The following is a 230,686-nucleotide window of genomic DNA, read 5'->3' as shown; positions in this document are numbered from 1 at the left end:
CTGGGTTGGTTGCGCCAGCAAGGGTAATTACAGCATCAGCCGTTGTGTTTTTACCAGCAACATTGGCAGGGCGGCCTTCGTGTACGAGTAAGAACAGCACCTTCTTTTGCTCAGATTTCAGGGGAATATTGCTGTTTAGTTGTTCTACCTGTTGCTCTACGTTTGTTTTAATTTTTGATGCTTTGTCTGTTGTGTTGGTTAAACGGGCAATATCATCAATGCGTTCTAGTAAGCCAGTTACGGTTGGTTTCGTATTAATGATATCAACGTTAATACCGCTTTGTTTTAGCTGGGTTAATGTGGTTTCTGGCCCCATTTCATCGGAACCAATAACGCGGTTAGGGGCTAATGCCATCAGGCCTTCCGCTGACAGTTGGCGGTGGTAGCCAATTTTTGGCAGTTGTGCTTCAGCAGGTACTCGGCTGGTAACATCGACGGCAACCAGCTGTTGTTCTGCGCCCAGAGCGTAAATTAGCTCGGTAACAGCACCTCCAGCACTAATGATCCGCTCTTGTGCTGTGGCGTATTGGCTTACCATCATTAATACGCAGGCAGCAATGCCTTTTTTCATTGTTGATGAGCGTGTCATTTCTTTTCCTCTTTCATTAATACTTGTGTCGCTTTGATATCGTTATCTTGTAGAAAAGCGAACAGTTTGATCATGTATTGAACTTCGACTGCCTTATCTGAGCCGATCACAACAGGTAATTTAGGGTTCTCAGCGACTTGTTTTAAAAGCTCGGCAGTAAAAGCTTCCCAACTTTCATATTCTTTGCCTTGTAATGCCCAGTGTGGTTCTTCGGCCAATAGGTTAATGCTAAGGGAGTCTTTATCGACTTCAGCCGACGAACTGGTATCTGCTGTAGGCAAGTCAACTTCCAGTGATTGCAACTTTACCGACGCGGTGAGTAGCAAAAACACCATGACGATGAAAATAATGTCGAGCAGCGGGGTGAGATCGGGTTTTAAATCATCGTTGTTTTGTGCTGGGTTTGCTCGGATCATACTGTTGAGCCTTGCAGTTGTTGCTGATCAGCGGATGGTGTCGGCGCTAAGCTGTCTGTGCCACTCGTCATTGAAATGCCTTCTAACCACAAATTGCATTGGTTAAGTGAGTGTTCTAATTTATTGGTGATTTTATCGGCCCATAAGCCCAGCAACTGTGCGCCAGAAATGGCAGGCAGGGCAATAATGAGACCTGCGGCAGTGGTTTTCATGGCAAGACCAAGTCCGTCGGCTAAGTCATTGGGGGTAATCGCGCCTGTTGTGGCTGCGACACCTTTAAACATATCAATTAAGCCTAATACCGTACCTAATAGACCCAATAGTGGGCTAATTACACCAATCAGAGTAAGTAGCTTTAAGCCTGCATGCAGCTGGTGGCGTTTTTCTTGAAGCCAAATACTGGCGGCATCTTCTCGCAGAGCCTTATCAAATTTGCGGTGAGAAATCAGCATGGCTGCCCCTTTAAAAAGCAGCGGGCGTTTGGATGAAAACTCTTGAACTAGCTGATCTAGTTGAGGCTGGTTGTTAGGATCTTGAGAAGAGAGGATCTTTCTTAACTTTCTATGTCCGACACCAGTGCATAAGGCAACTTGTAATAAACGTTCACAAATGATGGTGATGGTGATGGCTGAACACAATAGTAAGGGCCATGCCATTAAACCAAGTTGATCATTAATGTTGGTGAGCTGTTCCATTATCTAATCCAGTTATTAATTTAGGGTAAAGCGAACGGGAATATGAACGCGATGAGCAATGGCTTGGCCATCAACAATATGAGGTGAAAATTCCCATTTTTTAATGGCATCTAAAGCGGCTTTATCAAGCATTTTTGTGCCAGAAGAATCGATGAGTGTTTGTTTTATTTGTTCTCCATTGGCATCCAGCCAAATTTCATACATGGCCACGCCTTCAATGCCACGACGTTTGGCCAAACGCGGGTACTTAGGGCTAACCGTGGAGAGTACACTGGCTTTTTCTACAAGAGTGGGAGCGTTACTTATGCCTTTTTGAGCCATTTGTGGTGCCGCGGTGTTGTCTGCTATCTCTTTTTTCGGCTCTTTTTTTTCTGTAGGTTGCTCAGAGACTACTTTTTCGATCTTTTTAGGCTCTGGCTTTACTTCTGCTTGCTTAGGTGGTGTTTTAACTGGTTTGGGTTCGACTTTTTTAACTACTTTTTGAGTTACTTTCTTAACAGGTTTTGGAGTGGGTTCCACTTTTTTTACAGGCTTTGGCTCTGGCTTTTTTACCACCTGTTTTGCTTTTGGTATTCGAGCAATATTGTCTTGCATTTTTGTTTCTTGAACGACTGCTTTCTCGACTGGAGCTTGTTCTGTTGGCGTTTCAACCACTGTTTTTTCAGGAGTAGGTTCGACAGGCTTTGGTGCTGCAACCAAATTAATGGCAACGGAAGAAGAGTAGCTTCCTGTTGGCATGGCAATGGCCTGCTTTTCTGGTACGGCCCATAAAAAAGCAGCGTGAATTGTAAGTGATACCGCGCCAGCGACAACGTAACGTTGAACATTCACAGCCTTCCCTCCCGATTTATAAAGTGTATATAGTCAGTATTCTGTTCTGACGGGGATTATTGCTCACAACGAAAATAAGATCAATTATCAATTGCATTATCATTTGTTGCTGATTATCATTTCCACACTTTACAGTATTATTGATTGATTACTCCAATAAGAGGCTCTTCTTTTATAGTGGTAACTCAATCGAGGCGTGATGAATTTTATGAAAACAATTCTGAACATGAATGATTTTGGCTCTGAAGTGACTGGCCAAAATACTCCAGATCCCCTGCGATTTGCCTTTAGCCGCAAAAAGTCGGCACATGCAGGGGGAATGGCGAATATGATTCCAGAATCTGATCGGGAAACTCAGGTTTTATCTGCATTACAAAATACTCAACCTACAACGGCTAAACGCTGCTTGTATGTGCATATTCCTTTTTGTCGAGTGCGCTGTACGTATTGTAATTTCTTTCAGTACGCGTCGAGTAAATCACTCATTGAAGACTATTTCTCTGCGTTACTGGTTGAGTTGAAATTTAAAGCCAGCCAACCTTGGACTCAGGCTGCGCCTTTCCAAGCGGTTTACATTGGTGGGGGGACGCCAACGGATTTATCGCCAGAGCAAGTGCGCCGCTTAGGTCAAGCGATTCGCAATCACTTTCCGTTAACCACCGATTGTGAAATTACATTAGAGGGACGCATTAATCGTTTTTCTGATGAAATGTTTGAAAACGCATTGGAAGGGGGCTTTAACCGTTTCTCTTTTGGTGTGCAAAGTTTTGATACTCATGTAAGGCGCTCAGCAAAACGTTTAGATGACAGAGAGCCAGTACTCAAACGTATTCAGCAGTTGAGCCAAGTTGATGCTGCTCCCATTGTTGTGGATTTACTGTTTGGTTTGCCTTATCAAACCTTGGATGTATGGCAGCAAGACCTCGCCGATTTCATTGAATCAGATGCGCATGGTGTGGACTTATATCAGCTCATAGAAATGGGCGGTACACCAATGAAAGGCTTGGTCGAAAAGGGCCGATTACCAGAGCCAGCCAATACATCTGAAAAAGCGTCTATGTTCGAATATGGCGTGGACTTTATGGCGAAGCACCATTTAAGACGCCTGAGCGTTAATCACTGGGCGCGAGACAACAGAGAACGAAGCATTTACAACAGTTTAGCGAAAACATCAGCCGAAGTTCTGCCGCTGGGGTGTGGGGCTGGTGGCAATGTTGGTGGGCTTGGAATAATGCAGCATCGTACATTAAGTGCTTATATTGAATCTATCAAACAAGAACAAATGCCGCTGGCTATGGTGACTCAACAAGCGCCAAAAACTGCGTTGTTCGCTTTTATTAAAGCCAGCTTTGATAAAGGGGTGCTAGCAAAACGCGCCTTACAAAAAGAGTCTCAGTTAGATCTGTTTAGTTACTGTCGTCCTTTATTTGAAGCATGGCAGAAAAATGGCTTGGTGCATTGTGATGACAACTACGTAAGTTTGACTCTCGCAGGGCAGTTTTGGTCGGTCGCCTTAGCACAAGCAATGATTGAAGTTTTACAACAAAGTCCGGCTTACAAAGCGGCTGCGTAATGCATTGGAGAAAGAATGCTTTTTGAACAATTACAAACAAAAGTAGCAGAAATATTAGAGCAAGACCCATCCTTACTGCCTGCGGCAATTGCAGAGCAGTTAGAGGTTTCTGAAGGGCAGGTGGTTCTGGCGTTTCCTAGCAATATCATGACACCGATTGAAGGTGACAAAGCGCAAGAAATTTTAGAAGAGTTGGTTGGCTGGGGACCAGTGACCACCATCGTGCATTCAATGGGTTCTATTTTTGAAGTGAAAGCACCATTCCCAAAAGGTAAAGTTGCTCATGGCTATTACAATCTAATGGGTAAGGAAGGCGAACTTCATGGCCACCTTCGTTTGGATCTTGTTACTCATGTCGCGTTAGTGAGTAAGCCTTTCCGTGGCCAAGAGAGCCACTACTTTGGCTTCTTTACAGAGTCGGGTGATTCAGTTTTCAAAATTTATTTAGGACGTGATAAAAAACGTCAACTTTTCCCTGAACAAGTGGAAAAATTCAATCAGTTAAAGCAAAAGTACGCAGGAGTTGCAGCATGAACCAAGAAGTAAAACAAGAACGCCTACAAAACCGCCTAGCTCCTGAAATTCAAGAGTTTCGTGATTCTCGTAAAACATTGCAACTGGCGACTGTCGACAAAGAAGGTAAGCCAAACGTAAGTTACGCGCCTTTCGTATTACAGGAAGACGGCTACTACGTATTAATTTCTGAAATTGCGCGCCACGCACGTAACTTAGCGGAAAACCCAGTTGTGTCGTTAATGATGGTGGAAGACGAAGACACGGCGAAGCAGCTGTACGCACGTAAGCGCCTAACGTTTGATGCCAATGTAGAAGTGGTTGAACGTGACACAGAACAATGGAACGCGGCGATTGCTGGTCTAAAAGATCGTTTTGGCGAAATTATTGATGGTTTAAGCACACTGCAAGATTTTAAACTGTTCCGCTTTATTCCGCAGCAAGGCTTATTTGTAAAAGGTTTTGGTCAAGCATTCCAAGTGAGTGGCGACGATCTAATTGATTTTGTTCACCTAGAACAAGGTCATAAAAAAATTGAAGAAGAAACAGCATAAGTTCAATCTTCATAAGTACAACTTAGGTAAGTGGAAATAGTCCCATTTATCTTTACTCTGCTTATAATGGCTTTTTTATTAAAACAGGTTGTTTTAGTGAAAAAGCCTTTTTTATGCCTGTATGACTTTATCTTTTAGGTCGTAGAAAAATCGCCAGTTATTAATAATTGCATTGATAACAAAGATCTTAATAATCTGGAAAGAATAAATCTAGCATCCATACTTCATACTAGTTATCTCTAATCTGAGGTTGGTTAGTAATGAATTTCAAACTGTCACATACTTTATATTTCGCTTTTTCTTTGATTTTAGCAACAACACTTATATTAGCTTATATTGTGTGGTCGGTAGTCAGTGACTCTGCCTCTTCTGCTGCTGAAGTTGAATCTGATGATGTTCCCGGTGTTTTAGCCTATTTGAATGTGTTAGATGAAGTGAGTGATCTTCAAACCAGCGCCCTTGAGTATTTAAATGGGGAAGAAGATGAGTCTCAAAGCTTTAATAAAAATATAGAAGAGTTTCGTTACCATTTTTCAGCTCTGGTTGCACTAGAGTCATCAAAAGTGCAAGACATTGAAAAAATGAAGAAAGTCGAGAGTTTGGCTAATCGATATATAAATACAGTGTCCGTTGAGGTATTTCAAAAGTATTCCCCAGCCAGAGAGCATAAAGCCATTGAACGCGTTCATGAGTTGACGAAAAAGGCCGGAAATCCACTTGAAGATTTACTCGATGAATTAAAAGAAGATGAATTTGCAGACGCCTATAACACAACAGATTTGCAAGAATCCCTTTATGATGATTTACCAGGGGTTCGTTATTACCTTGAAATGGTCGATGAAGCAGGGGATATGATCGCTTCTTTGCATTTATATATTTCTGGAAACGTGGCAGCAAAAGAAGCGTTTGAGAACGATGCAGCTTCTTTTAAAACTTATTTAGAGAAAATTAAACCATTAGAACAAAAACCAAATGAAGTTAGAGACATTAAAAAAATAGAAGAGTATTACAATCAAATACAGCAGGTTGCTCGGCAAGTCTTTGAAGGCTACAACCCTACTAATAAGGCAAATGCCATAAAAGTGGTGGATGATTTGGAACATGAAGTCATTAGCCCACTTGAAGATATTTTAGATACCTCATCCCAAGAAGAAAAAGATGACGCGACAGCTGCACTAAAACATTTGAATGAGAACATGTCGAACATTAACTTTTGGTTGTTCATTAATGTGGTTGTAGTGTTAGTGGCGGGTATGCTGATCGCGTGGCGACTGTCAGAGTCGATCACAAGTCGTTTGGATAAAATCAACATCAAAGCAAAATCCATTGCCGATGGCGATTTAACCTCTGAGCCCATCGGTGAAACCAATGAAGATGAGTTGGGGTCGTTATCGCGCTCTATTGATGCGATGCAAAATTCACTGAGAACGTTACTGCAAGGTATTTCAGTGGTGGCCAGTGAAGTCGCCACCAACACACAGCAAGTGGATAACGTGAGTAAGCAAGTTGCCAACGACATTCAAGATCAAGCGGATAAAGCAGGCTTGGTAGCCACCGCTGTACAACAGATGAGTGGCACGGTATTAGAAGTCGCAAATCAAAGTACGGAAGCGGCCAACAGCTCTCAATTGGCGGGTCAAGAGGCGGAAGAAGGCGGTAAACTCATGCAAGAAACTGTGAACGGCATGAATCGCATTTCTGAAGTGGTGAACGAAACGGCAAATACCGTAGACAGTTTAGGTAAACGAGGGGAAGAAATTGGCAATGTGATCCAAGTGATTAATGACATTGCCGAGCAAACAAACTTATTAGCCTTGAATGCAGCCATAGAGGCGGCTCGTGCCGGGGAGTTAGGGCGAGGCTTTGCTGTGGTTGCCGATGAAGTGCGTGGGCTGGCAGAGCGAACTTCGAAGGCCACGCAAGAGGTGGGTGGGCTTATCACCTCGATTCAACAAGAAACTCGCCAAGCGGTAGAGCGCATGGGAGAGGGCACACAATTAGTTTCCGAAGGGGTGGTTCTGTCTAACTCGGCGGGTGAAGCCTTAAGCCAAATAGTACAAAGAGCTAACGACGTGAATACCATGATTCATGCCATTGCAACGGCCGGAAGCGAACAAACTACCGCTACCCAAGAAATGTCCAAAGATATTGCTTCAATCAGTGAAATTGCGTACTCGTCGGTGGAGCAGACCAAAATTGGCTCTCAATCTGCGCGTCAGCTTTATGAAAAAGTGAATGAGCTAGAAGAGTTAGTGTCACGCTTTAAATTGTAAACAAGTAGAAGAGAATAAAAGGCCCTGTATTGAACAAAGTAGTTCGCAAATACAGAGCCTTTTTAAGCGTTAACGACGAGGACGTCGGCCACGGCTTTGGTTTTTACTTACGCGAGATTTGGCACGGCGTTTTTGGCCGTTTCGACCACCGCCTCGGTTGTGCTCACTTGGGCGAATGGTTGGATCTGGTTCGAAGCCCGCTAGCCACTCTTGCGGTAAGCGATAATCTAAAATGGCTTCGATTTCTTCTAGTAGCCATTCTTCATCCACACAAACCAGAGAAACGGCACGACCTGAAGAGCCAGCGCGGCCAGTACGACCAATACGGTGAATGTAGTCTTCTGCGTTATATGGCAGCTCAAAGTTAATTACGTACTCTAGGCTGTCGATATCAATACCGCGTGCTGCGACATCGGTTGCCACAAGTGCGCGTACTTTGCCTTCTTTGAACTCTTCTAATGCGCGAGTACGGGCACCTTGGCTTTTGTCGCCATGAATCGCGGTTGATTTAATGCCATCTAGGCACATTTCTTTGGCCAGTTGATCCGCCATTTGTTTGGTACGAGTGAATACCAATACTTGCTGCCAATTACGAGAACCGATCAAGTAAGAAATTAACTCACGTTTGCGGTGCTTATCGACAGGGTGAACCATTTGGGTCACGGTTTCTGCTGCTGAGTTGCTGCTTGATACTTCGATCAGCTTAGGCTCATTTAAAATGCCATAGGCAAGCTTTTTCACTTCATCAGCAAAAGTGGCGGAGAAAAACAGAGTTTGGCGTTTAGCGGGTACTTTTTTAAGTACTCGCTGGATTTCGGTAATAAAGCCCATGTCTAGCATGCGATCGGCTTCATCAAGCACCAAAATTTCGAGCTGAGAGAGATCCACTGCACCTGTGTGTTCGTGATCAAGCAAACGACCCGGAGTGGCGACTAAAATATCCACCCCTTCATCTAATTCCTTTAGCTGGGTATTCATGCTCATACCACCACATACCATGACCATGCGCTGGTTTGAATGTTGTCCGTATTGAGTAAAGCTTTTATGAACTTGAACGGCAAGCTCACGGGTCGGAGTCAGAATTAACGCACGTACCGCAGAAGGTTTTTTGTTCTCGATTGGCTTTTGCGACAACAGATCCAAAATAGGTAAAGCAAATCCGGCGGTTTTACCCGTTCCCGTTTGGGCACCTGCCATGATGTCTTGTCCGCCCAGAATCTCTGGAATGGCTTGTTGTTGAATAGGAGTTGGGCTTTGGTAACCTTGTTCAGCGACAGCTTGAAGGAGGTGATCCTGTAAGCCAAGATTCTTGAATGTCATGACGAGTTCCTGACAGTTTAATGAGTGAAGACATGGCCTGTGCCAATAGAGAGCGGAGTCTAGCAGAATACGAAGGTGCTGAGAATGGGGTTGTTTGTTGATTTATTGACTTGGCGGATAGACTGACTTTTAGTGACAATGTAATAGAACAGCGAGCATACTGGCTAGAAATATGCTCGCTGGATCATAGAGTGTATTAGAAGGTTAACTTCGGCGGTGAAATGGAACGCTGAGGGTTAAGTTCAACGTATTCAATCGCTTTATTGTTCTCAGCTTGGCTTACTTGTTCTGAGCTGAGCTTAACCACAAATACATGGCGTTCTTTCATCACTTGCTCTATATCAATACGGTTGTTATCTAACCATTGCTGAACTTGGTTCATTTGCTCTGGTTGCGCTTTAATATAGTAACTTTTACTTTCTTCAGTGCTTGCCATGCTAATCGTCACAAAGCATAACGTGCACATGAAAAGAACCAGTTTTTTTAGCATGATGATCTCCTGCCATTATTATGGGAATGTGATTGACCACGTGTTGAGTGTACCTACATCTAAGCGGCCGCTGTCAACAACGCTCAGGGTCCAGTTACCTTGTGCTGGAACACCTGTGAAGTTGGCAGTGTAGCTTTGTACTAGGTTACGTTGGCTACCACCCGTATTGCCGTGAAGCTCAGCTTGTACACCTGTTGGTGATTCTAATACAACGCGTAGATCCCCAATGTAGCTGTGGCTGATATCGATAGATACGGTGATTTCACCCGCATCACGGCTTTGGCTCATGTTAATCGTGCTGTTGATGCCCGCAGCGTTGTTATCAGGAATCGCAACGGCTTGAGTGCTTTCTAGCGTCAGTGGCCCTGTTGGGTTTGTCCCCGCAGTGTCAAAGCTTGCTGTTAGCGCAGCACCAGAGTAGCTACCGTAGCCGTACACAAGCACAGAGTATGTGCCAGCGTTTGGCGCGGCAACCGTACAGGTTTCGTTATTGCTGCTTTGCTCAGACTTACAATCAAAGCTGCTGGTGGATGCTTGTCCATTAGCCTTAATGTAAAGATCGGCATCACCTGATCCGCCTTGCAGTTTCACGTTTAAGTTGGTGGCTCCGGCTGGTACTTCAATGGTGTATAGCGTTTCACTGCCACGGTTACCAGAAAGATCAGAGACCGTTTTTCCATTGCTCAGCTCGTTGGTTGCTGGGCCAGTGTCTGGACCATCACAAGAGATTTCCAACCACGCTTTGGCCGCTTCTGTGTTCACTAAGCCATAACCTGTTTGGTTATCACGACCTTGCGCTTCCAGATCTTCCGCTGTTGACGTTAGTGCTTTACGAACTTGTGCTGCGCTACATTGTGGTGCGTAACTCCACACTAGAGCAGCAACACCAGCAACGTGTGGGGTCGCCATGGATGTACCATTGTAGTACTCGTAATCTTCATCGCCTGTAATAGACAGTACCGTTTGTGAACCCACTTGAGTCAGCAGAGTTTGACCTAATGCACGATCCACCGACACAGAAGGAATACGAGTTGTGTCGTTTCTGTCTACTAAGAATGGGTTTTGTAGCCCTGGTTTCTGAGCGTTACTGTAAACAATGCTCGCTTTAGCGCCTGCTTGGTAACACGCATCCACAGCGCCGATTTCATCACCTAAACGCTCAACCAGACAGATTTTCTCTGCCATGTTGCCACAGTTATAAGCGCCAGTGCTGGTATCACACTCGGCCATCTCACCAGTAAAGCCACTGTTGATTGGCGAAGCTAGAGGATCGCCGTTTTGGAAAATATAACGGTTATGTGGCACAACGCCTTGATCAAAGTAATTCACTCCACCAATGGTGATGTCTGCCAAGCGGCCATCACCAACAACCACAGTCGACAGAATCGATTCACCTGGGCCAGACAGCTCTACTTGATTGGTGGTTTGCGAGAAACCTGCGTGTTGCTTATTGCTGTCAACCGCCGCCACAGAAATGGTGGAATCGTAGGATGCTGGGTAGCTGTGTTGGCTGTTGCCATCGTTACCCGCTGCGGCCACTAATAGCACGCCATTTTGGTAATGAGTCGCTAGAGCGTCACGCTCTGTTCGAGAATAAACTGGGCCACCTAAACTCATGTTAATCACATCAGCGCCGTTAGCCACACAGGTATCAATAGCCCCAACTAAACCTGAAGAGTATAAAAACTTACCATCTTGGAATACCTTAGCAATATGTAGGTTCACAATTTGGTTTGGCATTACACCCACAACACCGCTGTTATTCGCAATGGCAGCGATAGTACCCGCAACATGAGTGCCGTGTGAGTTGCCTAAGCCTGGATTAAACCAATCTCCTGTGCCTTTATTATTAACACCCGTTACTTGGTTACCGCTGAGATCGTTATGCGCTCGATCGTAGCCCGAGTCAATAATACACACGGTTCTATTACCCGCTTGGCTATCGGATATTAACGTCGCTTTTACCGAACCTTGACCCCAAGGCGTGTGTTCACTCAATAAATAACGAGGCGGATCCACTTCAATATATTCAACGTCATGGTTGTTACTTAATTCCTGACGATCTTTTTCCGAAAGTTCAACCGCATAAGCAGACTGATAACCTATTTGCGCAATATTCTTGGCATTGAATCGATCTAAGGTTGAACGCTGAGCAATACCTTCGCCCCAGAATGGACTCATGCCAAAACTAGATATAGCGGAGCTAGGACTGTTCTCTTTAAATTTTACGATGAACCTTTCAGGTGCTGCTTCTTTTTGAACTAAAGAAAGGTTAGCCACTGCATAAGTAGGCATAAGCGCAGCGAGTACGCTTAAGGTAAATATTTTTTTTATATTGTGTTTTTTCATTTGTGTTTCTTCCTTGTTATTTTTTGCTCGACTTAATTTATAAAATCGAGTGGGAATATTTATATGGAAGAAGTTGATGATATGCAATGAGGGTATGTGATTGATTTATAAGTAGTTGGCTTAAGATCATAAAAATGGAAAATAATTCGTTATCAAAAAATTGGCCTTCTGTTTGGAATTAATTCTCAAGTGTATGAATTTTAATAAAATAAATTCATACATCATGTTTTAAAAATAAAATCATGTTTTTGATTTTTTACGAATATACAAAAGATCTACATTTTGAATCCATTAGTTTCATATCTTGATACTTCATATGATTATTGCTTTTTTGAAAAGAGAAATTTCACCTTATTTTTATGAATATCTTCCCTTGAATAAAGAATATTTATTCTATTTGGTCTGAAGTGTAAAAATAATAAAACTAATGGCTAGCCTAAATAATAATAATGGGAAGGCGGGCTTCAGAGCGATGATCTTTTAAAAATTTAGTTTTGCATAATAACTTCTGTGTATAAAAAGCCATTCTTGGTGAGATAATATGCAAATAACGAAATGAGCGACGGGCAATTGATGAGGATTTTACTAAGTCATTAAGGGCTTGCGTAAAACGAAGATCTTCAATAAGGAGGATAAGTTCTTTTTTTCTGGCGGCTAAAGCATATTCAGAAGTGCGTATTTGATTGCGTAAAAAGTCTGTTTTATTAGACGTAATAAAGTTTAATTGAGTATTATTATCGCTGTCTTCAATGAACTCATTAATGTCTTGTTCATGCATTTTATGGCAAAAAGAAATACGAGCTTTTAGTTCTACAATCTTATTCATGGTCGAACTCCTAAGACAACAACAACATTGCTCTTTCCATGAGCTGGTCTTAATTTAGCTCTTAGAATTTTAGCATAAGCTTGTGGTTATTTCTTAATCACTCATTAAACGGGGTTTTATTCTGTATTTTTCCAAGGTGGAACTCAGATCACAGCAATTAAGCGCTTGGTGTCATATGTTTGGTGCGATTGAATCGTGATATTACTGGTATGTATGGATGAGAATTTCAAAAAGCAGCGTGTTCGTGTCGGTTTTTTTTCTTGCGCTGGTGGTTTTATGCTGCCTGACCTTCTTAAATCTAGACAGCATTAAAACATTTAAGCGCTGCAAAATGGTGTCTGAAAACCTAGAAGTCTGCTTTCAAGAATCCTACCAGTACCCTAGCAAATGAGTAAAGGAATAAGCAGCACCTTAGCTTGCTTGTTTATAGGTGGGCATGCTCACTAAGCGGGGGAGTGGTCGATTTGTGCGCTTGGTGGCCGCTTCCATATGATCCGTTAACCATGAATGCAGGTTGTGCACATTCATGGCTCTTGCGTATAGCCAGCCCTGATGCACCGTAACGTTCAGTGCCTCCAAGTGCGCTTGTTGGCGCTGGGTTTCTACTCCTTCTGCCACCACATTCACTTGCACGCTATTTGCCAGCTCGATAATTGAGTTGAGTAAAGACAGGTTCAGTGCTTTCTCTTCAATCCCCGCCACAAAGCAGCGATCCACCTTAATCACATCAATGGGTAAGGTTTGCAAATGGTGCAGCCCAGAATAACCTGTACCAAAATCATCAATCGCAATTACCGCGCCCTGTGCTTTCAACTCCGTTAATAGCGGTTTCACCGATTCAATATCAATCACGTCTCTTTCGGTGAGCTCTAAAATCGTTCTATCTAAATAGTGAGCGTATTTTTTAATGTCTTTAATGAAATTCACAGACGTTAAATGCTGGTTGCACAAATTGAAGCTCACTTTCATTTGCGGAAAACGCTCTAAAATGTCATCTAACTCGTGAAAGGCTCTGTCAATCTGCTGCAACGTCATGGGAATAATAAGATCGCTGCGTTCTGCTTCTGCAATAAAGGAATTGGGGTAAATAGTGCCTTCGGTGGGGTGCGCCCAGCGGATCAGCGCCTCTACCGCGTAAATTTCGCCAGTTGTAGAGTTTACAATCGGCTGATAATGGTTAATAAACTGCTGCTTTTCTAAAGCGATTTCTAATTGCCGTTCCGGCTTTTTCTGCAACAGGTTCATACGAATTAATAAACTCCAGCACGCCAGTATCAGGATCAGTGAGAGAACCCCAATCCCCGGGTGGATAGGGCGAATCCCCGCATAAAGCTCCGTAGTGTTAATGCTGCTGACAATAGAAAGGGAAGGCAGATCAGCGACAGGAGTAACAGAAATAAATTTATCTTGGCCATCATCAAACAAACCACGGTAAGTCATCGGCTTTGTAAATGGGTACAAGCGCTGCTGTAGTGGGAGCGTATATTTACCGGAAATAAAAACTGGCACGGCCGACGTGCTATCGACAATGGCCACAAACCCAGTATCAAACGTGTGAGCACTGCGCACCAGATCGCGGAACCAATTGGTCGGGATCAGCGTATTGATTTCTGAATAATCGGGGCGTGTTTTGGCAATCACCATCGAAGAGGCCTGATTGTATTCCACCAAAATCGGGCCGAAGTAGCGCAAATTATTGTGGTGTGGCGGCACTTCACTCTGTTTTGGCGCAACAATGTTTCCCCACGAGTTGCACACCATGTCACCTTTGTTCGATACCAAGCCAATTTCCACAGCAGGGGAGAGCGAAAATAAAGACTGCCTTAGCATGCCCAATTCGTCAGCGCTGCAACTAAATTGTGTGTGCTCGTGTTTAGAAAAAAATGCATCCAACCTAGAAAACACTTGCGACAGAGAAAGGCTAATACTGTCGGTTTTATGGGTAAACATTTGCTGCCTATTCTCATGAGAATGGTGAATAAGCAACATATTGACAATAAAAATAGGGGGAATAATCAGTAGTACAGAAAGAAAAAACAGTTTTACCAACGAGCTTTTAGAAATAGGAAGCTCTCGAAGTTTATACATTACTTGTAACCATGGTTCAAAAATAAAGAGTACGATGAATAACAGCCCGTGATTTTTATTAACCGATGAGCTCTGAGCTGGATGGCGCTTTGCCAACGTACTGCAAAAGGAGGTAGATGCTTTCTTGATCTAAAGCGACACGACGAAACAGATCGGCAAACACCGTATCGCCGCCAAAACATTGGTGAATGTAGCCATTAATTTCATCAGAGGTGTAGCCTTCAACGTATAAGGTGCGAACCCATTGGTACTCAACGGAACGTAAATTTTTAAGGGTGTCTTCCCCGAGTTTTACCGTTTGATTCATCTTCCACCTGACTAGCCATCGTGCCTTGATTTATGAGTGCTACGAGCGAGCAACCGAATTAGAACATCGCCTTGTTAAGAAAATATGACAGTGAAAACTGGTCTGCGCATTTTGGAAGCAACTCTAAATTTTTAGTTAGGCAGGCGTAAAACTGTGTAAGCCCTAATCAATTCATAAAATAAATATTGCAATACAGAATGATGTTTGGTTAATATTAAAACGGTGTCCAGTAACCGTTTTATGAGAAGAATAACCATGAAATTAAAAACAATTGTCATCTCTACTTTCGTTTTATCGTTAACCGCAGCCAGCGCCCAAGCTTCCGTAGTAAAACGTTTCACTGATCGCGAAATCTGTAAAGCGGGTTTGGCGATGGCGTTAAATAAATCGCCTCAGCTTATTAATGCCGTGGGCGTAACTGGCGCAAACATCTTCTTGGCAGAAAAAAGCCGTAACCGTGATGACTGGGAATACCGCTGCGAAGTAAACAAAGAAACCATTCAGTTAGATGCCCGCAATAATAAACGTAAAGATGTATTGGTAGATGGCATCATCACGTACAACATCAATAAAAGTAAAAAAGTGATTGAAGTGAAGAAAAAGCGCAAAGGCACAGGCATCAACCGCAAAATCTACCGCCTAAACGAGCTGAATTAATTAGGCTGAGCGAGCTACCGTATTTAAGTGGAATAGTTTGGGAAGGCTGGGTTATTTCACATTATGGGGTGATTGGATCTGATAGATTGGTTTAACTCGGTTTTATTGCATTTGATTATACTCTATCTAAAACAATGATTTAAGCTGGAAGCTATTGTCCGGCAGATGTGCAAAAAGTCCAAAAGTGGGTGTTTAATTACCTCACTTTGGGATCTAATAAATTGTTACACGCCACCTGCGTAGATTAGCATTTTGATCAACACGAATAATTAAACATAAAAGGGCGCGGTAAACTGCAAATGCCTTGGACTAAAGAACATATTCAGTGGCTTCACGATACTGGTGAAGTAATCTCTATTTCAACAGGTAATGAAGTCCCTGTATTTGAGTTCGCTTACGATTTGACCAATAAAGAGGCAATGTCAGATTGGGCAAGACATTTTAGGAATCACTATTGTGCTGATGATGCAATAGAAATACTCAAGCCTCAAGGGATGACAAATAGAGATTATTTGTTAAATCTAAAGTTTCCGCATCAAACTAACAGCCCTGGGCCAAGTATCCGTGCAGGGGATTTTGCTGAAATCTTGGTTGCTGACTATTTGGTGTTTCTCCATGATTACTATGTTCCAAGAACTCGCTACGATCGGAAGATAATTGGTAATGAGTCATCCAAGGGTTCAGATGTTTTGGGGTTTAAGCAAACGAATCACGCCCCCTCCAGCAAAGACGAATTATTAATATACGAGGTCAAGGCTCGCCTTTCTGAGAACAATGCCAAAAATACTTTGCAAACCGCAATTGACGACAGTTCAAAAGATGAGGCTAGACTTGCGGAGTCATTAAACGGTGCAAAGCAAAGGCTATATGATCAGAGAGATTTTGCTGGAATGGGCATCATCTCAAGATTCCAACAAAATGTTGACCACCCATATAAAACAAAATTTGGTGCAGCAGCTGTTCTGACTGATAGTTCATGTTGCGTCGAAACCTTAGCTGAAGCTTCAACTAAGGAGCATTCATCCCCAACGCACTTGGAGATGATAGTGATTAGAGGCCCTTTATTGATGTCTTTGGTTCATGATCTATACGAGAGGGCAGCAAATGAAGCTTGAACAGTCCTCAAAGAAAATGCTGGCAATTACAAAGTCGAAAGCAAAGATGTATGAATTTGCTATTGATGAAGCATCTCATATAGAGCTACCTGTCGATCCGCGTAAATTATTGATTACGACTATTGGGATATTGGGCGACCTATCCGCTATCGAAGCTCGTGGAGAACTACAGGTTGGAGAAACTGATGAGCATGAAGAGTTAAAGTCTGAGCTAATATCCGTTGGGCAATATTTTGATGCTTTGATTCAATCTCATCTGGCTGATGAGATGATTATCTATCTAAAGATTATAGGTTCGGCAGCCTACTACTTAGCGAACATGCCAGGCAGCTCCTTCGTTCTGGCCAAAAGTTTGGTCTATAAAACAGAACTGCTCACTGACACTAATCTTGAGGGAATTTTGATATGGATATTAAAGTCCAACTTTGAAGAAGATTGGTATCGCGTCGAAAGAACTTATTTAACGCAAGCAATAGATAGTGTCGGCTACGCCACTCGAAGCTTCTTTGGTTTAAATCTTGATGCCCAGAGCTTTAAACAGGCAATACAGTGCTTAAGGAATGAAGTTTATGAAAAAGGTTCTGATAGAGAGCTTTTTTTTGCCGACATTATTTCTTCTATCCTGCTAAGAAAGCTCGAAAACTCTTCAATAATCTGTTTGCCGAAATATACACAAATCCCCTTAGAACAATGGGTAAATGTAATTACTAAGCCGACATTTGTTCAAGAATTTTGGCCTGCTCAGAGGTTGCTGGGCGAGCAAGGAGTTTTGTCTGGTGCATCTGCTGTTGTGCAAATGCCCACTAGTGCGGGAAAGACAAAATCTACAGAATTAATAATTAGAAGCTCGTTTTTGTCTGGGCGCTCTGACGTTGCTGTAATCGTCGCGCCATTCAGAGCCTTATGTAGGGAGATTACCGCTACATTTGAACACGCATTTGAAGGTGAAGATCTAAATATCAATGAATTGCAGGATGTTCTGGATATTTCCGATAGTGATGACGTTCTTATAAGACTTTTAACCGGAGAAACTGATCAGGAAGGAATAGCTACCAAGTCTATAGTTGTTACCACACCGGAGAAACTTGTTTATCTTCTTAGACATGAACCCGCTTTAGCTGACTCAATCGGCTTGCTTATTTTTGACGAAGGGCATCAATTTGACACTGGAAAGAGAGGTGTTACCTACGAGCTATTGATGGCCTACCTCAAATCTCGCGTAGGTGATGATGTTCAGAAGGTATTGATATCCGCAGTAATGGCTAACGCAAACTCAATTGGTGAATGGCTGAATGGAGACGCCGGCATTGAGATTCAAGGAGCTGGATGTTTACCAACAGTACGAAGTACAGCCTTTGCAAGCTGGCAAACAGCAATGGGTCAACTTCAATATATCGATCAAGATCGTGAGGCTGATAGAGATTTCTTCGTTCCTAGAGTGATTGAGCAAATAAACCTCGGAACGAGAGGCCGAGAGAGGAACGCTCGGCTTTTTCCCGCCAAAAACGATAACCCCAGCGTCGCAGCTTATTTAGGGGTTAAATTATGCCATCAAGGACCTGTTGCTATCTTCTGCGGTGTAAAGAGTACTGTTACGTCAATATGCGATCTTTTAGTTGATTACTACGAAAGAGGTCTTGCTTTACCACCACCTAGCATTTCTAGCGATCAAAGCGAATTAGACAAAATTGCTTACCTTTCCAGTTTGCATTTTGGAGATGAGTTTATATTTACTCGTTCGATTTCTCTTGGAATATTGCCGCATAGCTCAAACATTCCTAATGGTATCCGTGTTTCTGTAGAGTGGGCCATGGAATCCAATAAGTCAGTGTTGGTAGTGTGTACCTCAACTCTTGCCCAGGGGGTGAATCTTCCAATCAGATACTTAGTTGTTTCAAGTACATTTCAAGCAGGACAAGAGATCAGCACACGAGACTTCCATAATCTCATCGGGCGGGCAGGTAGAGCTGGATACCATACCGAAGGGAGTGTTATTTTTGCTGATACACACGTTTTTGATAAGCGCAATAATTTTCGTGAAAGGTGGCGATGGCAAAGAGCAATGCATTTGCTCGATTTTACTAATGCGGAGGACTGCGCCAGTAGCCTACTTGACTTGACCTCGCCATTTGATTTTGTAGAACTTAATGTTGATGTTATCCAGTTCATCGCAAACCCAGGCGGCTATAGACAAAGCTGTATAGACGCAGGAAATCAAAACGCTATTGATATCAGTTCGCTACTGGATCAGATGGATTATAAAGAAGCTTTAATCGAAGCAATAGAAAGCTATTTTTTATCCTATTTGAAAGATAATCCAAATGCGCCTCAAACATTCTTTGATGAGTTGGCTCAAGGAACATTAGCTTACTTTTTGTCAGACGACGATCAGAAACAAAAGCTACGGGCGGCATTTTCTCTTATCGCGAGTAGAGTTCTTTCTGTGCCTGAAGAGAAAAGGCAATTCTTCGGAAAATCGTTGCTGGGGTTGAAAAATCTATTCTTAATCGAAAATTGGCTTGATGAAAATTGGGGCGAAGTAGCACAAGCTCAAAGTTCCGATGAACTTCTTGTGATTTGCTGGCCATTGCTATCTCAGCTCAATAACAACAAGATGTTTCTTAAAATAAAGCCTGAAAACGTTATATTAGATTTTACAAAATTATGGATTTCAGGAAGTAGTTACACTGATCTGCATGGTCATTTGGAGCAATCAGGTGCTTATTATCAAGCTGGGTCGCAGCGCAGAAATATTAAAATGGACCATGTAGTAGACTTGGCTGACGGTGCGCTTTCTTTTGATTCCATGTTATATGTCGGAGCAATTGCTGATGTGGCTGAGGGTAAAGGATTAAGCGATGATGTATTGGAGCTTCTTAGGAGGTTGCAAACACGTCTAAAGCTTGGGCTGTCAAATAGCCTTGAAATGTGGCTCTATTCTCAGGGTTATGTTGATAGAGAGGTTTGTAAGACCCTTGGTTCTGTTCTTAATGGTCAAGGAGTAGATTCTGATGTGTTCGATTCCGATATTTTGAAGACATACCATCAAGTTGTAAGTGAGTGTATTAGTAAGCTTCCATCGTACTTTAGTGGTTAAGCTGCCGTGTAACAAAGCGCCGCTGTCGTACAAATTTTCCGCTGCGCTCTATATTTGCCGCTGAGCGCGGTGCTAAATAGCAAAAAATGAATAGCCATCGACTCATAAGTCACATGTGAGCTTTTATTTTCCGAAACTAAACTTGTCTGACCTGTATGGGTTTGGGCATCAACACCAACTCACTTCTGTCCAATTTTGAGTCAACTTCGTTTCTACTGATTTGTGATCACCAAGCGATTCTGTCGTATTCATTATATTAAATCTACGTATTAGCAAAGTGGTTAATCTGTTCAAGTTAAGGGCGTTTGTAGACTCGGCTTCTTTTAAAGGTACTAACCTTTAGCCTTTGAGTTGCGTACGCTACTTTCAACGAGTTAGCATAACGTAGTATATATTCAATGGTTTCAGCTTTGGTTCGAGTTTCTAGGGGGATAAATGTTAGAGATAAAACCACTGATAGGGCTACTGTTTTTCTCGTGGAGTCTAGTCTATTTTTATCATCTTGTTGTTTATTCTTTGGGCGATAAGAAACACATTCATCAGTTAGTCGATAATTTAGCCAAAGAGCCAGAGATCTTTAAGCGTAAAAATTACATTGCTATGAATAGTATGGGGGCAGGTGGTTTATTCTCATACTTTTGCTTAGTTTATCCCTTTGTAAGGCATCGAAGAAGAGAGCGTAAGTGTTCTTTTGATGTTTTTATGTTTTTGAATTGGCTATTTTTTATGACTGTCCTCTACCTCTTCTTTTTCGTATAAAAGAGGAATGCAATGGTCGTTTTAGCTGGGACTAAGCGCCTTTTATTCACATCACTTAATACCAATGTGGGCAGCAAGCTGGCGATGGTGAGCGTCGTTCTTGTCGGTAGTATTGATTTACAAAAGATAAGTAAAATAGCTTAAAGAAACGCACCGAGACGCTATACAATACCCGCGTTGCGAGATCGCAGCATGAAATACTCATTCACTGAAAACCGTAAAGTAGCCACCTATGTCTAAAGAGTTCGATTTCACTACAGAATACACCCTCGATAAAACCTTTCTTGCAGAGTGTTATGATCAAACTAGCCAGCCTGTTGAATTTCCAAAAGCCTATTTAAAAGGCGTACTGTTTCTTATTTTTGGTGTGGTTTTATTAGAATTTGAGCTATTACCTAACGGTTATGTTGGTTGGTTCTTCATTGTTTTGAGTGTTGTTGAGGCGTGCAGTGTCTATTTTAAGAGAACGTGGTGGCTATGGCGACAAACCTTCGGCACGAAATCCAGCAGCAAGGTGGTACTTCAAGTTGGCTCTAACGGCATGAGCTATAAAAGCGGTAAAAACACCCGTAGCATCGCTTGGAGTGAAATCGACCAACTGCAACAAACTGATTTAGGCTTTATCCTTCATATGGGTAAACAGCGCCAATATGTCAGTAAATCTTGCTTAAATGATGAGGTGATCGCGTTCATTGTTGAGCAGCACGCCGCATCAAAATCGAACTAACGCCAATGTGCGCATCATGCAGGTAACAAAACCAACTGTTGTCTGCTTCTGAAAAGAACCAAAAGTAAACAGCTTTTGAGTTTAAAAAGTATAAGAGTAAGAAAAGCCAGATGTTTTTGGCATCTGGCTGAATCAAAATCAATAGATAACGCGGGCAGAGCAATACCAGTTAAGCTGGGTGTTCGCAGGTGTGCGTCATCACAAAGCCCGAGTGTGAAATCTAGTTAAGGCATGTAAACCAATTCTTTTGATACTAGAATTGTTGAGCGAGTCCAGTCTACGAAGTTCAGTTCATCGGCATAAAACTTTTTAATGAAATCCTGCACCTTCTTCGTCGGCCATTCTTTTTCAAGATACTCTTGCTCGATCCAAATTTCTGCTACACCATCAAACTCTGGAAGTAGACCAGTACGCACGCTCACTACGGCTTCACGCTCTGGAATGTCTAAGGTGTGAGTTTGAATGTATCGTTTTACGCCCAATGCTTCAAAAGAACCTTCCCCTCCCGCTGCCGGATGTTGATTTGACCAATAATCCAGAAATTGATCGCGAGTCATACCCGACTTGCGGCTCATGAGGTAGCTGATTTTAACCATTGGTTTTGCATCACTCGCTTCAGCCGTTGGCTTTTGAGGTGTCCCAGCTGCGGATCCATTGCCAGCCATACTGAGTGAAGGTATTAGCAAAGCCAGTGACAATAAGCCGGATAGGATTAAGCTTTTGTTGAAGTTAGGTAGTGTTTTAATCATTGCTAGTGTTCTCCAGTTTCCATGAAAACGGCTTTATACCGTTTAAAAAATTATTTGCTGAGCACTCTACAAAGGCAGTGCTTAGCGTTCTGTTACCAGTAGACGTTTCTTTGTCTGATTTATGGTATAAAATATCCATAAGGATCTTTATCACCGTTGGTATCTTTTATATACCATAAGACTTTTAGTGTATTAAGATCAAGTACGCACTGTTTATAAACTAGATATATAAAAGGTAACTAATGAACAAAAACAATGAGTTACACTCTGAAAAAGGTTGTTCTGAAAATCAGGAATGTCCGGTGACTAACGCAATGGACGTTATCGGCGGGAAATGGAAGGTGATCATTTTGTATCATCTGAGGGATAATACGTTGCGGTTTGGCGAGCTTAGAAAGCGTATTCCTAAGATCACTCAGAAGATGCTGACACAACAGTTACGTGAGTTGGAGTCGAATCATTTGGTTGAGCGCAAAGTCTATGCGGAAGTGCCGCCTAGGGTTGAATATACGAGTACGTACATCGCTGATGAGCTGAGACCAATAATGGACATGCTGTGTGATTGGAGCCAACGCCATCAGGAACAATTAAACCCTGATGTAGAGCAAGTGTCTTGATTGAAGAATTGGTAATTAGGGTTATGCAGAAAAAGGCTTTGCCCGACGGGTTATGACTAAAATGCGTATTCACCACACAACATTTTTGAAAAGCGAGCTTATGTAGCTCGCTTTTTTGTTTTGTATTGTAGTAGGGGCTTGAATGCTTCAGGGCTGTTAGAATTCACCAAAGCATTCTTTGTAAGGCTGCCAGCCTGGGCTTGTAATCTTTAAGTTTTTCCGATCAGATACGAATAAGCTAAAGATGTCACTAAAAAGTACCCTTTTTAATGATTCTATTTCACAAAAATCTTCTACATCTATAGCATCCCAACTGGAGCCGGAAAAATTGAGAATTTTTAAGTTTTTTGAGCCTTTGAATGGCCATGAATGAAGAAAACCAATGTGCTCGCAGCTCATAATATATAGGCCTTCTAAATTCTGAGCCATTTCTACTGAGAAATTGAGTTCACACGTTGGTAAATTCTCTAAAGTCAGGTGTTTTAGCTTTAAATGTTCCAACCTTGATAAGTTGAAATCAGAAACTGGTCCATTAATACAAAGTTCTTCAACACTGGTGGGGATCAGCTCTAAAGATTGATGAATAGGGTTGGTAAACTCTAGCCCTGGTGTTTTAAATTTTACCCGTAATTTCTTCAGTGTTTTTAATTCTGCTATCGATTGACACGGGTCTGCCTCACAGTCGAATGTGATTATCAGTTCCTCGATGTTTGTTTGATTTAACACGGAGAAATCTAAGTCAGAAGATGTATGTAACGTCAGCTCTTTTAGTTTCGTGCATTTTGCAATTTCATTTAAATGCTCTTGAGTTAAATGAGGAGATTCGCCAAATAGGATGGCTTCAATATTTTCGGAAGACGATAAATTGGACAAATTAAGAGTGAGGAAATGTTTCCTAGCCATGTTTTCTTCTCTGAACATTCTTAGAATGCGAGTTTTTTTTGTAATCAGCTTTTTATAGTCACTTCCGTCAAGAAAAGTTCCTGTAATGTATGGCATTTAGATATTTCCTTCATATACCGCTTAAGGTGAAATTAGAACGTTGTAAATATATAGTCCTTGTCGTTAAATTCCATAAAAATATTCAATTTATCAATAAAATAAATAAAACTTACTTTAGAAATTCCATTTGGCTTTACCAATCATCCTTTAGATTGCGATTTAATTTTTTGGCTGATCTCTCCCGGTGTGGCCAGAACAAAGGTATTAAATTCTCGGGTCATGTGGGCTTGGTCTGAAAAGCCTTGATGGAAGGCGAGATCACTGAGGGAAATATCGGGGTTTTCTCTTAAGGCCAGCACACTAGCATGCACTCGGCGCAGGCGTTGAAAATACTTTGGACTCATGCCTATCCATTTACGAAAGTTTCGCTCGATTTGCCTTTGGTGTTGTTGGAATTGCTCGCCAATTTTCCCTTGCTTGGTTTGGTTAAGCAGCAGTGCCCTGTTGGTTAAAATAGGGCTATTTAGCTCTGCATGCTGCACACACCACCGGTAGAGGGCAGTGAGGTGAGCGCCATGGCTGCTTTGGCTTCTGAGCTGAGTGTATAAATCGGTAATAGGGGAGGAATGGGGGCGACTTTCTTCATTAGAAAAAGCCGGATCAGAAAGGCCAGCATGCAGCGATAAAGGCATCATGCCCGGGTGAAAACGTATGCCACAAAGCCATGTATTGTCCGTCAACTCAATGGTTTGCGTTTTCTTACTGTATGGCTGAACAACAAAAGGCGCTTTGATGGTAGCGCCATCTAACTTAGCTTCTCCTTGCAGTAAAAAGGTGACACCTGAACCACCGTCACAATACAAAGGTTTTGTGACGGCGTTGTGTTCCCCTTTAGCCACTTTAACTGACCATATTGCTTGAATATGATCAGCCAGTTTGTGCTTAGGTTTTACAATTCTAAAGTCCATTCTAGCTCTTTATCGACTAACTGGATAAGCTGCCAATCTCAGGTTTGAATATTTTCGCGACTCGATTCCAACTATTAATGGCGTTCACGGCGAGTGTTAACGCTACCACACCTTGTTCACCAAAAGCAGTAAGTGTGGATTGGTAATCTTGCTCTGTGGCGTTGCTATCGCGGGTGATTGTTTCTGCCCAGTGTAGCGCTACTTTTTCATCTTCGCTGTATATTGGTGTGTCTCGCCATGCGCTTAGGCCGATCAGCCTGTGTTCAGATTCGCCATTATTTAGCGCTTCTTTGCTGTGCATATCAATGCAAAAAGCGCATTGGTTGATTTGTGAAATGCGTAATTTTATTAGTTCCCATAGGGGCAGTGAAAGAAACGGCTGCTGTTCAAATTGGTTACGAAGGTATTTTTCTTGCTCTAATAGAATGTGAAAGCCTTCTGGTGCGGCGTTGAAATAATCGAGTCTTGTTGTCATCACGTTTTCTCCTTTTGCTGATGTGGTTAAGTTAAAACAGCGACGAAAGTAATGATTGAAGATTTTCGACATCTGCGTATTTGCTTTACCGATTTTTTAAAATAGGTGTTTGGGTCTGTTAAGCAATGCTTGATTTAACCTTACGCCTGTAAGTATGAAAGAGTGACTTCTGCACTGGATTTATGCTTTTAAAACAGTAAGCTGTACACAAATTAGCAAAGGCGTTCAAAATTGGTAAACCAAGGAAAAAGCATGCGTTACTACACTGAAATGGTCACTGAAGATCCAAGTCCGGGCTTAAACATTGTTGAACGACAAACGGATGGTTCGGAAGCCGTTGTCTGGTATTTACAAACTCAACACAGCCGTTTGATCCTCTGTGAAGTGCAAGGGGAGCACCTGTTACTGGGTGACTGGGATGGACATTTCAGCCGTTTTCATATTCCCACTCAAACTTTAACCCATACTCAAACTTTGCCAGCTAGGATCAGCACAGGGGCGGTATTGTCCCAAAGTGGGCTCTTTATTCTGGTCACTTTCACTAATGACAACGATTATAACTTACCTACTTTGGTGCGTTTGGACGCTCAAAACTTATCTGTGCTGCGCGATCACAGGCTGCCTTTGCAAAAAGACGATGAAGATGATGAGGTTGATTGTTATAGGCTGGATGTGTTCCGCCCATTAGAGCTAATGCCAGGTGAGCTTTGGATGTATTGCTGTAATGCGAGTAGTGGCAGAAGTAAGCCAAAAGAGCATGAATTTTATCGCCTTGAAATGCTGACGGGAAAAGAGTCTCTTATTTCGTTGCCGGATGTGGGGAATGCAAACGATGAAGTCTGCATGCCTGCTCTGAATTTGGCGCTGAATCTTGGGGTAATGCTGAGCTGGGATGCGGTGAAGTTGATTGAAAATAGTGGAGAGCATCATGGTGAGAAGGCCATCGAGCTGGCTCTGAAGCTGTTTGATATTAACAAATGTGAAGTGCTCAGAACCCTGCCACTGCGTACTTACCGTTTTTCTGAATTGGATCAATTGTGCATCGATTTGGATGTTCTGCTGGCTGGGCCGGAAGAAGATCTGCGTGATTATTGCTCTGAGTTGTCTGATCTGTATGAAGAGCTTGAATCAATGTGCTGGCAGGAGGACAAACTGCGATTGACGTTCCGAGATCAGACTGTGCTGATGGATATTGAGGGAAATCGCGAGGTTATTCCACCAAAAGAGGACGTTCAGCGCAATTGGCTACCCGATGTTAAACTTGCACAAAAGCTGGGACCATGCCATTTGATTCGAATTGCAGAGCCGGAGCAAGCGCTACAGAAAATGGTGTCTATGTGCCAAAACGTCGAGGCTTTCCGTCGTGGTAACATGCTGACTTTTGCGTTTTTCGATGGCCAAGAAAACAGAGTGGAGCCCCAAGAGTTTTTTGAACAGCATGTTCAGCAGCATGGGGAGTTGATGAAGCAAATGGTTACCGCTTATTGTGATTATTTGGATACTACTCTTCTTAAAACTAATTTGTGGGAATGGTGTGGCTCGGAAGGGGCGCTTTGTTATGTGGTGCAGGCGTTGGCTTCTACTGGAGATGTTGAATTGCTGCCTCTGATTGATCGTTATGTTTCTTTTATCGATTCTGATCATGAATCTTTCGTGAGGGAGGAATTGGTTCCTTATATTCAGACTAAGTTCAGTGAAGATCTGCCGATTGTTCAGGAAATCATCCGTTCAGCGGAGTACGACGACGGAGAGTGGTACGAAGAAGATTGATTTTTTATTCGGCAGATTTATTTTGTTTAAGCAGAGCTGCTCTGCTTAAACGATCAGCTTAAATTTTGCGTGTAGCTCTTCAAGCGCAAGCTCGACATTAGGCTCCGGGCGGTTCAAATGTGTAATCAACGTCATGAAGTAACAGTCTAAGATAAGTGGCATTTTTTCGGCAGCGATGGTTTGTTCACTCGCAGATTGAAATAAGGCCTGATTGAACGACTGGTAATAGTCTAAATCCCAAATTACTTCTTTTAGCAGCGCTCGACTGAGTTCTACGTTCGTAAAATAGTAACGATAGTATTGCTCTGTGAGCGCTAGCCCAATCTCAACATCTGTTTTTCCCTCTGCATTTTCTAACGTATCTTGGCTGATGGCGGTGAGTTGTTCCAACATTCCTTCACGAAGGATCGACAGTTTTGTGGGGAAATGGCTGAACACCGTGCCATCTGCCACGCCTGCTTGCTTCGCGATTTGTCTGGTTGTTGTCGCTTCGTAGCCATTTTGCGCAAAAGATCCCCATGCAGCTTGTAAGATCTTTTCTCTGGTTTGTTGTCGCTTTGTCATGAATACATCCACTTTAAGAGTCTGAAAAGATAATACCTTTAACCACTTTTATTGACAAACTGAGCGCGCTCAATTATAAAAAGTGAGCGTGCTCATTTATAGTCGGTGACAGGTGAAGTAGTCGCTATTCACTGGCTGATCAGTAGCTAATAAATTGGTTAATAAAAGGAATCGACAATGTATGCATTAAATAAGCTAGGCCAAGGGCTGATCTTTTTACCGACGATATTTTTATTCTCGTATGTTTTGAGGCCCATTATGATGTTGATACTCATTCCAGCTTGTCTGGTTTTCTTTACCTTAATTGGCGGTAAAGAGATGAGAAGGGAGATAAAAGCACTGGTGCTTTCGGATTTATTGCCAGACTTGTTTGCTGACTTATTTTCTGAATGGACAAGCGATAAGCGATCACACACCAAACTTCAAAAAAGCGAGTATGCAAAAAGGTAGGGCGGAAAGAAGCATGCGCCGCTGCCGAACATTAAGGTTTGCTCTGAATCATTCAGTAAACAAAGGGTGGTGTGATTCCACCCTTTGTTTTGGTTATTAACATCCTGAGAGCAAGGATAGGGCGTTATAACAACGGGTTTATTTTAGATCAAATCGATCCGCATTCATGACTTTGACCCAAGCTGCGATAAAGTCGGCCACAAACTTTTCTTTAGCATCATCACAGGCGTACACTTCTGCGATGGCACGAAGCTGGGAGTTAGAGCCAAAGACGAGATCAACACGAGTGGCCGACCATTTTTTCTTTCCTGTGGTTCGATCAGTTCCTAAATAAGCGCTGTTGTAAGGACAAACTGGTTTCCATTCTGTTGCCATGTCTACCAGGTTGATGAAGAAGTCGTTGCTCAACACGCCTACTTTATCGGTAAATACGCCGTGTGGGGTGTTGTTGTGGTTAGCGCCTAATACACGAAGCCCACCGATTAATACGGTCATTTCAGGTGCGGTTAAGCCAAGTAATTGTGCTTTATCCAGCAGCATTTTTTCTGCGGTGACCGAGAGCAGTTTGTTGGCAAAGTTACGGAAACCATCGGCTTCTGGTTCGAGTACCGCAAATGACGCTTCATCGGTTTGTTCTGTTACGGCGTCTACACGACCTAGGCTGAAGGGAACCTTGACGTTAAAACCACCGTCTTTGGCTGCTTTTTCGATAGCAAGGTTACCAGCCAGTACAATCAGATCGGCAAAAGAGATACCGCGTTCACGGGTATTAAAATCAGTTTGAATGGCTTCTAGAGTCGCTAGTACTTTATCGAGTTGCTCTGGTTGGTTCGCTTCCCAATATCGTTGCGGGGCTAAACGAATCCGCGCGCCGTTTGCCCCGCCTCGGTAGTCGGAACCACGGAAGGTGGAAGCGCTAGACCACGCCGTGTAAACCAGCTCTGAAACACTGAGCCCTGAATTTAAAATTTTATGTTTTAGCTCAGTGATCTCGATATCAGAAAGTGGAGAAAAGCGAGCTTGTGGTAGTGGGTCTTGCCAAATCAGATCTTCTGATGGTACTTCTTCACCAAGATAGCGGCTTTTGGGCCCCATATCGCGGTGAGTCAACTTAAACCAAGCACGAGCAAACGCATCGGCAAATTGATCGGGGTTGTCATGAAAGCGTTTTGAAATTGGGCCGTAAATAGGGTCCATGAGCATTGCCATGTCTGCGGTTGTCATGATGGTTTTCGCTTTTTGGGAGGCATCATGGGCTTTGGGTGCCATGTGCTGTTCATTCACGCCGATCGCTTCCCATTGCCAAGCTCCTGCCGGACTTTTTACGAGCTCCCAATCATAGCCAAACAGCATATCAAAATAACCGTTATCCCAAGCTATTGGGTTTGGTGTCCATGCGCCTTCAATGCCGCTGGTGGTGGTGTCATCCCCTTTACCCGTGCCAAAGCTATTTTTCCAACCAAAGCCCATTTCTTCTAGTGGTGCTGCTTCGGGTTCTGGCCCCATGTTGGCTTCAGGGCCTGCGCCATGGGCTTTACCAAAGGTATGGCCGCCAGCCACCAGTGCCACGGTTTCTTCATCGTTCATGCCCATGCGAGCGAAGGTGTCGCGAATATCACGACCTGATGCCAGCACGTTAGGATCGCCATTAGGGCCTTCAGGGTTCACGTAAATAAGGCCCATTTGTACAGCGGCTAATGGCTTTTCTAGTGCTCGTTCGCCCAGTTCTTTTTCGCCAGAGTAGCGTTCATCGCCGAGCCATTCGTTTTCCGATCCCCAGTAGATGTCTTCTTCGGGCTCCCAAATATCAGCACGACCGCCTGCAAAGCCATAGGTGGGTAGGCCCATGGATTCAATAGCAACGTTACCAGCAAGAATGAATAAGTCGGCCCAAGACAAGCTCTTGCCATATTTTTGTTTTACAGGCCAAAGCAGACGACGAGCTTTATCTAAGTTGCCATTATCTGGCCAACTGTTTAGAGGCGCAAAGCGTTGATTACCTGTATTTGCGCCCCCACGGCCATCTGAAGTGCGGTATGTGCCTGCGGTGTGCCATGCCATGCGGATCATGAAAGGGCCATAATGACCATAGTCGGCAGGCCACCAATCTTGGGAGTCGGTCATGAGGGTTTCAAGATCGGCTTTTACGGCTTTTAAGTCTAATGCTTTAAAGGCTTCGGCGTAGTTAAAGTCTTCATCTAGCGGGTTCGATTTTTTGTCGTTCTGGTGCAGTATTTTTAGGTTTAATTGGTTCGGCCACCAATCAGCATTTTTTGTCGCTTTTCCACCTAGAGTTGCATTTCTACTGTGCATTATTGGGCACATGCCAGAGTTACTTGTGTGTTCACTGTTCATATCTATCTCCTTACTGCAAATTAAAATAAATATTTTCAAAAGTAACCCACCACGGACAAGGTGTCGGTTAGGGAAGTAAGCCTTACTGTTAAAGTGGTCACTTTGTTTAAGAATGACAGTAAGTCGTTATAATTTCAGATACTTTTTCCCTATACTTCTGATAGGAGAAATCGATGAATATCATACTGGCAGTGGAGGGTGGGATAGATGAGTGGATAAGGCTGAGAGCGGGTTTTCCATACCACGAAGATGACAGTAATGGACTCTGGCTGGTGTGCTCATAAATAGGCTAATGCGAAAAGGTGTGATTGTCAGGGCGAAAAAATCAGGAGCCAAGTTGCCCCTGATTTTAGTTGGATTACGTGACGTGGTAACGAGTAGGGGAGCTACAGTTTGAAGAAAGCCAATTGTTCTTTTTGACCTTCAGACAGTTCTGATAGGTGGTTACTGGCTTGCGCACTTTCTTTGATCCCTTCCACATTTTGATTAATGCTTTCGGTAATGATGTTCACGTTTTCACTGATGGAAGAAATGGCTCGGCTTTGTTCATTGGCTGCTTCTGCCATTTCGGCATTGGTTTCTGAAATGTTCTCAATGGATCGTGAGATCAGTTTAAGCTGCTCGCTTGTGCCTTCACTCATTTCCGTTGTTTCTTTTATGGTAGAGATAGATTGCTCTACAGAGCGTACAACCAGTTGTGATTTTACTTGTAGCTCTTCAATGATTTGCTGAATGTCTTGGGTGGAGTTTTGGGTTTTACCTGCCAATACTCTGACTTCATCGGCAACCACGGCAAAGCCACGGCCAAGTTCGCCTGCACGTGCGGCTTCAATGGCAGCGTTAAGGGCTAACAAATTGGTCTGCTCTGAGATGGTATTAATGACCGTAATCACTTCATTAATTTTTTCTGTTTGCTCATTCAGTACCATGACTTCATTAGAGGTCTCGTTCATTTGATTTGATAAACGAGAGCTTAGTCTTGCGGCATCATCGGCTTTTTGGCTACCTGAAATACTCAGTTCCAGTACGTCTTTTGCCATGTTATCGGCTTGCGTTGCTGAAGCATCGACTTGCACCGCAGAAGAAGAGAGCTCGGTAATGGCTGCCGCCATCAAATCAACCTGAGCTTTTTGTTCAATAGCGTTAGCGTCACTTTGGGTCATGACGGCAGCAAGCTCTGTAGAGGCAGAAGAAACTTCGTCGCCCACATTGCGTAAGCTGGTCATCATGTTTTGAAGCTGAGTGACAAACTTATTGATGTCGCTTGAAATATCGGCAAGTTCATCATTGCCTTTTACGTCGAGTCGTTTTGTTAAATCGCCATTACCGCTCGCAAGTTCATGAATGGTTTGACGCAAGGCTAAAATTGGCTGATATAAGTGGTTTAAAACAAAATAAATTAATGCGCCACTGATGGCGATTAATATTATTGAACTTAATAGTTGTTGCTTGATTGATTCATTGGCTTGAGCGAAAATAGTTTCTTCATCGACGCTGATTAATAATGTCCATGTCTGTCCCTCTGTTAAAGATACTTTATTGTGGTAGGAAAGAATACCTGAATTATTAACCTCTGAACGAGTGAACCCTTGTTTTGATTGAGCAACATTAGACTCTAATTTAGGGTTATTAATAATATCCCGTAAAGAATCACCATAATTAATATTGTTACGAGAAGATAATATTGTATTTAAGTCGTTATCTAATAAGGTGATTGTTGCATTTTTAATAGGAAGGTAAGAGATAAAATCTGTTAAAGCGGTATTGGTGAAGTCCCCCATGATAACACCCGCGAACTTATTATTGATTGTCAGCGGTACAGCAACACCTAACCAAACTCGCTCATCATCTTGTGAGCCGTAAGGTGGGATCACCACGGTTCTGTCTTTTTCTTTTGCTAATTTATACCAAGGGCGGACACGTGGATCGTAGTTGTCTTTGGCTACGGTACGCATAGAAGTCTGGCCATTTTTCTGAATATTGAAGGAGTTACCTGTGTCTTCAAACCCGATAAATGAGGTGTCAAAATTACCGGAAGAGTGAATACTTTTCAAAATATCAAAGAGTTGAGCTTCGCTGAGGTCTTCATGGTTGAATTCTCTGCCATCTTCATGTTCAAAAAAGGCCGTTTTGCTTGCTACGATTCTTTTCAAGTTATCAAATAGCGCATCAATTTCTGCGGCTTTGACATTACTGATTGATTCAAGTTCATTAGATATTTGCTGTTCACTATAGTTTTTAAAATTACTATAAGAGAAAAACATAGTTAAGGTTAATGCGATTGATATTAACAATAAGGTAGAGGCTATAATTTTGCCTTTCAATCCTAAATTCATTGTCTTTATGCCCTTATAAAATACACACTGCTTTTAATTGAAATAAAATCGTAGAAGTATTTATCTTATATATTAATTATGTTTTGTTCTATTATTTATTTAAGTGTAATTAAGTTGGCTATTATTTGTATTTTATATTTGTTCATAAAATAAATAGATCACCTAGATTAATTGGAATAAATATCAAACAAATGAGGGTTTATTATTTATGGGTTCAATGATTACTTATTAAATTCTTTAATTGGTTTTCTGAATTTTCTTTTTAAGCTTGTCAGTAAACGGTATCTATTCATTAAAAGTACGTTGTTTTTGGGCTGATAAATTTTATGCGAGTGGTTATTCTACCTTATTATGAATAAATACACTTGTTAGCTTTGGTGCATATTGATAGGAGTTGTTGTTTTTATTACGAATTGGATGTTTGGGCTTTGGCTGCTTAGAAGAAACTTGCTTAATGGTTGAACATTTAGGCGGAAAAGTACTCGAACTTTTTAGAATTGGGGCGTTTTCCGTTAAATAATGACGAAATGAGTAAAATTAGTCCCCATTCGGTGCATTATTACTCTATAATCTGCCACCGTATTTTTGGTTAGGCTTTTGTTCGTTATTAGCCGTTAGTTTTAGGAACATCATAATGTCATTTTCATCACAACATTTTTCTCCGGAAATTGTGCAGGCTCTTACCGAATGCGGTTACGAAAAGCTAACGCCAATACAACAGCAAGCCATTCCACATGCTCGTCGTGGTCTTGATATTTTGGCTAATGCGCAAACGGGTACGGGAAAGACCGCCGCTTTTTCTCTGCCAATTATTCAAAAAATACTGGATAAGCCAAAGTCTAATAACCGTTGTCAAACTCGTGCATTGATTCTTGCGCCAACGCGTGAGCTAGTGGCTCAAATTGCAAAGAACATTGAAGATTACACTAAGTACACCTCAATGAGCGTGGCTGCGGTTTACGGTGGTGTGAAAATGTCTTCGCAAGTGAAGAAGCTTGAGCAGGGCGTGGATATTTTGGTTGCGACTCCAGGTCGTTTAATTGAGCACTTAGAGCTTAATAACGTCTCTTTAGTGAATTTAGAGTTCCTTGTGTTTGATGAAGCGGACCGTATGTTAGATATGGGCTTCATTTCTGCGATTCAAACCATCATGAGCGGTATTTCTACCAAACCACAAACCATGTTGTTCTCAGCCACTTTCTCGGCTCAAATGAATAAATTGGCGAATGAAATTTTACGTAAACCACAACGTATTTCTGTAGCGCGTGAAAACATTACTGCTGAAACCATTGCGCATGTGGTGTACCCAGTTGATGAAGATCGCAAGCGTGAGATGCTATCTGAGCTGATTGGTAAGAAAAACTGGCAACAAGTGTTGGTGTTTGTGAATTACAAAGAAACCGCAAACATGTTGCTGAAAGAGTTAAAGCTGGATGGTATTAAAGCCGTATTGTGCCACGGTGACAAAGCGCAAAGTGCACGTCGCCGTGCGTTAGATGAGTTTAAAGAAGGTAAAGCGCGTGTCATGATTGCAACAGACGTTGCTGCACGTGGGTTAGATATTCAAAACTTGCCTCATGTTGTGAATTTTGACATGCCATTCTTGGCGGAAGATTATGTTCACCGTATTGGCCGTACAGGACGTGCGGGGCAAAAAGGCCATGCAGTTTCTTTTGTAAGCCGTGAAGAAGAGCTGTCGTTACTGCAAGTAGAAGCGTTGATTGGCCACCGTATTTACCGTGTTGAATTACCAGGCTATGAGCCAGCAAACCGTGATGCGTTACTGCATAAAATGCACACTAAGTCTGCTTTTAGAGATCGTAAGAGTCGTACTAATAACCCAACGGATCAAGATCAGGGCTCTGCGGAGCGCCGCGCACGTCTACGTAATGTTATTCGTAATAAAAGCAAAATTACGTCGTTGAAAAAATAACACGACCTTAAAACATTCAACGCCAATAAGCGGTTTCGTTTATTGGCGTTTTTTGTATGTGTTAATCGTATTTGGTGAGTGGTAAATCTGCTTTTATATAGCCTCGAATACCTTCTTCCATAAAGTAATAATCCTCTAGCCCTTCACTTTCTAGAAGGTATTGTAACCATTGTATTTGTTTTCCTACTGCGTCATAAATCAGCAGGGTTTTTTGCTCTTCTTTTGCTCTTAATATTAGCCTGAGTATCCGATCGGAAGGGGCTAAGCGTGTGACTTTTCTAAGAATAACAATGTCTCTTTGGAGTGGTTCCCGAATGTCTACCACAATGGTGTTACGGTTGATTTTTTGTATGAACTCGGCAGGGGAGAGGGTGTGTTGAGATAATTTTTCTTGTGTGAGGAGTTTTTCGAGGGGGACGGGGCTTTCTCCAAGCAATGTGGCCTCATGCGGGTATGTTTTTGCCCAAGCAAATATGCCTAAATCAAATACGCTAATGTTACTGATGTTATTGCGAATGGCTTTTTCACCCGCTTGATAGGATTTTTTGCATGTGATGCCATTACAGTAAAAAACCATTAAGCGTTGATCTGTTTTTCTGATTCTTTTTAGTTCACTGATAAAACCAACGCCAGCAATACTGAGATGGACAGCTCCTCTTATACGTAGGGTGTCGTACTCATATTTAGAACGCACATCAATCACTATTACGTCGTTTAATTTTTCATACAGTTCATCATGAGAGATCACTGGCGTCATTTTGTAGATGTTGCGTAGCGGAAAGGCGGCTGACTCTTCAAAGGTAGAAGCGTGTAGAGAAGGGGAAAATAAGATAAATATGAGTATGACTATTTTTCCTATCACCTTATTACTCCAGTGATTTTCATGACTAAAAGAATTGTTTACTTAGCAATGAGTATAGCCTCTTGAGTATTCAGTGAGCTGCTCATTCGTAATTCAGGTTTAAACGTTCTTTTAAATAATTGATGAACAGCTGTGTACGGGTATGTTCATAGTCTAGTTTGGGATAGTAGGCATACACTGTGGTTTGTTCTACAGCGATGGAAGGCAGAACTTGCACTAAGCCGCCGCGTTCAATTTCTTCTCTGATCATTTCTCTACCAGCTTGCAAAATACCCATTCCGTATTTTGCACTATGGAAAAGGGCTTCTGGGTTGGTGGTGGCGAAGTTGCCTGAAATGGTAATGCGTTGCCCATTGGTTAAGATGATGTCTCGGCTGGTTTGTTCACCCCAGATCAACATATTGTGTTGGCTTAATTCTTCAACGGTCTTTGGCTCGCCATATTTTTTTAAGTAGCAGGGTGAGGCAAAAAATTCAGAGCGATGCTGAAAAAGAGGCGTGGCTTTAAAGCTAAGGGAGTTGAGTTGCTCTAACTCTCGGCTGATGAACACATCAAGGCTAAGTTCTGGGAGCTGCCCTGGAATGGTGGTTAAGAGTTGGACTTTGATTTGTGGGTAGCGGCGTAAAAATTCATCCAAATATTGGGCTAAAAATTTGGATCCAACAGCTAGAGTTGCGCCTATTTTTAACAGCCCTGCTGGGGTTTGATCAACCGATCGCGTTTCATCCACCAAAGACTGCCATTCATCCAATTGAATTTTTGACCGCTGATAAAACAATGCTCCAGCTTCAGTTTGGGTAAGGGTTCGTGTGGTTCGTTTTAGCAGCTGCACACCCACACGCTCTTCTAACCAATGAATGCGTTTACTCAGTGCCGAGCTAGTGGTGTTCATTTTTCTTGCTGCGGCGGTAAAGCTGCCTTCTTCCACTACTCGAATGTAACTTCGTACATTAACCAGCCAATCCATCATCGTTTCCTATTTTATTATTTCCCAATAGGATGCAATTCTTTTCCTGTATGGGTGATTATCATTTATTGTTCTTGAATATACACTATTCAGTATGAAAGAAGATAAAGAAAACTCATTTAATAAAATCCCTTTGTTTCTTGCGATGATGATCATTGCGACCGGACAAGTGGGTGTCAGCATTTATTTACCAGCATTACCTATGATCAGCCAAGACTTAGTGGTGGGGCAGGATCAGGTACAAGGGCTTGTTACTCTATTTTTAGTGGGCTTTGGAGCCTCACAACTTTTTTACGGCCCATTATCTGATGCTATTGGTCGGCGTCCTGTGTTCATTTTTGGTCAAGGCTTATATTTATTTGGCTCCTTGTTGTGTGTATTGCTGGCGGATAATTTTCATGCCTTATTGGTTGGTCGTTTATTGCAAGGTCTAGGAGCGGGCAGTGCTTCGGTATTGGGTCGAAGTGTATTAAGAGACAGTTACAGTGGTGCTGCGTTAACCAAAGCGCTGTCTTATATTTCGGTGACGGCTTCTGTATTGCCAATTGTAGCGCCAGTGGTGGGCGGTTGGATCACTTGGCACTTTGGCTGGCAGGCCGTGTTTGGCTTTGTGTTGATGTATTTACTGGCTATCTTAACCTTAGGTTGGTTTGTTTTACCGGAAACTCTGCCTTACGCGGTACGTAAATTTAATACAAGGCAGGTACTGGTGGATTACGGGAAGTTGATGCGTCAGCCACAGTTATTATGTAACGCTAGTTATAATTGGATCAGTTATTTAGCGGCGGTGGTTTCTGTCTCTTTGTTCCCTTTTATTCTACAAGGTGAACTGGGTTTAACGGCGGCAGAGTACGGCGAGGTGATGATCATTCCATCGGCTGGGCTAATGATCGGCAGCTTATTATTAAACAACTTAAATAAACGTTTTCAGACTAAGCAGCTAATGAGCGGTGCGTTTGTGCTGTCTGCCCTTGCGGGTATTTGGTTATTGGTTTTACCGATGTCTTTGTTTAATCTCATTGGGGCATTTACGCTATTGACTATTGCGCAAGGGATTACGTTTCCATTGGCATTAAGTTTGTTATTAGCGCCTTATTCTAAACAAGTCGGTGCGGTATCGGCACTTTCTGGTTCGGTTCAAATGGGCGTTTCGGGAATTTTGGGGGGCTTTTTAGTTCAGCATTGGGTGACCGATCAGGAAAGTTTGGGTGTGTTTTATTTGGTCGTATCAATATCGTTAATGTTGATATTAAAGCTGAGTTCTGTGCTGAAAAAGAAAGAAAAGCGAGCGGAGCGCCAAGTTTTTAATTAAGCCACTTTTACTTATTATAAAAGTGGCTGGTTATGACCTAATAAACGCAGATACTGCCTTAAGATATGGCGTGCTCCCTTTGCTCTCTTTGATCACTGGTTTTGGCTTGTTCCGTTAATTTAAGCGACGTTAGCTTTGCTTTGTAGCTGGTATAAAAAAACACAATCACAAAGGTGACGGTCATGAGCATCACAATAGTTGGAGCTGGGGCGCTGTCGATGAAAAAGCTCAGGTAAACACCTAAAAATGAGCTTAACACTGAAATAGCCAGTGATAAGAGCGCCATCGATTGGAACTTATTGGTCAGTAAAAAGGCAATGGCTCCTGGAGCGATAAGTAGCGCGATAACCAAAATCATACCGACTGCTTTCAGTGCGCCAACAATCGTAAGCGATAAAACGGCAAGTAGCCCATAGTGCAGAAAGTTAACAGGTAACCCGATTGCTTTGGCGTGTTGGTGATCAAATACGAACACCAATAAGTCTTTGCCTTTTAGTAAAATAAAGCTGGTTGCTACTAGTGCTATTGCGCCAGTTTCGAGTACGTCTTGCCATCCAATTCCTAGTACATCACCAAAGAGAATATGATCTAGGTGCACGCCAGATTCTATTTTGGTCATTAAGACAAGACCAAGCCCAAACATACCGGAAAAGACGACACCCATTACGGTATCTTCTTTAATACGGCTGTTTTCTTTTAAGTACCCGGTAGCGAGTGCACAGAACATGCCCGCAACAAAAGCGCCTACCGCATAGGGAATGGCTAACACATAAGCCAAGACAACTCCGGGCAAAACAGAGTGAGAGATGGCATCTCCCATTAAAGACCAACCTTTGAGCACTAAAAAGCAAGAAAGTAGGGCGGTTGGAATCGCAACGAGTAAAACAATAATAAATGCTTGTTGCATAAAAGGAAAAGCGAAAGGCAGAAGCATAGTATTAAGTAAATTTTCCATGATGCTTCCTTAATCTGAAGCCAAAGAGAGGGCTTGTTTTGCTTTGCGTTTTGCGGTTAACAAGCCGTGTTTTGGAGCGAAAACAAAAGCGGTAATGAAGGTGAGTGTTTGTAACACAACAATGATTCCACCTGTTGCGCCATCAACAAAATAACTTAGGTAGGCTCCTAAGAAAGATGTACCTGCGCCTATGAATACGCTGAGCATGATAACTCTAGGAAAACGATCACTCAGTAAATAGGCTGTTGCACCAGGTGTGACGACCATGGCAATCACCAAAAAAGCGCCAACGGTTTGAAGTGCAGCCACGGTGGAAGCACTTAATAACGTAAAAAAGAGAATTTTTAAATGGTTTGGGTTTAGCCCTATGCTTCTGGCGTGGTTTTCATCAAAAAAGACCACCATTAGGTCTTTCCATTTCAGTAGCAAGATAGCTAATGAGATCCCCCCAATGAGAACCAATTGAAGTGTGTCGGTTGGTGTAATGGCTAACACATTACCAAGCACAATGGTTTGGATGTTTACTGAGGTGGGAGACAGTGACACCATGAACAGACCAAGGCCAAAAAATGAAGTGAAGATCAGGCCGATGATGGCATCTTCTTTTAATTTGGTTCTTTGGCTTAAAAAAAGCATCGTAGTAGCCGCGAGACCACCTGATAGAAATGCACCAAAAGCAAAAGGTAAACCTAACATATACGCGCCAGCAACACCGGGCACAATAGAGTGTGATAGGGCATCACCAATCAGCGACCACCCTTTCAGCATTAAATACGCGGATAAAAAAGCGCAGACACCACCTACCAACGCGCTTACCCAAATGGCATTAACCATGTAGCTGTATTCAAAGGGCATTAAAAGGCTGTCTATCATGATTCAGCCCTCGACACAGGTCTGGCGTTATCTTCACCATACAGTACCACTGGACGTTCATGATCAGAAAGTACGGTGACTTGCCTTTCATCATCATCTTCATGCAGATCTTTTCCTGCTAAGATGAAGTGACGTAGAACACCACCAAATGCCTGTTGCAGGTTTTCTTGTGTGAAGACCTCGTCTGTGGTGCCTGAGGCTAAGATAGTCCGATTGATTAAGACCGTTCTATCACAAAACTCCGGAACACTACCAAGGTTGTGAGTCGAAACGAGTACCACTTTACCTTCGTCTCTTAACTCTTTGAGTAGGTCCATGATTTGATCTTCTGTTTGGACGTCTACTCCTGTAAAGGGCTCATCTAATAAAATGACTTGCCCTTTTTGTGCGAGTGCTCTAGCCAAAAACACTCGCTTTTTTTGCCCTCCTGATAACTCACCAATCTGACGTTGTCGAAATTCGCCCATATTGACTCTATCGAGTGCTGCTGTTACTTCGTCATGGTCAATTTTTTTGGGGATCCTAAGCATGTTCATGTGGCCATATCGTCCCATCATGACCACATCTTCAACTAATACTGGGAAGTTCCAATCAATCTCTTCACTTTGTGGTACATAAGCAACAAGGTTTTTTTTAAGCGCTTGTTTTACGGGCATCCCTAAAATTTCTACGCTGCCTTTCGCTAAAGAAACAAAGCCCATAATGGATTTAAATAACGTGGATTTACCACTGCCATTGATGCCAACCAAAGCAGTGATGGATCCTTTAGGCAGAGTAAAGCTGGCATCTTTTAGGGCAGTGTGACCGTTTTTATAGGTCACACTGATGTTATTTACTTCTAATCCACTCATTGGTTCGAAAGTCCTACCGCTACTGTTTTCATTGTGACTTTTAAAAGATCTAGGTATGTCGGAACTGGGCCATTTTCAGCACTGAGGGAGTCAACATAAAGTACGCCGGCGTAGTTTGCGCCTGTTTCACGCGCCACTTGTTTGGCAGGAGAGGCTGAAATGGTACTTTCACTGAATACGGCTTCAATCTTGTGTGCTCTTACTTTATCGATAACGTTACGAACTTGTTGAGGAGTGCCTTGTGCATCGGCATTGATAGGCCATAGGTAGAGCTCTTGTAAGCCAAGATCGCGCGCCATGTAGCTAAATGCGCCCTCGCTGGTGACTAACCATCGTTTTTCTTGTGGAACGCTCGCTAGCATGTCACGGAATGGTTTGACCGTTGCAACGATTTCTTCGCTATATTGTTTCGCATTTTGGTTATACACATCGGTATTTTTAGGGTCGTATTTGACCAGTGCTTTACGGATATTCTCTACATAAATCAGGGCATCTTGTGCCGACATCCAAGCATGTGGGTTGGGTTTACCAGAATATGGCCCTTGTGTGATGCCCATAGGCTCAATGCCTTCGGTAACAATAACGCTTGGTACATTTTGTAGGTTTTTAAAAAACTTATTAAACCACAGTTCAAGGTTAAGCCCGTTATAGACGATTAAGTCTGCATCTTGAGCTCGTAAAATATCGCCAGGGGTTGGTTGGTAGTTGTGAATTTCTGCATTCGGTTTAGTGATTGACTCGACAATGGCTGCATCACCAGCGACATTTTGGGCCATATCAGCAATCACAGTAAAAGTAGTGATCAGTTTAAATTTGCCATCTTGAGCTGCAAAAGCCTGAAATGAGAACAGTGATAATGCTAGAAATGCGCTTGAAATTCGCAACAAACGAGACATGAATATTTCCCTATATGGTTAAGATGGAAAAGATACTATCAAGGAAATAATGCCACTTCAATACAAATGAGAATTATTTTCGTTTGCGTTTGTATTTTCAAATCTGTGAAGTGAAATGTGTGAGCCAATTAAGTCTGATAACCTCATTTTTATTTTTTATAGTGTTTTCAACTACTTTAATTGTATTTAGTTACCACTTTAGTGTTATGTTATAATGTAACGCTTTGAATTTTATGGTGATTTTATGATCTTGCGCACAGCGGTGAGGTCAAATAAAGGAAATGATAATTACTATCATTAATGAAAGGAGTGTCACCATGAAAGCCGCTGTTGTCAGTCAATTTAAAGGAAAGCTTGATATTAAAGATATCCCAGTGCCAGAGGTGGGAGCGCGTGATGTACTAGTGAAAATACATGCTTGTGGTGTTTGCCATACTGATTTGCATGCGTGCCATGGTGACTGGCCCGTTAAGCCTAAACTGCCTCTTGTCCCCGGGCATGAAGGGGTTGGGGAAATCGTATCTGTGGGCTCGGAAATTCACCACTTAAAACAAGGCGACAGAGTCGGGGTTCCGTGGCTGTATTCTGCATGCGGTCATTGTGACTATTGTCTTGAAGGGCAAGAGACCTTATGCCTTGATCAACACAATGCGGGTTATTCTGTTGATGGTGGTTATGCTGAGTACTGTTTGGCCCATGGTGAGTACGTAGTAAAAGTGCCAGAAGGGTTAAGTTATGTAGATGCAGCGCCGTTATTCTGTGCTGGTGTTACCACCTATAAAGCCCTAAAAGTGACTTCGGTTAAGCCTGGCCAATGGGTCGCGATTGTTGGTGTTGGTGGGCTTGGGCACTTGGCCATCCAATATGCGGTCGCGATGGGCATGAATGTAGTCGCGGTGGATACGGGTGAAGATAAAATGGCTTTAGCGAAAGAGCTTGGGGCTGTTCACTGTATTGATTTTATGAAAGACAAACCGTCGGAAAAAATTCAGGAGCTTGTTGGCGGAGTTCATGGTGTGGTGTGTACTGCTGTTTCTAAAGCAGCATTTGAAGAGTCGTACCGAGCAGTAAGGCGCGGTGGTTCATTCGTATTAGTAGGACTGCCGCCAGAAGAGATGCCGATTCCTATTTTCGATACGGTGCTTAATGGTGTGAAAATCATTGGATCGATTGTTGGTACACGTAAAGATTTGCAAGAATGTTTGCAGTTTGCCGCTGAAGGAAAAGTGAAAGCGATCATTGATGTGAAGTCTATGAATGATATTAATGAGATTTTTGCTGACATGGAAAAAGGCGAAATTACGGGCCGTGTGGTCATGAGCATGGAATAAGCGTATTAGTACTGATTAACACTACGTTCTTATAAGTGAGCGCCTGATTATGGCGCTCTTTTTCTTCTTTTTTATATTCTATTTATCAATTGGTTATCGGCATTGTTGAGGGATCCAACTTTGCCAAAGTGACTTATTTTGTTCTAACCATTTTCGTGCCGCATTCTCGTAGCTAAGTAGATCGATGTCTGCCCATAGAGTCAATTCACTTAACATGGCGTTGGAAAAATTGATGTTTTTTAAAGTCCGATAGGCACATGGCCATTTTTTAGGAAATTTAGCCCATACTGCTTTTTTTAGCCAACCATCTTTGGGGTTACCACAGTCGTAGTTAAATTGTGGGTTGACCCCCCAGCTTGCGTTGGTTTCACATTCTGGTGAGTAGGTAGGAAACTCAACAAAGCTGCCTTGGTACTGAGCTTCTACCCAATTGGGGGTCCAATTAAACAGAACAATCGGAGTTTGTGTTTCAATAGCTTCTGTTAATGCCATTCTCAACTCGTCGGAATGAGTCACGCGCACTACATGAAATTGCATGCCTAAGGCTCGAATACGTGCTTTATCTGGTTTCTCCCATGGGCCTCCTAAATAGCGGCCATATGGAGCCGTTTCAGGATGTAAGAATAACTCGTAGCATTGATTTAATGCTTTCCAGTCTGGTAAGCCGGGACAGACTTTTTCAACATGTTTTGGGTACCACCACTCTTCGCGTGTTTTGGCATCATGATTTCCTGCATCAATAAGGCTGCCTGAATCTATCATTCGGTTAAACATTTTCCCCATCGTCCCTTCCCAGACTTCAACTTGAATATGCGAAATGCCCCGAGACAAGCTTCCCCATTGAAGGTTAGTGGTGGTGCTAAAAAATTCCGTTTTATACCCCATTGATTGAAAAATGCCCGCAGTAATATGGGAAAGAACCAATTGACTAGACCAGTCATTCGTTGTGATTTTTATGGGATCTAAGGTCTCTGGGGGGCTTGCTGAATTAGTAGAAGAAAAAAGTAACGAAAAGGCGAGAACCAGATACGCGTAACCTGAGGCTAGATGTGAGTGTGTAAGGGAGAAAAATCGATGGGGAGTTGTAGGCGTTTCCATTTTCGTTAACTTATTGTGCATAGCATGCTCTTATAGTTGAACATATCAGGGAAATTAATTAAGTGTATCCATAATAATAGGAGAAGTTTGGTGGCTTATCTTTATGACATTGTCTAATTAATAATTATTCTCTTTTAATTGTGGGTTTTATTGAGAACATTCGTTTCTATACCCAGTAGTAGGTAGTATCTAAATCTGGTTAGACCTCTGGACAGGTCTTTTTTTGAATATATATTTATGTTCTCCAGTGTATATTTGAGATGTTTTTCTCAATTCAGTGTTATGATTGGATTAAATATTGTGATGTTCATCCACTTATACAGTGTTCTTTTGTGAAATTGTCTTATTTTGGATATAGCATTGCCATAGGTTTAATATAAGTTTAAACGGGTGTTAATTTTGATGCTCAATCAATTTCCCTTTGTTATCTATTGAGTTTTAACTCTATTTAAAGGGAATGAAATAGCAAGTAAGTTAATGCTTTCCATATTGTTAACTGTATTGATACCTTGAGGGAACTGAGAATAACTAAAAATGTCAACACTCAGTTTTTGCTAGTAACCTTTTTAATTTATTCAATAAGATATGTAGGGTTCCTGTATTGAATAAATGGGCTATTAGCAGTAGATAATTTTAATTATAAATGTTTTGGTAAATTAGAGATGAAGGGAAATGAAATGTACACATGGTCAGAAATCGTTAAGTTTCTTTCGTACTATGAAATATCTTATAACAATGATCATATCGTACTAAGTGATAAAAATAACTATATTTTGTTACCTGTCGAATTGCTACCAATAATTGCATGCCTGGATAACTGTATGAATGTTGAGCAAGCGGTGAGTCACCTTAATAGTAATGACTCAAATATCAACAAGGAAGATTTAATTCAAATTGTAAATCATATTTACTCTTATATTGATGGTGAAATAAGAAAAAAAGAAAATGATTCTGAAAAAGAATTAGTTACTACTTATTTCCCTTTGTAGAAAATCCTTTTTCCCCCTTTCTAGTTAGCCATAACATGAAAGGGGACCTACCTGAAAACTTTTCTAATTTTCTTAAATAAAATCTTATTCTATTTATTAATAATATTAGTCTTTATACTTAATTGATTTTTTATTATCTGAATTTTTTCAATAAAATTATGTTCTTTTTTTATTTATATAAATTGCACTAATCACCCTGATTATGATTTAAATAAATAATGTGATTTTCATTCATTAATAAAACCAAATTTAAAATTGTTTGATTGTTTTGATAATAGCATTGTATTGAATAATTAATTCTTCGTAATAAGTTATTTTTCTTTCTATTAATTTAAAAATAAAGGTTAGGATATGGTTTCATTTAAGAAGAGCATCATACGAAGCGCAATTGCATTATCTATTTCGGCTTTTTCTTATTCAGCATTGGCTAACGACATTGTAAACCCTGAAGGGGGTGTTGTGGTGGGCTACTGGCATAACTGGTGTGGTGGAGCGGGCTATCAAGGGGGCACTGCGCCGTGTATTAAGCTAGATCAAGTTAACCCAATGTATAATGTAGTTGATGTGTCCTTCATGAAAGTATACGACACGGCAGAAGGGCGTATTCCTACATTTAAATTGGATTTGAGTATTCATTCTGAGCAAGAATTTATTGATTCTATTAAAGAAATGAATAATCAGGGGCGCTCTGTATTACTTGCCCTTGGTGGTGCTGATGCTCATATTGAATTGCAAAAAGGGGATGAGGCAGCCTTTGCACAAGAGATTATTCGCCTCACCGATTTGTATGGCTTTGACGGTTTAGATATTGACTTAGAGCAAGCGGCTATTACAGCGGCGGATAACCAAACGGTTATTCCTGAAGCGTTGAAAATCGTAAAAGATCATTATCGAGATCAAAATAAAAACTTCTTGATTACCATGGCTCCTGAATTTCCATACTTGGTAACTAATGGTAAGTACACTCCATATATAACGGCTTTAGAAGGTTATTACGATTGGATTAATCCTCAGTTTTATAATCAAGGCGGTGATGGAATATGGGTAGAAGAAGAGAACGCTTGGATCGCACAAAATAATGATGACTTAAAGAAAGAGTTTATCTATTACATGTCGGATTCATTAATTAATGGCACACGTGGTTATCATAAAATTCCTCATGATAAATTAGTGTTTGGTATTCCGACAAATAATGATGCAGCCGCAACTGGTTTTGTAAAAGATCCCCAAGATTTATACAGCGCTTTTGAAATGCTACAAAATCAAGATCAAATGCTACGCGGTGTAATGACATGGTCAATTAACTGGGATATGGGACAAGATGCTTCGGGTAACTCTTACAACTCACAGTTTATTAAAGATTATGGCCCGTTTATTCATGGTCAAGAGATCCCTACACCTGAAGGGAAGCCTGTTATTTCAGGTATTGAAGACACACGTATTAAAGCAAACAGTACTTTTGATCCATTAGCTGGTGTAACTGCCAGTGATGATGAAGATGGCGACATCACTAGTTCCATTATTGTAGAAGGTCATGTAGATACAACCACAGTGGGTGTTTATGTGCTGACTTATCGAGTTATGGATAGTGATGACAATGAAACAGTTGAAGTTCGTAAAGTAGAAGTATACGACGCTAAGCCAACATTCACCGGTATTTCAGATACGAATGTAGAGCAAGGTTCTGCATTTGATCCTATGGCTGGTGTGACGGCACAAGACTCAGATAATGTGGATATCACAGACCAGATCACAGTAGAAGGCAGTGTGAACACCGAGGAACTTGGAACATATACTTTAGTTTATCGCGTCACAGATGATTCGGGTTTAGAAGCGACTGAGTCACGAAATGTTGAAGTTGTGGCTGCCGGAGCCTGTGCCCCTGCGTGGGATCCTGCCGCGACTTATGTCGAAGGAGATTTGGTTAGTCATAATGGCAGCACATGGCGAGCTGGTTGGTGGACTGAAAATGAAGAACCTGGAACCACGGGAGAGTGGGGCGTATGGCAAAAAGTGGACGACAACGGTTGCAGTGGCGACGGTGATGGTAATGGTGGTGATAAAGTTGCTGAAATTTTGAATCTTAAATCAGAGTATATGATTGACGCATCGGGCAATGGAACCATTACGTTAGAAGTTGAAACATCGGAAGAAGCGGTGGTTAATCTGCAACTTTCTCAAAATGGCTCTCCTAGAGGAGCGGTTGCTGAAGTAGTGAATGGTAAAGCAACATTAACATTGGATGTCTTTGCAGCAACAGCAGGTACGCATGATCTAAGATTCACGGGAAGTACAAAAGAAACAGGCGAGCGTTTTGAAGAGTTTTACACTGTGGACTTAGTGCAAGAATCAACGGGCGATTACCCTCAGTATGTTGCAGGTAACAGTTATGCAGCTGGTGATATTGTGTCAAATGCGGGTGGAAACTATCAATGTACTGTAGCGGGTTGGTGTAGCCAAGGGCATGAGTTCTATGAGCCTGGCGTAGGGTTGTATTGGACTGACGCGTGGAATCAATACTAGTAAGTTAATAGCCTGTAAAGGATAAAGAAGTAAAGCCGGGCATGACGCTCGGCTTTTTATCTGTGGGGTTACAGTAAAATAGAAAACGACTCATAAGGCGCTAAGATGAGCGAATGGCTGATCTCTGAACGCTTAGGGTAGTTGGATATGAGGCATTGTTGGTTAACCCCTTGAAGCCAATCAGGGACATCAATGGTGACTGGCTCTCCCACAAAGTTACTCACTACCCATAGTTTTTGTTCATTAAACGTTCTGATGTAACTAAATACATTTTCATCTTCTTCATAAAGCGCTTCAAAGCCACCTTGAACGATAATGGGCAGATCTTTACGGAGTTGAATCAATTTTTGGTAATGATAAAAGATAGAATCAGAGTCATTCAATGCTTGTTCGACGTTTATGTATTCACTGTTTGGGTTAGATGACAGCCAAGGTGTTGCTTGGGAGAACCCACCATGCTCTTGGTTATTCCATTGCATTGGGGTTCGTGCATTATCACGGCTGTTTTCGTGAATGGCGGCCATCATGGTTTCTGGCGATATACCACTTTCTGTTCTTACCTGATAGAAATTGCGAGTTTCAATATCTTGATAGTCTTCAATATGATCAAATTTCACGTTTGTCATACCAATTTCTTCCCCTTGATAAATGTAAGGGGTGCCTTTCATGAAATGCAGGGTAGTGGCTAACATTTTGGCGGATTCAATCCGGTACTGACCGTCGTTACCGTATTTTGAAACCACGCGCGGTAAATCATGGTTATTCCAAAACAGGGAGTTCCAGCCCTCATCCGCCAGTTCCACCTGCCACTTAGTGAGCACTTTTTTAAATTCAGGTAAATCAAGTTCGATAGGCGTCCATTTGTCACCGTCTTTCCAAGTTAGGGTGATGTGCTCAAACTGAAACACCATTGAAAGCTCTTCACGTGCAGGGTTACTGTACATTTTGGCAATTTCAGGGGTGGCTCCCCATGTTTCACCAACGGTCAGTAAATCATGCTGGCCAAAGGTCGCTTGGTTCATTTCTTTGAGCAAAGGGTGAAGGCGAGGGCCATTGCCTGTGATTTCCTTATCTATCTCTTTGCCTATGAGATCGATAACATCGAGCCTGAAACCGCTAATGCCTTGTTCTATCCACCAATTCATCATGTTATGAACTTCTTGGTGGACTTTAGGGTTTTGCCAATTGAGATCAGGTTGGCGTTTAGAAAACAGGTGGAAATAGTATTGTTCACTATTTGTATCGTATTGCCATGCCGAACCACCAAAAATAGATCCTAACTCATTGGGCGTGGAACCATCTTCTTTTGCATCTCGCCAAATATAGTAGTCTCGGTAAGGGCTATCTTTGGATTTTTGTGCCTCAATAAACCAAGGGTGTTCATCTGAAGTGTGGTTGACCACTAGATCCATAATAATGCGGATATCACGCTGCTTAGCTTCAGAAAGTAGCTGCTTCATGTCAGCCATGGTGCCAAATTCAGCGGCAATGTCTTGATAGTTTGAAATATCATAGCCATTATCGTCCATCGGAGATTGGTAGACGGGGGATAGCCACAGAACATTGATCCCTAGTTTTTGTAGGTAGTCCAACTTACTGATGATGCCTTGTAAATCGCCAATACCATCATTGTTCGAGTCATAGAAACTGCGTGGGTAAATTTGGTATACCACGGCATCATGCCACCATTTAGGGGTATTATTCATTGTTTTATCTCATTATGATATTCGTCTTTTTAATACCTTAAGTGAATTTTTGTCGCACAAGAAATAGGTTTGTCTTCTTTTGATATAAATTATATTTATACCATTTGGCTTTGGTGTGAATCGGATCACGATTATGTTTACTCTTTGGCAATTACGAAATTTTAAAATTGTGAATTGAATAATAAATACGTAAAAAGAGAGGGTAAATCATCAGTAGTATAAAGAGGTTAGGTGATGAATGGATAAGAGCTATAAGCAATTTTTAATGGTGGCTGAGCTAGGAAATATCAGTTTAGCGGCTAGTGCTCTTGGTGTAAGCCAACCAACGCTAACCAGTGCGATGAAAAAGTTAGAGGCCAGTTTTGATGCCCCCTTGTTTGTACGAAAATCTAAAGGGGTAGAGTTAACGGAATATGGTCGTTTATTGCAGCAAAAAGCCAAAGAAATGGAACGTCAGCACGACACCTTAATTCACCAAATGGCGGATTTAAAAGCGCGTAAAACCCAAAAAATAAAAATGGGCACAGGGGATGCTTGGTGGGAAATATTTGTGAAGCAGACTTTGCAGCAATACAGCCTTCAGTACCCTTCTATTTCATTGCATTTAGAGTTTGGTAATCACCTGACATTAATGAACTCTTTATTGCATGGTCATATTGATTTATTCATAGGTCATGAAATTGAGGGGCTCTCAGATAAGTGCAACGTGAGTTTTATTCCACTATTGCAAGATACAGAAGCGGTGTATGTCCGTTCTGATCATCCTTTGTTGTTAAATCATGAAAGGCAATCCGATTTGCATTTATACCCTTTATTAAGAGTTACCCCCGATAATGAGCTTGATCAGCATTTGCTGGCGGATATGACTTCTAAGCATCAAGAGCGTGAACGTAAACAGGTGACAGAGCGAATTGTTTATGATGTCAGTTCGCTACTCGCCAGCATGGACTTATTGCAAACCACCCAAGCGGTAATGCCTTACCCGAGCTTAATGGCTGATTATTTTTCTCAATACGGTATTAAGCCTTTGCCTCCATTAGGGCCAACTCAGCAAGGGACTGTTGGTTTATATCACATGAACGGTATCATGGCGGAGCATGTCGATGAGCTTATTAATCAAATAAAAGCGTTTAGGCTGTGACCTTAGTTGTTTGACGCAAGAAACACTTTTGTTTCTGGGTAGAAAGTGTACCAAGCAAACCAGTACATTAACGTTGTTGGTATTTCCGCCCCTTGTAAGTCGGTTATCCATGCCGCTTGGTCTTTTTTATTCCAATGAACCATGTAGGTATGATTTGCAATCTGATACGTGAACGATATTTGGTTATGGCGTTGTAGTTCAGAAAGAGAAAATGCGACAGGACCCGCATCGCTTTTGAAGCCTAGCACTAATTGTTTTGGAAAGTACTGTTTTGGTGCTGTTTCAGACACTGGGAAAAACAAGGAAGGTGAACGCTTATAGCCTTGGTATGGGTCGATGTTATAGTTGCGTTTAAACCCTGTTTTGGTTGAGAGCACCAAGGTATCTGGGTTAGCTTTGAGCCATTTTTTCCAACGCATTAATTGGAGAGGAATTTGATGTAAGGACTTACCACGCATGGATCCACTGACGGCTTCACCACGAATTTGTGACCATAATGAGTTGGATTGGTGATCGTACATTAAGACGTCTGAATTATAGACTAACCCCGACACGCCAAAAGTAAGCATGTCATAGCCGACATCGGATGAAAATGCCATGCCGCTGCCACACAATGGGCAATAACTAACAATGACAGCAGACTCATTAAATTTGTCGTTAACCACTTCATGCCAGTTGAGGATTTTAATTGGGTAAGCTTTGGCAATGCCATCAATCACCAGACCAAACACTTTATCATTAGGGTGAATGTCTAATGCTCGTAACCCTTTTTGAAATACAGGGGTGAGAAGAGCTGGTATCCCATCTTTTGCCGGGCCGCCATGCAAAATTTCCTCGGCAGGAATGGTTGTTCTGCTAAGGTCAAAGCCATTTAAGTTTTTTGCATGGCTAATTGGGTGAAAGAGCATGATCACAAAGGCAATAAAAAGGGGGCTTAATACTTTCATCAGTGGCGTCCTTTTGATTCCATCCTTTCTGTAGCCTAGTTGCTGATCCTCTATTTTGGCAACATAATTTCACAATGTACGTGGATGTATTATCAGTATATATTCAAAGAGATGTCTTAATTTGGTGTGAACGGAACGAAAATGCATAAAAATTGGAAATGGGCGATTGTCCCTTTACTTGTCACATCTGCTTTTGCTAAAGCTGATATCGGCAGTACCCCTGTTATTGGTGGTGTGGTTAACTCAACGGAAATTATTAAAAACCAGATAGTGTCGACGTTATCTTTCAGTACTAAAACCACCCGAGATGTTGCCTTATTTACTATCGCGGGGGTGAGCTTAGATGTTTATATTCTTACTTTACCTTTAGATAAAGACGTGAAAGCACGTGTTATTGCTCAGCTATCGAACCCTGCTTATGCTATCCCGCTCGGTTACTTTTTATATATGTTTTACGATCGCTACACAGGGTTTGAAAATAAAGACATATTTAAAGAGTATTTGACGACAATTTACGATGAAGCCACCTTAAAAAAATATCAACATTCACTGTATCAATTTGGCGAGCAGGTGACACCGAAAAAAGAAGAGCCAGCAGTTGATAAACATCATCATCAAGGTATTGAAGTTAACCGTGAGCTCATTGCTTCTATGGTGGTCATGTACGACGCTTTGGTCGACATTGATGATTGGCGACAGCAAGACACGCTACCAGAACAATACCGCTATTTAACGAATAGCCCAGAAGATTTAGCCATTGTAAATACAGTGCAGCCTATTGTTATGGGTGTCTTGAAAAGTTACGTCGGCTCTTTGGAAGATGGGGACATAAAATGGGCCATTGAGCGTATTCTTGAAGATGCAAAGCCAGAGAATGCGGATAAGGTGAATAATAAGGCGCAAGCTCTCACGGTAACTCTTATTGATTTTGTACGTTTGAATGTACTGAAAGGGTACCGTCAATACGTTTATCGTGAAGAGTACAGCGATGCATTAGCAAATTGGATGACAGACACACTGAGTGATGATCCTGAGCAGTTGATTGGCTTTTTAGAGTCGCAACAAAAGAAACGATATGCGGTGCAAGTGACGGTAGATGGCTTGCAGCAGGGGCTTTTGGAAGGGTTGGTTAATAAACAGCCAAATGCATTCCTTAAAACAGCTTACCAAACACATCAAAATAGGCAGCAGTTTAAACCCAGTAAAGAGCCGAGTGTTTCCCCTGAGCATGTACAGCAGGTGGATTTTTTAGCCCAAATAGCAGATAGCCCTATATCTGATCCTCATTATTTGCCTTTTTTTAAAAAACTATACCAACAACACAGAAACAGCATTACTCAGGTTGGTATTTCATCGACACCGACCATTAGCGTTCGTAACTTACCCATAATAAAAACAGGTGCCAAAGTAGGGGGGAAAGACGGAACGGGCATTCCTAATTTCCATTTTGTGGATAGAAATGAAGATCGGGCTTATTACTTCTTTGGGAATGATGCCTTGCAACTGGATCGCTTGATGAGTGCTCATCATGTGCAAACCATGTTTGATCGGTTAAGTTACCTGAAAACCCTGAACTGCAACGCGCAATATGACTGGAATGCTCACGTGACTTATGATGGGCTGATTAATCTTGGCCTTGGTGAAGCATTGCGTGACTATGGTGAGCAGCGATGTTTGCGTGAATTACAGCAAAGGGCTGAGGTAGAAGTGCAATTACACCAAGATCGTGCGGATCTGATTGATGATATACGTAATTTTCAGGATATCAGTTATGTCACGTTTGTCACCAAACTCACCAGAAAATGGGCAATTCAAGATAAGTTGCACCAGTTAGCAAAGCTGGATTTGAAAGGTATGCCAGAGTACACCTTAGTGTATAATCCTTGGGCGGATCACTTTGCACACTTTACAGGCCCGTTCAGCGATGAAATTTTAGCGCCAACGGGGGAGCTAAACCGACTCGATTACTGGCTTAGCGAGTTAGAAAAAACGTATCAAAAAGCGGGAGTGTATGAACAGACCTTGTGGGGTATGGCTGGAGATCACGGTTTAACGCCGGTGTTTTACGCGCTTAACCCAGAAAAGCAAGTACTTGAATCACTTCAAAAAGAGTTAGGTTATTCGCTTATCATCAAAAAAATCTCTTCTGATGAAGGGGAAGGGCCAAAAATTACGAATGCGCTGAATTATCCGAGTTATCGGAATGTTGATGTTGTCGTGGCGTCAACAGCGGGTGGTAATTTTATGATGGACTTTTTTAATTCTGACAAAGGTTGGAAAGTTCAGCCCGTGTATAGTGAACTTGTGAATTGGCAGCCTATTAATAAGCCTAATGGTGCACCACCAGTGGATGTGATTTATGAAACCACTCAGCGACTATCCCAAACGTTGGATTATTTAGTGGTTCGAGAGTCTGATTGTTCAAATCAAACCTGCACTGTGCGTGTGGTTGGCACCCGAGAGGGTCAACGAAAAGATGAGCTTATTCATCGTCAAGGGAACAAATTGTTCTATGCGTCCGTGTCAGGTTCAGATCCTGTTCTGCTGGAGGTAAAAAAATCGAATCCTTATTTGGGTAAATTGTCTGACAGGGAGCACGAAGAACACGCTAATTTGGTTGAACAGTGTTTGATGCGAGCCAAATTCGAAGAGGTGGCGACGTGGTGTGATGAGCAGCAATGGCGTTCGTTAACTCGTTTTACACCAAAGCCAGATTCCGTTTATCAGCTGGCTCATCTGTATGATGAAGATCGGGCGGGCACAGTGAATCTGTTTCCAAAAGAGGGCATTGGTTACAACACAAAAGTACCGGGCCGTCATGCAGGGGAGCATTATCTTGAAAAAGATGCGTTTATTGGATTCTGGGGTGCGCCTATTGGTAAGCAGGCGATACCGTTAACGTCAGAAGCGAATGGTTCATTAGCACCTACATTATATGAATACTTAACAGAACAACCAGTGGTGAAAAACGAAAATGGCTGGGGTTTTCCTTCATTACTGAATAAGTTAGACATACAAACAATTAATTAAAATAAATAGGACAAATGAGTGAAAAAAGAATATTCAGGAGCCACCAGTTTTATTATTACTGTGGTATTGATTTGTGTTGGTGTTTACCTTTTAGATTTTATGACTCCAGGATCCCTGCGTCATTATGGTCTTCTCCCTCGTAATACGAATTACATGTTTGGTATTTTTACCTATCCATTTTTGCATGGCTCATCGTCACATTTAATCGGGAATATGGTGTCGTTTTCGGTGTTGGCGTATTTAGTATCACGCCTACGGCATCAGCGTTTGATCACTGTATTTGTGATTAGTTGGTTACTCAGTGGCGCTGCGGTGTGGGTATTTGGTCGCTCAAGCATGCACATTGGTTTAAGTGGTGTTATTTATGGTTTGTGGGCCTACCTTATTGTTTATGGTTTGATGTATCGTAGCCTGAAATCCATTTTTATCTCCGTTGTAGTTATGATCTTCTATGGCTCAATGGTTTGGGGCGTTTTCCCAATTAATCGCTGGGTGAGTTTTGAAAGCCATTTATTTGGGGCATTGGCTGGTGCTCTATCGGGGTACTTGTTTGCCAAGCAAGATGACCGACGAGATTTGAAACAACAGCGTCGATAATTGCAGAAACTGTAAGCTGTTAGCCCTTTGCTCTGTGGCTAACAGCATTTAAGCAGGTATAATCCCTAACTTGCTGATCTCACTTCAACACAGAGCACATAATGCGAATATTGCACACCTCCGACTGGCATTTAGGCCAACACTTCATTACCAAAAGCCGCGCCTCTGAACATAAGGCACTTATTGATTGGTTATTGATCCAAATTCATCAACATCAAATTGATGCAGTGATCATTGCTGGCGATGTGTTTGATACGGGGGCTCCACCAAGTTATGCCCGTGAGATTTATAACCGCTTTGTGGTTGAAATGAATAAGCTCGGCTGTCAGCTAGTGGTGTTAGGAGGAAATCATGATTCGGTTTCAACCTTAAATGAATCGAAAGGGCTATTGTCGTACTTGAATACGCAAGTGATTGCGAACGCACAAAGTGAGCTTGAATCGCAAATTGTGGTGCTGAAGAATCACCAAGGGGAAGGGGGGGCGATTTTGTGTGCAATTCCATACCTTCGCCCTAAAGATGTGATGATCAGCAAAGCGGGTGAATCAGGTGCAGAAAAGCAACAAGCTCTCGGACAAGCCATCGCCGAACATTATCAAGCGTTGTACCAATTGGCGGAGAAAAAACGCGATGAATTGGGTGTTGAACTGCCAATTGTGGCGACAGGGCATCTGACGGCTATGGGAGTGAAAAGCTCCGATTCTGTGCGTGATATTTATATTGGCACTCTCGAAGCTTTCCCTGCCAATGCCTTTCCTCCTGCTGACTATATTGCGCTTGGTCACATCCATCGTCCTCAAATTGTTGCCAAATCAGAGCACATACGTTATTGCGGCTCGCCGATCCCGTTGAGTTTTGATGAGTTAGGCAGTAAGAAACAGGTGCTGGTGGCCGAATTTAAAAATGGCAAGTTAGCTCAAGTTGAACCCATTGAGATCCCACAATTTCAGCCAATGCAAGTGATTAAAGGAGACTTAGAAAGCATTGAATCTCAGTTAAATACATTGGCTGGGTATGATGGGGAGCTACCGATTTGGCTATGTGTCGAAGTAGAAACACAAGACTACCTTAATGATTTGCAACAGCGAGTACAGGCACTAACTCGTGATCTCAATGTGGAAGTGTTGCAATTGCGCCGTTCTCGATCAAACCGACAAGCTCAGATTGAACGTCAAGAAAAAGAAACGTTATCTGAACTGACGCCACAAGATGTGTTTGAAAGACGGCTGGCGCAAGAAGTATTTGATGGTGAAGTAGAGCAGCAACGTGTTGAGCGTATTCGTAAAACGTTTGGACAAATTGTCGAGCAAGTAACAAGCGTGGATCGTGAAGAGGGTACGGCATGAAAATTTTGAGTTTGCGTTTTAAAAATATCAATTCATTAAAAGGTGAATGGAAAATCGATTTCACGCAACCGCCATTTGCTGATAATGGTCTGTTTGCGATCACTGGCCCAACAGGGGCTGGTAAAACCACCATTTTAGATGCGATTTGCCTTGCTTTATACCATCGTACACCTCGTTTAAATAATATCTCTAAAAGTACCAATGAACTCATGACTCGCGGTACTGCGGTGTGTGAATCTGAAGTTGAATTTGAAGTAAAAGGGCAAGGCTATCGCGCTTTTTGGAGCCAGCGTCGATCGCGAGATAAAGTGGATGGAAACTTACAGGAAGCAAAAGTAGAGCTTGCCAATATTGATGATGGGGTGATCATCGCTTCTCAGGTAAAAAAGAAGAACCAAAAAGTGGAAGCGATCACTGGTTTGGACTTTGCTCGTTTTACTAAATCCATGATGCTGTCTCAAGGTCAATTTGCGGCCTTTTTAAATGCGGATGCCAATGACAGAGCAGAACTTTTGGAAGAGCTAACGGGCACTGAAGTGTATGGTTTGATCTCCGAAAAAGTACATGAGCACTTTACGTTAACCAAAAATGAATTGGCGCAACTTAAAGCAAAGGCAGATGGAGTTGAACTGTTAACCACAGAGCAGCTTAATGAACTGACGACTTTGCAAGAACAATTGGGTGAGCAAGAGCTAGCCAGTGAAAGCCAGCATAAAGAGCTGCAACAGCATAAGTTATGGTGGGAACAGCTTAATGCTGCCAAACAATCGTTAGAGCTGGCGGTACAGAATTACAATCAGGCGCAGCAAGCACTTCAACAAGAAGATGAATCGCTAGATAAGTTGGCAAAGAGTGAGCCTGCCGAGAAATTACGTACCTGCTCTACGTTAAAGAAATCGGCGGTAGAGAACGTAAGTGCTGCTAAGAATGAGCGAGATCGACTATTTGCGCTTCAGCAGCAAGAAAATGAAAAGTCTCAGTTAGCCACAGAAAAAACCAATCAAGCTCAGCAAGCATTACTCAGTGCCAAACAAGTCCAGCAAGATCTGGAAATGCTTCTCAATGAGAAGGTGGTTCCCCTTGATGCTCAATGCACTCAAGCTGTGGATGAGCTAGCGAAGATTGATGCTCAAATACAAGAGCTGGATGAAGTGATTGCTCAAAGTCACGCTCAGTTACAGCATCACAAAGATGAGCAGGATCAGGTTCAAAAACAACTTGAACAGTGGAGTCAGTATTTAGCTGAACACGCACATGATGAAGAGTTAGTGAAGCAATTGCCTGTGTGGCAAGTGAGCTTTTCACGTTTAGCCCAATTAACTTCTCGCAAAGATGAGCAGCTAAAGGCAGTGACTCAGCAAAAACAGGAATTAGAAGCTTTAAGCCAGGCGGGATTACAAGCTGACGCTTTGTTAACAGAACAATCAAAGCAAGTTGAGCTGGCGAAAGCTGAGTTATTGTCAGTGGAACAAAGCATTTCAAATGTACTTAATGGCAGTGATGAAACTGAGCTGACGGATCAATATACACAATTAACAGAACAGCAAGGCGTGCGTCATGATTTGCAATCTATTGCCAAGCAGTCACAGCTCCTTACTGATGAGAAAGCGCAGTTATTAGTACAAGAAGCACAATTGAATAAGTCGGCTGGTGCAGTAGAGACGCAAGTTCAAGGGCTGAGAGAGCAATACAAGCAAAAGCGTGTTCATTTAAAAGATTTGGATACCTTGATCCTGCAAGAAAAGCGCATTGCAGATTTAAGTGTAGAACGTGCCAAGTTGCAGCCGGAAGAGTCTTGTCCACTGTGTGGTTCTAAAGATCATCCTCTTATAGAAAGCTATCAGGCACTAGATGTGTCCGAAACTGAGCAGCGTTTCCAGCACTTAAAGGCAGAGCTGGAACAGATTGAGCAGCAGGCGAGCCAATTAAAAGATACCTTGAATAGAGAGCAGGCTCAGCTAGCGGCTTGTCATCAGCAGTTAGATAAAATTCAGCGACAGAAAGAAGAATTCATTCAACAATGGCGTAAGAGCACACACTTATTAGGAGTGGACTTTGAGATTAACGATCAAGCTCGTTTGGCAGAATACCTTGAAAAAGTGACTCAGCAACAGGTGCGGTTGACGGCTCAGTTTGAACAGTTGAAGCAATTAAACGCAGATAAACAAACCGCAGTGAAGCGCGTAATGACGTCAGAACAGCAATTGAGTGAGTGCCGCCATCAGATCACGTTAAATGTTCAGCAGATTGAGAGTACAACTAAATCTCTTGATGCATTAAATACGGAGGTGAAAAGCCTCACCGATGAATGGCAAGCACTCAATAGCGAGCTAACGGCGCAGTTGAATGCACTTAGTTTATCGATGCCAAATTTAGGGCAACTCAATGATTGGTTACAGCTCCAACAGCAAAAAGCTGAGCAGTGGCAGCAGGCAAGTAAGCAAAGTGTGATAAGCCAAGAACATGTGCAGCGTGCGACTGTTGAAGTGAAAAGTCTTACTCAGAAAGTACAAGAGCTAATGCAAGCGAAGCAAAAGCACACTGATCAGCACATGAAAGTAGAGGCGGAGCTTAAGGCACTGCAAGCGCAGAGATTTGAATTATTTGCTAATAAACAGGTGACACAGGAGCGAGACAAGGCTGGGAAAGCGCGCGAAGGTGCAGAGCAAGCTTTTGCAAAAGCACAAACTGCTGAGCAAGCTTTGGTGCAAGCATTACAAAAGACGGTTGGTCAGTACAGTGCAGCAGAGCAAGCGGTAACAAAGTGGGAGAAAGAAGCCCATGATTTACAGCTAAATTGGGACGAACAGTTAGCGTTAAGCCCATTTGCAACAGAACTTGAGTTCGAAGCGGCACTATTGACTGAAATTGAGCGAGAGCACTTATTGGCGCTGAAACAAAAACTGAACACTCAGTTAGAACGGACTCTAGCGTTAAAAGAACAGTCTGAAATAACATTCAATGAGTTTACCAAGCATAAAGATCACGCTCGATATATTCAAGTACCGTTAGAGCAAGTAACGGCAGAGTTAGACGCTTTAGCTCAGAGTTTAAAATCCATTGCCCATCAGTTAGGGGAAACAAAACGCAGTTTAGATGACGATAAGCTTCGTCGCAGCAATCAAAATGAACTGTTTACGCAAATTGAGCAATTCCAACAAAATTACGATGATATTGCGTATTTACATTCGTTAGTTGGCTCTCAGAAAGGGGATAAGTTCCGCCGATTTGCACAAGGGTTAACTTTAGATCACTTAGTGTACTTAGCAAATCGTCAGTTGGATCATTTACATGGTCGTTATTTATTGCAACGAAAACAAAGTGAAGCGTTAGAGTTGCAAGTGTTAGATACTTGGCAGGGCGATACGGTTCGTGACACAAAAACGCTGTCTGGCGGTGAAAGTTTCTTAGTCAGTCTTGCTTTGGCTCTGGCATTGTCTGATTTGGTCAGCCATAAAACCAGTATTGATTCGTTATTCTTAGATGAAGGTTTTGGTACGCTCGACAGCGAAACCCTTGATACGGCGTTAAATGCGTTAGACAGCTTAAATGCCTCGGGGAAAACTATTGGTGTGATCAGCCATGTTGAAGCCATGAAAGAACGTATTCCTGTGCAAGTTCGAGTGAAAAAAATCAACGGGCTCGGAGTAAGTCAATTAGCAAAAGAATATGCCGTTTTATAAGTTACAGTTCTGAGTGAGATTGTAAAAAATAAAAAAGGAGCAATGCCGATAATGGGTGTTGCTCCTTTTTTATCTTGGTATCCCAGTAATACAACCTGCATTCGGGACAAATAATGCGGCAGTATAGAGTGAAAGCTCAAAACTGTGTTTGGGATAACATCTTATAAAGTAATAACTCAATATGGTGCAAAGTATTTGCAATATCAATCTCATATTATTCTATTCCCATTACAATGTATGGATAAAAATAATGAGAAAAACAGCCCTAACTTTAGCGATGATGTCCCTACCACTTCACGCTAATGTTTTACTTACAGAAGTCTTATATGACTCGCCTGCTGATGATCAACGTAGTGAGTGGATTGAACTATCGAACACGGGGTGTGAAGCCGTGTCTCTTGATGGTTGGTCTATTCGAGATAATGCCGACACTTTTGCGCTTAATGGCGAAATCGGTGCGAATCAAACATTGGTGTTAGCACGAAACTCTTACGGTTTTGAAGAGTTACATGGTTTTCGCCCTGATGTAAGTAATTTGTCGTTGGCACTTGGAAACAGTGGTGATTTCCTTGAACTGAGAAATCGTACTCAAACGGTGGATTTAGTTGCTTGGGAAAATAAGCTGTCAGGGTGGTCTATTAACGCTCGTAATCGCTCTATTTATCGTACTTCTGCGCAAGATACTGATTCAGTGAATGACTGGAAGGTGAGCAACGATGTTGGGAGCCCTGGGCAGTTTGCTTTTGCAGGTTGTGATGATACAGGGAATGGTGACCATTCTGGGAGTGGCGGTAATGGCGACAATGGAGGTAATAGTGGAGGTGGTCAGCTACCGACGGATATTGGTGAGTATTATAAAGAAGCGACGGGAAAGACGGGTGCGGAACTAAAAGCGGCGTTAGCTACTATTAGTGCTAAAGGTCATAAGCGTTTGTCGTACTCACAAGTGTGGGATGCCTTGGAATATACGGATCAAGATCCAAATAACAGCAATAATGTTATTTTGCTCTACACTGGCAGAAGCCAAGTGAAAACGTTACGTGCAGGGCTATCTAATAGTCAAGACGCTTGGAACCGCGAACATGTATGGGCTAAATCGTTAGGATTCCCAAGTTCAGGTCAATGGGCCTATACCGACATTCACCACCTCCGTCCTACCGATGTATCTGTAAACTCGGCTCGCAGCAATAAAAATTTTGCGAATGGAGGCAGCCAAATTGGTGAAGCACCGGGAAACTATACCGACTATGATTCATTCGAACCAAGAGATGAAGTGAAAGGGGATGTGGCGCGCTCGTTGTTTTATATGGCGACGCGTTATCAAGGTATGGACGGGAATACGCCGGATTTAGAGTTGGTACGTGGTGTTTCTAGCTCGAAAGGGAATCCAACCATTGGTGATGTATGTACCTTACTTAATTGGTCAGTTCAAGATCCAGTAGATGAGTGGGAGCGCAGCCGACACGATCGCGCTGTAGAGCGTCAAGGAAATCGAAATCCATATATAGATCACCCTGATTGGGCAGAAGAGGTCTATCGAACAGACTGTAACTAAGCATTTTTAAGGCAGCTAAATAGGCTGCCTTATTCTTTTTATGTCTATGTACATTACTTCCTAGTGTCAGCTTTTTATACAGCGAGTAACATATTAAATCAGTAATTTGGTTAAATATCAGATGCTTACATTTTGGTACGCATAATGCAGAGATAAGTCTGTTGTGCTAAAGAGGACATGGATATGAATAGTAGCTTATCGAGACGGAAGCTCATTGCCAAGTGGTTATCGGCATTGGCTCTGAGTGTTACGTCAAGTGTCGCCATTGCCGATACTGTGTTGGTATTTGATGATACGGCATTAGGTTTGAATGATGAAGGGCATCTAAATACCTTTTTACCCGGGCCAGATGGAAATGAAACATACGGTTTATGGCGAATTGGTTTAGGGGATGCCACCAGCCCAGGCTGTCTGTGTGAAGGGTGGGGTGTTTCAGTAAATGGAACAACTTCTGGCTTTGTTAATGAATCTGCTGGTAGTGGTGGGTTAGCCCCTGGGACATTCACTATTGGACCTGTAAACCCGATTACAGGTTTTCCCTCTGCTGCAACGTCTAATACTGGGCTATTAGGTATTGATGTTGGTATTCAACATGCTTATGGACCATCTCTATATAGCGGTGTGTTTCAAGCGGTAGTAACCATTGAAAATAGAACGGGTGGAATGGTAAATGACGTTCGATATCGCCGAGTCATGGACTGGGATGTACCACCTACCGAATTTGATGAATATGTAACCCATGGTGGGGTGGTTGATAATTTAGTTGGTAATGGTGGTAACGTTCTTTTTGCCAGTGATGATGGCTTTTTGAGTTCAGATCCATTGTCCGGAACAGGTTCTATTAATCCTGAAACGGAAAACACCGATTTTATTGATAATGGCCCAGATGATCATGGTTCAATCTTTGATTTTGCATTTGGTAGTTTAGATGCGGGTGAAAGGCGTCAGTTTAATATTTTCTACGGTTCAACCGCGAATGAAGAAGATGCTTTAGAAGCCATTGATGTATTGGGTATCGATGTTTATTCGCTAGGTCAATCTAACCCAGATCCAGGAGGGTTTGATCCTGGTGATGATCCGATTGATCCTGGTGATTGTGACGGCGACCCGTTCTGCTTATGTGATTTCTTTGACGAATGTGACGGCTTGCCTTTCGATCCTGAGGAGTGTGACGGAGATCTTGAGTGTCTATGTGAACTCTTTGGTGAGTGTGATGGTTTACCATTGGTAGCAGCCGCTAGTGGGCCGGGTAACCCAGATGGTACTCCTGCAACTTTCCTATTTGGTTTTAGTGGTGTAGGTGGTGTAGATACGGGTACAACAGAAGACGATCCTGTTACGCCTTTAGTAGAAGAAGGGGATGATGGCACCATTACCTTTGGTTTCCCATCGCCGACACCACGTCGTTGGTTCGATCCACCGTTTACCGATACTTTCGTGTATGAAGCTATTGGTGGTGAGTTCTTAGAAGTGGGTGTGCCAAGTGGCTTCGGTACGATTGATGTGGTTGTGGGTGGCGTTGTTGTAGATTCGCTATCGACCGGGGAAACTTATCTATTTGGGCCTGGTGTAAGTACCTTTAGCTTAACGGGTATTGATCCATTACTTGATATGGCTGACCCTGGTTTTGCAACAGCGTTTGCTACCTTCTTAGACTTTACTGGTAGTACAACAGACGTAACCATGACTGCGATTCCACTACCAGCGGTTGCGGTTCCTGAACCAGCGGGATGGAGCATTTTCTTAATCACCGGATTGGGGATGATGTTACTAAGAATAAGACGTAAAAGTAAAAAGTAGAGTAATTTAGTGGGGCTTTAATGCCCCACTGCTTTTTACTCGTCTATATTGGTATAAAGAGGATAAAACAAGGAGCGTTTCATGAAAGCGTTAACGTTATGGATAGCCTTTAGTATTTCATTGTTTAGCTCGCTCTCTGTGATGGCAGAAGATGCAGAAGGGAAATTTGCCATCAAAGGAGTGGGTAATCAAAGCTGCCCTGTCTTTGTGCGGGAACTAGAAGAAGGAACGCATAACCGATATTTGTTTGCTGGTTGGCTTAATGGTTATATCACAGCTAGTAATCAGCACCTTGAACAAACGTTTGATTTAAGCTCATGGGAAAACATTAATACGTTATCGAATTACATTGTTCAGTATTGTAAGAATAACCCTAAGCACAGTTTTTATGTGGCATCTGCTCAGGTTTTAGGTGCCTTGTATGAATATCGAATGCAAGGTTTCAGCCGTTTGCTGACATTGCAAAACGAAACTGAACGATCTTTTGTGTATGAAACGGTGTTGGTTGATGTACAAAAAGAGCTGAAAAAAACAGGAATTTATACTGGTGAAGTCAGTGGAAAGTTTGATAAACCCACTGTTCAAGCCATTAAAAAATTTCAGGAAGACAATAAGTTAAATGTAAATGGTATGCCAGATCAATACACTCTACATGCGCTATTGAGGCAGTAAAGTTATTATTGAATTCGGTATAGATGACCGAACACCACCAGATATGGTTTTGTCTGGTGGTGTTTTTTATTGAAACGCTATTTTTTGAACGCTTTACTTTGCCAAGTTATCTCTTTGTTTGCTAATTGGGCACGAATGGCCATTGCTGGAAGAGTTTGTGATGCTACTTTTCTTGGCTTGGAATCAAAATTAGCGGTGATGGTGCTGCCATCGCTGTAGGTGGTTCGTTGCAAAAGCTTATCTTCAGATAAATATTCAAACTGATTGAGTTTCTTGTTCCATAATACTTGGTGAATAGGTAAAAAACCTGTTTGATAGTGAAGTAATGTTTTAACTCGTGATGATGTTGTGCTGGTTACATCATCTTGGCTTAAATGCACCATTGGAGGCGTGTTGTAGAGCATACTTGCAATATCGCGAATACCTTGTACTTCTGGAAACTTCAAGCTGTCGCTGTGCCAGTGGTGGCTAGTAATTATCTCATCATGAAAAACGGCTTGATATAAAGGCACTTTAAATTCAGGAGAGAACAATAACGTTTTATAGGGCTGTTTTAGCTTGGCGGTTTTAAAAAAGTACTCAGGCTTATGATCAGGATACCAGCGTCCTAAATAATAAGGCGAGGTGCGGTTTTTAGTCATGTCTTTGTCTGTCCAGCCAAACCCTACCGTTTCCATCCCGTGAGCAAAAGTAACCCCTTTTGTGGTAATCGCATTACCATCTTCCGTACCAAGAATGACATTTTGCTTTTGGCTTACCCAGTTCATTCGATCGTTAAAGCCACTGGCCATCTCTTTTTGTTTCATCATACGGCGTGGCGAGTAATCGTCCCTTACCATGCCCGTGCCATCCACATCGAGAAACAAACTATTAAATCCACCATATTGAATGATCTGGCTGATTCTATTTTCAACGATATTGCGGCCACAGGCAGGGTTTAAATAAGCACCGTTTCCTCTAAATCCTGATTTTATGGTTCCGTCTTTTAATACAATGGCGCACGCTTTTCTCATGCGCGCTGGCAACTGGGCCGAGAGCCACGTGTCATTAAGGGCTTTGGGAATGGCAGTATTGTAAGAGTCGTAGCTGCCAATTAAGTAACCAGACTGCTTAGCTAGTTTGATAGCCTGGGGTTGATAGAAAGCTGGTGTCCATTTATCTAGCCCTAGCCATAATTTTTTTAAACCCGCTTTGGTGAGTGTTTTTATCCCTTTTTCTGATAAGCCTTGTCCCCACAGTTCGGAATTTATTAAGTATGCAGAAGCTGAGTCTGCTAGGTATTTTTTGCGTTTTTGGGCTGCGTTATATTGATTTCTTATATGATCATTATCTTCTACATTTCCTTTTACGGGGATATAACGGTTCAACGCTGTGTTAATGCTATTGACTAGGAGTTGCTTCTGATATTTATTGATCCAGTCTCGGCCTTTCTTTAAATGTGTGAGTGTTTTAGTTTCTGAGTCAACATAAGGAAGCAATGGGTTTTGCGGTTTTTTGAATAACCAATCGAGCAGTCCCCACCAATCAGAAACGTCGTTAGTAGAAAGTAGATCATTGCCAAATAAGTAAACGTGGCTGGCTCCGATGATTTTTTCTGCGTCGCTGTTGCTTGCCACTTTTTGGGTTAGTGGTTCGTATAAACCTTGTTGTGCTCGATACCGGCGATAGCGGTGAGCACCTGACAAGATATGGTTACCTAGTGTGATAGAAACAGAGAATACATCGTTTACATTAAGGGAATTAAACGTATGGTTTGCCGTCATCTTGAGCTTGTTTTTGGTGCTTGATGAAAACTGAAGTTCATTATTGTACGGATTAAGAAGTAGCCAGTTGACATAGGTAGAAGGTGCTTTGTTTGCGCGGTCACCGAATGTCACGGGGCGTGCTTTTTGGCTCCAAAATGGCATCTTAAGATCAATGGTGGTGTTTGAGCCAGAGTATTGTTCAACGAGGTAATCCACCCAAAGCGTTGAATCCGTTGGAATCCGCATGCCTTCATTAAATGGCATTAGAAGTTCACTGGTTTGTTGTACGGGCAATGAGAACCAATTCAAATGCGTTTCTTTTTCAGCGTTAAAGGTGAGTGTGAGTTCACCGTTCTCAATAGTAGCTTGTGCCGTTATTTTTTCTTCAGGCCACTTCCAACTCAGGCTGGTATCTTGCTTTGAAAGCAGTTCAACTGAGTGTGCCGGAAGTGCTTCATTTACAGGGTAAGTTAAGCTGTTTTTTTGCCAACTGATCGCTAATGTTTGTGGATCGATCGTAACCTTGTTTGTGCCATCGCTGAGTGTGGCCGCGTAGCTGTTTATGGATAGAACAAGCCCTGTGAGTGGAACTAAAAATAATGCTTTCATTGTATTTAAGGTAAAAGAAAAGTCGTGTTGTTATTACAGCGTTTTTCTAAAATGAATTGTCACCACGATGTCTTCTTTTACCTTAAACTCATTTTGTCATTTCTCTGGTTAGAAAAAATCGGCAGGTAACGTTAGCCTTTGTTGCTGAGCGACTTGGACTTTAGGCTGAAAGTGGCTTTGGGTTACCACAATACTTAAATGACGAGCGTCTGCTGGTGCTTGGAACTGAGTAATCTGAGTGTTAAAAGGAGTAAACAGACTCGGTTCTAGAAGTTGGTACTGTGCATCAAACCACTGCTGTTGAGCGGTGGGCGGTGGGCAGTAGCGATTTGAGTTTGGTGTTGTTAAGTTAATACTTTGTTCGGTTGATTCATTTTTAAAAGTAATCCAATTTGTGTGTGTGAATGGTGTTATGACAACCGGAATAGGTTGCGAACCATTCAAGGTCAGCTGATATAAGCCAGCAGGAATAGGTTTAAAGTATTCGGTACTTTCAATTTCTACATAACCATCTTGTGGTTTCAACGACTGCCCTTCCAGCCATGTTTTCCCGTTTGAGTCGGAAAGGATAACACTGACTTTCTTAGATTGATCATTAAGCACCACTTTTAACTGATACAAAGATTGGCGTAAATTGCTTTTGCGAAGCACAATGAGCCTGATTCTGTCTTCGTGTTGCTGATCGTAAGTCGAATCTTGGTATGGTAATGAAGACAATTGTTGGCCACAGTGGCTCTGTTTGATGATTTCATTAAAAAGAGGAAGCCAGTAAGGAGTTAGTTCTGTACGTACTGGTTGCTGTAAAACTTGTGTGAGTTTTTGCCATGCAATGTGTGGAGTGTTATCCATCAGTGCTTGATAGCTTAGCTGTAAGTCCGTTTTGGCAAACCAAGCACTGTTATTTCCACTCGGTGAATTTGAAGCTTGTACATGAAGGCTCATAAAGAGCGCTACGATGAAGAAAGAACGATAAGAATAGTTCATGAGCTATACCTTAGATTTCAAGCGATAGCCAATGCCGCGTAATGTTTCTATATGCAGATTCGGTAACTTTTGGCGTAAATGTAAAATGTGGTTATCAACCGTTCGGGTAGAAGGAAAGGCTTGGTGTCCCCATACTTTATTGAGTAACTCATCACGGTGATAAACGCGGTTTGGGTTTTTAACCAGTAGTGCGAGTAACTGAAATTCTTTCGGTTTTAATGAAACCTCTACTCCTTGATGGAAAGTTGTTCTGGTCGATAGGTTTATTTTTAAATCATGGAATGAAATTTCAGCATCACCTAAAGGGCGCAGTTGCACTTGAATGCGTGCCAGCAGCTCTTCATTCGCAAAAGGTTTTAGCATGTAATCGCGCGCGCCCGCATTTAATCCGTCAATACGATCATCAAGTTCTGTTCTAGCCGTGAGGATGATGACAGGGATGGCTTTTTTAGCTAACCAGTTTGGCAAATGAGTCAAGCTATCGCCATCCGGCAACTGCCTATCAAGGATCACTAAATCGGCTTGGAACCAATATTGTTCAGCGTGTTTTGCCTGTGTGATCCAGCGACAAGAAAAACCATGAGAGTGTAAGTATTGCTGCAATCCTTCGCCGAGCAGAGGATCATCTTCAATAAGCAGTAATTGGTTCATAAAGGAAGTTCCAAAGTGTAACGAGTGGGTTGTTTCTGGTGAGTAAGTCTTCCACCTAATTTCGTCATAATACGTTTGATCAGGGTTAACCCAATCCCCATGCCTGAGGAGTTTGATGGTGTACGTTGAGCCAATGCTGACCATATTGTTTTTGCTTTGCCACTGTCTTTTACTTCAATGTATAGGCTGCGGGTAATTGTGACGTTAATCGAAATAGGCTCTGCACCATGAGACAAGGCATTTCGGATCAAATTATCTAGGCATAAACCCAGCCAATAATAGGGGAGGGTCAGTTCTTGATCTTTATCGAGGGTATAATCTAAATCATATTGCTCTACGCAACTGTCTAGCCAATCTGATACATACGCTGTTTGGTTATATAAAAAGTTATGTTTATTTTTACTCAGGTAACTTTTACTGGTTTCCGTGAGTTTTTTTAATCGAGAGTGATCCGCTAATAAGCGCCCAAAAGCGGCTTGAGTTGGCTCATTAAAGCTATCGAATTGCTCACGAAGTTGTTCCACCGTTAGTCCTAAGCTAGCGATGGGAGTTCTTAATTCGTGGGTTAAGAGTTGTAAAATAAATCGCTTCTCTTGACTTGCTCTGCGTCGCTCAATGATCAAACGAACCAAGCTGATTAAAGAGATGACAGAAAGCGTGATGAAAAGTACCCATAGCCCTACTTGGCTCTTTGCTTTGTTTTGAACACATAAATTTCCATCTGTTACTGGGCAAAATTGATCGGACGTTATAGGTGTAATCGTCAGTTTATGTTTGTTTGCAATAGGAAGCCAAACGTTGGGTTTTAAGTGGTAGATCCCCGTTGGAAAATGCACCCAGAGTTGGTTATCAGCCGTAATATAGGTTATGTACGTGCTTAAAATGGTTTCTTTACTTTCGTCGGGCAATAATGCGAGAGACTGAAATAAAGGGTGATAAGCGTTATTAAGGGTGAGCAATCTTTGATGTTTATTAAGAAATACAGAGACTTCATCACTTTGTTGTCCATGTTTTTTAGTTAGGTAAGCAAGGTAGCGATCGGCATAACTGCCACCAGCTGGGTGTTGCGATTGTTCTATTTGAAACCAAGCGTCTGAGAGTGCGGAGCCTGAGCATAAAGCCAATTCAAATTCAGTACTGAGTTTCATCATGGGGGATTGGAATTGCTCTAGATTGGCTGGTAAATGGCACTGCTCTTTAATACGGTACAGAGACATTAACTGTGACCAAGAAACTTGGTTTAAAGCAGGAAACTGGCTATCGGGTAACAATAATAGTGTTGGGTATTGATTCAATTCCTCTTGAGTTACGACAGGGGCAATATTGAGCGATTGCAGTTGTTGATGAAATGACTGCCAGCGCTGAGCGGTAGTATTACTTTCTGGAGTTTCACCGTAGCTAGTAGCAGAGAACAGAGCCATGAAGAGAAGAATAATATTTTTTGTCATGCTCTACACCAAATACAGAAAGGGTGGAAAAGTATAGGTAAATTATGGCTGGTTTTGTCTTCTGAGTGTAAATATTGCTATTGCTTGGATATAAGCTCAAATGCGTTCGCTCAGAGGAGTTAATCTGGAATATGAACTGACGTCTCGTATTTTACTCTGTTCATTGAAATGAGTGTACGAAAGTTTTTCATGTTTGGTTCGCTGTAAAGCAGTCGGTCGCAAAAGGCTTGGTAGGTGGGCATATCAGGCACAACTACCAATAATACGAAATCTACTTCGCCCGTGACTTGGTAGCACTCTTTGACTTCTTGGGCTTTCTTTACTCGTTGGATAAAGGCTTTGTAAAGATCTTGCCGATCTCGCTCCATTTCAACTTCCACCACCATATGTAAGCATGGGCCAAGCTTGCTTTGATCTAATAAAGCGACTTTGCGGCTGATCACTTCTTCTTTTTGTAGTCTTTTCACTCGCTTTAAACAGGCTGGTGGAGAGAGCCCTACGCGATCGGCAAGCTCCACGTTTGTCATTGAGGCGTCATCTTGCAATTGGCGCAAAATGGCTTTATCTGTACGATCAAGAAACATAATTAACTTTTTCCTTTAAATAAGAAATTTATATTAACCTCAAGGTGTAACTAATAGAAATATTTCTAACCTCTCTTTTTATAATTTTGTTTATAGTTTGATAAGAATAAGGAAAGAAAATGACCATTACCTTCAAAGGAGTAGGAGAGGCAGGCTTAGCTTTACTACAAGATGCATGGAAGGTGTACATTACTTTACTCAAAGTCATGGTGCCGGCTCTTATTGTGGTAAAAGCACTCGATATGGTCGGGGGAACTGAGTGGTTAGCTCAAATGTTGTCGCCTTTAATGCAGTTAGTGGGTTTGCCAGAGCAAATGGGGCTTGTGTGGGCTACAGCGATTTTAACGAATATTTACACGGCACTAGTAGTCTTTTTTGATGTTGCTGCGGGGCAAGATCTGAGTGTCGCTGACGTGTCTGTTTTAGGTATTTTATTATTGGTGGCCCATTCACTGCCTATTGAAGGCGCTGTTGCAAAAATGACAGGCGTAAGCTGGCGAATCACGGTTCCGTTAAGGTTGGTGGGTGGTTTTGTGCTTGCTGCTATTGTGAATCAAGTGTATCAGGCTGGTGATTGGCAGCAGCAACCTGCGGTGATTTTGTGGCAGCCAGAACAGCAATCTGCGGCGTTGTCAGACTGGGTATTAAATCAAGCTTCTATATTGGCGACCATCTTTTTTATTATTGCAGGTTTAATGTTGCTATTACGCGTTCTGAGGTTGATCGGTATTGAAGCCTTAATGCAAAAAATGCTGTCGCCATTATTGCGTTCGTTAACCATTGGTAAAGAAGCCACTAATGTTACGATTATTGGCTTGACGCTGGGGTTGAGTTTTGGGGCTGGGCTACTGATTGATGAAGCAAAGTCGGGCAATATTGGTAAGCGGGATATTTTACTGTCGGTGTGCTTCTTGGGTTTAGCGCATAGCTTAATTGAAGATACTTTGTTGATTTTACTGATTGGAGCGGATATTACGTCCATTTTATGGGGTAGGTTGTTATTTGCCATTGTGGTGATTGCTGCCATGGCGAGGTTAGTTCCAAGGGATACCTTACCAGTGTCTAAAGTGTCACTAAGTTAAACAAGATAATAATTTAGTTAAACTTGAATTTAGATAATAAGAGAAAAATGGCGATGACGTTTAATCATCGCCATTTTTTAGACCCCTGATATATGGAGTGGCCTTTATATTACGATTAAGAAAATCGCTAAGGAAAAGAGCAGCTCAGAGCTTAGTAAGTAGTGATGGAAATCAAGGTTGTACAGCAACACTATTGATGAAAAGAACTTTATTGATAGAATTAATATTCTGTACCTTAGGTTTAATCTTTATTTTGGGTGTATTAGCCTCGTAAAAGTATTCCTTTTTCTATGTTTTATATTTTTTATCAATGGAAAATTTCTTCATTCGAAACTTCTTAATATTAACATTAGAGTTTTAGGTAAAGTATGAAGCAAGAATTGGACTTGTGATCAAGATTTAAATAGAAAAGTAAGGCTGGTTAATGTGTTTTTTATATATAATTAGAGCAGTTTCAATAGTGTATTAATGTTTAATGATGTGTTTCATATTATTTTTGTGAGTTCTACCCAGTAATAAGACGCCATACCAATATACAAATTAAAATGCGATACATATCTCCTTTATTCTCTGGGAGGGGGGCTTAATTTCTTGTAACATATGCACACTTTAAAATAAGTATTAAATGTGAGCATAGATAAAAATTATAATTATATAATTAAGGTTGAGCCTGGTTTTATATTTCTTCGAAAATATAAAATAAGTGGTTAAATAGTCAGAGCCTAGTTAGGAAATAAATCTAAAAATCATGAAACTTTACCAGTGAATTTAATTCAGTGGGAATGTTTCATGCGTATAATTCCTTAAAGAGCTATTTGTAATCAAGCTATTTATAGTTTTAATTATTTAAAGTTGCCGCATTGAAAAACGTAAATGTTTCTTTGTATGGTCATTCCGATTGAAATTGGAAGACCAGGTTATTTTTATGTATTAAGTGGAGTTGCCCTTGAAAAATTTACCTAAGTATAAAGTTGGGGGATTTGAGATTGTACGTGATCTCTTATCACTGTCGGAACTGAAAAACCTTGTAGAGTTTTATGATGAGGTGTTTTCGTCTCAGGAAGCTTATGACAACGGTGACCTGTATGATATGGCGGGAAAAGAACACGGTAATAACATGAGGCGTTGGAAAGTGCCGCAACTTATGCACCCTGATCGTTATTGTCCTAGTTTAAAAGAGACAGATCTGTTTAAGGATGCTTCTGAGTTTGCGTCAGACTACTTTGGCGAAAAGGCAACAGTTACCTTCGCTCATGCGATCAACAAGAACCCTCATTGCACCGCTGAAACCCCTTGGCATCAGGATGCGGCATTTTGGCGTCCAGAGTTGAAATACAACAGTGTCAGTATTTGGGTTCCACTTCAAGATGTAGATACCCACAATGGCTGCATGAGGTACATTGAAGGGAGTCATGAATATGATGTTCTTCCTCATCAGTCGGTTAATAACAATATCAACGCACAAGGTTTTGAATTGGCCAGTGAGCTACAGCCAAAATTTTTGCAAAATGTCACGCCAGTACCGTTGAAGGTTGGTGAAGCGGTTGCACATTGTCCTTACGTATTACATTCAGCTGGTGCAAACCAATCTAGTGATTTCCGACGTGCACTTATTATTGATGCATCCATTGCTCATGAAGATAGACAACGGAAATGTCACTTTGAGTGGGTTGAAAAACGCCGTACAAGAAGAAGTGAAATCCTCGAATCTATGAATGTGCATTGGACCGGTGAACCTGCGTAATAACTGGTGAGTAAATAAGTAGTTAAGGAAATAGTTAAAATGGAAACTAAAGTAACACCAATCTTTTCAATTGTTCTTGCAACGCACAATAGGCCTGATTTTTTGAAACGAGCGCTAGACAGTGCTTTATCTCAAAGTTTTACGGACTTTGAAATTATTGTGGTTGATGACGGCTCAACTTTAGACAACAGCATCGTAATGGCTGAGTTTGAAGCTGATAACATAAGATATATTAAAAACGAAAAGTCCCTTGGTGTATCTGGCGCAAGAAATGTGGGTATTGATAACGCGAAAGGTAACTATATCTGCTTTTTAGATGATGATGATGCTCTTCATCCCGCGTTTTTAGAAAGAACGAAGGAAGTAATGGAAAAAACAGACGATAGTATAGGCTTTACATTTTCGGGGGTCATGAAGATGTTTTCTGATGAAAATGGAAAACTGATTCGCTCGGAAAAAAGTGATCACCACACTCCGTACTCCCAAGAAGAGCTGGTCAATGTGGCATCTCGAATTGGTGCTTCTCATGGTTACTGTGTAAAACGTAAATGCGTAGAAAAAGTCGGCGGTTTTGATATTAACTTGCGAAAAGGTGAAGATACCGATTTTACTTTGAAGCTCATGGATAACGGCTTCATGCCGACAGTTGTTCCTGATCCATTGATGTTTTTGCACAAACATCATCTTCCCCACTTAGCCGTAAACGATAGTCAACGTCTTGAGATATGTGAACTATTACTTGCGCGATATGAATCATTTTTCCAGCGCCATTCAATGGCTTGGGTTGAGTTGGCTAGCTTTACGCAGTCTCTCCATCTGGAGCAGGGAAATGAAGAGCGTGCGGATTATTATGGGAAGTTGATCAGTGAGAGGGGCGTAACAAGAGATATGGCGTTAGCCAATGTTGGCTGCTCTTAAAGTTAGATACAAACTAGGAAATTAACTTATCCCGATAACAGTGACATTGTTATCGGGATATTCAAATTTATAAGGAACATTATGAAACCTTACAAGGATATCTTATTCCTTGCTGTCCCTATCGCATTACATAGTGTGTTATTTGCAAGTCTTGGCTTTATCGATACGTTTATGCTTTCCGCTCTCGGTGGCGATACGGTTGCGGCTGCGGGGATAGGATCTAGAGTATTGTGGTTTATTTCTAACGTCATTGTTGGAATTAGTGGTGCGACAACCATCTTTTGTGCTCAGTATTGGGGAGCGAAAGATAAAAAGAACCTTAATGTATCGATTCATATAGGAATGATACATGCCGTTATTGCCTCTAGTGTACTTGTCACCTGTGTTCTGTTATTCCGTGATCAGATTGCATCCATCATGACGAATGATGAGACTATTGCAGTAATGGCTACTGATTACATTCAAATATCTATTCTGTGTGTGCTGGTTACGAGCTTCTCCGTGATTTGGGGAGCTGGTCTAAGAGCGATACAAAAGCCGAAATTGGTGCTTTATCTTTTTGTTTTTGAATTGGTTATGAATGTTTCTTTGAACTACCTGCTGATTTTTGGCCATTTCGGCTTTCCAGCTCTTGGTCTCGAAGGAGCCGCATGGGGTACTCTGATCGCGAGATCAACATCAACCCTTGTACTTTTCTTTTATGTTAATGCTCGTGAAAAAATACTGTGTTTCTCGAAAGCTTCCTTTGCGGTGGCGCGAGACAAGGCCAGAAACATTACTTTTGCCAAAATTGCTTTGCCGATTATTGGCGGAGAAATTATTTGGAGCGGTGGGATTACTGCCTATCATACGATTTATGGCAACATTGATGGAACGGCGCTTGCCGCGATGTCAATTTTGGCTCCGCTGGAAATATTGTTAGGCTCCTTTAGTTGGGGTTGTGCGGCAGCAGTTGGCGTTCTTGTTGGTGAAAAAATTGGTGCTAACAAGCAAGAAGAGTTGAGTGTGTATATTCGTGCAGGGTTAATTTCTTCTATCACAGTTGGTGGAACGATTGTTGGGATCTTATGGGTCGCGCAAAAACCTCTTATTGGTTTGTTTGACGGCGTTGAACCTGAAGTACTGAATGCCGTGCATCTCTTGTTCCCATTCATATTGGCTTCCATTTTCCTGCGCTCCGTTACGATGACGTCGATGTCAGGTATCTTAAAAAGTGGTGGCGACACGAAGTTTGCGATGAACCTCGATTTGGTTGCTCAGTGGTTTGGTGCTATTCCAATTATGCTTGTTCTCGCGTTCTGGTTCGAATTACCTGTTCAATACGTGTATACAGCAGTCTTGTTGGAAGAAGCGTTGAAGATGATTCCGGTTATCCTGCGTATTAGAAGCGGCAAGTGGATCAAAAACTTATCGCAAGATATGCCTTCAGCAGAACCGACGCCAGCATAAAGACCTGATAGAAAACATTGCATTAGTCACTTATCAGAGTTGAAAATTTAATAAAAAACACCCCAGAGCAGGGGTGTTTTTTTATATGCCGTGTTTGTCGTTGCGATTGTGTTGGAGTGGTATACAGAGTGCTTTTTATTGTGTGGTTCACGTGACGTTCTGTAGTAAATAATCACGCTGTAAAATATACATACGTTTAACGTCTTTATATTGACCATTAATGAAAAATTGCTGTACTAAATGTCCTTCTTCAATAAAGCCGGCTTTGTTGTACAAATGAAGGGCTTTTACATTTTCAGTTGCGACATGAAGGTAGATTTTGTTGAGATTTAAAATCGTAAAAGCGTAGTCAAGAGCGAGTTTTATTAAAGATATCGCGTACCCGTGCCCTTGATAATCTGGGGTAATGATGATTTGAAATTCAGCACTGCGGTGAATGTAATCAATTTCTACTAATTCGACCAAACCAATGGCATCGCTGTTTTTGTTTTCGGCAATAAAGCGTCGCTCGGCGTTGTCATGAATGTGTTTATTATACAGCTCTTCCAGTTCATCAAATGATTCATAAGGCTCTTCAAACCAGTAAGACATAATGCTTCGATTGTTATTCAGTTGGTGGATAAACCTTAAATCACTTCTTTCTAGTGCTCTTAATTTGATGCTGTTACTCATGTGATTAAATCCTTTTAAGTTATTGCGTACAGTAAGTATACCTCGAACAGAGCTTTTCAATTAAGGTCATTGATTTGTATATGAAAGTGAACTTTAATCAATCAGGCAAATGAAATGGGTGCATGTAATGGTGTAGGAAAATTTTACATATTCAGTTTAATAGCAATTATGTGCTTACTCTCTTTTCTCTTTGATTTTTTAGATGCTTTCCTTACTGAATCGAATTTAATTATTTTCATACTCGTTACCTCGTCAATATTTTTTACAGTTGATATAAAAGTCATTATCACCGTGAAGAAGAAACCTTATTAAAATTAGGGTATTGATGAATAAGTTACTAAATGGTGCGATTTATGCAGTTATTTTATGGGGTTTATGTGAGCCAATACTGTTGTAGTTAGTTACGTATATTTGTCAGTCGCTTTCTATAATGACTAAATGCTCAGTAATGATAGTGTGATATAGGAGCGTAGAATGAAGGTTAGATCTGTCCTCATTGGTGTAGTGTTGTTGCTGTTTTCTCATTTTTCAGCAGCTACTGTCATTGTGCTAGATCCTCTTGCAACCAGCGTTGGTGTAGGAGATTCTGTCACAGTCCATCTCGATATCACAGGGCTTGCCCCTCCTGGTGTTTCTGTTATTCATGCCGATATCTATTTTGACCCAACAGTGATTGCTTTTATGGATGCAGTTGCAGGTGATTTTTTTGCTTTGAATCCTGCGAGTATGTGGGGAGATCCGGTGACTTTCCCGCTATTCCCAGGTGCTCCGGTTGATCCAACGGCTGTTTCTCCGGTGACTCTACCTGATGAGATTGGCTTTGACTTTGTGGAGCTCTTCTTCATGCCATCTATGGTCGATGGAACCTTGGTCGAACTGACGTTTAAGGCGGTTGGGGCAGGCGTTGCAAGTTTAGCCTTTAATGATGTGGTTGTGCTTGACGCAGCAGGGGCACCTTCTTTTGCGAGTGATGTGCTAGATGATATTACCGTGAGTGCAGTCTCTGTTTCAGAACCTAATATGTTGTCATTACTGGGTGTTGTAGCTTTTGGAGTAGTTTGGCTACGGCGACGTTGTAGTCAAACTTAGTTACTGATATGCAGCAATAACTAAGAGGAGGAAGGTATCATGCGCTCATATACTATACCCAGTACAGCGCTGTTACTCACAACAACCCTTTGTTTACCGATAGGAGGAGCACAAGCAGCAGCCGGGGTTAGCCTGACTGCTTTAGATCTAAATGGTGATTTGGTGATTAACAGTTTGGATATTTTTGAAATGATCCAATGTTTTAATCAACCAGCCAGTAACCCTGAGTGTACGCAGGCTGATTTTAATGGTGATGGTACGGTTGGTTATTCTGACTACCAACTTCTTTTTCAACATTATGGGCAGCCAGTGCCCTCCGCAGATGTCGCTATTTCTGGTGACAACTCACTTCTTATCCCTGTTGGTGAGATCTTAAACGTGGTTTATAGCGTTGAATTTACCACCAGCACGCCGGGTAGTTTTAATCTAGATTACAGTGAATCCGAAAATCCACTGGGCGGTTTACTGATCAGTAATGATGCTTTTGGTTCAATAGGAGTTACAGACACAGAAACGGTCCTTATTAATGAGACTATTCAAGGCCTAGCACCGGGAGAATACACATTAACGAAAACAGTGATGATTGACGATCCCCCTGTTACAACGAATTTTGATGTCACTGTTACTGTTGTTGATCCCGCAGTCGATAATCCTATGCTGAGTTTGCCTGGGGCATTCCCTTCAGGTATTGAGCCTGATGTGCCAACTGCGGTGACATTCAGCTCTTTACTTAGTGGCACAAGCCGAACACCAGATAGTGTTGAGATCAGAAAGGTCGGGGAAAGTGGTGAAGATCTCGGCCTGATTGTTACTTTAAATGATAATGGCGTTGCCCCTGATGGTGCAGCCAGTGACTTTGCATTTACGGGTGCCGACTTAGTAACGGGTAGCACTGAAGCCACTATTAACTTTAAAGCATTTGCACACTTCCCAGAAGGCGATACGGCAGAATCACCAGTAGGAATGTTAGTGATAACCGATTTGCCTATCGGGTTAGGTACTCCTTTATCTGAAGATGATATTTTTACTGATCCTGATTTAAATACTGAGGTGGTTAAAGGACAGGTATTGGTGGAGTTATCTGGCGACTGTAGTGATACTGCTGCTGCGGAAGCGGCTATTGAAGCACTTGGTTACGAGGTATTGGGCTATGAGCCTGCGTTATGTTTGATGACGGTAGGTGTCCCGACTACGGTGGCATTGGTTGATGCAATTGCGATATTAGAGTCTGAGCTCGCTTTTTTGAGTGCTGAAGCAAATGGCGTGGATGTGCTATCGGAATGGGTTCCGAATGATCCTAATTATGCCACTCAGTGGGGGTTTCCTAAATCAAGGGCCGATGAAGCTTGGGTGATTTCTCGCGGAGCCGGGATTTTAGTGGGGGTTGTGGATACTGGCGCTGATTTGGATCACCCTGATTTAGCGGCTAATTTATGGAAGGTTGTGATCCCTGCGTTAGGTATTAATTGGTTAGGCTATGATGCCGTTGATGGAGATTCTATTCCTGAAGATGCTAATAGCCACGGGACTCATGTCGCGGGAACCATTGCTGCCGTGACGAATAATGCGACTCAAGTATCAGGAATGGCTCCTAATGCAACGCTCTTTATTGTGCGTACATTAGGTCCTGGCGGCGGTTCACATGCTCAATTTGCGGATGGAGTGAAAAGAGCCGCAGACATGGGCGTGAAAATTATTAACTATAGTGGAGGAGGAAGCCATTCGGCCACTAAACAAAATGGTGTGAATTATGCGGTAGGTAAAGGCGTGCTCTTTATTGCAGCAGCAGGTAATGATAATACCTCATCAACGACGAGTGCTTTCCCTGCGGCTTATGCAAACGTTATGGCGATTGGGTCAACCACCACAACGGATGGCCGCTCTGGTTTCTCCAACTTTGGTGCTTGGGTATCTATGGCTGCACCAGGGTCTGGTATTCTGTCACTTGGGCTAGCGGGTACTACGTCAACCAAAAATGGTACCTCAATGGCGACACCACATGTAGCCGGCGCTGCAGCCTTAGTGTGGGCGACAAACCCAGGATTAACTGCAGCTCAGGTTCAATCCCGATTAGAGAAAACGGCGAAGCCATTACCAGGGCTACAGTTGGGTAAAGGCCGACTTGATGCTTTCAATGCTATTTTTAACGGTAGCTTTGAAAATAACCTTGTTGGTTGGACGCCATCAGGGACTGCGGCTTCGACAACTCTTCTAGGGCCTCTAAGTCCCCCAGATGGAGCAAGAATGGGCTATATCAGCTCTGGTCCAGCAGAAAGTAACCTCTCAACCACAATTACTCAAGACTTTGTTGTGCAGCCTGGAGTGACAAGTATTCCTGTTCAAGTTACTTACAATATGGTGACAGAAGAATACCCTGAATGGGTAGGAACAGAGTTTAATGATTGTACTCAGATCACCATTGTTGCCCCAGATGGCAGTAATAATGTTGTTGCGTTTGAATCGGTGAACAGTTCCGTATTTTCTCCTATCGGAGGGATTAATTTACCGGGCGGAGATGACACTGTTGGTCAAACTGGCTGGAAAACAAGGGCTGTTTCTGTACCTGTAACTGGCGGGCCGGGTATGTATCGAACCTTCATTACTGATGCTGGCGATGACATTTTCGATTCAGTTGTTTTGATAGACAATATCAGCTTTAAGGCGAGTATGCCTCTTTCTCCATTATTACCAGGAGGATGTGGCGGTTGAGGAATGCAGTTAGCCTAGCCATGGCGAGTAGTATTCTTTTTCTAGGTTGTGGCTACATTGAATCTGAATCTCAGGACGATGTAGCCACAAGTAAGCAGGAGGAAAGGCCAGAGATGGTGGATCAGTCTTCTGAAAATCACGCTGAGGAAGCGCCTGATTCACCATCTTACCCTTTTCTAGGTCAGCCTGTGTCTTATGAAACTCTGCCGCTGAATGATGTAAAATTGGATGAAATAGAGACAAAGCATCTAGTGTGGGATATGGAGGAAAGCTTTACCGCTTTTTGGTCGATTTATGCTACCTCGCAGCCACCTGATATTAATTTTGAACAAGAGATGGTGATTGGCATTTTCTGGGGAGCGAAAGCCAGTGGGGGCTACGATTTGGTGGTAGAGCATGTTGGGCTTGAGCAGGAAGAAGTGTATATCTATTACCAAAAGCGCCACCCTAACCCTGAGCGTGATTACATCTCAATGATTGTTTACCCCGCTGCTTTATTTGTTATTCCTGTGGAGCAATCGAAAGTTAACTTTTTTGATCGCAATGTGATCAGAAGAGATTAACTCCTGCTAATTTTTCTGTTTAACAGGAGCCTTATTTTGTTGATAAATCTTTAATTCGTTATGATTACATTAACCACTTCCACCAAATAAACACGGCTAAGAAACCAAATAAGTAGGTTAGGCCCGCCCATGAAAGCCATTTCATTGTACGGTTGAAAGCCAGTTCTTGCGGTAAGTTCGCTTTTACTACTAATAGGTAGTTGATTAGAGCAAAGATAGGTGTTGTCATGAAGGCCAGAACCATCGCAAAATCAAGCATTGCCATCAGAGAAGAAGTAAAGAAAACTAAAATTCCCATTGCTGTCGACCCTATCAGAATCATCCAGCCATAGTGATAACGACGGTTTCCTAGTTCTTTATTTTGAATTAATAAGTTGGATTCGGCTAACGCACGGGCATAGCCATCAATGACAGTGATAGTACTACCAAAAATACAGAAAAAGGCGATAACGGCGATTAAGTAGCGTGACCATTCCCCAATGCTTGTGGCGTACATACCGACAAGTTGATGTGAGAAGCCAATCCCAGAGCTTTTCAGTTCTTCGCCATTTCCATGCAGTACTAATGCCCCTAAAGAGAGAAAAACAATAGCCAAAACCGCAGTGCCAATGTAACCCACATTAAAGTCAAATAAGGCCGACTTTGCCGTTACTTTTTGTTCTTTTCTCTGACTTTTTAGCCATAAAGAAGTTAAACATGATATCTCAATTGGTGCTGGCATCCATCCCATCATAACAACAATGAAACCAATAGAAGCGATGGTCCAAGGAGAAGGGGATTCAAACTCTACAGGAGCGACACTGCCTTGGCCTGCTGCCACTATGACGGCACTGACGGTAGCAATCACAAGTACAGACATAATTACTTTGGAAAGAGTATCGAGTGCTTTGTAGTGCCCAGCGAATAAAATGATAAGGCAGGCAACCAGTACAACGCCAGCAAGGGTAGTTAGAGGCAGCTCAAAAGGCAGAAAATAGCCAAGTAGACTCGCACTAAAAAGTAATAGTGCTGCGGTATTAACGATGCTAGAAACGACATTTAATCCGGTGAAGAGCCATAAGTAGCCACGCCCTAGTTCATTATATCCTTGGATCAGGCTATTTCCTGTGCCCATGGTGTATTGCACGCCAGCTCTGAAAAATGGGTATTTAAAAAGGTTTACGAGCAAAATTAATCCAACCAGCTGCCAGCCATAAATAGCACCAGACTTGGTAGAGGCAACAAGGTGAGAGCCACCAACGGCGGCAGTGGCCATCATGATACCTGGGCCGAGAGAATGAATGAGCTGCTTGAATTTATTATTGGAAGTGGGGTCACTGGAGGCTGACACTGAAGTTTGCATGATTAGAACCTGCTTAATTATTGTTCATTACTTTAGTTTGCGTAACACTATTGATAGGTAAGCTTTTTATTATCTTTAGCGATAGGCTTTATATTTTAAATTAATGCTTTTAATTGTTTTGGAGTATTTATCGAACATAATGACTATTTTTCTATGTTTTTAATACATTATGCAACCAGTGTCTAATTAGCATTTAGAGTAAAAAGTCAACTTGGTGTTGTTTTTTGGTTAATTATTGTTATTGGTGATGCTTGGTTGGTCTTATATGCCGAATTACCAATTTAAAAAACAATAAAATTTTAAAAGTGTATAGAGTGTTAGTAAATTATATGAGTATGATTATTAATCATCATAGAGTGAGTAGGGAGAGTAGATATACATACCTATTGGCATAGAGAATGAAGTTTGTTAGATTGAGTACGTTTTTAACCACTGATGGAGATTGTATTGATGATTGTATTAAAAGCTAACTGGGCACGCCGAGAGCTGTCTCTTTAAACGTAATTTGCTCTCCTGCCCGGTATTCAAGCCGGGGTCTGGATCTTAAAAACAGAGTCTTTGCGCTTTGTGACAGATCGCTATACCCCTGATTAAATTATTTTATTCAGGCGCACTCGTATAGATGCGCTAGGGGTTTCAATGTCAAATTCAATTACTTTGCCACAACTAGGTTGGCAGCCATTTTTCCAACAACAACTTTCCCTCGAAGAGTGGGGACAAGTACGGATCGCTCGTGTTATGGCACATCACCGTAATGGTTTTTTGCTTAGTATGGCTCAAGAGGAAAACTCGAAAGAAACGAGCTTTACTTTACCCATTAATTCAAAAATGAGTGATGTCACCGTTGGTGATTGGCTTTTGTTAGATGACGATAATCGATTCATTCGAGTATTGGATAGATTATCTGAATTCAGCCGTAAAGCTGCTGGCAGTAAAGTTCAGGCACAAATGATCGCTGCGAATGTGGATACAGTATTCATTGTTTGCTCACTTAATGATGACTTTAATTTAAGTCGAATAGAGCGCTATTTAGCGCTAACTCATGACGCAGGTGCTGAGCCTGTGGTGGTTCTCACTAAAGCAGATTGTTGTGACGATCCGTATCAATACGTACAGCAAGTTCAGCAGTTAGAGCCAATGCTAATGGTGGAAGCCGTTAATGGGTTGGATCCTGATAGCGTTACTCCATTGCTTCATTGGTGTGGTGTTGGAAAAACCGTCGCGTTTCTTGGTTCATCTGGTGTTGGTAAATCAACACTGGTAAATACCTTGCTGGGTTCAGAAGCGCAGCAAACGGGCGGTATTCGTGAAGATGACAGCAAAGGCCGGCATACCACAACAGGTCGTGCTATGCATGTGATGCCATCGGGCGGTTTATTGCTTGATACACCAGGAATGCGAGAGTTACAGCTCGCTTCTTGTGAGCAAGGAATTGCCGACGCTTTTTCGGAAATTACTGAATTAGCGGAGCAGTGTCGCTTTTCAGATTGTCAGCATCAAACAGAGCCAGGTTGTACTGTACAAGCTGCGTTAGAGTCAGGAGAACTTGATCCTAGGCGCTTTAAAAATTACGAAAAGCTCAAAAGAGAACAGGCCAGAAATGGGGCTTCTTTGGCAGAGATTCGTGAACAAAACCGCAGCTTAACTAAGATGTATCGCACGACTCAAAGTGCTTCTCGTAAGCGAAAACAAGGTTAATTGATTAGCATAACATCTAACTATGGCCCTACTCAGTGAGTGGGGCTTTTTTGTTTGCTTTCATTCTATCTGCGGGGTGATTTACTCCATCCATCACCGGAATGTCTTTCAATTCAAATGGGTTGACGCCTTCTAAACAGGCAACGTTGAAGCCATATTGATGTGGGTTAGATCGCCGTTGGTGATGCGTGTAAATACCGCATTTTGAGCAAAAATAGTGCCTCGCCGTATGAGTGTTAAATTGGTATAAGCTTAGGACATCTTGCCCTTTAATGATTCTAATACCATCTAAAGAGATAGAAGCGACAATAGCACCACGTCGGCGGCACATAGAGCAGTCACACCGACGTACATCAACCAGTCCGTTAGGTAAATGTACTTCGAACTCTACAGAGCCACAATGACACGATCCTTTATGCAATTGTTTGATATCCATATCTATCTCCATAATGAATGACGCAATAGTTTTATGTGTTATTTATGTAATTCAGATAACGAATGAATAATGGTGAGCTTTTCTTCTGTTAGTGAAGGTTTTTTGTTTTCACGATAAAGCCAGACGGCATTTATACCTGCATCTAAAGCGGGTTGAATGTCTTTTTGCCAAGTATCACCAACCATGGTGACATTTTCTGGTAGTACGCCAAGCTTGTTTAAAATTTCGGGTAAAAAGCGTGGATCGCCTTTTTTAATTTTAAGGTTAGAGAAGCAAAAATAGCCAGAAATAAAAGCATCTAAATCGACACGTTTAAATGCCGCTTTAATTTCATCTTCATTAGACTCAGCAGCACTGGTTGCAATATAAATGTCATTTTCTTGAGACAAAGCACTAAGAGCTTCGTGAGCCCCTTCAACCGATTCAACATGGTGCCAGTCGCACATTTTTCCTTCTAATGCAGGGTAATCGACCATGAGAGTGTCACCCCAATCAAATAAAAATACTTTTTTCATAAGAGATCTTTTTATTGTTGAGTGGAATTTAAACAATATCAAAAGAGTAACACAATTTCATAGGGCTACAATTATCGATATCTCAATAGATACGGTTTAGAATAGTCTCTTGAGTTTTTTCAAAGTAAATAAAGGTTAACTAAGATGATCGAACGTCTAGAAACTGGCCAGCGCATGAGCCGTATTGTAAAGCACAACGGCACTATCTACTTATGTGGTCAAGTATGTGCAGACGCGACGCAAGGCATTAAAGAGCAAACACAAACCATGCTAGACAAAGTAGAAGCACTGCTTGAGCAAGCGGGGAGTGACAAAGAACACATGCTTTCTGCAACCATTTACATCAAAGACATGAAAGATTTCGTGGAAATGAATGAAGTATGGGATAACTGGGTTCCACAAGGGCACGCACCTGCCCGTGCTTGTGTTGAAGCAAGTATGGCTCGGGATGCACTTCTTGTTGAAATCTCAGTGGTTGCTGCCGAAAAAGCGTAAATACCTATTATCGTTAGCTGATTGTTATGATCAGCAGTATTCATAAAAAGAGGATCTGGTGATCCTCTTTTTTCGTTTTTGCATACAGTAGTTAAGTTAGAACAGTATTTGAATCAGAAATAAGGCACGGCATGTTCACTCAATGGCTTGGGAGCATACCAATGTGTGAATGCACATGTTATTTTTACGTTAATGACTTTACATATGGATAAAAAGGGCTGCACTACTTCCCCTTTTTCTTATTAAGGATAACTATGCTGGAAAACAAGAAAGTACTCGTGCTATTTGCCCATCCTTCCCCTGAGCGATCTGAAATAAACCTTCCTTTGTTTAAAGCAGCCCAACATATTGACGGTGTTACCGCGGTTGATCTATATGCTGAATATCCCACTTTTCGAATTGATATTGATAAAGAGCAGCAGCGTTTACGTGAACATGATGTGATTATTTTTTTGTTTCCTATGTATTGGTATTCAACCCCCTCACTGCTTAAAGAGTGGCAAGACTTGGTGCTTGAATATGGGTTTGCTTATGGCCCTGAAGGTGATGAGTTATATGAGAAAAAATTTATGTGCGCGTTGACCGCTGGTGGATCTGAAAAGGCGTACCGAGCAGAAGGTTATAACCATTTTACGATTCGTGAACTTTTGCAGCCATTAGAACAAACGGCAGCGCTTACAGGGATGACTTACTTGGCACCATTTGCTTTGTTTGGTTCTCGCACCGCAGTGGAAGAAGACCGGGTAGAAGAACACATAGATCAATGGCAGCGATTACTGGTTGCTTTTCATTATGATCAGATTGATCTACAAATGGCGACTTCCTTAAATAAAATTAATGATGATCTAGAGTCTGTGATCAACGGAAGGTAATAATGACTAGTTATTTTTTATCTGCATTCATCTACTTAGCGGCTGCTGTTATTGCTGTTCCTATTGCAAAAAAACTCGGTTTAGGCTCGGTGTTAGGTTATCTAATCGCAGGGGTTGTGATTGGGCCCTTGATTGGTCTAGTTGGGGAAGAGACCACATCTATTCAACATTTTGCTGAATTTGGCGTTGTCATGATGCTGTTTTTGGTCGGGTTAGAGTTAGAGCCTAAGATGCTGTGGGAAATGCGTAACCGCTTGATTGGACTTGGAGGATTACAAGTTGGTCTCACGGTGAGTGCCGTAACAGGAATCGCTTTATGGTTTGTTGAGCAATGGACCGTTGCACTTGCTATTGGCTTGATCTTTTCACTTTCCTCGACGGCCATAGTTTTACAAACGTTTAATGAAAAAGGGTTAGCAAAAACAGAAGGTGGGAAAAACGCGTTTTCAGTGCTGCTATTCCAAGACATAGCCGTGATCCCAATGTTGGCGTTAATCCCTTTATTGGCGCTGCCAGATCTGGTCGAAAAAGCGAAAAGTGTGGCAAGTAGTGCTGCTGAACATCATGAAGAGCTTAGTCTAGTTGTAGGGTTGCCGGGGTGGGCCTATGCCATGGTGGTGATTGCGGCTATTGCTGGCGTTGTGATTGGTGGGCACTATTTAAGTCGTCCGTTGTTTCGATTTGTAGCAAGCTCTGGTTTACGTGAAATATTTACGGCCACCGCGTTGATGCTAGTGATTGGTATCGCAGCTTTAATGAGTTTAGTGGGATTATCACCAGCCCTAGGCACGTTTTTGGCCGGTGTAGTTTTGGCTAACTCCGAGTTTCGTCATGAATTAGAATCGAATATTGAGCCGTTTAAAGGTTTGTTGTTAGGGCTTTTCTTTATCACCGTCGGGGCGGGTATCGACTTTGGTGTTTTGTTCAATGACCTTGGTGGCATTGTTGCCATGACATTGGGCCTAATGGCACTAAAAGCCTTCGTATTGCTGATCTTGACTGTGATTTTTAAGATCCGGTGCAGTGATCGCTGGTTATTTTCTCTTAGTTTGGCACAAGCGGGTGAGTTTGGTTTCGTTCTATTAAGTTTTACGGTTCAGCAACACGTTTTACCTGTTGATATTGCTCAGCCGTTATCGTTGGTTGTTGCGTTGTCCATGTTTTTAACACCAGGGTTATTCATTTTCTTTGATAAGATGATCGTGCCTCGTTATGAAAAGACCTTAAACTCAAGGGAAGCCGATGAGATTGAAGAAACGGGCACTGTTATTATCGCTGGAGTCGGACGATTTGGTCAGATCATTAACCGCTTATTAGTGGCTAATAATGTGAAAACCATCGCATTGGATCATGGTACAAGGCAAGTAGATGTACTGCGTAAGATCGGAACTAAGAGCTACTACGGGGATGCAACTCGTCCTGATCTACTTCATACGGCAGGAATTGAACACGCCCAACTTTTTGTGATTGCGATTGATGATACTGAGCGTGCTGTAGAGCTAGCAAAATACATTAAACATACTTACCCACATGTGAAAATTTTAGCGAGAGCTTACGATAGAGGCCATCACTATGCGCTTAAATCGGTAGGGGCGGACATCATCATTAGCGAAACGTACCATTCTGCGTTAAAGCTGGGCACTGAAGCGTTAAAAGAAGTGGGCTTTCATCCATTTAAGGTTGAGCAACTCAAAGCTGCCTTTTTAGATGTTGAAGCGAAAAGTAAAGAAGGGCTGTACCAAGCATGGAAAAATAGCACTGAAGATAATAAATACTCTTCAGACTACGTTAACTTATTCATGCAGTTAGAAGATGAGATTGAAAAAGCCATGTCGGGAGACAGAGAAGATGGCCATACTCGCACTGAGCGTGGTTGGACACCACCCCCACGTGATTATACGAAGTCGTTAGGATCATCGCCTGATTAGGTGGTGCTTATTTATTATTTTTAGGGTTATCGTAGCGGCGTGTTGATGAAACAGCCGCTACTTTGAATAGAAGGATGAGTGAAGTACGAGGAGTGTTGTCTATGGTCTTACCGCAAGCATAAGAGCACCATCATTAACACCACCACCGGCATGAATATAAACGATATAGTCGCGGTCTTGATAGCGGAATGGATACGGGCTAATAGCGGTATGTTCTGGTACTATTTTCTGGACGATATCGGCATTGTTTGTATATTCCCAGATACAAGCAAGTCTTTCTCCTTCATTATCAAAATAGAGTGATTTATCATCTGGGCTCCAAGTAAGATCATAAATAGACCACCATTTACGGGATTCAGTATTTGTCATTACGTCAGGCATGATATTAATGGAGTCTGTTATGCTGTCATAAATGGCAATGGTTTGTGATTCAGCAAGGGATTTATCTGTTATTAGCTCTGTCATTCTTCGTAAATACTCGCCCTCTTTCCCAGTAACATTAGCCCCAAGTTTTTTATAGGCAAGCTGTGAAGTGACTAAAGCTAATTTTGTTCCATCATTTGATAAAGCCCAACGACTGTATTCACGACTGCTTTGATTTATAAAAGGGATATTATAGTCTTCCTTTGCCAAGGTACGAGCAGGAGCAGAAGCCGATTGTGAGCCAATATCGTAAGCCATTTCTTGTAATTTCGTTTTGTGTCTATCTACCCATTTATAGTAAAAAAGCTCGTTTCCTTTGATATACATCTCATAGGTGACCCCAGAATCAACAACATGGCTTTGTTTAGTTAATGGGTTATATTCATGAATGACAGTCTTTTCATTGTTTTTTGGGGAGTTTTTATAATAAATGAAAACTTGTTCATTAACGACGGCAGCGATAGGCTCAAATGCATCGGTATCCGAGCTCAGCAGTTCTTTACGTAACCAGGGCTTATAAACTTCATCATCGATTTTTTCCAGTGCTTTGGCAGAATATTCGTCGAGTGCACTTTTATCAGGAAGAGTCATTCCTTGCGTGAGATCGGTAGGATCTTTCTTGATCATTTTGTCTAAGAGAACATTGATTCTATCAATAAAGAACTGTTCACAGTCAGCTAACTGGCTACAAGATTGGTTTCTTTGTTTTAACCAAGCTCGTTGCTCTGATCTAAGGGTAGTATTCTGTGGCTCTTTGAGGGCATTCACATATAGAGTATGGATAACTTCATCCATGGTGCTTAACGAATTATTAGCACAGATCATCTTCTCTGTTTGAGTGCTAGCAAGCTCACAGTTGAAGCTAGCCGCATGAGAAGAAGCGCTAAAAAGTGAAAATAACAAAACGAGTCTTTTCATGAGCATAGGCTTTTTATCAAGGGAAAGTGAGCGCAACAATACTCAAATAGACTACTGAGTTCAATGCAATATAGAGAGTATTAAAGCGTTTGTTATCTACATCACATTGATTTCAGTTATAAGCGTTTTTCATGTGTAAAAAGCTTAAGTGAAGAATAGGCTATTTAAATGCTTAAAAAACACCTAAATAGCGGCTAAGGGCAAACCAAAGAGGTAAAAAAATCAAATAAATAATAATTGCTTTTTTTAGCATAATTTATCCATTGTACGTTCATGAGGTCTGATTTTTTAATCAAACCCTTATAGCAAGCTCTCAATTGAGTAATTGTTTGTGATTTATTGGTATTGAAACATTGTTTATTTATAAAACTGATTCTACCTCACTAAAAAACAATGTTCAATTTTGATAATATTATCGTCATATAGAAAATAATATGGTTATTTATAATAAAATGAGTGGCTTGTGCACCAAGCTGGTTTTTTAAGTGTGGTGTTTGTATGACTTGGAGTGCACAATGGTTCCGAACTTTACAGTGTAAATTGATCTTGAATCAAGGAATATATATGCCAATGACTGTTTTTAAACTTAGCTCTCTACCTGCTATTTTTGGGGCATTGACTTTACTACCCATGGTCTCATTTGCTTCTGTTACGGCGGTAACAGCTGAGGAATGTGAAGTGATGCGCCAGCAAGGAGTAATGGGAGAAGGTTCTCCCGTGCAGTGTGAGCGATTAAAAAACGTCACTTTCAGTTATGTTGATTTTGATGGCAAAACTCACAAAGACGGTAAAATTGTTGTTTTAGATGCGGTTGCTCCGCATGTATCAAAAATTTTTAATGAACTTTATACTCTTAATTTTCCAATAAAAAAAGCACAGCCAATTGAAAAGTACCAAGGAAGTGATGATAAATCCATGGCAGACAATAATACGTCGGCTTTTAACTATCGCGCGATTGCAGGGCAAAAGAGTTTATCCATTCATGCTTATGGTTTAGCCATTGACTTAAATCCGGTACAAAATCCGTTTATAGAATTTAAAGAGAATGGCGCGGCTAAATTTAAGCCCGCTCAAGGGGCCGATCATACAAACCGGATGAAATACCGTTTTGGTAAATCTGATCGTCAGGGTATGGCCGAAGAGGTGATCAGTACGTTTGCTAGTAATGGGTTTCAGTACTGGGGCGGATTTTGGAATACCCCAATTGATTATCAGCACTTTCAAGTGAGCCGTGATATGGCAAAGCTAATGACGACGATGGACAGCCAAGCTGCAAGCGATTTTTTTGAGCGTTACGTTGAATGGTATGGTGCATGTGAACAGAAGTTTCAGGTTGAGTATCAAAAACATCAGTTTAGGGATTACACGAATTATTTAAAAGATACCCTGCAAGTGACTTCGTTAAGCGCTGAGTATGAAAGTAATGCGCAAGCGGTGTTATCGGCGATCAGTAAAGAGCCAGCATCTTATACTAAGCAAGCTTGTGTGCGTTCTTAGGCTTATATTACAACTGTAAAAATAAATCGCTATAGCTAATCTTACCATCGTCAGTGATTTTATATTGTTCTTTCATGTTGTGTTGCAGTGCGGCGTTTTTCTTTTAGATCACCAAAGTCTGTTTCGCAACATGACGTACCATTTTTCACTCTGAAGCATCGGTTCTAATATTAATAAAATTTTATCGATGGAGAGTGAATAACTATGATTCAAAATTCATCACCCTGTCACACATCAAACCGCTCTACCGACTTTTGTAAATCTTTAGCCATGCCTTGAAGTTCATCAGCACCTTGGGTGTTTTGGCTAGACACATCGAACGTGGTTTTCGCCATGTCATTTATATCCATAATACTCTGGTTGATTTCATTGGCTACATGGCTTTGTTCTTGCGCTGATGTCGCAATGTGATCGTTCATATCGCTAATCATGGACACCGCGTTTAAAATTGCATCTAGGGCGGCATTGGCTTCATCAGATTTTGAGGCGGTTAATTGAGCTTCTGACATATTATTACGCATTAAGTTAGTGGAGTTGCTGGCTTTCGCTTGCAAACCGCCGATCATGTCTTGAATTTCTTGTGTACTTTGTTTTGTGCGATTGGCTAAGTTACGTACCTCATCTGCCACAACGGAAAAGCCTCGCCCTTGGTCGCCAGCACGGGCTGCTTCAATCGCCGCGTTTAAAGCCAATAAGTTGGTTTGTTCTGAAATATCATCGATGACTTTTAAAATGCCTCGAATGTTGTGGGATTCTTGTTCTAGTTCTATGGTGACTTCAACCACTTTTTCAACACCAACCACAAGCTGAGAAAGCTCTGAATTCATTTCTTTGACGATTTTTATGCCGTCTTGAGAGCGCTCTGTGGCGTCTTTGGCTGAGTTAGATGCTTTTGAAGCACTTTGGGCGACTTCTTCTACGGTTAACGTCATTTCGTGCATGGCGGTGGAGGTTTGTTCTAGTTGGCGCAGCTGGTTTTCTGAAGAGCTTCGAACGGTTCCCGCAGAGCTGGAAATGTCACTGGAGAAGGCGTTTAAAGTGCCAGAAGCATTACGGATATCAATGATAATGGTTTTAAGGTTTTTGACCATGGAGATAACAGCACCTTGAACCCCACGTTGTTTTTCATTATTGCTTACTTCTAAGCGCAGATCACCATCGGCTGCTTTTTGTACCATAGATTCAATGTGACTTGGCTCGCCACCTAATGGAACGTACATGATTTGATGGATGATAAAGTAGCTACAAACAAGAGAGATAGCGATTAAAAATAAGGCGATAAAAAGGGTAGAAACTAGGTTATCAGTAGAAGCTTTAAAAATATGATCGGAGGCTTCAAATGCCCATATACTCCAACCTAAGTTGGGGGAAATACCATTCACAACAAACGTTTCTATGCCATCGAATTCGTAATAATGGCTGGAACCGTTTTCGTAACGATGCTTTTCATAACTGGGGCGAATTTCAAAAATATTTTTACCAATGTCTTGGGAATTTTGAGATGACATAATAAAGCCATCTTGTCTTACGGCGAATAGGTTGTTTTCTTCTGACAGTGTGCCGACAAACTTGGTAATACCATCAATGCCTATATTAACACCTAAAATGCCCTTTACTTGCCCACTGCTTTTTATAGGGATGACTAGTGACATCACAATATCACCAGACTTAGAAGCGTAGGGGGTGGTAATTATGTACTCTTCAGCCGCCATGCCACGGGTGTACCATTCACGATTTTGAGTTTTGGCATTAAAATTTGGAACAGCCCCAGAAGAAAAGTAAGCGATACCATCGGGACGGCCATAGAAAGCATTCACAATATCAAAGTCTTGTTCTAGCTTTGCTAATGTTGCGAGAAGGGAGGTTTCATCAACAACATTTTGAGAGTCAAATTTGATGGCATAGGATGCTGATTGTAGAGCATCAAACCGACGCAATACGCGTTGCTCAACACTAGATGCAATGAGATAAGCCTGATTAGTTAGCGACTCTTGATAATTTCCCACGGAGGAAGTTTGGAAAGAGCGATAGCTGAAAGTAGCAATGATGGCGATGATGATGACTGATAGGCAGCCATAAGAAGCAAGTAGTTTGTATTTAGCACTCATGTATTTCCTCGCACTGCTGATGTTAAATCGAGTTACTACATAAAAATAATCGCCTTATTTAAGCTTCTGCTTAGACGACCAGCTAAAGTATAGTCAATATTATTAATAGGGATTATTGCATTATGGTTTAGAACATTAAATAATCAATTTAATCCATCATCAGGCCGTTCCAATCAAATTTAAGTCATAATCTCAATTTAAATCTATAATAATGAGATATTGCTTCCATTAAATCTGCTATTTTTACTTATGGTTGTACCTCTAAAACCCTAATTATTTTATATACTTGATGGCGAAACATAAATTCAATTTCTAGATCTATGAGCGAATATCGTTGAAATAGGGCGTTACGTTATAAAATAGACAGATGGAGCTAGGTATGCCGATCACGCAAGAGATACAAATAACATCAGAGCAAGTGAGCAAAAATAAAGCTAAGGTTCTCGCTAAGATCAATCAACAAGGCATTATGTCTCAAGGCTTTCGTTTAGTTAACGTTGAAGATTACAACCAAAAACTACAGGCACTTAAGCATAAGGTAGAGAATTTTGAGTACCTTAATGAAGCCAATAGAACCCAAGATCAAACCATTCTAGATATTATGACTCAAAAAGAGAAAATTCATAATTATCTGGATGATGTGTCGAGTGCTAAGCTGGAAAGTGGCAATCTCGACTTTGGTGCAAGAAATCAGGTAGCGAACGCAAACTTGAAAAAGAAGCAGCTGTTTTTAATGTTTATGGAAACGGTAGAAGCTCAAGAAGCATTAAAAGAATATGCTGTACGTGTGGCTTCTGTGTGTAATGGCACAGTGAAACAGCCACCGGGTGCTTATTTAGGCGTGAAAGATTTCCATGGTGCGCTAGATAAAATCACGAATAGGAAGCGTCATTACGATATTGGTGATCTTAAAGACGCAGCACGAATGACCATTGTGTTTGAATCAATGGAAGATATGATCGCCGCAAAATCTATGATTGCTCTTACGGAAGAGTTTATACAGTTACAGCATCATCAAAGTGCGATGAAAGATCGTTATGGAACCAGTAAAGGTGACAATGCGAAATTTAACTGTGGTGCGACAGAAGCAGGTTATAAAGACATTAAGTTCTTTTTGAAAATGGCTAATGGACACATTGGTGAGTTACAGCTTAATACCAAAAATATGATGGTGGCGAAGAAAAATGGTCACATTATTTATGATATTTTACGTGATGGTGGTGCGTTAGATAAGCCATTTACCATTACTAATCACGAAGTTTTGGCTAAAGTAAGCCGTAACATGAGTGAGAAGTGGTTTAGTTTTATTAAGGCTAGGGTGCCTAAAGCTAAAGCTGACATTGCAGAAGTATCAGAGCTTGTTGATCGTCTGAAAACCAATATGGCAAGTGGTAATAATAGCTTGATTGTGAGTTTGAAAGAGATTAAAGCTCTGTCTAGAGTCAGCTTATGTATTTATGAACAAGGTGATAATGGTCGAGCGTTATTAGACTAGCTTCTTGCTTAGTTAATAAGTACTGTAAATGAAATACAATAAATAAGGCAGAATTCGTTCTGCCTTATTTTTTAATTAAAAAACTGCTTCCGGTAGTTGAATAGAACTTGCTCTTGGTATGCTGCCCATTCGCCGTCGGTTAAATTTGCTTTATCACCGCTCCTCGCTTCTGCTAGCTGCTGGTGTAGTTGTGCTAATCCCTGTTGGTAGTTTTTCACCTGTTGCTTTTGTTGAGATATTTGCTCTGCTCGTTGAGAAACACTTACGACTTTTTCTGGGCTTAAATAAACGTGAGCAAGTTCAGTTACCAATTGGTTGTATTCATCATCTGTAAGATCGTTACCAAGTAGTTCAAGTGCTTGTTCATACTGCGCTTCCTTGGAAGTGAGCTGTTCAGATAAGCTGGCTTCTTGATAGTAATTATCGATAGCTTGAAGCTGTTCTTTGCGGGTAAGTGCAGGCAGTGTGTCTTGAAGTTGCACTATTTCCAGCTTGTGTTGATACAACGCCAGTTCTGGTGCAAATAGCACGTTTGCCATTTCTCCCCATACTTGCTCATATTGGCTCTGAATAGTCGCCATTTTTTCCGCTAAAGAGAGATTATGCGATAGGAGCTCTGAGCCCATTATCTGTTCTAACTCTTGTTTTTTCTCTGGGTACTTTGCCAACAGCTGGTGGCGTTGGGGGGAAAGAACGTCTGCCAATTCTTGTAGCCATTGTTCGCAGTGTCCCTTTATTTTACATTGCTGCCAGAAGCGTTCGATGGCGACTTTTACGTTATGGCCTTGTAATTCTTGCCAGTTATTAAAGTTAATTTCACCTTCATAAGGTGAATGGTTATGGGAGGGATGTACTTCGTTGCTCGAAATGTTATTCTTTTTTATGGTAGTTGCTTGGTTATTATTTGAATTAGGCTCTAATGAAGTTGTTAAAAGGGAACTTGTATCTGCGGTTTTATTTTGCGTTACAGTCCAGTAAAGGCTGCCCAATAGGACAGCCGAAATGAAAAAAGGCAGCTTCTTCATTTATTGGATCTCAGCTTTTACTGGGAAGTGATCAGAGAGATCCCAGTGTTTCCATAACGCTTCTGATGATGTACGAGGTACTTTCACCGTATTAATATTAGTATTAACGGTTTTATATTCGTCACTGATCACTATGTAATCAAGGTACTCAACGTTTTCGCCACCTGAACCAGGTTCTCCTGCAAATTTGTTGATACGTGGATCAAAAGTAGAGGCAGTATAACCAGCATAAGTCGGTTCAGTGGCACTTAAATTGCTGAACATATCTTGGTAATCAGTAGGGAATTTCAATTTATTAACATTGAAATCACCACCATAAACAACGGTTTCGTTTTTTGGAATATTCAAGGAATGCGCAAGCTGCCGCATTTGTTTAAATTGACGTTGGCGGTAGTCCCGAGCGGTATCTGTATCAAAAGAAGCGGTATGAGTCGCAAACAGATGATAAGCACGACCATTTTTAATGATTTCAGCGTAGTTCACCCCTTTATCAGCGAAACAGTCAGTGCCTGAACAGTCAGGGTAAACATATTGGGCTTCATTTACGATAGGGTAGCGACTGACAATGGTAACTCCACCATCATAGATGTTAATGCCACTCTTATTCAGCATCTTTGTTTGGTAAGGGTATTCTTTGGCTAACTCACGCAAAAAATCATTTCGTCCACTGGCAAAAACTTCTTGTAACATAATGGCGTCATAGCCTTTTACGTACTCTGGTATCGCTTTAAATCGATCACCAATGTGAGAAGCAATAACCGGTAAAGCCCAAATATTGTAAGTCACGATTTTAAGTTGATCAGGGTTGCTGCTTGCTTGTTCAGGAATATTTTTTGGCGTGAGCGTGTAGTAGAAATCGTCGTAACGTTTGGTGGCGCTGGCTTTAAAAGCCACTTCTGTTGGCTCTGAGCTTTGGCTATTGTAATTGGAATAGCCACGATGGATGTTTCTGTCATCGTAGTAAGTGAGTGCAATATCTGATGCACTGACACCATGTTTGATATCAGAGCCAGACCATGTACCTACCATTGTTTGATGTAACGCGACACTGTCACCAAACTCGTTAGTAAGCGTTGTAGTGAAATTATACGTTTTACCTGATTTTATGCCTGTCCAGCGGTTTACGCTTAATAGCATTTTTGTTTCATAAGGGCCAACGTGTTCTGAGTGCTGTAGCCATTCCGAGCCTTTTTCTAATAGATCAGTACCAGAATGCTGAATGGATACTGAGAGAGCTTGATCTGTATTATTGGTGAAATATAAATCACTATCTGCAATGGCTGAGTTAGATAAAAGAACTGATAATCCGACAGTGGCAGTTAGCGCGGTTAATGTTTTCATTTTGTATTCCTGATGTTAATTTTTAGTGTTGTTTTTATCGGAAAAATGAAATTATGCTAATTTATTCATATTATCAAGTATTTTTCATGTGAATTTATAAATACAGATTTATGACAGGATTTAAAATAAGTTACTGTAATAAAAGAATTAAATAATTTTATTTTGATTGTCATAAACTTTAGTTAAGCTAAAAGGCTATGATTTTTTATTGCAAAGTTGTGACAAAGAGACGGGAATAAATAACGTTGTAACGAAGGATAAAACTGAAAATTATTGTAGTGCGTTCTACGTATATTTTGCCTTCATATTAGTGATAAATTCTTCTTGAACAGTTCTTTTAGTGTGCTTTTCGGTTGTTGATTTTGGGCATACAATAAAATTAAGCCTATTAATAAATATATATAAAACAGTATCTTATTGAGTAAATAGTATTTTTGCTCTAAATTTTATTTTTGTGACAACATTCCCAGATACGACACAGTAGTCACGACACTTTATAAAAACTGTTTATTCTTCGCCAGATATGCATTTTGTTTAATAATGGTTTGTCATCATGGAGCGACGTACATTTCTCAAAGGGCTTACGGGTCTAGCAATAATGCCACGGGATATATTGGCGACAGAAGTTACAGCAACACATTCTCTTTTTCCGGAAACCATCATGGATGCCAGTATGACCTCCGCTTCGGGGGAAATGCACTTATTGTATGGTCAGTTACCGAGCAATATTTCAGGGCATGTTTTTTTCGCGGAAGGAATCTCATTAGAAAAAGACCATCTTAGCCCGGGAGGGAGAGGAGCCTTAACTCGATTGGATTTCAGCCAAGATACCGTGTTATTCATGAGGAAAATGATCGATACACCATCAGCATTGATGCAAAAACACATTCATTACTGGCCAGATCGCTTTCGTTTAATGGGAGGAATGGCTTACTACAGTCCTTCAATGGGGTTTGTGAATTATTGTAATACGGCACCCAATTATTTGGGGGATAACCGCTTTGCCTTGAGTTATGAAGGGGGAGTTCCATACGAGTTTGATGCAACAACATTAGACTTAGTTACGCCAATTGGTCATTACGATGAGTGGCGTAGCAGCTTACCACCATTTATGGATGCACTGACACCAGACAAGTGGCTGTTTCCACAAGTTCGTACTACAGGTCATCCGTATTTTGATTTGGGATCTGAAGAGTGTTTTACCATTAACTATGGCGGTAATGTTTCAAATACAGGGACACGGCATGGTTTTATTCGGCTAATTCGGTGGGATAAGTCACACAAACTAAAAGGTTGGGAGGTCATTGGCCGAGATGGCAAACCAGCTTATATTTCCGCCACTGCGCATTCATTAGGCGTTACGCGTAATCATGTACTGATCTTTGAAACTGCCGCGCAAGTTGAACCATTGCGTATGATTGGAATTCGATCTGTGTATGCTCAGCAGCACCGAACTCCTGTTTGGGTTATCCGTAAAAAGGATTTACACGACAATCACGGTATTGTTATCGCGGATTATATTGAGCTTAACTTTGATACATCGGATGTGATGTGTAATTACGATGACTATGACAATGAGATCACGCTTTATGGTCAGTATTTAGGGGCTATGGATAAATCGGAAGCTCAGTATGCCAGAGACAAATTGTTATTTGGTGGCCGAGTGAGCGATCGCCTTGCGGGTTATCCTGCGGCACCAGTTGATGTAGGCGGATTAGTTCGTGCCCGTATACAAGTTTTGCCTGATTCAGCCCGAGAAATTAGTGGGGATTTTCAGTTGATCAGGGACGATCAGCTCTTTTGGGACATGAATGACCCCGCTTACCGAGGCCATTTTCAATTTCCCGAGACCTTTGACCACATATATTGGGCTGCGGTCGGGTATCGAAAAGATCATGTAGTGGAGCGAGTTGCTCATGCGTATCGAGATTACCCTAATCGTTATTTTACTAATGACTCATTGCCTGAAGTTGATCAGCCTTCGGCGCTTGTGCATATGGATTGTCGACAAATGAGGGTGACGGATGCGTATCAGTTTCCGGCAGATTGTGTGATGCGTACGCCTCAGTTTATGTCTCGGCCGGACAGCACAGAACAAGATGACGGCTACCTATTTACGGCTGTTGTGAGAAAGCATGCAACCAATAATAGTGGCAATGGTAAAGAAGTATGGATATTTGATGCCAAAAATTTGGCTCAAGGGCCTTTGGCAATATTGGGTCATCCCGATCTTAACTTTGCCACCACCAATCACGCACTTTGGGTACCGGAAATAGGTCCGAGACCACTGGATGCTTATCGGGCAAACATCGGTGATTTTTTCCGTTCACGCATGCCAGATCATCGTCGCGCTGTGCGTAATGTGATTGAGCAACAAATCTTACCTCGATTCGGCTAATAGCCACGACATTCTTAATAAAACTTTTACTTACTCTCTAGGCTTGCTTTGTGAGCCTAGGGCTGTTTTTGCTCAACAAAAGGAAACTGTAATGAGAAAAAAGAAGTTAGTTTTACCTGCGCTTATGCTCTCTGCGGCGCTGGGAACCGCGTTTGCCTTGCACTCGACTGAACCTGAGCGAGAAATATCAAACTATCAGGGAACGTATACATGCCAGCCGGAAGGCATTTACGATCCCGCATCGATTGAAGAAGTACAAGCGATTGTGGAAGACGCCATTGCACGAGGAAAAACCATTATGACTGGCAATCGTAAGTTTGCTAGCCAGATTGATGCCGCTTGTGCAGGGGATGATCAGATTCAGGTTACGCTGAAAAAGATGAATAAAATTGTTCATTTTGATGCAGATAACAAGTTGGTTACGGTTGAAGCTGGCATGCGTTTCAATGACTTAAATGATTTCCTACGTGAGCAAGGCTATGGCATTAACATGGTGACTGAGCTGGCTATTTTCACCATTGGTGGAATGCTAGGCAGTGGCACGCATGGTTCAACATTGGATAAACCAAGTAATATGTTGGCCGACTACGTCACCGAGATGAAAGTGGTTGATGGTAACGGTGATGTTCGTGTTTTAACTGGAGAGTTACTCAATGCCGCCCGAGTTAATCTAGGAGTATTGGGTGTTGTAGTTGAAGTTACGTTAAAAATTGAAGATGCCTTTAAAGTAAAAGCCGATGTGACTGGTTATATGAGTGACAAAGGATTAGAAGAGGCCGTGCTTGATATTGCGCGTAATAATTACTCGGCAAATATTGCTTGGTTTCCTGGCCTTGGGCGTTATACCACCACACTTTACAACCCAGTTCCTTTAGAAACTCCTGGATTGGCTTATAACGCTCAGGCAGACGTATCAGATGCTCAAGAGTTCTTTTTTGGTTTGTTATTTAACGCAGCCCATGAATTTCCGGGGACAGGACTTCAATGTTTAGCAGCAAAAGCTCGTTATCAGGCTAGGGCAAAATCTTATTTCCGTGACAGTGTGACAGGTAAGAAAGTGAGTGACCCAATAGGGCATTCTGATCAAATGCAGTACTTTAAATGTAAAGATCCAAATAAGTGTATTTGGGATCGTTTACCTATTGCACTCCAAGAGGTGGCTATCGAGATTGAACGTCTTCCAGATTGGATTCGTGATGTTCGAAAAATTGTCGCGGCACACCCGAAAACTTGTTTCCCTCTGAATGGTATTTACTTTCGCTTTGGTAAAGCCTCAGACAGCTACCTTGGCATGAGTGCAGGTCGTGAAACGGCATTTGTGGGTATTGAATACACGTTGCGTCAAGAAGGCAAAAAAGAGCCGAAGAATTATTATGTAAACCTAGAAATTGAGCAAATGTCGTTACGCAAATACGAAGCACGCCCACATTGGGGGAAAAATTCGGTTGCGATTTTTGAAGATATGCCATCACGTTTCCCAATGTGGCCTGAGTTTTTGCAAGCAAAAGCTGAGTTAGACCCATATAACGTATTCACAAATCCATTCTGGGATCGTGTTAGTGGCAACGTTTCATTAGATGACTATTTAACGCCGGAATGTAATGTTCGTGGGGAATGCTACTGTCAAATAGATGATCATTGTCAGGCTGGTACGAGCTGTCAGTCTGGGTTGCATTTTACTGATGCGAAGATTTGTCGTTAATAGATTGTGAGGGAGACACTTCTCCCTCATTTTATTCCAAGGATGAATAATGAGAATTACAGGATACTTTTGCCTTTTTTGGCTCTCTATTTCTGCTTGTTTTGCTACTACATTAGAGGATATTCGCCCACACACACCAAATAGCCAAAGCTGGAGTGAGCAGTGGTTTTATTATCTGAATGATCCCAATGTTGGCTATTTTAAAATCAGTGTGCAGACTTATCTTACTCCGGAGATCACAGATCAAAAAGAGCGAGCTTATGTACACTTTGTTTATGCGCCCATTGGAGGAACAAAAACAACGGTAGATAAATACTTTGATGATGTGCAGCTGGAAGGTGACCCTACTACAGGGAAATTTCGTTTTTTTGTACCCGGCAAAGTGAATGTGAATAACCAGTCTATTTCACTGGCATTAGACGACTTGAATTTTAAACTCGATTTTATTGGTGAACATAAGCGTTATTGGCAAGGAAAGAACCCAGGTAAAAACCCATATGGCTGGATAGGAGATTTACCAAGCGTAAATACAAAATATTTCATTTATACCATGGGAACAGAAAGCAGCTATGAGTTTTCAATGGGAGGGTTAAATCACAAAGGCGAAGGCATTACTTACCTAGACAAAGGGTGGTTTGACAGTAATAAGAGCCAAGGCTTCGTCTTCATTGGGGCTTTTACACCTGAACAGCAGTTAATGATGACAGGGGGATATTCCAAGGATTTTCCTTTTGAGTTATGGGTAGGGCGTTATTTCTCTGAAGATCAGGATGTGCTACTTAAGCCATCGATGGTTGGGTTTAGTGTGAAGAAGGAGTCCGATGCTTGCCAAGGGTATTTCCGAATAGAAATAAAGAAACTTGGGAAAAAAGTGATTGCAGAAGCGCAATCCAATCTGTCTGATTTTTATATTACTGATATGCCTTCCATGAAAGTCTTTGGGGCTGAAAAACCGATTATGAAGTCCATGTATGCCACTATTAAGTTGAAAGTATATAAATGGGGAAAATTAGTTGAAGAAGCAGATTTCCCTCAGGGGCTTTTGGAGTTTAGTGGTGATGAAATGTGCAGCGCTTTGGAATACTAAATCAGATAACAGATAAGCCCTTTAAAAAGTATGGTTTAATGACTGTGGTTAATAGCATACGGATATTATGGTGCTGATTTAATTAAGTATAAACTCATAATAAAACATCGTTGTTTATTTTGAGTTTATACTTTTTATTTATGATTGAATTGAACTCATAGTGAACAATTAATCTTGGTAGTTAAATGAACAAGCTATTATCTAAGCTGGAAAAATATCAAGCAATAACGGGGCAAGAAGGTGAAAACATCGACTTATTACGCTTGAGCCTTAACTGCTATTTTACACAAAATAAATTGCTCGACTTTCAAGATAAAAACTTGATAACAAGAATTAATTTAGACCTTTTAAATACTGAAAAAGACTTTTGTAAACAGGCATCAAAATTGAGGGCACAAAGGATAATAGAAGAACTTATTGGAGAAATAATAAAAACAGATTAATGCTCACTTCCTCAAAATTTAGGTGAAGCTATCAACTGCTTCACATCATAGTTATTCAATAAATGTAGTAAATATTGGTTGTAATATGCTCAATAAATTCACGCTGTGTGTACTTCTCTCTACAGCTTTAATCGGCTGCGGCAGTGATGATGGAAATTCTTCAAATTCAACAAAACCGAAACAAGAACCTGTCGCTTCTAACGTCAATATTGAGGGCAGTGTCAAAGTAGGTGAAAGCATCAGTGGCTCTTATGATTTTATCGCGAGTCAACGTAATGAAAGCGATGCTTCAGAGTTGTTTTGGCAAAAAACAGACGGTACGCAAATAGGCAAAGGTCGAGTCCTGCATTTAGATGATGACAAACTGCAAGGTCATGAAATCCAGTTTTGTGTACGACCAGTGAACTCTGGAAATCGTGTTAAAGGTCATATTGTGTGCAGCTCTTCTATGTATGTGGAAGGCAGAGAGCCAGTATACACCTATAACATCACACTAACGGATTTAGGTTATGGTTACCGTGTTGGTCATAAACTACATGCTTTGTCTGATGGTGGTCATGATGAGAACATTCCATATCAGTGGTATGTGAATGACATACTTATTCAAGGGCAGATGAAGTGGCAATTTCGTTTAACAAATGAACACGAAGGCTCTCGCATTCATGCTTGTACGACTTATCGAACAAAAAATAAAACGCCTTTTTGTTCTAAGAAAACCAGCCCCATTCTTGGTGCTTTAGGCTCTGCGCCAGTTGCAGATATTAAGGTAACTGGGTATCAACAAGGAAAAATAAAGGTGGGTGATCGCTTAACCAGTGAGACTACTTATTATGATCGGGATAGTGATAAAGAAGATGTGAGTAAGCGTCAATACCGTTGGTATATCACTAAAGGTGAGGTGGCGGGATCCATCTCACCTTCACTGATTATTTCGCCAGAGATGTTGAATCAGTAACACCACAAGACATTAATGGCGACGAACAAGAGATCTGTACGGAAGTGATGGTGGCCAATGGCAAAGTAAGCGGGGCACGTCTTACTGAAAGTGGGATTTGAACAAGCTTTTTGAAGGCTGTAGAGCCGGAAAAGTTGTTAGATTACGCCAGTCTGTTAACGGCGATTACAAAATATTAAATTAATTTCAGATGCTTATTAACATGTAAATAAAATGCATCTTTATATTGATTAGTGAACACTGTTCACTTAACATAGCGCCCGTTGAGAAAATATTTTGTTCTCTAAATATAAGTAAAGAGTAGTAGTTATGAAAAAAGTAGTATTGGCAACCGTCTTATCATCCCTAATTTCTGTTAATGCTTTTGCTGTAGATACGTTCGTTGGCGTTTCATTTGGTCAAACTGATATGAGCAACGAATGGGTTGATGCGGCGCTTGATGAACTTGGAAAGGCAAATATTGCAGTTTCAACAGAAGATGATTCAGCTTTTGCTATTCAAGCTGGCGTTAATAGTTATATAAATAACTTTTTAGAAATCCAATCATATATTGAATATAAAGATTTCGGAACTTCAAAAGTTACACCTATTGGCCACGGTACTATTTCACTAGATCATTCTGGCGTTCAGGCTATTGTAATGCCAAAGATTGTTTTTAATGGTTTCTATGCCGGGGCTAAAGTTGGCGGTGGTTATTTAATGCAAGAAATGACAGCTTTAGATGAAAGCAAATCTGATTCAGGAATGGCTATAACTACAGGCTTAGAGTTTGGTTATAAATTCAAAAAAGTAATTTTTAAAGCTGGCTACGACAAAACATCATACGTTCAAGAAACAACGGGTAAAGATTACGATGTTGATCTAGGCGTTACTTACGCTGGTATTAACTACAATTTTTAATTCTATTTGCCAGCGTTAACGCGCTGGCTATTTTAATTTTAAGGCTTAAACAATGAAACAGATTATTGCAACATTAATTATTTCTGTTCTTCTTACGGCTTGCGGCGGCGATGAAGAGACAAAAACAACAACTAAACCTGACTCCGGGAACGGTGGAACAAAAAAAACCGTTACAAAAAAGAATTCAGAATTTAAAGTTAACAAGGATAATGTTTCTTTGTCTGAGTTTGAAAGGTTTACTAATATTGAAACCGCTGATACTGATAACGATAAAACAACGGATGTATTAGAACAACAGGCTAGAGAGTCATATAAGGCACTAGATGAAGCCACTAAATATTATTTAGCTGCTGCGACAAAGCAATTTAATTACCCTATGGAAAGTCTTGATCAGCTTATGGCTACGGTAAGAGCCGCGCAAGTTGATCCAACTGTTGATTATGTTGTTACGAACTTTAACGGCGAAATCATCACCTTTACTTATTCATGCTCCGTTGGCGGTGTTAACTGGTGCGGAGAGGGAAAACTAAGAATCGATTCAAACAATTATTTTGAGTTTAATTATAATTGGGATAATTGGTCTAAAGGAAAGCATTTTGCAATCTATGAAGAAATTTCAAAAGGTGGATATTCAAACTTTAAAGCAATTTTTGAATACAATAGCAACGGCTCAGAGCATAGAAAAATTATCCTTTCAAACTCAAAATATGATCATTCCACAAATGAAAGAAACATTTACTCATTTTGGAAAGCTGGCGATCTAATTTCATTTAGTAACTACAAAGAAACTAATAGCGTCGGTTTCGGTAATGAATACAATTATGACCTACATTCAAATGAAGGTGAAAAGAAAAATGTTTTTAGTTCTTCGGTTAGTAATGCAGTGTCAAAATTCTTTTTTAATAGTGACGGCGGCATAACTTGGAATTAATGAAAAATCCTGGTCGAGGCCGGGCAATTAAGATGGCTTGTGAGAAAATCTGAAATTTCTGTTTACGTCATTATAGAAGAAAAAATAAAACGGCGTGTAAACACTGCAGTATTACACATTGGGTTTAATACGGTATTGAGGATATCCTGAATTCGCGCATTAAAAAGCGGCAACCAAACTGAGTAACTACACTTCTTTTTGACGATGCTGAAATCGAACTTATCTTTGAAGTGGACGAGTAATGGTCATTTGTTCAGAACAAGAAGAATCAACGTTGGCTTTGGTATGTATGGTAACCCAGATTTAAAAGGATCATTGTGCATGCCTTTGGTCGCCGAAATGCAGAAGCATTTTGTTCTTTGCTGTGTATTCATCACTCCTTACAGCAGAGAAGCACATTGTGGGAAAGCTATTCACTTAACGTATTGAACGACAAAACCTTACATGAAGAACACGATTAAAACGCTTCAATCGTAAAACGATAAGTTTCTCAAAATCAGAAGAAATGCATGGCAAAGTGATAGGCACATCTATTAAACGGAAGTTCTATAGCTGATTTTCAACAAGTTGGAATTACGACCCGAAGATCGAACCAAGAAAGGCAATACCCACAAAGAAATACCGTTTTATATGCTCTCATGACTTATCATAGGCAATAGTCTTTCATACTTTCCGGTTAATAAAGATAAAGTAGGTGTATCTGAATACATATAAACTCCAATTTTTTAACAATAAATGAACATTGTATAAAATGGTGGGGTGTTTATGGAATATATCACTATTCCTGTTTTTAACATGGACACGAATAAATTGGTTTATATTGAGTTTATTTTGTTTAGATATGATTACTAAATAGCTTTTATGTGCTTCAATTACATAGATTATGTTATGTATAAGAGTGCAATAGCTTTAATGAATGTGTTACTGATTGAAGATAATTTATCTGTATTGAATGAGCTTTCTAATCAACTGAATTTTCAAGGTATTAATACCCATGCTGCTGAATCGGGGCAAGAAGGGCATTATTTCTTAACTAACTATGAAATTGATTTAGTGATTTTGGATCTTGGTTTACCCGACGAAGATGGCTTAGTTTGGTTAAAACGATGGCGCAAGCAAGAAAAAAATTTGCCTATTTTAGTTTTAACAGCCAGAGATAATTGGGCTGATAAGGTGGATGGGTTAAATGCAGGTGCTGATGACTATCTAACAAAACCATTCATATTTGATGAGTTATTAGCTCGTATCAATGCTTTGTATCGTCGCTCCTATGGGTTTTCAAGCTCAGTGTGTGAGGTAGGAGAGCTAACATTAGATATGGAAGCAAAATCAATCACTATTAAAGGGGATGGACTCGAGCTTAGTGCGTATGAATATAAGTTACTGAAATGCTTATTGCTAAATGCAGATAAGACCGTCAGTAAAGAAAAGCTACGCTCTGAAGTTTACGGTGATGAATACGCTGATGATGGAAATGTAATTACCGTATTACTAGGGCGAATTAGAAAGAAGATTAAAGTGCATTTAGGGCGTGATCCTATTGTTACCATTAGAAACCAAGGGTACAAATTGTGTTCTTAATGGCAAAGCGATTCTTTCGTACGCTGAAGTTTCGTTATCTTATCGCTACCAGTTGGGCCTTGGTTTTCTTAGCAGTGAGTTATGGTTTTGTGAACATGCTACTGTTTTATGTCACAACCGATAAAGTAGTGAACTGGTGGTTAAGTGCTGAATCGAACTTTTTATTAGAAGACTTTCGTTGGGAAGAGGGGAAGTTATCTTTGCAAAGAGAGCTACCTCAAAAGTTTAAAGAGCCAGGAACTCAGTTGATGGTTTTTTCTAAAAAAGGCGCATTGCTTTACCAAACGCATGGTGAAGACAGTATTGTCGACGAGCTAGAGAAAGATTGGCTGCGCTATGACAGGTTCGAAGAGTTAGAGTTAGAGAATACATCGGAATATGTTAATTACCTAGTCGGGGTTAGGCATTATCCTGCTAGTGCGGGATTACCGTATTTAATTTTTGTCACAGCAAAGGAAGATCGAACCATAGATCCGATTGTTTTCGCGGAAGTAGAAGAGGAGTTTGCTTTGGTTGAATACGCATTTTTAATCCATGTCTTCTTCATTTTTCCTTTGATATGGTTTTTTTCTAATTGGAGCCTAAAACCCATAAAGAAAATGAACGAGCAATTAAAAGCAGTAAAAAAAGGTGATATTACAGAGTTAGATAATAATGTGGCACCTGAACTGATTCCGATCGTTGAAAGCTTAAATGACTTAATTAATCATGAAAGGCAGCAAAAAGAGCAGCAAAGGCAACTATTATCGGATCTTTCTCATGGTTTAAAAACACCTTTATCTGTTTTACAGGGAGCGGCAAGAAGCTATTCATTAGGGTTAAGTCTTCATGGTGATCACACGATTGATAAAGTGATTAACCAGGAGGTTAAAAACATGGTGACTCAATTAGATCATCGCTTAAAAAGTGCGGCGGGTGATGTGGGTTCAGTTCTTACTAAAGAAAGCCATCAAGTAGCAACTTTAATAGATCAATTAGCATTTGGCATGAAAAAAATACATGCAACGAAAAATTTAATGATTAAAGTTTCCATTCCTGCTGATGTTTTATTTTGGGGGCATAGAAACGATTTATTAGAAGTGGCTGGTAATTTGTTGGATAACGCCTGTAAATATGGTGATGGGAATATTCACATTTCTGCTTTTACGGTTGATGGAAAAAAGCTAAATCTAATAGTAGAAGACAACGGACATGGCATATCAAATGACATGCGCTCTAAGATCGGTCAAAGAGGAGTGAGATTCGATAGTCAAGCACAAGGTTATGGTTTAGGGCTAAATATAACAAATGAAATTCTTGCAAACTATCAAGGAAGCTTACTTATTGAAAATTCAAATTTGGGAGGGGCAAAATTCATTGCTATTTTCTCTCATCAGGAAGATTTACTTTTAAAATAATTTTATGTTTGAATTTGTTGAGGCATTAAGGTCTCTATTTTTTAAATTTATATTGTACGGTGTTTTTAATTGAGTCTGGAATAAATTGATTATGAAAATGAAATACTTAACACTTGCTGTCGCTTCTTCTATCTTAATGCTATCCGGGTGTAATGAGGTTGATTCGTCGACGAAACCAAAAGAAGCAGAGTTGAAAGCAGACTTTAACTTTTCTGCGCAAGATAAAGATAAGCTCTTAAAGGAAAGAGAAAACGTTTTTGGCTCTATAAATTTGACCATAGATTCAGTATCTTATGAAGTTCTTGAATATGGTGATGACTACCATAGCGATCTCTCTTTGTTTCGATTATCGAGTAAATCAGGTAAGAAGATCTTTTTAGTTGCACCTAACGGTGAAGGCAATGACAGCCAGTGTATTGCAGTTTATCCAGATGGTAATGACTATACATTTGACTGCTCAAAAATAAATGAACATGGTGACAGTGATGCTAATCTCCTTATTCAAGGAAGCTTTATCAATGCACCGAGTAAGTCTGTTACTCTTGAGTTATCGAAAGAGTTTGAAATGGCACCATATATTGGTTCTACTATTTTAAATAAGCAAGAAAGATCTGATGGAAAAGTGGATATTACTTCTTCATTTGCTTTTAATGATTTTTATAAGAACTATTTTTGTAAGAGATACAATATTGTTTTTGAACGTGCCAATTATCCCTCTTCACTGGGTCTGACTACTTACAATCAGTTAGAAAATATTGTACTAACAACATCCGATGCCAATGCGACAATCGTTTTCGATAACTTTATCGGCGGTTCATCAGATGATGACATTAATATGTACACCGGGTTAATGATCAATGAACATCAATATAGTACTAAAGTGACCAAGAATGGACGTGTTTTCTCTGGTGGAACTGATTTATTCAGTGCGGGAGTTCACCGTATTCTAGAGATTAAAAATAGCGCAGTTAGCCTTGAAGAAAATAAGCAAATTGGTGTTCATAGTTGGGCTGAAGATGATAAAACTGCGAAAGAGTTTCCATTTGATCATGAGAGCCATCGCAGACAGGCAACATATTTCATGAAAATGCTAGGTGATAAAGGAATTGATTTTTACAAGTTTACGTTAGATTCAGCACCCGCAGAAGGTGAGCATTGGATGACCCGTAAAGAATTTAATAAATATAACTTAGTGAATGAATATAACTCGCAATAAAGGCAATCTTTATTTCTTCACAACTTTTTAGGTTTTTAAGAAAGCGATACAGTGTTTTGAAGAATCAACCCACTATTTCAGTGGGTTGATTTATTTTATGTGATGTATTTTGGTGAGTCGGGTGTTTACTGTTTAAAAAGGAGGAATGCCGTCTTCCGGTGGGGGTACATCGAATGAAAACACAACACTGGAAATCATTCGGTACATGCCACAAGCGACGACTAAATCAAGCAGGCCTTTTACACCAATCTCTTCTATTAATGCATCTTGAGTTTTTTGGGCAATACTACGCTGGTACACAACATCTTGTGCGACTTGCCATGTGTATAAATAGACCTTTTTCATATCGGCGGTAGCTAGATCGCCAGAAAGAACTTGCTCGATAATGTGGTTGGGTAGCCCTGCTCGTTCTGCTGGGGCAATGTGTTTCTCCCACACAAAAGGGGCTCCTAGGCAACGGGCCGTCGCTAAAATGCCTAGCTCTCGAATATCACCATCTAGCTCACTTTCATAACGAACATAGGTGCCTAATCCTGCGACATGATCAGCTAAAACAGGGTGATTCATTAGGGTTCGGTACATGCCAGATAAGCCATCTCTTGGTCCAATTAACTTATCGAAGATGGCTTTTCCTTCGTCATCGAGATCACTTCTTTCAATTAATGGTAGTTTTGCCATGTTTCAATCCTTGTTAGTCGGTTTAAGATTGATCTTCTGCCCAGCTTGGGTGGGCGATGGCATTACGCCATGGGTTGATTGGGGTTTTAAAATGTGGGTCGCATCGTGCGTCGATAACAAACGGTCCTTTTGCGGCAAAAGCTTGATCAAAGGCTTTTGGTAAATCGGCAGGATCTTCAACAACAATCCCGTCTCCTCCGAGTGAGCGTGAAAAGGCCGCCCAATCGTGAGTATTTAGGGAGGTGAGCTCTTTGGCGATTGGCGTTTGTGCTCGTAGGTACACATTGCCCAATGCACTGTTATTAACCACCAGAACAATCAGAGGTAATTGATTGCGAGCGGCGGTTTGGATCTCGATACCGTTCATCAGCATGCAGCCGTCCCCTGTGACCACTACGCATGGGTTGTTTGGATTGGCCACTTTGGCTCCAACCCCCGCAGGAATTGCCCATCCCATTGGCGCTAATGCAGTTGCGGTGAGGTATTTACGAGGTCCAGAGCTTTGCCAGTAGTGGCCAGCAAACGCTCGGTGCGCACCAGAGTCGCCAATAATGACGGTATTATCCGGAGCAAGTTTTTGTAGCTCGGCAATGACTCTGGCCGGATGCATCGGTATTGCATCGCTCTGACAATCTTCTTTATTGTAGAAGCGTGGCTTGTCTTGAATAGCATCTAGCCAGTTTTTACGAGCAGGCTTATTGTCGGCGAGAGGTGTTAGTTGTGATTCTTGCTCTGCATCAAGTAACCATTCCAGAACTGTTTTTACATCGCCATTAATAGCGACATCCACTGGGAAATTTTTAGAGAAGGTAGAGATGTTGACATCGACTTGATAAATGCCTTGTTCAGGCTGTAAATGCTCATCCCAACGCATGGTGTCGCGTTGGTTTAAGCTGGAACCCAATACTAAAAGAAGTTGGTTATCAGCAATTCCCTGATTAGGGCAATCTGGGTTGTCTTGATCGCCATTTAATAACGCTAAGGTTGAGTGATTAGTGCCTGCATAACCAAATACCCCTAAAGAAAGCGGGTGAGTTTCAGGGAATACCCCTTTGGCTTTGAGAGTTGTGGCAACAGGAATGTGGTATTTCTTTGCGAATGCGACTAATGCCTCACTGGCTTCAGATCGTACAGTGCCGCTGCCGGCTAAAATAGCAATGTTGGCTTTTCCTGCTTTACTGGCCTGTATTAAACCTGTTAGTAAATGCTTACAGGCAGCAATATCAATGGCCCGTGGGCTGATGTTTTCACATTGAATGCATTTGTGACTTTCTGGGTTAACTTCAATCTGCTCAGTTTGGATTTGTTTAGGAAAGCTTAAACTCACGGGGCGTTGATCTCTCCCGAGCATTTTTCTGAGCGCAGTATCAAGCATATGAGGCACCATATGAGAGCTTGGCACTTCAAGAGAAAGGGCGGTGACAGCATTTAAAAAACCAATGTCATTTAAGCCTGCGGCGCTGGCATCTTGAAAGCCACCACGTCCGCTCCACTCTGTCGGCACTTCACCAGCAAGAGTCAATACGGGAGATCCATCGGTGTAGGCTGCGGCTAATGGGCCTACCATGTTGGCAATGCCCGGGCCTCCGATCCCCATGCAGACCCCAAATTTTCCACTGGCTCTGGCATAGCCGTCTGCCATGTACGCCGCTCCTGCTTCGTTTGCGGCAACAATAGCTTTAACTTGGTCTTCCCCTTCACCAAATTGATCCAAAAATGGATCCACAACGCCACCCGGAACCATAAAAACATGCTTCACTCCTTGCTTAGCAATGGTATCCAGCACATATTCGGCCGTGGTCGGCTGTTGGTTGATTTCTTTGTTCTGATCGGTCATAGGTGTTGTCCATTTCACTTAATTTGAAAGAGTGTTGAGGAAATCTAGGCTTGGCATGAAGAAGTATTCGCCCCCTAGATTTCGAATGAACCCAGAAAACTCAAAACTCACTTGTTCTGCATTTGGGCTGCCCCAGCTGGTGGGCCATTGTTGAGCTTGTGGAGTAGTCCCTAATTTAGGCTGCCCGACGAGTGGGTCTAATCCTGTTTTTTGTTTAATAAAGCCTTCGTTGTTGCACCAGGTGTGTTGCATGAAAATAAACTGATCAACGATGTCGGCTTGCATGCTTAAAAATAGTAGCCCCGCATCTGTCCACTCTTTATTAGGAGAAAGATCCGTAGAGCCAAAACTGATCCCACGACGAACAATTCGGCGGCTGCGTTCAATGGTTGGTGGCGAGTTAAATTGCCTTACGGTATCGCCGCGCGGGTTGGTTTTACGTGCGTGAGAGTGGAAAGGGCAGCGAAGGCCATCGGCATCATTGTCGTAGTTAAAGTTATTGAATAGATTTGTCCAGCCATCTTTCCCTTGTTCTGATATTGGTGTGCCATCTTTAAAGCGCCCAACGCACAACGCACCCGCGTATTCAGCGGTCACTTTGTTGGATGTATTTTCAGAGAGAGTATTAGCCAGTACTTCTAGCTTGTCCCAGAAGCCTTTGATGTTCTGTTGTAACTTACGGTAGACCACATAAGTGCCATAGCTGCTTTGGTCTCCACCGGGATCTTTTACCATTACTGTGTTGAGTGGGGCACTTGGATCGTTCTGGCTATACCCGCCATTTTTGAATTCTTCATTAAGCTCTGAGAAAAGAAACTTAGGGTTACTGACACCATCAACAAAACCAAAATGTTCAATGACTTGGTTTTTGTCATTACGCATTACATGGCCTTGTTGAACAAAAATGATATCGGCGACACCAGACAGGCTTTGCTCAAGTTGCTTTACTTCTTTATCTAGCATTTGTTCAGCTTGCTTGGCTTCCACTCCACCAAGAGCCAGTATGATCACGCCATCGATGGTGCCTTGAAACCCAGCTTCCCATTGACTCACATCATCGTTCAGCGGGTTGGCCGTTGGATTGTGATCGCCACGGGGGGTGGTGTCGTACTTAGTCGTAAGATCTTTCATGCCCGCTTGGAAAGCTTTGTCTGTTGGCCATTTGTCTTTTTCTATATCGAGCTGTTGGTAGCCAGAGCAACTGAGCATAAAGTTAACAAATAAGTGGCATTGGCCTGTTTCTTTGAACGATTTTTGCTGCGCATCTTGTTCTAGAGTGGAAGTGACATTAGATGAGAATTTCTGAACCCAGTGGCGATTACTTTTGGGGTCGCTTTTGAATCGAAAAAATACATGGCGGGAGTGGTCTCGGCCGTGGCCTTTTACTATGTTGCCTTGTAGGTTTTTAAAGACCTCTTGGAAATTTGGATCATCAATATCGATATTGGTTTGGTTTAAGTTCGCTGACATTGCTGTTCTCTCTAATTTTATCGTAGTGAGGAGTGTTAACCTTTATTAACGCCTTAATAAACCGCTTAATTTAATGATTATATTTCAGTGAGATACTCAGCCGATGTGTGGTACATCGGCTGAGCATCTACGGTTTATATTGAACGTTTTAGGTCACTTTGGGTTCTGGCAGGCTAGGTTTACCCGGTGGGGCATCAAGCTGGTATGCGTTGAGCTGGCAAGCAACCATGCAGTAATACCCAATCAGTGCGGTAATTTCCGTGATTTCTTGCGTGTTAAATCGCTTCTGGATTGGCGCAAACACATCATCACTCACACGTTTCTTGATGATGAGATCTCGAACATAGGTAATGATCTCAGCATCTTCTGGCTTTATTTCAGGGTTACCATGCACATCGTTTTTGTATTTGATGGCTTCAACGGTTTGCGGTGAAATTCCAGCTTGTAATGCAAAACTTTCGTGGAACGACCACTCGAACTGACAGGAGTTTTCACTAAGCGTAGTGGTAATGATCAGTTCTTTGAGTTGCGCAGGTAGGATGGAATCAAACCTTAAGTAACCACCAAGATCGGCAACTTGGCGGGCAACATCAGGGCTGTTGAGCAGCAGAGCAAAAACGCCAATCACATTGCCACGGCTTTGCTCAATGTGATCGAACGCGTCAGCGGCCTCAGGAGTTAGCCCCTCTTTGCTGTCGAGGTAAGGAATTCGTGTCATCGTCTGCTCCTAATTATGCTTTAGGGTTGGAAGTGCATTTTCATTGACGAGCAGTGCCGCGTTTACGGCGGACTCAATGGCGCCTTCAATCCAAGCGTGTTTAAGCGACGCATGTTCACCAGCAAAGTGTAAGATCTGATTGCCTGACTGCTTGTCTTCCCATTCAGAGCTGACAATGGATTTATGGAGCAGATCCAATTGCCCAGGGTAGAAAATAGCGGCTTCACCGAACGCATAGGGGTTATTCATCCAGCTAACCGTGGCAGCACCAACAATGTGTTCTTGATTGTCTTTGTATTTTTCAGGGCTAAACACGCAAAGATCACGGATTTTTTGCTGTGCCTTTTTACGCACTTCATAGTCAGCGCCTGGCTCGTGTTTTGCGTGAGTAATCGCAACGTTTTCCAGGGCATAGCAGAAGCGTTCGTATTCAGACATTGAGTCCCACTTACGAGCATCGTCTGCCCATGAATAGCTGGCTAGCATAACGCCACCTTTGCCTGAGCCCATTCTTTCACTTGGGTAGTACATAAAACGGTTAGGTAAGTCGGTAACAGAGCCGCCACCGTAAATGTCGTTTTCGGTTTCCCAGAAGCGTTCACGGAATTCCAGTAGAACCTTGGTTGCAGCATCATAATGAAGCTCGCGCACGGCTTTTCGTTTTTCTTGGCTTAGTTCTGGCCACACATGAACCATACGGAAGCTAGAGAAAGGAATCGTGACAATGGCTTCATCCCATTGGCGTGAAGACAGCATTTCCGAAAGGGCTTGATCGCGCTCGTATTCGCCTTCAGCCTCTATTGATACTTTGGTGTTTATTTTTACCTTGCCTGTGTCTTCACAGCGGTACAGATCCACTAGAGTTTGGTTTAAGAAAGTCACATCGTCGAGTTGTTCTTTTTCATAGTAGGCCTGAGTAAATTTATCTGTCCCGCCTTTGATGAGCCAGAAAGGGGTTTCTGGGGTAATAATAGCTAACTCAATAAAGCTCTGAATGAAAGAGTAAGACATGCGAGACTCAAGGTTTTCGAGTACACCAATCATCTCAATCGCATTTTCAGATAGATCTGGGTTTTGCTCTTTCAAGAAACGACGCATAGAGTATTCGCCGTATTTTTGAATGATCATTGGCCAGCTAGTTTTTGGGTCTTCTTTAACTTGACGACGAAGCTCATCAATGGCTTGGTTGAGTAATACACTGGCTTGCGTATTCTCGTTCGATTCGAGGTTGTAATTTAGTAAACTATTTACATCTTTGGTGTTTTCGTAAGCAAGGCGAGAAACATGCTTATAGTTAACATGTAAGAAGTTCTTACCCGTGGACTCCAAATCGGTAAGAACAACGTTACCATCTGCATCAACTTTTGGATTTTGGATTTGATCAGAAGTTGCATCAGCTTTGGATACCGTTTTATTTAAGAAAAGTTGTTTCTCAACGCCGGTATAATCAATGAGGTATTGCACGAGTTTATGCATGTCTGGGATTCGCATCGCACCCGCTTCACCCGTTAAGTTACTGTCTTCAAAGTAACGTTTCTCAGGAGTATTTCGGAACGTTTTAATGCGGCCGCCCACACGAGTGTTTGCCTCGATAATCGTGACATTATGGCCTGCTTTACGCAGTAGCGATGCTGATACCATTCCAGATATTCCGCAACCGACGATTAAGATGTTTTTTTCTTTAGCCTGACTTTTTGGTAACCCTGCTTTTAGGTACTCCATGTACGCTTGGCTGATTTCATCTTGTTCAAAAGGCAGTAAACCGTGTAGTTCATCGTCTAAGTAAGTCACGTCTGACATAATCATTCCTTTGTTCTCGTTTAAATAGGTGCTTACCGATTAAAAATACAGCTGAACCGGAGACACAGGAAAATATGATGCTGTATATCTACATAGCTTTAGTGTTTATGGCTGAGAAGAGTAGATAGCACTCATTGTTGAAAACTTAGAAGATGTACCAATATAGGCAACTTGTTTAATATTAAATTAACATTTATTGGCGAGTTGATCTCATAAAAATGAAATTTATTGAAAACCATTCTTTACGTATGGGCTTTGAGGCATGTTTATTATGGGTGAAAACACTGACATCAATAGAATCAGATCATTGTATTTGTACGGTGGAAGTGTAGGCCAATATTTGGTGTTTGTTTGCTTTATAAATCGAAACACCTGTTTGATTTTTACCTGAACCAATCCCACATAATTAGTAGAGATATCCTTGTTGAACTAGCGGGTATTTGGTAGGGTGACAAAAATGTTAACTGGGTGTTATGCATGGTTTGTCTTAGTCGAAAGTGGGTACTTATCTTTTTAAGTGCATTTTTTTTAGCGGGGTGTGGTGAAGAAAGTGGTAGTCAAGAACCGCCAGCAGCCCTTGAACAAAACCAAAGGTACGACTTATTGTACCGCGCAACATTTGGCCCAACCCCGAGTAGCTATGAGCAGCTTGCGAGTGTAGGTTACCAGCAATGGCTTCAAACTCAATTCTCGCAATCACCAACGTTACATCTTCCTTTATTACGAACTTATGTGTCAGGCGAAGAAGAGCCAAATCAATCTCATCGTGCAGGTGTGTGGTGGGATAGGGTTATTAATGCCCCAGATCAGCTTCGCCAACGAGTTGCTTTTGCCTTGAGTGAAATATTTGTGATTTCACGCTATGGAGCTAGCCTTAATGGTCGTTCAGCTGAAATGGCCGATTATTACGATATGTTGCTCAAGAATGCGTTTGGTAATTATCGCAACTTAATTGAAGCGGTAACCCTGCATCCTGCGATGGGGGATTATTTATCAATGATGGCGAACCAAAAAGCCAACCCTGATAAAAATCGTTACCCCGATGAAAACTACGCTCGTGAAGTCATGCAGTTGTTCAGTATTGGCTTGTATCGTTTAAATAACGATGGATCGCCTATGTTGGATGACAAAGGGGCTCTTATTCCGACTTACAGCCAAGATGATATCGAAAATCTCGCACGAGTATTTACCAGTTGGCACCTTTCGAAAAGAGAAAAACCGTGGTGGAGTTCTAAAAAAGGAGATTGGTTCTCACCCATGGTGGCGTACCCTGAAGAGCATGACTTTGAACAAAAAATCGTAATGGGGGAAGTGTTCGCGCAAGGGCAAACACCAGAAGCGGATATGGCACAGGCCATGGATATGTTACTGAATCACCCTAATACGGGACCGTTTTTATCTCGTTTGTTGATCCAGCGTTTGGTTACATCTAACCCATCACCTCAATACATCGAACGTGTTGCTAACCTGTTTGCTGATAATGGCAATGGTGTCAGGGGCGATCTAAAAGCGGTGATCAGCGCGATTTTACTGGATGAAGAAGCGCTAAATGGTCCGGTTATGAAGTTAAAAGAACCATTGATTTCTATGGCAAATCTATACCGTGCTATGGAAGCGAAAACAGCGGATCCAACAGGAAAATACCATAATTCAAATGGGACTTTTTGGGCGTATGGCCAAGGGCCTCTCGCGTCTCCAAGTGTATTTAACTTCTATTCACCAGATTATGCTCCACTAGGCGAAATTAAAGACAGCGGGCAAGTCGCTCCTGAGTTTGAGATACTAAGTTGGAATAACTTTATCAATATCAGTAACCAAATGTGGGGGGCTTCGGGTAATACAAATTACCATAGTGAAGAGAACCCCAAACGCATCGTCATTAATGCCGCACCGTTAGAGCTAATTGCCAATGATCATGATGCCTTAATTGCTGAAATTGATCGTCGTTTCTTAGGTCAAGAAATGAGTGAAGAACTTACAGTTATTGTGCGTCAAGCTCTTGAGAAATTAAGGGATGATAAGCAAGCTCTTAAAGTGCGTAATGCATTACATATCGTATTAAACAGCCAAGAGTTTCATGTAGAGGAGCGTAAATAATGGTGACTCGCAGACAATTATTGGCGGCCATGGCAGCTGCACCGTTTATTTCAATGCTAGATACGCGTTCAAGTTACGCGTTACCAGCCAACGATTATAAAGCACTGGTATGCGTATTTCTGTTTGGTGGTAACGATGGGTTTAACATGCTGGTGCCAAGAGATAACAGCCACTACGATGAATATGCAGCAGCAAGGCCAGACATAGCACTCCCTCAGGCGGATCTTTTACCCCTTTCTTTAAACACGGGCTCTAGTCTTGAGCTCGGCTTACATCCTTCAATGGCAGAACTTCAAGCTTTGGTGAATGCAGGCAAAGCCGTTCCTATTGTGAACAGTGGCGTGTTGATTGAGCCCGCCACTAAAGCAGAGTTTGACAGCGGCGCGAAAACCTTACCGCCATTCCTGTTTTCTCATAACTCTCAGCAAGCCGAGTGGCAACGTGGGTGGGCAGGCAACAACACAACATTAGGTTGGGCTGGGCGCATGATGGACATATTGGCGGGGCGAGAAGCAGCTATTAGTCCAACCTTTAGTATTAACGGTTATGTTCAGTTATTAAATGGCGAGCAACACACCGCGAACCTGATCAATTCAAGTGGGTTACCCACGCTTTGGGCCAATGGTAACAGCGCACGAAAATCCAGCTTTGATCAAGTGTTAGCGCTGCAACCCGATAACACATTTGGTCGCGCGTTTGATCAAGTCAAAAAAGACTCTATTTCTATCCGAGATACTCTCGCGTCAGCATTGGAATCATCGCCAGAAGAAGGGCATTTCCCAGATTACCGACTCAGCCAGCAGTTACATACGGTAGCGCGTTTAATTAAATCCAGTGAGCAATTAGGCCATCAACGACAAGTGTATTTTGTGGGCATGGGTGGGTTTGATACGCATGCCAACCAATTAAGCGATCATCAAACTTTGTTAGCTGAATTAAGTCAGTCTTTAGCCGCGTTTCAGCAATCTCTGGATACCGCAGGTATTGGCGGGCAAGTCACAACCATGACCATGTCGGATTTTGGACGACGATTAGCCAGTAATGGGGCAGGTACTGATCACGGTTGGGCCAGCAACCACTGGGTAATGGGCGGCGCATTAAATGGCCGACAAATGTACGGCAGTTGGCCTTCGTTAATTCTGGATGGCGTGAACGATTTTAATAAGGGCCGGATGATACCAACAACATCGGTAGAGCAAGTCGGTGCCACCATTGCACGCTGGATGGGCGTTAATAGCGACAGCCAATTACAACAAGTGTTTCCAAACCTAGCGAATTTTACAACCAAAGATCTTGGTTTTATGGGGTGAGGTATAAATTATTAGCTGTGTATAACTAAAGCCGAGAATAATCATTCTCGGCTTTTTAAAAGATATTATTCAGAAAGTACTTTTACTCCCACTAAGTATGAGCCATATTCAGAACAGTTTGCAGTGTCAGCAAGCAGCATAACCTTTTTGTTTTGTGCTTGGGCACTTAAAAGGGCAGACTGCCAAAGAGAAAAGTAATCATTTAGGCTTCGTGACCAATAGCTGAACATACCCGTCTGGTCGGTTAATGAGCAACCTGTTTTTAATTGATCAACTTCATTTATATGAACTGTGAGCACAGCATAAACGGCTGGAGCTCCCGAACCTGCTTCTTTAACTGTATATGGTCCCATCCATTCTAACGCTGCAAAACTACTTGTTGAAAAAAGCATCAGAAGTAAAAAACTTAATTTTTTCATATTATTTATTCTTCAATGTGATTAATTGGCGGCAATATAAACAAGATTTATATGGTTGTCTAGGTTCAGTTGCTGATTTAAACAGTAAGTTTTTATTTTGTTAGTTATTAATAGTTGCCTATGAATTTTTAAAACAGAATTGATCACAGGATTTTTGTTTTATTTTTGTTAATGAAGATGACCTTTTAAGGTTTCGTATACTGTTATCTTTAGTTTTAGACCTATATCAAAATTTATTTTTATTAAACTTTGACAATGGGTGAAGTATTGATTTTTATTATCTATCTGTTTATTTATATTTATTGAGTTGAGTTATCTATTCTGGTAATGTCCTGCGATTCTATAAGGGTGAATTTTGTTCACTTTACACGTAAATTAATAAATATAAGGTGTTTTTTTATGAAAAAGCTGTTTGTCTTACTGTTTGGTTTGGCCCTTTCATCTAATGTATCTGCAACAACTAATGCTGGAGCTGGTCAGAAATGGTATGGACCGTATACGATCAGTAAGGTTGCTCGTTATTGGGATGGTGGTCATAGAATTACTGTACATGTAAACGAGAAGATGCAAACTCCGTGTGAAGTAACTAATACCGAAGGAAAAGTGTCTTATAATGTTAGTGTGAATACCAATATTCACTCTGATTGGCTATTTTCTGCTTCTGCAACAGCACAATCTCAAAATAAAAAGGTTATGTTGCTATTAGATCGTACATGTGCCCCTAATTACGGCTTGAATCTTCATGGTGTGGAAATATTATCTGAATAATATTTTATGTTGAAAAAAGTCACCTTAATTTCTCTCGTTATTTCTTTAGCCTTAGTTGTAATTAATTGGGCCGTTTGGGAAGTATTTCCGACAGACAGTGTTGAAGAAACCTCTACATTACCCAGTTCACAAAGCGTGGATGTACATGATTATTCAGTTGATACTTTAAATGATCAAGTTAGCGTTCAGCAGATTCGAAAAGTGCTTTTTACTGATGATAATACAGTAAAAAATACGATTAAAGAGCGTGAGTCATCGGAGTTAGAAAACTTAGATGAATTGGAAAATCAAATAAACACGTTATCTAAAGAAATAGAGACACTCAAAAATTCGAGCCAGTAATTCTACTGGACTTTAAGGATACATAAATGAAAACAGTGGTTGGCCTAGTTGCATTTCTAGCGTCAGGCGCGAGCTATGCTTTGGAAGTGGGAACCCTTCCAGGTGAGCTTGTGGTTGACCAAGGTCTTGCTTCTTATCAGATTCCAATAGAGCTACCAAAAGGCAAAGGGGGAAATACCCCAGACCTTACTATTAACTATTCAAGTCAGGGCTCAGTCAATAGTGTTATTGGCCCTGGCTTTTCTCTTAGTGGCCTTTCGAGTATTAGCCGATGTGGATCTTCTATTGCAGTAGATGGGATCAGTCGTGCAGCTGATAACACAGAACAAGATAATTTCTGTTTAGATGGCTCACGTTTAATTACTTCTACTGGTACCAAAGGCAAAGATGGTTCTATATATCGTCTTCTTGCTGATAATTACAGTAAAGTTGAATTGCATGGAGATGCTCTTGATTCAAGCAGCTCTTTTACTGTAAAAACGAAAGCAGGTGAAAGATACACTTATTCGTATCATGAGCCAGTCAACTCTTGGAAATTAACACAAGATACGAACACTACTGGTCAAAACCCAATTACTTATTCTTATAATGAGTTAGGGAACATTCAGTCGATCAGCTACGACATTTACGATGTCGAGTTTGTATACGAACCTTATACAGGAAAATCAGCGAGCTACTATCCAGTCCATTATAAAAAAGATGGCGTTCTGGTTTCTAGCAATAAGCTTTTGAATAAAATCGTTATAAAAACAGCGGGTAAAACAAGTAATTACTTAGCGTTAAAACGAGCACCTTTAAGTGAAACTGGTTCCTCTTTATCTGGTCAGTATATTAGTGAAATTAGCTACTGCGATGCTAATAATGCCTGTCTACCAGCGACAAAGTTTGAGTGGCAGAAAAGCCCTGAATTTAAAAAAGATCAGCTTTTCCTGAATAAGAAAATTGCTTCTAAACGTATCGGTGACTGGGGAAAGGTTAACTTACCAAGTCACTGGAAAGACGTTGCTCGAAACTGGTGGGTAGATGCCGACGGTAATGGTGAACTCGATTACTGTAAAGTAGCCTCAGCTTCGTCGATCAGCTGTCATTTTAATCTTCCTCAGCAGCAATCAGTGGAAAAAACGTTCCCAATTACGTATTGGGGAGACAGTAAAGCACACTGGTGGACTGATATTAACAGTGATCAGAAAACAGATTTTTGTCGTAAAAATGGCAATGAATTGTTGTGTTCAACATTTGGTGCTGACGGTACTGTAAGTGACCTCATTTTACCTATGTCGCGTTGGGGAAATGAAGAGTTCCGCTGGTGGCTTGATATTAATGGTGACTCCCAAGTTGATTTTTGTCGTCGTGATATTGATGATCTTCGCTGTAGCATTAATTCAGGTGGTAAATCTTGGCAAGATGAAATTGTTGTTACGGATCTTCTTTGGGAAAAATCAAAAAGTACCCAGTGGGTTGATTTAGACGGTAATGGTTATAAAGATCTTTGCCGTGTAGGTAGTGGTGTTGCTAGGTGTACATCTTTTAATTCTGGCTCCGTTATTGGCGACAAACAGCAGCTATATCCTATTGATGATTTAGGAGAAGAGAAAAAGCGCTGGTGGATTGATGTTAATGGCGATGGCGCGAGTGATTTTTGTCGTGCGACAGGCAATAAGAGTGGCAATGGAAGCAACTTAACTTGTTCATTAGGCTCGGTTGGAAAAGTTAACCAACTTAGCAACGATATCATTCTTGAAGGTGGTAAGGGCTGGCCTGGCACTTGGGGGGATGATGGAAAACGTTGGTGGCTAGATTTAAATCGAGATGGAAAAGTTGATTTTTGTCGTGGTACTGGAAGCCTAATGCAATGCACCAATCTATTTGGTGAAAGCTATGAATTTAAGGTAACAGGTTGGGGGGCACCTCGCCATTGGTGGCTTGATTTTAATCAAGACAGTAATATTGATTTTTGTCGTAGTTCTGGTTCTGATCTTATTTGTGAAACGAATACAGAATCCCGTGATCCAGTATTGTTATTGTCGAAAGTAACCAACGGCCTAGGGCAAAGCTCAAGTGTTGAATTTGGTACTTATGGTGACCACAGTGTGCCGAATAAAGGTGCGGCTACCGAGTTCCCAGTACGTAATTATTCGAACTCAATGCCAGTGGTTTCGAGATTAAATACGGATAATGGCAATGGGCAGACAAGTTTCTTATTTCAGTATGGCCCGGGGAAATATGATCTTCATAACAAAGGGATCAGTGGTTTTGAGTGGGTGAAACAGCGTGAGTTCGTTAATGGAACAAACTACCGAAATAGAGAGTTTCATTACTATACTCAACGCCCATTAAATCAGAAAATTAAAAAAAGTGTTGAGTACTTACCGAATCAACAGGTGCTATCGTCTGATTGTTCTGAGTGTACTGACGAGTCTTTCTGGGAATTCAGAAGGCTAACACCGATAAGTGAAGTTCATAGTACTTTTGACGTTCGTGATGTCGAGCATGAAAGCCATGAAATTAAAAAGAGTTATAAGGATATTTCTCAACGTTTAGAGCTTTCTATTTCTGAACTTGAAGAGATTCGATATCAAGATAAGGTTTATTTTAAAAAGCCAGATTTATTTGTTCCAATTGGCACAATTGCATTAACTCCGGTTATTATCCCTTCTGAAGAATACTATTTAGTAGGGGACATCAAGCCATTGACTGAATTTAATGTTAATGGTGAGCCGAAGGTCGCGACATTAACGCCAGTCGCATCAGATTTAGTCACTATTTTGCAGGATAATGCGCAACGTACAAATACGGTTCATAGTGTTATAGATAGCCATTTATATGCATCTATTGTTGACCAAACACCTGTTAAAGTAGTGCAAAAATCGGCGAGTGCTTTTGAAAGTCAAAGAACAGAGCGATCTTATGATTTAGCTGGTAAGTTAGTTTCGACAGTCGTTACCGATCAATCTCAGGTCGATGTATTTGGTAATGTTGGTTTTGTTTCTGTGACTACAACAGGTAATAACCCTGTTACTGGTGTAAGCGAAGCTTTTGTACAGCAAACAGAATACACCTATGAGAATAATGAATCAGCTTGGTTGTTAGGTCTTAATACACATTCAGTTGAGACGTTTATTGGTCCTAAAGGGGACCGAGTAGCAAAGACGTTTTCATTTGAATATGATCCTGCAACCGGGTTATTGGTAAAAGAAATTAGCCAGCCGGGTCACCCTCTACAGATTACTAAACAGTTTATTCGTAACAGTGATGGAATTGTCACGACTACGAAGCAAACAGCTCTTCATGGAAATGCTTTACGCACTCGTGTAGACAGTGAAACGCCAAGCTATAATGGATCTATTGCTACTTATACAGTTAGCAATCCATTGGGTCAGGTATCGAGTACTGTTGTTGATCGTTTAAACCGTGTTACAACAACTAAAGATATCAATGGTGCGGAGCAGCGTATCTATCTTGATGGCTTCGGACGAGCGATTGAAAAATGGCAGAAAAATGCGACAGGGTATGTGAAAACAACCGTTGAGTATTTGCCTGTTACTTCTGCTCAGTGTCATTCGCATGTTCCAGATGGCGCTAAATATTGTGCAGTGACATCAACACCGGGCTTAAACGAAGAAATTATTTTCTATGATATGTTGCGTCGAGAGCTACGCCAAGTAACTCAAGGTGTAAATGGAAAATGGATTTATAAAGACACAAGCTACAACGCTTATAATCAAATTTCTGGTATATCTCGCCCATACTTTAAAGGTGGTATTCCGCAGATATCTACGACTCAGTATGATGTTTTAGGCAGAATGTCTTCAACTTCTGAGCCGGGCCCTGCTGGTAAAAAAGACAGTTGGATCAATTATACTTATGGTCCATCAAGCATTACGACAGTTGATGCTGAAGGACGTGATAAAACATCTTATTTCAATGCCATGGGGTGGGAAATAAACCTTAGCCAACCTGAAGGTTCTTTTGTTAATAAGACGTATTATCCAGATGGTAAACTGCATACAACTGCTGGTTCTGATGGGCATACAATAACGACGGTATATGATGTACACGGTAATAAAGTATCGCTTGATGACCCTGATCTTGGATTGTGGACATATAAATACGATGCTTTTGGCCAGTTAGTTTCACAAACCGATGCTAAAAATCAGACGATGACCATGTCCTACGATGATCTAGGGCGTATGGTCAGCCGAGTTGAAGAGCAAATTACTGTTGTTGATGGCAAAAAAGAATCTGAGTATCAAACAACATCGTGGACTTATGACCAACTGAATGATGTTAACTCTATTCGAACTAGCCTAGGTTCTTTGTTGCGTGTTGATCAGCAAGGAAAAATGATTAAGCAGTACTATTATGATTCTGTTGGCCTGTTAACTAAAGAAGAGTTAATAACGCCTGAGCAAACATTAGTACGTTCATTTGAACATAACGGGCTAGGGCAAGTTGTAAAAGAGTCACGCCCAAATCAGTTTGAGCTAAACTTCCAGCGAGATACTGAGACGGGTATTGTTACTAAGATTTGGGGTGATATTAGTCAGTTGCAACTGAACTTTAGTCCTGAAGAGTACAAAAAGGTAATACAACCATTAATTGATGAAGCTTTACTTAAAGCCAATGATTACTTAGCGAAAGCAAAAGAGCTAACTACTCAGGCGCATGTATATAAAGCTCGCCAGGAAGAATATTATGCACTTCGCGATGAAGTGATTTCTATTGATGGTACATTTGAAAACCAGAAATTTGCTGAATTAGCATCTGCTGAGTTATCAGGTCGACCTTTAGAAGTCTTTGAAAATGAATTTGGTGAGCAATTCTTCCAGGTTCCAAGTCGTACTGTCATTATTCCTGGTCTTGTTGATATACCTGTTATTCAAGAGGCTAATTATCACCTAAAACTGGAAGGTAACTTATTACGTAAAGTTAGCTTTGAAGAATGGGATGAAATAAAACCATTGCTTACAGCGAAAGGAGAAGTGGCTTATTACGGTGAGTTCCGTGACGGCTCTCTTGGCTTAGCTAAAGTAGAGCTAGAAAGGGATCATCCATTGTATGATCAGCTGGTCCGTTCATATTTTGACCGATTGAAGTTACTTTCTGAAGATATTCAGCGCTTAGAATATGTAGCCGATCAGACTCATAGAGATGCTATTAGTTACGTAGAAGCTGCTGAGCAGTTAGTTGGCTTAGTTAAGCAAGTTAAATTAATTAGCGCTAAATATGAATCTTTAGGTCAGCAGAGCCAAACTGAATATGCGGCATTAAGCGAGTTAGACAGTAATAATCATGCCAAAGGTAAGATCGTTTATTGGACTTTAAATGATTTGGATGCCGAAGGCCGTGTGACTTCAGAGCTATACGGTAATGGTTTAGTTAATAGTTTCGACTATAACGAAGGTACAGGTCAGCTTCAAAACATCATGACCTTTAAAGGAAGAGAGGCAGTCAGAAGGCTACATTATTCTTACGACCGTACCGACAATGTAACGTTACGACACGACTTAATTAACGATATTTCGGAAACTTATACCTACGATACGTTGGATAGGTTAAGAAGCAATACGTTGGTTGGCTTAAACAACAAGCATACTCAGAACCCATTATTTAATAAAACCTACTCAGTGATTTACGATGATGCAGGTAACATTAAATATAAATCTGATGTTGGTCATTATATTTATGCTGATCCTAATCATGCTCATGCAGTAACTCGAGCAGGTGACAAAGAGTACAGCTATGACGCCAATGGCAACATGGTTTCTGGAGATGGAAAACAGATCTCATGGAATAGCCTGAATAAGCCGATAGAAATTAAGAGTAGTACAGGTACGGTTCGTTTTGCATACGATGAAACTGGCCAGCGTTACTTTAAATCGAATCAGAATGGCGATAAAACGTGGTATTTGGGTCAGTCGTATGAGCGAATAGAGCGTGGCAACGGAGAAATTGAGCACAAGCAATACATTAATGCTGGTGGAAAATTAGTTGCTATTAATATTGATCGTAAAAAATCGAACCCAGATGGTTTAACTGCTTCATTTGATAAACAAGTGCGATACTTGCACTCAGATGCTCTTCATTCTATCGATTTAATTACGGATCAATGGGGTAACGTTGTTGATCGTAAGAATTATGATGCTTGGGGTAAAGCAAGACCATTTGAATGGACTAAAGATGCGTCTTTCATTGAACAGTCTCTGATGGTGAATCGTGGTTATACCAGCCATGAGCACATTGAAGAAACTGATTTAATCCATATGAACGGGCGAGTTTATGATAGTACTATCGGGCGTTTCTTAAGTGCTGATGCCTTTATTCAGGCTCCTGATAATAGTCAGTCATATAACCGCTACAGTTATGTGATTAATAACCCGATGAAATACAACGATCCATCAGGTCATTTCTTCAAGAAAATCGGCAAAGAGTTACGTAGGTTCCGTGATAAAGTTGTTGATTTAGTTGAAGACAACTGGGAAGTGATAGCGGCCGTAGTTGTTACTGTAGTGACGGTTGGTGCTGCCGCACCTTGGGTGGCTAGTTGGGGAGCGGCAAGTTTAGCGGCTGGTTCAATAGGCAATGCAGTTGTTGCTGGTGCTATTGGCGGTGCCGTTGGTGGTGCTGTTGGTGGTGCATTGATCACGAAAAGTTTCTCTGGTGCATTGAAAGGTGCATTAACTGGTGCAATATCTGGAGCTGCGGGTGCATTTGGCGGATATTATGCAACAAATAGTCTTTCTATAGGGGCACAAAAGGTTGCTGTGTCTGCATTAGGAGGATGTGCTGCGGGTGCTGTTTCAGGAGGTTCATGTAAAGAAGGTGCTAAGCTTGCAGTTCAGGCGCAAGTATTGAGTATTGGTATTGAGCTAGTAACGAACGCTGTACCGACTTATAAGCGCCCTGATAATCGTAATGGTGTTTATAAGCCAAATGGCACTGCTGTTGTCGATCCAAACTCGAACAATATTGGTATTGCTACTAATACGACAGATTTTAGAAGAGTCGGGCTTAATGTAAGCAATCCAGGTTCTTTAAGTGAAGGTAGTTTATTCAGTCGTTTCTTTGCTGAGATCCCAGGTTTCAACTCTGGTGCGGTTTTACATGATGTGTTTGCTGGCGGGTTTGAGCGTGCGTTCCCTGTTCTTACTCAGATTCCGGGGAGCTCATTACTTTATAACCAATCATCTATTTTCCATGTGATTGGTCTTAATTATGTGGGACTAGGTGCTCGGAGCTTTGGCTATTATGGCGATAATTTAAGAAAGTAGTTGAATACTGAACCAAGCCTAATACTTAAAGCCCTCTAGTAGAACTAGGGGGCTTTTTATTTATGAATTGTATTATTTTACAAATAGTTACATCATGTTTTAGTTAAGAATAAGAAAGTATGTATATGGAACTTTGTTAAAGTTATAGTAGAAGATTAAGAGATATTTCTTCGTCAATAGTCATTATGAATTAAGGTTAGCATGGTGGATTAATCGTGATTCTCCACGAACCTTGTTAAATATAGAAAATGAAAGAACTAAGTGTAGAAAGGTATATTAACTTGTTATGAAAATCATGATTAGAACTTATGAGGTGTTATTTTTAATATTTTGCCTTGTTTTTATCGCATTCCCTATTCTAATTCAGGATAAGGTTGATTTTTCCGAAATTCTGATGGTAGTGCTTTATTTTGGAATGTCTGTAGTTATGTTTTTTTCATTACGTAACTACAACAGAGTGAAATATATAGCACCATTGTTTTTGGTAATGTATCTCTATTATACTATTGAGGGGGTATTATTACATTTGTCAGGATTTGGCTTTACTATTGGAGTGCTTCTATTAGTTTTATTTTACCTGTTATGCCCAGTGATTATTATTCATTCTATGATTTCATATTATAAAAAATAGTGTAATTCAGTATATAAATAGCAGTGTTAATTTACTGCTATTTTTACTGAGAGAAACTCTCTACTTTTCCACTAGGATCAGCTTAGGCTGGTCCTAGTGGCATTGTTCCAATAAAGCTCTTAACTCTTCAGCCAGCTTCTGTGCTTTTAGTTGTTCATCTTTTGTTAGGTACTGGCTTATAATATTGAGTTGTTCGAGTGGTTGTGTATATCCTTGCTCAGAAGCTAAAGCATACCAAGCATATGAAGTGATATAGTCTTTTTCGACCCCTTCACCGTTTTTATACATAGTAGCAATATTGTATTGTGCTTCTATACGGCCAGCTTTGGCGGCTTTCATATACCACTTGATTGCTTGATGATGGTTTGTCACTACGCCTAGTCCATTATTGTGCATCACGCCAAGGTAAATTTGTGCGGTTGAGTCTCCTTGCTGAGCTGCTTGTGTAAACCAATGCAGCGCTTTTTTATAATCTTTGGGCACACCTTGACCATTGAAATAAAATATTGCGAGGCTAACTTGTCCGTTCACATCATTCTGGTTTGCAGCCTGAGTAGCCCAGTACAATGCTTTTTTTAGATCTACATGTGTACCTTCTCCTACTCTATACATGTAGCTTAAATTATATTGGGAGTAGGGATCTCCCTGTATTGCGGATTTTTCATACCAATATAGAGCTTTCTTATCATTAAGTGGAACACCTTCGCCTTTACTATACATTAAAGCCAAATTGTACTGAGATACAGCGTGGCCATTTTCTGCAGCTTGTAAAAACCAGTAAACGGCGAGTTCTGCATTTTTAGGAATACTGATGCCTTCACTATACATAAATCCGAGGTTGGCTTGTGCTATGGGATCATCCTGATTGGCTAACTTTTTAAGCTCGTCATATGAAAAATTTTCACGGACGTTATTGACCTGAGTGTTGGGTGTTTCTGACGGTATGGGCTTTTCTGTGGCGAATGAACTAGAAATAGTAAGTAGAGGAAAACAAAGCAAAAACAATCGTAGTTTTATATTAAAAGATGGTGTATTCATTTTAGATGCTTGATGTGATCTTTGGTGCATAGGTTTGGGGTATTATAAATCATAATGGGTGGTGAGAAAGGTGATATTTTTAATATCTAAAATTTCATACCAAACAGCTTTTGGTTCTTTATAGGACGAAAATTACCTGAACTCAGGATTATTGCTATAAAAATGAATACGTTCTCTATATTCTGGTGATGAGTGGATTTTTCCTATTGAGTTCCATAAGCACTCAACCAGCTGCGAATTTTTATGGTAAAAGCTTTTCGAAAACATAACATAGCCATAGTTTGTTAAAATTGGAGGCTGGTGTTTTTTAATTTTGCTTGCAAAATCAGGACGGTGATTAACTGCCGATTCAATGTTGTGTTCGATGGCTATAATCCCGTCAATTCGCTTGGTAACCATCAGTTTTATAATCTCTTCTTGACTGGCTAATTGCCTTGGCTCTAAATCAAAGGATTTCATTATGTCTATGCCTATGGAGCCTCTTTCTACAATCAGAACTGGGTTTTCTCCCGTTATTGTTTCTCCGTTAAATCCTATGTTGCTGTCTTTATGCGTGAACAAGGTATAGACATACTTTTTGATCGCTCTGTCGGTGTCTGGTTTTCCATTTTTCATTGGATAAGCACCATAAACGGCTCGCTCTGGTTTGTAGCTGGCAGAAAAAGCAGCGTCAATGGCACCATTCTTTACTAAATTAAGTACTCGATTCCAGGGAAATAACGAAAATTTGATGTTCACGTTGCAGTGCTTACCTGCTTGATACAATAGTTCTGCGCGGTAACCTGGGTTATTTTTCAGAACATGCTTACCGTCTGTGCGGAAGGCGGGGCTGGAACTGGGTATGGTCGCAATGGTAATCGAAACCTCATTACCGCTGACATAGTTTGGGAGAAAAAGCAGTACTAAAATGGTAGCTGCAATAAGGCTGTCTATGTTGCCTTGTGTCCCTTTCATTTCTACATCCGTTAGCTGTTAGGTCAGCACATTTCGAATTGGTGATAAATAAAATGACTATTTATTAGTCAATTAAAGTGAGAGCTAATTTTCAAAAATCTACTCTAATTGTAGGCAACATAAAGGTGTTGTTGTAACAGAAGGGGAGGGCATAAACTCGTTGAGTTATAGATGAGTTTGCAGAAATGGTGTAAGAAGCCCGCTAGCAGAACTAGGGGCTTTTTATGAATTAGCTTACGTTACAGAAAGTTACTGTTTGGTTTTGAAGCCACATAAGCTTGGATGTTGTTAAGTGTGGTTTCAGCGATGTTATGCAGCGCATCTTCCGTTAAGAAAGCCTGATGGCCTGTGAAGATCACGTTATGGCAGGCTGATAAACGGCGGAAAACATCATCGACAATCACATCATTTGACTTATCTTGGAAGAAAAGCTCTTTCTCATTGTCGTAAACATCCAGCCCGAGCGAACCGATTTTTCCTTTTTTGAGGGCTTCAATAGCCGCACTGGAATCCAGCAGCTCACCACGGCTGGTATTCACGATCATGACGCCATCTTTCATTTTATTAAACGCATCGGCATCTAATAGATGAAAGTTTTCTTTTGTCATCGGGCAGTGCAGTGAAACAACGTCTGATTGGCCGAGTAGCTCGTCTAGCTCGCAGTATGTAACACCAAGATCGATAGCCACTTGGCTTGGGTAAGGGTCGTAACACAGTACGTTCATTCCTAACCCTTTTAGAATTCTAATGGTGGCCAAGCCAATTTTACCACTGCCGATGATGCCTGCGGTTTTGCCATGAAAATTGAAACCAACCAAGCCTTCCAGTGAAAAGTTAGCATCGCGTGTACGCTGATAAGCCTTATGGAAGCGACGATTTAGTGTCATCATTAAGCCTACCGCGTGCTCAGCGATGGCTTCTGGTGAATAGGCTGGCACGCGCGCAACCTGCATTCCAAATTCTTCGGCTGCGGTTAAATCAACATTGTTAAAACCAGCACAGCGCAATACGATCATTTTGATGCCTCGTACTGCCAGTTGTTCCAATACGTCGCGTGATAGATCATCATTTACGAAGGCGCAAACAATCTCACAGCCTTTAGCAAGCTTGGCTGTTTTTTTGGTGAGCCTGAAATCGTAAAAGTGATAGGTAACATCGTTGAGCCCTTTCGCTTTTTCAAACGAAGCTTCGTCGTATGCTTTTGTGCTGAAAAATGCAATGTGTGTCATGGGTAATTCCTTAATAAAAACTGCTTATATCAAGCCATTCATTAACATTTGATGAGTATTTTTTGTGAAATACGGACTTTGCTTACTTTCATTATTATTGGGGATGCGTCTGTCGTAACTGCATCTTATTGTCATAATTATAAATTATTTAGAATTCAAATTACTCATTAACTTTTATGATTCTGGTACTTTCTTTGGGTTAGAGGTGGTGAGCAAGCTGGTTATGGCTTGTCGTTGGACGTTTTTTATGCGGCATCCCTTTAAAATGCCCATATTTAGCTCATTGAGCTTCTCTCTTTTCGGTTGCTCCTCTTTGAATAATGGTGTCTGAGGCTGGGTTAAAAGCAGATGTATAGCTGTATTTCAGCCGCCTGTTTTATTGTGTTAAAAAATTATTTTCTTTCAGATGGTTAGGCTTTTTGTGTACTTTTTCTTATCAATCACCGTTGAAATAATGTACGGTGTTCTTTATTATCTTTTTCAAATGTAAGACATTAGATCTATTTAACGACCTTTTTATGCACGTTGTTTTTTAGATGAGCTAATGAAAAATACAGTCCGGTGGTTCAGGCTGAATTCAGTAAGAGATGTAACACTCTTTTGGTTGTCGGATTACGAGTTAAAGCTTCGGGCAGGTTTGCTCATTAGTTAAAGATAGATTGGTAGGGGATTACTTGGTCAGCTAAGGATAGCACAAACAAAAGTCATCAATAATTTTACTTGGCATTATTTGTTTGAAAATAATGCCGCTAGAGAGGTGTATTAAGCAATGATATATGTAGCTATCTTTTTAGTTCTCGCGTTAGTGGCGGTTATCTATCAAAACGCCAGTGTTATCGAGGTGAATACCCGAGAAGAGAAGGTCAAATTTTATAACGGCTGTTTGTCTTCGATGACATTGAATGAGTTAAAGGCAGAGCTTGATAGCTATCGCTCAAACCGAAAGTACAAGCCTCAATATGTATTTATGGGGGACGTAGATTTGTTCATGACCATGTTAAAAGAAGAAGTGAATGTAAGAGCGCCTACTCATAATACGAGTGTCAGAGAAACAATCGCAATGGAACCATCGACTCATGCTTCACTTAGTGGAGTGTAAAACCCTTGCGAATAGTCGCTATGTATTGAGTTCTGATTTATCTACACTTGAAGGGGCTCTTTGACTTAGAAGGTGACATTATGAGTATCAAACGTCATGGCATCACAATAGGTGTTGAGCGCATTGAATCAGAGTCGGTTCTTGTGCTTAAAGCTTTTGGTAAGTTAACTCATGAAGATTATAAACTGGTATCACCCATTTTAGAGTCAGCTTTACAAGGTTTAGGTACAAGTAATATTAAGATGCTAGTCGACATTTCTGAGTTTTCAGGGTGGGAGCTCAGAGCTGCCTGGGATGATTTTCAGCTGGGTCTAAAATTAGGCTTTCAATTTGAAAAGGTTGCAATTTATGGCGATAAAAATTGGCAAGAGTTAGCTGCAAAAGTGGGAGGTTGGTTTGTCTCTGGCGATATGAAGTCATTCGATGATTACCAGTCAGCGGTAAAGTGGTTGCAAGGCTAACCGACAAAATAGCAGCACTGAGCATCACTTTAACTGTTCATCGACTTTCTTACCCCAAGTTCAGGTTAAGTATTATAATTTTATTAATTATGGAAATTGAGCAGGGTATACTTATGTATAAAACTATCGTTTGCGGGATAGAAATTAGTGATGAAGGTAGAGACATACTTTCAAAAGCTTATAACTTTGCACAATTTCATAACTCTAAACTGCTCGTCACACATATCATTCCATATACTTTACTCCCCAAAGATTATCAAAAAGAATTGAAAGAAAAAGCATTGCCTGAAATGGAGTCCATCACATCGTCGTTAGGGATCCATCAGGGGGATGTAACAGTAAAAATTGGCAAGCCATATGAACAAATATGCAATCTTGCCGAAAAGAAGCATGCGGATTTAATTATTCTTGGTACTCATTCGAGAAGAGGGATAAATGCATTAATTGGTTCAACAGCAAATTCAGTCTCTAATTATGCAAAGTGTGATGTTTACTTGATTAAAGTATGACACTAGCTCTAATAAAGCGAAGTTTCACACATTGTACGTTGTCATGTTCGATGGGCAGTCGCGAAATCGATACTTTTACCAGATCAGCGTTGCCTGGTGTGGATACTGAGGTGCTTTTAGTACGCCAGATCGCCGCCGTTACTCAATCTGAAACCAATGAAATTACAGATTACAAGAATCAACATGGGGAGCTCACTTTAGTTGAATGTGACCCCCCAGAAGACTTTGATTGCAAGTTTTAGTTAAGCATTTCTAATGGTGATGGAGCCAATAATTAAGAGGCGCAGCCTAGAACGCATCAAAATTATATTTTACGTAGAACCTTCTAAGCTAGAGATATTGTCTTTCACTTGCTGTAAGAACGTATTGGGTAAAAGACGGATCCCTTCTGAAAACTGTAAAGGTTCGTGTGGCGTGACAAACAGTAAAACATTGTGTGGTGTATTTTCGTTGTTGTCGCCTTTTTTCATGTTCTCAGAGTGGTATTTGAGGATCTCTTGTGTGAGTAATTTATTTAATGACTCTAGTTGGCTTTCTTTCAAGTTCATGCGTGAAAACCCAACACGAACGCAGTTGGGGTTATCGAGAGCTTGTTCTTTTAAAAGCTCTTTATATTTAAAGCTGAGCTTTGAGCCATCAGCAAAGCGGTAGTAAAACGGGCCGTTCAAATTGACTTTATTGTCATCAGTTATTTTCACTAGTCCGAGCATTTCTAGAGCTCGGAAATAGGCATAAACAGATACGTCATCTAGGCCATATTTTTCTTTCATGTACTCACGGCTATCACAGCCACGAATGTGCCTTATTTCTCTATAAAAATCATAAAGGTAAGGGAACTTATAGAAAATTTCATCTTGGGTTTGGCTAAAAAAGCTTTCGTTATCATGCTGTAACTTAATCGCAATTTTTTGTAACTCATCTAACGTTGTGTCTGTTTCTCGGCAGTAATCTAAAAGGCGGTCGAGAGTAATATTTGGGCTGTATAAATGACGTTTAAAGGTAGAAAGGGGCACGCCGACCTTGTCTGCAAGTTCCCGGTAGGTTCTTCCTTTTGTTTTGATAACGCTTCTTAATGCTGCTAATAAATACTCTGAACTTGCTGAACGCATACTGCCGGACTCCTAAATACTTCACTGCGAGTCATGCTATTTGTATATAAGTTAGAACTTTTAGCAACATATTTTTACACATTTATTACTTATGAAAAAAGGCTGGCTCATTATAGAGTCCAGCCTTTGGTGTGTTTAAGGGCAGAGATTAAAGGGCAGGTAGTTGCTCTAGCGCATAGCGATATTGTATGTATTGCCTTGAGTCCCATAGCCAAATGGTTTCAGGATCAATATCATAAATATCAGCATCTTCTGGTGTTTCTTTAATGGCATCTTCAATGTAGCCAGCATAGAAATCGGCACTAGAAAGCAGCTGCTCTAAATATTCAGGGTGCTCGTCTTTGTTATTACGAATCGCATTCCAAGCGGCAAATAAGTTGTCTTTGCTGTGACAACGAGCCGTATTGTCTGCTGGTGAATAACATTTTTTAGCACTGTCGAAAGTGAATTTCGCAGGCGTTCGAACAGGGAAGCCTGATGCTCGGAACAGAGATTCAAAGTGCGGAGCGTCTTTTAATAAGGCAACTGCATTTGGATCTCGAAGCATGATTAGGGTGTAATCATCCAGTGTTTTTACGCCACTTGCTTTCAGGTTATTTTTAGTACGGTAGTTAGCATTTTCTAGCTTGGCTAAGTCGTCTTCTCTGCCATTAATCAGTAGGGCTTTTTCTGCCATGTTTTTGGCCAAGCCATTACGGCGTGTTACAACGTAGTTTCTTGTTTTTAAACTAAACTCTACGCTGCCTTCGCTATCGACAGAGTTATCTGGTTTGGTTAACGAAATGTCGTCGATCAAATCTTGTGAGCTATCAGCAAGGCCATATTCTTCTGCTTGGCCAAACGCGACTAAGTTATGAAGCAGCGCAGAGAACAGTGGCGTTACCGTACTGTCTGACATTTGGAAGAATGACTTCAAGCCATAGAGGTACGGCGGAGCATCAATCGCACGCTTAACATCTGGTACGTATGGCATGGCCGGAGTTGTGCGGTTGCCATCAGCATCGACAAAAATTGGATCCACAAATGAGTCCATACCAAAGCCCAGATAGCCTAAGTAAGTTTTCATCTTTTGAGGTGTGCCTTGTGTGCCACTTAAGGTACTTGAAACATCGAGCAGGGCAATGTTGGATTTGTCACGTGCACGATAAAAATCATCACGTTTTACCAGCATTTGTGCTGCGATCAATTTATCTGGCCAAATGCCGAATTGGTCTACAGCGGTAGATGAGTTGTTGTAAGGGTTATTCGCTCGCATGTTGGCGAAAGAGCGGCCGTCACGGGTTTCTGACATGACTTTGATTTTTTCGCTGCCGCCTGTCACGGCCGCGAGTAAATCAGCATCAAAACAGGATTCTGGCAGCGTTATTTTATGCTGCATGGCGGGGCCGTAAGAGCTCCATAAATCAGATAGTGCCACAAAACGTGTGATTGGCTGTGAGCCTGATGGGGTAATTTCCAGCTCACACACTTTGTCTGGTGTGCTCATAACCTTGACGAAAAAGTCTGCTGCTTCTAGCGAGGCATCGAAAGTATTACACACCATTTGTGCACCAGCGGGTAATCTGTCGCGTAGTGAAGTACGGGTACAGTTATCGGTGTAGTAGTTAGCGACGTTTTTCCCGTAGCTGTCTTCTGAGCCTTTTAGTTGCGACAGTTGATAATCAATGTCACCCAAGTCTTCTACAACAGAACGGATTTCATTGAATTGATACCAGCGTGAGAAGGCGTAGTTTTGTAGCTCGTATTCATAGAACTGCTCGCGGCCATCACGTTTGTTAACTTGATCGTAGCTATCCCAATATTTTTGAATTCTAAAACGGGTAAGCTCTAGAATGTTGGTGCCTTCATCAAAACGGTTACACGTGGTTGTGCTACGTACATTTTCATCAGTACAGTAGTTAAAATATTTGACGACTGCGGTTGGCGCATCTTCTTTTAGCTGTTTTGTCATCTGATCAATAGTGCCAAGTGGGTAGGCTTGGGCATTGGCTTGTAGTTCTTTATCAAGCTCAGATAGGCTGTGCAGCTCTGTCGTGGTTTCGTCTGTGGTTGGATCGTGTTTTTCTGATGCGATTTTACGACCATAGCCAAAGCGTAGGGCGGCGATGTCATATTTACCAAAGGTTGGTAGTTCATCAAAAATCGAAGCACCATAATCCATGACTGAGCTGTACGCTGGAACTTTATCGTAACCAAAACTGGCGACTTCATCTTTCTGGTAAAAGTTGGCTTTATCGACAGAGCCCATGAAGTTATGACGTAAGCCTAGGTTATGGCCAAGCTCGTGCACTAATGTTGATTTGAACATGTGCTGAGAAATGGCATCACTCACTTCACTTTGTTGTGCTTTGGTTAATTTGCTCCATTTTTTAAGCTTGGTATTTGCCAGTGTTTCATAGTCATCTGAATTAACATCAAGATGGCTGTTATCAAAATAATCACCTGCTAAGTAATCAATGCCACTGATCAAGCCTTTTGATTGTGTACTCACCCACATGAATTCTTCGGCGTATACATTCTGCTCTGCTAGGCTGTGTAAACGTTGCTGGCGCGCGGCAATGTCTTTACTAAAGCTGGTGTTGTTTTGTTGCTCTGGAGAAAGCCATTGCGGTGAACCATTAACAAATTGAGGCTCGTTGGCAACGGTGATTGGGCCAGATGCAAGGATAGAGGTCGTGTGTTTCGCTAAAAAGCTATTTTCTATGCCTTCTAATCCCGTGCTGACCACGGATTCATTTGTACCAGATTCGGCATCATCTGCGGCTGGTGGTGCTGGTTGGTATGCATCAGGGCGTTCTATTTCACCACGGTTATAATGCATGGTGAGCTGGTTCCACATTTTTCTAGAAGCCGTGCGAATAACACCAGCATATTGGTTTACGTGAGCGTGAACGATTTCACCCGTTAGTGGGTTGGTAGCGGATGGGCCATAACCGAGTAAGCCGCTATCAACGGGATCGGTGATTAAGTTCAGAACGTTATGACGTAAGTCGCCAGTGTGAATACCAGCTGGTTTATCTGGGTTCACGATTTCAATAGGTGGCACACCAGTATCAGTGAGGACTCGATTGATCTCAGTGATGGTTTCCAGCGTTGTAGTTAGGAACAGTTCACTTCCTTCATCAAAATAGCTGTCACTGAGGTAATATTTGATGCTGTCTTTTTCTGGGTTGAAGCGATTTAGTAATCGGAATTTTTGACCTTGAACTCCGATTTCCCCTGTTTCTGATCGCTCTATTTTTTCATTATTAAAGAAACCGTAACGAGAAGAGTCTCGACCTGGGTAGTGAATGGTCTCGTAATTGTCGCTGGTCAGTGTATCTAGCTTAACTAAGGAATAGAAAAAACGGGTTTTAAATGAAAGGTCTTCTAAACTATTGCCAAACTGATACATGTCATCGACGCTGGCCGTGAAGGTGCGCTCCACTTCAACATTGATGGTGCCTGTGGATGGATCAAATTCCCAGTGAGTGACTTGGGGATCCGCCGTTTCGTCGACATTATCGGCGGTATACCATGAATCAACGGTGTCTACGGCAAGAGACTGAATACCAGAATAGTCTGGCGTAAAGTGGGTTGCGCTTTGCCAGTTAACATCGGCATCTTGGTTTAATTCTTCGATGTTCGTACATTCATCGTACGCGTTTTCAGCACAACGGTATTGTTGGAATGTCCCAGGGATTTTTAGAACAGGTGCTTGGTTTATAACATCGGTGTAGCGTGTGTCTTCACCTGGTCGAATGGTGTCTCTATCTACTTCTTCGGCAATAATACCGTTGTTTTTATCGAAGCGAAGTTTGACTAATTTTGGGGTTCCCTGAAAGAAGCCACGCTGAGTGGTGGCGTAACGAGGGGTTGCTCCTGTTGATGGCATGTACAACCACAAGGATTCGGTGTCTAGGGATTTTGTTGTGATCTGCTCTTGTGCTCGTGGCACGGTTTCGTAGCTGCGTTCGTCTGCGCCACAACCATAGAGCGCGATACTCACCATGGATGCAATGGCTAATTTCTTAAACATATCAATTACCTTGGTATTCTATTAATAGTTGTAATTTAGGGTGATGTAGTAGGTCGGATCCTTCAGATCAAACAGAGTGTTTAGCGGGTTTGGCCCTCTGTCTGGATCGTAATAAGTCGCACTGTTGGTCATGCCGACAGCGGCACTAAAGTTGTCGTGGAACTGGTAACCAATCTCTTCGGCGTGAGTCAGCTTTGGTGAATGGCTCGTTCCTCGGTAATCCCAAGACGTGGAAGTGACAAAGTTAATACTGAAGAACCACTTATTTTTGTAGTAATCAACGGAAAGCACGTTGCTTACTCGGTATTCTTCTAAAAGTTGGTGGCCTGCGGTGGTGTATTTATGAAAATTTTTCTGCAAGCGCACAGAATCACTTAGCTGCAGGTTTTTTAACAGATCATCAAGAGACAGCGAAAAAGTGATATCTCCGCGTATGGCCGTATTGAGATCGGTTTTTTGGGATGTGTCTGAAATTGGGATCAGAACGCGAGAACCAATCGACATATCAATGTTTTTTGTTGGGTTCCAGACATTCTTTTTTTTGGCAGTTAGCCAAATGTCATTCCAATAGTCGCCTTGCTTTCCATCGTAGCGGTGTAGCCCTGACACTTCAGCCGTAAAGTAGGTGTCTGAATTTAGGTTATATCTGATGGAAGCATTCGCCGATAAATTTCGGTCAGCAAGGTGGTGGCTGTTGTTATGACCGTTTCTACTGTAATCAAGCCCAAGAGACAATTGCCAAGGTTGTTCTTGTTCTATTTTGTTGTCTTGAACTTGTTCAGCGTGAAGGGCGGCGGGCACCAAAGCGAATGCAATGGCACAGCAGATTAGATTATGTTTCATGAATTGCCCATTCCCTGTGTAGATTAGCGTTTCCGTTTACGCTCCATGCGTTACGAAATATTCTTATTGTCACTATTATTAGCGGAAGCCAATACTAATGGAGCATAGGGAAGCAAGATATGGCTATCTAGGAAGTATCATCTGGTTATATCAGTGGTCTTACCTTGTGAAACCTGCTGGTTAGCATGAAAATCTGGTTTTAATCTACCCAAAGATATATTTATGGTTTTAAAGTTTGGTTTATTTCTTGATATTGGTTTTTAGTTCTGATTATGGTGTTGTAATTAGTGTTTTTATTCAAAATTTGAATATTTTTTATCTCTAATAAGGTGGTACTGGATTTTACTCTCTAATAAACGTTTATCCCCCTAGCTTCAGGGATATTGGCTAAAGTTAAGAATGAATTCAGCCATATCTTTTATGTTTTAGATGCAAATGGTGTTAAGTACGCATGCTTTTTAACGGGAATAGACTAGAGGGTGAGCGAGTGCGATGGCTTTGTTTGTTATGTTGTTTTATTGGCACCGTAGGGGCTGGTGAACAGCAATTGAATTATGTAAAAGCGGTTTCTACACCGGGAGAAGGGGTGTTAGTGACCATGTCTGATTATTGGCTGGTTGTTCTTAGCAAGAGTTATGAAATCCACTTACCAGAAAATGTCGATGAAGGGCAAAAACTCACTATTGATATTTTAACGAACGGAAAGTGGCAGTCTGAGCAATTTAGTGTTGGGGCGATCAGTATTCATCAGGAACTATGTCGGCTTCATACTCAGCATCCAAGTAACGATGGACGATTTCCAAGTGATGCTATTTATGTAGAGCCTTGCCAAGAAAAATAAGAAAAAACACGCTGTAGGTACAGTTATAGTAGATAGTTTCATTATTACTGGGCCTAAAGCGTGTCTGAATTACTGGTTAAACGGTTGTGTGATCAGCTAAACCAACCCAGTGGCAAGGTGAACCATGATCACCGTGAAGGCGGCCAATAATGGTATCGCCATGGTTACGACGGCAATATCTCCATAACTTTGTCGGTGGCTTAATTTACATACGGCCAGTAAGGTGATCACTGCGCCACAGTGCGGTAGCGTATCAAGCCCGCCAGCGGCCAATAAAACGACCCGGTGAAGCACTTCTGGGTTGATCCCTGTGTTTAAGAAGTCATTTCCTAATAGGGCTAACACCATGCCCGTACCTCCAGAAGAAGAGCCAATAATGCCGGCCAAGCTGGTGGAAGTAATGGCAACTTTAAACAAATCCGGAATATCGATGGCGGCAATACCTGCTTTTACCACAATAAAGGCTGATAGCGCTGTGATTACCGCGCCATAGCCCACTTCAGAAGCGGTATTAAAAATGGGTAGAAGTGAGCTTACTGAGCCATCAAAGACTTGTTTGTTTGGGTTGAAAATATAGCGGCGGAAAAACGCCAACATAAAAGCAATGGCAACACCTAACGCCAAAATCACTGACCAAGTGCCGTTTATGCTGGTGTCGAACTCTTCGTAACTGGCGATGACGTCGGCAGATTTAAAATACACATTGGTTAGTAGAAAATTGATGATAAAGATCAGCAAGATAGGGATCACTGACATGATCACATTAGGCTTTGGTGTCGACGTCTCTGTATCAGAGTTACTTTCAATATCCTCCCCGTAGCCTTCTCCTGCTGCAATGGCTTTAGTTGCACGAAACTTAATCCATAAAATACCAAGCGTTAACATAATAGTGGCGGCCAAAAGGCCTAAAATTGGCGCTGCGTACACGGTGGTGCCAAATGGGATGGTTGGCATGGTGTTTAGGTATTGAGGAGAGCCAGGTAGCGCTGTCATGGTGAAGGTGAAAGCACCAAGAGTAATGGCCGCTGGTAGTAAACGTTTCGGAATTCCAGCCGCCCGGAACGTTTCCGCACCAATGGGGTACATGGCGAATACCACCACAAAAAGCGATACGCCACCATATGTAAGTAGAGCTGTGGCTAATACGACCGATAAAATGGCGTGGCGTGGGCCTAAATTTTTAATGATGAACTCAGACAGAGTGCGTGCCGCGCCAGATGCGCCCATGAGTTTACCAAAAATGGCACCGGCGATAAAAATGGGAAAATAGAGTTTTATATAGTTGGCCGCAGCGGGCATAAATACATTCGAAAGGGCATACAGTGAAGGAAAATCACTGGTGAGTAACGCCGCTGTCATGGCCAAAACAGGGGCAAGAACAAGAACTGAAACACCGCGATAGGCAAAGTACATTAAGCCTATTAAGGTGATCAGAATTACGACAACATCCATATTAATTATCTCCATTTGATATAATTTACAACATCTTGTTTACATGCTATCCCGATTAAAAGGGAATGGAAACATTAGTAAATTCAGCACCTTGCTCGATAAGTGGAAAATTGAGAACTGGCTCAACTTACCTGGTCATATGTGAGTGGGTTTATATTTATTTTAAGTGGACATAGTATTTGTTTATCAAACAGTTACGACGTTTTTTATTGACCAAAGAAACAGATTTGAAAAAGATTATTTCATTAATGCACATGTTTAATGGTTGAGACTTTGTTAAATAGAGCAGCAAAGAGTGTGAGTAAGGTGGCAAGAAATGGACTCTGCGGTTGGTGATACCTTTATTACTGGGCATTATTAAATTAAGCAACCTATTGAGTAAAAAGGAAAACTCATGTCAACGTCACTAGGTAGAATTAATCTTCGTCAGCAACAGTTAGATAAAATTGCGTTTTTTTGCTCTGTGATCCAAAACAGCTCTTTTCGTGTAGCCGCAGAAGAGTGGGGGATTTCAGCAGCGGCGGCCAGTCGTTGGGTAAAAGAGCTGGAGACCTTAATGGCGGTGGAGCTAGTCAAGCGCAGTACACGCCAGTTGGTGGCGACCGATGCTGGGGAAATGCTGTATCGACGTTTTTCAGCCTTACTGCCGGAGATAGATACTATTTGCTCGGAAGTAGAAAGCATGGCTGATGAGCAAAGAGGAGTGATTACCATTTCATCCACGCCGTTGTTTGCTTCTTACTACTTACGTGAAATCATCGCAGAGTACATGGAGATGCACCCGCAGGTGAATTTTCGACTTTTTATTGAGGCTGGCGACGTTGATCCGTTACACATTGATTTTCTTATTCGCGCCAAAGCGACCAATCGGGAAACGGAAGAAAAAGATTCGCTTTTAATCCGCCGTCCGTTGTTGAGTGAACCTTTATACGCGTGTGCTGCACCTAGTTATTTGACACGCTGTGGTACCCCGCAAGAGCCAGAGGAGCTGTACGATCATCGCTGTTTGTATGCCAGTTCATTAGTGGGTGGCAATCGCTGGTATTTTTGCTCCGATGGTGTTAATCGTGCCGTGACGATCAGCGATGCACTTGAATGTGATAACAGTGAAATTTTACGCGACATGGCCATTCGTGGTGCCGGGGTTGCGTATTTACCTCACTCCGTCATTCGTGACGCGTTAATTAATGGGCAGCTTCAGGTTTTATTGACCGATTTTGTTGCCAGCCGGTTTGACATTAACTTGTATTTTCGACCGCGCCACCCAATGCCAGCTCGTTGTCAGGCATTTAAAGAATATTTATTGAAACGTACTCAAGAAATTGCAGGTAATAGTTTGCAATGTCCGATGGGGTGATTGGTGGTAAATTTTTATATTTGGTGACAAATTTTGATTTGTAGCGTGAGTGAGATTTTGGCACTGTTTAGACATGTCAGTCTTGAATTTACGTATTAATTGAAAAACATAATGAAAAAAATAGCGAAATTCTGCTTAAATCTGCTTGTAAAGTGGCTTTCAAAAAAGGTGAAGGTGAAATCAGTCAAGTTGCCTTCTTTTTTATCTAAATCCAAAAAACAGAAACATAAGAAAAATAAAAAAGGGAAATCGAGCTCGTACGCTGCATCAACATCAACATCAACATCAACGGCAAACGGAGTGGATTTCCGGTTTATTCAACAGCTAGAAGGGACTTGCCGAGAAGGTTATGTGCCAGATGCGAAAAATAGTCGCTCTGGTGTGACTATCGCCTCTGGGTTTGATATCGGTCAGCGAGACAGTCGCGAGCTAGAACGGCTTTTTCCACGCCCATTAGCACAAAGGCTAACGCCATACGCCAATTTGCACGGCAAAAGTGCTCAAAAGCAGTTATCCAAAAAGCCGCTGAAAGTAAGTGACGAAGAAGTGGAATTGATTAATCGTGTAGCGAAGAATCAAGCGTTAACTGGATTAGAAAAACAGTGGAATAAAGCAGGCTATTGCAGTTTTTGCCAGTTAAGTCGTGCACAGCAAACTGTAGTGGCATCCGTGGCTTTTCAGTATGGAGATTTATCACGCAGAACTCCGAAGCTATGGAGCTACGCAACCAAAGGCGATTGGGGTAAGGTTCATCGTGAATTGTTGAACTTTGGAGATAGATACCCAACAAGACGTCGTAAAGAAGCTCAGTTATTGGTTGACTAGGTATTCCGAGTTAGTTATCAGGCTAGATAAAGTGACACTGTTATACGTAACAGTGTCACTTTTTGTTTGGATTATCTCAAGTTAAGGTGCTAGTTATGGGGTGTAGTTTAGTGTGCCCTGATAAACTAGCCAAAATTGTTGTTGTTCCTCTTGCTGGGTCTTATCATAGTTACCCTGTAACCGAATTTGTTGGTTTTCTTGAAAACGCCAATTAAATGCCAGACTGATTCGCTCTGGACTATGGCCTTGACTATTTAGTGCTTGTTCAAAGTCTGTACTTTTCTTCGTGACCTTGTTGTTGGTTATGAGGGTATCGTAACGCAGAGCAATTTGCAGCTTATCCCAATTCCAATAGGCTTGGCTGCTGATGCCTTGCTGAGTAGCATCTAGCTTTGCTTTGATTTGTTGAGCGTCGGTAATCTCAGCATCAATATTTTGAGTCATCCACTCGATATCCCAGCCAAGGCTTTTCCATTGCCACTGAGAGCCCAAAGTAATCAGGTTAGTATTGCCTGTAAATGAAATAGTGGGGATATTTCCATGGCTATGGTTGTGACCATCGTTATTGTCATTCCCTCTTTGCGATGCTTTAAAATGGGCAAAAGAGGTTTTAATGCGTCCACTTATCGTATCGCTATTCCAGTGCCATTGGTAAGAGGCACCGTAAGCGTGTGGTGACGATGAGTCGGTTTGTGTTGATGCCGGGTAAGCGCTTCCTCGTCCAACCCAAGTGGCGATGGTTTGATTGTTTCCTAACCAACTAAAATGAAGGCTATCGTCACGGTATTGTCCTGCTAAGAAAGCCTGCTGACTTAGGTTAGCATCCATAAATACCCAATCATGATCATGGTAAGCATTATAAAGGCCGATGTCGGAAAGCTGTGTTCCTAGTCTTAATTTTATGCTTTCAGTAATATCTGGTTGCAACCAGAGTTCTTCTATATCAAGAGATTCACCATGATGGCTTCCGATGATTATATTTCCCGTTAGCATCGATTCAGCTTTTACAGTGAGAGCAAGCTCTCCATGCATAAGCTGTAACCCTTTTTCATGATGATGAGCTTCTGATCCTAAGAGTACTCCGGGTATCGCGGTATTTTGCGTACTGTTACTACTGTCGAAATAGCCAATTTGAGCAAATAAACTGCCTTTCCAGCTAAGATCATCATTTGCATGAATATGGCCGTCATGAGCCATGACTAAAGGACTTAATAGACTGGTGGACAGGCCTAAGTATTTCATTAATCTCATGATGTTATTCCGATAAAAAGGGGTTTTGGTAACGAGGGTTAGCAATGAAAGTGGGATCGCTCAATGCGTGAAGGAAAGCCAATAAGTCATCACGCTCTTGAGCACTCATCGTAAAGCCTTTCACAAACTCACTTTTATTTGGATTCTTGCGGCCATCACCGGCATGCAAACCGCTTTCGATGTTTCTTCCTCCCGCAGCGTAAAAATTGAGGGTATCTTCGAGAGTTGCTACGCTGCCGTCGTGCATATAAGGGGCGGTATAAGCAATGTTACGTAGAGTAGGTGGCCTGAACTTACCTTTGTCTTGTGGGTTTTGTGTGACATCAAATAAGCCATTGTCTGTTGATGGGTAGCTGCCTTCTTCATCGAGGTTATAAAGCCCGGTATTGAAAAATGGTCGGCTGACAAAAACAGTGTCTTGGTGCAAGGTAGAGTCGCTTAAATTGAAACCACTATGACAATGGAAGCACTCCATCTTTTCACTGTTGAAGAGATCTTGCCCTCGCATTGCTGAGGTACTCATAGTCCCTTTGTCAAAATCTGAATCTTTGGATATGAGTGCTCGATTAAACACAGCTAATGCTTTAATTATGTTAGGAAAGTTAATCGGTTCTTGTTCATTTGGAAAAGCGTTATTGAACAGCGCTAAATAAAGAGGCTCGCTGTTAAATCGGGTAAGGATCTCGCTGCGATTGGCGTCATTAATACCCATTTCAACAGGAAACTCCCCAAACAGTGGGATCACTAGCTGATCTTCAATACTTTGAAGGATCGGGTTTGCCCACGTATAGCTGGCGTTATAAGCGATGTTCGTTAGTGTTTGGGAATTGCGATGTAAGATCTCTCCAGTAGAGCCTGTCGATGTGGCTAACCCATCAGTAAAAGCGTGTTCTTGTAAATGACAAGACTCACAAGACATAGTTTGATTACCAGACAGGCGTTTGTCATAAAAAAGGTGACGCCCTAGCTGAAACTTTTCTTCCGTGGCGATATTATTACTTGGCTCTTTAGGTAGTGGTAAAGAGCCTGTTTGAAAATCGAATCCTTGGCTGTTTAAGCTGCTGGATGAAACGACTTCATAGCTGGATTCACTGTTACAACCCGCCGCACCAAGTACGGCGAATAATACCAGCAAACGAGTGATAAAGTTTGCTGACATGTACATTATTCCACGCTTACCCAAGTTTGAGAGTTAGTGCAGTCGCCACCAAGACATTGCCCAGTAGTTAGATCTAAGCCTAAGTTGGTGAAAATGTTTTGGCAGTCACTGTCTGTGCTGGAAGACATACAGCCTGGAGGCGTTTGAGGTGCGTTGGTGCTCAGATCACTGTTTGCCGTTAGCTTTTGGTAATCAAACACAATGCGGCTTGTCGTGTTGTCGAAATTAATATTATTGAATTGGTAAACAGGGCGGTTCGGACGAGAGTTACTGCAATCTACCGTTTCATTGACTACATTAACGGATTCACACCCCGTGGTTCCGAGGTGGATATTCCATCCTTTTATGTCCATTCGTAGGTGTTTATGGCCATTTTGCCAACTCCAGTTCATGCCGAGTACGTCGAGAGGAGACACGGCGTCTTCACCATCAATGCCATAATGGTTTAGCTCTGCGGGAACCCCTAATGTGAATTTCACACCAGTGTAGTTACCTTCGGGAATAGTACCTTTAACAACATGGTTCAAAGCATTGTTTCCATTTGCACAACTGCCTGAGCCCGTTTCAAAATCCAGTAAGGCAACATTTTTGTATTGCCATTTACCATCTTGAATGAGATCGAGAGTGACTTCTGCGCCTTTTTCATTAATCAGGGTGATTTCAGAAACATACATCCGAACATCCGTAAACTCTGGGTTGGTATTTGCTGTTCCTGCAATCGCTGTTGGCATTACCTCACACGAAATATCTTCATTGCCAACGCGGGCAGCAAATTGAATCGACACTTCTTTTTGATTAGCAGTAGTGTTGGCAGGTTGATTTGAGCTGCTCGAGCTATCGCTATTACAGCCAATCAATAAACCCGCAGTCGCGATGGACAGTAATGTTTTGTTCCACATAAAAATTCCTTTGTATTGAACTAAATTAAATGTTTGAAAAAATAAGGTTAACCTCGGCTGGTGTGTATGTAGTTCAGGCGCAGAAAGTCGCCTACTACACATCGCAGCAGAGTTGATTTATGTTCGGTAGAAAGCCGGGTTTGGGTTGTACAGCGTGTGTAAAGACCAAACTACGACTTGTTTTACAAAGGCAGTGGAGGAGAGTGTTTAGGGGCCAATAATAAATAGACTTTTTGTTGGCACTGGTGAAATTGGTATTCGTTTCTAACTGGGGTATATCGAGCTAACCATGCTTGTAGTAGGCAAAGTAAGCCAACAATCAACAAAAGAGAATATTGACAAGCTTTTAGTGTTGGGCAGCTATATTGCAGTGTTTGGTGATCAAGGTTATCGGCAGAGCTAGAGTGTGACTTAGCTTGGTTTTGTTGAATCACATCATTGATATTGACCCACTTAAAACCTTCCGTGGTACACAGTAAGACTTTCTCACCTTGTAATTTATTTAACCAGTTTGACTGATTAATTTGGTTTGGATTAAGGACTATTGTTGCTGAAAGGTAAATTTGGAAAAGCAAAGAGATAATGACAAATACAGCCATTACTATCTGAAAGTCTTTTCTTTTCCGAAGCTTATGCATTAGAGAAACAATCTATAAACCAAAATCGGCGCGGAGCGTAACAAATAAAAATCATAAATGTAATGTATGTTTTATAAAACAGTGATGTATGTTGTGTATTGCATTACTAGGTGGTTTTTAATTGTTCTTTTTTGTGTTTATTCATTTCATAAAGATATGGCTATGGTTTGATTCGGCTTTATTGAGGGAATTTATTGCAGAGGTGGCTCTCTAGCATCATACAGAATTGATAATCTTGTCTATTATTTATAATTACTAGAGTAAGACGGTGTTATGAATGTCTAGTTTCGTAACCTTCATTATTTTCTGTCATCGCTGTTTGTTGAATTGAGGTAGCGTCAGTAATGTTTTTAAATAATATATCCATCGGAAAAAAGATTGCCCTTGCGTTTCTAACCATTGCTTTTGTTAGCTTGAGCTACGGCGTATATTTAATTTATGAGTTAAAAAATGTGAAATCGGAGCTGCTTAATTATTCCGATGATACCCTCCCTGCTTTGCAACGCGTCGATACAATTCGTGACCACATGTCGGAGTGGCGAAGAAACCAGTTTGTGCTTTTAACCTTAAAAGACATCAATGAAATCCGCCAGAGAGCTCAACAGAATCAACAAGAAAGGCAAGCCATCGATTCTGAGCTGCGGGCTTATGGTAAAACGGTATGGCCAGGAGAGGAAGAAAGAACCTTTAATCGCCTTATGCAAGATTGGGGAGCCTACCTTCGTGTAATTGATACCTTTAATCAAGAAGTTGCTAAAGGGGACCTAGACAAGGCACAACCAATACTAGCGAAATCGTTAACGCAATTTAAAAAAATGGAAATGGACATTGCTGCTTTAATTAATATTCTTGATCAAGCCATGCAAAGTAATCGCAAAACGATACTTTCATCGTTAAGTGATCTAACGACCACTTCTATTATCAGTAATGTTTTGATTTTTATTTTAATGGTGATCATGACCGTCATACTGACGCGGGTTATTTGTTCTCCACTTCAGCATATCGTAACTCAGGCTAATAAGATTGCCGAAGGAAATTTAGGGCACTCTTTGGATCGGGATACGGTAGGGAATGATGAGTTAGGTGAGCTTGCGGATGCCTCTATTAAAATGCAATCGAGCTTACGACAATTGATTGAGCAAGCATTATCAACGGTCACTCAGTTAGGTGGTTCGGTGGATCAAATGAAAGCCATTTCAGGCAAGTCTGCCTATGAAATGCAAGATCAGCAAAGTCAATTAACTCAAGTGGTCACAGCGATGGCACAAATGAAGTCGTCCGTGGCTGAGGTGGCGTTAAATACAGAAAGTTCGGCCAGTGAGGCTTCTGGCGTGAATGAGCAAGTGAAAGACGGCGCGCGCAATGTTGATATGGTATTAGAGTCAATTACTCAGGTGTCAGAAGAAATTAAACAAACTGGTGAAACCGTTGAAGAACTGAAGCAACAATCTAAGCAAATCAATATGGTTGTGGATGTGATCCGAGATATTGCCGAGCAAACTAATCTATTGGCCTTGAATGCTGCGATTGAGGCTGCAAGGGCCGGTGAGTCGGGGCGTGGTTTCGCCGTTGTAGCGGACGAAGTAAGAACATTGGCTGGCCGAACGCAAGACTCAACGGGAGAAATTGCTTCTATTGTTGAAAAGTTACAGCAAATTACGGAACAAGCACAACGAGCAACTGATGATAGCCGAAGTAGTATTGAGCAGTGTGTGGAGCAAGGGAATCAAACACAAGCCATTATGGGGGATATTGAGGTTGCCATTGATAACATTGCTGATAAAGGTAATCAGATTGCAAGTGCTTGTAGTCAGCAAGATTCAGTGAGTGATGAACTTAATCGTAATATTGAAAATATTAATGAAGTATCTCAAGGAGTATTGTCAGGAAGTAGAGAAACAGCTGATGCGTGTGAAGACTTAGCGAGGCTTTCTACTTCACTCAAAAATGCAATGAGTCATTTTCGTTTAAATTAGGTACTCGGTGGTTAGGTGAGTTAATACTTGAGTTTGCAGTAGGGAGCAAGTATGAAAAAAATCCAAGAAGTGGGTATGCCCAAAATATCGTTATTAGCGGTGTCTATTGCCGCTTTGCTAGCACTTCCTACGGTGAGTGCTCCACTACTGCAAGACAAACCACTCACAGCGTCGTCCGATTTTTACAAAGCAAACTCCTGGCTTGAGATTAATGTCACCACGTTGAACAATAATATTGAGAAATTTAAATCACACTTAAATCCGCACACGAAAATCTGTGCAGTCATGAAGGCTGATGCGTATGGAAATGGGATATGGGCATTAATGCCGATTATTTTGGCTCATGATATCCCTTGCGTAGCCATCGCCAGTAATGCTGAAGCTGAAGTCGTTCGAGCCAGTGGCTTTAAAGGCCAGCTGATTCGAGTACGATCAGCCAGTTTTGTTGAAATAGAAAATGCGTTGGAATACCAAGTTGAAGAGCTGATTGGTTCGCTAGAGCAGGCTGATAATATCGCTCAAATAGCCCAAAAGCACAGCCAACCTATAAGAGTACATTTAGCTTTAAATTCAGGCGGAATGGGGCGAAATGGTTTAGAAATGGGGAATGATATTGGCAAACAAAAAGCACTGTCCATTGCTCAAACAGAAGGGGTGGAGATTGTGGGTATGATGACGCATTTTCCTAATTATAAGGCTGATGATATTCGTAAAAAAATGGTCAATTTTCAGAAGAGTACAACATGGCTTATCGATAATGCTCAGTTAGATCGAGATAAAGTGACCCTTCATGTGGCGAACTCTTATGCTTCTCTTCATGTCCCTGAAGCTCAGCTTGATATGGTACGGCCCGGCGGTGTGCTTTATGGCGATCTACCCACAAACCCGGAATACCCTTCTATTGTTAGTTTTAAGTCTCGGGTTGCTTCTCTTCATCATTTACCAGCGGGTAGTACAGTGGGTTACGATAGTACATATATACTAAAAAGAGACTCTATTCTTGCCAATATCCCAGTGGGGTATTCTGACGGTTACCCGCGGAAAATGGGTAACCAGAGTGATGTGCTTATTGCTAATCAGCGAGCGCCTGTTGTTGGTGTTGCCTCAATGAATACAACGATGGTGGACGTGACAGACGTGAAAGGAGTTCAGCCTGGAGACGAAGTGGTGCTTTTTGGTGGTCAAGGTAAAGAGCGTATTGAAATCGCAGACCTTGAGGATCATTCTGGCGTTATTTTTCCTGAGTTGTATACAGTTTGGGGGGCGACAAATCCACGGTTTTATACGAAATAAGCAGGATGTTTACTACTAATCGTATGTATAAATCTCTTGGCAGTATATTACTAAATTCTTTTATTATTTTAGGCACATAACAGGAAGGTTTTGTGTTAATTCCTCTTTGCCATCTATAGTTAATCTATGGGTGGCATCTTGTTTTGTCATCGGCTTTATTCCTGTTTTAATGGAACAGAGGTAAGACTGTGAAGTTATTCCCCCTTTGCTTTTTAGGTCGTATTTTTCGCTGGTGGTGTTTGTGTGCAGGCTTATTACCCGTGTTGGCATATGGGCATAATGTATATAGCACTCCTAAAATCTTGGTTCTTGACTGGAGTAGTCAAGAAGTCATGTCTTATATTGCTGGCCAATTAATTGAAACGCAAAACATTCCTGTTGAGTACGTTCATGCGCGTTCAGAGCAGCAATGGGATTTGCTTACAGGACATGGTGCAGATGTTCAGGTCGAAGTGTGGGAAGGTACCATGGCAGAGGCATTTAATTTTTTTGTGTCGAGGCACAGTATTATTGATGCCGGATCCCATGATGCGAAAACCCGAGAAGAATGGTGGTATCCCAGCTACGTAAAAGAGTTGTGCCCAGGTTTACCGAGTTGGGAGAGCTTAAAAGAGTGCGCTAGCGTATTTGCGACCAAAGAAACTTCCCCTAAAGGGCGTTATATGACAGGCCCTTGGAGTACGCAAGATCATGTGCGTATTCGAGCCCTTGGTTTGAATTTTTCGTTAGTGGAGTACCCAAATGGTGAGGCGTTAAATCGTGAGTTGAAAAAAGCCATTGCGAAGAAGCTGCCCATTATGATTTATAACTGGACTCCGAACTGGGTCGGGCATGTGTACGATGGGGAGTTTGTGGAATTTCCCGAGTACAAGCCGGAGTGTGAAACTAATCCATACTGGGGATATAACAAGCGGTCATTATGGGATTGTGGTAATCCGAAAAATGGCTGGTTAAAAAAAGCAACGTCTACACGTTTACCCACGATTTCACCATGTGCATTTGCCATAATTAAGGCTATGAATTTCCAAGATTTTGATATTGCTGAGCTTGCTTCGTTGGTGGATTACAAAGGCATGACAGTAAAAGCGGCTGCGGTGCATTGGCTTAATGAAAACCCTACAGTATGGCAGCCATGGATCAGGCAAGAAGAGTGCAAAAAAGCTAATTAGAACGGTTGGTTGCCCAGTGTAAGTTGGTAAACTGTTTTACATTGAGTAACCCAAATACACGCAGGTTACCGATAATCACGAGTAAAACACCAATTAGGCCATACAAGCTCCACTGGTAGCCTTCAAATATGGTGGATAAAACCAACGCGATGATAGGAAAAAGTACGGTGCAATAGGCCGCTTTTTCTGCGCCAATTCGGCCAACCAGCAATAAATAGGTATTGAATCCAATCACGGAACCAAATAGAGCAAGGTAGAGTAAAGCGACTAAATATTGCTCCGAATTTGGTAGTGCTAAAGACTCACCATTAAACAGGCTTAGTGCAAATAAATACAAACTTCCATAAGCCATGCCCCAAGCGGTTGTTGGTAGTAATGGCATGTTTGATTTTTGTGCTTTAGCAGAAACGATGTTTCCAAAAGAGAAGCAACAAGTGCCAGCAAATGCGAGGGCGATACCTAAAAGAAGGTGTTGGCTTTGTTCGTCGTTAAATAGTTGTGGAAGGAACAAAAGTAAGATGCCAGCACACCCCATGATGGCTCCCTCAACTAAACTTTTTTCTGGTCGTTTAGATTGTAACCACCATAAGTTGAGGGCATTTAGAATAGGCGCTAAAGAAAAAATAACGGCAATTAGACCACTAGGAATGTACATAGTGGCGTAATAAAAGCAGATGAAGTTAGTGCAAAAGAGTAATAATCCGAGAATAGCTGCATAACTGTGATTGCGTAGTGATAGAAGAACAGGTGTTCGGCGAAGCAGTAAAAAGGCAAATAAAATAAGTGAGGCGAGGCCAAACCGATAACCAATGGACACCGTAATGGCCGTATCACCTAATTGAAAAGCAATGGCGAGCCAAGTTGATCCCCAAATCAGCACAGTGACAATATAGAGTGTTATGTTCATTTTATTTCCTTATTTCGAGTGGTTCTAGTTGTAACGTATGCATTTGATAAAGAAATAAATTGCCGTTTTTTGCGGTTTTTACACATTCTTGCGGTTAAATTTATTCACCGTCTTATTTATTGTTGGTGCTTTGTTGTCAAAAAGTTACTATTGATGGGCGCTGTGATTAAGATAAGGAGGGTGAGCATGAATGAAATACAAGACGTACATGGAGTACCGAGTGTTTTTAATACACTGCGCGCTCACACTGCAACGCTGCATAACCAAGTGTGGTTAAGTGAAAACAATGGTGCCGCTATTTGGAGTAACCAGCACGGGCAAACCGAGTATTGTAAGCCAGGGCATCATACACTGAGTTTTTATTTGCAAGGTGGAGAGCGAACTCGGCGAGTAAACGCGGATGGAGGTTCTTTATTTGGTGGACCTGATAAAGTGTGTTTGATGCCTGCTGATCATAAATCTCACTGGAGCTTTAGCCTGCCATTTCGCTTTTTTCATTTTTACTTTTCTCAACAAAAACTTATGTCGACTCTGGAAAAAACGTTTGATAAAGAGGGACGACATATTGAGTTAAAAGATGAAACCTTTGTTGATGAACCTTATATTGCCAACTTAATCCGGCATGTATTTATTTCTTTAGATTGGCATGACAACACTGATCAAATCGCGGTTTCTCACGCGAGTGAAATGTTACTGATTCATTTACTACGTCATCACTGTGAAACTCAAGTTCTACCGATAACGAGAGCAGGAGGGCTAGCGACACATGTTGCAAGACGCGTGGATGAATTTATCAATGACAATTTAGAATTACCGTTAACGCTGGCGGCCTTGGCAGAGCAAGCTCAATTGAGTGAATTTCACTTTGCTCGTATGTTCAGGCAACATTTTAATAAAACGCCGCATCAGTATGTGCTTGAAATGCGAATCCGAAAAGCGAAGGAGTTACTTACGTTCTCCTCTGAAGGCTTGGCAGATATTGCTCTGCAAAGTGGTTTTTCATCTCAGCAGCACTTCTCAAATCAATTTAAAAAGCACTGCCTTATTACTCCTGCGAAGTATCGCAAAGAAGTCACTAAATAAAGTGCTTAGATTATTCGCCTTGTTGCCAGGTTTCTACGTTTACAAGTAGAGATTCAGCTTCTGTGTTTAACCAGATTTGACCATCTTGAATGGTTACCTGCAGTTTCATCGTACGGCTAGCCGCGTTTGCTAATGCAGCCATGCTTTCGTCATCCACAAAAAATACCGACAAATTTTTGTATTGAGCAGCAACAGAAGCATTTTGTTTCCACCACACTTCCGCTGCATTTTTATTGTAGGTATAAAGAGCAACCTTCTGCCCTTTGATGCTGGATTTTTTTAATCGTTTTTCATCAGGCAAACCAAGCTCTACCCATAATTCGATTTCGTCACTGTAGTTTTTTATCCACAGCTCTGGTTCATCTTCGTCACATAAACCTTTAGTAAAGGTGAGCTGTTCATGTGCGTTGAGTGCCCAAGCCATGATGCGCAACATCATTCGTTGAAGTGTTTCTGATGGGTGTTGAGCGATCGTGAGATTCTGATCGAGATAAACTTCACGATCCATATCGGCAATATTGATGCTGGTCTTGTAGATAGTGGCTTTAAGTGCCATGAGGAAACGCCTTATTCAAAATTTGTTGTATCTTACATTGAATGCGCTCAATACCCTAGTAATTCAGCTGTTTAGTCTACTTTTTGAACATTCAAAATTGCGTCACTAAATCGTCTTATTATTGTCATTATCCGTTTTTATTCTTACCTAAAGTATAACGCACAACCCAGTGGTTAAGATAAGTAGGTAGTTGAATATGGCGAAATGGAAACAATGGTTAGATTACGATGATAACGAAGAAGAGTTTAACCTAAGAGAGAAACACAGAGCTAAGCCAAATGTAGAGTCTGAAAACGGAAAAGGGCGACATAAGCGCAAGCAGCGAGAAGCTAAGCGTAATTACGATTTTAGTTAAGCCAGACATAAAGAGTAAGACGTGAGTGCTCTCTTGCTCTTTATTCTATTTCACTGACAAAGTGGGTATCTTTTCCACTTATCCACAAAAACAGTGGATAACAATTTGGATAACTTGCTCTAGAAAGATAAATTTCATCTATATCCACAATAATTATGAGAAAACTTATTCACCTTTAGATGATAAATATAAGTGACAGGTTGCACTTTACGGTGTGCTTTCCCCATTTACTGCGTTAGAAAAGTACTAAAAAGTATGATAAATCGGAGTTGCTTGTTTTCAAAAAGGGGCTAGATAAGTAGAATGGAACCAGAGTATTAGCCCAAAATCAGTTAGTTTTATCACGATAATGACAGAAATAAATAAAAGTAACGTTAGTTGTGAACCCCAAGTGAAAGTTGGAATTATAGGTGGGGGGATTGCCGGTTCAACCATAGCATTAAGGCTTGCTGAACTCGGTGTTTCCGTGAGTTTATTTGAGCAGGGACCTAGCTTGGTAAATGGTCCTCCAATTTGCCATTTACACGCTGGTGGCAATCTTTATCGTGAAATCTCAGAATCTCAGTGTCTTACCTTATTACGCCAATCTATCGAGACCCTTCGTCTTTATCCACATACTGCCAATGTTCGCCCAACTGTGATTGCAGTTCCTTTGCGAGATAAAGGTAACCCTGATGAGCTCTTACCTCGTTTAGAACGCTTAAAAAAAGAATACACAGTGCTGGTTGATTCGGACAAGCGTAATGAAGTGCTTGGATCTCCTAGCGATTACTTCAAACTGTACCAACGTGATGATTTGGAGCGATTAGCTCAAAAGCCAACGCCAGAAATCCCTTCAGAACTGGATGACTGGTTAGTACCTGTTGCCAAAAACATCAATTTAGATGAACTCAAGTTCCCTATTGTGCTGGTGCAGGAGTATGGGGTTAGTGTTTTCCGATTGGCTTCCTCGGTTAGTTTGGCGCTGGAGAAAATTGAGCACTGCCAGTTGAATACTCATACATTGGTGACTAATGTTCAGCAGGATGAGAAACAAGGGTGGTTAATCTCTTCCCGAACTCAACCAGGCGAAGAAAAACAGACACCTGTGGACTATTTGATCAATTCATCTGGTTTTAAAACTGGCAGCATTGATGATATGGCGGATCTAAAGCGGGATCGTATGGTGGAATTTAAAGCAGCATACGTCACGCATTGGCCTGCTTGTGAAGGAGAGTGGCCTGAAGTGATTTTTCATGGTGAACGTGGAACACCAGAAGGAATGGCACAGCTGACACCTTACCCAGATGGTTTTTTTCAATTGCATGGTATGACGGAAGAAATCACCTTATTCGAAAACGGTTTGGTCGCGACATGTGAGAAAAGCGCACAGCCGAAATTACATGAGAAATTTTTAACTAAGATTTCTAAGGGGTGGTCAGCCGAGAATATTCAGCTTCGAACGCAGCGTGCCATCGATCACATGTCGAAGTTTGTACCTACGTTTGAAAATGCCGAAGTAGGGGGAAATCCATTATTTGGTGCCCAACAGATACCGGGTGATGATCCAACCCTTCGTGCTGCGAATGTGTCTTTTTCTGGGGAGCGTTATGCTCGGGCTGAAATCGTTAAAGCGTCATCAGCGTTATCTGCTGCCGATGAGATCGTAAAGCATCTTGTGGATATTCAGTTGTTACCAAAAACGACAAGCTTGGAACATCATTTTCCTGTGATGGAGTCCTTGTCTAAGGCGGCTGTGATCACCTATGCAGAGAAGCTTGCAGAAGAGCGTGATTACCCAGTAGAACTCGCGAGACCTGCTGGCCTTGTGTAACGTTTGCGCGTCCATTTTTAAAGGGCTGAGCTTTGTTGATGGTGGGAAATAAAGTGTTTCCTGATCGTGTTGTTCTGTAAATTGATTTATCGATAAGCGGGCTTTACACTGCCCGCACGATTAACAACATAATAACAATGTCAGCCATGAAACTTACTACCGTTGATTATCAAGCAGAGAATGCTGCTGAGCTTTTTGTCGAGTCACTACGTACTACCGGTTTTGGTGTTCTTAAAAATCACCCTATCTCTCAAGAGCTAGTCGAATCAATTTATGATAACTGGTACAAATTCTTTACTTCTGATCGTAAAGAAGAGTTTCATTACAACACAGATACTCAAGATGGTTATTTCCCGCCATCAGTATCAGAAGTTGCTAAAGGGCACTCCGTAAAAGACATTAAAGAGTACTTCCACGTTTACCCTTGGGGTCAAATGCCAGAAGAGCTAAGAGAGCAGATCTTAGATTACTATGCAAAAGCAAATGCCTTTGCACAAGAGCTTCTTGGTTGGGTTGAAGCCCATGCTCCAGCAGAAGTACAAGAGCGCTTTTCTATCGCGTTATCTGAAATGATCAATGGCAGCGAACAGACTCTACTGCGTGTTTTACACTACCCACCAATGACGGGTGAAGAAGAGCCAGGTGCTATCCGCGCTGCAGCTCATGAAGACATTAACCTATTAACGGTTTTACCTGCTGCTAATGAACCTGGCCTGCAAGTGAAAGCGCAAGACGGCGAGTGGTTAGACGTTCCTTGTGATTTTGGTAACTTGATCATCAACATTGGTGACATGTTGCAAGAAGCATCTGGTGGTTACTTCCCATCAACAACGCACCGAGTGATCAACCCATCTGGTGGTCGCCAAGAGAAATCTCGCATTTCATTACCATTATTCTTGCACCCAAAACCGGAAGTTGTGTTATCTGAAAAGTACACAGCAAACGAATACTTAATGGAGCGCTTAAAAGAGCTTGGTGTTCTTTAAGTCTCTATGAATATGAAGTGCGTCCTTATGCTGGACGCACTTTTTCCTGTCTGCTTTTCCCTTTCTTATTACTTTTTTCATCTTCCTAATGCTTTATATTCATGTGGTATATACACTGAATATATCAATTTTATGAATTCCTTTTATCTTGTCTTTTTTGTTGTATATGGATGTCTATTTTTTCATTCAATGCCGAAAAATTGTCGTTCAATCAATAATTTGACGCAATGTATATGAGTATCAGTAACTTACGTTTTTTACTGGGAGAAGCGCATAAAACGGTGCTAAAAGAATTGAAAGTGTGATGTAAATCTATTAGATATACTTCTCACTGGATTAAAGGAAATTTTAGTCGTTAGCGTGATTAAAGATGTATGGAGCTAGAAGTTGGATTTCGAAAATAAAAGGCGCTGGCCACGCTATGATTGTGAACCCGTAGTAACAGCAAGAGTGTATTGGGCTCATCGATTAATGCCTTATGTCAGCGTTAAAGTATTTGATGTATCGAAACGTGGTTTTGGTTTTATTTCAGAACGAAAGCTTCAAGAAGGTAGCTGTGAAATTCGCATTCGTTCTTTTCCTAATCTATTGGGTGAGATTAAGTATCGTAAAGAAGTCGTCACGGATTCAGGTGAGAAACAATTTCAATATGGTTTTTTTCTGAGCTCGAACTTGCATAAGATTCAGCTTGAAAATTTAGGCTGTAATGGCATTCAAGCTTTAGAATACCGTGATGGCGAACAATGTGAAATTCTTGGGTAATTTGCGAAACACAGCTTAGTTAGATGGCGAATAGAGTTCGCCATCTTCTGTATTATTTATTGGGACTTGAGCGTTTTTACTCGATATAACATCCAACAGCACAACAAACTACTGGTTATCGGCAAGGCCAGCCACACCCCATGAACATCCCACAACATACTAAAGAAAAATAGCATTACCATAATGAGAATGAGCTTTCCTCCTGTGAGTAGAGCAGCGTCTTTAGGATGGTTGATGGCCTGAAAGTAAGTTGCTCCAACTAACAGTAAACCTTCCATTGGTAATCCCCAGAAATAATAACGCATGCCTTCTAATGCCACAGGGTAGACGGTTGGGTTATCACCTGAGAACAGATAAATGACCCACTCAGGAAAACCGTACGTCAAAATTAACCCCATGGTTGCGACAAACAGAGTAGCGACAAAAGCAATGTTACGGATTTGCCTTACACGCTCAAACTGCTTAGCACCAGTGTTAAAGCTGGCAATGGGCTGGATTCCTAGAGCGATGCCTTCAAAAATGAGATAGAAGACCGCTTCGGTATAGCTGACGATCCCATAAGCTGCGACATGAATAGCATCGCCAACCCATAAAAAAGCTTTATTATGTAGGGTTAATACTACCGATAGGTATAAATACATTAAGAAGCTAGAGCTACCAAGCTGGGCAATGTGAAGGCAAATCTTCCAGTTAGGGAATATGCTAGCAAGGGATAGGCTCAACTGGCTCCGTTTTCCTATAAAGTAAAATAGGCATAAAACCGCCGTCACTGCTTGAGACAACATAGTTGCAATTGCTGCTCCCATAAGTCCCCATGGTATTAAGACAATGAACACCCAATCCAGAATGACATTGAGTACACCGCCTAAGATCATAATGTAGGTTACTTGGGTGGGCTTTCCGTCATTACGAAGCAGTGAAGAAAACGCCATAGAATAGACGGGGAATAAGCCCAGTAAGAAGTACCAATCTAAGTATTCTTTGGCTGCATCGTATACATTTCCTTCTGCACCGAGCCATTTTAGAATATCTGAGCTCCAGAACAGTCCGATGGTACTTAAAGCTAATGCAGCAATGGCACACATGGTAAATGCGGTGCCTACAATGGCTTTGGCTTGTTTGTGATTACCTTCGCCCAGTTTAATGGAAACAAGCGCAGAAGCGCCCATGCCAATAAGTGCACCGACCGCATATAATATTGAAGCAATAGGGTAGCCAAGCATGATACCAGCCAGCCCTTCTTCTCCTAAAAAGTGGCCGACAAACATGCCGTCTATAGCGACATAAACCCCCGTTACCAACATGGCGGCAATGGTGGGTAAGGTGTATTTCCAAAAAAGAGCCGGGATAGATTGAGACTGGAGATCAGACTCTGTAGCCATACTGGATGCAGACATAACAACTTACCTTGTACCTGAGATAGCGCAAGTGTAAACAATCGTGCAAGTTGTTGATATTATTTTGTTTGGCAAGTGCTATTTATGTGGGGTTTATACAGCACTTGCCAGATTTTGGACTGATGTATTAGGACTGTTGTAAGCGAGCAGGCATGCAGTGATTAACCCAACGCTTAAATGTTTTCCAACGTAGCGCCAGTAGAGCCAGAGAAATTAGGATATAAATAAGTGGTTCAGTAATTCCAGATTTAACAGACCAGTAATAATGGATAGGACTTAAAATAACCGCAAGGTATACCCAGTTATGTAAGGTTTGCCAGCGTTTCCCCATTTTTCTTTGGATTTTTTGTGTTGATGTAATAGCAAGAGCAAATAGAACCAACCAAGACACAGCGCCAATGGTTAAATATGGACGCTTAATGAGCTCTTCCCCAAGTAGTGAAAGGTTCAAACCTAAATCTAGCCACGCATAAACACTTAAATGCAATAGCGCCCAGAAAAAGCTATAAAGGCCAATCATTCTTCTGGCACGAACCAGCATACCTTGTTTGAAATGGCGAGCCACCGGTGAAATGAGCATGGTGACGATCAACATATTTAAAGCGGCTTTTCCCGTAAAATGAGACAATGCTTGAATAGGGTCGGCACCAAGGCGATCACCGAGAACAGCCAATACTAACCAACTTAAGCAAGCTAGGTTTATGGCATGTACAAAGGCTTTGAGCACAGTAATGTGTTTTGGTAATAGCTTCATTAGTAATTCCTCGCTAAATCCATTCCTTTGTACAAATCGGCCACTTCAGAGCCATAGCCATTAAACATCAGTGTTTTTTGGCGGGTAGAGCTAAATAAATTCCCTTCCCCGATGAAACGTTCAGAGCCTTGGCTCCAGCGTGGGTGATCGACATTCGGGTTTACGTTGGCGTAAAAGCCGTATTCGCGCGCGGCCAATTTATTCCAAGTTGTCGGAGGTTGAACGCCAGTGAGGGACATTCTTACAATGGATTTGATGCTCTTAAAGCCATATTTCCAAGGAACCACCAAACGAAGCGGTGCGCCATTTTGTGGGGCAAGCGTTTTGCCATAGAGCCCAACGGCAATAATAGTGAGTGGGTTCATGGCTTCTTCAATGGTTAAGCCTTCTACATATGGGTAGTCAATACCACCACCGATACGGCGAGATTTTTGTCCTGGCATTTGCTCTGGATCGTAAAGGGTTTGCATGGCCACGTATTTTGCTTTGCTTTGTGGATCCGCCATTTTTAAAAGATCCCCTAAACGAAAACCGATCCAAGGAATGTTCATTGACCATGCTTCAACACATCGGAAACGGTAAATGCGCTCTTCGATAACCAGCTTTTTTAAAATATCTTCAAAATCAATGGTGAAAGGCTTATTAACATAGCCGTCTATTTTTACTTGCCATGGATTGGTTTTAAAATTAGCAGCAAGCTCTGCTGGTGATGCCTTATCCGTACCAAATTCATAAAAGTTGTTATAGCTGAGTACCTTTTTCTCAGGGGTTAAGTTTAATCCTCGGTTAGAGTAAGGGGAAGATTTTGCCGCTAAAGGCACACGTCGGTCGACGGTGGCGGTTTTTTTTGAGTCAAATAGGTCAAACAGCCCCGCTTGTGACTGCTGTGCAAAAGGTAACGTCGCCGCCACTAAACCTAATTTCTTAAGCACATCTCGGCGATTTTGATAATGGCTCTCAGAGGTGGTTTGATTTTCTTTTAGTTCCCACTGTTTTGGCGATTTAATCAGCATATCGGCTCCGTAAAAGGCATTGTATCCATGTTATTTTTCTATCAGACCTTGTTGATCGAAGATGTATTTCAATGAAATGTCATTTAATTGCATTTTTTATAGAGAGTGGCCTTTATTTTGCTATGGAGTTAGTTCTATTTTTTTCGCAAGCTATTAGGATCTTTGTATTAAAAACAAGATATTATTAGTTTTCGTCTAGAAATATGTCTGGGAACCGACTACATTCGGTCAAAATGATTACATGAGAGAAGTATGAAACGTTTTATTACTGCCTTAGTGCTTGCTAGCTCTATTAATGCTGTAAATGCACAGGAATTTTTTGGTTACTCCGGTTTTAGTATGGGGGTGTTCTTAGGTGAACCTGATTCAGGTGTCAGCCTAGCGACTCAGCAGTTTCAAGTGCACGTTGGGCTGGCGGATCTAAGTCTTGCTGTTGATGCCACCTTTAATTTTGGTGATGCGCTTGCAAGGCCTGAATTATGGCCATTTTATTCTTACATGGGTGTAAAGTGGCAAGACGATAAAGAGAATACGTTTGGCCCAAGAGCTGGGCTTGGTGTGTATTATCCGGTTCAAGGTAATAACTTAACGTTTTATGCACAGGGTGGCCCTGCTTGGTATATGGTTGATGAAGCCGAAGTTGACTGGGAAGGGGTCGTTGGTATGCGAGTTCATTTCTAGCAAGTTAATTAAGGTATTTTCTTACCACTTAAAATAAACAATGTGCTGTAATGTATATGTCTAATTTCTTACATATACGTGTCATTGTTTTGCGCTAGGCTCTGAGCTCTTTTTATTAATGGATGATGAAAATGCGTAAACAATCGGTCGTTGCGGCACTTGGTTTAGTTTCTTTAGTTAGTTTTCCAGTATTTGCTGATTTATCGATGACAATGGTGGGGCGTTATCAAAGTGGGATTTACGGTGAAGGGGCCGCAGAGATCATTGATTACCACCAAAAAACTCAGAAAGCGTATGTTGTAAATGGCGCAAAAAATAGAGTTGATATTATTGACTTGAGTGCCGTAAACACCACCGCAGTAAAGAATCCATTAACCGCAAGCACGTTAAGTGCTCAATATTTGCAACTTCCTCAATCAGTGACTCTAGCATCCAAACAAATAGTACCGCTTGGTGGTGCGAACTCACTGTCTATTTACAACGACTTACTGGCTATTGCCGTTGCCAATGAAGATAAACAAGCTAAAGGCGTTGTGCTTTTCTATAGGCTTGACTCTGCATCTCCAGAGCTTATTACCGCGGTAGAAGTGGGCTCACTGCCAGATATGGTGACGTTCACACCGGATGGCAGCAAAGCGATTGTTGCCAATGAAGGTGAACCGAGCAGTGATTATAAGCGTGATCCTAATGGTTCGATAAGCGTGATAGCGATAAAACAGGGTAAACCTGAGGGTATTGCCACCATGCTTGGGTTTGAAAAGTTTGAAGAGCAGAAAGCGGCTTTGATTGCGGATGGCTTTAAATTCGCTAGCCCTAAAAACAGTTCTCTTGCACAAGATATTGAGCCTGAATACATTACCGTGTCACAAGATAGTAAAAAAGCGTGGGTATCGTTGCAAGAGAACAACGCATTAGCAGAAGTTGATCTTAGCTCTTTAACCATTACGCAAATCCATGGCCTTGGTTATAAAGACTTAGGCGATGAAAAAAATGCGCTTGATGTGAGCGACAAAGATCAAGCCATTAATATTAAGCCCCGCCGAGGTGTTTTTAGCTTGTATCAACCTGACACGATCACCAGTTACTCGGTGGATGGTGAGCAGTATATTGTGACGGCCAATGAGGGGGATGCGCGTGATTACTGGTTTAGCGCTCCGAATGAAGTCGCTTGTATTAACGCTGGTGGTCTTGAGTTTGATGAAGAAGATGGTTGTCTAGGGTACAGTGAAGAAACTCGTGCGGGTAAATTAGCATTATCAGAACATCATCCACAGGCGAAGAATTTGTCAAAAGCAGAGCTTGGCCGTTTAAAAGTGACGACCGCATTGGGTGATGAAAATAATGATGGTGTGTTTGAAAAACTGTTTGCTTACGGCGGTCGTTCATTCTCAATTTGGAACAGCCAAGGGGAGCAAGTATTCGACAGTGGTTCTGATTTTGAGCGTATTACTGCTGATCGTTTAGGCTCGATGTTCAATAGCGATGAAAGTAAAAACAAAGGCGATAGCCGTTCTGATGATAAAGGTGTTGAGCCAGAAGCGTTGGCAATTGGGCAGGTAAATGATCGTACTTATGCGTTTATTGGTCTGGAACGCATGGGTGGTATTTTTATTTACGATATCACTAAGCCAAGTGAGGCTAAGTATATAGATTATATATTGAACCGTGCGACGGGTGCTGAGTATAAAATTGATGATAGTACGTCACCTGTGACATTGTCTGGCCGCTATCAGCAAGCGGGGGATCTGGCTCCGGAAGGCATTAAGTTTATTCCAGCAGCTTATAGCCCAACAAAAAATGCGATGCTGCTTGTTGCGAATGAAGTGAGTGGCACTGTCTCAGTTTATGATGTGCAATCGGCCATTAAGCATTGAGTTATGTTTTTGACTTAAGCCTAGAATTAAGATAATAAGTGCACTCTAGCGGTCATCTCATTGTGTAGTCGAGGTTGGTGTATGCAAACTCCGTGTATTGCGGCGTGTAAAAACTCTGGTGGTATTTGTTCTGGTTGTAAAAGAACCATACCTGAAATTATTCAGTGGAAAAACATGGGTGAAGACCAACGCCGAGATATCATGGATGCGCTGAAAGGAGAGACACAAACTCATCAATGTGAGGGGTGTGGAAAACCAAGTCAGTGTGATATTTCGGCTGGAAAGTTAACCTGTTGGTGCTTTGAATTAGAAGAGCGGGAAATCAGCGCTGATCTAAAAAGTGCATCAAGTTGTTTGTGTCGGAGCTGTTTAGAAAAGCAACCAATCAAATAAATGTTCTGTTTCTATAACAGCATAAAAAATCGCCAAGCTCATTTGAGGTTGGCGATTTTTTATTATAGGTAATTTTGTAATAAATTACGCACTATCGGTTTTGGAAGCGATTGTAATCCAACAATCCCGCTTCTATGGGCTGATCTTGCTGATACCACTGATGCACTTTATCGCTTAATGGCCAAAATTTATCAGAGCTTCGTCTGACTGCAAATCGATCAAGTAGTTTTACGTAATCTTCTTCTGTACGAAGCGAACGTAGGTGAGTCAGCAGCTCTGGGATCTCTGTTTCATTGAGGGACCAGTAAGCCGCAGGGTAGCTGCCGACGATTCCTTTGACTAAAGTTAGAGTGTCTTCTTTTGGTAGACGGTTACTGTCTTCATTGAATAAGCTGGAAATATTACTGTGCTTATTATTATGAATAAGGGTAAACAGCTGGCTACTGGATTTATCTTTGCTGTCGATCATGACCATGGTCAACTGAGGCAGTAAGTAAATGCCATCATGAGATAATTTATCTATGGTTTGCAGATCTTTCTCACTTTGTGTTGCTAGTGGGGTATGTGTAATTTCATACCTGTCTGAGAGCACCAGTGATAAATGATCTTTGATTTTGCTATACAGCTCTTCTTTGTGATTTTCCGTAACGTATTTGACCTGAGTCGGTTGCTCGAATGGCTGAATATCACCTTGTAAGAACTGACTAAGCTGAGGTGTTGAGTTTTGATACCACTTAGCGAGTTCTTTTTTACGTGTTTCCGGCGGTAATAGCGCTAAAAAGTTCGATTCACCTTCCATTCGCAGAAAATCCATAAACATGCGGGTGATCAGCTGATGGCCAAAGTTACCATACACATCAAATCCGGCCACTAATAGGTAATGAATTCGCTCGAACAGTGAGTAATCCAGAATCCATGCGGTTTTTGGTGGTTCACCCACAAGACCTTTTACAACAGAAGCGCTGTCGAAGTGGCGGAAAACAGTTAGGGCAGCGTTGTCGTTATGCCCGTTACCATCCCATAACACATCGGTTGAAATGTGCTGACCATCTTTGAACCAGCTGTTCATAAACTCTGATTTTGCTTTTAAGTAACGGCCTTGCTGTTTGGAATATTTCACCCATTGATGCAGAGGGAGAGTATTACTTTCAAGTTCTCCAGGGAGCTTTAAATTGTCGATTTGTGAAGCGTAGAATTCATTTACTTCAGGAATATTGGCCATATCTGGGTCTAAAAATAACACCCAAAAACGATCATTAATCACATTCAGTGCTAGTTGCCCACGACATACCGGTCCTTTGATGAAGCCCATAATGGTGTTTTGCGCGTTATCCAACATGAACTTAAACCGAGCATCCACAGGCAGTTGCATGAAAGCGGTAAGAGGGTTTGCCGCGACGTCGGCATTGTAGCTCGGTAATTCAGAAACCTCGTAGCTACGGTTGATGAAAAGATCGTTCAGACGCTTTAATTTATCGCCATTGAGGGCATAAGGCATGTGGGTTTTATCGACAATGGTGCCACGTACCGGAGAAAAACGGTAATAGACTCGATCCACTTTTGGATCGTCATAAGGACGTCTTGAAGCAATCGGTGTTATTGGCTTCTCTGGCGGTGTTGCTGAGCGAATAAGTTTAAAAAACGTGGGATTTCCAGCATGATTTGAAAAATAGAGGTGCGAGAGAAATAGGTGCTCGTAAATGTAGCGGCTAGTTAGCTGCTGCTTGAGGCTATCACCATTTAAGAACGTTTCCCACTGACGAATATCTTCGATTTGCTTCGTTGTTAACGGCGTAGGTTCACTCATGTTTGCGCCTTCCGCCAGCCATTGGATTAGGGTGTCATGCTCTTCTGCACTTAATGCTGGCATTCCATAAGGCATCCCCCATGTTGGGTAATTTTCTTCATAGCTTGCCATCTCTTCAATGGTCGGACATTGCTGATCTCTGTCTGTGGAAAAATCGAAGCCTTCTAGCTGATTGTCTTGTGGCAGTGGGTTGTTTAATTTTAACGTCAGCATTCGTGCCATGACTCCTGCCTCTAAGTTGGCCAGTTGGCTTTGCTCACGTTCGTTTAGAATTGGACTAAAGCCAATATCTCGCCACTCTTCTGTGGTTTGTGCGTCTTCAAATAATCGTGTTGGATTAGCAGCAAGAAGGCGAGTCCCCTCGTACACCAAGTTTTTATGAGCGCCGCGATCGATGCCTTCAGGAGAGGACATTTTTAGTTGGCAGGGGGCGTCGTAACAGGCGTGACAGACGACACAGCGGTTATCGATAATGGGTTTTACTTGCTCATTATAATGTTTGGCAATGCCGGAGTTTTCATCGTAAATACGTTCTTTTGGTTTTTCTTCACCAAAGAGCTGATCGTAATTCAAGCCTGCGTAGGCAGCACACCCAGAAAAGAAAACGACTATAGTTAAAAGTAAGAGCTTTTGAGTTGAATGATTTGTCATTGCTTCCACTGCTTCTTATTAATATTGATTTGATTCTAGTTCACAGCTAACTGCTTATTCTATAACTAGAATAGATTATATGAGTGAATAACTGAATCATATTTGTTTTTATGAACGTTGTACATTTGTCAATGCCTAGGGATGAGTTCATGCAATTGAGAATTACAGATATTTCTTTTCAGCAAACAAAATCAGTACGTAAAACCATGGGACTTGTGGATGATGAGCAGCCAAGTCCTGTCGATTTGGATTTATTTGGCCATCACTTTGGTGCTTTACATGATGGTGAAGTTGTGGCGGTTTGTTCCGTTTTCATGTTGAAATACCATGGTCGAAATGTGGCCAAGATTAGAAAATTAGCGGTGTTAACGGATTATCAAGGGCATGGCCTTGGCAAAGCGATGATCCGGCATGTTCTTGAGTATTTGCAGCATTACGATATTCAATACGTGTGGAGTGATGTCACCACATCGGCGATTCCATTTTATAAAAAAGCGGGTTTGAGTCAAAAGAGCAGTGTATTTAGCTACCAGAACGTAGACTACGTAAAAATGAGTTTAATTCTGTAATTTTACTGGCATTAACAGGTGCAGAATATAAAAAGCCATGACTACTTTCTATACGATGAATAGTCATGGCTTTATGTTTTAATGTGTTAAATACTCTATTTAACGTTTGAAAGTGACGGTTTCTTCACTGTTTAAATGAATGCTGGTGGTAGCAGGTTGTGTTTGGGCGATTATTTTACCACCACGAATGGAATATCGTACTGGTGCTTGGCGACGAACAGCATCAAAGCCATTTTCAGCCGCAATAATAATCAGGTTTGCTGGTTTGCCTATTTCAATACCGTATCGGTCTTGGATATTAAGGACTTTTGCTGAGTTATAACTGATTAAATCCAGCCCTTGGTTGATTTGCTCATAACCCATTAACTGGCATACATGCAGCCCCATATGAAGCGTTTGTAGCATATTTGCTGTACCTAATGGGTACCACGGGTCGAACACATCATCGTGGCCAAAGCATACATTAATGTTTGCAGCGAGCATCTCTTTTACTCGTGTGACACCGCGGCGTTTCGGGTAATCATCAAAGCGCCCCTGAAGGTGAATGTTTACCAGAGGGTTCGCCACAAAGTTCACTTTTGACATTTTAAGTAGGCGGAATAGGCGAGACGCATAAGCGCCATTATAAGATCCCATCGCCGTGGTATGGCTTGCGGTGACACGTTCACCGATGTCATGTTTATGCGCTAAAGCGGCAAGGGTTTCTAAAAAGCGTGACTGCTCGTCGTCGATTTCATCACAGTGAACATCAACGAGACAGTCGTATTTGCTTACCAGCTCAAAGACGTAATGCAAAGATTCGACACCATATTCACGAGTGAACTCGAAATGTGGAATAGCACCGACAACATCAGCACCTATTTTTAAGGCTTCCTCTAGTAGATCTTTACCATTAGGGAAAGACATAATGCCTTCTTGGGGGAAAGCCACTATTTGTAAATCAACCCACTCGGACATCTCTTCGCGTACTTCAATCATGGCTTTTAATGCAGTAAGAGTAGGATCAGAGACATCCACATGAGTACGAACGTGTTGGATACCGTTGGCGATTTGCCACTTTAACGTCTGCTTAGCACGAGTTTTTACGTCTTCAATTGATAATATGGCTTTACGTTCAGACCAACGCTCAATACCTTCAAATAATGTACCTGATTGGTTCCAACTTGGTTCGCCTGCGGTTTGAGTGGTATCTAGGTGGATGTGAGGCTCGCAGAAAGGTGCATTGGCTAAACCCTGTTCGGCATCCAGAACGGTGTCTTTAAAGTTGAAATCATGATCATTAGGTTTGATATCCGCGAATAGGCCATCTTTGATCAGAATTTGGTGGAAGCCATCTTGATTTCGTAGGCGGGCATTTTTAATTAGCAGAGTTGTCATAGTTTGTGCTCTATTCGTCAACAGAAGAGGTGTTATTACCCTGATAACTATAGAGTAAAATCAGTAAGTAACGGAAAGTCCATCAGATTTTTTCTGTGATTTTTTTAGTTTTAATACTGGACTGAAGATCAAGTACCCCAAATAGCACACTATTCAAAGCTGGATGATAGTATGGTGAAAGAGGGCATTAGTACCGTAGGCGAGCCAACCTATGAGTCGATTCTAACGCCCTATAATTTTATCTCTTTAAAGAAAATAATTAAGACGGATTTTGAATCGTTACATTTTTTGTGTTTGATGATTTATGGTCTAGTACGTTGTAGCCGCGTTGGACTAGACACTCTCTAAGAACATAAGCTTGTTTTTCTTTGGCGACAGCAGCACCAGCTCCGGCACCAGCGGCTGCGCCCACAGCAAGGCCAATTAGTGCTCCGCCACCAGCATTATCTAATTCCCAACCAGCAAGTGCGCCTGTTGCTGTTCCTACTATTGCTGCGTTGGTCGCATTAACTTTCACATCTTCAGAGACATCATAGTTTTCGGAAATGGTTAAACATTCTCCGTAATCTTTATCGTACTGAACTGGGTCAACATTGTAGGTGTCAACGACGGGTTTTTGGTTATACGCACAACCTGCCACAATAATGGGTAATAAAAGAATGACTGGCTTCTTCATGGTTTGGCCTCGTGATGGTTTGTTATGAACAGTGTATAAAAAAGAAACTTAATGGTGACTGAACATTCCAAGCAGTATCGGGGCTTAGGGTGTAACAAAGTGTGTATTTATTGTGTTTGGGTGAATAGCGATAATTTCAATATTTGAGAAGCGCTGCCTAGTGGTTTACGTATACAACTGAAAAAGGCACATCAAGTTGATTAAACTGCTTAATCCAACGTAATTGATTGTTTTGTAGCTTATCTCCAGGGCCTTTTACTTCTAACCATTGGTATTGGTTGTGTTTAAATAAGATCAAATCTGGCATACCTGTTCGGTTGGCTTGTAGATCGGAGAGTAAGTAACGGAATAATGCGATGAGTGTTTTCTGCGGTATGGTATTGATTGCTTGTTCAATGAGTGTTTTAGAGCAGTGTTGCCATTGTACCCAGCTATTAGCAATGCCTTCTTTTTGTTTGTAGGTATGCAGTAAGTGATGGAATCCATGTTTACTTAACAAATGAAACGTGTTTTCAATTGAATCGGCTCTACGTAGAGTAAATTCAGAGTAGTACATGTCTTTTGGCTGTATCTGATAAGCATTAATAAACGCGCCTTGTACTGGTGTGAATAAAACATCCCAAAAAGCCAACCCAAATAAAGCACAAAGAAGCTGGTTTTCGCTGAAATACACTTGCCAGCCCTGTTGCTTAAAGTTCTCGGCTACAGCCAATTCAACCCTCTGTTGTGACAAATCAAGCCGCAGGTGCAGTTCATTGTGTTTTGGCTTTTGGGTTCGTGGCACTCTTTGGCCTTTTTTACGCAGTAACTTCGCTTCTAAGCGCTGTGCAACTTCATATTCATCTTGGTTGAATGGTGCTTGAAGCATCTCATTTATTTTCTTTGCTGCGGCTGAATCTTGATCGTCTCGTTCTAATATTCGAACTTGCCTTTCTCGGCTTGGGGGCAATCTGGATTGAGAAAATAAGTCGAAGGCGGCATTGTATTGTTGTTCTCGTTCTAACTCCCTAGCAAGAAGATTGATAAGTTTCTGGCGTTTACGTTCTACGTTGTGATGCTCTGATTCATCGGGGAGCGTTTTTGATAACTCGATAAGCTTAGTACCAGTAAGTAGCCTGTTTTCTTTCAATAGGTAGTACTGCTCAGTTAGGCTTTTCATAGCGAGCAAAGCATCAATTTGTGCACGTTGATTAAAAAAGCGCAACTCACTAGGTAGTGGGTAAGATTCAAAGCGATGCATCCCAAGTTCGGACAAAACAAATTGACTTAAATCCTGGTGCGTATTTCCAAAAAATAAAACCAAAATAATGTCTAGAATTGGGTGAGAGGGCACCTGATAGATATCAAACTCTAATGTAGGTACAGAGACATTCAGCTCTACTGCTTTCTCGATGAGAGCCGCTTTTTTCAACCCTCGGTGATCATATAGAACAGGAAAATAGGCTAGAGTTTCAGGTTTGGTTAAAAGCTCAGATGTCAGCTCTAGAATACTGATGTCAGGGTTTATCAGCAGTAAATCTTTGCTTTCAAGCTCTTGAGCGGCATCAGGAATATTATTTATCTCGGTGTAGTTTAGTTTATCGGAGCGAAAGAAATGTCCTTTACGAGCAAGTAATCGAACCAGTAAACATTGTGCATGAGGGGAGGATCGCTTGAAACGAAGAATCCATCGCTGTTCATCTTGGTTGAGCAAGTCATGATAGTGGTGTACCGCATGGTCGATAAGTATCAAAAAATTAGTTCGGTAATAATCTGTAGGAAGCGGCTCAACCATGATTTGCTCAAATTATCGGTAGTTATTTGAAGTGTAAATCTTTTTTAGAGTTTGGTTAAGTGTTCGTTGAGTAAATAAAACTTAGGCATTAGAGGCTAGGCTCATTATTTTATGTTACGTTATAAGCTTGAAATGATGGATTTTTCACATAGCTATGGTCTGTGTACATTGATATGTGTTTTAAAAGTAAAGGATGAGAGATGAAGAAAAACAACAATGACGCGAAGCTATTAAAAAAAGCATTAGAGCTGGGGATGTCGTTTGCAAAACAGCAAGGTTACGATGGCTTACATGCCGGTGTATCCCCAAAAGATAAGGTAGAGTGCGTGTATCGTTTATTGGTCCAATATAAGCAAATTACGCCTTTAGCGCTTGAAAAAGAGGATGGCCCGAATATGAAACATAAATTGGTTTTATGGATCTCGCGCTTACTCCCAGAAGACCATGAGTTACTAAACTAACGTATTTAAGGGCAGCGCTGCTTCTGAGAGTAGCGTTGCGCATGACTATTTTTATCCCTCATATTTTCTTAACTCTCAATAAGTTCCGCTCTATACTCATAAGTAAATTGGATGGTATGCGAGCATTTTCTTTTGGCTGCTATTGGCCTGCTGTTTTTAAACTCTCGTAATATGGCATTTTCAGATATTCTTTTATCGATAAAAAAGTTAATCTGATATGGATATTTTTCCTTTCATATAACCGTTACTTTTCTTTCAACTACACCGAACAAAAGTCAGTAACCGAGTGTGTCAGGCTTTCCTCTTTAATATAACCATAAGCTATTAGTTATGTATAAAAAATTCGAAAAAATAACATCGGCTTTCCCGAAGCAAGAGCCTGAACAACCACCAAATACTTTGTTTGCTTTTTGTCGTTACTATACGAAAGGCTATGAATTACCACTGTTAGCAATGGCTGTACTTAGTGGTTTGATCGCCATCATTGAGGTGTCCCTATTTGGTTTTATGGGAACATTAGTTGACTGGTTGTCAACGCATGATCCTGAAACACTACTTGCCGAAGAAGGAGCAACCTTATTTGGTATGGCGATTCTGGTGCTGGTGGTGATGCCCGCATTGGTTTTATTGCATTCGTTAATAGTGCATCAGACATTATTGGGGAACTACCCAATGTCGATTCGATGGCTGGCTCACCGCTATTTATTGCGCCAGAGTGTGTCTTTTTATCAAGATGATTTCGCTGGCCGTATTGCCACCAAAGTGATGCAAACGGCATTATCGGTGCGTGAAACGGTGATGAAATTGTTGGACGTATTGGTTTACATCACGGTTTACTTTGCCTCAATGGTAGTGATGATTGGCCAATCGGACACGCGTTTAATGGCTCCAATGCTGCTTTGGTTATTTGCTTATGTGGGTATTCAATTTTACTTTGTACCTAAGTTGAAAAAAATCGCTTCAGAGCAAGCGGATGCACGTTCAACCATGACAGGCCGAATCGTTGACAGTTATTCGAACATCACGACGGTGAAGTTGTTCTCTCACTCAACCCGTGAAACAGAATACGCAGAAGAAGGTATGAACGGCTTCTTAGATACGGTTCATCGCCAAATGCGTTTAGTAACGGGCTTTAACATCAGTGTAGAGATCATTAACTATCTTCTGGTATTCCTGATTGCTGCCATCTCTATTTGGTTATGGATGGGCTCTATTGTAACGGTGGGCGTGATTGCAGTTGCAGTGAGTTTAGCGTTACGAATTAATGGTATGTCTAAATGGATCATGTGGGAGATTGGTGGCCTGTTTGAAAACATCGGTACGGTTGTGGATGGGATGAGCACGCTATCTAAACCCATTGCGATTGAAGATAAACCTAATGCGCCAGACATTAAAGTGGATAAAGGCGGGATTGAGTTTGATAACGTCAGTTTTCATTATGGTGAAGATAAAGGTGTTATTGAAAAGCTGAAACTGAATATTAAGCCAGGCGAAAAAATTGGTTTAGTAGGGCGTTCCGGCGCTGGTAAGTCAACCTTAGTGAATTTGCTGATGCGTTTTCATGATGTGGAGTCGGGTGCGATCAAGATTGATGGCCAGAACATCTCCGATGTTACTCAAGATTCTTTGCGCAGTAAGATCGGTATGGTCACGCAAGATACGTCATTACTGCATCGTTCAATTCGCGATAACATTACGTATGGTAACCCTGACGCCAGCGAAGAACAATTGCTAGCGGCAACCAAGCAGTCACATGCGCATGAGTTTATTGAAACCTTGACGGATACTTTTGGCAATAGTGGTTACGATGCCCAAGTGGGAGAGCGTGGTGTGAAACTGTCTGGTGGTCAGCGCCAGCGTATTGCGATTTCTCGGGTTTTATTAAAAGATGCGCCAATTTTAGTCTTGGACGAAGCAACTTCTGCATTGGATTCTGAAGTTGAAGCGGCTATTCAAGAAAGTTTGACCCAGTTAATGGAAGGCAAAACGGTTATTGCGATCGCACACCGCCTGTCGACCATTGCTGCCATGGACCGCTTGATTGTATTAGATGAAGGAAACATTATTGAGCAAGGTTCGCACCAAGAACTGTTGGAGCAAGACGGCATTTATGCCCAGCTGTGGAATCACCAAACTGGTGGTTTTATTGGCTGTGAAGAAGACGCTAGTGAAGAAGCATTAGAAGTGTAGGAGCGACAATAAGCCACGATGTACTTGAAACTTGATTTCCCATCGTGGCTTTTGTGACCTTGTCACGTATAGGTATGGCAGAAGCAATGAAGATTGAACCGTTAACAACACACATTGGCGCAGAGATTCATAATATCAATTTGGCACAGTGCAGTGATGCTGAATTTGATGAGATTTATCGCGCTTTTCTACAATATCAGGTGATCTTCTTTCGGGATCAAGAGTTGACTCCAACGGAGCATTTGCAGTTAGCGCAGCGTTTTGGTGAACTTGAGCCTGTTCATCCCTTTTTTCCTAATGTAGCCGAAGCTCCTCAGGTGAGTGTGATTGAAACAACCCGAGGTAATGCGCCATTAGAGAGCTTTTGGCATACGGATTTGAGTTGGCAAGAAGCACCATCTAAATGTTCAGTTTTACATGCTAAACACACCCCATGTTATGGTGGTGATACTATTTGGGTTTCCATGAGTGCGGTGTTGAACGCATTACCAGCAGATTTAGTGGAAAAACTGAAAAGTGTAACGGCTATGCATTCACTGTTTGCGTTTGATGGCATTGAGTCGAACGACATAAAACAGGATTGGCAGAAAAAGGTAGTGAGTGTTTCACAGCAAAATCCGCCCGTAGAGCACCCTGTTTTAATGAAACACCCTGAAACAGGCGAAGTGAGTTTATATATTAACGAGCAATTTACCCGTAGCCTTGTCGGTTTGAGTAAAAATGAAAGTCGGGAACTACTGGCAACGTTATTCAATTATGCCCGTAAGCCGGAATATCAAGTACGATTTCGCTGGAAACCAAATTCACTGGCCATTTGGGACAACCGGATAACTCAGCATTATGCGGTGATTGATTATGGCGATACACCTCGAAGGTTGCACCGAGTCACTATCCAAGGTAACAAGCCGCAAGCCGCGTATTGATTCGGTGTATTCAAAACGCAATAGTAAGATAAACAAATACAAAAGGGGGCGAACTGGTTAGGTTCGCCCCCTTTGATTTTGCGATGCTTTAGGCTGATATGAGCTTAGCGTTTTGCTGTTGGCTCTATAAAGCAGTTTCTAAAATGATGCGTGCTTTCTTGATGTCTACTGTGCCGTGTTCGCCCAGTTTTGTCATGCCATGTGCTTCTAAGCTGGTTAGCACTGTATCGATGGCTGCTTTGTCTAGCTCTACATCAGATAGAGATGTTGGAACGTTCATTTGCTTGAAAAACTCAACGGTTTTGGCAATGGCAGCATCAATACGCTCTTGGTTGCTACCAGCAGTAATGCCAAATACACGCTCTGCGTATTGCAGTAGTTTTGCTTCTTTGTCTTGTTGGCATTGCTTCATTACCGCTGGAAGAACAATACTCAAACTACGGGCATGATCGACACCAAAATGGCCAGTTAGCTCATGTCCGATCATGTGTGTTGCCCAATCTTGAGGTACGCCAACACCGATTAAACCATTTAGCGCCTGCGTGGCAGACCACATGATATTGGAGCGAACTTCAAGATCATCTGGGGTGGCAAGGACTTTCGGGCCTTCTTCAATCAGAGTCATTAGTAGACCTTCTGCGAAACGATCTTGCACTTTTGCATTCACAGGGTAGGTTAAGTATTGCTCCATCACATGAACAAAGGCGTCAACCACACCGTTTGCGGCTTGTCGCTCTGATAAGCTCAGTGTGACTTGTGGATCAAGAACCGCAAATAAAGGCTGAACCAGTGGCGTACCAAAAAACAACTTATCATTTCCACGGGAAACAACAGATCCAGAGTTACTTTCAGAGCCTGTTGCAGGAAGTGTTAACACACAAGCAATTGGAATCGCAGATTTGACTTCTGCACCTTTTGCTAAAATATCCCAAGGATCATTACCTTCGAATGGAGCCGCTGCCGCAACAAACTTAGTGCCATCAACAACAGAGCCGCCACCTACTGCCAGTAAGTAATCAAAACCTTGCTCACGAACTTGATGTACTGCTTTCATTAGGGTGTCGTATTGTGGGTTCGCTTCAATACCAGAAAACTCGCCCCATTGGTGCTCACTTAATGCCGTTGAAACTTGCTCATAAACCCCGTTGGATTTGATTGAGCCACCGCCATAAAGAACAAGAACTTTTTTATCTTTAGGGATGTCGTTTGCGATGGCTTGGATTTGACCTTGGCCAAAGTGAATACGTGTTGTGTTGTGGAAAGTGAAGTTGTTCATTGCATCTCCAGTTTGAATTTTTAGTCCACGAGAGTGGTGTTATTATAATTTTTCGGTTGTGATTAAAAAGGCGCCATCGTCCATATTAGCGCAAAGGCAGTAAAGAACAATTGCTCTTAATTATCTTTAAAATCAAAACCTTGTTTTTTCATTGTTGAAGCTATGGTTGGGAAGTAGACTTTGCTGTAGTACTGAGCAGTTGAGTCAGCATAGCTTGGCATGTCTGTTAGACCATTTTTATCCCACCATGTGCGTAGATCTTTATCGTATTCACGGGCACCTTGAGTCACTTTATCTGCGTCGTAACGCTCATTCATGGCAAAAGTGTCTAGTGCCACACGAGGTTTTACTGCGCTAGGCATTGTGTTATCAATGACCCCAATGGTAGTGCCAACTAATGGGAAAGTATTGGCTGGTAACTCTAAGAGTTCGATTAACGCTTGCGGATTATTGCGTATACCGCCTATTGCGGTAGTTCCGTAGCCAAAAGACTCTGCCGCTGTTTGCAGTGCATTGAGCATGATGCCAGCATCCACCGCGCCTACTATCATACCTTCAGCAGATTGATGGATCACTTGTTCTGCACCGATAGATTCTAGTGCGGATTTAGGGCGGTGAAAATCGACCACAACAGTAATAAATACATCGGCAGAAGCGACTTGCGGTTGGCCGCCAGCAATATCGGCGATGGCTGCAATTTTTTCTTTATTACGAGTGACAACCAAGGAAATCTGTTGGCCGTTAATAGACGTAGGTGCTTGTTGAGCTGCTTTTAATATGGTTTCTAAATGCTGTTCATTGATTGTTTCTTCCGTGAAGTTACGGATAGAACGGCGATTCATTAATTGGGTAATTGTAGCGTTCATCATGCACCTATTTCTTATTTTTCACAGTGATAGAAGTGGCTGTTTGTTTTGTTAGGCTCAGTTTACTTATTTGTATTTAAACTGGTAGTAGGTCTTAGGTATAAACAGTTTCAACTGAAAGTTAATAGTGAGTGAGGTAAGATAGAGAGAATAAAGAATATTATTTCAGGTTTTTTATGAATATTGAGCTGACTAAATATTTACCTGCATTTATACATGCTGCACAAGCCCTGAATTTTTCAGCAGCGGCACGTAACCTTAGTGTGACGCCAGCAGCTGTCAGTAAAAATATAAAATCATTAGAAAAAGAATTAGGGGTAAGGTTATTCCACCGTACTACTCATTCCCTAACGCTAACGGACGATGGCGAACGCTTTTTTCATAAAGTGAACCCGATTGTTCAGCAGCTTGAAAATGTAATTACTTGCTCACAAAGTTTGGCTGATCAGCCTAAGGGGAAGTTACGGGTTAGCTTGCCTTACGGGTTTGGGCGCTTATACATCATTCCATTGGTGAAAGGGTTTCGCAAATTATACCCAGACGTAGAGCTTGATTTGAGTTTTGAAGATAGAGTGGTTGATTTGGTCGAAGAGGGGATTGATGTTGCGGTAGGGAACCGAATTGATCCTGACAGCAGTATTGTGGCACGCCAATTATGTCCGCTGCGCTTAATTGCTATAGCGTCTCCTGAGTTTATTGATAAATACGGTCAGCCAGCAACTCCTAGCGAGTTAAGCCAGTTTGAATGTATTAATTATCGCTCGCCAACATCGAGAAGATTGTTCCCATGGCGCTTTACGGATACGAATGGGGAGAATATTACTTTTGAAACTGCTAATACCGTTGTGTCCGTCTCTAGTGTTGAACTTTTGTGCGAGTTGGCAGTGCAAGGGGCGGGGATCAGTATGGCTGGTACGTGGTTAGCCAAAAAGTATTTCGATGAAGGGACGTTAGTACCAGTACTGGAGAAGTATTCGGCAGAAGGGCCACCGATTATGATCTATTACGCATCAAGGCAAAACTTACCTTCAAAAGTGCGGGTGTTTATTGACTATGTCATCGAAAATATTGAAGTGCCGTATTAATATTATTGCTTATGCTTTAAAGGCTTAACCACTTCGTCAAGCCCTTCAATTTTTAGAGCTAGGCACAATGCCATTAATGTGCCTAATTCGCCAGTTGGAAAACCTTTTCGTTCAAACCAAAGCAAATACTCTTCTGGTAAATCAATAAGCACCCGACCACTGTATTTTCCAAATGGTATTTTCATGGTTGCTAGTTTTAGTATTTGCTCTTTATCAAACATGTTATTTCTTCTTCGATTTGTGAATTAAGCTACTTTTTTCTGTAGTAATTCTTTGGCAATCAGCTTGAGTAAAAAAGTCTCACGTTCAATGGACATGCCTTTTTTTTCGCTGTTTGCGATGGTGTGCTCGTTATGAGCAATGGCATCATAAATGTTGATCCACACTGGCTTCATGCCATTTTTTATTTCGTAATCTTCATAGTTGGTTTCACCCAGCTCAGAATCGATTTGACACAAATAGCAGTAAGAAGTCATGTGCATTACATCGAAATCAGGTTTGTACCAAGGCCGGTATTCTTCGTAGATACCAAATTCTTGAATATTACGTATGTTTTTGGCGCCAGTTTCTTCTTCCAGTTCGCGGATCATACCCTCAATGATGTCTTCGCCGTCATCGATGCCACCACCTGGAATGGTGTAATCATGGTATCTTTTTGTGTAAAGCATCAGAATGTTATTGCCATCTAGAACAATGGCTCGGGCAGCTTTACGATCAAACATGGTTTTTTCGTTAAGTGGTTCAACATCAGCGTGAACAGATGTACGCAAAACTCTCATTAGGCACCAATTATTACTTATTTATTTTCCAGCACAAAAAGTGCCAGCGACAAGGTGCGTAATTTTAGCGAATTTAGGCAGTAAAATCACGACCCTTATAGTGAATAAAAAGGGGAGTTAATGAGAGTATGTTGCAGAGGAAATCGCTATTCTTTCTTAGGCTCTTCTTTCTTGGGCTCTTCATTTTTATACATAGTTTCACCAGACTTCGGTCGTTTAAAGTCAGCTTCTAATTCGGCTTTATTTACTATGTAATCAAGAGCTTTACAGTAGCTGTTTGATTCTTGAAGTACTTCTCTAGAGTTATCTATAACGCGTTCAGCACTGCGGCGTACCTGGTTACTGTTGGTAGAGCTGCTAAATTGAATTTGTTTTTCAAAAATTTTTTCAGAAAACTGGCGCTTACAGATGTCTTCGTTATCAGGTGTTGCAACGATGTCAGCAAGCGCTGACTGGGAGCATAGTAATCCGAAAGTTAGGGCATATAGAGCTTTTTTAGTTTTCAGCATGGTATGAATCACTATCGATAATTGTCAGTATCCGCAATGTAGTACAGGCGGGTATTCTATTCAAGGCTACAGGTTAATTTTCTTACAAACCAAACAGGTAGCTAGAGTTTATTTCTTTTTTCGACACTCTACCTTGATCTAAATATCGAGCGAAAAAGGCAAAGACTCTAATGATTAGACCTTACTTTTTCGATTTTAGCTCACTATTTGTTCAAATTTTTAGCTGTTAATTTCTGCCTGTTTGCAATAAACTTTATTTTCAGTGTGAATTAACTTGATTTGAATCACAGTTTTAGTTCATACAGGCTTGTGTTTCTTATAAAGGGGATGCTATTCTCTATCACGTAATGGTTCTCAGCTACATGGATGTGCTAATTTTAGGCTTAGTTGTGCGGGCATAGATTGCCCGCTTTTTTTTGCTTTAAATATTACTATTACGCTTTCCATATTCTTCCACTTTATTGATTTTATTATCCTTTCCGATTTCTTGTTCTATTTTTTCATTTAAAATGAAAAATCAGGCATAAAAAAACCGAGCACAGTGGCTCGGCTTTTAGTTTTTGGTGTAGTCAATTACTTTGATTAAGCAAGCAGCTCTTTAGCTGTGTTTACTACGTTTTCAGTAGTGAAACCAAACATCTTGAACAGTTCACCTGCAGGAGCAGATTCACCAAATGTTGTCATACCTATAACGCGACCGTTTAGACCAACATACTTGTACCAGTAGTCTGCAATACCTGCTTCAACAGCAATACGTGCAGTAACATCAGATGGAAGTACAGATTCACGGTAAGCAGCATCTTGCTTGTCAAATACGTCTGTTGCTGGCATTGAAACAACACGTACTTTCTTACCTTCGGCAGTTAGTTCAGCGTGAGCAGCTACTGCTAGTTCTACTTCAGAGCCTGTAGCAATGATGATCAGCTCTGGTTTGCCATCGCTGTCTTTTAAGATGTAGCCACCTTTTGTAATGTCAGCCACTTGTGCTGCACTACGCTCTTGCTGTGCAAGGTTCTGACGAGAGAAGATCAGTGAAGTAGGGCCATCTTTACGCTCAATCGCAAATTTCCAAGCTACTGCTGATTCAACTTGGTCACATGGACGCCATGTGCTCATGTTTGGCGTTAAACGTAGAGAAGAGGTTTGCTCAACCGGTTGGTGAGTTGGGCCATCTTCGCCTAGACCGATAGAGTCGTGCGTGTACACTTGGATGTTTTGCACTTTCATCAGTGCAGCCATGCGCATTGCGTTACGAGCGTACTCCATGAACATTAGGAATGTTGCACCGTATGGTACGAAACCACCGTGCAGAGCGATACCGTTCATGATAGCCGTCATACCAAATTCACGTACACCGTAGTGGATGTAGTTACCAGAGAAGTCTTCGGCCGTTAGTGATTTAGAACCAGACCACATAGTCAGGTTAGAAGGTGCTAAGTCAGCCGAACCGCCCATGAATTCAGGTAGCATTTGACCGAACGCTTCTAGTGCATTTTGAGATGCTTTACGAGAAGCAATATTTGCTGGGTTTGCTTGAAGATCCGCAATGATTGCGTTTGCTTTTTCTTCCCACTCAGCAGGTAGATCACCGTTTACACGACGCTTGAACTCAGCCGCTAGCTCTGGGTGTGCTGCTGCGTACGCTGCAAATTTCTCATCCCATGCAGATTCTTTGGCTGCGCCTGCTTCTTTTGCGTCCCACTCAGCGTATACGTCTGCTGGGATTTCGAATGGACCGTGGTTCCAGCCTAGGAATTCACGTGCAGCAGCGATTTCATCGTGGCCTAGTGGGGCACCGTGACAATCGTGAGAGCCAGATTTGTTCGGAGAACCGAAACCGATGATGGTTTTACAACAGATCAGCGTTGGTTTACCTGTTTCTGCTTTCGCTGCTTCGATCGCTGCGTTAATTGCTTCAGGATCGTGGCCATCAACAGCAGGAATTACATGCCAGCCGTAAGATTCGAAACGCTTAGGTGTATCGTCAGAGAACCAACCTTCAACTTCACCGTCGATAGAGATACCGTTGTCATCCCAGAATGCGATCAGTTTGCCTAGGCCTAAAGTACCTGCAAGAGAACACGCTTCGTGAGAGATACCTTCCATTAGACAGCCGTCACCTAGGAAAGTGTATGTGTTGTGGTCAACAATCTCGTGGCCTTCACGGTTGAACTGTGCAGCAAGAGATTTTTCAGCCATCGCCATACCAACAGCGTTAGTGATGCCTTGACCTAGCGGACCGGTTGTTGTCTCAACACCTGGTGCGTAGCCGTACTCTGGGTGGCCTGGTGTTTTAGAGTGAAGTTGACGGAAATTTTTCAGCTCTTCAATGGATAGCTCATAACCAGAAAGGTGAAGCAAAGAGTAGATCAGCATGGAACCGTGGCCGTTAGACAGAATAAAACGGTCGCGATCTGCCCACTCTGGGTTTTGAGGGTTATGATTTAAGTGACCACGCCACAATACTTCTGCAATGTCAGCCATACCCATAGGTGCGCCTGGGTGACCAGAGTTTGCTTGTTGAACTCCGTCCATGCTTAGAGCACGAATTGCATTTGCTAAAACTTTACGTTCCATAATTCTTCACCAAAGTTTATTGTTATCGCTTTTACGAATTTATTGTTCAAAGCTTAGATAATTTGTAAAAGAAGAGAGCGGCTAATTAGGCCGCTCTCTGAATGCTTATATTCTGATTACAGGCGTTCTGCAATCATGGCTTCTAGTTTGCCTTGGTCTACCGCGAAGTTACGGATACCTTCAGCTAGTTTCTCAACAGCCATTGCATCTTGGTTGTGTTCCCATAGGAATTCCGCGTGGCCCATCAGCTCAGGACGTTCTTTTGTTTCAACGTCAGCAGATAGTTTTTGAACCACTTCACCTTCAGCATCGCTTAATTCTTGAAGCAGCTGTGGGCTGATAGTTAGACGATCACAACCAGCAAGCTCGAGGATTTCACCCGTATTACGGAAGCTAGCGCCCATTACTACTGTGTTGTAACCGTGCTCTTTGTAATAGTTGTAGATGTTTGTTACAGAAACTACGCCTGGATCTTCTTGTGCTTCGAAATCACGGCCTTCTTTTGCTTTGTACCAATCCATGATGCGACCAACAAAAGGAGAAATTAGGAAAACACCAGCTTCAGCACATGCACGAGCCTGAGCGAAAGAGAAAAGAAGCGTTAGGTTACAGTTGATGCCTTCTTTTTCTAGTACTTCAGCGGCACGGATACCTTCCCAAGTTGATGCAAGTTTGATAAGAATGCGATCGTTAGAGATGCCTGCATCGTTGTACATTTTGATAAGTTGACGTGCTTTTTTGATGCTGCCTTCAGTATCGTAAGAAAGGCGAGCATCAACTTCCGTTGAGATACGGCCAGGAACAATGTTTAGGATTTCTTTACCGATGTTAACAGCTAGCATGTCACAAGTGTCTTGAACTTGTTGCGCTTTATCGTTGCTTTGCTCTTTAGCGTAAGCAATAGAGGCTTCGATTAGCGGAGCATACTCTTCGATTTGTGCTGCTTTTAGGATCAAAGATGGGTTTGTTGTTGCATCTTCTGGTTGGTACTTACTGATTGCTTCAATATCACCTGTATCGGCTACAACAGTAGTTAGCTTGCGAAGTTGTTCAAGTTTAGTGCTCATCTTTCAACCTTTATGTATGTAGGGTACATCTAGTTTAGGCAACCAAGAGTCGGTTACGCATATTTGTTTTTGCCTCTAAATCTTTGCTTGTGAGCAAATGTTATGGGGCTGAACAATTGATGGGTTAATCATTTATTTTTCTGGTTCGAATGTCAATTAAAAATCGTCAATTTCGACCCTGGATCTCAGTTTTTTACGAGGTTTTTGTAAATAGGAAGAAGTAAACGTTTGCTTTTTGTTTCGGTAGTCGATGAGCAATAGTTATTTCGCTGAGCGAATGATTAGCTTGGGGAGGTAGATAAGAAAAATTGAGAAAGTAGTTCGCACAAGTCAATTTCTGTGCGAGCAACATGAGTTTGAAATGTGATTAAATTTGATACTGAACCTGATTTCTTCCACTGGCTTTGGCCGAATAGAGAGCATTGTCGGCTCTATGGAATGTGTCTTGAGTATCTTCATCCGCTTTATATAGTGTTAGCCCTAAGCTAATGGTGACTTTCCTTTCACCAAGAATATGACTCCAATTAAATTTCTCGACTTTACTTCGTAGCTGTTCTGCGATCTTTTGGGCATGCTCTAAGGTATGGTTTTCTAATATCACCACAAATTCTTCTCCACCAAAACGAGTAGGGGGATGATCGGGTAATAAAGCTTCATTCATGATTTTACCGAGAGTTTTAAGTACTTTATCCCCCGTTAAGTGAGAGAATTTGTCATTGATGGATTTGAAGTGATCTACATCGACCACAAGCAAAGCGAATGGGGTGTGGCTATCTATGTTGACTTGTAAGCGCATGTCTAGCCAGCGGCGATTTTGTAATTGTGTTAATGGATCCATGAATACATCTTGTTGCAGTTTGGCTACCGTATCTTTCTGAGTTGCCGTTGTGGCTTTTAGTTCTTTATTTTCTTGCTCTGATAAGGTCAATCTTAACTGAAGCTCTAGCTTGGTAAGTTTTCTCATGCAGTAACCGCCAAGCTCACTAATCGGAATTTGCTTTATCAAAAGCGTGGAAATAGCTTGTGCTTCTTTTTCACATTCTAGTGCGCCTTTGTAGTTACCATAGCATGCCAAAGCATCACTTTTGGCTTCGAGTAACTGTTTGATTAATATGTCACTACCATACGCTCTGGCCCTTTTGATGGCATGATTGACGACAATTTCTGAAAACTCAGCTTTACCAAGTTGTGTCAGGCATAAGCTAATTTCTATTTTCATTATGTTGGAAAGCCAGTAAGCATGCAGGTTATTAATGGAGTATTGAGCTTGAGTAATGGTTTTGAGTGCAGTGGTGACATGTCCTTGTAAACGAAGTGCTTTAGCGTGATATAAAATAATTTGGCCAATAAGTACCTTGTCGTCGATAACTGAGCTGAGATCCTTACACTCTTCAAGGAGCTCTAACGCATTTTCACTTTGTTTTAAAGTGAGCAAGCAAGCCACTTTGTACAGTTTATAGCGAAGCTTTAATACATGGCTGGCTAAGTGATCCTCTAAGCCATCTATCATTTTGTAATAGCGCAATGCTCGTTGGTGATCACCATAAATACCACATAGGTTACCGATACCAATGATGGCTTGAATGTAGAATTCTAATTCGCCAAATTCTGCTGAAATTGTAGCGAGTTCATTGAGTGCATCAAGGGCTTCATGGTAGTGGCCGTAATCGGTATATCGGTAGCTTAGCATCGAATATAGAGTTAGCCATTCTTCACGATCATCAGGCAATTTAAGCAGGTTTATTGCTTGTATCAGTTGGTCGATGCTGTTATCCAACAAACCTATTTCTGCTAAATGCTCCGAACACATTAATATGCAATAGGAGGACTCTTTAGGAGTTGAAGCGAACTCTGCTAACGCATGTTGCCAAGCCCTGAGCGCATCCTCTCCTTGACAGTCAGATAATTGATAACCCGCTTTATGCAGTTTGCTGTGAAGTTGTTCAATCATGCTACATTCTTGTTGTTATTAAGTTTTTGATTAAGTTGTTCTAATGTCAGAGGAAATGCAGAGACACTGAATTGGGCTACTTTGGCTTTTGTTGGATCATGTGATGTTCGTAGCCATGAGGCCATGGTTAGAAATTGTTGAATGTTTCTATAAAATTGTTGAGCCTGGTAGTTATCCGCTTTAATAAGAATGGCGAGAATCGTGCTATCAAGTTTAGCCAACTGGTCACCTTGCACACAAAGACCATGACAGAGAGTGATCATTCGCTCTAAGAACTCATGATCAGGATGTTGAATCAGTAAGACATGATGACCGTTATTGTGTATTTGGCTTTTATTCGCTAATAAATATTCCCACCATGTTGTTTCTGGCACAAGGTAGGGAAGAACATTGGATGTGCTTGTTTCAAGTTGGGAGCGAATAAGGTTAATGAGTTTTATGGCCCGCATATCTAGGCGCTTTTTAGAATTGTTTGTTTTATCTCGCCCTAATGCACTGGTTTGTTCTTGAAGAAGGTCGATTTCATACGCCCTAAAGCGTTTGTAATGAATCAGTGCTTGTTCATAGTCGTGCGTTTGTTCAGCAATTTTTGATTGCAATAGGCTAATCTGAGAGAGTAATTCGCCTTTATCAAACGCTTTTGCTGTCGTTTCAGCTAAGGAAAGCAGCTCAGTGGCTTTCACAAAATTTTGTTTCATTTGAGCAACACGAGCTTGGCTGATCGCCGAATGTGCTTTCATCCAAGTTTGATTGTGGGCTAGGGCAATGTCATACGCTTTTTGTGAAAAGGCTTCTGCTTCGTCAAGTCGGTTCAGCCCTAAATAGGCCACTCCTCTAAAATCATAAATTTCAGCTTGCCAAGTTGGGTCGTCCCAATGAATGAGCATGGCATCGGCGACATCGAGTGTACTGAGCATGCCAAGATAATCAGCCAGTAAGTACTTATCCCAGGCCAACAGAATAGATGCTTTGCCTGCTAATGAGTAGATAGCCAGCTTGCTTGCTCGATCGGCGGCCAATTTATGGGTGTTTTTCGCCAATTCCAATTCGTCGGTGATTCGCCAAATATTCCCAAGGCCTATTAATGCTTCCAGTTCAATGTGTATGTTACCGGTGAGTGATGCTTGCTCTAAGGCATTGATCCAGTATTGCTGAGCGGAGAAGTGACGCGCTTTACCCCAGTATTGCAACGCGTAGATATGCAGTACTTCGGGCAATAAATCATCGCTTTCTTGGTTTTGAAGCAGTTTATGGGCTGATTTTATGGCTTTTAAACCTGCATCGTACTCCATTAGGTGCCAGTGTGTGCGAGAAAGTAATATTGACGCTTTAATTGTACCGAGGTGGTAGCGGATCAGTTCTGACTGAAGCAGAATCTCTTTAGCCTGTTGCTGTGCTTGTGAACTGTGCTTTTCAAGTAATTCAGAGGTTTTTTTTAATAAATCGTCAATACTATTTCGTGTTACATCCAACGGTAAACCCTAACATCTATACTGCATCTGGTGGCATTATAATATTAAATACTTTCTTATTAATAGCCAGACAGCCTGATCCAATCCACAAAGATTAGAATCATTTGCAGCATAAATTTAGTTTTTAAAATAAGTGAGGATCACTTCACGTTTTTTGAAGTGTCTTCCGCTAAGTTTAATAGTGCCATGGCACAGCTTACACTGGTGGCAAGAACATCAATAACTCCGGTACGAAGTGCACCCATAATAGACAAGGCTTTGCGGCTCTCACTGGCCATTGCAACCACATTTGGGATTTGGCGAAGGTCTTCCATTTCTAAGCCGATAACACGGCCTCGCATCATGGTATCGGCGTGGCTGCCGTCGAGTTTAAAAAAGTCGAAGCCACCAATATCACCAACAATACCTTCATTTAAACGGGCCTCAACGAACTCTTTAGGGCTGAAAAAACCTAGTTTTACCATGTGACTGTTTTCATCCATATCACCAATACCTACGAGAGCAAATTCTGCTTTTCTCGCTTGGTTAAGGGTTTCGGTAATAGTGCTGTGAGACATGAAAGCTTCACGCAGTTCTGGGCTGGTTACGTAAGCAGGGGCGTATAGAGTCTCACTACTGCCGCCGTATTTTTTAGCCAAACGACGGCAAATATGATCGGCGTTGATGATATCTCCACTACGGTGGGTGCCTCCAATCGCACAGACAAAACGGGCGTTACGGTGTGACACCACACCCGCAAGATCGGCAACGGCTGCAACGTTTTGACCTTGACCCACAGCAACGGCCATGTCGTCTTGTAGGTTACTATCAAGGTAGCTTGAAACTAAGGTTGCAACTTGTTTGCGCTGTTCTGTAGAGTCAGATTGATCTAATGCGATTAGAGCTCGCTTTAAATTGAAGGTTTCCACCAGTCTTTGTTCTAGTTGAGCGCTATAAACAGGGTGAAATTTTACTGTAATTTCGACAATCCCTTCTTCACGGGCTTTGCGTAACATCCGACCGATCTTTGCACGAGACATACCAAACTTTTTGGAAATCTCTTCTTGAGTTGCCCCTTCTTGATAATAAAGAATCGCAATTTCTGTCAGCGTATCATTGTCATCTAGCTGGTTATCAGCAGAGGGGGATGGAAGTTGAGGCATGAGGTACTCCTGCAAATTAGACGGAGTGATTGTAGAGAGTATTGCAAGTTTGTACAAATGTTCACAGCAAGAACATCTGTTCAGATCTCGTTTTATTTATGATATTGCAGGTATGAAAAAATAAGCAAGCGGTTTAAGGCTTGCTTATTCGGTTAGCTAAGTAGTTGTTGAAGAGTAAGAGGAGAAGATGTTAGCCCTAACTCTTGTGCTGGTGTTTGCCCTGTGCGATTTTGACGGCATAAGTTATGCCATGCTCGATAAATATCTAGCAACGGCAATAAACCAGCAGGCCTTAATTTTCGCCGTGGTTCATTCACCAGTTGTGAAAATTGATCATGAAATCGTTGCTGGAATTGGCTGACCGAGCGGAAGCTGGCCTCTTTTAACCAGTGAGCTTCATTACCAGTGCTACTGCCTAAATGACACACGCCTTTTCCAATATTATTATTTTTTGTAAATGCCCAGCGATCGCGCCACCAACCAACCAATACAATATCGACTTTCTCTGCTTCTTGTTCTTGTTGCCAGCCTGGGTCTTCCACAACATAAATTAAGTTGATGGTCTTTTGCTTCATTCTTTCAAGAAAAACGGTCATACAGGCAGAACGAAGCAATGGTTCTTGCGGCATATAGATGGTTAGTTCATCACATTCATTAATAAAGTCATGTAAGTGCAGGTAATGAGCATATGATGCATACGGTGGACGAATGATCGCACCTTTTGTCGGGTAGTTTAATTCTATAGCATTACCAAGCGGATCTTCGACATTGGCACGAGCCAAGATTTCACGGTATTTTGCATCCACTCGACTTAGTGTATTCCCTGGTGTTGGCTCTTGACTGTGTGCTTCTCCAACATAATCGGCGGGCAGAAGTCTTGAATTTTCTTCGTATGGATCATGATCCAGCGGGCCAGAAGGTGTTTCTGATGCAGAGTAATTAATGTGTTGGCTAACAATGTAACCACTTTTCGCTTCACCTGTTGATATCCATAACACACCGTTGTGGCTGTTAGGTTGCAGCTGCGTCACATTTGAAGCCAAAGTTAAGGATGAATGCTGTTTCGGAAGACGAGCATCAAACATAGACATTTGGCGACGGCAACGGCTCGCAATATGCGACAGTTGATCGTAAAAGGTTTTTGGATTCATGTGCAGGCGACGGCAGATATCTCGCACGGCGTAGCCTGTAAATAACATGGCAAGAAGCTTTTGTTGAACTTGGTTTTTGCCATTAAAGCCTGACCAGCGGTCAACAAAAGTTCCTTCACACGCTTTGCATCGGTAACGTTGGCGATCGCCGCTGTACCCGAAAGCATGGTAATGGGAACGGTGAGTAAGAACAGGAAGACCGAAGTTCTCACATTCTGGATGGTTACATGCAGGAAGGCCGCTGCTTTGAACAGCCTTCAATCGAGAGTACTCAACGAGTACCTCTTCATTATTGAGCAGGGGAGGAAAAGCACCGCACTCTCGACAAACCAATGCCGGACGCTTAGGGTTGGTACGTTGCAGCAAATATCGCTGTTCGTCGCTCAGACCAAAGTTGTCACACGCCAATGTTTTACAAAAGTTGAGTTGCAACCCTTTTGCGGCTGGAGGTAGTTTCCCTGTGGGCACCCTTTCTCCCCTTAGATATTAAGTATCAATAAATTAAAGTTTGATTGCAGTTTCAAGTGCAACTGTCATCATGTCATTGAATGACTTTTGACGATCTTCAGAGCTTAGTTTTTCACCGCGCTTGATGTGATCTGAAACCGTTAGGATAGTCAGTGCTTTCGCACCAAGATCCGCAGCAACACCGTAGATGCCTGCCGCTTCCATATCAACACCTAGGATGCCTAGTTTTTCCATTTTGTCGAAAAGGTCAGACTCTGGGCTGTAGAAAAGATCAGCAGAGAATACGTTACCAACTTTAACTGGTACTTCTAGTTCACGCGCTTGTGAAACAGCAGTCTCAAGAAGACCGAAGTCAGCAATCGCTGCGAAATCGTGGTCGTTGAAACGGATACGGTTAACTTTAGAATCAGTTGATGCACCCATACCGATTACAACATCCATTAGTTTCACGTCATCGTGAACAGCACCACAACTACCAACGCGGATTACGTTTTTAACACCGTACTCAGCGATCAGTTCGTGTACATAGATACATGCAGATGGGATGCCCATGCCGTGGCCCATTACAGAGATTTTTTTACCTTTGTATGTTCCTGTGTAACCGAACATGTTGCGAACATCACAAACTTGCTTAACATCTTCTAGGAAGTTTTCAGCAATGAATTTTGCGCGTAGTGGATCGCCTGGCATTAGTACTGTTTCAGCGAAATCACCAGCTTGTGCGTTAATGTGTGGGGTAGCCATAAGATGTCTCCAACAATATTGAAATTATTATTTATAGATTAAGAAAAGAATTTTTCGATGATAGAGGTGTAAGCCACACCACCAAGGTAAACACCAACGATACCCATAATACCCGGTAATACCGGAGGAGCTGGAAGCGGCAGTTTAACTGCTGAAAAAATAATGCCCACAATAAGACCTGATACTACGGCTAATGCGATCTCAGTCATTGGTGTCTCTCTTCTAAACTAAATTATATTAACCAAACCTGTTGATTTGGTGTCGTTATGTTATGGGCTTAGTTTATTGACTCTTTACTCAGAATCTTGAGAAGTAAGTCACATTATGTTCTGTCTTATCAAAATAAACCTCCATTGATTACCAAATCTGTTGAAAGGGTGATGGCAATCGTTTCCATTTTCCGGCTGTATTCTGCATGGTTTTAATATATTTATTATTTATCAGTGGTTTATGTTCTAGTGTCCTATTTTTACTATTTTTAGATAAATCAATTACTGGTTGTTTATTAAACTGTTTGGTGGTTTTTCTTATTTTTATTTGCTCTAAATCAAAAACAATGGTGGAAAATAAGGTTAATACGCTGCTTGTTATCTTTTAGTGTTGATAGTGTGATTTTAGTGTTTTTTAGAAAGAGACTAAACTTATAACGAATCCTGTTGAAACAAAGTGACACGATTCAATGTGCTTTTAAACTTGACTAACACATGTACGCTGATAACCTAGCGCACACTTGTACGCCGAAATTTAGGTCATGGAATGTCTGATCAAAAAAAACCGCCACTGATTTGGCTTAACGTCTTTATTTTTTCTTTCAGTATGCTGTTAGCTGTAGTCGCTGTCCCTCTATATGGATGGTTTGAAGGCTATGGAATCGAGCATTGGTTGTGGTTACTTGCAACTTTTAGTTTTTGTAACTTATCTATTACCGCGGGCTATCACCGTTTATGGTCCCACAAGGCTTATGAAGCGCATCCTGTTCTTCGATTTATTTTCGCATTAGGTGGGGCATTTGCTTTGCAGAACAGTGCGTTGCATTGGTCTTCAGATCATCGAGTGCATCATCGTCATGTTGATGATAATGATAAAGACCCATATTCAGCGAAGCGTGGCTTTTGGTACTCACACATAGGTTGGATGCTGCGTCACTACAATGTTGCCGTATATTCTGATTACAGCAACTGTCGTGATCTGCAAAAAGATAAGATCGTTATGTGGCAGCATAAATATTATGTCCCACTTGCGTTGTTGATGAACTTAGGTGTGCCTGTGGCACTTGGTGTTATATACGGCGATGTTATTGGTATGGTATTGGTTGTAGGCGCGCTTCGTTTAGTGCTGAATCACCACACGACTTTCTTTATTAACTCTTTGGCTCATATATGGGGCAGTCAGCCATACACAGATAAAAATACTGCGCGCGACAATGGCTTACTGGCGGTTTTGACATTCGGTGAGGGTTACCATAATTACCATCATATTTTCGAAAATGATTACCGTAATGGCATTCAATGGTGGCAATACGATCCAACAAAATGGTTGATTAAAAGTTGTGCGTGGTTAGGCTTAACATCTAAGTTACGAGTTTGCCCTGAAGAGCGTATAGAAAAAGCAAAAGCCAAAATGTTACTTCAGCGAGCAAACAATCATGTAATGACACTCCCTAATTGCGCTCAGATAAAACAAAACTTACAAGATGAGTACGATGCGTTTATTGCTCAAATGACGGAGTTATACGCTGTTAAGAAAAAAATGCTAGAAGTAAAGAAGAAAGCATTAGCTGAACAGTATGATTTATTTGAGTTGCAAAAGCAGTATCAAGAGCTGAAGTCTCGTGTGAAAGAGCAACGTAGACATTGGCAAGCAATGGCGATTCAGTATGCGCCAAGTACTTAATACTCATAGGTAATGAAATAAAAAAGGCGAAGTGATTTCGCCTTTTTTATTCTCTATTTTTTGTTCAACTTAGCTGAATAAACGACTCCAAATACTTGGGTTACGTTTTTTATGATACTCGACTCTTAACTCATCAATTTCACGCAGTGCTTCTTTTGCTTGTTCTAAATTGCCTTGTTCTACTTCTGACTCAACGATGTCGACTACCGCGGATAGTTTGTTAAAACCACTCATGTAAAGTTCGCGCTTTTCTTCAGGATACTGGCCTTGTTTGGAGTGCTGAATAAGAACATCTAATTCAGCAAGCGGTGTTTTCATTTCTTCAATGCTTTGTGCCTCAGCTGCTTGTTTAAAAGCCACTCGCATTTTTTTCATGGTGACATTAAGGTTGTCGGATGCAGAGACACTCCCGGTAAATAACAAAAAAGCCAGTGAAAAAGACAGCGCCTTCATTTTTTCTCCAAATAAGCTAGGTAAATAACATGCAAGAGTGTATAGCAATTTAATTGTAAATAAACAGCGAACAAGAATAAAAAAATGTTACTAAATTAAACCTATAATGAAAGCGAAAAATGAATGGTAGTACCATTGGTTTTACTTATAAAAAAAAGTCTTGCCTGAATACGAATATTCACTTGTAGATTATTTCGCCCCCTAATGCCCACTGAATTACCGCAAGTCTCACTCCTTTATCTCTAACTATCGCTTTATATCTTAGACTTTACCTCTTTTGCATATGCACCTAAGTTTATTTTATTGAAATGAAATTTGTAGCACTCGACTATCAAAGTATGGGATACAAATTATGGATAACAAGCCATGGTTAATTTTGGGAGGCTTTATTGTAACAGCCTCTTTAGCAATACTTTTATATGAGGCTGTATCTTCGTCAAAGTTACTTGAGCATAGTCATAATGATGCTCAACAGATCGTCTCACAGCCTTCGCTTGACTTACTGGCGGAGAGCACGGTGTCTGTGCCTATTTATGATATTGACGATCAATCCGCAATATTACCTATTCCCTATGAGGTTAATGTCGATAAGAAACAAGCCAAAATTGGCTGGTTGCTATTTAAAGATTCCAACCTTTCTTCCAATAAACGCATCAGTTGCGAAAGTTGCCATAGTTTAAGTACTAACGGTGCTGAACATAAAGAAGTGTCAACGGGGGTCGGAGGGAAAGGAAGCCGTAATTCATTGACGATTTTTAACAGTGCTTTTAACTATCGTTTTTTCTGGGATGCCAGAGTTAATAGCTTACGGGAGCAAATTGATGGTCCAATTCATAATGTGCTGGAGATGGATTCAAACTGGAATGTAGTCACAGAGTATGTTTCGTCTTCTCATCGTTATAGCACTTTGTTTAATGAGGCGAACTTAGATATTACAAAAGATACTATTAAAACGGTTCTCATTGAATTTATTCGTAGTTTAACCACACCTAATGCCCCATTTGATCAATATCTTTTAGGTGATCATTCTGCCCTTAGTGAACAGCAAGTGCGTGGATGGGAAAGCTTTCAAGGTGAGGGTTGTATTGGCTGCCACCGAGGAATAAATATTGGCGGTGGGATGGTCATGCAATTTGGGGTTTTTAGTGATGGAGCAAGAGGAGAGGAACGCTCAAAAGATACTGGAAGACATCTGTTTACCTCAAAACTTGAAGATATGTATTTATTTCGAGTAGCAAGTTTAAGGAACGTAGATAAAACAGCCCCTTATTTTCATGACGGGAAAACTCAATCACTCGAAGAAGCAATAAAGATCATGGGGGAAAGTCAGTTAGGTAAGACACTTGCACCCCAGACCATTGACGATATTAAGTCTTTTCTTGTATCCCTATCTGGACAACCTCCTGCGATTCTAGAGGAGTTTGCAAATGAATAAAACGAAAGTGGTTTATGCAGTCTCTGTTGTGATTTCAGTCGCTTTACTGAGTTTTGTTGCTGTTTTGTACGTAGAGTATCAACGTCTTTCTAGTTATCGCTCCTTTGTTACCCAAGTTGGCCATGAAGTTATCACAGTAAAAGATTCAGTAACGCAACATGCTCTTAATACTCAATCAGATCCCTACTACCTTACTCAGGTATTAGTTGAAATAGAAAAAGAGGCACAGACCATTATCAGGAAGTTTGCGGAGCGCAACACTCTTGGTTTATATACGGTAGAAAGCTACGAGCAACTCAAAATTTTTACAGATTCGGTACAAAAAATAACGGATACGTTGGACCACGTTATTGGGATACTTATTCTTAAGAACTCACTGATTAAATCTATGACGGCGCAAGTTAATATCTCGAATGTAGCTAATGATGTTGGGAAAAAGCGCTTACTTGTCAACAATGTGGGGCCTGTTTTTTTTCAAGGGGATTTGGCCAATTTAGATCTTACTACCCGTACTTTTTACAAGGTAGAAGCGCAAAAGCAACGCCTTTTCGAAGCTTTACTTGCTCACGAAAGCTTAGCTTTTGTTGAGCAATCGGAAGAGATCATGGGCTCTCTTGCTTTTGAGGTTAGAGGCTTGATGATCAAGCTGATGTTGGCTTTTATACTGGTTGTTTGTTCAGTTATTACATTTACCTATATCTCTCGTCTAAAAGAGCTCAACCGTAACAATGCGGCCTTTCAACAAGCCATTGAGCGTGTAGAGCATGCAAATCAAGCCAAGTCCTTATTTTTAGCCACCATGAGTCATGAATTAAGAACTCCTATGAACGGTGTGTTAGGTATGGCTCAGATCGCTCAAGAAGAAACGAAGGAAGTGCATACTCAAGAGCATATAAAAATGATCATCCACTCAGGTGAGCATTTAGTGACGTTGCTTAATGATATTTTAGATTTTTCGAAAGTTGAGCAGGGGAAGATGGTTTTGGAAAATACCCCTTTTGAACTTGCCGACATTATATTGCCGTTAGAGCAGTCACTAGCCCCTTTAGCCAATAATAAAAACATTCAGTTTGAAATAGAAAATAACATTCCTCATCACCTTCGATTGACTGGGGATTCATCCCGTATTAGGCAAATTTTGTTTAATCTTGCCGGGAATGCCATCAAGTTTACGAATGAAGGGGATGTGAAGGTACGTTTTGAGATCTTAAGCTCTTCAGACTCTGGAATTAAAATTACGGTAACAGACACTGGAATAGGGATTGCTCGAAATAAGTTAGTTGGGATTTTTACGCCATTTGAGCAGGCTGAGCTTTCAACAACTCGAAAATATGGTGGAACAGGGCTTGGTCTCTCTATTGTGAAACAAATTATAGACCTTATGAATGGAGAGATCTCCGTCTTTAGCCAATTAGGGGTAGGTACACAGTTCACGTTAACTTTACCTCTTAGGTTAGAAGAGGCGAAAGTTACCACATCGTCAAAAGTACTTTCGTCTGTTTCTAGAACAGAGTTATCTCACCCTATTAATATTCTTTTAGTTGAAGATAACAAAGTGAATGCTTTGGTTGCTCAGCGTTTTCTTCAATCATGTGGACATACTACAACCTTAGCTGAGGACGGTCATAAAGCATTGGAAATAGTAAAGGAGACCCCTTTTGATCTGATTATTATGGATAACCATATGCCCAATTTGAGTGGTGTGGAAACCATAAAACGTATTCGACATGATCTTAAGTTATCTACCGTCATTTTTGCTTATACTGCGGATGTTTTTAAAGAAGCGCACGATGATCTTCTTGAAGCTGGTGCACATTTTATCTTAACCAAGCCGTTGCAAAAGAACAGTTTAGAACAAGCGCTAAAGCAGTTTCAAAACGAAATTTTCAAACCTTCAGCATTAAGCTCTAATCAACTACCGGGTAATAAAGTTGTTTCCTTAGTGCGATATCCTATCCACCAGCTTTCAATGACAGAAGAAGAAGTCACTCATAGCCCACTACTTACGGCCCATCACTTAAATAGACAAGAGAAGTTAGAGCTATTGGACTCATTAAATATTGAGCTCAATGAAAAAGCAGATCTTCTTCTTAGTGCTTATTCATTATCTAATACGGCAGGGCTGCGAAGTGCCTTACTTGGCATTAATAGTATTGCACTTGAATTCAGTATGAAAGAAATGGTGGTTCTTTCTAAACAGGCTGAAAAGGTTACTAGGGGAGATCAGCTTCCTGATGCCGAGGATCTTCAAAAACTACTGAATAGAATGTTGGTAAATAGTCACCAAATCTATCGTTTGCAAGAGCAGTTAATTAAAGACATGCGTGGAGGTATTTATGGATGATGTAAAAGCCAGTGAGGCAATCAAAGAGCATTTTATTCTCGCCGTTATTGCAAGCCTTGTCTTAGTGGTAGACATAATGACTCAATTAGGTGTTGCTGCGGGGATTCTTTATGTGTTTGTCATCTTAGCTGCGCAGGTTTCGAAAAAGTCAACGACGCCTATTATCTGGGCGAGCATTTGTACTGTATTGACTCTAGTGGGTTATTACGCATCACCTATTGGCGGGGAGTTATGGAGCGTAACGGTTAACCGGGCCCTGACTATTTGTGCTATATGGGCAGTTACCGTGGTCTCGATTTTTTTGTTAGATCGTACGAAAAAAGTGATGTCTTTAGAGTCGGATTTAAAGCTTTCTGAGTTTCGTTCTACCTTAGGGGAAGTTGCTGAATATGCGAGTGATGCTATTGTTATCACTGATGAAAAAGGGTTCACAAACTGGGTCAACAAAGGGTTTACTGACATTTCAGGTTACTCTTTAGATGAAGTGAAAGGAAAAAAGCCGGGTGATGTATTGCAGGGAAAGGGGACGGATCTTGAAGATATAAAGCGTTTATCAGAAGCAATCAAAGAAGCGCAGCCTATAGAGTTGGAACTCCTCAATTATCATAAAAATGGTACTCCTTATTGGATCGATTTGTCTATTAACCCCGTATTTGAGCAAGGGGAGCTGGTGCGTTTTGTGGCAGTGGAGCGGGACATTACTCACCGAAAACAGCTGGAAGAAAAATTGGCGGAACGGGCGTCTACGGCTGTGCAAGCAACAGACAATAAATCACGGTTTATGACACTCATGACTCATGAGCTAAGTACACCAATTAATCGCATTATTGCTACGTCACAAAAAGTAAAAGAAACAACAACCCGTCAGGAGGTGGTGGAGCACGCTACTCAAATTCACCGTGCAGGAGAAATTACTCATTCGATAATTCAAAATATGATTACGTTATCGAATATTGATGCTGAGGCTTTAGATATTTGCTCAGAGAAGGTTGATGTTAATAAAATTTTCGCATCAGTTTCCGATGATATAAGTCAACTTACAAGGTGCAGTAGCATTGAGTGCCTTTATGAGAACGAATTAGAGGAGGAGGGACTTTATCATGGCGATAGAAATCTTATTTATCATATTTATTATTTCTTCGCCCTTAATGCGACTTCGCATGTTGATAAGGGAAGTGTCTCTCTGGTAGTTAAATCCTTGGCTCTTCAAGGTCGTGATATATTGCAATTTGAAGTAGAAGTGACCGATAAAGGAAAGAGCTATCAACATATGTTGGTAACGAATACCTCTTCATTGGCAGATAATCTTGATGTGGCTGTTGGTGTTGCTGCAGGCTACCAGCTTGCCTCCAAAGTGGTTTCTAAACTGTCGGGTGCTGTGGCCCTCGAACGGACTACTCAAGAGAAGACTAAAGTAACAATTCAAATACCGTCAGAACGCGTGGTTACAGAGGGAACCAGAAGTGTAGATAGCAAGATTTTGATTGTTGAAGATAATCGAGTTAACGCTATGGTGCTGACGAAGATGTTACAGTCCTTTGGGTTTACAGAATTGGATTTAGCTAAAAATGGTGAAGAGGCCGTGAGCTTTGCTAAGCGGAATTCGTACTACGCCATCTTTATGGATAACCACATGCCGGAAATGACAGGTATTGAAGCAACAAAAATTATCAAACAAAGTATATCTTCTGATATTAGAATTATCGGTTGTACAGCAGACACTGATCCTATAGCGACACAAAACTTTTTAGAGTTAGGTGTGGAGACAGTTTTATACAAACCGCTTGATAAGAAAAAGCTGATGAGTGTATTAGATACTTTTAAAAGGGGAACAAATATATTTGCAAATGAAAAAGCTGTTGGAGGAAACTAGTTTCCGTAAGCACGGCACTTAGTGGGATCTAAGGTTATCAGCGTTATTGAAAATAATCCCCTGTAAAGAAAGTAAAATTCTGTTATGGTTGAACTTCTAGTCATATTTGTTTGAGTTGTTATGAAGTCTTCGATAGAACAAGCGTTTGTAAAGAAAAACCAGTGGTTAGCAAGTCAGGTTGATGTGGCTTTTCCTACCCCAGAAAGTTTGAGAGGGCGAGATAGCTACCTTTCACGTCAACAATCTTATACATCCTCTCTTATTGCTCCTGCTTCTTCTCTTACTACTTTACCTTCTTTTACTGGCACCATTGCTAAAGTTGATTTCCATCGTTTAACGATTCGTTTTGCTGTTGTGCTTGCTTCTTTATGGGAAGAAGACAGGGAAGATGTATTGGAGTTCTTGACTCAGCTTATCTTAGAAGAAGAATACACTTTGTATATTGGTTTGGATGGTGTTGCTCCAATCGCATGTGCGTTAATACATAATGTCACTGATGAACTTGCGACAGTCTTCGATATTGCTCTGGTGGATAACGAAAATTATGAACTCAAAAAGAGCTTTGTGCATGATGCGATTAAAACACATCAAGCACAATATACAAGTGTGACCCATATCGGCACGATGGCGTTAGATACTGATAAGGCATGGCTGAACGATTTAGGGTTTCAGGCTGCGTAGCGAAAAAGTCTAAAGTATTATAAAAATTAGTCGATAATGGGATGACGTTCCGTTCATGTAAGAGGCATACTGAAAGTATTGTGCTTTCACTGTGTCTCTTTTGTTTTGAACATATGGTTTCGTATTTATAGTCATCAATCCACTAGTTAATTTTAGGCTTTAGTAATGAGTAGTATTTACATTCATAAGAAATTGGTTTTAGGAGTAATACTGCTCACTGGGCTGATATGCTCACGTTTGGCTTTGGCTGAGTCTCAACCTACTCAAGTACTTATACTTCATTCATACAGCCCTTCTTACCAGTGGACTGCGGATATTCAACGCGGTATTGAAGATGCTGTAAAAGACGCGAAGCAATCGTTAGAGTTTTCCATTGAGTATATGGATACGAAACGAATCAGTACTCAGCGTTATGAAAATGAGCTGGTGGCGTATTTAAAAGAAAAGTATAAAAATAAACGATTAGACGGCATCATCGTATCCGACGATTATGCTTTTGATTTTTTAAATCGGTATTCAGAACAAATATTTGGCTCGATTCCAGTTGTGGCTGTTGGTATTAACAATGAGCAAGCGGAACTTAGTAGTTTCACTGGGCCTGTAAAAGTTCACTATGAAAAAGACAATATCAAAGAGAATATAGAGCTGATTAAGATTCTTAAGCCTAACCTGAAAACATTGTACTTTTTAATTGATGAAAGTTACACCTCTACCTTCATTAAAGAGGAGTTTTTTAAATATATCAGTGAGTACCCCTCCATATCGGTAGAAGTGATCAATAACATTTCATTGACAGAGACAGCAGAATTCCTGTCCCATGTGGATCCAAACGATGCAGTATTACTGACCCATTATAATACCGAACTCAGTGATGGGGTGTTTCATCACTACAACGAAACAGCCAAAGTCCTTTCAGCGAACAGTAACGCGCCAATATTTGTATTTTGGCAGCATTATCTTGGTAGTGGCGTATTAGGCGGTTATGTGAATAAATCACATGGCTTAGGTTATCAGTCGATAGTCTCCTTAGGGTTGTTGCTAGGGAATACCTTTGATGGCTTATATGATTCAGAACATTTGAAAGGGTATGTTTTTGATTATGCTGTTTTGGATAAATTTCACATTAGCGACGAGCTTTTACCAGTCAACTCTAAGTTCATAAATAAGCCGACTTCCTTTATTGAGAGCAATGCACTCATTCTATTTATTGCTGGTTGTATCATCAGTCTTTTAATTGCCATTATTTTGTTACAGCAAAACTCGCTGCGTCGTAAACGAGAATTGAATGAAAAGAATCAACATATTGTCGAGTTACAAACCCACACGTTGAGTGTGCAAAAAGAAATGATTCACATGCTAGGTGAAGCCATAGAGACTCGGTCAGGGGAAACAGGGAATCATGTGAAGCGTGTGGCCAAGCTTTCTGCGTTGTTAGGGGAGCTTGCAGGGTTAGATAAACAGCAATGCGATTTAATTGAGGTGATCAGCCCCATGCATGATGTGGGGAAAATTGCAGTGCCTGAAGCTATCTTAGATAAACCGGGTAAGCTGACAGCTGCTGAATGGGGCGTGATGCAACAACACACCACGGCTGGTTATAAGCTATTAGTCAGCGGGCAGGGGGAAATCATGCACTACGCCGCCCAAGTGGCACTTCAACATCATGAGCGATGGGATGGAACGGGTTACCCGAGCGGTAAAGCTGGAGAAGAGATCCATCTTTTTGCTCGAATCACCGCTATTGCTGATGTGTTTGATGCGTTATTGAGTGAGCGTTGCTATAAAAAAGCTTGGCCTATCGAAAAGGTTATTGATTTATATAATAGGGAATGTGGTTTTCAATTTGATCCTGATCTTACTCGTTTAATGCTTGATAATATTGATCGTTTTGTTGCTATCCGTAATGAGTTTCCCGATACAGTGAGTGAGTTTGATATGAAGAATATTGATCTCGCAGAGAGCCGCTAGAAAGTATTTTTACTTATGGCATTTTTTTTGCTTTGTTGATTCTGAGATGAGAATTTAGGAGGCAAGGGAAATACTTTGCCACTCCATACCAAGCTAAATTAGCGTTTGGTTTGGTCTTTGCTCAGAAGCACGGAGGTTTGTATGTGGAGACGAGATTGGATTGATGCAGCGATGGTCGTTGGTTGGATTGCTGCATGGTCTGCTCTGGTTTATTTTATCCCTGCTGCAGGCGTATAAGATAATCTCACTGGATACAATGTACAAATAAAAACCGGGCTGTCAGTGCCCGGTTTTATTTAGAGGTATTTTTGTTTTTAGATACCTGTTTAGAACTACCTTTAAAGCTATGACGCTTTTTTGATTTCTTTCTCGTTAATGTAGCTCACCATATCTTCAATAGTAAGTACTGGCATATCAAACTTCTCACCAAATTTAACCACTTCTGGTAAGCGTGCCATGGTGCCATCTGGGTTTGTTAACTCACACAATACACCGTAAGGAGCAAGGCCCGCTAATTTCATTAAGTCGATAGTGGCTTCAGTGTGACCACGTCGGCCCAGCACACCATCTTCATGCGCCTTAAGAGGGAATACATGGCCTGGGCGACAAAGATCTGAAGGCTGAGCACCATCCGCAATGGCGGTTTTAATCGTTGTTACACGATCAGCGGCTGATACACCTGTAGTAACCCCTTGTGCTGCTTCAATAGTGACCGTAAATCCTGTTTCATTAGCGCTGGTGTTATGTTCAACCATCATTGGCAGTTCAAGTTGCTTTACACGCTCTTGAGGAAGGCACAAACAAACGATGCCTGAGCACTCACGGATCATAAGGGCCATTTGCTCTGCAGTAAGAGATTCTGCCGCGTAAATGATGTCACCTTCGTTCTCGCGATTTTCATCGTCTAAAACAAGAACACCTTTACCTTCTTGAAGCGCTTTAAGGCCAGCTTCAACGCGTTGAAATGGGGTGCCGAATTCGGCTAGTAGAGACTGATTCATGGTAATAACTCCAAAATTAAATATTTTGACCAGAATCAGGGCATGGAAATAGCGCAGCAACAAGCTCTTGCTGAATAATACAGGCATGGCAAGCGCGACAAAATAGAGTCGAAAACAGCGAAGAGACGTTTGCTCATATCACTATTTACCGATCACCTCATAGCGCTCAAAGCTGTATCAATAGCAGTGGCTTGTTAAGTGTTCTATTCTCTTTCATCCGGACTTTAACCGTCGGCTCTGGAATTACACCAGATCTGCTGACCTTTACAAAGTAACTAAGTAAAGCGCTCGCGGGCTTTCTACATCATTAACAGGGATATGTTGTTAAATACAGTGATGAGATTACCGCCGGTGGGGAATTTCGCCCCGCCCTGAGAATTCGCTATGCAGCATAAGGAAGTTAAACGACCGCTTCAAGTTAAATAGTACGCTGAAAGGATAATTCTATTATTAACTTGATAAAGCTAACGTTTTACGGCTAAAACTGGTTATATGTCGTTCAATGGTTTAATAAATAAAGAGTGAGAGATGGAAAGCAGAGGTTTGATTAAGGAGTAACAAGGAAGTGATAGGAGCTATTGGGAATTAGGTAGCAAGTGATAAACATGTCTCAATAAAAAGGCCAGAGCGATTGGCATCGGTCTGGCCTTTGTGCTTTTGTTTGCGTTGGAAAGAGCCTTTTCCTTTTTTAGCTTTTTCTACTTTGGATCGGAATAGCTGACTTGTAACGAGTGCTTTTAAGGCATTATCTTGAATTTCACCTCGGTGATGTTCAACACAACCAGTATTCGATTTTATTTTGTGTTTCTTATTTTTTGCCATGATGTATACCTATATTTAATCATCGCAATAACTTTAACACGAAAATCTATTTATTTTTAGTTTTATAAAACCTTGCTATGCATTTTGTTAATATTGGTAAGCAATAGGTTGGTGCTTGTATGGCCCCTGCTAATGGTAAAAATGCAGGGCCAAGTAAAGAGCCTGCGATGGTGTAAGTTAATAATACATTTCTATTACCTGCGGTAACGGCTGCGATTAATGCAGCTTCAGTTCCTTGCTTACGATAGAGCAGGAATGCGAACAAAAAGAAAGAAAAACACAGCGCAGAAGCGACTAGAAAATACCAGTATGCATCGTTTGGTGAGGTGTCCCACAACAGTCGAAAATCTCCGACCAGACCAAATGGAAAGCTAAAGACCAAAATGATGGTATAAGGTGCTATTTTTTGATGTATTTTCAGAAGGTTTTCCTGTGATACCTGTTGATGTACTAAAAATGAAAATAGCATAGGGCCAAAGATAAATATAAGTAATCTGAGTAGGTAGTTTTGCAGATCTAAGATGACATCGGAAGTTTGTAGAAAAAAGAGCGTTAAGTACAGGGCCAGTGGAAGAAGCAAAGTTGTAGATATTGTCATGGCCATTGCGGTCATGCTGTCAAAACCGATAGCCCTTACAATCGCTGGTGTCGCAAATAAGGAGCCTGTCGCCGCCGTCGCAACGATAGCTAGGGTTAGATCAGAGTTGGCATTGATCAGCCAGCTAAAGCCCAAGCTCGCTATCATGAGCCCAAACGAATGATAAAGCGCATATTTCCAAATAACGGCTTTCTTTAATGTGCTGATGAGGGTGCGCTGGTTTATTCCTAATAAGGTAAGCGTCATTAAAAAGAACAATACATAGGGAAGCACCGGAAAAACAGCCTGAGACGCCTCAGGGACTGCAAAGCCTGCCAAGGCAGATAAGGCCATTAATAGTAGGGAGTGGCGTGCAATAAAAGTAATCATGAGCATCTAAAAATAATTATTGTTGCCATAATGTTGCGGAAAATTTCAATGTAGTGCAATAGCTATGCTTTTATTCTGTTAACTTGCATCTAATTTCAACTTTTTGCTCTTTTTAATGCATATTTACCCAAGCCTGATGTTAATGCTTTATTAATTAGAAAAACTAATCTGAAAGTGGAGTTTTTGTCATTTTTAGCGTGCAGAAATTACCGATATTATTAGCCCATAAACGAGTTCGGTTTAACAGGTTTTAATAACAATATTTAGTGAGGCAATCATGGCACAGGCAATTAACTTCGACACCATCGCTACAACCCCTGCAATGGACAAGAAAGCCTATGCAGTAAACATCAAAGGATTGATTGCTCATATGGTTGATATTCTTTTTGGAAAAGGTGAAGTGACTCACTCTTGTAATGCTGCGGATCTTTCTGCACATTTACAAAAAGACATCGGTATCTACCGCTAATTGACATTACTGCTTATAAATAAAGTACCTATAAAGCGCTGGCGAAAGTCGGCGCTTTTTGTTTATTTATGGATAAATAATATTATCCAAATTGTTATTTAGTTGTATTTCTATTTTCTTCATGACTGCAATTCTTATTTTTCTCTTAAAATATTTTCCTAAGGTATTTCAATGGCCAATTTATATGGCATGATAGGTTATTAGATTCTTAAGGACGAAGGAGATAGTTGTGGGTTTTTTATCTAAATTGTTTGGTGGCTCTGCTAAAGCGGAAACAAAAAAAGCAGTTGTTGAGCCAATCGAGCATAATGGATTCTTGATTTATCCTGAGGCGAAATCAGAAGGAGGGCAGTATCGTATTGCTGGTCGAATCTGCAAAGTCGTTGATGGGGAAACAAAAACTCATCTCTTTATCCGCTCTGATGTACTTTCCTCTGAACAAGATGCGAATGAGTTTATGATCACTAAAGCCAAAATGTTCATTGAGCAAACTGGAAACAGTATGTTTGGCGCATAGTACACTTTATTTCGCTCTCAAACAGTCGATCTTTTTATATTTACCCATAATAAGTGAATTTCTAACTGTGGTTAGACCTCTGCTTAGTGCTTTGCAGTGTTGTTTTTTTACATCTAAAGAGTAAGTATTGGTCCAAACAAAGAGTTATATGTAATAAAAGTTTGTATTTTTCTTACATAAAGCTTGTATTTATTTCCATCGTTAGATAAAAAACTATTTATTAATTGTGCCAATAGTCAAGGAATAGCTATGCAGATTGGTGTACCAAAAGAAATACTCGCTGGTGAAACACGAGTAGCTGCAACGCCAAAAACGGTCGAGCAGTTATTAAAATTAGGATTTACAGTTGCTGTTGAGTCAGGTGCGGGTGTTCTCGCAAGCTTTGACGATTCAGCGTTTGAAGCTGCCGGTGCTTCTGTTGTTTCTGTTGATGATGTGTGGAAATCAGAATTAATTCTGAAAGTAAACGCTCCTCAACTTAATGAAGCGACTGGCGTAGACGAGTTTGAACTTATCCAAGATGGTGCAAGCTTAGTCAGCTTTATTTGGCCTGCTCAAAATGAAGAGTTACTGGCGAAGCTTGCGACAAAGAATATTAATATTCTTGCAATGGACTCAGTACCTCGTATTTCACGTGCTCAGGCATTGGATGCGTTAAGTTCAATGGCTAACATCGCGGGTTACCGTGCCGTTGTTGAAGCTGCACACGAATTTGGTCGTTTCTTCACAGGTCAAATTACAGCTGCGGGTAAAGTACCACCAGCGAAGGTATTAGTTGCTGGTGCTGGTGTTGCTGGTTTAGCGGCTATCGGTGCTGCTGGTAGCCTAGGTGCTATTGTTCGTGCTTTTGATGTTCGTCCTGAAGTAAAAGAACAAGTACAAAGTATGGGCGCAGAGTTCCTTGAAGTTGATTTTGAGGAAGATACTGGTGCAGGTGATGGTTACGCAAAAGAGATGTCGGATGCTTTTAATAAGAAAGCAGAAGAGCTTTATGCGAAACAAGCCAAAGATGTTGATATTATCATTACAACAGCTTTGATCCCTGGCCGCCCAGCCCCGAAATTGATCACCAAAGAAATGGTTGATTCAATGAAACCGGGTAGTGTGATTGTGGATTTGGCTGCTGCAAACGGCGGTAACTGTGCTTACACTGAAGCTGATAAAGTCATTACTACTGAAAATGGCGTAACTATTATCGGTTACACCGACATGGTTGGTCGTTTACCTACACAGTCTTCACAGCTTTACGGTACTAACCTCGTAAACCTTTTAAAACTTCTTTGTAAAGAGAAAGACGGTACGATCAACATTGACTTCGAAGATGTTGTTCTTCGCGGTGTAACGGTTGTTAAAGAGGGTGAAGTAACGTGGCCTGCGCCACCAATTCAAGTTTCTGCTCAGCCTCAAGCGAAAGCTGAGCCTGTTAAAGCAGAGCCAAAAGTAGAAGAGCCAACTTCTCCTATTAAGAAATACGGTTTCATGGCAGCTGGTGTTGCGGCATTTGGTTGGGTTGCAAGTGTTGCTCCGGCTGACTTCTTAGCTCACTTTACGGTATTTGTTCTGGCTTGTGTTGTGGGTTACTACGTTGTTTGGAACGTGAGTCATTCTCTGCACACACCGTTAATGTCAGTAACTAATGCTATCTCAGGCATTATTGTTGTAGGTGCACTGCTTCAAATCGGTCAAGGTATCGGGGTGGTCACTTTCTTATCATTCATTGCTGTTCTTATTGCAAGCATAAATATTTTTGGTGGCTTTACGGTTACTAAGCGTATGCTTGAAATGTTCCGTAAAGACTAAGGAGTAACACATGTCTGCAGGATTAGTACAAGCCGCTTACATTGTTGCTGCGGTATTCTTTATCATGAGTTTGGCTGGCCTTTCTAAGCAAGAAACGGCAAAAGCTGGTAACTACTACGGTATTACTGGTATGGCTATTGCTCTTATCGCAACTATCTTTGGCCCTGACTCAGCGGGTACAGGTTGGATCATTCTTGCGATGATCATTGGTGGTGCGATTGGTATTTTCTACGCTAAAAAAGTAGAAATGACAGAAATGCCAGAACTTGTTGCGATACTTCACAGCTTCGTTGGTATGGCTGCGGTACTGGTTGGTTTTAACAGCTTCATTGATCATGGTGAACTGACAGGTGCTCTACTAAACATCCACTTGGTAGAAGTATTCTTAGGTGTATTCATCGGTGCTGTAACGTTTACTGGCTCTATTGTTGCTTTCTGTAAGTTACGCGGCATTGTTGCTTCTAAAGCACTGATGCTTCCACATCGTCATAAATTGAACCTAGCAGCAATTGTTGTTTCAACTTTGTTGATGGTTCAATTCGTGAACGCTGAAGGTAGCATGTTTGCCTTAATCGTGATGACGCTGATTGCTTTTGCGTTTGGTTATCACCTTGTTGCTTCAATCGGTGGCGCAGATATGCCAGTGGTTGTATCAATGCTTAACTCATACTCTGGTTGGGCAGCAGCAGCAGCAGGCTTCATGCTAGCAAATGATCTTCTGATCGTTACTGGTGCTCTAGTTGGTTCTTCAGGTGCAATCCTTTCTTACATCATGTGTAAAGCAATGAACCGTTCTTTCATCAGTGTAATTGCTGGTGGCTTCGGTACGGATGTTGTAGCTTCTTCTAGTGAGGAAGAGCAAGGTGAACACCGCGAGACATCTGCTGAAGAGCTGGCTGAAATGCTAAAAGCGTCTAAGTCTGTGATTATCACTCCAGGATACGGCATGGCAGTAGCTCAAGCTCAGTACCCAGTGTATGAAATTACTGAGAAGTTACGTGCACAAGGTATTGACGTTCGTTTTGGTATTCACCCAGTAGCTGGTCGTCTGCCTGGTCATATGAACGTATTACTTGCTGAAGCTAAAGTACCTTACGATGTCGTACTAGAAATGGATGAGATCAACGATGATTTCTCTGAAACAGATACGGTTCTTGTTATTGGTGCGAATGACACAGTTAACCCAGCGGCTCTTGAAGATCCAAACAGTCCAATTGCTGGCATGCCAGTACTTGAGGTTTGGAATGCTCAGAACGTTATTGTGTTCAAACGTTCTATGAATACAGGTTATGCTGGCGTTCAAAACCCACTGTTCTTTAAAGAGAATACACAAATGCTGTTCGGTGATGCTAAAGAGTCTTGTCTAGAGATTGCTAAGCACATTTAATCGAGTAAGTCTATTTGGATAATGCAAAGGGAGCGGAGTCGCTCCCTTTTTTGATCTTAGGCTTTTATTCATGAAGTGTTCAGGTAATCTAGAAGTTTATCTTGTTGGCATTCTTCATTATTTAAAATGGACGCGACATAAATATGACAGTTATTACTGGTATAGAAAATAACCGTTTTGTTGTAGAGGTGGAATACGATGCAGATCAGTGAAGACGTACATAATTACATGGAAGTTTTACTCGGTAACCTTCTTTCCGATCTGGGCTATACAGAGAAATACAGTGCTGAACAATTGGCTGATTTAGCGTGCCTAGCGTTAAACCAGCTTAGGCCCATTTATATTCGTCATGATATTGACTTTCTCGCTGCGCTTGCAGAAAACAAATTAGTCGCATTAAAACAGCAAGTTGCTACTGCGTTAGAGGCAGCTGAATCAATGATCATTGATGACCGTCGTGTTGATCGAGATGATGAGCTTCCTACTCTATACATAGATTCGAGGTATCTAGATGAAGATCCTGAACTTGAATGGTATGAAACACCACTACTACCTACGTCAAAGCGTTTAAATTAGGTACATTGTGGCAATCATAGCTAAACGTCAGCAAGCGCTGGCGTTTTTTATCGAATACATACAGCTATCACGAGTGTAGAGTTTAGTAAGGTTTTTGAGAAAGGACTCAGTATTAAATTAAGCGCATTCAAGCCTGTTCTTATTAATGGGAGTTCGATTATACTTACTCGTATAAATGGCTCGCCGATTCAGTACCTTAGATGAGCCTACCGACTGTTTTATAAAAAAGGTATGAGTTCTGTTGGTTATTCGAGCACTACTATTCGCACTGTGTTATCAAGTCTCTTTTGGTCTTTTGGCGGCAACGCTTCCAGAAAAGATTGAGCAATTTCGTTCTATGTTTGAGCGTATTCCAACCGAGGCTCGTTATGATATACGTGTTATTCAGGGTGATTATCCCACATCACTTTTATCTCCAGATTCAATGCTGCCTCAAACGGCGAAGTATCCTCTAAATGCATTACAAAAACTGTATCAATTTTCAGGTCAGTGCCAAGGCGTGCTACCTGTTAACCCTCTAGTGACAGATGCATTGGTATTTAGTCGAGCCATCTGTAATAAAACGGTATTACCAACTTCCTGGTTTGTTCGTTCTAGTATGATCCATCCAGGTGGCGGGACCTATGCATCTCGCTATATTCAAGCTTTTCCTGAACGCATCGAAGAGCTTCAACATTACATGCACATTAAAGAGAGACCATTTTCATCGGAAGATACTTTGCTTGGGCGACTACAACGAATGGACAATGATGCCATTGCTGCACTTATTTCGGGCTCTGATACATTTATATCGGAAGGCGAATTGTGGATTCGTAAAGGCTCGGTTTACCGGATTTTTGAGAGCCATATCTGGCAAGCAAAGATTAATGATGCCGGGCTTGAATTGTTTTTGAGCTCTGAATCGGACGTAAACAGTTGCTATGTACGTAGTGGAAATATTTGCTGGGAAGTAAAAAGCAACTCTCAGGTTTTGTTTTACAGCATATTAGTGCTTGGTATTGTGAATGTGTCTTTGATTGCGGGATGGGGGATATCTCGTTGGAATCATAAACGCAAAGATCTTAAAGATCGTATGCTTGTGCTTCAGATCTTAACGCATGAATTAAGAACCCCAATTGCAAGTTTATCTTTAACGGTAGAGGGTTTTAGAAGAGAGTTTGAGGCACTTCCCGAAAGTGTTTATGATGAATTTAGACGTTTATGTGAAGACACGCGCCGTTTACGTCAGTTAGCTGAAGCGAGTAAAGATTATTTGCAATCGGATCATCAAGCGCTTTCAACAGAATGGATTCCGTCTGTGTCAGAATGGTTAGATTATCGCTATGAAGAAAGCGAAACCCCAGTTGATATCACAATAGAAAATGACTCAGCCGTTAAAGTTAATATTTATTGGTTGGGAACCTGTGTTGATAATTTGGTGAATAATGCTTGTAAATATGGTGAAGCGCCTATTTCAGTGCAGGTAACAGTACAAAAAAGATCCTTATCTATTCGCGTAATGGATCAAGGCATATTAACAAGAAAGAATTGGAAACAGTTAAGACAACCTTTTGTGAGTAAAAGTGGCTTAGGCCTAGGTTTAACAATTGTAGACTCAATGGTTAAGCGAATGGGCGGAACTATGAAACTCATTGGGCCCCCAACCACCTTTATTTTGGAGATCCCTTGTGAAACAAACCCTATTATTAGTTGAAGATGACAGCAACTTGGCTGATGGCCTTATCGTAAGCTTAGAGCAAGCAGGTTACGAATGTTTACATGCTGAGAATGCGACAAAAGTAACGGCACTTTGGGAAAGAGCAGATTTAGTGATTCTCGATCGCCAGCTACCTGAAGGGGATTCACTGACTTGGCTTTCGGAATGGAAAGCAATCAAACCTCTTCCAGTTATTTTGTTGACTGCGCTTGTTTCCGTGCGAGATAAAGTGACTGGTTTAGATTCAGGGGCAAATGACTATTTAACCAAACCTTTTGCGGAAGCGGAGCTTTTAGCAAGAGTACGAGCTCACCTTCGTTCCCCTGAAATGGAATGCACGGCAGATTCCCAGAAAGTGAAAGTGGGGCAGTTGTCGATTGATATTAACACGCGTGAAGTAACTAATGATGGTAAGCCTGTTGTACTAACTCGAACTGAGTTTGATCTACTTATCTTTTTGGCTCGTAATTTAGGAAGGGTATTCACTCGTGATGAGCTATTGGATCAAGTATGGGGTTACAATCATTTTCCGACAACGCGTACTGTCGATACACATATACTCCAATTACGACAAAAAATTGAAAATATCACGATAGAAACTCTACGCGGTGTTGGCTATAAAATGAAAGCCTAACTGTTTATTTAGCTTAATGTTCTTTTTGTAAATGCTTTGATGGTTGTTTTATGAAAAAAGTGATTGCGCTGTTATGTGCATCTGTTTTTACTATCTCTGCTTATTCGGCAGATTGGTTTATTGAAAAAAATGCGTTAACGAGCACCCATCAGCATTTATTAGAAGGGGATACAGATAAAGCGTTTACTTCGCTGGTGGAGGTTTGGCAAAATTATCCTTCGACTAATCGTTCAGAACATCTTGATCAATTGTTAAATAAAGCTTTAGAAGTTGATTGTGGTAAGGGATTCAGTAAAGGGTTACTTCCTGCATGGTTGAGCAGTTTAGTAATTAGAAGGCAGGTAGTTCAAAGCCCTGGTAGGCTTCATCATAAGTTAATTGTAGATGCTAAAAGCAGCAGTAAGTTATCTTTAGTCAGCGTGCTTCAATGGCCTGAGCAAGTGAATATTATTAACGCTGTACCTGAAGTGAAAGAGGGTAAGCAAGTACCTGATGGGCAAATGCGTTATGTGGTTCAAACAGAGCAACTGAATCAACGCCTTAAAAGTGGTCTATACAAGGTTGTATTGGAAACGGACTCTAGCCAGCGTTGGGAGAGCTGGGTTGTTATGGCCGAGCCAAATGTAAAAGAGAGTGTTCGATGGGACTCTAAGCGTACTTGGATCACGAATAAAACAGGGCTGCTAAATGAGTTTTGTCCTTTACCTGTGATGACTGTGTCTTTGTATGATGTGGAAGATGGAGAATATCATGAATCTTGGTCTGAAATGTTTGAAAAAAATTACCCAGTGAAATTACCGGATATAAATCTTCCTGCCGATAGGTATGTATTGTCGGTTTCTTTAGCACAAAAGCGTTGGCAAGGTAATATCTCCATAGAAGATGTCCAAATTATTGCTAAAACTATCGATTGGGATGAAGAAGTGCCTAGCAAATAATATTTCCATTTTTTTGCAGCATTTCACCTTTCTCAAAGAAAAGCCGTTAATTGTTAAAGGTTTGAGTGAATCGGGCGCTATTATGAATAGAGAATAAAATAATAGTGGCAGGGACTGATGAAAACATCACTAAAATTAACAGTAGCAGCAATGGCTTTAGCTTCATCATCTGTAATGGCTACGACTTATGCTGTTGATGGTCGAACGGATGCAATGGGTGGTGCTGGTACAGCTGCTGCCGATTACCTCACAGGTGCATTTTATAACCCCGCGCTGGTGGCTTTATACACTAGAAAAGATGATGCAGGTATTCTCATTCCAGGTATTGGGGTTCAGTTAAATGATCAAGACTCTATGCTTGACGACGTTGATGAACTCCAGAAAGCAATCAATAACTCTGATGTGGCTGGTATTAATCAGAAATTAAACGATCTAGAAGGCGATGAGTTTTATCTTGGAGCTGGTGCAACGTTTGCGATTGCGATTCCTAACAGGTACTTATCAACTAATATTTTTGCGAAGACGTATCTAGAGTCTTACGCTCGTCCAGTGATTGATACAGCAAATTATAATAACTCTGACATTACGATGGTCGCGTTTGGCCTAACTGAAGTCGGAGTTGCGTTTGCGAAGTATTTCAATATTTTAGGGCAACACATTTCTTTGGGTGTCTCACCTAAAATGCAGCGTTTTTATACCTACAATTACGCCACTAAGATAGAAAATTTCGATACCGATGGTTTTGACACTAATGAAACGAAAGACAGTGCCGTCAACTTTGATGTTGGTGCCGTATGGTTTTATGGGCCATTCCGAATTGGCGTCGCGGGTAAGAATATGGTTGATCAAAGTCTTGAAACTGCGTCTGTTACCGCAACAAATACGTATCAATATACTTATGAACTGAATCGACAAGTGACAGCAGGTGTTGCATTTGTAGGTAGCTTTACGACATTAAGTGCCGATATGGACTTGATCGAACAGACGCGTTTTACTGGCATTGATGATGATGTTCAAATGCTTCGATTTGGTGCTGAATTTGATATTTTTGGACAGCTTCAGCTTCGTGGTGGTTTCAGTACTGACATGAGTAGTAATATTGAAGACACAATTAGTGCCGGTATTGGTTTTTCTCCGTTAGGTATTGTTAATGTGGATGTCGCTCTTAGTTATGCAGGAGAAAACTCCTATGGCGGTGCAGTGAACTTAGCCTTAGGTTACTAATCACGTGACATCGGCAACGAATGTTTTTACAATCAGCCTCTTTTATTTTGAGGGGCTAAAGTTATGTTGGGTGATTTTCCAACGCTGACTCACGCAGAGCAACAGGCGGCCGTAGAACGCATTCAAGAATTAATGTCAAAAGGCGTTAGCAGTGGTGAAGCGATTCAGATGATTGCTGATGAAATTAGGCAAGAACAAGCAGAAAAGCAACAGTAGTATAAGCGGCCATCATGGTCGCTTTTTTGTGCTTATTATGTGAGCAGCTGCATTATTTCTATCATATGACACCGTTATACTAGAGCCGACAATAGTTAAGAGATGCGGTTTGGTATGAACAATCGATATTTAAAAGCGCAAACATTTGCCCGTGAGCGTCATAAGAATCAAAATTATGGCGATTTACCTTATTATCGCCATTTAGACGAAGTGGCGGAAATTGCTTCTCCGTTCGGTAATTTGGCGATGATAGTGGCACAGTTGCACGATGTCTTGGAAGACACCGATACCACAGTAGATGAAATCGCTCATGAGTTTGGGTTTACAGTGGCTAATGCTGTTTTTTTTGTGACGGATTGCGAACATGACAATCGACTCATTCGCAAAAAGAACATGAATAAGAATCTTGCGTGCTTAAATGTGGAAGATGATGCTGGTCGCCTTGCTTTGTTGGTAAAGAGTTGCGATCGTTTAGCCAATTTAAGAGCCAGTAAACGAATATCAAGCTACCATTTTGAACGCTATCAAAAGGAACATGCAGACTTTCGAGCAGCAGTTTATCGACCGGGATTATGTGAAGCTATTTGGTGGGAAATTGAACAATTAGTAAAGGCAACGGTTGAAAGATAAGAGTGTGATACCTTTTTCACACCCTTATCATTATCTTATTTACTCTTGATCGTAAATCGTTGGGATAGGCTGGCGTTTGTGCTGAGTCACTTTGTAGATATGTACTAGTTTTTCAGTGACTTCCGTTTTTACTGGCTTCCCTTCAAGGAAATCATCAATTTCATCGTAAGTTAGATTTAAAGCATCTTCATCCGCTTTCTGTGGAGCAAGTTCTTCTAAGTCTGCTGTCGGAGTTTTTATTACTAATAATTCTGGAGCGCCTAACTCTTTTGCCAGCTGACGAACTTGCCTTTTGTTTAGACCGAACAACGGGGCTAGATCACAGGCGCCATCACCAAACTTTGTATAAAAACCAGTAATATTTTCCGCAGAGTGATCAGTACCCAAAACTAATCCGCCAACAAGGCCAGCAATTTCGTATTGAGCTACCATACGAGCACGCGCTTTTACATTGCCTTTTACGAAATCAACTTTAGCTGAATCAGAAGGAATTAGGTTTGTATTAGCCAAAGCATCAAGAGAGCTAGCATGAAGGCCATCAACGCCAGCTTTAATGTTTACGCTTACAGAATGGCTTGGTTTGATAAAAGACAAAGCAAGTTGTGCTTCATCTTCATCTTTTTGCTCACCGTAAGGTAAGCGCACAGCAATAAACTGGTAATCAGAAGACTCAGTTTCTTGGTTTAGACTATCTATAGCCAATTGCGCTAGGCGACCACAAGTAGTGGAGTCGACACCACCACTAATACCCAGAACTAATGACTTACAACCAGCTTGTAATAATTTCTTTTTGATAAAATCAACACGGCGGTTAATTTCAAATACAGGATCAATCGCGGGTAAAACTCGCATTTCATCACGGATCAATTGTTCCATAGTGTGGTCCTTTTATACCTTATTTAATTATCTGCTTCTCATAATACAGAAATCCCAGAGAATGTTCAGTTTGTTATTGATTAATAGACAGAAAAACAACAATATCGAGCGTAGTAACGAATTTGGAGTAAAAATGCGTAAAATAGCTGTTTTTGGTAGTGCTTTTAACCCGCCAAGCTTAGGGCATAAAAGTGTCCTGCAATCCTTATCTCATTTTGATTTAGTATTAATTGTGCCGAGTATTGCCCATGCGTGGGGGAAAACCATGCTCAATTATGAAAAAAGATGTGAAATGGTTCAATTATTCATTAATGACGTGCAACTACCAAATCTTGAGCTTTCCACGGTCGAAAAAGATCTTTTTCAGCCTAACGAAAGCGTTACCACTTACCAAGTGTTAAAAAAGACTCAAGAAAATCACCCAGATGCCGATATTACTTTTGTATTAGGGCCTGATAACTTTGTTAACTTTAGTAAATTTTTTAAAGCTGAACATATATTGAGCACTTGGTCTGTGTTAGCATGCCCAGAGAAAATTGCAATACGAAGTACTGATATACGTAATGCACTTGAACAAGGGGCACCTATTAGCCACTTAACGACGACTAGTGTTGCTCGGTATCTAATGGAAAATCAGCTATATAGATAAGGTGATGTTAATGAAGCAAAGTGTTATGAAGGTAATGTCGTTTAGTGGTTGTTTATCTTTAAGTTATGCTTTGCTTTCCTTACAGCCTGCAGTAGCAGAATTAGGTTGCCAGCCTTTACCACAATCGACACTTTCTCCAGAAAACCGGCTAAGTTGTAGCTCTTCTATTGACATCTATCTTGACGATGTAATTATCGATTTGCTTGAAGAGTCGAGGCAAATTAAAGTAAATCGTATTCCAGATACGTATTGGGAGGAGTGGGCCTTTCGTACTCAAGATGATCCCATCCTCACAGAAAGATTAGAAAACAGTTTTTGGGGATTGGCTGTTTGGAAACCAGAGAAATACCAAGGAGAAACTCTGACTGAAGCCGAAAGTTATGAAGATTGGCTCAAACTTCATGGACTACAGCTCAGTTTAGGCTTTGGTGAAAAAAGTGGCATAGCGCCAAGGTTTCGATTGGATTGGCGCTGGCATGATAGCTCGGATACTGATGTGTTACTTCAGCTTGAATTACCGTTTAATTGATACAGTCTGAACCGAGTACAGCAAAACAACTTTGTAGGTAGGCTGTTTTATTGCCATTAAAAAGCTGCTCGATAATAAACTCTTCTTTTCTACCAGATTTACGTAGTTTTACGGCTTCTCTTACTCTTAGAGCCATTTTCAGTTCCGCTGTAGATTGCCCCGTAATTTTTAGTTCTGGTTCTCTTTGTTTTGTATTTATGGCTTTTACCCATTGAGTAAGGATCTCTGCTTGTGGGGTCGTCGCCAGTTTAGGCTGCATTTCTAGCACTTCATCTTTTAACACTTGCAATAAATTATTTTGCTGTGAAATACGATTTTCGTCATTGTAAGTACTTTTTAGTTTTTCGATTAAAGCGAGCGCTAAGGGAGAAAGTTCAACAAATCCACCTTGTTCACTCAATGGCTCTTGTAAACGGATGGAAAAGTTTACAGTAACTGTTTTGGTATTCGGGAGTAATGTCACGGAACTTAAACAATCAAACGGCGTCCAAAAAGCAGAGTTTGGTAAAATGATGTGTTCATGTTTTCCCATTCGTACTAATGCCATGCCTTGCTGAACCAGCAATAAAGAGTACTGGTTTGCATTTCTTCTTGGAGACATTGTTAAGAATGGGTGGGAAATACAAGAGAACTCTATTGATTGCTTCATGGTGATGCTCGATAAAATGACAAAGATAAATGATCGCTTCTTTATCGGATAAATTCAAATAATTAGCGACAAGAAGCCACTACTAATGTGCTATTTGACTAAATTATCATCGCTTTTGTCTGGTTAGACCTCCGATCTATTTAAAACCTTACATTGAGCACTGTGATTATTACTGTTAATGCGTAGAATACAACAGATTTTTTAAAGATAACTCCCGTTGATGACTAATATAAAAGACCCATATCAAGATATACGTCCTTACAATGATAATGAAGTTCCTGAGGCATTAAACCGTCTGATCTTAGACGATGAATTTATTCAGGCTATTATTCAATATCGTTTTCCGAATTGTTCAAAAGTAGTTATGTGGGTTTTAAAGCCACTGCTAAAAGTTTGGCTAAAAACAAAATGGTCGAATTTAAAAACTGTTGACGATGTTCAGCAGCATGTTGCTAACTACATGGAATCTACACTGAAAAAAACCAGCGATGGTATTACCTTTTCAGGATTAGAGCATTTAGACCCATCTCAATCTTATTTATTTGTTTCTAATCACCGTGATATTGCCATGGATCCAGCTGTTGTTAACTGGGGATTGCATCAGCGAGGCTTGAATACGTTACGCATTGCCATTGGTGATAATCTACTGAAAAAGCCTTGTGCGACAGAACTAATGAAGTTGAACAAAAGTTTCATTGTGAAACGTTCGGCAAAAGGCCCACGTGAAATGATGAAAGTGCTTGGCCAGCTTTCCGGTTACATCAAGCATTCATTAGAAACTGGTAACTCTATTTGGATTGCTCAAAAAGAGGGACGAGCTAAAGATGGTAACGATAAAACTGATCCTGCTATTTTAAAAATGTTCCACGTCGAAGGGCGTAAGCGTAAGTTGTCATTCAGTGATTACGTGAAAGAGCTGAATATCGTACCTGTTTCCATTTCTTACGAAAATGATCCGTGTGATGTTGCAAAAGCGAAAGAGTTACATCAGATTGAAAGCTCAGGTAGTTACGAAAAAGGTGAGTTTGAAGATATCGAAAGTATTGTACAAGGTATTATTGGTCAAAAAGGGCGTGTTCATGTTAGTTTTGGTGAGGTAATAAAACAAGACTTCGAAAACCCTGAAGCGTTAGCGATAGAAATAGACCGTCAGATCCACACAAACTACAAGCTATTTCCTATTAATTTCCTAGCGGCGGGTGAAGAAAACAAAGCCGCTAGTGAAAAAGCAAAAATAGAACTGGAAAGTAAGCTTGCTCAGCTGCCCAAAGCTGCTCATCCCATTTTAATTGGCATGTATGCAAACCCAGTGTTAAATCAGAACTGAGAATCATAATGAGGAAGTGACAATGTCACTCTATGGTTGAGCAGTAAGAAAGCGCGCTCTAGCTTCATAACTAGAGCGCGTTTTTTATAGGTTTTTAATTTGCTCAGCAAGTTTAAGATCCCAATAGGGTGGGTTACCAAATTGCTCGGAAAGAAAATCGATAAACTTTCTTACTTTAGGGGCTAAGTATTTACGTCTTGGGTAAACGACGTAAATAGGTAAATCTAAATCGGCTTTCCATTCTGGAAGTAGCTGCACTAACTTATCGTTTTCTAATTCGTTTTCAATTAAATACGTTGCAAGATAAGCGATCCCTAAGCCAGAGCAAGCGGCATCTAACACCGCTGGGGCATTATCAATTTTGTAATTACCTCTTACACGAACGGTTTGATGTAAACCATCACGTGTAAATTCCCAATCAATGTATTTCCTTTCACGGCTTTGATAAGTAATGCAGTTGTGTTGCTTCAATTCCGCTGGCCTTGTTGGTGAGCCGTTTTGTTCAATATATTCCGGAGACGCACAGACGATGAATCGGCAATCAGCAATTTTTCGAGCGACCATTCCTTCCGGTGGATCTTCATGTAATGCTACCCAGCAATCAAAGCCTTCTTCAACTAAGTGAGGTCTATGATCAAATAAGCTTACGTCTAAATCTAAACTTGGGTGAAGCTTCTTAAATTCGGCGAATGCCTGAGTAATATGTTTATTGCCAAATGATTGAGCAACGCCAACTTTCAAAACGCCTTTAATTTCATCTTGATAGCCCGCGACCAGCGCATCTGCTTCATAAACTGTGTCTAAAAGTTTTTGCCCGTACTCGGCATATTGTGCGCCCAATTCAGTAAGAGATACCGCTCTTGTACTTCTTTGAACTAATTGGCATCCCAGCCTTTCCTCTAAGTAACGGATCTGTTTACTTACATGAGATTTCGATATTCCTAATCTTTCTGCTGCACGGGTAAAGTGTTGTTCATTTGCGACTGTCGCGAGAATAACCATTTGTTGTAAGTTATCTAACATGCTTTTTACCAGTAAAAGATTGGGATTGAATTATAGCATAACTGGCAATTGACTAACTGACTGAATTAACAGCTAATTGATTTAATTAATTAGAAGGATTAAATCAAACGATTTCAATAATCATGGTTGAGGGAATATGATGTCTTTAGGAGGACATTATGATTTCAGTTTTTATTCAATTTTTTATACTTGGCCTTTACAGTTTTGGCGGCCCAGCTGCACACATTGGATTTTTTCGTAAACAATTCGTTGAAAAAGAAAAATGGCTAAAAGACGAAGAGTTTTCATCCGGTTTTGCCTTATGCCAATTTTTACCGGGGCCTGCAAGTAGTCAGCTTGGTATGTATATCGGGTATCACAAGGCTGGGTATTTAGGGGCACTAGCCGCATTTATTGGTTTTACTTTTCCATCCTTTGCACTGTTAACAGGTTTGGCTATTTTAAATACGGAAATGCCAGATCTTTATTGGGTACAAATAATGGTTACAGCAGCTAAACTTTTGGCTGTAGTCGTAGTTGCTGATGCTATTTTATCAATGGGTAAAAATTTTATTACCGATAAAATTACGGCGGGCTTTGCGGTGATTACTTGTGTTGTACTTGTCTTATTCTCACATGTCGCAACGCAATTAATTATTCTTATTCTTGCTGGTGCTTTTGGTATTTATCGAGCCAAGAAAGCAACGAGAGAGGAACATCATAAACTAGAACCATTTTCTATAAATAAAATCGCATTTATTCTGTTTAGTACCTGTCTCGCGGTAAGCTTGTTTGTTCCTGGCTCAGCACTTTACAGTTTATTTTCTGTTTTTTATCAAGCGGGTAGTTTTGTATTTGGTGGAGGACATGTTGTTTTGCCATTGCTAGAGCCAATGATGAAAGAGATGGTAACACCAGATCAATTTATATCGGGTTATGCATTTGCGCAATTAGTCCCTGGCCCTATGTTCACCCTCGCAGGTTATCTTGGTGCAAACATTTCAGGTATTAACCCAGTTTTGGGTAGTGTGGTCGCGACAGTTGCTGTGTTCTTACCTGGGGCATTTTTATTGTTTGCGGTATTACCAGCATGGAAGGTTATTTCACAAGATCCTTTGGTAAAACAAGGGATCGTATATATTAATGCTTGTGTTGTGGGATTATTGTTAGCTGCATTTATTAACCCTGTATGGACAAGTGCAATAAGCTCTGTTTGGCATGGGTTATTTGTGATTTTTCTATTTGCTTTAATGAGAAAATTTAAGTGGGGAGTTCCATACATTGCGTTAGCGTGCGTTGGGTTTTCTTTAGCTGCCTCTGTACTTAGTTAAAGTATTTTATATCGCGGCTCTTATTGTAAGAGCCGCTTTTTACTTAATCTTAATGCACTATAATTTAAGAGTGATATATAAAACAAACTAAAAAAATAAGAGAGTATTTATGTTCTAACGATCTTTAAACAATTCGTCAAAGGCAGCATGAAAATTGTCTACTTTCTCTTTTTGCCCGTAATACGCATCTCTAAGCCTTCCGTATTTTTCCTCTAATAAACGATACTTTTCTTCCATTTCTAAATACTGTTCTGCAGCAGAAATTAACGCTTTTGATGACGATTTTTCGTCTGTCGCTTTTTTTAGCTGCTCTAGCATGATTTCTTGTTCGTCTGTTAGCCTAAGAGTTAGCGCCATTGTTATTCCTAATTTGATAGCAAAATAGAGAGGGTAGTTTAATACCGACTCGAAATAATGCAATCAAATTTCATTTAAATAACCATTTTTATTTATTTTGATATCAAATCGTTACTATATATTACTGTCATTTAAAATGGTAAAAACTGAGCTTTGATACGTTGTAACTTTTTAAAAGTTTTAGGTTATTCATGTAGTAAACTTGATTATGAAGTTAATAGGAGAGTATTCCTTGGCTTATAGTTTTTAAATCTCGACTACATTTGGCTAGTAACTGGTGCTCTATAAATTTTTATTCTTATATGGAAATAAGCTTGGCTAGCTTAAATCAATATGTAGAAAGGTGTATCAATAGAACGAAATGCCCATGCTTTAATAGGGTTCAAGATATATAAACAGCATTTCAAACCAAGTTTCCGTACGCTAATATAGACCAATATACCTCTCAAAATAGCATATTTTCTTCGGCGACCTTTCTTACTCTTATTTGCCTAACTTTTATACTAAATATAAGATCTTATATTTTCTTATGATCTAAATTATTGATCTTAAATATATAAAGCCATTACTAAATTAGTAAGAACTTAAGCGTGAATAACTGAAATTCATCACGTTTAAGTTATTGCTTAATAAAGGTTTATTAATTACAATCTTTCGACTAGCTACAAGGTAGAGTTCAAAGTCGTGTTACCAGAATTACAAAGATCTGAAGTGCCAACTCCAGATCACATGAGAGATCTTGTTCAACTGTGCAGAGAACATAAAGTTTCTATTTATGAATCTGAAGAAGTACAGCTGGCGGTTGAAGTTTTACTAAAAGAGTTTTTTCAAAGAAAAGGGCAATTTCGTGAAAGAACATTCCTGCGTTTAGAGAGTGGTTTAAAAGCATTTAAGTCCTTTTGCCAAGAACGTGATTTATCTTATCTGCCAGCCAAGTTTTCTTCTGTTGAATTATTTGTTCAGTATCGATCATCACTCGTTCGAACCAGTACGCTAAAAGCAGATATTTGGGCTATCTCTACATTTCACCGGAAATTGGGGTTACCCGATCCAACATTGCATGAGTATGTACGTGCAACGGTTAAAGAAGCGACCTTAACTAAAATAGGAGACTTAGAATTAATTAAGCAGGCAACACCTTTAAATCTTCAAATTCTTAAAGAGTTGCAGGAAATTTGGACAGGCCCGAATGCAAGTTTGATCCAAAAGAGAGATTATGCAGCATTGGCCATGTCTTATAATGGATTATTGCGCTGTAGTGAGCTCCGACATCTTCGTTTAGACATGACCACCCATGTAAATGGCAGATTAAGAATCGCTATTCCTTTTAGTAAGACAAATATCAGCGGAATAGCTGACTACGTGACATTGTCACACTCTGTAAGTCAGGCCGTTTTAGACTATATGAGAGCTGCGAATTTATCTCTGGGTGATAATGGTTATCTCATTCAAGGTATTAGTGCCCATAATAAAGTCAAACGAATGAAAGACAGTGAAGGGAATTTAAAACCTGTTGGGTATACAGCCATTAAAGACATATATACTCGTGCATGGAAAATCACAAAAAATTATTTTGAACCAAACTCCCGTGCATTTTCGACACACTCATGTCGAGTAGGTGCAGCAGTAGGATTAGCACAACGTAAAGTTGATGTATTACAAATAATGAAAGCTGGGCGCTGGACGAATGCAACAATGCCCAATCGCTATATAAAAACATTAGATAACAGTGACACAACAGAAGACATGATGATGTAGGGCAACATAATTATCGATTATATTGATGACTTTACTTATGTTTTTGCTAATGCTCACAAAAAAAGATTTAACTTACCATTCTGTCATGTAGCTTTCCCCAAAAGCACCTAATATTAAACTAGGGTCAATGTAAGAGGGTGCACTTTGATTGGATATGGTTTAGGTTTGAATCAACGTGAAGAAGCTGGAGACATAGTTTCTATTTCGGCAGACAAAGCTTTGCCACTGTTATTACACGGTACACCTGTTACGTTAGATGTACCGCTTGGACACCAATTTTCTGAAAAGATAAAAACACTTTTTGTAGGTCGACAGGTAAACAGTGCGTTACTTTTTCAAATCCCATCAAACGTTTACCAGGATGCAAAAAAAATTCTTCCCGAAGGTGCTCCATTAACGGTAAGAGGGATCTCGAATCAGGGGGAAGGGGCTGTACTTGCCTTTCGTACAACGGTCCTTCGTCATTACTCTCCGCCGAATCCAATGGTTGCTTTATCAATACCTGAGACTATGCAAGTAAGACAGCTCAGATCAGAGCCTAGGTTTGAACTTGATATTCCAATGACCATCGATATTGATAATTATTCTTTCTCTGGAAACATTACCGATATTTCGTGCAGCGGATGCGGTGTATTGTGCGAAAATCATTCTTTTTTAGAAAAAGACAAAGAAATTCAAATACGTATAAATAAATTAAATAATGGGAAAGAATATATTCTTAACGGTTTGATTCGAAATGTAAGAGAGAAAAGTAACTTGTGTACTTTAGGTATTTACTTTAATGACAAAGGGCTGATCTCTGCGCAAAGTTTACTGCAAGATATTATTTTGAAAGGAATCAATAACAAGTAACACCCTAATAATTAAATACTATTTCTTTGCTTAATATCATATGGTAGTTTACTCTCTTCTGCGTTGTAAATAAGAACTCAAATCATGATACCGAAAATTTCTAGATCTATTCTTGCTTTGTCACTGATGTTTTCTGCCTGTTCTGCTGCTGATGAAAATCAACATTTACAGGCTACTAAACAACCAGTCAATATTAATAAATCATTTAGTTACGACGTATCGTATAAAGGGATTAATATCGGAGATATGGTGCGAGAACTACAGTGGAGAGGAAATAGCATAAAAGCCAATATTACAGCTGACTTTTCTTTTTTGTTCATGGATTTTGGTGGTAATCAACAATCGAAAATTTCGTGGCAACCACAATCGGAAGAATTTTTAACACGCTCATTTATACGTAACACCGATGGTTTTAGTAGCGTGCGTATGGAAGCGGAATTTAGTGAAGATGGACACAATAGTCAGATTACTAACTTAGGTGAAAAACTCACATTTAGTAATGCAGATCATGCCATTATTGATTTTAATACATTAGCACTCGAAATTAGACATGGTGTGATGTCTGGTGAAAAGCAATTTGAAATCTTTATGCAAACCTCAGATGACATTGCTCATTATTTTTTTGAAGTAAAAGGCAAAGAAATGGTGAATACGGAGTTTGGTCCTTTATCGGCTTATCGTATCGAGCAGATTAAAAAAGATGACAGAACTTTGATTATATGGGTAGCTCCTAGTATCGATCATCAAATGGTTAAGTTTCATTACCAACGTAGAATTCTAGATATTAGTGGGGAAATGACTAAGCACTCAATAACAGTGCTGTAGTTTTTGTCTTAGCGAAGAAAAAAGCACCGTGTATAAAAAACACGGTGCTGAATATTTCATACACGTAGGTTTCTAGTCGGCCTAACGCTCTTTAAATCTAGAGCTCATATTGCAGAAATGCAAGTTAAGCATCTACTCTACGTTTTACACGAAAAGTAACAAGGCAGCCGAACAAAAATGTAAATAGAGCGGCTGGTTCAGAAATTGAAATAGGTGGTGGGGGGGTAACACTTGCTGAAAGAGCACAACGCTGAAGCCTATTCTTGGAGCTTAACTCTACCTTTGAACTGATTAATTGTGTACAACCCTGAATATTATTAGCAGTAATGATTGTGTCACGATCGGCATCTAAATCCCAAAGAGCAACACCACCAAGTATGACATTACTAAGGTTAAATACTTGATTTCCCGCCGCTCCTTCACTGTAAAAAATAGCACCTAGCTCTGATATAGGGTCCTCGTCACAAATGTTGGTTTGAAGCGGATCTCCATTGGCATCTTCACATCCATCGCCAAGCATAATGGAAGAGTTGGAGAAAAGGTAGTTGCTGTCGTTACCCGCTTTAATCTTAAAAATTGCGGTGACTTCATTATTTTCAGAATCTAAAATCCAGTCACTGTTATTCACACTAAAATCGCCAGATACATCAATTTCAATAACAGCAAAGCCATCGTTATTGGTGTCAATCGCATCTAAGTCAGTAACGAAAGGAGTTCCTCCGTCTTTGTAGCTTTCATCTTCAATGTTATGGTTGATAGTAAACTCTTTATCGAGGTGTTCAATAAACGTTTTCCAGTCGCCCAATTCACTTAAAATACCAGCAGGATCAAATTGATTGACGCCAGATCCCGTCCCCAGATCCACACCGCTGCTTGCATCATCGACAAACCAGCTATTATCTTTATCATCTGAAATATAACAGTCATCTGGATCTATACGGCAGTCGATACCTAGGCTTGCGAAGTAATCTGTATTTTCAGAACTGAAGCCAGCATATTCACCAGTAAGAGCGACATTACCACTGTAATCAGGCTCTTCACCTAAACGTCTCGCTCCTGGTAAAAAATCACTAATCAGAATATTGTCACCGTCGACATAATCTGGGTCTGCATCTGTCCAACGGTTGTTTGAGTTAAATGGATTTTTGCCATCTTCAGGAACAAAAGTACCTGTTAAATCTAAGCCAATATCGGTATAGGAACGATGCTCTTGAGTTTCTGGATTTTCACCTGAACCAGTACCACTAGAGACAACTTCTTGATCAGCCCCTAACTCCCCGCCATTTGAATTAAATGCTTCAAACATTTCACTGGATGTACCGCTACCAGTAGCAACAACCAAATAGTCATCTAAAAATAAGGTAGTAGGTGTGGGTAAATGAACTGCCATGGCATTGTAAGTTAGAAACAGGCCACTACCAAATACCAGCTTTATATAATGATTTTTAAAATTTTTATATATCATAAAGCACCATTACCTTTGTTTTTATTTTACTTGGGTTGTAAATACCTAGATTCTATTGGTTTTTTCTAGCAATTTCTGAACCAGAACAATAAGTTATATAAATCAATGAGCTAGGATTATGAATAAACGTAGATGTAAAAAAGTCTGACAGATGTAATATGAAACTTATTACAAAATGACAAAAATGTATAAAAAATAAGATATTAGACACTTATTTGTTGATGAATTTAACACTCCGATTATTGGCATGAAATGGACTTTTTTTGAACAAAATAGACGTAAGTGTCAGAATTTTTTCCATTTTCCAATTGAAAACGATGCTTTGCTTTATAGATATATAATTAAGAAAAATGCCTCGCTAAATATAAATAAATGGGATGTGTTGCATATTTTTTAAAGGGTAAGTTTATAAAGTGAGAGAAAGCTAACAAGATAAATTATCAAGGGTAGTAATTAATACGGTAATAAAACATAGTACCTGTACACCAAATATATAGCTTTATCTCGTATTGAGCAGCCTTCCTTCGACGAAGGCTTTTTTTTGCTTGAAAAAGGCCCCTCATCAAATTTCTGTCTTCATACCACGCCGACAAAATTTCTTTCTCAGAAAGTGGAAATCTACCACTAATGGAGTACACTTCTAAGGTATCCGCCAATAATAACAATTATATTAATTGCATATTTGTCTTGCCTTCATTCGTAGAAGGATTTTTTTTGGCTAAAAAAAAGCCTCAAACAATACTCGTTTGAGGCCATATTAAGGGGTACTGGTGTAAGCCATGCCTACCACTTTAGTATAAATCCTCCCACTCTATATGCAATCAAAATCATATTTTTGAGGTGGTTTTTTAACCATTGAAACTAAGTTTTCAGTCAGCTACAGATCTTTGCTTCTTAGGTGAAACAAAAGCGACCATATAAACATATAGATCCATATATATCTAACTGTTAGGCTACAAACAGTCGTTAGGAATTGGAGTTAGAGAAATGGAAAACCTGAATACAGTCGAAATAAAGTCATTTATTCCCGCCAAAGACTTTGAGTGCTCTAAGCGTTTTTATCAGTTCATCGGTTTTGAAATGGTGTCGGACTTTGAAGGTATCGCTTATTTTAAATCGGGTTCTTGTTCATTTTTACTCCAAGACTTTTATGAACCGGTTCATAGCAACAATTCCATGATGCACCTTTTGGTTGAAGATGCTCAAAGTTGGTATGAGCACATACTCAAACTGAATATTGTTGAAGAGTTCGGTGCAAAGGTGACTGATCTTGTTGAGCAACCATGGGGAATGCTCGAATTTTGTGTCACTGATCCGAGTGGTGTTTTGTGGCGCATAGCCGAAAATAAGTAGTCTAGTAAAGGTAACGATTTTGAAGTGTGTGGTACAAAGAAGACGCAAGCAATTTTTACGGGCCCCTAGATTTTAGTAGAATAGGGGTTAAGCTTGCGTTTGCTGGATCTGTGATCAAAAGTAACGTGTACCTCGAATTCAACTACCAATAAGTACACCCGAAGAAAAATTTATACGATATACGTTTATTGTTGAAAGTCATGTGGTTTAACTTCTTAACATGCCTAAGTCATTCAGTGTATTTATGTGCTGTGGATATTGTATTCCTTCCTTTATTTTTTGACTCATATAAAGCGACATCAACCCTTTCTAGGAAGTCTTCTTTTGGTTTCGATATAGCTGGTATTTCAGACCCAACTCCAACACTGATAGAGACAAATCCACTAATAGGTGAAGATGGATGAACAATCTTAGCACTATTAACAGCATTCCTCAGTCGGTTAGCTACCGATAATACTTCACCAATGGAAGTATTGGGTAACAAGAGAACAAATTCTTCACCACCATACCTTGCAACTAAATCACTGTTCCTTTGAGCGGACTGAGATAAAAGTTGTCCAACCTGCTTTAAACATAAATCACCAGCAGTATGACCAAGGGTATCGTTGTATTTCTTGAAAAAATCAATATCAATCAACACTAATCCTAAATATGATCCATCTCTGTTGCATCTTTTCCACTCAACATCAAATCTATTATCAAATGCTCTTCTATTTGAAATACCAGTCAGTGAGTCATTCAATGATAAACGTTCTAGATCTTTGTTTAACTTGGTCAATCCCTCGTTGGCCTTTGACAACTCTTTTGTTTTTTCTTTAACTCGTTCTTCCAATACCTGATTCGCATCAATCAACTTATCGGCCATTTGATTGAATGACATGGCCAACATACCCAGTTCATCTTTACTAAAAGTTTGTATTCTTCTACTTAAATCACCACTGGCAATCATGGCAGCAACGTAAGTAAGATCTATGATAGGTTGAGTTATCGTTCTTGATAAGATCAAAGCAACAACACCACTGATTAAAATAGTGATTAAAGAAGAAATAATTAAAAAGTTTTTTTGTTCATTAATAACCCCTAATGCATCTTCATAATCAATCTTATAAACCATACCTAATCCGATGGAATCAAACGTGTAGGCCACAGCGAGAACTTCTTGTTGGTGATGATCAGTGTAAGTTGAAATATCGTCTTTTCTCTGACTAGATAAAAGAAACGGATCAACCCAACTACCTGGGCTATAACCTGAAATCAAAGATTCCGGGTATATCGGCATTACTTTCCCTGTCAATTCATTCTTATACACTAAGGTGGTTTCTTCTGAGCTTCCTAGGCCATACTGGTTTGAAGCGATGATAGAGAAATCGCTTAAATCCATAACCAAAATCAAATAACCAATCAGTTCACTATTTAGGTACAGCTTTTCTGATATTAATAAGTCAGTTGAATCGTTCATCTGGTTACGAATAAATGATGTTTTATAAGTATTCTCATTTTCTGGCAGAATCGCTTTTTCCACCTTAGACGTTGTAGTTTGGTTAGATGTCGACACAATAATGCTTAAATCAGGGGCTATAACATCAATCTTCCTGATGCTCTTAATAGGAGCTTGAGCATCACTGATAATGTTTCTTATCTTGGTGATGTTTTTTTCTTTCACTTCCTCATCATTAGTCATGTTTATCTTATTGATACTTAACCTAAGCTGAGTCCGAGAGCTAATTAATGACACTCTTTCTTGATGCTTTCTAATTACTTGATGAACTAAATTCTTTTTATTATTGGCAACAGTTTTCAAATGATCTACTACAACTTGCTCAATTTTTTCCTGACTTTTTTTATGATAAATGGTGCCAGTTAACACTAAAGAGCTCATCATAATCGTTAAAAGAATGATTGTTATCTTTTGTCTAATGCTTATTCCATTTAATTTAAAATTATTAGGTAAGGACATTAAATTCAGCCAAATACTATTTATATTAATATTATTTATAGACGACTTCCCCTCAACAGCAATAGGATTTTATGAAGTAACACCGACCACATTGTTTAGTTTTACGGGCTAATCCGATTGCTTACAAACCAGATTATGATCTCAAACTCGGTGACAACTTAGTACATCCCATAACACTGGATGTGTCTTGTTGGTTAGCACCAAAAGTCTTTAAATGGCTCTATCTTCGTCAAATCATCCACTTCATGCCGTTTAAATCGCGTCTTTGACAGCGACGATGAGTTCGAAAAATTCACCAATCCGGTTTACGGGTTCCGAACGGGCGCGAGAATATTTCGCAGTTACAACCGCCAAGGCATCAACAAATTGTCAGGCATCATTGCCTACTTTGCGCCCAGCCATGAAAACGACACCGACCACTATGTAAAGACGATTTCCAAGTGGACAGGCATTCCCGCCACACTGCCTATCAACACCAGTGACAATGTCACGTTAGCTAAGGTATTACACGCCATGTCACGGATGGAAGTGGGCAACTATTACACGCTGAAAACAGCGCGGGCGGGGGTCGATATTGCATGACCAAGAAACAAATTGTTTTAAAACTGGGGCTTAGTGTCGCGGGCATGGTCATCGGCGCATACACCATAAAACACCTAAAAAAGAAGGTTTATTATGAAATTGAATGAAAGCAGCACAAAGACAGGTTTAGTCCTTCTAGGCACTGCCGCTACGGCATTGGTGACAGGGCAAACCCAACTTATTGACATCGACTTAACGAACTCAGGGATAGAGTTGGGCGGGGTAATTCCAACCATTATCATGAGCTTAGTAGGCTTCTGGGATGTGGTACGAAAAGAGAGAAAAGGATAGGATGCGCATGGAAATATATCAAACGTTGATGGTTGCTATCGCGTCCGGCTTTGCATCAGCAGTGGGGACAACAGCCACCATTAAAACGGATATTCGTTGGATTAAGCAATTAATCGACAAATTAGAAGAGCGGGTTCTGAAATTAGAAAAGGGCTCACTCTAATTTAAGCAGATATATACGGCACAGATCCTTATATATCTGTTGTCGGCTCTCTTTTATGCTCTCGGAGAAATATGTGGCACAAGTTAGGCCTGAAATATATAAAGCGATTACAGATAACGATATAGAAAATGTTATTTTTTCTGATCCGTTTAGTGATGTAGCTAGAAAGTCTAAAAGAAACCTTTTAGCTGCCGGATTCATAGGTCTTCTCATATCAGTCCTAAACCTTGAAATAAGTGGCTTTCTTGGGCTAAAAGCGACCAATATGAACCTTGGTAATGATATTGCGCAAGGTTTGGCATTTTTAATAATACTTTATTTCTTTTTATCATTTATGTTTCATGCCTATATTGATTATTCAGCATGGAACTTTGAGCGAGAAAAACAATTAACAAAACCATATTTCGACCTTGTGCACCTTATTGAAGGGCATATCAATGTAACGGGTGAGCAGATTAAAAATGCTACTTCTAAACTCGACTCATTATCAGATGAAGAAAGCATACAGGCTCAAATCGAAGTTTCGAAAGAAGTTAAGAGTGCTAGACAGCAACTTGATTCAATCAATACTCAGTTGTCATCGGTAATTAGCGAGGTTAATCCCCTGATTAGTAGTTGGCGAAACACTATCGGAAAGATGGACAATTTATCAATGCGGCTAAAAGCCCGTTTTATTAGTCTTTGGGGCTTGGATGTTATTTTTCCACTAGTTGTCGCAAGTATAGCTTTATATCAATGTTATTCAGGCGTGCCAGCCTTGATTTTAAAACTAACGAGCTAACTTATATGTTTTCGTATGGAGTGCGTTATGAAAGTTGATTATGATTATCTAAAAAAATTGCTAGAAAAATTCGAGAGTAATGAAAAACCATTTCCCCTAATATCTGAACTAACATCCGGCTTGGCTGGGTAGTTGGGAACATCTTTGGGGTCAGGATGACCATGTAATTGCAACAGCAGCTGATATTCATCCCGTTGATAGGCAAAGCTGGCCAATTCCTTGGGACTGAATTCACGGCCGTCCGGCGTGATGAAAATCCCCAGTTCTTCATTGATCCGAAAACCTTGCCAACGTATGTCATTGGGTAAATAACCAATGGCTTTGATGATGAGCAGTTTTTCCGTCATGGGATTCAGGGCGACACAACCGTTAAGCCAGCGTTTGACCGTCACGGGTTCGACATGAAAAAATTCCGCGCCTTGGCGATAGTTCTCAAATTCTTG

At 41.1% G+C, this 230,686-nt stretch carries 193 protein-coding genes, 1 pseudogene and 1 riboswitch (1 of these 195 cut by a window edge); of the genes and pseudogenes, 105 read left to right on the top strand and 89 right to left on the bottom strand.

Going from position 1 to position 230,686, the window contains the following annotated elements:
• The 4 genes in view from MHO82_RS07155 to MHO82_RS07140 are tightly spaced (at most 15 nt apart) and all read right to left on the bottom strand, a layout consistent with a single transcriptional unit that may run on beyond the window.
• Positions 1–571, bottom strand: the 5' portion of a protein-coding gene (locus MHO82_RS07155) for a hemin ABC transporter substrate-binding protein (protein ID WP_239183249.1). The gene continues 263 nt to the left of window position 1, outside the view; only the first 571 of its 834 coding nucleotides appear in the window; its start codon is at positions 569–571; its stop codon lies beyond the left edge, outside the window.
• Between the two features lie 14 nt (positions 572–585).
• Positions 586–1,005 carry a biopolymer transporter ExbD gene (locus tag MHO82_RS07150; RefSeq protein WP_239183185.1) on the bottom strand — a complete coding sequence of 140 codons (420 nt, stop codon included), beginning with the start codon at positions 1,003–1,005 and terminating at the stop codon, positions 586–588.
• Entirely contained in the window at positions 1,002–1,700 is a 699-nt protein-coding gene (locus MHO82_RS07145) for a MotA/TolQ/ExbB proton channel family protein (protein WP_239183184.1), read from the bottom strand. Before MHO82_RS07145 ends, MHO82_RS07150 begins: the two co-directional genes overlap by 4 nt.
• 15 nt (positions 1,701–1,715) lie before the next feature.
• Complete coding sequence (locus MHO82_RS07140; protein WP_239183183.1) at positions 1,716–2,531, bottom strand: energy transducer TonB; 816 nt, start codon at positions 2,529–2,531, stop codon at positions 1,716–1,718.
• 208 nt (positions 2,532–2,739) lie between these two features.
• Here MHO82_RS07140 and hutW point away from each other — a divergent pair, with 208 nt between their 5' ends.
• The 4 genes from hutW (at position 2,740) to MHO82_RS07120 (ending at position 7,444) form a co-directional block, all read left to right on the top strand.
• Positions 2,740–4,104, top strand: a complete 1,365-nt coding sequence (gene hutW, locus MHO82_RS07135) for a heme anaerobic degradation radical SAM methyltransferase ChuW/HutW (RefSeq protein ID WP_239183182.1) — start codon at positions 2,740–2,742, stop codon at positions 4,102–4,104.
• Between the two features lie 15 nt (positions 4,105–4,119).
• On the top strand, positions 4,120–4,638 hold the full coding sequence (hutX, locus tag MHO82_RS07130; RefSeq protein ID WP_239183181.1) for a heme utilization cystosolic carrier protein HutX: 519 nt from the start codon (positions 4,120–4,122) through the stop codon (positions 4,636–4,638).
• On the top strand, positions 4,635–5,171 hold the full coding sequence (hutZ, locus tag MHO82_RS07125; protein WP_239183180.1) for a heme utilization protein HutZ: 537 nt from the start codon (positions 4,635–4,637) through the stop codon (positions 5,169–5,171). The genes hutX and hutZ overlap by 4 nt, the downstream gene beginning before the upstream one ends.
• A gap of 260 nt (positions 5,172–5,431) precedes the next feature.
• Complete coding sequence (locus MHO82_RS07120) at positions 5,432–7,444, top strand: methyl-accepting chemotaxis protein (protein WP_239183179.1); 2,013 nt, start codon at positions 5,432–5,434, stop codon at positions 7,442–7,444.
• A gap of 69 nt (positions 7,445–7,513) precedes the next feature.
• Here the strand turns inward: MHO82_RS07120 and MHO82_RS07115 are convergent, their stop codons facing one another.
• From MHO82_RS07115 to MHO82_RS07090, 6 genes are all read right to left on the bottom strand, one after another.
• Positions 7,514–8,764 (bottom strand): DEAD/DEAH box helicase, encoded by a 1,251-nt coding sequence (locus MHO82_RS07115; RefSeq protein WP_239183178.1) that lies wholly within the window; start codon positions 8,762–8,764, stop codon positions 7,514–7,516.
• A gap of 196 nt (positions 8,765–8,960) precedes the next feature.
• Complete coding sequence (locus tag MHO82_RS07110; protein WP_239183177.1) at positions 8,961–9,254, bottom strand: hypothetical protein; 294 nt, start codon at positions 9,252–9,254, stop codon at positions 8,961–8,963.
• Between the two features lie 18 nt (positions 9,255–9,272).
• Positions 9,273–11,603 carry a S8 family serine peptidase gene (locus MHO82_RS07105; protein WP_239183176.1) on the bottom strand — a complete coding sequence of 777 codons (2,331 nt, stop codon included), beginning with the start codon at positions 11,601–11,603 and terminating at the stop codon, positions 9,273–9,275.
• 436 nt (positions 11,604–12,039) lie between these two features.
• Positions 12,040–12,429, bottom strand: coding sequence for a hypothetical protein (locus MHO82_RS07100; protein ID WP_239183175.1), 390 nt, complete (start codon positions 12,427–12,429; stop codon positions 12,040–12,042).
• Between the two features lie 411 nt (positions 12,430–12,840).
• Positions 12,841–14,517, bottom strand: coding sequence for an EAL domain-containing protein (locus tag MHO82_RS07095; protein ID WP_239183174.1), 1,677 nt, complete (start codon positions 14,515–14,517; stop codon positions 12,841–12,843).
• Between the two features lie 58 nt (positions 14,518–14,575).
• The gene (locus MHO82_RS07090) at positions 14,576–14,824 is read right to left on the bottom strand and encodes a hypothetical protein (protein ID WP_239183173.1); all 249 of its coding nucleotides are present in this window, start codon (positions 14,822–14,824) and stop codon (positions 14,576–14,578) included.
• Between the two features lie 255 nt (positions 14,825–15,079).
• Here MHO82_RS07090 and MHO82_RS07085 point away from each other — a divergent pair, with 255 nt between their 5' ends.
• The 5 genes from MHO82_RS07085 to MHO82_RS07065 all read left to right on the top strand — a co-directional run bounded on the left by MHO82_RS07085 (position 15,080) and on the right by MHO82_RS07065 (position 21,179).
• Complete coding sequence (locus MHO82_RS07085) at positions 15,080–15,481, top strand: hypothetical protein (RefSeq protein WP_239183172.1); 402 nt, start codon at positions 15,080–15,082, stop codon at positions 15,479–15,481.
• A gap of 299 nt (positions 15,482–15,780) precedes the next feature.
• Positions 15,781–16,596 carry a virulence associated protein gene (locus MHO82_RS07080; RefSeq protein ID WP_239183171.1) on the top strand — a complete coding sequence of 272 codons (816 nt, stop codon included), beginning with the start codon at positions 15,781–15,783 and terminating at the stop codon, positions 16,594–16,596.
• The gene (locus MHO82_RS07075) at positions 16,586–19,693 is read left to right on the top strand and encodes a DEAD/DEAH box helicase (protein WP_239183170.1); all 3,108 of its coding nucleotides are present in this window, start codon (positions 16,586–16,588) and stop codon (positions 19,691–19,693) included. Before MHO82_RS07080 ends, MHO82_RS07075 begins: the two co-directional genes overlap by 11 nt.
• A gap of 435 nt (positions 19,694–20,128) precedes the next feature.
• A complete protein-coding gene (locus MHO82_RS07070; protein WP_239183169.1) occupies positions 20,129–20,452 on the top strand; it encodes a hypothetical protein in 324 nt (107 codons plus the stop codon).
• Positions 20,453–20,684: 232 nt separating this feature from the next.
• Positions 20,685–21,179: a YcxB family protein gene (locus MHO82_RS07065; protein WP_239183168.1), complete on the top strand. Its 495-nt coding sequence runs from the start codon at positions 20,685–20,687 to the stop codon at positions 21,177–21,179.
• 224 nt (positions 21,180–21,403) lie between these two features.
• Here the strand turns inward: MHO82_RS07065 and MHO82_RS07060 are convergent, their stop codons facing one another.
• Positions 21,404–21,928, bottom strand: coding sequence for an EthD domain-containing protein (locus MHO82_RS07060; RefSeq protein WP_239183167.1), 525 nt, complete (start codon positions 21,926–21,928; stop codon positions 21,404–21,406).
• Between the two features lie 242 nt (positions 21,929–22,170).
• Between MHO82_RS07060 and MHO82_RS07055 the strand changes: the two genes are divergently transcribed.
• Positions 22,171–22,545, top strand: coding sequence for a helix-turn-helix domain-containing protein (locus MHO82_RS07055; RefSeq protein ID WP_239183166.1), 375 nt, complete (start codon positions 22,171–22,173; stop codon positions 22,543–22,545).
• A gap of 156 nt (positions 22,546–22,701) precedes the next feature.
• Here MHO82_RS07055 and MHO82_RS07050 read toward each other — a convergent pair whose 3' ends face one another.
• The 3 genes from MHO82_RS07050 to MHO82_RS07040 all read right to left on the bottom strand — a co-directional run bounded on the left by MHO82_RS07050 (position 22,702) and on the right by MHO82_RS07040 (position 24,930).
• Positions 22,702–23,544 carry a hypothetical protein gene (locus MHO82_RS07050; RefSeq protein ID WP_239183165.1) on the bottom strand — a complete coding sequence of 281 codons (843 nt, stop codon included), beginning with the start codon at positions 23,542–23,544 and terminating at the stop codon, positions 22,702–22,704.
• A 143-nt stretch (positions 23,545–23,687) separates the two neighbouring features.
• Positions 23,688–24,455, bottom strand: a complete 768-nt coding sequence (locus MHO82_RS07045; protein WP_239183164.1) for a helix-turn-helix domain-containing protein — start codon at positions 24,453–24,455, stop codon at positions 23,688–23,690.
• A gap of 16 nt (positions 24,456–24,471) precedes the next feature.
• Positions 24,472–24,930: a carboxymuconolactone decarboxylase family protein gene (locus tag MHO82_RS07040; RefSeq protein WP_239183163.1), complete on the bottom strand. Its 459-nt coding sequence runs from the start codon at positions 24,928–24,930 to the stop codon at positions 24,472–24,474.
• Between the two features lie 252 nt (positions 24,931–25,182).
• On the opposite strand from MHO82_RS07040, the gene MHO82_RS07035 reads away from it, so the two are divergent.
• The gene (locus MHO82_RS07035) at positions 25,183–26,700 is read left to right on the top strand and encodes a hypothetical protein (RefSeq protein ID WP_239183162.1); all 1,518 of its coding nucleotides are present in this window, start codon (positions 25,183–25,185) and stop codon (positions 26,698–26,700) included.
• Between the two features lie 45 nt (positions 26,701–26,745).
• Here the strand turns inward: MHO82_RS07035 and MHO82_RS07030 are convergent, their stop codons facing one another.
• Positions 26,746–27,264, bottom strand: a complete 519-nt coding sequence (locus tag MHO82_RS07030; RefSeq protein WP_239183161.1) for a TetR/AcrR family transcriptional regulator — start codon at positions 27,262–27,264, stop codon at positions 26,746–26,748.
• A gap of 177 nt (positions 27,265–27,441) precedes the next feature.
• Between MHO82_RS07030 and MHO82_RS07025 the strand changes: the two genes are divergently transcribed.
• The gene (locus tag MHO82_RS07025; protein WP_239183160.1) at positions 27,442–27,714 is read left to right on the top strand and encodes a hypothetical protein; all 273 of its coding nucleotides are present in this window, start codon (positions 27,442–27,444) and stop codon (positions 27,712–27,714) included.
• A 138-nt stretch (positions 27,715–27,852) separates the two neighbouring features.
• On the opposite strand, the gene katG is transcribed toward MHO82_RS07025, so the two are convergent.
• Positions 27,853–30,069 carry a catalase/peroxidase HPI gene (gene katG / locus MHO82_RS07020; RefSeq protein WP_239183159.1) on the bottom strand — a complete coding sequence of 739 codons (2,217 nt, stop codon included), beginning with the start codon at positions 30,067–30,069 and terminating at the stop codon, positions 27,853–27,855.
• Between the two features lie 386 nt (positions 30,070–30,455).
• Positions 30,456–32,405 carry a methyl-accepting chemotaxis protein gene (locus MHO82_RS07015; protein WP_239183158.1) on the bottom strand — a complete coding sequence of 650 codons (1,950 nt, stop codon included), beginning with the start codon at positions 32,403–32,405 and terminating at the stop codon, positions 30,456–30,458.
• Between the two features lie 634 nt (positions 32,406–33,039).
• On the opposite strand from MHO82_RS07015, the gene MHO82_RS07010 reads away from it, so the two are divergent.
• Entirely contained in the window at positions 33,040–34,338 is a 1,299-nt protein-coding gene (locus tag MHO82_RS07010; RefSeq protein ID WP_239183157.1) for a DEAD/DEAH box helicase, read from the top strand.
• A 61-nt stretch (positions 34,339–34,399) separates the two neighbouring features.
• Here the strand turns inward: MHO82_RS07010 and MHO82_RS07005 are convergent, their stop codons facing one another.
• Complete coding sequence (locus MHO82_RS07005) at positions 34,400–35,200, bottom strand: rhodanese-like domain-containing protein (protein WP_239183156.1); 801 nt, start codon at positions 35,198–35,200, stop codon at positions 34,400–34,402.
• A gap of 82 nt (positions 35,201–35,282) precedes the next feature.
• On the bottom strand, positions 35,283–36,167 hold the full coding sequence (locus tag MHO82_RS07000) for a LysR family transcriptional regulator (RefSeq protein WP_239183248.1): 885 nt from the start codon (positions 36,165–36,167) through the stop codon (positions 35,283–35,285).
• Positions 36,168–36,261: 94 nt separating this feature from the next.
• Here MHO82_RS07000 and MHO82_RS06995 point away from each other — a divergent pair, with 94 nt between their 5' ends.
• Entirely contained in the window at positions 36,262–37,479 is a 1,218-nt protein-coding gene (locus MHO82_RS06995; protein WP_239183155.1) for a multidrug effflux MFS transporter, read from the top strand.
• Between the two features lie 58 nt (positions 37,480–37,537).
• On the opposite strand, the gene MHO82_RS06990 is transcribed toward MHO82_RS06995, so the two are convergent.
• From MHO82_RS06990 to MHO82_RS06975, 4 genes are read right to left on the bottom strand one after another with little or no spacing between them, the layout of a single operon-like run.
• Positions 37,538–38,434 carry a metal ABC transporter permease gene (locus tag MHO82_RS06990; RefSeq protein ID WP_239183154.1) on the bottom strand — a complete coding sequence of 299 codons (897 nt, stop codon included), beginning with the start codon at positions 38,432–38,434 and terminating at the stop codon, positions 37,538–37,540.
• Positions 38,435–38,443: 9 nt separating this feature from the next.
• Positions 38,444–39,304: a metal ABC transporter permease gene (locus MHO82_RS06985; RefSeq protein WP_343299958.1), complete on the bottom strand. Its 861-nt coding sequence runs from the start codon at positions 39,302–39,304 to the stop codon at positions 38,444–38,446.
• Positions 39,304–40,158, bottom strand: coding sequence for a manganese/iron ABC transporter ATP-binding protein (locus tag MHO82_RS06980; protein WP_239183152.1), 855 nt, complete (start codon positions 40,156–40,158; stop codon positions 39,304–39,306). Before MHO82_RS06980 ends, MHO82_RS06985 begins: the two co-directional genes overlap by 1 nt.
• Positions 40,155–41,054, bottom strand: coding sequence for a metal ABC transporter substrate-binding protein (locus MHO82_RS06975; protein ID WP_239183151.1), 900 nt, complete (start codon positions 41,052–41,054; stop codon positions 40,155–40,157). The genes MHO82_RS06980 and MHO82_RS06975 overlap by 4 nt, the downstream gene beginning before the upstream one ends.
• A gap of 317 nt (positions 41,055–41,371) precedes the next feature.
• Here MHO82_RS06975 and adhP point away from each other — a divergent pair, with 317 nt between their 5' ends.
• Positions 41,372–42,385, top strand: a complete 1,014-nt coding sequence (gene adhP / locus MHO82_RS06970) for an alcohol dehydrogenase AdhP (RefSeq protein WP_239183150.1) — start codon at positions 41,372–41,374, stop codon at positions 42,383–42,385.
• Between the two features lie 93 nt (positions 42,386–42,478).
• Here the strand turns inward: adhP and MHO82_RS06965 are convergent, their stop codons facing one another.
• Positions 42,479–43,504, bottom strand: a complete 1,026-nt coding sequence (locus MHO82_RS06965) for an ABC transporter substrate-binding protein (protein WP_239183149.1) — start codon at positions 43,502–43,504, stop codon at positions 42,479–42,481.
• An 800-nt stretch (positions 43,505–44,304) separates the two neighbouring features.
• Between MHO82_RS06965 and MHO82_RS06960 the strand changes: the two genes are divergently transcribed.
• Positions 44,305–44,472: a hypothetical protein gene (locus MHO82_RS06960; RefSeq protein ID WP_239183148.1), complete on the top strand. Its 168-nt coding sequence runs from the start codon at positions 44,305–44,307 to the stop codon at positions 44,470–44,472.
• A 351-nt stretch (positions 44,473–44,823) separates the two neighbouring features.
• On the top strand, positions 44,824–46,995 hold the full coding sequence (locus tag MHO82_RS06955; RefSeq protein ID WP_239183147.1) for an immunoglobulin-like domain-containing protein: 2,172 nt from the start codon (positions 44,824–44,826) through the stop codon (positions 46,993–46,995).
• A 68-nt stretch (positions 46,996–47,063) separates the two neighbouring features.
• Here MHO82_RS06955 and MHO82_RS06950 read toward each other — a convergent pair whose 3' ends face one another.
• Positions 47,064–48,701, bottom strand: a complete 1,638-nt coding sequence (locus MHO82_RS06950) for an alpha-glucosidase (RefSeq protein ID WP_239183146.1) — start codon at positions 48,699–48,701, stop codon at positions 47,064–47,066.
• A 238-nt stretch (positions 48,702–48,939) separates the two neighbouring features.
• On the opposite strand from MHO82_RS06950, the gene MHO82_RS06945 reads away from it, so the two are divergent.
• Positions 48,940–49,842 (top strand): LysR family transcriptional regulator, encoded by a 903-nt coding sequence (locus MHO82_RS06945; RefSeq protein ID WP_239183145.1) that lies wholly within the window; start codon positions 48,940–48,942, stop codon positions 49,840–49,842.
• A 2-nt stretch (positions 49,843–49,844) separates the two neighbouring features.
• On the opposite strand, the gene MHO82_RS06940 is transcribed toward MHO82_RS06945, so the two are convergent.
• Positions 49,845–50,789, bottom strand: coding sequence for a DUF3179 domain-containing protein (locus tag MHO82_RS06940; protein ID WP_239183144.1), 945 nt, complete (start codon positions 50,787–50,789; stop codon positions 49,845–49,847).
• Between the two features lie 141 nt (positions 50,790–50,930).
• On the opposite strand from MHO82_RS06940, the gene MHO82_RS06935 reads away from it, so the two are divergent.
• From MHO82_RS06935 to MHO82_RS06905, 7 genes are all read left to right on the top strand, one after another.
• Positions 50,931–53,819, top strand: coding sequence for an alkaline phosphatase family protein (locus tag MHO82_RS06935; protein WP_239183143.1), 2,889 nt, complete (start codon positions 50,931–50,933; stop codon positions 53,817–53,819).
• Positions 53,820–53,837: 18 nt separating this feature from the next.
• Positions 53,838–54,416 carry a rhomboid family intramembrane serine protease gene (locus MHO82_RS06930; RefSeq protein WP_239183142.1) on the top strand — a complete coding sequence of 193 codons (579 nt, stop codon included), beginning with the start codon at positions 53,838–53,840 and terminating at the stop codon, positions 54,414–54,416.
• 101 nt (positions 54,417–54,517) lie between these two features.
• Entirely contained in the window at positions 54,518–55,762 is a 1,245-nt protein-coding gene (sbcD, locus tag MHO82_RS06925; RefSeq protein WP_239183141.1) for an exonuclease subunit SbcD, read from the top strand.
• The gene (locus tag MHO82_RS06920) at positions 55,759–59,445 is read left to right on the top strand and encodes an SbcC/MukB-like Walker B domain-containing protein (protein ID WP_239183140.1); all 3,687 of its coding nucleotides are present in this window, start codon (positions 55,759–55,761) and stop codon (positions 59,443–59,445) included. The genes sbcD and MHO82_RS06920 overlap by 4 nt, the downstream gene beginning before the upstream one ends.
• 250 nt (positions 59,446–59,695) lie before the next feature.
• Positions 59,696–61,000 carry an endonuclease gene (locus MHO82_RS06915; protein ID WP_239183139.1) on the top strand — a complete coding sequence of 435 codons (1,305 nt, stop codon included), beginning with the start codon at positions 59,696–59,698 and terminating at the stop codon, positions 60,998–61,000.
• A gap of 183 nt (positions 61,001–61,183) precedes the next feature.
• On the top strand, positions 61,184–62,800 hold the full coding sequence (locus tag MHO82_RS06910) for a hypothetical protein (RefSeq protein ID WP_239183138.1): 1,617 nt from the start codon (positions 61,184–61,186) through the stop codon (positions 62,798–62,800).
• 81 nt (positions 62,801–62,881) lie between these two features.
• On the top strand, positions 62,882–63,472 hold the full coding sequence (locus MHO82_RS06905; RefSeq protein ID WP_239183137.1) for a peptidoglycan-binding domain-containing protein: 591 nt from the start codon (positions 62,882–62,884) through the stop codon (positions 63,470–63,472).
• Between the two features lie 77 nt (positions 63,473–63,549).
• Here the strand turns inward: MHO82_RS06905 and MHO82_RS06900 are convergent, their stop codons facing one another.
• The 5 genes from MHO82_RS06900 to MHO82_RS06880 form a co-directional block, all read right to left on the bottom strand.
• Positions 63,550–65,826, bottom strand: coding sequence for a glycoside hydrolase (locus MHO82_RS06900; protein WP_239183136.1), 2,277 nt, complete (start codon positions 65,824–65,826; stop codon positions 63,550–63,552).
• 108 nt (positions 65,827–65,934) lie between these two features.
• Positions 65,935–66,810 carry a DUF2861 family protein gene (locus MHO82_RS06895; RefSeq protein ID WP_239183135.1) on the bottom strand — a complete coding sequence of 292 codons (876 nt, stop codon included), beginning with the start codon at positions 66,808–66,810 and terminating at the stop codon, positions 65,935–65,937.
• Positions 66,811–66,813: 3 nt separating this feature from the next.
• Positions 66,814–67,461, bottom strand: a complete 648-nt coding sequence (locus tag MHO82_RS06890; RefSeq protein ID WP_239183134.1) for a response regulator transcription factor — start codon at positions 67,459–67,461, stop codon at positions 66,814–66,816.
• Entirely contained in the window at positions 67,458–68,909 is a 1,452-nt protein-coding gene (locus tag MHO82_RS06885) for a DUF3404 domain-containing protein (protein WP_239183133.1), read from the bottom strand. Before MHO82_RS06885 ends, MHO82_RS06890 begins: the two co-directional genes overlap by 4 nt.
• A 119-nt stretch (positions 68,910–69,028) precedes the next feature.
• On the bottom strand, positions 69,029–69,493 hold the full coding sequence (locus tag MHO82_RS06880; protein WP_239183132.1) for an Lrp/AsnC family transcriptional regulator: 465 nt from the start codon (positions 69,491–69,493) through the stop codon (positions 69,029–69,031).
• 119 nt (positions 69,494–69,612) lie between these two features.
• On the opposite strand from MHO82_RS06880, the gene MHO82_RS06875 reads away from it, so the two are divergent.
• The 4 genes from MHO82_RS06875 to MHO82_RS06860 all read left to right on the top strand — a co-directional run bounded on the left by MHO82_RS06875 (position 69,613) and on the right by MHO82_RS06860 (position 74,686).
• Positions 69,613–70,575, top strand: a complete 963-nt coding sequence (locus MHO82_RS06875) for a hypothetical protein (protein ID WP_239183131.1) — start codon at positions 69,613–69,615, stop codon at positions 70,573–70,575.
• Between the two features lie 946 nt (positions 70,576–71,521).
• Entirely contained in the window at positions 71,522–72,319 is a 798-nt protein-coding gene (locus MHO82_RS06870; protein ID WP_239183130.1) for a phytanoyl-CoA dioxygenase family protein, read from the top strand.
• Between the two features lie 39 nt (positions 72,320–72,358).
• Entirely contained in the window at positions 72,359–73,237 is an 879-nt protein-coding gene (locus MHO82_RS06865; RefSeq protein ID WP_239183129.1) for a glycosyltransferase family A protein, read from the top strand.
• 81 nt (positions 73,238–73,318) lie between these two features.
• Positions 73,319–74,686 carry an MATE family efflux transporter gene (locus MHO82_RS06860; protein WP_239183128.1) on the top strand — a complete coding sequence of 456 codons (1,368 nt, stop codon included), beginning with the start codon at positions 73,319–73,321 and terminating at the stop codon, positions 74,684–74,686.
• A gap of 147 nt (positions 74,687–74,833) precedes the next feature.
• On the opposite strand, the gene speG is transcribed toward MHO82_RS06860, so the two are convergent.
• Complete coding sequence (speG, locus tag MHO82_RS06855; RefSeq protein ID WP_239183127.1) at positions 74,834–75,358, bottom strand: spermidine N1-acetyltransferase; 525 nt, start codon at positions 75,356–75,358, stop codon at positions 74,834–74,836.
• Positions 75,359–75,832: 474 nt separating this feature from the next.
• Between speG and MHO82_RS06850 the strand changes: the two genes are divergently transcribed.
• Genes MHO82_RS06850 through MHO82_RS06840 form a run of 3 tightly spaced genes read left to right on the top strand, consistent with a single transcriptional unit; the run spans position 75,833 to position 79,719 of the window.
• On the top strand, positions 75,833–76,447 hold the full coding sequence (locus MHO82_RS06850; protein ID WP_239183126.1) for a hypothetical protein: 615 nt from the start codon (positions 75,833–75,835) through the stop codon (positions 76,445–76,447).
• A gap of 39 nt (positions 76,448–76,486) precedes the next feature.
• The gene (locus MHO82_RS06845) at positions 76,487–79,156 is read left to right on the top strand and encodes a S8 family serine peptidase (RefSeq protein WP_239183125.1); all 2,670 of its coding nucleotides are present in this window, start codon (positions 76,487–76,489) and stop codon (positions 79,154–79,156) included.
• On the top strand, positions 79,153–79,719 hold the full coding sequence (locus MHO82_RS06840; protein WP_239183124.1) for a protease complex subunit PrcB family protein: 567 nt from the start codon (positions 79,153–79,155) through the stop codon (positions 79,717–79,719). The genes MHO82_RS06845 and MHO82_RS06840 overlap by 4 nt, the downstream gene beginning before the upstream one ends.
• A gap of 64 nt (positions 79,720–79,783) precedes the next feature.
• Here the strand turns inward: MHO82_RS06840 and MHO82_RS06835 are convergent, their stop codons facing one another.
• Positions 79,784–81,061 carry a divalent metal cation transporter gene (locus MHO82_RS06835; RefSeq protein ID WP_239183123.1) on the bottom strand — a complete coding sequence of 426 codons (1,278 nt, stop codon included), beginning with the start codon at positions 81,059–81,061 and terminating at the stop codon, positions 79,784–79,786.
• A 639-nt stretch (positions 81,062–81,700) separates the two neighbouring features.
• On the opposite strand from MHO82_RS06835, the gene rsgA reads away from it, so the two are divergent.
• The gene (gene rsgA / locus MHO82_RS06830; protein ID WP_239183122.1) at positions 81,701–82,759 is read left to right on the top strand and encodes a ribosome small subunit-dependent GTPase A; all 1,059 of its coding nucleotides are present in this window, start codon (positions 81,701–81,703) and stop codon (positions 82,757–82,759) included.
• Between the two features lie 28 nt (positions 82,760–82,787).
• Here rsgA and MHO82_RS06825 read toward each other — a convergent pair whose 3' ends face one another.
• Positions 82,788–83,195: a GFA family protein gene (locus MHO82_RS06825; protein WP_239183121.1), complete on the bottom strand. Its 408-nt coding sequence runs from the start codon at positions 83,193–83,195 to the stop codon at positions 82,788–82,790.
• A gap of 38 nt (positions 83,196–83,233) precedes the next feature.
• Entirely contained in the window at positions 83,234–83,710 is a 477-nt protein-coding gene (locus tag MHO82_RS06820; RefSeq protein WP_239183120.1) for an HAD hydrolase-like protein, read from the bottom strand.
• Between the two features lie 144 nt (positions 83,711–83,854).
• Here MHO82_RS06820 and MHO82_RS06815 point away from each other — a divergent pair, with 144 nt between their 5' ends.
• From MHO82_RS06815 to MHO82_RS06805, 3 genes are all read left to right on the top strand, one after another.
• The gene (locus MHO82_RS06815; protein WP_239183119.1) at positions 83,855–84,205 is read left to right on the top strand and encodes a RidA family protein; all 351 of its coding nucleotides are present in this window, start codon (positions 83,855–83,857) and stop codon (positions 84,203–84,205) included.
• Positions 84,206–84,462: 257 nt separating this feature from the next.
• Positions 84,463–85,077 carry an NAD(P)H-dependent oxidoreductase gene (locus MHO82_RS06810; RefSeq protein WP_239183247.1) on the top strand — a complete coding sequence of 205 codons (615 nt, stop codon included), beginning with the start codon at positions 84,463–84,465 and terminating at the stop codon, positions 85,075–85,077.
• Positions 85,078–85,079: 2 nt separating this feature from the next.
• Entirely contained in the window at positions 85,080–87,005 is a 1,926-nt protein-coding gene (locus tag MHO82_RS06805) for a monovalent cation:proton antiporter-2 (CPA2) family protein (RefSeq protein WP_239183118.1), read from the top strand.
• A gap of 99 nt (positions 87,006–87,104) precedes the next feature.
• Here the strand turns inward: MHO82_RS06805 and MHO82_RS06800 are convergent, their stop codons facing one another.
• Positions 87,105–88,346, bottom strand: coding sequence for a lysozyme inhibitor LprI family protein (locus MHO82_RS06800; RefSeq protein WP_239183117.1), 1,242 nt, complete (start codon positions 88,344–88,346; stop codon positions 87,105–87,107).
• Positions 88,347–88,910: 564 nt separating this feature from the next.
• On the opposite strand from MHO82_RS06800, the gene MHO82_RS06795 reads away from it, so the two are divergent.
• Complete coding sequence (locus tag MHO82_RS06795) at positions 88,911–89,843, top strand: M15 family metallopeptidase (RefSeq protein WP_239183116.1); 933 nt, start codon at positions 88,911–88,913, stop codon at positions 89,841–89,843.
• Between the two features lie 227 nt (positions 89,844–90,070).
• On the opposite strand, the gene MHO82_RS06790 is transcribed toward MHO82_RS06795, so the two are convergent.
• Positions 90,071–91,951, bottom strand: coding sequence for a methyl-accepting chemotaxis protein (locus MHO82_RS06790; RefSeq protein ID WP_239183115.1), 1,881 nt, complete (start codon positions 91,949–91,951; stop codon positions 90,071–90,073).
• 379 nt (positions 91,952–92,330) lie between these two features.
• On the opposite strand from MHO82_RS06790, the gene MHO82_RS06785 reads away from it, so the two are divergent.
• Positions 92,331–93,446: a hypothetical protein gene (locus tag MHO82_RS06785; RefSeq protein WP_239183114.1), complete on the top strand. Its 1,116-nt coding sequence runs from the start codon at positions 92,331–92,333 to the stop codon at positions 93,444–93,446.
• Positions 93,447–93,517: 71 nt separating this feature from the next.
• Here MHO82_RS06785 and MHO82_RS06780 read toward each other — a convergent pair whose 3' ends face one another.
• On the bottom strand, positions 93,518–94,471 hold the full coding sequence (locus MHO82_RS06780; RefSeq protein ID WP_239183113.1) for a hypothetical protein: 954 nt from the start codon (positions 94,469–94,471) through the stop codon (positions 93,518–93,520).
• On the bottom strand, positions 94,472–95,812 hold the full coding sequence (locus MHO82_RS06775) for a sphingomyelin phosphodiesterase (protein WP_239183112.1): 1,341 nt from the start codon (positions 95,810–95,812) through the stop codon (positions 94,472–94,474). It lies immediately after the preceding gene.
• Between the two features lie 553 nt (positions 95,813–96,365).
• Here MHO82_RS06775 and MHO82_RS06770 point away from each other — a divergent pair.
• From MHO82_RS06770 to MHO82_RS06720, 11 genes and pseudogenes are all read left to right on the top strand, one after another.
• Positions 96,366–98,210, top strand: a complete 1,845-nt coding sequence (locus MHO82_RS06770) for a carotenoid oxygenase family protein (RefSeq protein ID WP_239183111.1) — start codon at positions 96,366–96,368, stop codon at positions 98,208–98,210.
• 91 nt (positions 98,211–98,301) lie between these two features.
• Positions 98,302–99,912: an FAD-binding protein gene (locus tag MHO82_RS06765; RefSeq protein ID WP_239183110.1), complete on the top strand. Its 1,611-nt coding sequence runs from the start codon at positions 98,302–98,304 to the stop codon at positions 99,910–99,912.
• A gap of 49 nt (positions 99,913–99,961) precedes the next feature.
• Complete coding sequence (locus MHO82_RS06760; RefSeq protein WP_239183109.1) at positions 99,962–100,999, top strand: hypothetical protein; 1,038 nt, start codon at positions 99,962–99,964, stop codon at positions 100,997–100,999.
• A 185-nt stretch (positions 101,000–101,184) separates the two neighbouring features.
• Positions 101,185–101,442, top strand: a complete 258-nt coding sequence (locus MHO82_RS06755; RefSeq protein WP_239183108.1) for a hypothetical protein — start codon at positions 101,185–101,187, stop codon at positions 101,440–101,442.
• An 85-nt stretch (positions 101,443–101,527) separates the two neighbouring features.
• Complete coding sequence (locus MHO82_RS06750) at positions 101,528–102,397, top strand: hypothetical protein (RefSeq protein WP_239183107.1); 870 nt, start codon at positions 101,528–101,530, stop codon at positions 102,395–102,397.
• Positions 102,398–102,706: 309 nt separating this feature from the next.
• Positions 102,707–103,297 (top strand): hypothetical protein, encoded by a 591-nt coding sequence (locus tag MHO82_RS06745; protein ID WP_239183106.1) that lies wholly within the window; start codon positions 102,707–102,709, stop codon positions 103,295–103,297.
• 52 nt (positions 103,298–103,349) lie between these two features.
• A complete protein-coding gene (locus tag MHO82_RS06740) occupies positions 103,350–104,228 on the top strand; it encodes a hypothetical protein (RefSeq protein WP_239183105.1) in 879 nt (292 codons plus the stop codon).
• A gap of 158 nt (positions 104,229–104,386) precedes the next feature.
• Positions 104,387–104,784 (top strand): annotated as a pseudogene (locus MHO82_RS06735) (IS1 family transposase); the annotation flags it as partial.
• 332 nt (positions 104,785–105,116) lie between these two features.
• Positions 105,117–105,809 (top strand): response regulator transcription factor, encoded by a 693-nt coding sequence (locus MHO82_RS06730; RefSeq protein ID WP_239183104.1) that lies wholly within the window; start codon positions 105,117–105,119, stop codon positions 105,807–105,809.
• Positions 105,809–107,206: an ATP-binding protein gene (locus MHO82_RS06725; RefSeq protein ID WP_239183103.1), complete on the top strand. Its 1,398-nt coding sequence runs from the start codon at positions 105,809–105,811 to the stop codon at positions 107,204–107,206. Before MHO82_RS06730 ends, MHO82_RS06725 begins: the two co-directional genes overlap by 1 nt.
• A gap of 91 nt (positions 107,207–107,297) precedes the next feature.
• Complete coding sequence (locus MHO82_RS06720) at positions 107,298–108,422, top strand: alpha/beta hydrolase (RefSeq protein ID WP_239183102.1); 1,125 nt, start codon at positions 107,298–107,300, stop codon at positions 108,420–108,422.
• Between the two features lie 132 nt (positions 108,423–108,554).
• Here the strand turns inward: MHO82_RS06720 and MHO82_RS06715 are convergent, their stop codons facing one another.
• The 5 genes from MHO82_RS06715 to MHO82_RS06695 form a co-directional block, all read right to left on the bottom strand.
• Positions 108,555–109,100, bottom strand: a complete 546-nt coding sequence (locus MHO82_RS06715; RefSeq protein ID WP_239183101.1) for a carboxymuconolactone decarboxylase family protein — start codon at positions 109,098–109,100, stop codon at positions 108,555–108,557.
• A 22-nt stretch (positions 109,101–109,122) separates the two neighbouring features.
• Entirely contained in the window at positions 109,123–110,937 is a 1,815-nt protein-coding gene (locus tag MHO82_RS06710; protein ID WP_239183100.1) for a thiamine pyrophosphate-binding protein, read from the bottom strand.
• Positions 110,938–110,955: 18 nt separating this feature from the next.
• Positions 110,956–112,407 carry a Dyp-type peroxidase gene (locus MHO82_RS06705; protein WP_239183099.1) on the bottom strand — a complete coding sequence of 484 codons (1,452 nt, stop codon included), beginning with the start codon at positions 112,405–112,407 and terminating at the stop codon, positions 110,956–110,958.
• Between the two features lie 148 nt (positions 112,408–112,555).
• A complete protein-coding gene (locus MHO82_RS06700; RefSeq protein WP_239183098.1) occupies positions 112,556–113,125 on the bottom strand; it encodes a carboxymuconolactone decarboxylase family protein in 570 nt (189 codons plus the stop codon).
• A gap of 9 nt (positions 113,126–113,134) precedes the next feature.
• A complete protein-coding gene (locus MHO82_RS06695; protein ID WP_239183097.1) occupies positions 113,135–114,925 on the bottom strand; it encodes an FAD-dependent oxidoreductase in 1,791 nt (596 codons plus the stop codon).
• 477 nt (positions 114,926–115,402) lie between these two features.
• Here MHO82_RS06695 and MHO82_RS06690 point away from each other — a divergent pair, with 477 nt between their 5' ends.
• Both MHO82_RS06690 and MHO82_RS06685 read left to right on the top strand, forming a co-directional pair.
• Positions 115,403–117,022 (top strand): DUF1800 domain-containing protein, encoded by a 1,620-nt coding sequence (locus tag MHO82_RS06690; protein WP_239183096.1) that lies wholly within the window; start codon positions 115,403–115,405, stop codon positions 117,020–117,022.
• Positions 117,022–118,332 (top strand): DUF1501 domain-containing protein, encoded by a 1,311-nt coding sequence (locus tag MHO82_RS06685; RefSeq protein WP_239183095.1) that lies wholly within the window; start codon positions 117,022–117,024, stop codon positions 118,330–118,332. The genes MHO82_RS06690 and MHO82_RS06685 overlap by 1 nt, the downstream gene beginning before the upstream one ends.
• 65 nt (positions 118,333–118,397) lie before the next feature.
• Here MHO82_RS06685 and MHO82_RS06680 read toward each other — a convergent pair whose 3' ends face one another.
• The gene (locus MHO82_RS06680) at positions 118,398–118,751 is read right to left on the bottom strand and encodes a hypothetical protein (RefSeq protein WP_239183094.1); all 354 of its coding nucleotides are present in this window, start codon (positions 118,749–118,751) and stop codon (positions 118,398–118,400) included.
• Between the two features lie 399 nt (positions 118,752–119,150).
• Between MHO82_RS06680 and MHO82_RS06675 the strand changes: the two genes are divergently transcribed.
• Genes MHO82_RS06675 through MHO82_RS06665 form a run of 3 tightly spaced genes read left to right on the top strand, consistent with a single transcriptional unit; the run spans position 119,151 to position 127,132 of the window.
• Positions 119,151–119,519 (top strand): hypothetical protein, encoded by a 369-nt coding sequence (locus MHO82_RS06675; RefSeq protein WP_239183093.1) that lies wholly within the window; start codon positions 119,151–119,153, stop codon positions 119,517–119,519.
• Positions 119,520–119,525: 6 nt separating this feature from the next.
• The gene (locus MHO82_RS06670) at positions 119,526–119,861 is read left to right on the top strand and encodes a hypothetical protein (protein ID WP_239183092.1); all 336 of its coding nucleotides are present in this window, start codon (positions 119,526–119,528) and stop codon (positions 119,859–119,861) included.
• 26 nt (positions 119,862–119,887) lie between these two features.
• Positions 119,888–127,132 (top strand): RHS repeat-associated core domain-containing protein, encoded by a 7,245-nt coding sequence (locus MHO82_RS06665; RefSeq protein ID WP_239183091.1) that lies wholly within the window; start codon positions 119,888–119,890, stop codon positions 127,130–127,132.
• Between the two features lie 724 nt (positions 127,133–127,856).
• On the opposite strand, the gene MHO82_RS06660 is transcribed toward MHO82_RS06665, so the two are convergent.
• From MHO82_RS06660 to MHO82_RS06650, 3 genes are all read right to left on the bottom strand, one after another.
• Positions 127,857–128,801, bottom strand: coding sequence for a tetratricopeptide repeat protein (locus MHO82_RS06660; RefSeq protein WP_239183090.1), 945 nt, complete (start codon positions 128,799–128,801; stop codon positions 127,857–127,859).
• 132 nt (positions 128,802–128,933) lie between these two features.
• Entirely contained in the window at positions 128,934–129,755 is an 822-nt protein-coding gene (locus MHO82_RS06655) for a transporter substrate-binding domain-containing protein (RefSeq protein WP_239183089.1), read from the bottom strand.
• Between the two features lie 239 nt (positions 129,756–129,994).
• Entirely contained in the window at positions 129,995–130,984 is a 990-nt protein-coding gene (locus MHO82_RS06650; protein ID WP_239183088.1) for a 2-hydroxyacid dehydrogenase, read from the bottom strand.
• A 769-nt stretch (positions 130,985–131,753) separates the two neighbouring features.
• Here MHO82_RS06650 and MHO82_RS06645 point away from each other — a divergent pair.
• From MHO82_RS06645 to MHO82_RS06635, 3 genes are all read left to right on the top strand, one after another.
• On the top strand, positions 131,754–132,083 hold the full coding sequence (locus tag MHO82_RS06645) for a hypothetical protein (RefSeq protein WP_239183087.1): 330 nt from the start codon (positions 131,754–131,756) through the stop codon (positions 132,081–132,083).
• Positions 132,084–132,163: 80 nt separating this feature from the next.
• Positions 132,164–132,544: an STAS/SEC14 domain-containing protein gene (locus MHO82_RS06640; protein WP_239183086.1), complete on the top strand. Its 381-nt coding sequence runs from the start codon at positions 132,164–132,166 to the stop codon at positions 132,542–132,544.
• A 113-nt stretch (positions 132,545–132,657) separates the two neighbouring features.
• Positions 132,658–133,053, top strand: coding sequence for a universal stress protein (locus tag MHO82_RS06635; RefSeq protein WP_239183085.1), 396 nt, complete (start codon positions 132,658–132,660; stop codon positions 133,051–133,053).
• Between the two features lie 311 nt (positions 133,054–133,364).
• Here the strand turns inward: MHO82_RS06635 and MHO82_RS06630 are convergent, their stop codons facing one another.
• The 3 genes from MHO82_RS06630 to MHO82_RS06620 all read right to left on the bottom strand — a co-directional run bounded on the left by MHO82_RS06630 (position 133,365) and on the right by MHO82_RS06620 (position 139,023).
• Positions 133,365–134,162: a helix-turn-helix transcriptional regulator gene (locus MHO82_RS06630; RefSeq protein WP_239183084.1), complete on the bottom strand. Its 798-nt coding sequence runs from the start codon at positions 134,160–134,162 to the stop codon at positions 133,365–133,367.
• A gap of 148 nt (positions 134,163–134,310) precedes the next feature.
• Positions 134,311–138,180, bottom strand: a complete 3,870-nt coding sequence (locus MHO82_RS06625; RefSeq protein ID WP_239183083.1) for a zinc-dependent metalloprotease — start codon at positions 138,178–138,180, stop codon at positions 134,311–134,313.
• Positions 138,181–138,201: 21 nt separating this feature from the next.
• Positions 138,202–139,023 (bottom strand): hypothetical protein, encoded by an 822-nt coding sequence (locus tag MHO82_RS06620; RefSeq protein ID WP_239183082.1) that lies wholly within the window; start codon positions 139,021–139,023, stop codon positions 138,202–138,204.
• A 451-nt stretch (positions 139,024–139,474) separates the two neighbouring features.
• Between MHO82_RS06620 and MHO82_RS06615 the strand changes: the two genes are divergently transcribed.
• The gene (locus MHO82_RS06615; RefSeq protein WP_239183081.1) at positions 139,475–139,864 is read left to right on the top strand and encodes a hypothetical protein; all 390 of its coding nucleotides are present in this window, start codon (positions 139,475–139,477) and stop codon (positions 139,862–139,864) included.
• Positions 139,865–139,960: 96 nt separating this feature from the next.
• Here MHO82_RS06615 and MHO82_RS06610 read toward each other — a convergent pair whose 3' ends face one another.
• Entirely contained in the window at positions 139,961–141,316 is a 1,356-nt protein-coding gene (locus MHO82_RS06610) for a GntP family permease (RefSeq protein ID WP_239183080.1), read from the bottom strand.
• 394 nt (positions 141,317–141,710) lie between these two features.
• Here MHO82_RS06610 and MHO82_RS06605 point away from each other — a divergent pair, with 394 nt between their 5' ends.
• The gene (locus tag MHO82_RS06605) at positions 141,711–142,673 is read left to right on the top strand and encodes a LysR family transcriptional regulator (RefSeq protein WP_239183079.1); all 963 of its coding nucleotides are present in this window, start codon (positions 141,711–141,713) and stop codon (positions 142,671–142,673) included.
• Between the two features lie 174 nt (positions 142,674–142,847).
• Complete coding sequence (locus MHO82_RS06600; protein ID WP_239183078.1) at positions 142,848–143,498, top strand: pesticin C-terminus-like muramidase; 651 nt, start codon at positions 142,848–142,850, stop codon at positions 143,496–143,498.
• Positions 143,499–143,591: 93 nt separating this feature from the next.
• Here the strand turns inward: MHO82_RS06600 and MHO82_RS06595 are convergent, their stop codons facing one another.
• The 4 genes from MHO82_RS06595 to MHO82_RS06580 all read right to left on the bottom strand — a co-directional run bounded on the left by MHO82_RS06595 (position 143,592) and on the right by MHO82_RS06580 (position 147,406).
• Positions 143,592–144,749 carry an OprO/OprP family phosphate-selective porin gene (locus tag MHO82_RS06595; protein ID WP_239183077.1) on the bottom strand — a complete coding sequence of 386 codons (1,158 nt, stop codon included), beginning with the start codon at positions 144,747–144,749 and terminating at the stop codon, positions 143,592–143,594.
• Positions 144,750–144,753: 4 nt separating this feature from the next.
• Positions 144,754–145,908 carry a methanobactin export MATE transporter MbnM gene (locus tag MHO82_RS06590; protein WP_239183076.1) on the bottom strand — a complete coding sequence of 385 codons (1,155 nt, stop codon included), beginning with the start codon at positions 145,906–145,908 and terminating at the stop codon, positions 144,754–144,756.
• Positions 145,909–145,913: 5 nt separating this feature from the next.
• Positions 145,914–146,807 (bottom strand): MbnP family copper-binding protein, encoded by an 894-nt coding sequence (locus MHO82_RS06585; RefSeq protein WP_239183075.1) that lies wholly within the window; start codon positions 146,805–146,807, stop codon positions 145,914–145,916.
• A gap of 182 nt (positions 146,808–146,989) precedes the next feature.
• Complete coding sequence (locus MHO82_RS06580; protein ID WP_239183074.1) at positions 146,990–147,406, bottom strand: hypothetical protein; 417 nt, start codon at positions 147,404–147,406, stop codon at positions 146,990–146,992.
• 383 nt (positions 147,407–147,789) lie between these two features.
• Here MHO82_RS06580 and MHO82_RS06575 point away from each other — a divergent pair, with 383 nt between their 5' ends.
• From MHO82_RS06575 to MHO82_RS06565, 3 genes are all read left to right on the top strand, one after another.
• Positions 147,790–149,421, top strand: coding sequence for a methyl-accepting chemotaxis protein (locus MHO82_RS06575; protein WP_239183073.1), 1,632 nt, complete (start codon positions 147,790–147,792; stop codon positions 149,419–149,421).
• A 75-nt stretch (positions 149,422–149,496) separates the two neighbouring features.
• Positions 149,497–150,714: an alanine racemase gene (gene alr, locus MHO82_RS06570; RefSeq protein WP_239183246.1), complete on the top strand. Its 1,218-nt coding sequence runs from the start codon at positions 149,497–149,499 to the stop codon at positions 150,712–150,714.
• A gap of 188 nt (positions 150,715–150,902) precedes the next feature.
• Complete coding sequence (locus MHO82_RS06565) at positions 150,903–151,883, top strand: ABC transporter substrate-binding protein (RefSeq protein WP_239183072.1); 981 nt, start codon at positions 150,903–150,905, stop codon at positions 151,881–151,883.
• Here the strand turns inward: MHO82_RS06565 and MHO82_RS06560 are convergent.
• A complete protein-coding gene (locus tag MHO82_RS06560) occupies positions 151,876–152,790 on the bottom strand; it encodes an EamA family transporter (RefSeq protein WP_239183071.1) in 915 nt (304 codons plus the stop codon). The two genes, MHO82_RS06565 and MHO82_RS06560, sit on opposite strands and share 8 nt — an antisense overlap.
• Positions 152,791–152,976: 186 nt before the next feature.
• On the opposite strand from MHO82_RS06560, the gene MHO82_RS06555 reads away from it, so the two are divergent.
• A complete protein-coding gene (locus MHO82_RS06555; protein WP_239183070.1) occupies positions 152,977–153,873 on the top strand; it encodes an AraC family transcriptional regulator in 897 nt (298 codons plus the stop codon).
• A gap of 10 nt (positions 153,874–153,883) precedes the next feature.
• Here the strand turns inward: MHO82_RS06555 and MHO82_RS06550 are convergent, their stop codons facing one another.
• Positions 153,884–154,429: a YaeQ family protein gene (locus tag MHO82_RS06550; protein ID WP_239183069.1), complete on the bottom strand. Its 546-nt coding sequence runs from the start codon at positions 154,427–154,429 to the stop codon at positions 153,884–153,886.
• A gap of 196 nt (positions 154,430–154,625) precedes the next feature.
• On the opposite strand from MHO82_RS06550, the gene MHO82_RS06545 reads away from it, so the two are divergent.
• From MHO82_RS06545 to MHO82_RS06530, 4 genes are all read left to right on the top strand, one after another.
• Entirely contained in the window at positions 154,626–154,784 is a 159-nt protein-coding gene (locus tag MHO82_RS06545; protein ID WP_239183068.1) for a hypothetical protein, read from the top strand.
• Positions 154,785–155,133: 349 nt separating this feature from the next.
• Positions 155,134–156,597: an NAD(P)-binding protein gene (locus MHO82_RS06540; protein WP_239183067.1), complete on the top strand. Its 1,464-nt coding sequence runs from the start codon at positions 155,134–155,136 to the stop codon at positions 156,595–156,597.
• 146 nt (positions 156,598–156,743) lie between these two features.
• Positions 156,744–157,583, top strand: a complete 840-nt coding sequence (locus MHO82_RS06535; protein WP_239183066.1) for a 2OG-Fe(II) oxygenase family protein — start codon at positions 156,744–156,746, stop codon at positions 157,581–157,583.
• Between the two features lie 387 nt (positions 157,584–157,970).
• Positions 157,971–158,345, top strand: a complete 375-nt coding sequence (locus tag MHO82_RS06530; RefSeq protein ID WP_239183065.1) for a hypothetical protein — start codon at positions 157,971–157,973, stop codon at positions 158,343–158,345.
• Positions 158,346–158,401: 56 nt separating this feature from the next.
• Here MHO82_RS06530 and MHO82_RS06525 read toward each other — a convergent pair whose 3' ends face one another.
• The 3 genes from MHO82_RS06525 to msrP all read right to left on the bottom strand — a co-directional run bounded on the left by MHO82_RS06525 (position 158,402) and on the right by msrP (position 161,509).
• Positions 158,402–159,742, bottom strand: coding sequence for an MATE family efflux transporter (locus MHO82_RS06525; RefSeq protein ID WP_239183064.1), 1,341 nt, complete (start codon positions 159,740–159,742; stop codon positions 158,402–158,404).
• Positions 159,743–159,869: 127 nt separating this feature from the next.
• The gene (msrQ, locus tag MHO82_RS06520; protein ID WP_239183063.1) at positions 159,870–160,496 is read right to left on the bottom strand and encodes a protein-methionine-sulfoxide reductase heme-binding subunit MsrQ; all 627 of its coding nucleotides are present in this window, start codon (positions 160,494–160,496) and stop codon (positions 159,870–159,872) included.
• Positions 160,496–161,509: a protein-methionine-sulfoxide reductase catalytic subunit MsrP gene (msrP, locus tag MHO82_RS06515; RefSeq protein ID WP_239183062.1), complete on the bottom strand. Its 1,014-nt coding sequence runs from the start codon at positions 161,507–161,509 to the stop codon at positions 160,496–160,498. Before msrP ends, msrQ begins: the two co-directional genes overlap by 1 nt.
• A gap of 252 nt (positions 161,510–161,761) precedes the next feature.
• Here msrP and MHO82_RS06510 point away from each other — a divergent pair, with 252 nt between their 5' ends.
• From MHO82_RS06510 to MHO82_RS06500, 3 genes are all read left to right on the top strand, one after another.
• On the top strand, positions 161,762–162,190 hold the full coding sequence (locus MHO82_RS06510) for a hypothetical protein (protein WP_239183061.1): 429 nt from the start codon (positions 161,762–161,764) through the stop codon (positions 162,188–162,190).
• A 131-nt stretch (positions 162,191–162,321) separates the two neighbouring features.
• The gene (locus MHO82_RS06505; RefSeq protein WP_239183060.1) at positions 162,322–164,064 is read left to right on the top strand and encodes a choice-of-anchor I family protein; all 1,743 of its coding nucleotides are present in this window, start codon (positions 162,322–162,324) and stop codon (positions 164,062–164,064) included.
• An 81-nt stretch (positions 164,065–164,145) separates the two neighbouring features.
• Positions 164,146–164,457, top strand: coding sequence for a cysteine-rich CWC family protein (locus tag MHO82_RS06500; protein WP_239183059.1), 312 nt, complete (start codon positions 164,146–164,148; stop codon positions 164,455–164,457).
• A 91-nt stretch (positions 164,458–164,548) separates the two neighbouring features.
• On the opposite strand, the gene MHO82_RS06495 is transcribed toward MHO82_RS06500, so the two are convergent.
• Positions 164,549–166,915: a fatty acid cis/trans isomerase gene (locus MHO82_RS06495; RefSeq protein ID WP_239183058.1), complete on the bottom strand. Its 2,367-nt coding sequence runs from the start codon at positions 166,913–166,915 to the stop codon at positions 164,549–164,551.
• Between the two features lie 149 nt (positions 166,916–167,064).
• Here MHO82_RS06495 and MHO82_RS06490 point away from each other — a divergent pair, with 149 nt between their 5' ends.
• Positions 167,065–167,484, top strand: coding sequence for a GNAT family N-acetyltransferase (locus MHO82_RS06490; RefSeq protein WP_239183057.1), 420 nt, complete (start codon positions 167,065–167,067; stop codon positions 167,482–167,484).
• A gap of 99 nt (positions 167,485–167,583) precedes the next feature.
• Here the strand turns inward: MHO82_RS06490 and MHO82_RS06485 are convergent, their stop codons facing one another.
• From MHO82_RS06485 to MHO82_RS06475, 3 genes are all read right to left on the bottom strand, one after another.
• Positions 167,584–168,861, bottom strand: coding sequence for a cytosine deaminase (locus MHO82_RS06485; RefSeq protein ID WP_239183056.1), 1,278 nt, complete (start codon positions 168,859–168,861; stop codon positions 167,584–167,586).
• Between the two features lie 259 nt (positions 168,862–169,120).
• Positions 169,121–169,537 (bottom strand): glycine zipper family protein, encoded by a 417-nt coding sequence (locus MHO82_RS06480; RefSeq protein WP_239183055.1) that lies wholly within the window; start codon positions 169,535–169,537, stop codon positions 169,121–169,123.
• Between the two features lie 157 nt (positions 169,538–169,694).
• Entirely contained in the window at positions 169,695–171,311 is a 1,617-nt protein-coding gene (locus tag MHO82_RS06475) for a VRR-NUC domain-containing protein (RefSeq protein WP_239183054.1), read from the bottom strand.
• Positions 171,312–171,511: 200 nt separating this feature from the next.
• On the opposite strand from MHO82_RS06475, the gene MHO82_RS06470 reads away from it, so the two are divergent.
• The 3 genes from MHO82_RS06470 to MHO82_RS06460 all read left to right on the top strand — a co-directional run bounded on the left by MHO82_RS06470 (position 171,512) and on the right by MHO82_RS06460 (position 174,885).
• Positions 171,512–171,772 (top strand): DUF5062 family protein, encoded by a 261-nt coding sequence (locus MHO82_RS06470; protein WP_239183053.1) that lies wholly within the window; start codon positions 171,512–171,514, stop codon positions 171,770–171,772.
• Positions 171,773–172,102: 330 nt separating this feature from the next.
• Positions 172,103–173,962 (top strand): ABC transporter ATP-binding protein, encoded by a 1,860-nt coding sequence (locus tag MHO82_RS06465; protein ID WP_239183052.1) that lies wholly within the window; start codon positions 172,103–172,105, stop codon positions 173,960–173,962.
• Between the two features lie 86 nt (positions 173,963–174,048).
• Positions 174,049–174,885, top strand: a complete 837-nt coding sequence (locus tag MHO82_RS06460; RefSeq protein ID WP_239183051.1) for a TauD/TfdA family dioxygenase — start codon at positions 174,049–174,051, stop codon at positions 174,883–174,885.
• A 124-nt stretch (positions 174,886–175,009) separates the two neighbouring features.
• Here the strand turns inward: MHO82_RS06460 and MHO82_RS06455 are convergent, their stop codons facing one another.
• Together MHO82_RS06455 and MHO82_RS06450 are read right to left on the bottom strand one after the other, a co-directional pair.
• Positions 175,010–176,161, bottom strand: a complete 1,152-nt coding sequence (locus MHO82_RS06455; protein WP_239183050.1) for an iron-containing alcohol dehydrogenase — start codon at positions 176,159–176,161, stop codon at positions 175,010–175,012.
• A 116-nt stretch (positions 176,162–176,277) separates the two neighbouring features.
• Entirely contained in the window at positions 176,278–177,030 is a 753-nt protein-coding gene (locus MHO82_RS06450; RefSeq protein WP_239183049.1) for a nitroreductase family protein, read from the bottom strand.
• 173 nt (positions 177,031–177,203) lie between these two features.
• Between MHO82_RS06450 and MHO82_RS06445 the strand changes: the two genes are divergently transcribed.
• Positions 177,204–178,112: a LysR family transcriptional regulator gene (locus MHO82_RS06445; RefSeq protein WP_239183048.1), complete on the top strand. Its 909-nt coding sequence runs from the start codon at positions 177,204–177,206 to the stop codon at positions 178,110–178,112.
• A gap of 2 nt (positions 178,113–178,114) precedes the next feature.
• Here the strand turns inward: MHO82_RS06445 and MHO82_RS06440 are convergent, their stop codons facing one another.
• From MHO82_RS06440 to MHO82_RS06390, 11 genes are all read right to left on the bottom strand, one after another.
• Positions 178,115–178,333: a DUF3820 family protein gene (locus MHO82_RS06440; protein ID WP_239183047.1), complete on the bottom strand. Its 219-nt coding sequence runs from the start codon at positions 178,331–178,333 to the stop codon at positions 178,115–178,117.
• A 24-nt stretch (positions 178,334–178,357) separates the two neighbouring features.
• Complete coding sequence (locus tag MHO82_RS06435) at positions 178,358–178,891, bottom strand: NUDIX hydrolase (RefSeq protein ID WP_239183046.1); 534 nt, start codon at positions 178,889–178,891, stop codon at positions 178,358–178,360.
• A gap of 146 nt (positions 178,892–179,037) precedes the next feature.
• Positions 179,038–179,400, bottom strand: coding sequence for a hypothetical protein (locus MHO82_RS06430; protein ID WP_239183045.1), 363 nt, complete (start codon positions 179,398–179,400; stop codon positions 179,038–179,040).
• 582 nt (positions 179,401–179,982) lie between these two features.
• A complete protein-coding gene (gene tkt / locus MHO82_RS06425; RefSeq protein ID WP_239183044.1) occupies positions 179,983–181,977 on the bottom strand; it encodes a transketolase in 1,995 nt (664 codons plus the stop codon).
• 116 nt (positions 181,978–182,093) lie between these two features.
• Complete coding sequence (gene tal / locus MHO82_RS06420) at positions 182,094–183,044, bottom strand: transaldolase (protein ID WP_239183043.1); 951 nt, start codon at positions 183,042–183,044, stop codon at positions 182,094–182,096.
• A gap of 367 nt (positions 183,045–183,411) precedes the next feature.
• Complete coding sequence (locus MHO82_RS06415; RefSeq protein WP_239183042.1) at positions 183,412–184,995, bottom strand: GGDEF domain-containing protein; 1,584 nt, start codon at positions 184,993–184,995, stop codon at positions 183,412–183,414.
• Positions 184,992–186,467 carry a hypothetical protein gene (locus MHO82_RS06410; RefSeq protein WP_239183041.1) on the bottom strand — a complete coding sequence of 492 codons (1,476 nt, stop codon included), beginning with the start codon at positions 186,465–186,467 and terminating at the stop codon, positions 184,992–184,994. The genes MHO82_RS06415 and MHO82_RS06410 overlap by 4 nt, the downstream gene beginning before the upstream one ends.
• A 140-nt stretch (positions 186,468–186,607) precedes the next feature.
• The gene (locus tag MHO82_RS06405) at positions 186,608–187,609 is read right to left on the bottom strand and encodes a sugar-binding transcriptional regulator (protein WP_239183040.1); all 1,002 of its coding nucleotides are present in this window, start codon (positions 187,607–187,609) and stop codon (positions 186,608–186,610) included.
• 152 nt (positions 187,610–187,761) lie between these two features.
• Positions 187,762–189,228, bottom strand: coding sequence for a lactate dehydrogenase (locus tag MHO82_RS06400; protein ID WP_239183039.1), 1,467 nt, complete (start codon positions 189,226–189,228; stop codon positions 187,762–187,764).
• Positions 189,229–189,261: 33 nt separating this feature from the next.
• Positions 189,262–189,972, bottom strand: a complete 711-nt coding sequence (gene deoD / locus MHO82_RS06395; protein ID WP_239183038.1) for a purine-nucleoside phosphorylase — start codon at positions 189,970–189,972, stop codon at positions 189,262–189,264.
• 38 nt (positions 189,973–190,010) lie between these two features.
• Positions 190,011–190,181 carry a XapX domain-containing protein gene (locus MHO82_RS06390; protein ID WP_239183037.1) on the bottom strand — a complete coding sequence of 57 codons (171 nt, stop codon included), beginning with the start codon at positions 190,179–190,181 and terminating at the stop codon, positions 190,011–190,013.
• A 547-nt stretch (positions 190,182–190,728) separates the two neighbouring features.
• Here MHO82_RS06390 and MHO82_RS06385 point away from each other — a divergent pair.
• Positions 190,729–191,865 carry a fatty acid desaturase gene (locus MHO82_RS06385; protein WP_239183036.1) on the top strand — a complete coding sequence of 379 codons (1,137 nt, stop codon included), beginning with the start codon at positions 190,729–190,731 and terminating at the stop codon, positions 191,863–191,865.
• Between the two features lie 69 nt (positions 191,866–191,934).
• On the opposite strand, the gene MHO82_RS06380 is transcribed toward MHO82_RS06385, so the two are convergent.
• Positions 191,935–192,318 carry a cytochrome b562 gene (locus tag MHO82_RS06380; protein WP_239183035.1) on the bottom strand — a complete coding sequence of 128 codons (384 nt, stop codon included), beginning with the start codon at positions 192,316–192,318 and terminating at the stop codon, positions 191,935–191,937.
• A gap of 352 nt (positions 192,319–192,670) precedes the next feature.
• Here MHO82_RS06380 and MHO82_RS06375 point away from each other — a divergent pair, with 352 nt between their 5' ends.
• From MHO82_RS06375 to MHO82_RS06355, 5 genes are all read left to right on the top strand, one after another.
• The gene (locus MHO82_RS06375) at positions 192,671–193,753 is read left to right on the top strand and encodes a cytochrome c peroxidase (protein WP_239183034.1); all 1,083 of its coding nucleotides are present in this window, start codon (positions 192,671–192,673) and stop codon (positions 193,751–193,753) included.
• Positions 193,746–196,097: an ATP-binding protein gene (locus MHO82_RS06370; protein ID WP_239183033.1), complete on the top strand. Its 2,352-nt coding sequence runs from the start codon at positions 193,746–193,748 to the stop codon at positions 196,095–196,097. The genes MHO82_RS06375 and MHO82_RS06370 overlap by 8 nt, the downstream gene beginning before the upstream one ends.
• Positions 196,090–197,970 (top strand): response regulator, encoded by a 1,881-nt coding sequence (locus MHO82_RS06365; protein ID WP_239183032.1) that lies wholly within the window; start codon positions 196,090–196,092, stop codon positions 197,968–197,970. The genes MHO82_RS06370 and MHO82_RS06365 overlap by 8 nt, the downstream gene beginning before the upstream one ends.
• Positions 197,971–198,090: 120 nt before the next feature.
• Complete coding sequence (locus tag MHO82_RS06360) at positions 198,091–198,651, top strand: hypothetical protein (RefSeq protein ID WP_239183031.1); 561 nt, start codon at positions 198,091–198,093, stop codon at positions 198,649–198,651.
• Between the two features lie 165 nt (positions 198,652–198,816).
• Positions 198,817–200,619, top strand: a complete 1,803-nt coding sequence (locus MHO82_RS06355; protein WP_239183030.1) for an HD domain-containing phosphohydrolase — start codon at positions 198,817–198,819, stop codon at positions 200,617–200,619.
• 344 nt (positions 200,620–200,963) lie between these two features.
• Here MHO82_RS06355 and ribB read toward each other — a convergent pair whose 3' ends face one another.
• From ribB to MHO82_RS06340, 3 genes are all read right to left on the bottom strand, one after another.
• Positions 200,964–201,620: a 3,4-dihydroxy-2-butanone-4-phosphate synthase gene (gene ribB, locus MHO82_RS06350; RefSeq protein WP_239183029.1), complete on the bottom strand. Its 657-nt coding sequence runs from the start codon at positions 201,618–201,620 to the stop codon at positions 200,964–200,966.
• Between the two features lie 201 nt (positions 201,621–201,821).
• Positions 201,822–202,003, bottom strand: a riboswitch (FMN riboswitch).
• A gap of 202 nt (positions 202,004–202,205) precedes the next feature.
• Positions 202,206–202,442, bottom strand: coding sequence for a ribosome alternative rescue factor ArfA (locus MHO82_RS06345; protein ID WP_239183028.1), 237 nt, complete (start codon positions 202,440–202,442; stop codon positions 202,206–202,208).
• Positions 202,443–202,488: 46 nt separating this feature from the next.
• Complete coding sequence (locus MHO82_RS06340; RefSeq protein ID WP_239183027.1) at positions 202,489–203,409, bottom strand: hypothetical protein; 921 nt, start codon at positions 203,407–203,409, stop codon at positions 202,489–202,491.
• Between the two features lie 277 nt (positions 203,410–203,686).
• Between MHO82_RS06340 and MHO82_RS06335 the strand changes: the two genes are divergently transcribed.
• The 11 genes from MHO82_RS06335 (at position 203,687) to MHO82_RS06285 (ending at position 213,496) form a co-directional block, all read left to right on the top strand.
• A complete protein-coding gene (locus tag MHO82_RS06335; protein ID WP_239183026.1) occupies positions 203,687–203,878 on the top strand; it encodes a hypothetical protein in 192 nt (63 codons plus the stop codon).
• Positions 203,879–204,107: 229 nt separating this feature from the next.
• Positions 204,108–204,395: an HlyU family transcriptional regulator gene (locus tag MHO82_RS06330; RefSeq protein ID WP_239183025.1), complete on the top strand. Its 288-nt coding sequence runs from the start codon at positions 204,108–204,110 to the stop codon at positions 204,393–204,395.
• A 249-nt stretch (positions 204,396–204,644) separates the two neighbouring features.
• Positions 204,645–206,195, top strand: a complete 1,551-nt coding sequence (gene pntA, locus MHO82_RS06325; protein ID WP_239183024.1) for a Re/Si-specific NAD(P)(+) transhydrogenase subunit alpha — start codon at positions 204,645–204,647, stop codon at positions 206,193–206,195.
• A 10-nt stretch (positions 206,196–206,205) separates the two neighbouring features.
• Entirely contained in the window at positions 206,206–207,582 is a 1,377-nt protein-coding gene (gene pntB, locus MHO82_RS06320; RefSeq protein ID WP_239183023.1) for a Re/Si-specific NAD(P)(+) transhydrogenase subunit beta, read from the top strand.
• Between the two features lie 198 nt (positions 207,583–207,780).
• The gene (locus tag MHO82_RS06315; RefSeq protein WP_239183022.1) at positions 207,781–208,158 is read left to right on the top strand and encodes a late competence development ComFB family protein; all 378 of its coding nucleotides are present in this window, start codon (positions 207,781–207,783) and stop codon (positions 208,156–208,158) included.
• 241 nt (positions 208,159–208,399) lie between these two features.
• The gene (gene vxrA / locus MHO82_RS06310) at positions 208,400–209,851 is read left to right on the top strand and encodes a sensor histidine kinase VxrA (protein WP_239183021.1); all 1,452 of its coding nucleotides are present in this window, start codon (positions 208,400–208,402) and stop codon (positions 209,849–209,851) included.
• Positions 209,826–210,488: a response regulator transcription factor gene (locus MHO82_RS06305; protein WP_239183020.1), complete on the top strand. Its 663-nt coding sequence runs from the start codon at positions 209,826–209,828 to the stop codon at positions 210,486–210,488. The genes vxrA and MHO82_RS06305 overlap by 26 nt, the downstream gene beginning before the upstream one ends.
• A gap of 50 nt (positions 210,489–210,538) precedes the next feature.
• Positions 210,539–211,426, top strand: a complete 888-nt coding sequence (locus tag MHO82_RS06300) for a DUF2861 family protein (RefSeq protein ID WP_239183019.1) — start codon at positions 210,539–210,541, stop codon at positions 211,424–211,426.
• Between the two features lie 117 nt (positions 211,427–211,543).
• Positions 211,544–212,650 (top strand): conjugal transfer protein TraF, encoded by a 1,107-nt coding sequence (locus tag MHO82_RS06295; protein ID WP_239183018.1) that lies wholly within the window; start codon positions 211,544–211,546, stop codon positions 212,648–212,650.
• Between the two features lie 63 nt (positions 212,651–212,713).
• The gene (locus MHO82_RS06290; RefSeq protein WP_239183017.1) at positions 212,714–212,866 is read left to right on the top strand and encodes a YoaH family protein; all 153 of its coding nucleotides are present in this window, start codon (positions 212,714–212,716) and stop codon (positions 212,864–212,866) included.
• Between the two features lie 114 nt (positions 212,867–212,980).
• Entirely contained in the window at positions 212,981–213,496 is a 516-nt protein-coding gene (locus MHO82_RS06285; protein WP_239183016.1) for an HD domain-containing protein, read from the top strand.
• Between the two features lie 39 nt (positions 213,497–213,535).
• On the opposite strand, the gene nadE is transcribed toward MHO82_RS06285, so the two are convergent.
• The gene (gene nadE, locus MHO82_RS06280) at positions 213,536–214,372 is read right to left on the bottom strand and encodes an ammonia-dependent NAD(+) synthetase (protein WP_239183015.1); all 837 of its coding nucleotides are present in this window, start codon (positions 214,370–214,372) and stop codon (positions 213,536–213,538) included.
• A 133-nt stretch (positions 214,373–214,505) separates the two neighbouring features.
• Here nadE and MHO82_RS06275 point away from each other — a divergent pair, with 133 nt between their 5' ends.
• Both MHO82_RS06275 and MHO82_RS06270 read left to right on the top strand, forming a co-directional pair.
• On the top strand, positions 214,506–215,021 hold the full coding sequence (locus tag MHO82_RS06275) for a nicotinate-nicotinamide nucleotide adenylyltransferase (RefSeq protein WP_239183014.1): 516 nt from the start codon (positions 214,506–214,508) through the stop codon (positions 215,019–215,021).
• Positions 215,022–215,031: 10 nt separating this feature from the next.
• Entirely contained in the window at positions 215,032–215,550 is a 519-nt protein-coding gene (locus tag MHO82_RS06270; protein WP_239183013.1) for a hypothetical protein, read from the top strand.
• On the opposite strand, the gene MHO82_RS06265 is transcribed toward MHO82_RS06270, so the two are convergent.
• Positions 215,543–216,199: an AraC family transcriptional regulator gene (locus tag MHO82_RS06265; RefSeq protein WP_239183012.1), complete on the bottom strand. Its 657-nt coding sequence runs from the start codon at positions 216,197–216,199 to the stop codon at positions 215,543–215,545. The two genes, MHO82_RS06270 and MHO82_RS06265, sit on opposite strands and share 8 nt — an antisense overlap.
• Before the next feature lie 220 nt (positions 216,200–216,419).
• Between MHO82_RS06265 and MHO82_RS06260 the strand changes: the two genes are divergently transcribed.
• Positions 216,420–217,526 carry a 1-acyl-sn-glycerol-3-phosphate acyltransferase gene (locus tag MHO82_RS06260; RefSeq protein WP_239183011.1) on the top strand — a complete coding sequence of 369 codons (1,107 nt, stop codon included), beginning with the start codon at positions 216,420–216,422 and terminating at the stop codon, positions 217,524–217,526.
• An 84-nt stretch (positions 217,527–217,610) separates the two neighbouring features.
• On the opposite strand, the gene MHO82_RS06255 is transcribed toward MHO82_RS06260, so the two are convergent.
• Positions 217,611–218,549 carry a LysR family transcriptional regulator gene (locus tag MHO82_RS06255; protein WP_239183010.1) on the bottom strand — a complete coding sequence of 313 codons (939 nt, stop codon included), beginning with the start codon at positions 218,547–218,549 and terminating at the stop codon, positions 217,611–217,613.
• Positions 218,550–218,707: 158 nt separating this feature from the next.
• Here MHO82_RS06255 and chrA point away from each other — a divergent pair, with 158 nt between their 5' ends.
• The gene (chrA, locus tag MHO82_RS06250; RefSeq protein ID WP_239183009.1) at positions 218,708–219,859 is read left to right on the top strand and encodes a chromate efflux transporter; all 1,152 of its coding nucleotides are present in this window, start codon (positions 218,708–218,710) and stop codon (positions 219,857–219,859) included.
• A gap of 114 nt (positions 219,860–219,973) precedes the next feature.
• On the opposite strand, the gene MHO82_RS06245 is transcribed toward chrA, so the two are convergent.
• Positions 219,974–220,216: a hypothetical protein gene (locus MHO82_RS06245; protein WP_239183008.1), complete on the bottom strand. Its 243-nt coding sequence runs from the start codon at positions 220,214–220,216 to the stop codon at positions 219,974–219,976.
• Between the two features lie 684 nt (positions 220,217–220,900).
• Here MHO82_RS06245 and MHO82_RS06240 point away from each other — a divergent pair.
• The 3 genes from MHO82_RS06240 (at position 220,901) to MHO82_RS06230 (ending at position 223,651) form a co-directional block, all read left to right on the top strand.
• A complete protein-coding gene (locus MHO82_RS06240; RefSeq protein ID WP_239183007.1) occupies positions 220,901–221,974 on the top strand; it encodes a tyrosine-type recombinase/integrase in 1,074 nt (357 codons plus the stop codon).
• Positions 221,975–222,139: 165 nt separating this feature from the next.
• Positions 222,140–222,826 carry a PilZ domain-containing protein gene (locus MHO82_RS06235; RefSeq protein ID WP_239183006.1) on the top strand — a complete coding sequence of 229 codons (687 nt, stop codon included), beginning with the start codon at positions 222,140–222,142 and terminating at the stop codon, positions 222,824–222,826.
• Between the two features lie 84 nt (positions 222,827–222,910).
• Positions 222,911–223,651: a DUF3108 domain-containing protein gene (locus tag MHO82_RS06230; RefSeq protein WP_239183005.1), complete on the top strand. Its 741-nt coding sequence runs from the start codon at positions 222,911–222,913 to the stop codon at positions 223,649–223,651.
• A 124-nt stretch (positions 223,652–223,775) separates the two neighbouring features.
• On the opposite strand, the gene MHO82_RS06225 is transcribed toward MHO82_RS06230, so the two are convergent.
• On the bottom strand, positions 223,776–225,116 hold the full coding sequence (locus tag MHO82_RS06225) for a hypothetical protein (RefSeq protein ID WP_239183004.1): 1,341 nt from the start codon (positions 225,114–225,116) through the stop codon (positions 223,776–223,778).
• Between the two features lie 987 nt (positions 225,117–226,103).
• On the opposite strand from MHO82_RS06225, the gene MHO82_RS06220 reads away from it, so the two are divergent.
• A complete protein-coding gene (locus tag MHO82_RS06220) occupies positions 226,104–226,469 on the top strand; it encodes a VOC family protein (RefSeq protein WP_239183003.1) in 366 nt (121 codons plus the stop codon).
• Positions 226,470–226,698: 229 nt separating this feature from the next.
• Here the strand turns inward: MHO82_RS06220 and MHO82_RS06215 are convergent, their stop codons facing one another.
• Positions 226,699–228,426: a diguanylate cyclase gene (locus MHO82_RS06215; protein ID WP_239183002.1), complete on the bottom strand. Its 1,728-nt coding sequence runs from the start codon at positions 228,424–228,426 to the stop codon at positions 226,699–226,701.
• Positions 228,427–228,792: 366 nt separating this feature from the next.
• On the opposite strand from MHO82_RS06215, the gene MHO82_RS06210 reads away from it, so the two are divergent.
• From MHO82_RS06210 to MHO82_RS06195, 4 genes are all read left to right on the top strand, one after another.
• Entirely contained in the window at positions 228,793–229,008 is a 216-nt protein-coding gene (locus tag MHO82_RS06210) for a hypothetical protein (protein ID WP_239183001.1), read from the top strand.
• Between the two features lie 93 nt (positions 229,009–229,101).
• A complete protein-coding gene (locus MHO82_RS06205) occupies positions 229,102–229,299 on the top strand; it encodes a hypothetical protein (RefSeq protein ID WP_239183000.1) in 198 nt (65 codons plus the stop codon).
• Between the two features lie 7 nt (positions 229,300–229,306).
• On the top strand, positions 229,307–229,462 hold the full coding sequence (locus tag MHO82_RS06200; RefSeq protein ID WP_239182999.1) for a hypothetical protein: 156 nt from the start codon (positions 229,307–229,309) through the stop codon (positions 229,460–229,462).
• Between the two features lie 73 nt (positions 229,463–229,535).
• Positions 229,536–230,243 carry a hypothetical protein gene (locus MHO82_RS06195; RefSeq protein ID WP_239182998.1) on the top strand — a complete coding sequence of 236 codons (708 nt, stop codon included), beginning with the start codon at positions 229,536–229,538 and terminating at the stop codon, positions 230,241–230,243.
• A gap of 44 nt (positions 230,244–230,287) precedes the next feature.
• On the opposite strand, the gene MHO82_RS06190 is transcribed toward MHO82_RS06195, so the two are convergent.
• On the bottom strand, positions 230,288–230,686 hold a 399-nt coding region (locus MHO82_RS06190; protein ID WP_239182997.1), incomplete at its 5' end, for a phage protein.

The organism is Vibrio sp. Of7-15, from assembly GCF_022347565.1.
Lineage (GTDB): Bacteria > Pseudomonadota > Gammaproteobacteria > Enterobacterales > Vibrionaceae > NORP241.
This window is presented reverse-complemented; position numbering and strand designations above follow the sequence as displayed.

Coding starts and splice junctions, on each gene's coding strand:
- MHO82_RS07150 (WP_239183185.1), bottom strand. CDS start 1,005: ATGATCCGAGCAAACCCAGCACAAAACAACGATGATTTAAAACCCGAT.
- MHO82_RS07145 (WP_239183184.1), bottom strand. CDS start 1,700: ATGGAACAGCTCACCAACATTAATGATCAACTTGGTTTAATGGCATGG.
- hutW (WP_239183182.1), top strand. CDS start 2,740: ATGAAAACAATTCTGAACATGAATGATTTTGGCTCTGAAGTGACTGGC.
- hutX (WP_239183181.1), top strand. CDS start 4,120: ATGCTTTTTGAACAATTACAAACAAAAGTAGCAGAAATATTAGAGCAA.
- hutZ (WP_239183180.1), top strand. CDS start 4,635: ATGAACCAAGAAGTAAAACAAGAACGCCTACAAAACCGCCTAGCTCCT.
- MHO82_RS07120 (WP_239183179.1), top strand. CDS start 5,432: ATGAATTTCAAACTGTCACATACTTTATATTTCGCTTTTTCTTTGATT.
- MHO82_RS07115 (WP_239183178.1), bottom strand. CDS start 8,764: ATGACATTCAAGAATCTTGGCTTACAGGATCACCTCCTTCAAGCTGTC.
- MHO82_RS07110 (WP_239183177.1), bottom strand. CDS start 9,254: ATGCTAAAAAAACTGGTTCTTTTCATGTGCACGTTATGCTTTGTGACG.
- MHO82_RS07105 (WP_239183176.1), bottom strand. CDS start 11,603: ATGAAAAAACACAATATAAAAAAAATATTTACCTTAAGCGTACTCGCT.
- MHO82_RS07100 (WP_239183175.1), bottom strand. CDS start 12,429: ATGAATAAGATTGTAGAACTAAAAGCTCGTATTTCTTTTTGCCATAAA.
- MHO82_RS07095 (WP_239183174.1), bottom strand. CDS start 14,517: ATGTATAAACTTCGAGAGCTTCCTATTTCTAAAAGCTCGTTGGTAAAA.
- MHO82_RS07090 (WP_239183173.1), bottom strand. CDS start 14,824: ATGAATCAAACGGTAAAACTCGGGGAAGACACCCTTAAAAATTTACGT.
- MHO82_RS07085 (WP_239183172.1), top strand. CDS start 15,080: ATGAAATTAAAAACAATTGTCATCTCTACTTTCGTTTTATCGTTAACC.
- MHO82_RS07080 (WP_239183171.1), top strand. CDS start 15,781: ATGCCTTGGACTAAAGAACATATTCAGTGGCTTCACGATACTGGTGAA.
- MHO82_RS07075 (WP_239183170.1), top strand. CDS start 16,586: ATGAAGCTTGAACAGTCCTCAAAGAAAATGCTGGCAATTACAAAGTCG.
- MHO82_RS07070 (WP_239183169.1), top strand. CDS start 20,129: ATGTTAGAGATAAAACCACTGATAGGGCTACTGTTTTTCTCGTGGAGT.
- MHO82_RS07065 (WP_239183168.1), top strand. CDS start 20,685: ATGTCTAAAGAGTTCGATTTCACTACAGAATACACCCTCGATAAAACC.
- MHO82_RS07060 (WP_239183167.1), bottom strand. CDS start 21,928: ATGATTAAAACACTACCTAACTTCAACAAAAGCTTAATCCTATCCGGC.
- MHO82_RS07055 (WP_239183166.1), top strand. CDS start 22,171: ATGAACAAAAACAATGAGTTACACTCTGAAAAAGGTTGTTCTGAAAAT.
- MHO82_RS07050 (WP_239183165.1), bottom strand. CDS start 23,544: ATGCCATACATTACAGGAACTTTTCTTGACGGAAGTGACTATAAAAAG.
- MHO82_RS07045 (WP_239183164.1), bottom strand. CDS start 24,455: ATGGACTTTAGAATTGTAAAACCTAAGCACAAACTGGCTGATCATATT.
- MHO82_RS07040 (WP_239183163.1), bottom strand. CDS start 24,930: ATGACAACAAGACTCGATTATTTCAACGCCGCACCAGAAGGCTTTCAC.
- MHO82_RS07035 (WP_239183162.1), top strand. CDS start 25,183: ATGCGTTACTACACTGAAATGGTCACTGAAGATCCAAGTCCGGGCTTA.
- MHO82_RS07030 (WP_239183161.1), bottom strand. CDS start 27,264: ATGACAAAGCGACAACAAACCAGAGAAAAGATCTTACAAGCTGCATGG.
- MHO82_RS07025 (WP_239183160.1), top strand. CDS start 27,442: ATGTATGCATTAAATAAGCTAGGCCAAGGGCTGATCTTTTTACCGACG.
- katG (WP_239183159.1), bottom strand. CDS start 30,069: ATGAACAGTGAACACACAAGTAACTCTGGCATGTGCCCAATAATGCAC.
- MHO82_RS07015 (WP_239183158.1), bottom strand. CDS start 32,405: ATGAATTTAGGATTGAAAGGCAAAATTATAGCCTCTACCTTATTGTTA.
- MHO82_RS07010 (WP_239183157.1), top strand. CDS start 33,040: ATGTCATTTTCATCACAACATTTTTCTCCGGAAATTGTGCAGGCTCTT.
- MHO82_RS07000 (WP_239183248.1), bottom strand. CDS start 36,167: ATGGATTGGCTGGTTAATGTACGAAGTTACATTCGAGTAGTGGAAGAA.
- MHO82_RS06995 (WP_239183155.1), top strand. CDS start 36,262: ATGAAAGAAGATAAAGAAAACTCATTTAATAAAATCCCTTTGTTTCTT.
- MHO82_RS06990 (WP_239183154.1), bottom strand. CDS start 38,434: ATGGAAAATTTACTTAATACTATGCTTCTGCCTTTCGCTTTTCCTTTT.
- MHO82_RS06980 (WP_239183152.1), bottom strand. CDS start 40,158: ATGAGTGGATTAGAAGTAAATAACATCAGTGTGACCTATAAAAACGGT.
- MHO82_RS06975 (WP_239183151.1), bottom strand. CDS start 41,054: ATGTCTCGTTTGTTGCGAATTTCAAGCGCATTTCTAGCATTATCACTG.
- adhP (WP_239183150.1), top strand. CDS start 41,372: ATGAAAGCCGCTGTTGTCAGTCAATTTAAAGGAAAGCTTGATATTAAA.
- MHO82_RS06965 (WP_239183149.1), bottom strand. CDS start 43,504: ATGCACAATAAGTTAACGAAAATGGAAACGCCTACAACTCCCCATCGA.
- MHO82_RS06960 (WP_239183148.1), top strand. CDS start 44,305: ATGAATGTTGAGCAAGCGGTGAGTCACCTTAATAGTAATGACTCAAAT.
- MHO82_RS06955 (WP_239183147.1), top strand. CDS start 44,824: ATGGTTTCATTTAAGAAGAGCATCATACGAAGCGCAATTGCATTATCT.
- MHO82_RS06950 (WP_239183146.1), bottom strand. CDS start 48,701: ATGAATAATACCCCTAAATGGTGGCATGATGCCGTGGTATACCAAATT.
- MHO82_RS06945 (WP_239183145.1), top strand. CDS start 48,940: ATGGATAAGAGCTATAAGCAATTTTTAATGGTGGCTGAGCTAGGAAAT.
- MHO82_RS06940 (WP_239183144.1), bottom strand. CDS start 50,789: ATGAAAGTATTAAGCCCCCTTTTTATTGCCTTTGTGATCATGCTCTTT.
- MHO82_RS06935 (WP_239183143.1), top strand. CDS start 50,931: ATGCATAAAAATTGGAAATGGGCGATTGTCCCTTTACTTGTCACATCT.
- sbcD (WP_239183141.1), top strand. CDS start 54,518: ATGCGAATATTGCACACCTCCGACTGGCATTTAGGCCAACACTTCATT.
- MHO82_RS06920 (WP_239183140.1), top strand. CDS start 55,759: ATGAAAATTTTGAGTTTGCGTTTTAAAAATATCAATTCATTAAAAGGT.
- MHO82_RS06915 (WP_239183139.1), top strand. CDS start 59,696: ATGAGAAAAACAGCCCTAACTTTAGCGATGATGTCCCTACCACTTCAC.
- MHO82_RS06910 (WP_239183138.1), top strand. CDS start 61,184: ATGAATAGTAGCTTATCGAGACGGAAGCTCATTGCCAAGTGGTTATCG.
- MHO82_RS06905 (WP_239183137.1), top strand. CDS start 62,882: ATGAAAGCGTTAACGTTATGGATAGCCTTTAGTATTTCATTGTTTAGC.
- MHO82_RS06900 (WP_239183136.1), bottom strand. CDS start 65,826: ATGAAAGCATTATTTTTAGTTCCACTCACAGGGCTTGTTCTATCCATA.
- MHO82_RS06895 (WP_239183135.1), bottom strand. CDS start 66,810: ATGAACTATTCTTATCGTTCTTTCTTCATCGTAGCGCTCTTTATGAGC.
- MHO82_RS06890 (WP_239183134.1), bottom strand. CDS start 67,461: ATGAACCAATTACTGCTTATTGAAGATGATCCTCTGCTCGGCGAAGGA.
- MHO82_RS06885 (WP_239183133.1), bottom strand. CDS start 68,909: ATGACAAAAAATATTATTCTTCTCTTCATGGCTCTGTTCTCTGCTACT.
- MHO82_RS06880 (WP_239183132.1), bottom strand. CDS start 69,493: ATGTTTCTTGATCGTACAGATAAAGCCATTTTGCGCCAATTGCAAGAT.
- MHO82_RS06875 (WP_239183131.1), top strand. CDS start 69,613: ATGACCATTACCTTCAAAGGAGTAGGAGAGGCAGGCTTAGCTTTACTA.
- MHO82_RS06865 (WP_239183129.1), top strand. CDS start 72,359: ATGGAAACTAAAGTAACACCAATCTTTTCAATTGTTCTTGCAACGCAC.
- MHO82_RS06860 (WP_239183128.1), top strand. CDS start 73,319: ATGAAACCTTACAAGGATATCTTATTCCTTGCTGTCCCTATCGCATTA.
- speG (WP_239183127.1), bottom strand. CDS start 75,358: ATGAGTAACAGCATCAAATTAAGAGCACTAGAAAGAAGTGATTTAAGG.
- MHO82_RS06850 (WP_239183126.1), top strand. CDS start 75,833: ATGAAGGTTAGATCTGTCCTCATTGGTGTAGTGTTGTTGCTGTTTTCT.
- MHO82_RS06845 (WP_239183125.1), top strand. CDS start 76,487: ATGCGCTCATATACTATACCCAGTACAGCGCTGTTACTCACAACAACC.
- MHO82_RS06835 (WP_239183123.1), bottom strand. CDS start 81,061: ATGCAAACTTCAGTGTCAGCCTCCAGTGACCCCACTTCCAATAATAAA.
- rsgA (WP_239183122.1), top strand. CDS start 81,701: ATGTCAAATTCAATTACTTTGCCACAACTAGGTTGGCAGCCATTTTTC.
- MHO82_RS06825 (WP_239183121.1), bottom strand. CDS start 83,195: ATGGATATCAAACAATTGCATAAAGGATCGTGTCATTGTGGCTCTGTA.
- MHO82_RS06820 (WP_239183120.1), bottom strand. CDS start 83,710: ATGAAAAAAGTATTTTTATTTGATTGGGGTGACACTCTCATGGTCGAT.
- MHO82_RS06815 (WP_239183119.1), top strand. CDS start 83,855: ATGATCGAACGTCTAGAAACTGGCCAGCGCATGAGCCGTATTGTAAAG.
- MHO82_RS06805 (WP_239183118.1), top strand. CDS start 85,080: ATGACTAGTTATTTTTTATCTGCATTCATCTACTTAGCGGCTGCTGTT.
- MHO82_RS06800 (WP_239183117.1), bottom strand. CDS start 88,346: ATGAAAAGACTCGTTTTGTTATTTTCACTTTTTAGCGCTTCTTCTCAT.
- MHO82_RS06795 (WP_239183116.1), top strand. CDS start 88,911: ATGCCAATGACTGTTTTTAAACTTAGCTCTCTACCTGCTATTTTTGGG.
- MHO82_RS06790 (WP_239183115.1), bottom strand. CDS start 91,951: ATGAGTGCTAAATACAAACTACTTGCTTCTTATGGCTGCCTATCAGTC.
- MHO82_RS06785 (WP_239183114.1), top strand. CDS start 92,331: ATGCCGATCACGCAAGAGATACAAATAACATCAGAGCAAGTGAGCAAA.
- MHO82_RS06780 (WP_239183113.1), bottom strand. CDS start 94,471: ATGAAGAAGCTGCCTTTTTTCATTTCGGCTGTCCTATTGGGCAGCCTT.
- MHO82_RS06775 (WP_239183112.1), bottom strand. CDS start 95,812: ATGAAAACATTAACCGCGCTAACTGCCACTGTCGGATTATCAGTTCTT.
- MHO82_RS06770 (WP_239183111.1), top strand. CDS start 96,366: ATGGAGCGACGTACATTTCTCAAAGGGCTTACGGGTCTAGCAATAATG.
- MHO82_RS06765 (WP_239183110.1), top strand. CDS start 98,302: ATGAGAAAAAAGAAGTTAGTTTTACCTGCGCTTATGCTCTCTGCGGCG.
- MHO82_RS06760 (WP_239183109.1), top strand. CDS start 99,962: ATGAGAATTACAGGATACTTTTGCCTTTTTTGGCTCTCTATTTCTGCT.
- MHO82_RS06755 (WP_239183108.1), top strand. CDS start 101,185: ATGAACAAGCTATTATCTAAGCTGGAAAAATATCAAGCAATAACGGGG.
- MHO82_RS06750 (WP_239183107.1), top strand. CDS start 101,528: ATGCTCAATAAATTCACGCTGTGTGTACTTCTCTCTACAGCTTTAATC.
- MHO82_RS06745 (WP_239183106.1), top strand. CDS start 102,707: ATGAAAAAAGTAGTATTGGCAACCGTCTTATCATCCCTAATTTCTGTT.
- MHO82_RS06740 (WP_239183105.1), top strand. CDS start 103,350: ATGAAACAGATTATTGCAACATTAATTATTTCTGTTCTTCTTACGGCT.
- MHO82_RS06730 (WP_239183104.1), top strand. CDS start 105,117: ATGTATAAGAGTGCAATAGCTTTAATGAATGTGTTACTGATTGAAGAT.
- MHO82_RS06725 (WP_239183103.1), top strand. CDS start 105,809: ATGGCAAAGCGATTCTTTCGTACGCTGAAGTTTCGTTATCTTATCGCT.
- MHO82_RS06720 (WP_239183102.1), top strand. CDS start 107,298: ATGAAAATGAAATACTTAACACTTGCTGTCGCTTCTTCTATCTTAATG.
- MHO82_RS06715 (WP_239183101.1), bottom strand. CDS start 109,100: ATGGCAAAACTACCATTAATTGAAAGAAGTGATCTCGATGACGAAGGA.
- MHO82_RS06710 (WP_239183100.1), bottom strand. CDS start 110,937: ATGACCGATCAGAACAAAGAAATCAACCAACAGCCGACCACGGCCGAA.
- MHO82_RS06705 (WP_239183099.1), bottom strand. CDS start 112,407: ATGTCAGCGAACTTAAACCAAACCAATATCGATATTGATGATCCAAAT.
- MHO82_RS06700 (WP_239183098.1), bottom strand. CDS start 113,125: ATGACACGAATTCCTTACCTCGACAGCAAAGAGGGGCTAACTCCTGAG.
- MHO82_RS06695 (WP_239183097.1), bottom strand. CDS start 114,925: ATGTCAGACGTGACTTACTTAGACGATGAACTACACGGTTTACTGCCT.
- MHO82_RS06690 (WP_239183096.1), top strand. CDS start 115,403: ATGGTTTGTCTTAGTCGAAAGTGGGTACTTATCTTTTTAAGTGCATTT.
- MHO82_RS06685 (WP_239183095.1), top strand. CDS start 117,022: ATGGTGACTCGCAGACAATTATTGGCGGCCATGGCAGCTGCACCGTTT.
- MHO82_RS06680 (WP_239183094.1), bottom strand. CDS start 118,751: ATGAAAAAATTAAGTTTTTTACTTCTGATGCTTTTTTCAACAAGTAGT.
- MHO82_RS06675 (WP_239183093.1), top strand. CDS start 119,151: ATGAAAAAGCTGTTTGTCTTACTGTTTGGTTTGGCCCTTTCATCTAAT.
- MHO82_RS06670 (WP_239183092.1), top strand. CDS start 119,526: ATGTTGAAAAAAGTCACCTTAATTTCTCTCGTTATTTCTTTAGCCTTA.
- MHO82_RS06665 (WP_239183091.1), top strand. CDS start 119,888: ATGAAAACAGTGGTTGGCCTAGTTGCATTTCTAGCGTCAGGCGCGAGC.
- MHO82_RS06660 (WP_239183090.1), bottom strand. CDS start 128,801: ATGAATACACCATCTTTTAATATAAAACTACGATTGTTTTTGCTTTGT.
- MHO82_RS06655 (WP_239183089.1), bottom strand. CDS start 129,755: ATGAAAGGGACACAAGGCAACATAGACAGCCTTATTGCAGCTACCATT.
- MHO82_RS06650 (WP_239183088.1), bottom strand. CDS start 130,984: ATGACACACATTGCATTTTTCAGCACAAAAGCATACGACGAAGCTTCG.
- MHO82_RS06645 (WP_239183087.1), top strand. CDS start 131,754: ATGATATATGTAGCTATCTTTTTAGTTCTCGCGTTAGTGGCGGTTATC.
- MHO82_RS06640 (WP_239183086.1), top strand. CDS start 132,164: ATGAGTATCAAACGTCATGGCATCACAATAGGTGTTGAGCGCATTGAA.
- MHO82_RS06635 (WP_239183085.1), top strand. CDS start 132,658: ATGTATAAAACTATCGTTTGCGGGATAGAAATTAGTGATGAAGGTAGA.
- MHO82_RS06630 (WP_239183084.1), bottom strand. CDS start 134,162: ATGCGTTCAGCAAGTTCAGAGTATTTATTAGCAGCATTAAGAAGCGTT.
- MHO82_RS06625 (WP_239183083.1), bottom strand. CDS start 138,180: ATGTTTAAGAAATTAGCCATTGCATCCATGGTGAGTATCGCGCTCTAT.
- MHO82_RS06620 (WP_239183082.1), bottom strand. CDS start 139,023: ATGAAACATAATCTAATCTGCTGTGCCATTGCATTCGCTTTGGTGCCC.
- MHO82_RS06615 (WP_239183081.1), top strand. CDS start 139,475: ATGCTTTTTAACGGGAATAGACTAGAGGGTGAGCGAGTGCGATGGCTT.
- MHO82_RS06610 (WP_239183080.1), bottom strand. CDS start 141,316: ATGGATGTTGTCGTAATTCTGATCACCTTAATAGGCTTAATGTACTTT.
- MHO82_RS06605 (WP_239183079.1), top strand. CDS start 141,711: ATGTCAACGTCACTAGGTAGAATTAATCTTCGTCAGCAACAGTTAGAT.
- MHO82_RS06595 (WP_239183077.1), bottom strand. CDS start 144,749: ATGAGATTAATGAAATACTTAGGCCTGTCCACCAGTCTATTAAGTCCT.
- MHO82_RS06590 (WP_239183076.1), bottom strand. CDS start 145,908: ATGTCAGCAAACTTTATCACTCGTTTGCTGGTATTATTCGCCGTACTT.
- MHO82_RS06585 (WP_239183075.1), bottom strand. CDS start 146,807: ATGTGGAACAAAACATTACTGTCCATCGCGACTGCGGGTTTATTGATT.
- MHO82_RS06580 (WP_239183074.1), bottom strand. CDS start 147,406: ATGGCTGTATTTGTCATTATCTCTTTGCTTTTCCAAATTTACCTTTCA.
- MHO82_RS06575 (WP_239183073.1), top strand. CDS start 147,790: ATGTTTTTAAATAATATATCCATCGGAAAAAAGATTGCCCTTGCGTTT.
- alr (WP_239183246.1), top strand. CDS start 149,497: ATGCCCAAAATATCGTTATTAGCGGTGTCTATTGCCGCTTTGCTAGCA.
- MHO82_RS06560 (WP_239183071.1), bottom strand. CDS start 152,790: ATGAACATAACACTCTATATTGTCACTGTGCTGATTTGGGGATCAACT.
- MHO82_RS06555 (WP_239183070.1), top strand. CDS start 152,977: ATGAATGAAATACAAGACGTACATGGAGTACCGAGTGTTTTTAATACA.
- MHO82_RS06550 (WP_239183069.1), bottom strand. CDS start 154,429: ATGGCACTTAAAGCCACTATCTACAAGACCAGCATCAATATTGCCGAT.
- MHO82_RS06545 (WP_239183068.1), top strand. CDS start 154,626: ATGGCGAAATGGAAACAATGGTTAGATTACGATGATAACGAAGAAGAG.
- MHO82_RS06540 (WP_239183067.1), top strand. CDS start 155,134: ATGACAGAAATAAATAAAAGTAACGTTAGTTGTGAACCCCAAGTGAAA.
- MHO82_RS06535 (WP_239183066.1), top strand. CDS start 156,744: ATGAAACTTACTACCGTTGATTATCAAGCAGAGAATGCTGCTGAGCTT.
- MHO82_RS06525 (WP_239183064.1), bottom strand. CDS start 159,742: ATGTCTGCATCCAGTATGGCTACAGAGTCTGATCTCCAGTCTCAATCT.
- msrQ (WP_239183063.1), bottom strand. CDS start 160,496: ATGAAGCTATTACCAAAACACATTACTGTGCTCAAAGCCTTTGTACAT.
- msrP (WP_239183062.1), bottom strand. CDS start 161,509: ATGCTGATTAAATCGCCAAAACAGTGGGAACTAAAAGAAAATCAAACC.
- MHO82_RS06510 (WP_239183061.1), top strand. CDS start 161,762: ATGAAACGTTTTATTACTGCCTTAGTGCTTGCTAGCTCTATTAATGCT.
- MHO82_RS06505 (WP_239183060.1), top strand. CDS start 162,322: ATGCGTAAACAATCGGTCGTTGCGGCACTTGGTTTAGTTTCTTTAGTT.
- MHO82_RS06500 (WP_239183059.1), top strand. CDS start 164,146: ATGCAAACTCCGTGTATTGCGGCGTGTAAAAACTCTGGTGGTATTTGT.
- MHO82_RS06495 (WP_239183058.1), bottom strand. CDS start 166,915: ATGACAAATCATTCAACTCAAAAGCTCTTACTTTTAACTATAGTCGTT.
- MHO82_RS06490 (WP_239183057.1), top strand. CDS start 167,065: ATGCAATTGAGAATTACAGATATTTCTTTTCAGCAAACAAAATCAGTA.
- MHO82_RS06485 (WP_239183056.1), bottom strand. CDS start 168,861: ATGACAACTCTGCTAATTAAAAATGCCCGCCTACGAAATCAAGATGGC.
- MHO82_RS06480 (WP_239183055.1), bottom strand. CDS start 169,537: ATGAAGAAGCCAGTCATTCTTTTATTACCCATTATTGTGGCAGGTTGT.
- MHO82_RS06475 (WP_239183054.1), bottom strand. CDS start 171,311: ATGGTTGAGCCGCTTCCTACAGATTATTACCGAACTAATTTTTTGATA.
- MHO82_RS06470 (WP_239183053.1), top strand. CDS start 171,512: ATGAAGAAAAACAACAATGACGCGAAGCTATTAAAAAAAGCATTAGAG.
- MHO82_RS06465 (WP_239183052.1), top strand. CDS start 172,103: ATGTATAAAAAATTCGAAAAAATAACATCGGCTTTCCCGAAGCAAGAG.
- MHO82_RS06460 (WP_239183051.1), top strand. CDS start 174,049: ATGAAGATTGAACCGTTAACAACACACATTGGCGCAGAGATTCATAAT.
- MHO82_RS06455 (WP_239183050.1), bottom strand. CDS start 176,161: ATGAACAACTTCACTTTCCACAACACAACACGTATTCACTTTGGCCAA.
- MHO82_RS06450 (WP_239183049.1), bottom strand. CDS start 177,030: ATGATGAACGCTACAATTACCCAATTAATGAATCGCCGTTCTATCCGT.
- MHO82_RS06445 (WP_239183048.1), top strand. CDS start 177,204: ATGAATATTGAGCTGACTAAATATTTACCTGCATTTATACATGCTGCA.
- MHO82_RS06440 (WP_239183047.1), bottom strand. CDS start 178,333: ATGTTTGATAAAGAGCAAATACTAAAACTAGCAACCATGAAAATACCA.
- MHO82_RS06435 (WP_239183046.1), bottom strand. CDS start 178,891: ATGAGAGTTTTGCGTACATCTGTTCACGCTGATGTTGAACCACTTAAC.
- MHO82_RS06430 (WP_239183045.1), bottom strand. CDS start 179,400: ATGCTGAAAACTAAAAAAGCTCTATATGCCCTAACTTTCGGATTACTA.
- tkt (WP_239183044.1), bottom strand. CDS start 181,977: ATGGAACGTAAAGTTTTAGCAAATGCAATTCGTGCTCTAAGCATGGAC.
- tal (WP_239183043.1), bottom strand. CDS start 183,044: ATGAGCACTAAACTTGAACAACTTCGCAAGCTAACTACTGTTGTAGCC.
- MHO82_RS06415 (WP_239183042.1), bottom strand. CDS start 184,995: ATGATTGAACAACTTCACAGCAAACTGCATAAAGCGGGTTATCAATTA.
- MHO82_RS06405 (WP_239183040.1), bottom strand. CDS start 187,609: ATGCCTCAACTTCCATCCCCCTCTGCTGATAACCAGCTAGATGACAAT.
- deoD (WP_239183038.1), bottom strand. CDS start 189,972: ATGGCTACCCCACACATTAACGCACAAGCTGGTGATTTCGCTGAAACA.
- MHO82_RS06390 (WP_239183037.1), bottom strand. CDS start 190,181: ATGACTGAGATCGCATTAGCCGTAGTATCAGGTCTTATTGTGGGCATT.
- MHO82_RS06385 (WP_239183036.1), top strand. CDS start 190,729: ATGTCTGATCAAAAAAAACCGCCACTGATTTGGCTTAACGTCTTTATT.
- MHO82_RS06380 (WP_239183035.1), bottom strand. CDS start 192,318: ATGAAGGCGCTGTCTTTTTCACTGGCTTTTTTGTTATTTACCGGGAGT.
- MHO82_RS06375 (WP_239183034.1), top strand. CDS start 192,671: ATGGATAACAAGCCATGGTTAATTTTGGGAGGCTTTATTGTAACAGCC.
- MHO82_RS06370 (WP_239183033.1), top strand. CDS start 193,746: ATGAATAAAACGAAAGTGGTTTATGCAGTCTCTGTTGTGATTTCAGTC.
- MHO82_RS06365 (WP_239183032.1), top strand. CDS start 196,090: ATGGATGATGTAAAAGCCAGTGAGGCAATCAAAGAGCATTTTATTCTC.
- MHO82_RS06360 (WP_239183031.1), top strand. CDS start 198,091: ATGAAGTCTTCGATAGAACAAGCGTTTGTAAAGAAAAACCAGTGGTTA.
- MHO82_RS06355 (WP_239183030.1), top strand. CDS start 198,817: ATGAGTAGTATTTACATTCATAAGAAATTGGTTTTAGGAGTAATACTG.
- ribB (WP_239183029.1), bottom strand. CDS start 201,620: ATGAATCAGTCTCTACTAGCCGAATTCGGCACCCCATTTCAACGCGTT.
- MHO82_RS06345 (WP_239183028.1), bottom strand. CDS start 202,442: ATGGCAAAAAATAAGAAACACAAAATAAAATCGAATACTGGTTGTGTT.
- MHO82_RS06340 (WP_239183027.1), bottom strand. CDS start 203,409: ATGATTACTTTTATTGCACGCCACTCCCTACTATTAATGGCCTTATCT.
- MHO82_RS06335 (WP_239183026.1), top strand. CDS start 203,687: ATGGCACAGGCAATTAACTTCGACACCATCGCTACAACCCCTGCAATG.
- pntA (WP_239183024.1), top strand. CDS start 204,645: ATGCAGATTGGTGTACCAAAAGAAATACTCGCTGGTGAAACACGAGTA.
- pntB (WP_239183023.1), top strand. CDS start 206,206: ATGTCTGCAGGATTAGTACAAGCCGCTTACATTGTTGCTGCGGTATTC.
- MHO82_RS06315 (WP_239183022.1), top strand. CDS start 207,781: ATGCAGATCAGTGAAGACGTACATAATTACATGGAAGTTTTACTCGGT.
- MHO82_RS06300 (WP_239183019.1), top strand. CDS start 210,539: ATGAAAAAAGTGATTGCGCTGTTATGTGCATCTGTTTTTACTATCTCT.
- MHO82_RS06295 (WP_239183018.1), top strand. CDS start 211,544: ATGAAAACATCACTAAAATTAACAGTAGCAGCAATGGCTTTAGCTTCA.
- MHO82_RS06290 (WP_239183017.1), top strand. CDS start 212,714: ATGTTGGGTGATTTTCCAACGCTGACTCACGCAGAGCAACAGGCGGCC.
- MHO82_RS06285 (WP_239183016.1), top strand. CDS start 212,981: ATGAACAATCGATATTTAAAAGCGCAAACATTTGCCCGTGAGCGTCAT.
- nadE (WP_239183015.1), bottom strand. CDS start 214,372: ATGGAACAATTGATCCGTGATGAAATGCGAGTTTTACCCGCGATTGAT.
- MHO82_RS06275 (WP_239183014.1), top strand. CDS start 214,506: ATGCGTAAAATAGCTGTTTTTGGTAGTGCTTTTAACCCGCCAAGCTTA.
- MHO82_RS06270 (WP_239183013.1), top strand. CDS start 215,032: ATGAAGCAAAGTGTTATGAAGGTAATGTCGTTTAGTGGTTGTTTATCT.
- MHO82_RS06265 (WP_239183012.1), bottom strand. CDS start 216,199: ATGAAGCAATCAATAGAGTTCTCTTGTATTTCCCACCCATTCTTAACA.
- MHO82_RS06260 (WP_239183011.1), top strand. CDS start 216,420: ATGACTAATATAAAAGACCCATATCAAGATATACGTCCTTACAATGAT.
- MHO82_RS06255 (WP_239183010.1), bottom strand. CDS start 218,549: ATGTTAGATAACTTACAACAAATGGTTATTCTCGCGACAGTCGCAAAT.
- chrA (WP_239183009.1), top strand. CDS start 218,708: ATGATTTCAGTTTTTATTCAATTTTTTATACTTGGCCTTTACAGTTTT.
- MHO82_RS06245 (WP_239183008.1), bottom strand. CDS start 220,216: ATGGCGCTAACTCTTAGGCTAACAGACGAACAAGAAATCATGCTAGAG.
- MHO82_RS06230 (WP_239183005.1), top strand. CDS start 222,911: ATGATACCGAAAATTTCTAGATCTATTCTTGCTTTGTCACTGATGTTT.
- MHO82_RS06225 (WP_239183004.1), bottom strand. CDS start 225,116: ATGATATATAAAAATTTTAAAAATCATTATATAAAGCTGGTATTTGGT.
- MHO82_RS06220 (WP_239183003.1), top strand. CDS start 226,104: ATGGAAAACCTGAATACAGTCGAAATAAAGTCATTTATTCCCGCCAAA.
- MHO82_RS06215 (WP_239183002.1), bottom strand. CDS start 228,426: ATGTCCTTACCTAATAATTTTAAATTAAATGGAATAAGCATTAGACAA.
- MHO82_RS06205 (WP_239183000.1), top strand. CDS start 229,102: ATGAAATTGAATGAAAGCAGCACAAAGACAGGTTTAGTCCTTCTAGGC.
- MHO82_RS06200 (WP_239182999.1), top strand. CDS start 229,307: ATGGAAATATATCAAACGTTGATGGTTGCTATCGCGTCCGGCTTTGCA.